Source organism: Bacillus sp. FSL W8-0102 (assembly GCF_038007225.1).
GTDB classification, from domain to species: Bacteria; Bacillota; Bacilli; order Bacillales; family DSM-4216; genus Bacillus_O; species Bacillus_O smithii.
Genome location: NZ_JBBOWT010000001.1, coordinates 1,968,259 through 2,198,944 on the forward strand (window position 1 = coordinate 1,968,259; position 230,686 = coordinate 2,198,944).

General features: G+C 39.4%; 207 protein-coding genes, 21 pseudogenes and 1 other annotated feature (2 of these 229 running past the window's edge). Of the genes and pseudogenes, 58 read left to right on the forward strand and 170 right to left on the reverse strand.

Annotation, left to right across the window (positions count from 1 at the left end; genetic code table 11):
• From N1I87_RS09400 to lacA, 4 genes are all read right to left on the reverse strand, one after another.
• Positions 1–13, reverse strand: partial view of a tagatose bisphosphate family class II aldolase gene (locus tag N1I87_RS09400; protein ID WP_341101442.1) — the beginning only. 845 nt of this gene lie to the left of the window's left edge; only the first 13 of its 858 coding nucleotides appear in the window; its start codon is at positions 11–13; the stop codon falls past the left edge of the window.
• A gap of 503 nt (positions 14–516) precedes the next feature.
• A complete protein-coding gene (locus N1I87_RS09405; RefSeq protein WP_341101443.1) occupies positions 517–1,266 on the reverse strand; it encodes a DeoR/GlpR family DNA-binding transcription regulator in 750 nt (249 codons plus the stop codon).
• Positions 1,267–1,801: 535 nt separating this feature from the next.
• Positions 1,802–2,320, reverse strand: coding sequence for a galactose-6-phosphate isomerase subunit LacB (gene lacB, locus N1I87_RS09410; protein WP_341101444.1), 519 nt, complete (start codon positions 2,318–2,320; stop codon positions 1,802–1,804).
• A 44-nt stretch (positions 2,321–2,364) separates the two neighbouring features.
• Positions 2,365–2,793, reverse strand: coding sequence for a galactose-6-phosphate isomerase subunit LacA (gene lacA / locus N1I87_RS09415; protein ID WP_341101445.1), 429 nt, complete (start codon positions 2,791–2,793; stop codon positions 2,365–2,367).
• A gap of 753 nt (positions 2,794–3,546) precedes the next feature.
• Here lacA and N1I87_RS09420 point away from each other — a divergent pair.
• From N1I87_RS09420 to N1I87_RS09435, 4 genes are all read left to right on the forward strand, one after another.
• Positions 3,547–3,867, forward strand: coding sequence for a PTS lactose/cellobiose transporter subunit IIA (locus N1I87_RS09420; RefSeq protein WP_049624219.1), 321 nt, complete (start codon positions 3,547–3,549; stop codon positions 3,865–3,867).
• Between the two features lie 24 nt (positions 3,868–3,891).
• Complete coding sequence (locus tag N1I87_RS09425; RefSeq protein ID WP_341101447.1) at positions 3,892–5,553, forward strand: lactose-specific PTS transporter subunit EIIC; 1,662 nt, start codon at positions 3,892–3,894, stop codon at positions 5,551–5,553.
• A gap of 33 nt (positions 5,554–5,586) precedes the next feature.
• Entirely contained in the window at positions 5,587–7,023 is a 1,437-nt protein-coding gene (locus N1I87_RS09430) for a glycoside hydrolase family 1 protein (RefSeq protein WP_341101449.1), read from the forward strand.
• Positions 7,024–7,290: 267 nt separating this feature from the next.
• A complete protein-coding gene (locus N1I87_RS09435; RefSeq protein WP_341101451.1) occupies positions 7,291–8,151 on the forward strand; it encodes a Cof-type HAD-IIB family hydrolase in 861 nt (286 codons plus the stop codon).
• A gap of 66 nt (positions 8,152–8,217) precedes the next feature.
• On the opposite strand, the gene N1I87_RS09440 is transcribed toward N1I87_RS09435, so the two are convergent.
• Both N1I87_RS09440 and N1I87_RS09445 read right to left on the reverse strand, forming a co-directional pair.
• Positions 8,218–8,994: an enoyl-CoA hydratase/isomerase family protein gene (locus N1I87_RS09440; RefSeq protein ID WP_341101453.1), complete on the reverse strand. Its 777-nt coding sequence runs from the start codon at positions 8,992–8,994 to the stop codon at positions 8,218–8,220.
• Between the two features lie 16 nt (positions 8,995–9,010).
• Positions 9,011–9,592, reverse strand: a pseudogene (locus N1I87_RS09445) (SDR family NAD(P)-dependent oxidoreductase); the annotation flags it as partial.
• On the opposite strand from N1I87_RS09445, the gene N1I87_RS09450 reads away from it, so the two are divergent.
• Positions 9,590–9,979, forward strand: a complete 390-nt coding sequence (locus N1I87_RS09450) for a hypothetical protein (RefSeq protein WP_341101455.1) — start codon at positions 9,590–9,592, stop codon at positions 9,977–9,979. The pseudogene N1I87_RS09445 and the gene N1I87_RS09450 sit on opposite strands and share 3 nt — an antisense overlap.
• An 11-nt stretch (positions 9,980–9,990) precedes the next feature.
• Here N1I87_RS09450 and istB read toward each other — a convergent pair whose 3' ends face one another.
• The 9 genes and pseudogenes from istB to N1I87_RS09495 form a co-directional block, all read right to left on the reverse strand.
• Positions 9,991–10,749 carry an IS21-like element helper ATPase IstB gene (gene istB / locus N1I87_RS09455; protein WP_161921169.1) on the reverse strand — a complete coding sequence of 253 codons (759 nt, stop codon included), beginning with the start codon at positions 10,747–10,749 and terminating at the stop codon, positions 9,991–9,993.
• Entirely contained in the window at positions 10,742–12,325 is a 1,584-nt protein-coding gene (gene istA / locus N1I87_RS09460) for an IS21 family transposase (RefSeq protein WP_341101460.1), read from the reverse strand. Before istA ends, istB begins: the two co-directional genes overlap by 8 nt.
• 211 nt (positions 12,326–12,536) lie before the next feature.
• Positions 12,537–12,770: pseudogene (locus N1I87_RS09465) on the reverse strand (ATP-binding cassette domain-containing protein); the annotation flags it as partial.
• A 548-nt stretch (positions 12,771–13,318) separates the two neighbouring features.
• A complete protein-coding gene (locus N1I87_RS09470; protein ID WP_341094465.1) occupies positions 13,319–14,764 on the reverse strand; it encodes a pyridoxal phosphate-dependent decarboxylase family protein in 1,446 nt (481 codons plus the stop codon).
• A 193-nt stretch (positions 14,765–14,957) separates the two neighbouring features.
• The gene (locus N1I87_RS09475; protein WP_341101430.1) at positions 14,958–16,124 is read right to left on the reverse strand and encodes an IS256 family transposase; all 1,167 of its coding nucleotides are present in this window, start codon (positions 16,122–16,124) and stop codon (positions 14,958–14,960) included.
• Positions 16,125–16,431: 307 nt separating this feature from the next.
• Positions 16,432–16,931: pseudogene (locus N1I87_RS09480) on the reverse strand (Type 1 glutamine amidotransferase-like domain-containing protein); the annotation flags it as partial.
• A gap of 290 nt (positions 16,932–17,221) precedes the next feature.
• Positions 17,222–18,763, reverse strand: a pseudogene (thrS, locus tag N1I87_RS09485) (threonine--tRNA ligase); the annotation flags it as partial.
• Positions 18,764–18,992 (reverse strand) — a binding site (T-box leader).
• 372 nt (positions 18,993–19,364) lie between these two features.
• Positions 19,365–20,336 (reverse strand): 2-hydroxyacid dehydrogenase, encoded by a 972-nt coding sequence (locus N1I87_RS09490; RefSeq protein WP_341094469.1) that lies wholly within the window; start codon positions 20,334–20,336, stop codon positions 19,365–19,367.
• 255 nt (positions 20,337–20,591) lie between these two features.
• A complete protein-coding gene (locus N1I87_RS09495) occupies positions 20,592–21,554 on the reverse strand; it encodes a bile acid:sodium symporter family protein (RefSeq protein WP_003352878.1) in 963 nt (320 codons plus the stop codon).
• A 1,071-nt stretch (positions 21,555–22,625) separates the two neighbouring features.
• Between N1I87_RS09495 and N1I87_RS18060 the strand changes: the two are divergent.
• Positions 22,626–22,853: pseudogene (locus tag N1I87_RS18060) on the forward strand (HAMP domain-containing protein); the annotation flags it as partial.
• 132 nt (positions 22,854–22,985) lie between these two features.
• Positions 22,986–23,795, forward strand: coding sequence for a methyl-accepting chemotaxis protein (locus N1I87_RS18065; RefSeq protein WP_422677778.1), 810 nt, complete (start codon positions 22,986–22,988; stop codon positions 23,793–23,795).
• A gap of 76 nt (positions 23,796–23,871) precedes the next feature.
• On the opposite strand, the gene N1I87_RS09505 is transcribed toward N1I87_RS18065, so the two are convergent.
• The 7 genes from N1I87_RS09505 to N1I87_RS09535 all read right to left on the reverse strand — a co-directional run bounded on the left by N1I87_RS09505 (position 23,872) and on the right by N1I87_RS09535 (position 32,162).
• Positions 23,872–25,503, reverse strand: coding sequence for a pyridoxal phosphate-dependent decarboxylase family protein (locus tag N1I87_RS09505; RefSeq protein WP_341097208.1), 1,632 nt, complete (start codon positions 25,501–25,503; stop codon positions 23,872–23,874).
• A 425-nt stretch (positions 25,504–25,928) separates the two neighbouring features.
• Positions 25,929–27,848, reverse strand: coding sequence for an ABC transporter permease (locus tag N1I87_RS09510; protein WP_341101461.1), 1,920 nt, complete (start codon positions 27,846–27,848; stop codon positions 25,929–25,931).
• The gene (locus N1I87_RS09515; protein ID WP_048623343.1) at positions 27,823–28,593 is read right to left on the reverse strand and encodes an ABC transporter ATP-binding protein; all 771 of its coding nucleotides are present in this window, start codon (positions 28,591–28,593) and stop codon (positions 27,823–27,825) included. Before N1I87_RS09515 ends, N1I87_RS09510 begins: the two co-directional genes overlap by 26 nt.
• A gap of 108 nt (positions 28,594–28,701) precedes the next feature.
• Entirely contained in the window at positions 28,702–29,673 is a 972-nt protein-coding gene (locus tag N1I87_RS09520) for a sensor histidine kinase (protein ID WP_327798339.1), read from the reverse strand.
• Positions 29,670–30,371, reverse strand: a complete 702-nt coding sequence (locus tag N1I87_RS09525) for a response regulator transcription factor (protein ID WP_340397300.1) — start codon at positions 30,369–30,371, stop codon at positions 29,670–29,672. The genes N1I87_RS09520 and N1I87_RS09525 overlap by 4 nt, the downstream gene beginning before the upstream one ends.
• 598 nt (positions 30,372–30,969) lie before the next feature.
• Positions 30,970–31,143 carry a hypothetical protein gene (locus N1I87_RS09530; protein ID WP_341101464.1) on the reverse strand — a complete coding sequence of 58 codons (174 nt, stop codon included), beginning with the start codon at positions 31,141–31,143 and terminating at the stop codon, positions 30,970–30,972.
• On the reverse strand, positions 31,140–32,162 hold the full coding sequence (locus tag N1I87_RS09535; RefSeq protein WP_340397298.1) for a nucleotide-binding protein: 1,023 nt from the start codon (positions 32,160–32,162) through the stop codon (positions 31,140–31,142). Before N1I87_RS09535 ends, N1I87_RS09530 begins: the two co-directional genes overlap by 4 nt.
• A gap of 291 nt (positions 32,163–32,453) precedes the next feature.
• Here N1I87_RS09535 and N1I87_RS09540 point away from each other — a divergent pair, with 291 nt between their 5' ends.
• The 4 genes from N1I87_RS09540 (at position 32,454) to N1I87_RS09555 (ending at position 36,032) form a co-directional block, all read left to right on the forward strand.
• On the forward strand, positions 32,454–33,176 hold the full coding sequence (locus N1I87_RS09540; RefSeq protein WP_341101465.1) for a DsbA family oxidoreductase: 723 nt from the start codon (positions 32,454–32,456) through the stop codon (positions 33,174–33,176).
• Positions 33,177–33,363: 187 nt separating this feature from the next.
• A complete protein-coding gene (locus tag N1I87_RS09545; protein WP_341101466.1) occupies positions 33,364–34,098 on the forward strand; it encodes a hypothetical protein in 735 nt (244 codons plus the stop codon).
• A complete protein-coding gene (locus N1I87_RS09550) occupies positions 34,064–34,414 on the forward strand; it encodes an FUSC family protein (protein WP_341101468.1) in 351 nt (116 codons plus the stop codon). Before N1I87_RS09545 ends, N1I87_RS09550 begins: the two co-directional genes overlap by 35 nt.
• A 436-nt stretch (positions 34,415–34,850) precedes the next feature.
• Positions 34,851–36,032 (forward strand): IS701 family transposase, encoded by a 1,182-nt coding sequence (locus N1I87_RS09555; protein WP_003353085.1) that lies wholly within the window; start codon positions 34,851–34,853, stop codon positions 36,030–36,032.
• Positions 36,033–36,188: 156 nt separating this feature from the next.
• On the opposite strand, the gene N1I87_RS09560 is transcribed toward N1I87_RS09555, so the two are convergent.
• Positions 36,189–36,569 (reverse strand): hypothetical protein, encoded by a 381-nt coding sequence (locus N1I87_RS09560; RefSeq protein ID WP_341101470.1) that lies wholly within the window; start codon positions 36,567–36,569, stop codon positions 36,189–36,191.
• Between the two features lie 112 nt (positions 36,570–36,681).
• A pseudogene (locus N1I87_RS09565) lies at positions 36,682–37,060 on the reverse strand (hypothetical protein).
• 469 nt (positions 37,061–37,529) lie between these two features.
• Here N1I87_RS09565 and N1I87_RS09570 point away from each other — a divergent pair.
• Positions 37,530–38,864, forward strand: coding sequence for an amino acid permease (locus tag N1I87_RS09570; RefSeq protein ID WP_341101472.1), 1,335 nt, complete (start codon positions 37,530–37,532; stop codon positions 38,862–38,864).
• 222 nt (positions 38,865–39,086) lie between these two features.
• Here the strand turns inward: N1I87_RS09570 and dhaM are convergent, their stop codons facing one another.
• The 5 genes and pseudogenes from dhaM to N1I87_RS09595 all read right to left on the reverse strand — a co-directional run bounded on the left by dhaM (position 39,087) and on the right by N1I87_RS09595 (position 42,922).
• Positions 39,087–39,464, reverse strand: a complete 378-nt coding sequence (gene dhaM / locus N1I87_RS09575) for a dihydroxyacetone kinase phosphoryl donor subunit DhaM (protein ID WP_341101473.1) — start codon at positions 39,462–39,464, stop codon at positions 39,087–39,089.
• The gene (locus tag N1I87_RS09580; RefSeq protein ID WP_445285689.1) at positions 39,457–39,636 is read right to left on the reverse strand and encodes a DAK2 domain-containing protein; all 180 of its coding nucleotides are present in this window, start codon (positions 39,634–39,636) and stop codon (positions 39,457–39,459) included. The genes dhaM and N1I87_RS09580 overlap by 8 nt, the downstream gene beginning before the upstream one ends.
• A 224-nt stretch (positions 39,637–39,860) precedes the next feature.
• Positions 39,861–40,286 (reverse strand): annotated as a pseudogene (gene dhaL, locus N1I87_RS09585) (dihydroxyacetone kinase subunit DhaL); the annotation flags it as partial.
• 15 nt (positions 40,287–40,301) lie between these two features.
• A complete protein-coding gene (dhaK, locus tag N1I87_RS09590; RefSeq protein ID WP_341101474.1) occupies positions 40,302–41,294 on the reverse strand; it encodes a dihydroxyacetone kinase subunit DhaK in 993 nt (330 codons plus the stop codon).
• A 266-nt stretch (positions 41,295–41,560) separates the two neighbouring features.
• Positions 41,561–42,922 carry an IS4 family transposase gene (locus tag N1I87_RS09595; RefSeq protein WP_003353499.1) on the reverse strand — a complete coding sequence of 454 codons (1,362 nt, stop codon included), beginning with the start codon at positions 42,920–42,922 and terminating at the stop codon, positions 41,561–41,563.
• 664 nt (positions 42,923–43,586) lie between these two features.
• On the opposite strand from N1I87_RS09595, the gene N1I87_RS09600 reads away from it, so the two are divergent.
• The 4 genes from N1I87_RS09600 (at position 43,587) to gabT (ending at position 47,928) form a co-directional block, all read left to right on the forward strand.
• Positions 43,587–44,276, forward strand: a complete 690-nt coding sequence (locus N1I87_RS09600) for a GntR family transcriptional regulator (RefSeq protein ID WP_340397499.1) — start codon at positions 43,587–43,589, stop codon at positions 44,274–44,276.
• Between the two features lie 85 nt (positions 44,277–44,361).
• Positions 44,362–45,174 carry a carbon-nitrogen hydrolase family protein gene (locus N1I87_RS09605; RefSeq protein ID WP_341103343.1) on the forward strand — a complete coding sequence of 271 codons (813 nt, stop codon included), beginning with the start codon at positions 44,362–44,364 and terminating at the stop codon, positions 45,172–45,174.
• A gap of 1 nt (position 45,175) precedes the next feature.
• Complete coding sequence (locus N1I87_RS09610) at positions 45,176–46,555, forward strand: APC family permease (RefSeq protein ID WP_445285690.1); 1,380 nt, start codon at positions 45,176–45,178, stop codon at positions 46,553–46,555.
• 20 nt (positions 46,556–46,575) lie between these two features.
• Complete coding sequence (gene gabT / locus N1I87_RS09615; protein ID WP_341101476.1) at positions 46,576–47,928, forward strand: 4-aminobutyrate--2-oxoglutarate transaminase; 1,353 nt, start codon at positions 46,576–46,578, stop codon at positions 47,926–47,928.
• A 635-nt stretch (positions 47,929–48,563) separates the two neighbouring features.
• Here the strand turns inward: gabT and N1I87_RS09620 are convergent.
• The 4 genes from N1I87_RS09620 to N1I87_RS18070 form a co-directional block, all read right to left on the reverse strand.
• Positions 48,564–49,520, reverse strand: coding sequence for a sporulation protein (locus N1I87_RS09620; RefSeq protein WP_270584216.1), 957 nt, complete (start codon positions 49,518–49,520; stop codon positions 48,564–48,566).
• Positions 49,521–49,909: 389 nt separating this feature from the next.
• Complete coding sequence (locus N1I87_RS09625; protein WP_341101477.1) at positions 49,910–50,245, reverse strand: iron chaperone; 336 nt, start codon at positions 50,243–50,245, stop codon at positions 49,910–49,912.
• A 22-nt stretch (positions 50,246–50,267) separates the two neighbouring features.
• On the reverse strand, positions 50,268–50,639 hold the full coding sequence (locus N1I87_RS09630) for an iron chaperone (protein WP_341101478.1): 372 nt from the start codon (positions 50,637–50,639) through the stop codon (positions 50,268–50,270).
• A 98-nt stretch (positions 50,640–50,737) separates the two neighbouring features.
• Positions 50,738–50,917, reverse strand: coding sequence for a hypothetical protein (locus N1I87_RS18070; RefSeq protein ID WP_445285691.1), 180 nt, complete (start codon positions 50,915–50,917; stop codon positions 50,738–50,740).
• Between the two features lie 155 nt (positions 50,918–51,072).
• Here N1I87_RS18070 and N1I87_RS09640 point away from each other — a divergent pair.
• Both N1I87_RS09640 and N1I87_RS09645 read left to right on the forward strand, forming a co-directional pair.
• Positions 51,073–51,367 (forward strand): annotated as a pseudogene (locus N1I87_RS09640) (DUF4158 domain-containing protein); the annotation flags it as partial.
• Positions 51,367–51,597: pseudogene (locus tag N1I87_RS09645) on the forward strand (Tn3 family transposase); the annotation flags it as partial. The pseudogenes N1I87_RS09640 and N1I87_RS09645, both read left to right, overlap by 1 nt.
• 146 nt (positions 51,598–51,743) lie before the next feature.
• Here N1I87_RS09645 and N1I87_RS09650 read toward each other — a convergent pair.
• The 5 genes and pseudogenes from N1I87_RS09650 to N1I87_RS09670 form a co-directional block, all read right to left on the reverse strand.
• Complete coding sequence (locus tag N1I87_RS09650) at positions 51,744–53,075, reverse strand: short-chain fatty acid transporter (protein ID WP_341101482.1); 1,332 nt, start codon at positions 53,073–53,075, stop codon at positions 51,744–51,746.
• Positions 53,076–53,977: 902 nt separating this feature from the next.
• Positions 53,978–55,852 (reverse strand): molecular chaperone HtpG, encoded by a 1,875-nt coding sequence (gene htpG, locus N1I87_RS09655; RefSeq protein WP_003352854.1) that lies wholly within the window; start codon positions 55,850–55,852, stop codon positions 53,978–53,980.
• 201 nt (positions 55,853–56,053) lie between these two features.
• Positions 56,054–56,431, reverse strand: coding sequence for a YidH family protein (locus N1I87_RS09660; protein WP_341101484.1), 378 nt, complete (start codon positions 56,429–56,431; stop codon positions 56,054–56,056).
• Between the two features lie 165 nt (positions 56,432–56,596).
• Positions 56,597–56,864: pseudogene (locus N1I87_RS09665) on the reverse strand (amidase); the annotation flags it as partial.
• A gap of 277 nt (positions 56,865–57,141) precedes the next feature.
• Positions 57,142–57,606 carry a hypothetical protein gene (locus N1I87_RS09670; RefSeq protein ID WP_341101485.1) on the reverse strand — a complete coding sequence of 155 codons (465 nt, stop codon included), beginning with the start codon at positions 57,604–57,606 and terminating at the stop codon, positions 57,142–57,144.
• 1,155 nt (positions 57,607–58,761) lie between these two features.
• Between N1I87_RS09670 and N1I87_RS09675 the strand changes: the two genes are divergently transcribed.
• Positions 58,762–59,109, forward strand: coding sequence for a hypothetical protein (locus N1I87_RS09675; protein WP_341101487.1), 348 nt, complete (start codon positions 58,762–58,764; stop codon positions 59,107–59,109).
• Positions 59,110–59,750: 641 nt separating this feature from the next.
• Here the strand turns inward: N1I87_RS09675 and N1I87_RS09680 are convergent.
• Complete coding sequence (locus N1I87_RS09680; protein ID WP_341101489.1) at positions 59,751–60,257, reverse strand: hypothetical protein; 507 nt, start codon at positions 60,255–60,257, stop codon at positions 59,751–59,753.
• Positions 60,258–60,566: 309 nt separating this feature from the next.
• Between N1I87_RS09680 and N1I87_RS09685 the strand changes: the two genes are divergently transcribed.
• Entirely contained in the window at positions 60,567–61,748 is a 1,182-nt protein-coding gene (locus tag N1I87_RS09685; RefSeq protein ID WP_040037972.1) for an IS701 family transposase, read from the forward strand.
• 439 nt (positions 61,749–62,187) lie between these two features.
• Positions 62,188–63,549, forward strand: a complete 1,362-nt coding sequence (locus N1I87_RS09690) for an IS4 family transposase (RefSeq protein ID WP_341100516.1) — start codon at positions 62,188–62,190, stop codon at positions 63,547–63,549.
• 1 nt (position 63,550) lies between these two features.
• Here N1I87_RS09690 and N1I87_RS09695 read toward each other — a convergent pair whose 3' ends face one another.
• The 9 genes from N1I87_RS09695 to N1I87_RS09735 all read right to left on the reverse strand — a co-directional run bounded on the left by N1I87_RS09695 (position 63,551) and on the right by N1I87_RS09735 (position 71,862).
• The gene (locus tag N1I87_RS09695; RefSeq protein WP_341101490.1) at positions 63,551–64,066 is read right to left on the reverse strand and encodes a hypothetical protein; all 516 of its coding nucleotides are present in this window, start codon (positions 64,064–64,066) and stop codon (positions 63,551–63,553) included.
• Between the two features lie 84 nt (positions 64,067–64,150).
• The gene (locus N1I87_RS09700; protein ID WP_003353085.1) at positions 64,151–65,332 is read right to left on the reverse strand and encodes an IS701 family transposase; all 1,182 of its coding nucleotides are present in this window, start codon (positions 65,330–65,332) and stop codon (positions 64,151–64,153) included.
• Between the two features lie 187 nt (positions 65,333–65,519).
• Positions 65,520–66,371 (reverse strand): MetQ/NlpA family ABC transporter substrate-binding protein, encoded by an 852-nt coding sequence (locus tag N1I87_RS09705; RefSeq protein ID WP_341101492.1) that lies wholly within the window; start codon positions 66,369–66,371, stop codon positions 65,520–65,522.
• A gap of 31 nt (positions 66,372–66,402) precedes the next feature.
• Positions 66,403–67,053, reverse strand: coding sequence for a methionine ABC transporter permease (locus tag N1I87_RS09710; RefSeq protein WP_341101494.1), 651 nt, complete (start codon positions 67,051–67,053; stop codon positions 66,403–66,405).
• Positions 67,043–68,074 (reverse strand): methionine ABC transporter ATP-binding protein, encoded by a 1,032-nt coding sequence (locus N1I87_RS09715; RefSeq protein ID WP_341101496.1) that lies wholly within the window; start codon positions 68,072–68,074, stop codon positions 67,043–67,045. The genes N1I87_RS09710 and N1I87_RS09715 overlap by 11 nt, the downstream gene beginning before the upstream one ends.
• Before the next feature lie 15 nt (positions 68,075–68,089).
• Entirely contained in the window at positions 68,090–68,932 is an 843-nt protein-coding gene (locus tag N1I87_RS09720; protein ID WP_341101497.1) for a MetQ/NlpA family ABC transporter substrate-binding protein, read from the reverse strand.
• Between the two features lie 330 nt (positions 68,933–69,262).
• Positions 69,263–70,573, reverse strand: a complete 1,311-nt coding sequence (locus N1I87_RS09725; protein WP_341094521.1) for a homocysteine synthase — start codon at positions 70,571–70,573, stop codon at positions 69,263–69,265.
• A 366-nt stretch (positions 70,574–70,939) separates the two neighbouring features.
• Positions 70,940–71,224: an oligopeptide/dipeptide ABC transporter ATP-binding protein gene (locus tag N1I87_RS09730; RefSeq protein WP_341094523.1), complete on the reverse strand. Its 285-nt coding sequence runs from the start codon at positions 71,222–71,224 to the stop codon at positions 70,940–70,942.
• A 140-nt stretch (positions 71,225–71,364) separates the two neighbouring features.
• Positions 71,365–71,862: a DinB family protein gene (locus N1I87_RS09735; RefSeq protein WP_341101499.1), complete on the reverse strand. Its 498-nt coding sequence runs from the start codon at positions 71,860–71,862 to the stop codon at positions 71,365–71,367.
• A gap of 244 nt (positions 71,863–72,106) precedes the next feature.
• Between N1I87_RS09735 and N1I87_RS09740 the strand changes: the two genes are divergently transcribed.
• The gene (locus N1I87_RS09740; RefSeq protein WP_327797678.1) at positions 72,107–72,694 is read left to right on the forward strand and encodes a beta-class carbonic anhydrase; all 588 of its coding nucleotides are present in this window, start codon (positions 72,107–72,109) and stop codon (positions 72,692–72,694) included.
• Positions 72,695–72,890: 196 nt separating this feature from the next.
• Here N1I87_RS09740 and N1I87_RS09745 read toward each other — a convergent pair.
• From N1I87_RS09745 to N1I87_RS09860, 24 genes and pseudogenes are all read right to left on the reverse strand, one after another.
• Positions 72,891–73,342: pseudogene (locus N1I87_RS09745) on the reverse strand (GNAT family N-acetyltransferase).
• A gap of 145 nt (positions 73,343–73,487) precedes the next feature.
• On the reverse strand, positions 73,488–74,063 hold the full coding sequence (locus N1I87_RS09750) for a GNAT family N-acetyltransferase (RefSeq protein ID WP_341094526.1): 576 nt from the start codon (positions 74,061–74,063) through the stop codon (positions 73,488–73,490).
• 259 nt (positions 74,064–74,322) lie between these two features.
• Positions 74,323–74,724: a MaoC family dehydratase gene (locus N1I87_RS09755; protein ID WP_328202937.1), complete on the reverse strand. Its 402-nt coding sequence runs from the start codon at positions 74,722–74,724 to the stop codon at positions 74,323–74,325.
• Positions 74,721–75,170: a MaoC family dehydratase N-terminal domain-containing protein gene (locus tag N1I87_RS09760; RefSeq protein WP_003352844.1), complete on the reverse strand. Its 450-nt coding sequence runs from the start codon at positions 75,168–75,170 to the stop codon at positions 74,721–74,723. The genes N1I87_RS09755 and N1I87_RS09760 overlap by 4 nt, the downstream gene beginning before the upstream one ends.
• 19 nt (positions 75,171–75,189) lie before the next feature.
• Positions 75,190–75,954 carry a beta-ketoacyl-ACP reductase gene (locus N1I87_RS09765; RefSeq protein WP_270583928.1) on the reverse strand — a complete coding sequence of 255 codons (765 nt, stop codon included), beginning with the start codon at positions 75,952–75,954 and terminating at the stop codon, positions 75,190–75,192.
• Between the two features lie 473 nt (positions 75,955–76,427).
• Complete coding sequence (locus N1I87_RS09770) at positions 76,428–77,486, reverse strand: zinc-dependent alcohol dehydrogenase family protein (RefSeq protein WP_340396391.1); 1,059 nt, start codon at positions 77,484–77,486, stop codon at positions 76,428–76,430.
• A gap of 847 nt (positions 77,487–78,333) precedes the next feature.
• On the reverse strand, positions 78,334–79,464 hold the full coding sequence (locus N1I87_RS09775; protein WP_341094535.1) for a bifunctional cystathionine gamma-lyase/homocysteine desulfhydrase: 1,131 nt from the start codon (positions 79,462–79,464) through the stop codon (positions 78,334–78,336).
• Positions 79,465–79,501: 37 nt separating this feature from the next.
• Complete coding sequence (locus N1I87_RS09780; RefSeq protein ID WP_341101502.1) at positions 79,502–80,431, reverse strand: PLP-dependent cysteine synthase family protein; 930 nt, start codon at positions 80,429–80,431, stop codon at positions 79,502–79,504.
• Positions 80,432–80,445: 14 nt separating this feature from the next.
• Positions 80,446–80,916 (reverse strand): S-ribosylhomocysteine lyase, encoded by a 471-nt coding sequence (locus N1I87_RS09785; RefSeq protein ID WP_048623280.1) that lies wholly within the window; start codon positions 80,914–80,916, stop codon positions 80,446–80,448.
• Positions 80,888–81,562: a class I SAM-dependent DNA methyltransferase gene (locus tag N1I87_RS09790; RefSeq protein WP_340396389.1), complete on the reverse strand. Its 675-nt coding sequence runs from the start codon at positions 81,560–81,562 to the stop codon at positions 80,888–80,890. The genes N1I87_RS09785 and N1I87_RS09790 overlap by 29 nt, the downstream gene beginning before the upstream one ends.
• 1,142 nt (positions 81,563–82,704) lie before the next feature.
• Positions 82,705–83,082: an ArsR/SmtB family transcription factor gene (locus N1I87_RS09795; RefSeq protein WP_048623276.1), complete on the reverse strand. Its 378-nt coding sequence runs from the start codon at positions 83,080–83,082 to the stop codon at positions 82,705–82,707.
• Between the two features lies 1 nt (position 83,083).
• A complete protein-coding gene (locus N1I87_RS09800; protein ID WP_340396388.1) occupies positions 83,084–83,503 on the reverse strand; it encodes an SRPBCC family protein in 420 nt (139 codons plus the stop codon).
• 575 nt (positions 83,504–84,078) lie between these two features.
• A complete protein-coding gene (locus tag N1I87_RS09805; protein WP_341101506.1) occupies positions 84,079–84,897 on the reverse strand; it encodes an alpha/beta fold hydrolase in 819 nt (272 codons plus the stop codon).
• Positions 84,898–84,950: 53 nt separating this feature from the next.
• Positions 84,951–85,640 (reverse strand): alpha/beta hydrolase, encoded by a 690-nt coding sequence (locus tag N1I87_RS09810; RefSeq protein WP_341101508.1) that lies wholly within the window; start codon positions 85,638–85,640, stop codon positions 84,951–84,953.
• Between the two features lie 263 nt (positions 85,641–85,903).
• Positions 85,904–87,832 carry a XylR N-terminal domain-containing protein gene (locus N1I87_RS09815; protein ID WP_341101509.1) on the reverse strand — a complete coding sequence of 643 codons (1,929 nt, stop codon included), beginning with the start codon at positions 87,830–87,832 and terminating at the stop codon, positions 85,904–85,906.
• An 11-nt stretch (positions 87,833–87,843) separates the two neighbouring features.
• The gene (locus N1I87_RS09820; protein ID WP_327797694.1) at positions 87,844–88,146 is read right to left on the reverse strand and encodes a 2Fe-2S iron-sulfur cluster binding domain-containing protein; all 303 of its coding nucleotides are present in this window, start codon (positions 88,144–88,146) and stop codon (positions 87,844–87,846) included.
• 199 nt (positions 88,147–88,345) lie between these two features.
• Positions 88,346–88,777, reverse strand: coding sequence for a hypothetical protein (locus N1I87_RS09825; RefSeq protein WP_341101511.1), 432 nt, complete (start codon positions 88,775–88,777; stop codon positions 88,346–88,348).
• 35 nt (positions 88,778–88,812) lie between these two features.
• On the reverse strand, positions 88,813–89,547 hold the full coding sequence (locus N1I87_RS09830; RefSeq protein WP_341101513.1) for an acyl-CoA dehydrogenase family protein: 735 nt from the start codon (positions 89,545–89,547) through the stop codon (positions 88,813–88,815).
• A 256-nt stretch (positions 89,548–89,803) separates the two neighbouring features.
• The gene (locus N1I87_RS09835; protein ID WP_341101514.1) at positions 89,804–90,526 is read right to left on the reverse strand and encodes a catechol 2,3-dioxygenase; all 723 of its coding nucleotides are present in this window, start codon (positions 90,524–90,526) and stop codon (positions 89,804–89,806) included.
• 4 nt (positions 90,527–90,530) lie between these two features.
• Positions 90,531–90,716 carry a VOC family protein gene (locus N1I87_RS09840; RefSeq protein WP_341101515.1) on the reverse strand — a complete coding sequence of 62 codons (186 nt, stop codon included), beginning with the start codon at positions 90,714–90,716 and terminating at the stop codon, positions 90,531–90,533.
• A 561-nt stretch (positions 90,717–91,277) separates the two neighbouring features.
• On the reverse strand, positions 91,278–91,919 hold the full coding sequence (locus N1I87_RS09845; protein WP_341101516.1) for an SDR family oxidoreductase: 642 nt from the start codon (positions 91,917–91,919) through the stop codon (positions 91,278–91,280).
• Positions 91,920–92,336: 417 nt separating this feature from the next.
• Positions 92,337–93,620 carry an IS110 family transposase gene (locus N1I87_RS09850; RefSeq protein WP_270584767.1) on the reverse strand — a complete coding sequence of 428 codons (1,284 nt, stop codon included), beginning with the start codon at positions 93,618–93,620 and terminating at the stop codon, positions 92,337–92,339.
• Positions 93,621–93,895: 275 nt separating this feature from the next.
• Entirely contained in the window at positions 93,896–94,504 is a 609-nt protein-coding gene (locus tag N1I87_RS09855; protein ID WP_327805558.1) for an NAD(P)H oxidoreductase, read from the reverse strand.
• Positions 94,505–94,769: 265 nt separating this feature from the next.
• A complete protein-coding gene (locus N1I87_RS09860; RefSeq protein ID WP_341101518.1) occupies positions 94,770–95,732 on the reverse strand; it encodes an LLM class oxidoreductase in 963 nt (320 codons plus the stop codon).
• A 288-nt stretch (positions 95,733–96,020) separates the two neighbouring features.
• Here N1I87_RS09860 and N1I87_RS09865 point away from each other — a divergent pair, with 288 nt between their 5' ends.
• Positions 96,021–96,251, forward strand: coding sequence for a hypothetical protein (locus N1I87_RS09865; RefSeq protein ID WP_341101519.1), 231 nt, complete (start codon positions 96,021–96,023; stop codon positions 96,249–96,251).
• Between the two features lie 346 nt (positions 96,252–96,597).
• Here the strand turns inward: N1I87_RS09865 and N1I87_RS09870 are convergent, their stop codons facing one another.
• From N1I87_RS09870 to N1I87_RS09880, 3 genes and pseudogenes are all read right to left on the reverse strand, one after another.
• The gene (locus tag N1I87_RS09870; protein ID WP_040037972.1) at positions 96,598–97,779 is read right to left on the reverse strand and encodes an IS701 family transposase; all 1,182 of its coding nucleotides are present in this window, start codon (positions 97,777–97,779) and stop codon (positions 96,598–96,600) included.
• A 313-nt stretch (positions 97,780–98,092) separates the two neighbouring features.
• Complete coding sequence (locus tag N1I87_RS09875) at positions 98,093–98,374, reverse strand: permease prefix domain 1-containing protein (RefSeq protein ID WP_327797702.1); 282 nt, start codon at positions 98,372–98,374, stop codon at positions 98,093–98,095.
• Positions 98,375–98,376: 2 nt separating this feature from the next.
• A pseudogene (locus N1I87_RS09880) lies at positions 98,377–98,598 on the reverse strand (PadR family transcriptional regulator); the annotation flags it as partial.
• 225 nt (positions 98,599–98,823) lie between these two features.
• On the opposite strand from N1I87_RS09880, the gene N1I87_RS09885 reads away from it, so the two are divergent.
• Positions 98,824–100,386 carry a multicopper oxidase family protein gene (locus N1I87_RS09885; RefSeq protein ID WP_341101520.1) on the forward strand — a complete coding sequence of 521 codons (1,563 nt, stop codon included), beginning with the start codon at positions 98,824–98,826 and terminating at the stop codon, positions 100,384–100,386.
• A gap of 319 nt (positions 100,387–100,705) precedes the next feature.
• On the opposite strand, the gene N1I87_RS09890 is transcribed toward N1I87_RS09885, so the two are convergent.
• The 5 genes from N1I87_RS09890 to N1I87_RS09910 all read right to left on the reverse strand — a co-directional run bounded on the left by N1I87_RS09890 (position 100,706) and on the right by N1I87_RS09910 (position 105,557).
• Positions 100,706–101,179 (reverse strand): PCYCGC motif-containing (lipo)protein, encoded by a 474-nt coding sequence (locus N1I87_RS09890; protein ID WP_341101522.1) that lies wholly within the window; start codon positions 101,177–101,179, stop codon positions 100,706–100,708.
• 212 nt (positions 101,180–101,391) lie between these two features.
• Positions 101,392–102,063: a response regulator transcription factor gene (locus N1I87_RS09895; protein ID WP_327797706.1), complete on the reverse strand. Its 672-nt coding sequence runs from the start codon at positions 102,061–102,063 to the stop codon at positions 101,392–101,394.
• Positions 102,064–102,065: 2 nt separating this feature from the next.
• Entirely contained in the window at positions 102,066–103,436 is a 1,371-nt protein-coding gene (locus N1I87_RS09900) for a sensor histidine kinase (RefSeq protein WP_341101523.1), read from the reverse strand.
• 307 nt (positions 103,437–103,743) lie between these two features.
• Positions 103,744–104,262, reverse strand: a complete 519-nt coding sequence (locus N1I87_RS09905; RefSeq protein ID WP_341101524.1) for a GrpB family protein — start codon at positions 104,260–104,262, stop codon at positions 103,744–103,746.
• Between the two features lie 182 nt (positions 104,263–104,444).
• The gene (locus N1I87_RS09910; protein WP_003353982.1) at positions 104,445–105,557 is read right to left on the reverse strand and encodes an RNA-guided endonuclease TnpB family protein; all 1,113 of its coding nucleotides are present in this window, start codon (positions 105,555–105,557) and stop codon (positions 104,445–104,447) included.
• A gap of 87 nt (positions 105,558–105,644) precedes the next feature.
• On the opposite strand from N1I87_RS09910, the gene N1I87_RS09915 reads away from it, so the two are divergent.
• The 4 genes from N1I87_RS09915 to N1I87_RS09930 all read left to right on the forward strand — a co-directional run bounded on the left by N1I87_RS09915 (position 105,645) and on the right by N1I87_RS09930 (position 106,374).
• Positions 105,645–105,785, forward strand: coding sequence for a ribbon-helix-helix protein, CopG family (locus N1I87_RS09915; protein WP_003352379.1), 141 nt, complete (start codon positions 105,645–105,647; stop codon positions 105,783–105,785).
• A 105-nt stretch (positions 105,786–105,890) separates the two neighbouring features.
• Positions 105,891–106,067 (forward strand): hypothetical protein, encoded by a 177-nt coding sequence (locus tag N1I87_RS09920; RefSeq protein ID WP_341101525.1) that lies wholly within the window; start codon positions 105,891–105,893, stop codon positions 106,065–106,067.
• On the forward strand, positions 106,064–106,267 hold the full coding sequence (locus N1I87_RS09925) for an aldehyde dehydrogenase family protein (RefSeq protein WP_341101526.1): 204 nt from the start codon (positions 106,064–106,066) through the stop codon (positions 106,265–106,267). Before N1I87_RS09920 ends, N1I87_RS09925 begins: the two co-directional genes overlap by 4 nt.
• Before the next feature lie 26 nt (positions 106,268–106,293).
• A complete protein-coding gene (locus tag N1I87_RS09930; RefSeq protein ID WP_341103346.1) occupies positions 106,294–106,374 on the forward strand; it encodes a hypothetical protein in 81 nt (26 codons plus the stop codon).
• A 75-nt stretch (positions 106,375–106,449) separates the two neighbouring features.
• On the opposite strand, the gene N1I87_RS09935 is transcribed toward N1I87_RS09930, so the two are convergent.
• The 11 genes and pseudogenes from N1I87_RS09935 to N1I87_RS09985 all read right to left on the reverse strand — a co-directional run bounded on the left by N1I87_RS09935 (position 106,450) and on the right by N1I87_RS09985 (position 118,388).
• The gene (locus tag N1I87_RS09935) at positions 106,450–106,905 is read right to left on the reverse strand and encodes an OsmC family protein (protein WP_341101528.1); all 456 of its coding nucleotides are present in this window, start codon (positions 106,903–106,905) and stop codon (positions 106,450–106,452) included.
• Positions 106,906–107,135: 230 nt separating this feature from the next.
• Positions 107,136–108,497 carry an IS1182 family transposase gene (locus N1I87_RS09940; RefSeq protein WP_048622333.1) on the reverse strand — a complete coding sequence of 454 codons (1,362 nt, stop codon included), beginning with the start codon at positions 108,495–108,497 and terminating at the stop codon, positions 107,136–107,138.
• Positions 108,498–108,878: 381 nt separating this feature from the next.
• Entirely contained in the window at positions 108,879–109,796 is a 918-nt protein-coding gene (locus N1I87_RS09945) for a hypothetical protein (protein ID WP_341101531.1), read from the reverse strand.
• Positions 109,797–110,018: 222 nt separating this feature from the next.
• Positions 110,019–110,222: a copper chaperone CopZ gene (gene copZ, locus N1I87_RS09950; protein ID WP_341101532.1), complete on the reverse strand. Its 204-nt coding sequence runs from the start codon at positions 110,220–110,222 to the stop codon at positions 110,019–110,021.
• A 14-nt stretch (positions 110,223–110,236) separates the two neighbouring features.
• A pseudogene (locus N1I87_RS09955) lies at positions 110,237–112,647 on the reverse strand (heavy metal translocating P-type ATPase).
• A 15-nt stretch (positions 112,648–112,662) separates the two neighbouring features.
• Positions 112,663–112,974 (reverse strand): metal-sensing transcriptional repressor, encoded by a 312-nt coding sequence (locus N1I87_RS09960; protein ID WP_003352825.1) that lies wholly within the window; start codon positions 112,972–112,974, stop codon positions 112,663–112,665.
• Between the two features lie 263 nt (positions 112,975–113,237).
• The gene (locus N1I87_RS09965) at positions 113,238–114,914 is read right to left on the reverse strand and encodes an ABC1 kinase family protein (RefSeq protein WP_341101534.1); all 1,677 of its coding nucleotides are present in this window, start codon (positions 114,912–114,914) and stop codon (positions 113,238–113,240) included.
• A 44-nt stretch (positions 114,915–114,958) separates the two neighbouring features.
• Positions 114,959–115,249, reverse strand: coding sequence for a phasin family protein (locus N1I87_RS09970; RefSeq protein ID WP_003352822.1), 291 nt, complete (start codon positions 115,247–115,249; stop codon positions 114,959–114,961).
• A 20-nt stretch (positions 115,250–115,269) separates the two neighbouring features.
• A complete protein-coding gene (locus N1I87_RS09975) occupies positions 115,270–116,049 on the reverse strand; it encodes a patatin-like phospholipase family protein (protein ID WP_341101535.1) in 780 nt (259 codons plus the stop codon).
• A gap of 367 nt (positions 116,050–116,416) precedes the next feature.
• A complete protein-coding gene (locus N1I87_RS09980; RefSeq protein WP_341101537.1) occupies positions 116,417–117,571 on the reverse strand; it encodes an aminotransferase class V-fold PLP-dependent enzyme in 1,155 nt (384 codons plus the stop codon).
• 217 nt (positions 117,572–117,788) lie between these two features.
• Positions 117,789–118,388, reverse strand: a complete 600-nt coding sequence (locus tag N1I87_RS09985; RefSeq protein ID WP_341103348.1) for a LysE/ArgO family amino acid transporter — start codon at positions 118,386–118,388, stop codon at positions 117,789–117,791.
• Between the two features lie 144 nt (positions 118,389–118,532).
• Here N1I87_RS09985 and N1I87_RS09990 point away from each other — a divergent pair, with 144 nt between their 5' ends.
• Both N1I87_RS09990 and pdxR read left to right on the forward strand, forming a co-directional pair.
• A complete protein-coding gene (locus N1I87_RS09990) occupies positions 118,533–118,991 on the forward strand; it encodes a PhzF family phenazine biosynthesis protein (protein ID WP_341101539.1) in 459 nt (152 codons plus the stop codon).
• Positions 118,992–119,081: 90 nt separating this feature from the next.
• A complete protein-coding gene (pdxR, locus tag N1I87_RS09995; protein WP_341101540.1) occupies positions 119,082–120,539 on the forward strand; it encodes a MocR-like pyridoxine biosynthesis transcription factor PdxR in 1,458 nt (485 codons plus the stop codon).
• Between the two features lie 114 nt (positions 120,540–120,653).
• Here pdxR and N1I87_RS10000 read toward each other — a convergent pair whose 3' ends face one another.
• From N1I87_RS10000 to N1I87_RS10015, 4 genes and pseudogenes are all read right to left on the reverse strand, one after another.
• Positions 120,654–121,091 carry a GyrI-like domain-containing protein gene (locus N1I87_RS10000; RefSeq protein ID WP_341103351.1) on the reverse strand — a complete coding sequence of 146 codons (438 nt, stop codon included), beginning with the start codon at positions 121,089–121,091 and terminating at the stop codon, positions 120,654–120,656.
• Positions 121,092–121,166: 75 nt separating this feature from the next.
• A complete protein-coding gene (locus N1I87_RS10005; RefSeq protein WP_040037972.1) occupies positions 121,167–122,348 on the reverse strand; it encodes an IS701 family transposase in 1,182 nt (393 codons plus the stop codon).
• 455 nt (positions 122,349–122,803) lie between these two features.
• Positions 122,804–123,223, reverse strand: coding sequence for an arsenate reductase (thioredoxin) (gene arsC / locus N1I87_RS10010; protein ID WP_340396979.1), 420 nt, complete (start codon positions 123,221–123,223; stop codon positions 122,804–122,806).
• Between the two features lie 17 nt (positions 123,224–123,240).
• Positions 123,241–123,360 (reverse strand): annotated as a pseudogene (locus tag N1I87_RS10015) (ArsB/NhaD family transporter); the annotation flags it as partial.
• Positions 123,361–123,439: 79 nt separating this feature from the next.
• Between N1I87_RS10015 and tnpA (N1I87_RS10020) the strand changes: the two are divergent.
• From tnpA (N1I87_RS10020) to tnpC (N1I87_RS10030), 3 genes are all read left to right on the forward strand, one after another.
• The gene (tnpA, locus tag N1I87_RS10020) at positions 123,440–123,760 is read left to right on the forward strand and encodes an IS66 family insertion sequence element accessory protein TnpA (RefSeq protein ID WP_003352856.1); all 321 of its coding nucleotides are present in this window, start codon (positions 123,440–123,442) and stop codon (positions 123,758–123,760) included.
• Positions 123,754–124,110, forward strand: coding sequence for an IS66 family insertion sequence element accessory protein TnpB (gene tnpB / locus N1I87_RS10025; protein WP_003352857.1), 357 nt, complete (start codon positions 123,754–123,756; stop codon positions 124,108–124,110). Before tnpA (N1I87_RS10020) ends, tnpB begins: the two co-directional genes overlap by 7 nt.
• Before the next feature lie 61 nt (positions 124,111–124,171).
• Complete coding sequence (tnpC, locus tag N1I87_RS10030; RefSeq protein WP_048623352.1) at positions 124,172–125,749, forward strand: IS66 family transposase; 1,578 nt, start codon at positions 124,172–124,174, stop codon at positions 125,747–125,749.
• A gap of 44 nt (positions 125,750–125,793) precedes the next feature.
• Here the strand turns inward: tnpC (N1I87_RS10030) and N1I87_RS10035 are convergent.
• The 5 genes and pseudogenes from N1I87_RS10035 to N1I87_RS10055 form a co-directional block, all read right to left on the reverse strand.
• A pseudogene (locus tag N1I87_RS10035) lies at positions 125,794–126,858 on the reverse strand (arsenic transporter); the annotation flags it as partial.
• Positions 126,859–126,913: 55 nt separating this feature from the next.
• Positions 126,914–127,777, reverse strand: a pseudogene (gene tnpC / locus N1I87_RS10040) (IS66 family transposase); the annotation flags it as partial.
• A 1-nt stretch (position 127,778) separates the two neighbouring features.
• A pseudogene (locus N1I87_RS10045) lies at positions 127,779–127,979 on the reverse strand (ArsB/NhaD family transporter); the annotation flags it as partial.
• Positions 127,980–127,995: 16 nt separating this feature from the next.
• Positions 127,996–128,340, reverse strand: a complete 345-nt coding sequence (locus N1I87_RS10050) for an ArsR/SmtB family transcription factor (RefSeq protein WP_003352816.1) — start codon at positions 128,338–128,340, stop codon at positions 127,996–127,998.
• Between the two features lie 202 nt (positions 128,341–128,542).
• On the reverse strand, positions 128,543–129,451 hold the full coding sequence (locus N1I87_RS10055) for a cation diffusion facilitator family transporter (protein WP_341101542.1): 909 nt from the start codon (positions 129,449–129,451) through the stop codon (positions 128,543–128,545).
• Positions 129,452–129,682: 231 nt separating this feature from the next.
• Between N1I87_RS10055 and tnpA (N1I87_RS10060) the strand changes: the two genes are divergently transcribed.
• Together tnpA (N1I87_RS10060) and N1I87_RS10065 are read left to right on the forward strand one after the other, a co-directional pair.
• The gene (gene tnpA / locus N1I87_RS10060; RefSeq protein WP_003352529.1) at positions 129,683–130,081 is read left to right on the forward strand and encodes an IS200/IS605 family transposase; all 399 of its coding nucleotides are present in this window, start codon (positions 129,683–129,685) and stop codon (positions 130,079–130,081) included.
• Between the two features lie 11 nt (positions 130,082–130,092).
• Positions 130,093–131,205 (forward strand): RNA-guided endonuclease InsQ/TnpB family protein, encoded by a 1,113-nt coding sequence (locus tag N1I87_RS10065; protein ID WP_003353586.1) that lies wholly within the window; start codon positions 130,093–130,095, stop codon positions 131,203–131,205.
• A gap of 1,074 nt (positions 131,206–132,279) precedes the next feature.
• Here N1I87_RS10065 and N1I87_RS10070 read toward each other — a convergent pair.
• The 4 genes from N1I87_RS10070 to glsA all read right to left on the reverse strand — a co-directional run bounded on the left by N1I87_RS10070 (position 132,280) and on the right by glsA (position 136,692).
• Entirely contained in the window at positions 132,280–133,146 is an 867-nt protein-coding gene (locus N1I87_RS10070) for an energy-coupling factor ABC transporter ATP-binding protein (protein WP_341101544.1), read from the reverse strand.
• Complete coding sequence (locus N1I87_RS10075) at positions 133,146–133,568, reverse strand: energy-coupling factor transporter transmembrane component T family protein (RefSeq protein WP_341101545.1); 423 nt, start codon at positions 133,566–133,568, stop codon at positions 133,146–133,148. Before N1I87_RS10075 ends, N1I87_RS10070 begins: the two co-directional genes overlap by 1 nt.
• Before the next feature lie 195 nt (positions 133,569–133,763).
• Positions 133,764–134,861, reverse strand: coding sequence for an NAD(P)H-dependent flavin oxidoreductase (locus N1I87_RS10080; protein WP_341103353.1), 1,098 nt, complete (start codon positions 134,859–134,861; stop codon positions 133,764–133,766).
• Positions 134,862–135,762: 901 nt separating this feature from the next.
• Positions 135,763–136,692, reverse strand: coding sequence for a glutaminase A (gene glsA, locus N1I87_RS10085; protein ID WP_341101546.1), 930 nt, complete (start codon positions 136,690–136,692; stop codon positions 135,763–135,765).
• Between the two features lie 297 nt (positions 136,693–136,989).
• Between glsA and N1I87_RS10090 the strand changes: the two genes are divergently transcribed.
• Positions 136,990–137,286: a hypothetical protein gene (locus N1I87_RS10090; protein ID WP_341101547.1), complete on the forward strand. Its 297-nt coding sequence runs from the start codon at positions 136,990–136,992 to the stop codon at positions 137,284–137,286.
• 185 nt (positions 137,287–137,471) lie between these two features.
• Here N1I87_RS10090 and N1I87_RS10095 read toward each other — a convergent pair whose 3' ends face one another.
• From N1I87_RS10095 to N1I87_RS10140, 10 genes and pseudogenes are all read right to left on the reverse strand, one after another.
• Positions 137,472–138,311 (reverse strand): pirin family protein, encoded by an 840-nt coding sequence (locus N1I87_RS10095; RefSeq protein WP_341101548.1) that lies wholly within the window; start codon positions 138,309–138,311, stop codon positions 137,472–137,474.
• A gap of 405 nt (positions 138,312–138,716) precedes the next feature.
• Positions 138,717–138,860 (reverse strand): annotated as a pseudogene (locus N1I87_RS10100) (zinc ribbon domain-containing protein); the annotation flags it as partial.
• Positions 138,861–138,919: 59 nt separating this feature from the next.
• On the reverse strand, positions 138,920–140,101 hold the full coding sequence (locus N1I87_RS10105; protein WP_040037972.1) for an IS701 family transposase: 1,182 nt from the start codon (positions 140,099–140,101) through the stop codon (positions 138,920–138,922).
• A 120-nt stretch (positions 140,102–140,221) separates the two neighbouring features.
• Positions 140,222–141,199: pseudogene (locus tag N1I87_RS10110) on the reverse strand (RNA-guided endonuclease TnpB family protein); the annotation flags it as partial.
• An 11-nt stretch (positions 141,200–141,210) separates the two neighbouring features.
• A complete protein-coding gene (gene tnpA, locus N1I87_RS10115) occupies positions 141,211–141,609 on the reverse strand; it encodes an IS200/IS605 family transposase (protein WP_003352529.1) in 399 nt (132 codons plus the stop codon).
• 52 nt (positions 141,610–141,661) lie between these two features.
• Complete coding sequence (xth, locus tag N1I87_RS10120) at positions 141,662–142,435, reverse strand: exodeoxyribonuclease III (protein WP_341101550.1); 774 nt, start codon at positions 142,433–142,435, stop codon at positions 141,662–141,664.
• Positions 142,436–142,765: 330 nt separating this feature from the next.
• Positions 142,766–143,194, reverse strand: a complete 429-nt coding sequence (locus N1I87_RS10125; RefSeq protein ID WP_003352805.1) for a cell wall hydrolase — start codon at positions 143,192–143,194, stop codon at positions 142,766–142,768.
• Positions 143,195–143,711: 517 nt separating this feature from the next.
• Positions 143,712–144,497: a formate/nitrite transporter family protein gene (locus tag N1I87_RS10130; RefSeq protein WP_327798077.1), complete on the reverse strand. Its 786-nt coding sequence runs from the start codon at positions 144,495–144,497 to the stop codon at positions 143,712–143,714.
• A 272-nt stretch (positions 144,498–144,769) separates the two neighbouring features.
• Positions 144,770–145,570 carry a formate dehydrogenase accessory sulfurtransferase FdhD gene (fdhD, locus tag N1I87_RS10135; protein ID WP_341101551.1) on the reverse strand — a complete coding sequence of 267 codons (801 nt, stop codon included), beginning with the start codon at positions 145,568–145,570 and terminating at the stop codon, positions 144,770–144,772.
• Positions 145,571–145,587: 17 nt separating this feature from the next.
• Complete coding sequence (locus N1I87_RS10140; RefSeq protein ID WP_270583661.1) at positions 145,588–145,932, reverse strand: DUF2294 domain-containing protein; 345 nt, start codon at positions 145,930–145,932, stop codon at positions 145,588–145,590.
• Between the two features lie 333 nt (positions 145,933–146,265).
• Between N1I87_RS10140 and fdhF the strand changes: the two genes are divergently transcribed.
• Together fdhF and N1I87_RS10150 are read left to right on the forward strand one after the other, a co-directional pair.
• Positions 146,266–149,202 (forward strand): formate dehydrogenase subunit alpha, encoded by a 2,937-nt coding sequence (gene fdhF, locus N1I87_RS10145; RefSeq protein WP_341101553.1) that lies wholly within the window; start codon positions 146,266–146,268, stop codon positions 149,200–149,202.
• Positions 149,203–149,223: 21 nt separating this feature from the next.
• Complete coding sequence (locus tag N1I87_RS10150; RefSeq protein ID WP_003352797.1) at positions 149,224–149,709, forward strand: DUF1641 domain-containing protein; 486 nt, start codon at positions 149,224–149,226, stop codon at positions 149,707–149,709.
• 16 nt (positions 149,710–149,725) lie between these two features.
• On the opposite strand, the gene N1I87_RS10155 is transcribed toward N1I87_RS10150, so the two are convergent.
• Complete coding sequence (locus tag N1I87_RS10155; protein WP_341101556.1) at positions 149,726–149,875, reverse strand: hypothetical protein; 150 nt, start codon at positions 149,873–149,875, stop codon at positions 149,726–149,728.
• 104 nt (positions 149,876–149,979) lie between these two features.
• Between N1I87_RS10155 and N1I87_RS10160 the strand changes: the two genes are divergently transcribed.
• Positions 149,980–151,674, forward strand: coding sequence for a methyl-accepting chemotaxis protein (locus N1I87_RS10160; protein WP_003352796.1), 1,695 nt, complete (start codon positions 149,980–149,982; stop codon positions 151,672–151,674).
• A 312-nt stretch (positions 151,675–151,986) separates the two neighbouring features.
• Here N1I87_RS10160 and N1I87_RS10165 read toward each other — a convergent pair whose 3' ends face one another.
• The 5 genes from N1I87_RS10165 to N1I87_RS10185 all read right to left on the reverse strand — a co-directional run bounded on the left by N1I87_RS10165 (position 151,987) and on the right by N1I87_RS10185 (position 156,431).
• Positions 151,987–152,637, reverse strand: a complete 651-nt coding sequence (locus tag N1I87_RS10165; RefSeq protein WP_003352795.1) for an NUDIX hydrolase — start codon at positions 152,635–152,637, stop codon at positions 151,987–151,989.
• A gap of 196 nt (positions 152,638–152,833) precedes the next feature.
• Complete coding sequence (locus N1I87_RS10170) at positions 152,834–152,971, reverse strand: hypothetical protein (protein WP_155814569.1); 138 nt, start codon at positions 152,969–152,971, stop codon at positions 152,834–152,836.
• A gap of 269 nt (positions 152,972–153,240) precedes the next feature.
• Positions 153,241–154,584: an MATE family efflux transporter gene (locus N1I87_RS10175; protein WP_341101559.1), complete on the reverse strand. Its 1,344-nt coding sequence runs from the start codon at positions 154,582–154,584 to the stop codon at positions 153,241–153,243.
• Positions 154,585–154,874: 290 nt separating this feature from the next.
• Positions 154,875–155,033: a hypothetical protein gene (locus N1I87_RS10180; RefSeq protein WP_341101561.1), complete on the reverse strand. Its 159-nt coding sequence runs from the start codon at positions 155,031–155,033 to the stop codon at positions 154,875–154,877.
• Between the two features lie 90 nt (positions 155,034–155,123).
• Entirely contained in the window at positions 155,124–156,431 is a 1,308-nt protein-coding gene (locus tag N1I87_RS10185; RefSeq protein ID WP_341101563.1) for an MFS transporter, read from the reverse strand.
• Between the two features lie 364 nt (positions 156,432–156,795).
• Between N1I87_RS10185 and N1I87_RS10190 the strand changes: the two genes are divergently transcribed.
• Positions 156,796–157,840 (forward strand): IS630-like element ISBs2 family transposase gene (locus N1I87_RS10190; protein ID WP_341101344.1). Its coding sequence is split into 2 segments (ribosomal slippage): positions 156,796–157,299 and positions 157,301–157,840, totalling 1,044 coding nucleotides; the frame shifts between segments, so codons are not numbered across the junction.
• A 294-nt stretch (positions 157,841–158,134) separates the two neighbouring features.
• Here the strand turns inward: N1I87_RS10190 and N1I87_RS10195 are convergent.
• The 5 genes from N1I87_RS10195 to N1I87_RS10215 all read right to left on the reverse strand — a co-directional run bounded on the left by N1I87_RS10195 (position 158,135) and on the right by N1I87_RS10215 (position 163,284).
• A complete protein-coding gene (locus N1I87_RS10195; protein ID WP_003352788.1) occupies positions 158,135–158,452 on the reverse strand; it encodes a hypothetical protein in 318 nt (105 codons plus the stop codon).
• 206 nt (positions 158,453–158,658) lie between these two features.
• Positions 158,659–159,495: a uroporphyrinogen-III synthase gene (locus N1I87_RS10200; RefSeq protein WP_341101564.1), complete on the reverse strand. Its 837-nt coding sequence runs from the start codon at positions 159,493–159,495 to the stop codon at positions 158,659–158,661.
• A 34-nt stretch (positions 159,496–159,529) separates the two neighbouring features.
• A complete protein-coding gene (locus N1I87_RS10205) occupies positions 159,530–160,495 on the reverse strand; it encodes an MBL fold metallo-hydrolase (RefSeq protein WP_341101566.1) in 966 nt (321 codons plus the stop codon).
• Between the two features lie 251 nt (positions 160,496–160,746).
• Entirely contained in the window at positions 160,747–162,762 is a 2,016-nt protein-coding gene (locus N1I87_RS10210) for a molybdopterin-containing oxidoreductase family protein (protein WP_341103357.1), read from the reverse strand.
• A 315-nt stretch (positions 162,763–163,077) separates the two neighbouring features.
• Positions 163,078–163,284, reverse strand: coding sequence for a hypothetical protein (locus N1I87_RS10215; RefSeq protein WP_341101568.1), 207 nt, complete (start codon positions 163,282–163,284; stop codon positions 163,078–163,080).
• A 436-nt stretch (positions 163,285–163,720) separates the two neighbouring features.
• Here N1I87_RS10215 and N1I87_RS10220 point away from each other — a divergent pair, with 436 nt between their 5' ends.
• Positions 163,721–164,356 carry a LysE family transporter gene (locus tag N1I87_RS10220; RefSeq protein ID WP_341101570.1) on the forward strand — a complete coding sequence of 212 codons (636 nt, stop codon included), beginning with the start codon at positions 163,721–163,723 and terminating at the stop codon, positions 164,354–164,356.
• Here the strand turns inward: N1I87_RS10220 and N1I87_RS10225 are convergent.
• Positions 164,353–165,696 (reverse strand): amino acid permease, encoded by a 1,344-nt coding sequence (locus N1I87_RS10225; protein ID WP_341101572.1) that lies wholly within the window; start codon positions 165,694–165,696, stop codon positions 164,353–164,355. The genes N1I87_RS10220 and N1I87_RS10225 overlap by 4 nt on opposite strands.
• Positions 165,697–165,913: 217 nt before the next feature.
• On the opposite strand from N1I87_RS10225, the gene N1I87_RS10230 reads away from it, so the two are divergent.
• A complete protein-coding gene (locus N1I87_RS10230; protein WP_341101574.1) occupies positions 165,914–166,630 on the forward strand; it encodes a metallophosphoesterase family protein in 717 nt (238 codons plus the stop codon).
• 180 nt (positions 166,631–166,810) lie between these two features.
• On the opposite strand, the gene N1I87_RS10235 is transcribed toward N1I87_RS10230, so the two are convergent.
• Both N1I87_RS10235 and N1I87_RS10240 read right to left on the reverse strand, forming a co-directional pair.
• Positions 166,811–167,017: a YbxH family protein gene (locus N1I87_RS10235; protein WP_003352780.1), complete on the reverse strand. Its 207-nt coding sequence runs from the start codon at positions 167,015–167,017 to the stop codon at positions 166,811–166,813.
• Between the two features lie 219 nt (positions 167,018–167,236).
• Positions 167,237–167,380 carry a hypothetical protein gene (locus tag N1I87_RS10240; RefSeq protein WP_341101576.1) on the reverse strand — a complete coding sequence of 48 codons (144 nt, stop codon included), beginning with the start codon at positions 167,378–167,380 and terminating at the stop codon, positions 167,237–167,239.
• Positions 167,381–167,794: 414 nt separating this feature from the next.
• On the opposite strand from N1I87_RS10240, the pseudogene N1I87_RS18075 reads away from it, so the two are divergent.
• The 3 genes and pseudogenes from N1I87_RS18075 (at position 167,795) to msrA (ending at position 171,239) form a co-directional block, all read left to right on the forward strand.
• Positions 167,795–169,632 (forward strand): annotated as a pseudogene (locus tag N1I87_RS18075) (electron transport protein).
• A gap of 306 nt (positions 169,633–169,938) precedes the next feature.
• Entirely contained in the window at positions 169,939–170,271 is a 333-nt protein-coding gene (locus tag N1I87_RS10255; protein WP_003352775.1) for a winged helix-turn-helix transcriptional regulator, read from the forward strand.
• A gap of 437 nt (positions 170,272–170,708) precedes the next feature.
• Complete coding sequence (msrA, locus tag N1I87_RS10260) at positions 170,709–171,239, forward strand: peptide-methionine (S)-S-oxide reductase MsrA (protein ID WP_048623233.1); 531 nt, start codon at positions 170,709–170,711, stop codon at positions 171,237–171,239.
• Positions 171,240–171,664: 425 nt separating this feature from the next.
• Here msrA and N1I87_RS10265 read toward each other — a convergent pair whose 3' ends face one another.
• The 3 genes from N1I87_RS10265 to N1I87_RS10275 all read right to left on the reverse strand — a co-directional run bounded on the left by N1I87_RS10265 (position 171,665) and on the right by N1I87_RS10275 (position 174,672).
• Entirely contained in the window at positions 171,665–172,333 is a 669-nt protein-coding gene (locus N1I87_RS10265; protein ID WP_341101581.1) for a DUF2642 domain-containing protein, read from the reverse strand.
• Between the two features lie 232 nt (positions 172,334–172,565).
• Positions 172,566–173,474 (reverse strand): spore coat protein, encoded by a 909-nt coding sequence (locus N1I87_RS10270; protein ID WP_341101583.1) that lies wholly within the window; start codon positions 173,472–173,474, stop codon positions 172,566–172,568.
• Between the two features lie 109 nt (positions 173,475–173,583).
• The gene (locus tag N1I87_RS10275) at positions 173,584–174,672 is read right to left on the reverse strand and encodes a CotH kinase family protein (protein ID WP_341101586.1); all 1,089 of its coding nucleotides are present in this window, start codon (positions 174,670–174,672) and stop codon (positions 173,584–173,586) included.
• 205 nt (positions 174,673–174,877) lie between these two features.
• Between N1I87_RS10275 and N1I87_RS18080 the strand changes: the two genes are divergently transcribed.
• The gene (locus N1I87_RS18080; RefSeq protein ID WP_445285692.1) at positions 174,878–175,540 is read left to right on the forward strand and encodes a CotG/ExsB N-terminal domain-containing protein; all 663 of its coding nucleotides are present in this window, start codon (positions 174,878–174,880) and stop codon (positions 175,538–175,540) included.
• Between the two features lie 320 nt (positions 175,541–175,860).
• Here N1I87_RS18080 and N1I87_RS10280 read toward each other — a convergent pair whose 3' ends face one another.
• Together N1I87_RS10280 and N1I87_RS10285 are read right to left on the reverse strand one after the other, a co-directional pair.
• Positions 175,861–176,154 (reverse strand): YxcD family protein, encoded by a 294-nt coding sequence (locus tag N1I87_RS10280; RefSeq protein WP_341101588.1) that lies wholly within the window; start codon positions 176,152–176,154, stop codon positions 175,861–175,863.
• Entirely contained in the window at positions 176,142–176,582 is a 441-nt protein-coding gene (locus N1I87_RS10285) for a hypothetical protein (protein WP_341101590.1), read from the reverse strand. The genes N1I87_RS10280 and N1I87_RS10285 overlap by 13 nt, the downstream gene beginning before the upstream one ends.
• Before the next feature lie 233 nt (positions 176,583–176,815).
• Between N1I87_RS10285 and N1I87_RS10290 the strand changes: the two genes are divergently transcribed.
• Positions 176,816–177,583 (forward strand): DUF1836 domain-containing protein, encoded by a 768-nt coding sequence (locus N1I87_RS10290; RefSeq protein ID WP_003352766.1) that lies wholly within the window; start codon positions 176,816–176,818, stop codon positions 177,581–177,583.
• 117 nt (positions 177,584–177,700) lie between these two features.
• Here N1I87_RS10290 and N1I87_RS10295 read toward each other — a convergent pair whose 3' ends face one another.
• From N1I87_RS10295 to N1I87_RS10305, 3 genes are all read right to left on the reverse strand, one after another.
• Complete coding sequence (locus N1I87_RS10295; protein WP_048623225.1) at positions 177,701–178,096, reverse strand: cytidine deaminase; 396 nt, start codon at positions 178,094–178,096, stop codon at positions 177,701–177,703.
• 85 nt (positions 178,097–178,181) lie between these two features.
• Entirely contained in the window at positions 178,182–178,838 is a 657-nt protein-coding gene (deoC, locus tag N1I87_RS10300) for a deoxyribose-phosphate aldolase (protein ID WP_003352764.1), read from the reverse strand.
• Positions 178,839–179,066: 228 nt separating this feature from the next.
• Entirely contained in the window at positions 179,067–180,248 is a 1,182-nt protein-coding gene (locus tag N1I87_RS10305; protein ID WP_270584306.1) for a NupC/NupG family nucleoside CNT transporter, read from the reverse strand.
• A 538-nt stretch (positions 180,249–180,786) separates the two neighbouring features.
• Here N1I87_RS10305 and N1I87_RS10310 point away from each other — a divergent pair.
• The 3 genes from N1I87_RS10310 to yhfH (N1I87_RS10320) all read left to right on the forward strand — a co-directional run bounded on the left by N1I87_RS10310 (position 180,787) and on the right by yhfH (N1I87_RS10320) (position 182,540).
• Positions 180,787–181,830 (forward strand): IS30 family transposase, encoded by a 1,044-nt coding sequence (locus N1I87_RS10310; protein ID WP_341101289.1) that lies wholly within the window; start codon positions 180,787–180,789, stop codon positions 181,828–181,830.
• 340 nt (positions 181,831–182,170) lie between these two features.
• Entirely contained in the window at positions 182,171–182,305 is a 135-nt protein-coding gene (gene yhfH, locus N1I87_RS10315) for a protein YhfH (RefSeq protein ID WP_003352761.1), read from the forward strand.
• A 100-nt stretch (positions 182,306–182,405) separates the two neighbouring features.
• On the forward strand, positions 182,406–182,540 hold the full coding sequence (gene yhfH, locus N1I87_RS10320) for a protein YhfH (RefSeq protein WP_003352759.1): 135 nt from the start codon (positions 182,406–182,408) through the stop codon (positions 182,538–182,540).
• A 198-nt stretch (positions 182,541–182,738) separates the two neighbouring features.
• Here yhfH (N1I87_RS10320) and N1I87_RS10325 read toward each other — a convergent pair whose 3' ends face one another.
• From N1I87_RS10325 to N1I87_RS10340, 4 genes and pseudogenes are all read right to left on the reverse strand, one after another.
• Positions 182,739–183,065, reverse strand: a complete 327-nt coding sequence (locus N1I87_RS10325) for an AzlD domain-containing protein (RefSeq protein ID WP_003352756.1) — start codon at positions 183,063–183,065, stop codon at positions 182,739–182,741.
• Complete coding sequence (locus tag N1I87_RS10330) at positions 183,056–183,787, reverse strand: AzlC family ABC transporter permease (protein ID WP_270584592.1); 732 nt, start codon at positions 183,785–183,787, stop codon at positions 183,056–183,058. Before N1I87_RS10330 ends, N1I87_RS10325 begins: the two co-directional genes overlap by 10 nt.
• Before the next feature lie 467 nt (positions 183,788–184,254).
• Positions 184,255–185,790: pseudogene (locus tag N1I87_RS10335) on the reverse strand (FAD-dependent oxidoreductase).
• Positions 185,791–185,954: 164 nt separating this feature from the next.
• Positions 185,955–186,140 carry a cold-inducible protein YdjO-related protein gene (locus tag N1I87_RS10340; protein WP_040340877.1) on the reverse strand — a complete coding sequence of 62 codons (186 nt, stop codon included), beginning with the start codon at positions 186,138–186,140 and terminating at the stop codon, positions 185,955–185,957.
• Positions 186,141–186,856: 716 nt separating this feature from the next.
• Between N1I87_RS10340 and N1I87_RS10345 the strand changes: the two genes are divergently transcribed.
• Entirely contained in the window at positions 186,857–188,302 is a 1,446-nt protein-coding gene (locus tag N1I87_RS10345) for an amino acid permease (RefSeq protein WP_341101592.1), read from the forward strand.
• Positions 188,303–188,643: 341 nt separating this feature from the next.
• A complete protein-coding gene (locus N1I87_RS10350; RefSeq protein ID WP_341101593.1) occupies positions 188,644–189,858 on the forward strand; it encodes a CynX/NimT family MFS transporter in 1,215 nt (404 codons plus the stop codon).
• Between the two features lie 46 nt (positions 189,859–189,904).
• Here the strand turns inward: N1I87_RS10350 and map are convergent, their stop codons facing one another.
• From map to N1I87_RS10365, 3 genes are all read right to left on the reverse strand, one after another.
• Entirely contained in the window at positions 189,905–190,648 is a 744-nt protein-coding gene (gene map, locus N1I87_RS10355) for a type I methionyl aminopeptidase (protein ID WP_003352749.1), read from the reverse strand.
• Positions 190,649–191,116: 468 nt separating this feature from the next.
• Positions 191,117–193,564: an S-layer homology domain-containing protein gene (locus N1I87_RS10360; RefSeq protein WP_341101594.1), complete on the reverse strand. Its 2,448-nt coding sequence runs from the start codon at positions 193,562–193,564 to the stop codon at positions 191,117–191,119.
• A 36-nt stretch (positions 193,565–193,600) separates the two neighbouring features.
• Positions 193,601–194,645, reverse strand: a protein-coding gene (locus N1I87_RS10365; protein WP_341101596.1) for an IS630-like element ISBs2 family transposase whose coding sequence is annotated in 2 segments (ribosomal slippage) — positions 193,601–194,140 and positions 194,142–194,645 — 1,044 coding nt in all. Because the reading frame shifts where the segments join, the coding sequence is not laid out codon by codon here.
• Positions 194,646–194,971: 326 nt separating this feature from the next.
• On the opposite strand from N1I87_RS10365, the gene trhA reads away from it, so the two are divergent.
• Complete coding sequence (gene trhA / locus N1I87_RS10370; RefSeq protein ID WP_341101598.1) at positions 194,972–195,613, forward strand: PAQR family membrane homeostasis protein TrhA; 642 nt, start codon at positions 194,972–194,974, stop codon at positions 195,611–195,613.
• Between the two features lie 64 nt (positions 195,614–195,677).
• Here trhA and N1I87_RS10375 read toward each other — a convergent pair whose 3' ends face one another.
• The 7 genes from N1I87_RS10375 to N1I87_RS10405 all read right to left on the reverse strand — a co-directional run bounded on the left by N1I87_RS10375 (position 195,678) and on the right by N1I87_RS10405 (position 203,539).
• Positions 195,678–196,934 (reverse strand): MFS transporter, encoded by a 1,257-nt coding sequence (locus N1I87_RS10375; protein WP_048623221.1) that lies wholly within the window; start codon positions 196,932–196,934, stop codon positions 195,678–195,680.
• A 322-nt stretch (positions 196,935–197,256) separates the two neighbouring features.
• Positions 197,257–197,742 (reverse strand): DUF6884 domain-containing protein, encoded by a 486-nt coding sequence (locus tag N1I87_RS10380; RefSeq protein ID WP_003354669.1) that lies wholly within the window; start codon positions 197,740–197,742, stop codon positions 197,257–197,259.
• 90 nt (positions 197,743–197,832) lie between these two features.
• Positions 197,833–198,270 carry a YkvA family protein gene (locus N1I87_RS10385; RefSeq protein ID WP_341101600.1) on the reverse strand — a complete coding sequence of 146 codons (438 nt, stop codon included), beginning with the start codon at positions 198,268–198,270 and terminating at the stop codon, positions 197,833–197,835.
• Between the two features lie 243 nt (positions 198,271–198,513).
• On the reverse strand, positions 198,514–199,740 hold the full coding sequence (locus tag N1I87_RS10390) for a YeeE/YedE family protein (RefSeq protein ID WP_445285693.1): 1,227 nt from the start codon (positions 199,738–199,740) through the stop codon (positions 198,514–198,516).
• 192 nt (positions 199,741–199,932) lie between these two features.
• On the reverse strand, positions 199,933–201,492 hold the full coding sequence (locus N1I87_RS10395; RefSeq protein WP_270584763.1) for an IS1182 family transposase: 1,560 nt from the start codon (positions 201,490–201,492) through the stop codon (positions 199,933–199,935).
• A 442-nt stretch (positions 201,493–201,934) separates the two neighbouring features.
• The gene (locus tag N1I87_RS10400; RefSeq protein ID WP_341101602.1) at positions 201,935–203,182 is read right to left on the reverse strand and encodes an MFS transporter; all 1,248 of its coding nucleotides are present in this window, start codon (positions 203,180–203,182) and stop codon (positions 201,935–201,937) included.
• 156 nt (positions 203,183–203,338) lie between these two features.
• Positions 203,339–203,539, reverse strand: a complete 201-nt coding sequence (locus N1I87_RS10405) for a hypothetical protein (protein ID WP_003354665.1) — start codon at positions 203,537–203,539, stop codon at positions 203,339–203,341.
• A gap of 390 nt (positions 203,540–203,929) precedes the next feature.
• Here N1I87_RS10405 and N1I87_RS10410 point away from each other — a divergent pair, with 390 nt between their 5' ends.
• The 3 genes from N1I87_RS10410 (at position 203,930) to N1I87_RS10420 (ending at position 207,147) form a co-directional block, all read left to right on the forward strand.
• Positions 203,930–204,802: a cation diffusion facilitator family transporter gene (locus N1I87_RS10410; RefSeq protein ID WP_341101604.1), complete on the forward strand. Its 873-nt coding sequence runs from the start codon at positions 203,930–203,932 to the stop codon at positions 204,800–204,802.
• Between the two features lie 632 nt (positions 204,803–205,434).
• Positions 205,435–206,637: a transposase gene (locus tag N1I87_RS10415; protein ID WP_096550413.1), complete on the forward strand. Its 1,203-nt coding sequence runs from the start codon at positions 205,435–205,437 to the stop codon at positions 206,635–206,637.
• A gap of 84 nt (positions 206,638–206,721) precedes the next feature.
• Positions 206,722–207,147 carry an Hsp20/alpha crystallin family protein gene (locus tag N1I87_RS10420; protein WP_341101606.1) on the forward strand — a complete coding sequence of 142 codons (426 nt, stop codon included), beginning with the start codon at positions 206,722–206,724 and terminating at the stop codon, positions 207,145–207,147.
• 112 nt (positions 207,148–207,259) lie between these two features.
• Here the strand turns inward: N1I87_RS10420 and N1I87_RS10425 are convergent, their stop codons facing one another.
• The 3 genes from N1I87_RS10425 to N1I87_RS10435 form a co-directional block, all read right to left on the reverse strand.
• Positions 207,260–208,408, reverse strand: a complete 1,149-nt coding sequence (locus N1I87_RS10425; protein WP_327803032.1) for an acyl-CoA dehydrogenase family protein — start codon at positions 208,406–208,408, stop codon at positions 207,260–207,262.
• Positions 208,409–208,854: 446 nt separating this feature from the next.
• Positions 208,855–210,264 carry a PAS domain S-box protein gene (locus N1I87_RS10430; protein WP_341101608.1) on the reverse strand — a complete coding sequence of 470 codons (1,410 nt, stop codon included), beginning with the start codon at positions 210,262–210,264 and terminating at the stop codon, positions 208,855–208,857.
• A 505-nt stretch (positions 210,265–210,769) separates the two neighbouring features.
• Positions 210,770–211,813: an IS30 family transposase gene (locus N1I87_RS10435; RefSeq protein ID WP_341101289.1), complete on the reverse strand. Its 1,044-nt coding sequence runs from the start codon at positions 211,811–211,813 to the stop codon at positions 210,770–210,772.
• A gap of 210 nt (positions 211,814–212,023) precedes the next feature.
• Between N1I87_RS10435 and N1I87_RS10440 the strand changes: the two genes are divergently transcribed.
• Positions 212,024–213,508: an aldehyde dehydrogenase family protein gene (locus tag N1I87_RS10440; RefSeq protein ID WP_048623214.1), complete on the forward strand. Its 1,485-nt coding sequence runs from the start codon at positions 212,024–212,026 to the stop codon at positions 213,506–213,508.
• Between the two features lie 419 nt (positions 213,509–213,927).
• Here the strand turns inward: N1I87_RS10440 and N1I87_RS10445 are convergent, their stop codons facing one another.
• The 11 genes from N1I87_RS10445 to N1I87_RS10495 all read right to left on the reverse strand — a co-directional run bounded on the left by N1I87_RS10445 (position 213,928) and on the right by N1I87_RS10495 (position 223,683).
• Positions 213,928–215,607, reverse strand: a complete 1,680-nt coding sequence (locus N1I87_RS10445) for a long-chain fatty acid--CoA ligase (protein WP_341101611.1) — start codon at positions 215,605–215,607, stop codon at positions 213,928–213,930.
• Between the two features lie 206 nt (positions 215,608–215,813).
• The gene (locus tag N1I87_RS10450; RefSeq protein ID WP_341101613.1) at positions 215,814–216,590 is read right to left on the reverse strand and encodes an enoyl-CoA hydratase/isomerase family protein; all 777 of its coding nucleotides are present in this window, start codon (positions 216,588–216,590) and stop codon (positions 215,814–215,816) included.
• Positions 216,591–216,801: 211 nt separating this feature from the next.
• Positions 216,802–217,554 carry a 2-phosphosulfolactate phosphatase gene (locus N1I87_RS10455; RefSeq protein ID WP_328201353.1) on the reverse strand — a complete coding sequence of 251 codons (753 nt, stop codon included), beginning with the start codon at positions 217,552–217,554 and terminating at the stop codon, positions 216,802–216,804.
• A complete protein-coding gene (locus tag N1I87_RS10460; protein ID WP_341101615.1) occupies positions 217,551–218,621 on the reverse strand; it encodes a phosphotransferase family protein in 1,071 nt (356 codons plus the stop codon). Before N1I87_RS10460 ends, N1I87_RS10455 begins: the two co-directional genes overlap by 4 nt.
• Before the next feature lie 6 nt (positions 218,622–218,627).
• Positions 218,628–219,032: an acyl-CoA thioesterase gene (locus tag N1I87_RS10465; RefSeq protein WP_341101617.1), complete on the reverse strand. Its 405-nt coding sequence runs from the start codon at positions 219,030–219,032 to the stop codon at positions 218,628–218,630.
• Positions 219,033–219,237: 205 nt separating this feature from the next.
• Entirely contained in the window at positions 219,238–219,807 is a 570-nt protein-coding gene (locus tag N1I87_RS10470; protein WP_341101618.1) for a TetR/AcrR family transcriptional regulator, read from the reverse strand.
• Positions 219,808–220,135: 328 nt separating this feature from the next.
• Complete coding sequence (locus N1I87_RS10475) at positions 220,136–220,915, reverse strand: SDR family oxidoreductase (RefSeq protein ID WP_003354650.1); 780 nt, start codon at positions 220,913–220,915, stop codon at positions 220,136–220,138.
• Positions 220,903–222,138, reverse strand: coding sequence for an acyl-CoA dehydrogenase family protein (locus N1I87_RS10480; protein ID WP_003354649.1), 1,236 nt, complete (start codon positions 222,136–222,138; stop codon positions 220,903–220,905). Before N1I87_RS10480 ends, N1I87_RS10475 begins: the two co-directional genes overlap by 13 nt.
• 243 nt (positions 222,139–222,381) lie before the next feature.
• The gene (locus N1I87_RS10485; protein WP_147542796.1) at positions 222,382–222,519 is read right to left on the reverse strand and encodes a YuzL family protein; all 138 of its coding nucleotides are present in this window, start codon (positions 222,517–222,519) and stop codon (positions 222,382–222,384) included.
• Between the two features lie 110 nt (positions 222,520–222,629).
• Positions 222,630–223,316 carry an LrgB family protein gene (locus tag N1I87_RS10490; RefSeq protein WP_048623203.1) on the reverse strand — a complete coding sequence of 229 codons (687 nt, stop codon included), beginning with the start codon at positions 223,314–223,316 and terminating at the stop codon, positions 222,630–222,632.
• A complete protein-coding gene (locus tag N1I87_RS10495) occupies positions 223,291–223,683 on the reverse strand; it encodes a CidA/LrgA family protein (RefSeq protein WP_327797837.1) in 393 nt (130 codons plus the stop codon). The genes N1I87_RS10490 and N1I87_RS10495 overlap by 26 nt, the downstream gene beginning before the upstream one ends.
• Positions 223,684–223,855: 172 nt before the next feature.
• On the opposite strand from N1I87_RS10495, the gene N1I87_RS10500 reads away from it, so the two are divergent.
• Entirely contained in the window at positions 223,856–224,098 is a 243-nt protein-coding gene (locus tag N1I87_RS10500) for a YkuS family protein (protein WP_341101622.1), read from the forward strand.
• A 292-nt stretch (positions 224,099–224,390) separates the two neighbouring features.
• Here N1I87_RS10500 and mobB read toward each other — a convergent pair whose 3' ends face one another.
• The 6 genes from mobB to N1I87_RS10530 all read right to left on the reverse strand — a co-directional run.
• Positions 224,391–224,891 (reverse strand): molybdopterin-guanine dinucleotide biosynthesis protein B, encoded by a 501-nt coding sequence (mobB, locus tag N1I87_RS10505; RefSeq protein WP_327797840.1) that lies wholly within the window; start codon positions 224,889–224,891, stop codon positions 224,391–224,393.
• Positions 224,861–226,153 (reverse strand): molybdopterin molybdotransferase MoeA, encoded by a 1,293-nt coding sequence (locus tag N1I87_RS10510; protein WP_341101623.1) that lies wholly within the window; start codon positions 226,151–226,153, stop codon positions 224,861–224,863. Before N1I87_RS10510 ends, mobB begins: the two co-directional genes overlap by 31 nt.
• A gap of 434 nt (positions 226,154–226,587) precedes the next feature.
• Positions 226,588–227,601, reverse strand: a complete 1,014-nt coding sequence (gene moaA / locus N1I87_RS10515) for a GTP 3',8-cyclase MoaA (protein ID WP_341101624.1) — start codon at positions 227,599–227,601, stop codon at positions 226,588–226,590.
• Positions 227,602–227,925: 324 nt separating this feature from the next.
• On the reverse strand, positions 227,926–229,518 hold the full coding sequence (locus tag N1I87_RS10520; RefSeq protein ID WP_341101625.1) for a long-chain-fatty-acid--CoA ligase: 1,593 nt from the start codon (positions 229,516–229,518) through the stop codon (positions 227,926–227,928).
• Positions 229,519–229,759: 241 nt separating this feature from the next.
• Positions 229,760–229,930: a hypothetical protein gene (locus N1I87_RS10525; RefSeq protein ID WP_003354639.1), complete on the reverse strand. Its 171-nt coding sequence runs from the start codon at positions 229,928–229,930 to the stop codon at positions 229,760–229,762.
• A 15-nt stretch (positions 229,931–229,945) separates the two neighbouring features.
• Positions 229,946–230,686, reverse strand: the 3' portion of a protein-coding gene (locus N1I87_RS10530) for an SPFH domain-containing protein (protein ID WP_341101626.1). The gene runs 102 nt beyond the window's last position; only the last 741 of its 843 coding nucleotides appear in the window; its start codon lies off the right edge, out of view; it ends in the stop codon at positions 229,946–229,948.

The window sequence follows — 230,686 nt, forward strand, 5'->3', positions numbered from 1 at the left end:
GTAACGATGCCATGACAATCTCCTTTCATCATTTTTTTATACATTACAGGTTGCTAAAAGTAATAAGTTTCACTTGATTACTAAGAAGAAACGGAAAATGCTATCAACTTATATTAATAATGGAGGTAACTACAGATTTATCCAGTTGTAAAGCTTGTTTTGTTAATAGTTGAGCAATATGATTGTTAGTAATTTCAATATTCATCTCTATTTTTCGCTTAAAATCTCACATGTTCAAATCTGAAAATAATACAATAACGATCTGCTAAATTATTAATCCGGGACAGCATCTAATTATTATTCATCCATTTATTTGGTCCTTCCACAATGGAACGCTTACATTGAGATATTTACTCGCCACAACACCCAGAGCTGATTCTCGTAACTTGATAGATTACCTTCTATCAATAACGAGTAAAGACAAAAAACAAATACTCGCATTTAGTAATCATGAACTTCCAGCATTCATGAACCGGGAGAAATATACCTGCTACTGCCCCGTTCTTATCGATCATTTTATTTAATTACCGTCGTTAACTCACTGTAATAACTTTCCACATGCGGTTTTATTTTCGGATCGGTAATGATCGCGTGAACATCTTTCACATCATAAAATGTGAAAAACGCCTGTACGCCAAATTTAGTATGATCGGCTAATATGTAGCGTTCGGTCGAATTGTTTAAAACGATTTGCAAACCGTAACCTTCTTCTTCATTGGCTGTTGTGATATCTTTTCCATTAATACCGTTTGTGCCAACGAAACATTTGTTAATTTTAATTTCATTCAACAATTTATTGGCAAAATAACCGATGAGTGTGCCCGTTTTTTTCCTGTAACGGCCACCGGTCAAAATCGTTTCTACGTTCGGAAGCTTAATCGCCTTTTGAAAAATTTGAATGGAATTCGTGACAAGCATCACGGGTTTCGTATCCAGATAATCGAGAATAAACCGACTCGTCGTTCCCGAACCGATAAAAATCGTATCATTATCTTCTATTAAATCTGCGCAAATTTTGCCGATATGTTTTTTCTCTTCTACATTGAGCGTTTCTTTCTGAACATTCGAGAGCTCGATATAATGTGTTCCTTTCTTTTTGGCTCCACCGTGAACCCGCTCCAGGATCCCTTCGTCTTCCAACGCCTGTAAATCTCTACGAATGGTCATTTCGGTTACATTAAATAATTCTGCCAGTTCAGAAACTTGAACCGTATCATTTTTTTCCAGCAAGGAAAGGATCGTGCGGTATCTTTCTTCTCTAATCATCGCCTACACCTGACTTTTCTTATTTTTTGTTGTATAAATAATTTTCCAATGCATAAATTGTGATAATTTAAAATTTCAATGTGAGATTGCTACCAGGACAAATCGCCTAACAAATGTTTATAAAAGAACAATTTGACAACAAATTTTACTTTCCCGAAAATAATTAAACATTCGTTTTACTCCTATCTTACAACAAATATAGTCCCAGTAGCAAAGTCTCCATTGAACTCGATAATATAGTTTTACTGTTCGTTCAACCCATTTTCCTTCAACCAGTTACAAAGGCGACCAGTTGATTCGGCAACCCCGCTTACATTAAGAATACCGCATACGAATCGTTTTCCCACTGAACATGATGATATTAATCCAATTGATCTGTTCGGGATGTTCGAAAATATGGACAAGGCTAAAGTATCGATGATCTATACATCGTTGAACATCCGCAAACATCGATTACGTTCGAACATCACTCATCATACGGCTAAAATTCTAATCGAATAAGAAAGTCATTTGTCGGCTTTATCTGGCAAGAAAATTAATCATGGTATTCGCCACGGTCCCATTTTTCAAGCAAATCATCAAAGAAATGCTCGTCATTGGTACCGTTTTTCATTTTCTTGTCTAAGGCATTAATCTTTTCAATAAGCGCTTTGTTCTCCGGAGTTTCTTTATATTCGGTTTCCAGGAACGTATCAATGATCGCCAGGATTAAATGCAATCCGGTAATTCGTCCACCGACGCCAATAATGTTGGCATTTAATTGTTCTTTTGCATATTTCGCTGTGGTTGTATCACGCACAAGTGCAACACGTGCCCCGGGAACTTTATTAGCTGATGCGGAAATCCCAACACCCGTTCCGCAAAGAACAATTCCCAGGTCCGCTTCACCGTTCACGACTTTTTCTGCAGTTTTCTTACCGAAAATCGGATAGTGGGTTCTTGTTGTATCGTACGTACCATTATCTATAACAGTATGCCCTTTACTTTTTAAGTAGTTGGATACTTCTATTTTTACATCTGTAACAATGTGATCGCATCCTAATGAAATAATCATTCGATATTCCTCCTCTAGCAAGTAAATTTTTCAAATAACTGCATTTAGCACATTCTGTTCAACATATCGACCCGGATTTGGTGACGGCCACCGGAATATTTGGATTGTAAATAGGCATCGACACAACCTTTTGCCAATTCTTCGCCTACAATGCCGGAACCCAATGCAATAGCCATCGAATTATTATGGTCCCGAGTCATTTTCGCCGAATGTTCATCAGATACTTCCGCACAAATCATTCCTTTAAATTTGTTGGCAACCATAAAGGAGCCAGCACCGTATTTATCGATTAATATGCCACGGTCTCCTTCCTGCGCTAAAAGTCCTTCCACAACTCGTGTCGTTGATTCTACAAAATCCAGGTCGGTTTCCGGCGTTTTATCAATCACTTCAAATCCTCGACTTTGCAAATGTTTGATCAAAACTTCTTTTAATTGAACGCCGTCTTTATCAGCACCTATAAGTACTTTCATTTCGCGAGCTCCTCTCTTATGTTCTTTTGAAAAAAATTCAAACAAATTGATCCACAAATCAACTTTCCTTGTGAATTTCATGGATAAATAGCTACTTTTTTCTACAAAAGCTTTTGTAATAAAAAATTATCATGTTTATTATTGTTTGTCAATGTTTGTTTTTGAATACCAAATGTTACCAAAAATAAAAATATCATATAAATAAAAGTAAATTTTTTATAGTAAAAACGTCAAAATATGTTCAAATTTTTATCATAATATTTATTTTTATTTTCGTATTGACAAGTAAGCGTTTTCTTTATATAGTTAAATTACAACAAAGCAAACATTATCGGAAATCAACAAACACAAAGTATCATATTTGAAAGAGACGTGATAAAAAATCGATCCTAAAAGGATTTTCTTGTTTCCCTTTTTCAGAGAAAAAGTAAGCGTTTCAATTTTTTTGCCATGAAATACACTAATTTCCTAACATCAAACCTGGCAAAACGCTAATTTTAACGGCTTACCATTACATAATGAGCAAAAATCACTTTGGATAAATTTGTAAAAAGTTATATAATAATAGGCAATTATATAAGCAGCTGTTGCCATGATTTTCCATTCCAAACGTGATTTTTGCGGTGAATTGTTTGAATTTTATTATAATTTTTCTTTTCAGCTTCTGTTACATTATTAAATTTCAAATTTTTATAGGTAGTTCTTACATTAAATACAAAAAATAGCAAACATGTTTTAGAAAGGAGAATCAACATGAATAAAACGGAAGTGAATTTAGTAGGCTTTGAAATTGTTTCCTACGCCGGTGAAGCAAGATCAAAGCTACTCAACGCAATCAACGAAGCAAGAAATGGCAACTTCGATGTATCTGATCAGTTAATCGAAGAAGCAAGAGAGAGCTTAAATAAAGCTCATAATGCTCAAACGAAAGTCTTATCAGCTGAAGCTAGTGGCGAAGATTTAGAATTAGGTTTCATCATGGTCCATGGACAAGATCATTTAATGACGACATTGTTGTTAAGTGATATTGTTCAGCATTTAATAAATATTTACCGAAAAGATCACAATTCATAAAAATCATGAAAGGAATGGGAAAAAATGAATGGCTTAGTTGCACAAATCGAAAAAATGAAACCCTTTTTTGAAAAAATTTCTCGAAACGTCTATTTGAGAGCTGTAAAAGACGGTTTCATCGCATCCATGCCTGTTGTCTTATTTTCCAGTATTTTTATGTTAGTGGCTTTCGTACCAAATATTTTCGGATTCTACTGGCCTGAACACATCGAAGCAATTCTGTTAAAAGCCTACAATTATTCAATGGGAATTTTGGCCGTATTGGTAACTGCCACAACGGCAAAATACTTAACCGACTCATTTAACCGGGATTTACCGAGTAACAACCAAATCAACAATATTTCTACGATGTTAGCTTCCATTGTTGGTTTCTTGCTCATTTCCGCAGATGCCATTGAAGGCGGTTTTTCCAGTGGCTATATGGGATCTGCTGGATTACTTGCAGCTTTCATTTCGGCATTTGTCGTTGGTAATATTTATAAAGTTTGTGTGAAAAACGATGTAACGATCAAATTACCGGAACAAGTACCACCAAATATCGCCCAAACATTCAAGGACTTAATTCCATTTGCCTTATCTACATTATTTTTCTGGCTATTTGATTTGGTGTTTAGAAACTTAACCGGGATGAACTTTGCAGAAGGAGTTATTAAGTTTTTCCAACCCTTCTTCTCAGCTGCTGATGGATATTTAGGACTGGCGCTCATTTACGGAGCCATGGCCTTCTTCTGGTTTATCGGTATTCACGGTCCTTCCATTGTTGAACCTGCTGTTACTGCAATTTACTATGTGAATATCGAAGCAAACTTGAAATTATTCCAGGCTGGTGAACACGCTTCACACGTTTTAGCTCCTGGATTACAATATTTCGTCGCCACTTTAGGTGGAACCGGTGCAACATTAATCATTACATTAATGTTTGCATTCTTAGCCAAATCAAAACAAAACCGGGCAATCGGTAAAGCAGCAACGATTCCTGTACTTTTCGGTGTTAACGAACCGATCTTATTCGGTGCACCGTTAGTCTTAAACCCGGTATTCTTTGTACCATTTATCCTGGCACCAATTGCAAACGTATGGCTCTTCAAATTTTTCGTTGATGTTTTAAATATGAATGGATTCATTTACGTATTACCGTGGACAACCCCCGGTCCGTTAGGATTAGTAATGGGTACCGGTTTTGCAGGATTATCCTTTGTGTTAGCAATCCTGTTACTGGTTGTTGACTTCCTCATCTACTATCCATTCTTTAAAGTTTACGATAATGAAATCTATCAAAAAGAACTGGAAACTGCAGAATCAGATGAAGAAGAAGTTGCGGCTGAAGTAGATACAGCGCTTGATGAAGTTGACGCTGCACAAATGAAAGATGAGAAAAACGTCCTTGTCTTATGTGCGGGTGGTGGAACTAGTGGTTTACTCGCCAATGCATTAAAAAAAGCCGCTGCAGAATATAATGTTCCGATTATTGCAGGAGCAGGTGCATACGGTTCTCACAATGATATTTTGAAAGACTTTGATTTAGTCATTCTCGCACCACAAGTTGCTTCCAACTACGAAGCGATCAAGAAAGATACGGATCGTTTAGGAATTAAACTCGTATCGACCGGTGGTCAAGAATATATCGAATTGACAAACAATCCGAAGAAAGCGATTGACTTTGTATTAAAACAATTTAACAACTAATAAAATTGATTAATAAATTAGGAGGATTTTAGAATGGAGCATCTCAAGAAAAAACCTTTCCCGAAAGATTTCTTATGGGGGGCTGCATCGGCAGCCTACCAGATAGAAGGGGCCTGGAATGAGGATGGAAAAGGACCGTCCATCTGGGATACATTTTCTCAGACCCCCGGAAATACTTACAAAAACACAACCGGTAATATAGCGATTGACCACTATCATCGCTATAAAGAAGACGTAAAATTAATGGCCGAATTAGGTCTTAAAGCATACCGTTTCTCTGTTTCCTGGCCACGTATTTATCCTAAAGGATATGGCGAGGTAAATGAAAAAGGACTGGAATTTTACGATCGTTTAATCGACGAATTACTCAAATACAATATCGAACCAGTATTAACGATTTATCACTGGGATTTACCGCAAGCTCTACAAGATGAATATGGCGGTTGGGAATCGAGAAGAATCATCGAAGACTTTAAAAACTATGCGATTACATTATTTAAACGGTACGGAGACCGTGTAAAATACTGGGTAACATTAAATGAACAAAATATTTTTATCGGGCATGGCTATGAATCTGCTATCCACCCTCCTAAAGTACAAGATAGAAAAAGAATGTATAATGCAAACCATATTGCCAATCTCGCCAATGCGGCTGTCATAAACGAATTCCGCAAATATGTTCCAGATGGAAAAATTGGACCGAGCTTTGCCTATATGCCGTACTACCCTGTAGATACGAAACCAGAAAATGTACTGGCAGCAGACGATGCGAATGACTTCCACAATTACTTCTGGATGGATGTATACGTACATGGCAGATATCCGCAAAGAGCATGGCGTTATTTAGAGGAAAATGGTTTGACACCGGATATCCAGGAAGGCGACTTCGAGCTCCTTGCCAAAGGAAAACCTGATTTTATGGGTATCAACTACTATCAAACAGCAACCGTTGCTTACAATCCCCTCGACGGTGTGCAAATGAACTATGCAATTAACAATACCGGTGAAAAAGGAACGACACCGGAAAAAGGAATTCCGGGACTTTATCGGATTGTCGATAATCCATTCACCGATAAAACTGATTGGGACTGGACGATCGATCCGACCGGTTTACGAATTGCCATCACAAGAATCACCAGTCGCTACAACTTACCTGTATTAATTACAGAAAATGGTCTCGGAGCATTTGATACTGTGGAAAACGGCAGAATCCACGATGATTATCGAATTAACTATTTAAGAGATCATATTAACGCGATTCGGGATGCAATTTCCGATGGTTCAGACGTGATCGGCTATACTACATGGTCATTCTCAGACGTATTAAGCTGGTTAAACGGGTATCAAAAACGTTACGGTTTCGTATATATCGATCGTGATGTGGACGATAACGCATCTATGGAACGGATTAAGAAAGACAGCTTCTTCTGGTATCAGAAAGTCATCGAAACGAATGGTGAAGAGCTCTAATAAATAAAAAAACTTTCGGGAATGTTCATGTACGTATATATGCAAGCAGCATTCCCGGAAGGACCTCCAATTTGGACAAAATCACTCACTCAACCCTTGAAGAATCGTAACAAATAGCTTATGTCGAATGAAGTATTTTAGATAGATAGAATTGTTAAGGTAAGACCCGCCACCATACGAAAAGTTTATCAAAAACTCTTATCTTATGGTGTGCGGGTCTATTTTTATCATGGAACAAAAAATACAAAGAAAGCGAATGATGTTTTCATGAAATTAATCGCCATTGATATGGACGGCACATTGTTATCGAGCGATGGTTCGATCAGCGATGAAAATCTACAGGCAATCCTGGAAGTGAAGAAGCAGGGCCATCATATTGCGATTTGTTCTGGAAGGTATCATGATGATATTTTGCATATTTTAAAGCCATATAAGCTTCATTTACCAATTATCAGCGGGAATGGTTCAAGCATTTACGATAACGGCTTTTTAAAACAATTGTTTTTAGACAAGCAAACGGTCCTGGAAATAATTAACGCCCTCCGTCAATATGAGATACCCGTTGAACTTTATACCGATCAAGGTATATTCATGGAAAAAGATACAAAGAGTTTTCTAAACAACGAGATTGACGAATTGGCAAAATCATCTCCTGCTATTGATAAAGACTACTACAGACATCATGCGGATATCGTATTCAGCCAAAACAATATGATATTTGTACGTGATGTCGAAGAACTTGATCTATTAAACTTAAACGTTACAAAAATTAGCGGAAATACATTTAATCAGGAAAAACTATCGCTCTTGGAAAAACAAACGATGGCACGGAACGATGTATCCATTAGTTCTGGTGGACCACCTTCCATTGAATTTACCCATAAAGATGCGAATAAAGGGTTCGGCCTACGTTACTTGGCCAGTCACTTACAAATCCCTATGGAAAATACGGTCGCGATTGGAGACCAAATCAATGATATTCCGATGTTAAAAGCAGCAGGTATTAGCATTGCAATGGAGAATGCCGATGATGTCGTAAAAAGTCATGCAATGTTTACAACCGATCACCATGATCAACATGGAGTGGCAAATGCTCTAAGGAAACACGTATTAAAGACACATGAATAGTTTCCTCACTAAATGACTTAAGGAGGAAAAACCTTATGTTTCTCCGCCTTTTTTTCATCTTTTCACTTATTTCCCCTTAAAATCTGGCTTTCTTTTTTCGAAAAATGCCCGCACGCCTTCCTTATTATCTTCTGTCTGTAAAAGCAAGGCTTGCATCGTTACTTCTTGCATGAAATTCGTATCGTGGGTGAACTCATGGGCATGATTCAACATATATTTAACAAAACGCTGAACAAGTGGCGGTCCCTCCACAATAAACTTGGCAAAACGACTCGCCTCCTCCAGTAAATCTCCTTCAGCAATTCGATTGACGAGTCCTTTTCGATAGGCTTCTTCAGCTGTAATACGACTTCCAGATAGAAGCCACTCATTTGCCAGCGGTAGCGGTACGTTTTTCGCTAAATTTTTCATCAACCCTAAATCGGGAATCAGTCCCACCTTCGCGAAACTCGCGGTAAAAATCGCATCCTTATCGCAAACGATAAAATCGCTCGCTAATGCCAAACTGAAACCAGCGCCAGCAGCATACCCGTGAACTGCACTAATCACCAACTTATCTAACTCAACAATCGTCTGCTCAAGTCTTGTTGCCTCTTTCATCCAGTTGATGATTGATCCAATATCGGACATTTCCTGAAAAGCCGAAAGATCTCCGCCGGAACAGAACGATTTCCCCGCTCCGGAGAGGATAATAACTTTCACTTCATCATCGGCTTCCGCCTTCTCCAATTCGCGAATTAATGCCTGGACCAGATCTGCGGATAAAGCATTTAATTTTTCCGGTCGGTTCATCGTCAAATATGCGATGTGCTTGTCCTTGCGTACGAATACAAGCTCTCCCATTCCATCACCCCTCTGTCTATTTCGGCGGCATGCGAATTGCCCCGTCAAGACGAATCGTTTCCCCATTTAACATTGGATTTTCCACGATCGCACAAACCAGCCTGGCAAATTCTTCTGGATGTCCCAGTCTAGGGGAAAAGGGCGCCATCTTTGCCAGTGCTTCCTGCGCCTTTTCCGGTAAACCGGCAAAAAGCGGTGTTTTAAATACCCCCGGAGCAATACTCATCACCCGGATTCCTAAAGATGCGAATTCTCTTGCTAGCGGTAATGTCATTCCGACAATGGCCCCTTTAGAGGCGCTGTAGGCATCCTGTCCAATCTGTCCGTCAAAAGCAGCAACGGAAGCAGTATTGATAATCACGCCCCGCTCCCCGTGTTCATTTTGCTCGTTTTCAGCCATCTTTTCTGCTACCAGACGAATCATGTTAAACGTCCCGACAACATTAACTTGCAAAACTTTCTCGAAAGAAGCGAGATCATGCACGCCTTTTTTCCCTAATGTTTTTTTCGCAAGCGCCATGCCCGCACAATTTACTAAAATATGTACAGCACCAAAAGTTTCAATTGCTTTTTCAATCCCCAATCGAGTCTCTTCTTGTATTTTGCAAGTGAGTTTTATAAATACGGAATCAAGGTGATTTTTACATCAACGAAACAACCGCCGTTTTCTCCTAAACTTTCAATTGAATCGTTATATGGGATTTTTGCACAAGTCGAGGGCCAGAATATTTCCGGTAGAAGAAAGGATACTATGAAACAATTTCCTTCTTCTATATTTGGATATAAACGGATTGGAAAAAGAAAAGATGTTAAGTATATCCCGAATCCAGAAGTGGTTAATGACTTAAAATCTTTTTTCTATGAAGTGGCTGAAACCAATGAAGCAGATGATTTGTTCAATATTATTATGAAATACAAAAAGATATTAAAAAACAAAAGGTACGAGGATTTATGTGAGCGTCAAGTGAAATGTTACAGTTTTTGATAAATTATCTTTTACACTTTTGATGATTCGAAAATAGAAGCTCTATGTTTCATCCGGTAACTGTCACCATTTATGTGAATAATCTCTGCTCGATGAACGATTCTATCCAATATTGCTGCTGTTATCGCAGGGTCCCCCAATAATTCTCCCCAATCTTTGGGAGCCTTATTGGAGGTTAAAATAATTGAAGATTTATTATATAAGTCATTTATTAAATGGAAAAACAGATTGGCCTCATGCTGATCCATCGCCATAAACATTAAATCATCAATAATTAACAAATTTGCATCACGTATTCTTTTCATTCTTGTCTGCGATTTTCTTGAAATTTCTTCCGTTTTTAGAGTATGAACCAACTCACCCATTGATATAAACATAACCTTATAGCCTTGATGAATTGCTTCTAAACCTAAACCTACGGCCAAATGAGTTTTCCCCACTCCAGGCGGCCCCAAAAAAATTATATTGTAAAGTTGCTCTATCCAGGTTAATTCTCGTAATTGATTTAATTGCTTTCTACTTAAAGACTGTTGTTCATCTAAGTTAAATTCATCTAATGTTTTATGACTTGGAAAAGCAGCCCATTTTAATCTTCTTTCGAGTAGCTTTTCTTCTCTTCGTTTTTGTTCATATTCTAAAAGACTATTTAAAAATCCAAGATAAGTTTTGTCATATTTTTCTGCTTCTGTAATTAATTTAGGTAAATATTGTGCTGATTCTGACATGCGTAATGTTTTTAAACGCTCTTGTGCTAAGTCTAACTCACTCATTCGTTTCAGCCTCCAATACAGTTAAGTATTCTTTTAGATCCCTTTGTGGCGTTGTTATATAGAAAATAGATTCAGTTTCTACATCCAATGGTTTAATTGGCACATTACGTTGCTTATCATTTTTTGTAATGTAAACTTGCCGTTGCTGTTCAATATACTTAACCATATCGACAAAATCTGTTGCACTAAAAAGCTTTCGCTGAAAACAAGCTGTTAATGATCTATCTATAACTTCTTGTTGTTCAGCACGCTTAATCGTTCTGAATATCATATGTAATTGATCTCTAACATACCTTGGGTATTTTGTTCGGATTTCTTCTAGATATAATTTGGCTAATTCATAATCCTCAAAATAACTTGCTACGGTTTCTAAAAAAGCATCGATTCCTTTAGAACGATCCCGAGTATGCTGCGTGTCTTGAATTAATTGACCTTTTCCATTACTTATTTTATGTTTTGCGATTAATAGGCCATTTTCAGATGCATAAATGTACAAGTATCCATCTCTTTCAGAAATATAAACATCCCTTTGTTTGTTATATGTACCGAGAGGTACTGAATAACGATTTGATTTGTATATAATGGTGTTGTCCTGTCTTACTCTTCTTGTTATACTAGAGACAGGTATTGAATATTGGTTAGTTAATTCTTTGGTGATCGGTCTTAGATGTTTCTTTTCTTCCTGAAACACTTCGACCGGTCTTTTTTTCGTCGTATTATGGATTTTATAATTTCCAGTTCGATTTAACCATTTTATGGCATTTTCATTCCAGCGATCGATATTTGTAAATATTCGATGTGCGGCAAAATTGCGTTTGATATAGCCAACGACATTTTCAATTCGTCCTTTACTTTCGGGATCACCTTTTCGGCAAACATGTAAATTGAATCTTCGCTCTTGACGATATTGTTCAAACTCCTTTGTTAAAATTAAATCTCCACCATTTTCACTTACCACAATAAGCGAATCTTGGTCGTATACTATTTCATGTGGAATACCTTCAAACCATCGAAATGCATTTTCATGTGCACGAATCACATCCCGTGTCGTGAATGGTCGGTCAAGAAACTCTGCATATTTATAACGTGAATTAGATAGCACGAAAGCGATGAAATACAATTTAACGGTTTTATTTTCAGGTGTTTTTTGACGTGTTTCACCAAAATCAACTTGAATTTGTTTCCCCATCTCCGGATCAGGAATAGCCTCATAATCTCGCATGTTACTACTCTCTTTTGGAATGTTATATTCCTTACGAAGATTTCTTACATAGGACCTAACGGTACTTTCAGACACTTTTAATTCTGGAAATCTCTCTTTCAACCAATCTTCAACTTGAGATGCCTTCATTTCTGGATGTTCCCGGAGCCAAGAAAGTATTAGGTTTTTATAAGGATCAAGTTTTTTCTTTCTAGTTTTAGTAGAATCAATCCATTCAGCCATTTCTTTTGGACTCTTTTCCAAATAGCGATACAGAGTAGGTCTTGATATTCCTAATTTTTTTGCTATAGCAGTTTTAGTAAATCCTTGTTCTAACAATTGACGAATCTGAATATACACTTCAAACTTGTCCACCTTTCCTAAACCTCCATCACCGCTATACTAGTTGTTCTGTATAAAAATATACCAGTGATGGAGATGTTTTTTAATAGAGTTGGTTGGTTTTAAAGGGCGGAATTTCAACCCCTTGCCCTAGGGCAAGGGGTTGAAACAATCTCCCTTCCCCAAATAAGAAGTGTAAAATCTTATTTATCTAAAACTGTTAATTCTATTTTATCGGTTACATGGTTGTATCTGTTCGTTTAAACTGCGGTAAAAGTTCGCATCGAATATGTTGAATAACGACCCCTTCTTCTGGAGAAATCTTTTTAGCCAGAATTTGAAGCAACGTCGTTTTCCCGCTGCCATTTCGACCAACTAATCCAATTCGATCATTTTGATGAATTTGCAATGGATCCGCATCTATCAATAAACGATCCTGTACATAGTGCTTTACATGATGAGCTTTTAATAAAAGCATATCAACATCTCCTTGTACCCGAGTTTAGGAGACAAAAAAATGCCTCCTATATCCATTCAGAATAGGAGGCACAAATCATAGGGCACACCAAAAGAAACGATCCTTTAGATCCAACCTATGAAAGTCCAATCCTATTCTGAAAAACGACAATTAAAGGCCTCATAAATGAAAATGAAGCGGAGATTTTTCTGCCAATATAGCCTTTAATTGTTGACTTTCGTGAATAGGATTAGAAAATCATTTAGTTGGTTCACCCTTCCGATCTTTTATTTTGATTACAATCTAAACGATACATTTAGAATTGTCAAATGGCAAGTGTAATAAAAAGCCTTTTTATAAATTCAATTCGTGTTTGTCTATATGAAACCACTTTTTCAAAACATTGTTCAACATGGTCAATCTGTTAAGTTTAACGACTTTACAGAAACAAATGTTCGCAGACAACCAATGAAAGATTATGAAAAATCAAGTTTAGCTCACTTTGAAGCTGGCTTCACAACAGGTGATGGTTAGATAGTTCCAGCACTAATTTTCACGGAATAGCTCCATTAAGATTTGTAACTGTGATAATGGATATAAAAATCATCTATCGTTTTAAAAATTTTTTGGATAGTGGAGATTGGGGTAAAAGGATTTAATAAAACAGCTCTTAACCAACGTTTTCCCTTATAAGTCGGCAAAGAGAAAAACACCCCTTCTTTTTGTAATAGACATTGTTGTAACTCCAAGTTCCATTGGTCGCATTGCTTTGCATCGAGATTTTTGGGCCTCCACCTAAAACAACATATATTGGTATCAGGTTCGCTTGCTAATTCCAAATAGGGACGTTTTTTCACTTGTTTGACAAATTCATCGACTCTTAAATAACCTTCATTTATTAGCTGGTCATAACCCTTCAATCCAATATGTTGAAGAGACAAATATAATTTTAAAATATCAGCATGACGGGTACCTTGTACACAAATTTCACCCAAATTTGTAAAATCTGTATGATTCATATATGGTGCTGAAATACGAAAATCTGTTTCCAACAAGTCGCGGTTCTTAAATAAGACCATAGCACATGTCTTTGCTACATACATCCATTTTTGAGGATTAAAAGTTATAGAATCAGCTTTTTCAATGCCAGAAAGTCGTTTGCGGTGTTTGTCAGAAAAAACCAATGCCCCGCCATAAGCAGCATCAACATGTAACCATAGTCCATACTTCTTTGTTATTTCAGCGATGGATAAGATAGGATCAATATTCCCCGTCACCGTGGTCCCGGCCGTTGCCACAACTGCAAACGGTTTTTTACCTTTTTCCCTCATTTTATGAATTTTTTTCTCTAAATCTAAGGTATCCATTTGAGAATTTTGATTTGTTTTAACCGCGATTACACTAGATGTTCCTAACCCCAGCAACATTGCCGCTTTATGTAGGGAAGTGTGGCTGGCTTCTGAAGCCAAGATCACTGGCTGTTCTTTTAACCCAATTAGCCCCTCCTCTTTAACTGAAAAATAGTGATTGCGCGCCACTGCAAGTGCTTGTAAGTTCGCAAGACTTCCGCCGCTTACCATTACTCCCCCGCTCTTCTCATCGTAACCAAACATTCGAGCAATGTTCCGCAACACCTGTACTTCCATTTGAGAAAATAAAGGAGACATTTCAAGGCTCAACATATTGTTATTTAGAGTAGTTGTTATAAATTCACCTAAGCAGGAAATGAGAGTAGGTATAGAGTCCATATGACCGATATAGTTAGGAGTTAGAGGATTCAGCGAATTTTTTAAAATCTCATGTAATTGCAGAAAAATACCTTCAGATGACATCCCTTGTACGGAAAACTCGCCAAAAGTATATTTTTTCATTCGAGATAAAGGTGAACGTTGATCCGCACTAGCAGAATTCTCCACAGCTAAATCTATAAACTTCTTAATTAGGCTAGCAACTTCGTTTATATTTTGACCGCTTGGATCAATAAAAGCGTTATCAGGGAGAAAATCAATATTCATCATTATCACCTTATTTCAAAGATCATCAATAGAGGTACCGTCAAGAATTTTGTGTTATGTAAGATAGATAGGATATCTCTGAAATGGATTTGGAATGGATAGGGGTTCGATTTCCTCCACACAGGAGACTGAATATTCAGTCTCCTGTGTGGAAAGGGAGAATCCCTTTATTTTGTTCGTTTACAATATTTGGTTAGTTATAACGTTTTTCAAACATTTGTTGAAGGGTTTCATAGGCTTCAGCAAATCCTCGTAATTTTCGTCCTGCCCATTTCTCATTAAAATCTTGGATGGTCAAATACACGACTTTTTCAGCGGCTTCTAAACTACTCAAACTGTTCATCGGCTTTAGACGTTTCCGAATCTCTTTGATCGTTCGTTCAATGGCATTGGTCGTGTAAATCACACTTCGAATACTGCTTGGATAATCCATAAATGTAAGGAGGACATCCAACTCATTGGCCCAAGATTGAACTTCTCTTGGATATTTGCTGGACCATTTCGACTCAAACTGTTGAAACATCTGTAACGCAATCTCCTTATTCGGCGCGCGATAAATCAGCTTGAGATCCTCGGCCACTTCGAATTGGTCTTTTTTCCGAACACGATTTAGGGTGTTGCGGACTTTGTGAACGACACAGCGCTGCACATCGGCTTTCGGATACACCGCCTTAAAGGCTTCCTCCAGCCCCGGTAGTCCATCGAATACGCCCAGAAGCACTTCCTTGACGCCTCTTTTGTAGAGCTGTTGGAGAATCTCCCGCCATCCATAGGCGCTTTCTTGTCCTCCCACGAAGAAATCCAGAATTTCTCGATACCCTTCTTCATTCACTCCTAACACCACATAAATGACTTCTTTCTCTACCGTATCGCGGCGAAGTTTCACGTACAAGCCGTCCAAATATAAGACAGAATAACGTTTGGATAGTGGACGATGGTGCCATTTCTCGATGTCTTCCTTCACTACATCGGTCATACGGCTGATCGTTGCAGGAGAATAGGCATTGCCTAAAATTCGTTCAATAAACTTGCCAATTTCACGCGTACTCATGCCACTTTGATACATCCTGATGACGGCTTCCTCGAGCCAGCCCGTATGGCGTTGGTAAGGGGCAAACAGCTGCGTTTGAAATTCCCCGTTTCGGTCTCTTGGAACAGAAAGTCCTTCGATACGACCATACTGCGTGTCTAGGTTTCGATGGTAATAGCCGTTTCTTCTATTCGACGTTCCCTCTTGTTCCATTTCGAGGAAAGTCTGGATTTCTTCCTTCATGATCAGCTCTAATTTTTCCTTTACAAACTCACGAATAACGTTTTCCAGTTGATTCATCCAATCTATATTCGATATACTTTTAGACATAGGTAGGGTACTCCTTTCTCTAAGATTTTTGCCAAATCAGAGAATACCCTACCTTTTTCTTTTGGTCTAACTAAATGCTTGACACAAAATTTTATACATCATCTCAATAGAGCTGGCTCATTAATAGTTATTACTCAATTTTTCCTGCACTTTGAATGATTTTATTAATTATAGCATTATTTATATTTTTCTGATATTTATTATTTCGCTAAACTCCTCTTCATTTCAACAAAGAGAATGATTTCCTGCTTTGTTTGTTGAAGTAATGCTCTCGTTAGCCACCGTGAAAAAGGTTTCACCACAAAAGTCTTCTGTCTAACTCTCCATCAGAATGAGGACAATGACTACCTTTGAGAAAATCTAAGCATTTGATTGGTTCTAATTTCTCTCCAAAAGAATCTGTGACGCCTTCTTCGAACCAACATATTGAACCAGCACTTATGCCGGCTAAAACGATCCCTCGTTCCAAGCTTTTCTCAAAATATGATCCACCCCCCACTCTTTCCATAAAACTAATAAGTTTCTTGTATTTCCCCCTCCGACATAAATAATATCCTTTTCCAGAATAAACGCTTCTAAATCTCTTGTAGGCGGTTTAAATAAAAACAGATGAGACGGTTTGCACTTTTGTTTATTAAAAAAGTTATAAAACCTGGAGATATAATGATCTGAATCTCCACTGGCAGTGGGGATAAAACAAATCTTTGGAGCAGTTTTCTCGGCTTGTTTCAATATGTATAAATCTAATAATGGGTTATCCGGTTCTATTGAGAAGCCTCCGCCGCCAAGGGCAATGATTTGTCGCATCTTAATTGCTTCCTTTCTAAAAAAACTATTCTCCACACCTTTATTTTCTACAAAAGAACATCCATTCCTTTTTCAACCCCTCCACAATAGCAACCTATAATTTGAGAGAAAGGAAAAAAATACGTTTGCTTCCCTTTCTCCCTAATGTTATTCATTTACTACAGAAATCATCTTTGTCAGCCGATATTTTGGATGAAGAACAACGCAGGAATAAATCCTTATTTAAGTTTACATAAAATATCACAGAATATTTTATAATAAGCAATGATTCGAAAATCTTGCAATAGAACTTACATTTCACTATTTCCCTTTCTATTATCAAGGCATCTATTTTCGATGGCATTTTTTAAACGAGAGATAAAATCCTCCAGCTTCATTTCCTTTGATTCCTCTTTTCCATATTTTCTAACATGAACGGATTGATTTTTACGTTCATGATCGCCCAAGACTAAAATATATGGAATTTTCTTCATTTGGGCTTTTCTCATTTTATAGCCGAGTTTCTCATCACGCAAATCAAGTTCAACTCTTATTCCTTCCTGTTTTAATCGCAGTGTAATTTCTTCTGCATACGCTTTATGAATGTTGGATACAGTGATGACTTTTACTTGAACTGGTGCCAGCCAAGTAGGGAAGGCACCTCCAAAATGTTCAATTAGAATACCGAGGAAACGGTCGATGGATCCAAAGACAGCACGATGAATCACAACTGGGCGGATTTTTTTCTGCTGCTCATCTACATAAGTTAAATCAAATTTTTCAGGCAATTGAAAATCCAGCTGGACTGTGGCACATTGATGACTCCTTTTCAGGGCATCTTTAATATGAATATCAATTTTTGGCCCATAAAATGCGCCATCTCCTTCGTTGATCTTATATTCATAATCAAGTTTCTTCAAAACATTCTTTAAAGCATCTTCTGCTTTATCCCATAATTCATCACTGCCCATGTAATCATCTGGTCTTGTAGAAAGCTCAATGTCATATTCAAAACCAAAAGTGCTGTAAACATAATCAATTAATTTTAGTACAGATGTCATTTCTTCCTCTATTTGTTCCGGTGTGGTAAATATGTGGGCATCATCTTGGCAGAATGAGCGAACCCTTAACATGCCGTTTAGTGAACCACTGAATTCGTGGCGATGGACTTGCCCAAACTCTGCCATTCGAATCGGCAGGTCTCGATAGGAGTGAAGCTTATCTTTAAAAATAAGCATATGTCCGGGGCAATTCATTGGTTTTAAAGCAAAACTTTGATTGTCTACTTCGGAAAAATACATATTTTCTTTATAGTGATCCCAATGTCCGGAGCGCTCCCATAATCGCCGATTCATCATAATGGGCGTACGGACTTCCTTATAATCATATGAATGTTGCAGCTCTCTTAAAAAGGACTCTAATTCATTTCGAATGATTTGACCATTTGGCAAATAAAATGGCATTCCAGGTGCTTCCTCAGAAAACATAAATAATTCCAATTCATTGCCTAATTTACGATGATTTCTTTTTTGTGCTTCATCGACAAAATGAAAATAATCATCTAATTCTTTTTTTGAAGCAAAAGCTACACCATAAATACGTTGAATCATTTTATTGTTTTTATCACCACGCCAATAAGCACCTGATACATGAGTTAATTTAAATGCTTTAATGAATCGAGTAGATGGCAAATGTGGTCCCCGGCACAAATCAACGAATTCCCCTTGACGATAGACTGTCTCAACGCCATCTAGTGGAATATCTTCTAGCAGTTCTAGTTTTAAAGGATCGTCAGCAAAAATTTTTTTAGCCTCTTCGCGTGATATTTCTACACGTTGAATCTCAAGATTTTCCGAAGGGACGAGCGTGCGTTCTATACCCGTGGTTCCACCCAACTTCCCATCACCATTCAAAAGTGACGGCTCATTTTGCTGTAACGTAGCAACGACGGTATTGATTACTATGATTTCACCAATACTGCTCCAAGGGGGTAAGTTTTACTGCAGCGTTAGGAAGTTTTCAGCTACCCTTCCCTCTCTGTAAACCGTTAAGAAAAACTCATGTCCTTTTCATAGCATTTACTAAATTTGTCATGATCATATAGGATGATCGTTTCTTAGTCAATATACATTAATATTGTTTGTGTTCGATTGGAAGCCTATATATTTTACTTAAAAGAAGCGTCATCACGTTCACTTAGAAATTTTCTTACTCCGTATTTAGTGGTTATTTTCGATCGTCCATCGATGCCGCCGATCTTTCATCTTAAAACTATTTTCATGCTTCTATAAACTATTCAGAGTTGTCGAGCTTGGCTAACAATGAAGTTGCCTTGTTTTCAGGAATTCACTCACCCTGTATTTGGAAATACGTTTCCGTTTAATAATCAGGAAAAACAATAGGAATAAAATTATGTATGAATCACCACTTTCATCGTAAGTGGCGATTCATTTTTTACCGTATACAATTTACCAGATTTTTAGGTTTTTCGTTTTGAACACCGGCTATTAAATTCGTTACGGCAAGATCAGCCATTTTCATTCTGGTCGCAGTACTGGCGCTGCCTATATGCGGAAGGGCGACGACATTCGGTAAAGTTAATAGAGGATTATCTAAAGATACGGGCTCCTCTTCAAAGACATCTAACCCTGCTCCCGCAATTCCCCCATTTTTTAAAACGTGGTACAAAGCTGTTTCATTCACAATGCCTCCCCTTGCCGTATTGATGAGGATCGCATTCTTTTTCATCAAAGAAAGTTGTTCATAGTCGATTAAATTTTTCGTTTCCGGGGTATAAGGGGTCATAATACAAACGAAATCCGATATTTTCAGAAGCTCTTCAAGCGGAGCATATTGAACCCCTAATTCCTCTTCTTTTTCGTATTTACGCCTTCTGTTAAAATAATAAATTTCCATGTCAAAACCTTTTGCTCTTTTTGCTAAAGCTTCGCCAATCCGTCCTAATCCGATGATGCCTAAAGTGGATCCATATACATCTTGCCCCGTTAATTGCATGAGAGACCATGATTTCCAATCTCCATTTTTTAAATAATCAGATGCTTCGATTAGACGACGTGCTGCTGCGATCAATAGTCCAAACGTTAAATCAGCCGTCGTCTCTGTTAAAACGTCCGGTGTATTAGTGACCATAATACCATGATTGGTTGCGCTGTTAATATCGATATTATTATAACCGACGGCCATATTAGCAATGATTTTAAGCCTTTTTGCTTTTCTTATGAGCGAATCATCTATATTGTCTGTTAACATGCACAATAAACCGTCAATATCTTCTATTTCATTTTTTAAAATCTCATACGGTACAGGGGTGTCTTCTTTTTCCCACATTCGCACATCGCAAATAAGACTTAACCGGTTTATGAATGGTTCAGGAATTTTCCTCGTGATATAAACTTTTGGTTTCATTGACTACCTCCATCATTTCATAAAGAAGTGTCGTAAATTTCACAGCCTTTTTCTTTTAAGGCAATATCAATCCAGCTTCTGTCTACGGTTCCATCTTCTATGGATTGAAAAATCTCTTTCTCTTTTTGGGACTTTTTTTGGCTTTATATAAAATCTCTGCTGCCTCCTCTGCTGGGACCACTATGAGACCATCGTCATCTCCTACAATAAGATCTCCCGGGTTGACGTTCATTCGCAAATGAATAGAAAAAATGTTTACTTACTTATTGTTAATTCTGATATTTGTTCTTTTTTCTCTCCCATGCGTCTGAAAATCGTTGCGAGAATGGAACCGGAGATGTTATGCCAAACGCTAAAAATCGCACTAGGCACAGCTGCTATTGGCGAAAAATTAACGGTTGCAATGGCGACACCCAATCCCGAATTTTGCATTCCTACTTCCATTGCCACTGCTTTTTGTTTGGCTAAATCCATTCCGAATAGACGAGCAAGCAAAAATCCCAGCAAAAAGCCGAGGACATTATGCAAGATAACGACAGCAAAAATAAGCGGACCTGTGGTAGCCAGCTTATCGTGACTGCCTGCCACTACACCTGCTACAATCATAACGATCGCAATGGTAGATACTAGCGGCAGCGCCTTTGCACTTGCTTCCGCCTGCTTGCCAAAGAATTTCCTAATGACAAATCCGAGTGCCAATGGAATAATCACCACTTGAATAATAGAGACGAATAATGACCACATATTGATGTCTACCCACTTGCTTGCCAGTAGCAAAATAAGTAACGGAGTAACAATCGGTGCTAGAATGGTTGAAACCGATGCGATCGACACAGCGAGGGCCACATCCCCTCTTGCTAGAAACACCATCACATTCGATGCCGTTCCACTTGGACAGCATCCTACCAAGATGACGCCAACAGCCACTTCCGGCGGCAGATTTAATCCCCAGGCCAATAAGAAAGCCAACCCCGGCATGATAATGTAGTGGCACATAACACCTAGAGCTACATATTTTGGCCGACGAAATACTTCTTTAAAATCGGCTGCGGATAATGTGAGTCCCATCCCGAACATGACAATTCCTAACAACGGAACGACATAGGCTCCGATCCATTTGAAATGATCTGGGAAAATATAAGCAATAATGGAAAAAAGAATAACCCAAAACGTAAAGGTTTTCCCTGCAAAAGAACTAATTTTTTCGATAAATAACATGATGATAGCCACCTCATTCTCATTTCTAGTGATTTGATAATTAGCTAGATAGTATGTTATCAGAATTTTTTATATTTTACAATTTTACTATCGATTTCTTCACTTTCGCTTTCTTAATAATAAAAAAACTGTCGCATACAAAGAACGTTTTTAGTTTTTCTGCATGCATCTCCTTTTAATCGATACAAGATTGAGGAAGGTCCAGTACATATTGTAGGTGCCTTCAGATTTATCAATTATCCCCACTTACAATTGATTATTTTAGAACAATAGCTTTATCACAACGAATGTAGGCTGCAAAATAACTTATCGGCATTCTTCGCATTATCTCTTACGATTATGAATTTCTTTATTCCCCCTATTTTTTCAAATTCTCATTGGCAGACGAAAAACGCGTTTTATTGTTCTATCCCTATAACTTTCATTGAAATGACCGATATAAGCTATAGAAAAAGAAAAGGAGATTTCAACATGAATATTTTTAGAAAGTTATCTTTAAACAAATTTAAAAAACTTTCATTTGCAACAAAATCCATCGTTGCAACCACAGCACTCATTCTATTAGTCGGAACCGTACTTATCCTTTCAAGTTTATCCATTCAAAACGAAGTATTGACAAAAGAAATGGAGAAGCAAGCGACGAATATTGCACAACGTTGGGGAAAAGAAATTAATCCCTCTCTAGTTGAGAAAGCTGCATACGAAAAAGATTTCAATGGTAAAACCCAAAGAAAATTAACCGCTTTTTTTGACAAAATTTCGAGTGCCAATCCAAATGTTGCCCAAGCATATATAATGGGAACCAAACTGAATCAAAAAAATCAATCCGCTATTATTGCGACACCCACAAATATAAAAGAAGGTTTACAAAAAAACGGAATCAACGTCGGTGATTTATATGAACAACCGAAAACGATCGCTAAATCGATTAAAGAATTAAATAAAACAAAAAAAATGACCGTTTCGGATGTGTATGAAGACCAATTCGGAACTTGGGTGACCGTGCTTTATCCCATTAAAGACAGTACAGGCAACGTATGGGCGTTCTTTGGAGTAGACGTGGATGCGAGCATGGTGAAGGATGGAACGGAAAAATTTTTGCTTAACTCATTGTTGATTCTGATACCTGCCATTATCGTGATCATTCTTATTCAAGTATGGGTTAGTCGCAGAAGCTTCAAACCCTTAAAACAGTTATTAACGGGGATTAACGAAATGAGAAACGGAAATCTTGATATTCAACTTCCTACCAGAGAAGATGATTTAGGGAAAATGAATGAAGCATTCAATGAAATGGCGTCCGAATTAAAATCAATGATTGGGAAAATGAGACAAACCTCTGATACCTTATTACAATCATCCGAATTAGCATCAAAAGTTACGGAACAATCGAAAGATCACTCTGTCATCATCAGTAATAACATTAAACAAATGATCGATGGGATCCAAGTACAAGAAGTATCAGTGACAGAATCAGCAGGAGCTATCGAACAAATCGCGACTGAAATCAACACGATCGCACAATCAGCTCAAGAAGTTTCTACCGTATCTAAACGTATGGAAGATTACGCAATAAATGGTCTAGACGCAATCAATGAAGTCATTTCACAAATGAGAATCATTAATGACACTGTAAAACAATCCAGTCATGTGATCACTTCGCTACAAAAACGTTCAAACGAAATTACCGGTATTCTCGAAGTCATTACCAACATTTCAAGCCAAACGAATTTATTAGCTCTTAACGCTGCGATTGAAGCGGCTCGCGCAGGCGAACACGGTAAAGGGTTTGCGGTCGTAGCGGAAGAGGTCAGAAAGTTGGCGGAAGAGTCTAACCATTCTACTGAGAAGATTGCCAAAATCATTGAAGAGATCCAAAATGAAACCAACAACGCTGTTTCCGCTATGGAGCATGGAACAGCTGAAGCAGAAAAAGGAACCAAAATTGCTCAAACAACCGGAGAACTTTTCTTTAAAATTAAAGAGATTGCAGACCAAATTTCTAGTCAAATCGAAGGTGTTTCAGCCGCATCTCAAGAGATTTCTGCCGGAACAGAAGAAGTTACGGCATCTGTCAAAGACCTTGAAGCAATTGCACAAAATAACTCAAACTTCACTCGTGAAATAGAAGAAAGCACTGGACAACAATTAGAATCCATCAACCAATTATACGAAGCTTCCAGAGAATTAAATGAGTTAGCACACGATTTGCAATCCATGATTACTAAATTTAAAGCATAATAAAAAACCGATAGGCATATCCCCTATCGGTTTTTCGCTTCATTTGGATTCTTTTCCATTCATTATCTCTACAATATCATACTAGAAATAGAGATTTCTGATAAATATTCATGTGTTCCTTCAAAAAGGTTATATATTTGTCTACTTCTTCCATTGTCGTATATGGTGAAATGGAGAAGAATTTGTGTGCATAAACAGGTAGCCTTTTGGTCTTATCACGAACAGGAATTAATCTTTGTTTGGATGTATTGCCAAAATAGATCCTGTCTCTGTCGGCTCCGATTAATTCAGCAAATCCACTATTATATTCATTAATGGCCACTACTTCGTCTTTTGTTAATTTCCCTCCTAGTTCTTCTTTCCAAAGAACTTCGTTCGGATAAAATCTAAAAGTTGTCACTGGCGCTATTTCGTTTGTCACAGCTACATTGGCAAACTCTCTTAGCAAAGATTCTCTAAAAGCTATGTTCACACGAATATAGTTGGCCAACAGTGACTGGTAGCCTTCAATCCCCATCGATAACAGTGAAGCATATATAGTAATGGCACTACCCATACGAGAACATTCCAGCGTGTAGCTTGTATGATAACTTCCATACCCTCTATTGCCGACATAAGGCGTTTCAGAAGCATCTAAGTCTACAAACCTTAAATCTTCCCTGTTTTTTAACAGAAATAAACTTGATATGTAAGGGGTTTGGCCCATTTTATGAAAATCAAAGACCATACTGTCCGCTAAATGTATACTTTTTAATTTTTGTTGGTATCTTTTTAAAACTAAAGAAACACGATCTTCGAATTTTAATGGATTCTTCACAAAATCATATTCATTAAAGAATGTGTACATTGCCCCCATAGCAGAGTCGGCATGGATATAAATGGGTTTTAAGCTGTATTTTTGCTCTAATTCGCTAGTGATAGCCTTTATACCTTCAATATCATCTATACCAAAGGTGTCTGTTGTTCCCATAGTCGCGAGGACGTAAACCGGTATTCCACCTTCAGAGATCACTTGTTCCATTTTGAGTTTCAGATCTTCTAAATTCATGGAATGGTCATCATTAACCTTCACACGTATCATGTTGTTGACACCTATACCTGTTGCTTCTGCTGCTTTATAAAGACTGTAATGAGATAATTCGGAGCAGAAACAAAATATGTTTTTAGGAACCCCCTCTTTATTCGAATCCGGGAATTGACGAGAAATCGCGATTCGTAATGAATGAAAGACGGCTCCTTGTCCTCCCCACGTTGCATATCCGGCACTTGTATTTTCGTCATACCCGACCATTTTGGACAGCATGCTCGTCACCATGACTTCCGCTTTAGCTGCACCTGACCCCTCTACATCCCAAAGGGCATTCCCATTTAACAGAACCATGACTAAGTTTCCTAAAATACTGGCTATATTCGGCAGTGGTGATACATTTGCTACATAATTGCTATTCACAAAACGGTGACCTTTTGCCAGATCAATCAGTTCCGTAATCGTTACTTCCATTGGCAATCCTTTTTTCGGTACATTGGCCTCTTTGATCACACGATTATAATAATCTTTTGTGTAATTGGGCATTTCTCCTAAAGTTAATTTGGAAGGATCTTTTAATTCATCGATTTTAGTAAAAATAGTATTGATATATTCTAAAATTTTTTTTCGTTGTTCCTCATTTCCATCAGCACTAGGAAATAATTGTTGCAGTTGATTCATGTTAGTCATTTGCAAATCCTCCGATTGTCCATTCATAATGTTAGTATCAGCGATCTATGGCGAATAACCTCGATTCAAAAACGCTCTCCCGCTCTTGTTACCAGCTGCTTGCCTGAATATGTCTCAATCTAAGAGCTGACAGCCGGTTTTAATCTCCCCTTTTCTTCATTATCCTTTTGCTTTTAGATAGCCCAATCCTTAATTTTTTAAGAAAGGGTTTGAATGAAAAAGAGGGGAGTTTTAGATTTAAAATTAGATTCGAAGCTGTCCTTTAAACCGTATGGCGCCACATTCTTTTTATCGGCTAGAAAAATAAAGAATTTAGATGGCAAAATAAATGGAATCTTAACTGCTTTAAGAAATGCATATTTCATATAGACATACAAACAGCCCCCATTCAAATGGAGGCTTCCGCACACTTATGATTAAATCAGCGATTTTTTGAGGTTTCGCAAATAACGCGAGCGAATGATTAAGAAATAGATGACTTGGGCGATGAAAAAACAAGCTAATACGATGATCATTTCTCTAGCAATGGATAAGATATAAAAACTTTGCAAAGCCATAAAAGCGAAGGCGCTATGAATACAGGCGACGACAATGGGGACAAAGAACAGCAGCGCCATTTGACGAGTGACGATTTGATTCAATTCTTGGTCGGTCAAACCGACTTTTTTAATGGTTAAATATTGTCGTCTGTCATAGTCCAAATCACTGTACAAACGGAAATATAAAAAGCTTCCTGCCGCGACGAAAAAGACTGTTCCAATCAATAAAGCTACAAATAGCATCGTTTTGTACATACTCATCTGGTTGGCATAAATAGTACCGCTGACCATCATGGAGTAAGGCCCTTTTTCATCAGGAATGGCGAAACCGTTGTTTACTAAACGATCGGCAATTCCTTCCGTTTTTTCAAACCGCTTTGTGTAATAGCCTGTGAAAGTTTCCCACTTAACAGGTTTGATTTTAGGATATAACTCATCGCTGACAACCAAGCCTTCATGAAAAAACTGAAAAGGAAAAACCGCATTTTTCGTGTACGTTAAATCTTTCCATGTTAAATTTTGCTGCGGGATCGCATATGTTTTCGTTTTCGGCTTGATTCGAAAAGAAGTTGATGATGACAAAGAGCGTGCTTTGTTCCCAGCCAGCGGTTTTTCTCGAACATCCAGCCCTGCCAACTTAGACAATTTTTTATATTGTGAAAAAGAAAGAACCGGTAACAGCTGCTCCGTTGAACGTGAAGACGATGTTTGATCAAAAGTCTTCATTTTTACGATTTTGACTGGCAATTGAAATTTTTTGTAGTGTAGATGCTTCTTTTGAAAATCCTTTTCGATCTGCTGTAAATGCTGTTGATGCACTGGTGATCGATCCAATGCAAGATAGCTGACGGCAACGGGATTATCTTTTTGAAATTGGCGATTCATTACATTCATGGATGCGAGTGTCCCAATTGCGCAAAATGCCACAGTGGAAACGATGGTGACCATAAAAAACATGCGGGCATTGTCTTTTAAACGATAAGCTAAACTTGAAATCGTAATAATATTCGTTTTTTTCCAAAAGAAAGATCGATTCTTTTGCAATAATTTTGTAATAAAAACAGAAAGTTGTGTGTAGAAAAAATAAGTTCCGACAATAGTCATTCCAATGACCGGCAATATTCGAGACATCATGTTTCCTATCGTTGTCGTTGCGGCCAAGTAATAACTAACCGTTAAAAGAATAGCTGCGAATAGCGATAAAAGTTTGGATACTTTTGGTTCTTTTTTCGGCTTTTCTCCTGCTTGGAATAGATCAATCAGTTTGTTGACTTGAACGAGTATGGTAGTGAATAAGGAAATACAGAAAAATAAAACGAGAAAGGCTCCAATCGTCAAGAACAATGCTTTTGGAGAAACGTAAAACGGCAAGGATTCCAGTCCAAACATATTCGATCCAATCATTAAAAACAATTTTCCAGTAATGAGTCCAATAATAATTCCCGTAATGATCGCGCCGATTCCAATCAGCATATTTTCCAGAAAAACCATAGAAACCAATTGTCCCTTAGTCATCCCGTGCATCATCAAAATTCCAAATTCTTTTTTACGGGATTTTAGAAAGGTACTGACAGAATAAAGTACAAATAAGAAAGAAAATACGTACATGATCATTTCCGCTGCTTTCATTAATTCCACCGCCGTTATGGCAGTGACGCCTTTTTTGATTCCAGGATGAAAAATAAACAAAGCATACACAAAGAAGATCAAAACAGAAAAGGCGCTGCTGAAAAAATAAGCGGCATACGTTCTTTTGTTTCGGGTGACATTTCTATAGACGAACTGTGGAAAGTTCACGACTGTCACCCCCTAATAAAGAAAGCATATCGATTATTTTTTGGAAAAAAGTTTGGCGGTTATCGCCGCGGTAAATTTCATTATAAAGTTGTCCATCTTTAATAAAAATCACTCGATGACAATAGCTGGCGGCCACAGCATCATGCGTCACCATCAAACAAGTAGCGCCATCCTGTTCATTGATCTTTGTCAGCATTTCCATTACATCTTTGGAAGACTTCGAATCTAAGTTTCCTGTCGGTTCATCAGCCAAAATCAAAGAAGGTTTGTGAATGATGGCACGGGCAATCGCTGTTCGCTGCTGTTGACCACCTGATATTTCATACGTTCTCTTCTTTAAAATAGATTGGATTCCTAGCTTCTCACTAACGACCTCAAGTCTTTTTTTCATTTCACGTACACTGACGCCGTCAAGGGTTAGCGGCAGTACTATATTTTCCTCAACAGTTAAAGTATCGAGCAAGTTAAAGTGTTGAAACACAAAACCAAGCTCATGTCTTCGAAACAGCGCCATCTCCTTTCGACTTAAAGTGTGGGGATTTTTCCCATTGATGAAAATTTCACCCGCTGTAGGGCGATCAATAGTGGCGATCACATTTAAAAGAGTGGTTTTCCCGCTTCCAGACGGCCCCATAATGCCAACAAATTCGCCTTTTTCAACAGAAAAATGGATATTATTTAATGCTTTATAGGCCACCTTGCCCTCATAAATTTTTTCCAAATGTTTCACTTCTAAAATCGACATTTCGAATTCACTCCCTGATCATTGGTATCTTCATTTTATCGAGAAACCCGCTTTCTCACCATTTCGTAAGATTACAGTTGACTTACAGTTTTGTAAGGTTTCTGATTGCTAGAAGAGAATTCGAACCGTCGTTCCTTGACCCACTTTCGATTCTATTTCAATACGGTGGCCCAATTTTTCACAAATTTGTTTCGCTAAATGGAGACCCATTCCCGTGGATTCTTGGAAATGACGACCATTTTCGCCAGTGAAATATGGTTCGAAAACACGGGGCAAATCGCTTTCGGGTATTCCCACCCCTTCATCTTGTATTTCCAAAATGATATGACGGCCCTGTTTCAATCCGCGAAAATATACTTTTCGATTTTCATGAATCGTATATTTTACAGCATTTGTGATCAGTTGTGTCAAAACAAAAGACAACCATTTTTCATCAGTGGCTATAGTCAAGTTTTCAGGGATTTCTATCGATGGAAAAACGTGTTTTCGAATAAAAAGACGTTTTTGACTGGATGTAACTGAACGGACCATTTTTTCCAATTGAATCGTTTCTACATAAAAATCGTGTTCAAATAAATCTAAACGAGCCGTATATAAAACCATTTCTAATCCTTTTTTTAAACGATCGAGCTCATCACCAATGGCCCGAAAACGAACATCATCCTCATCTTGAATAATTAAATGAATAACGGATATGGGAGTCTTCATTTGATGTACCCATTGATGAATAAATTGTACATGATCTTCCAGCTTATATTTATAGTTATGTAAATCTCTTTTATAATGATCAAATTGACTGATGAGAAGTTGATGTAAACTTTCAGATAGAGGGGATCGCTGCCATTCGCTCGTAAAATCTTCTATTGAAGTCAACGGCTTTTCTAATCGTTGATAAAAAGAACGATTCGTCCAATATCTGTAGCAAAGATAGGCGATCAAAAGACAAGTACTGAGAAAGATCGCATATAAACTAATCGTCAAATGATGATAACCATCCAGCCAGTAAATGGACGTCACCACGAACAATTGAACGAAGTAAAGAAAAAAGAGCGGCAGTTGATCTCGTATAAAAAGCTTCATTTTTTCGTCTCCCAGTTTGGCATGAATCGATATCCTTGGCCGCGAATGGTTTCGATCGCATCATGAATCTGTAATAAAGCTAATTTTTTCCGGACCCGTGTGACATACACATTTAAAGTGTTGTCGTCCACAAACGCTTGATCATCCCAAATTTTTTCTAATAGTCGATCACGGCTCACGACTTTCTCTGCTTTTTTCATCAATTCATCCAATATTTTGGCTTCCGTGAGACTTAGATCAATGGTTTGATCCTCTAAAGAAAGCAACAAACGTTCCAGATCCAGCTTTAAACCTGACACATTCACCATTCGTTCATTGTTAGAATGGGCATACGGCCCATAGGCGCGTCTTAATTGACTATTGATTTTAGCCGTCACAATTTCATAATCAAAGGGCTTTGTAATATAATCGTCCGCTCCATTTTCCAGTGCCATGACTTGGTCCATCTTGCTGTCGCGTGCAGAAATAAATAAGATGGGACAAGTGGAAATGGTGCGAATTTGACGGCACCAATAATACCCGTCAAATTTAGGCAGGTTCACATCTAAAAGAACAAGATGTGGATCATATTGTTCAAATTGAGCTTTGACTGTTTCAAAATTTTCTATTGATTTTGTATCAAAGTTGAATTTATGTAGATGCTTTTCAAGTAGACGAACCAGTTGGATGTCATCTTCTACAATCAATATTTTAAACATGAAAACCCCCCTTTTTCCCTACTATGATTGTATCAAAATGTCAAAAACGAATGAAAATGGAAATCGATTGTCTGGTTTTCTTAGTAGCAAATTAAGGTATAATAAATCGTTATCTATAGTAAAAAATTACTTGTCAAATGATTGAATACTACACTTACCTCTTGACTAGCCATCATCCTTCCATGATCAATTTTTTGTGAAAAAAATATGGTTTTATCCATTTAAATAAAGGATTGCTTAAATTGTAAAAAAATATAAAAATAGGTTTGAAGGGATGGTTTTGTTTTTTAGTAACGGATGGCTGAAATGGAATAAGGATGTTTTTTCACAACAAGTGAGAAGAACGTCTTTAAGAAGGAATTATTTTTGATCAAAAGTTATTACGACACACCAAGCTACTACTTCTGGTGTCATTTTTTCATCAAAAAGGGGAAATCGTTGAGAAGGCAACAAGCAGTATATCGATTCAGGTCATGTCGATGGAATTGGTATGACGAATCTTCGAGAAACGCCTAAAGAACTATTCCTCCATAAAAGTAAAAACACTTCACCATAAAGATTGAAGTGTTTTAAAAAAAACTTAATAAGTTTCTTATGCCTAATTTTCAAAAAGGTCACCGTATTTTGCTTTGCGTTTATACACTACGGCTCCGACTTGTTCCTTACCTTTAACGGGTGCCACTGCCTTTACTCCAACAACAGGCTCGCCAAGTTTATATGAATCCTTGGCAGAAACCTTTCTTTTCACTGCTGGATTAATAAACCTTGTCATTCAGAAGCACCTCCAAAAAGATAATGGATTGTTTTCATCAATTCATAGTTTGCAAGAAATTGGGATCCTATTTCATCATCAGTTAAAAAGGTTGACCCGGAAATAGTTACAGTTATAACCAATTCATTACCTATAGGATAGCATATTAAATAAGTTTTAAACAAGTGATCTTTTGTTAAGAGGACCAATTCTTCCCCTTTTAAAAAGCTATCGATAACCAGAATCCTATCTTCGTCCTCTTCTTTTTTCCCATCGTTTATTGTAAAAGGATAAAAATCGACTCGTCCTACTTTTCCTGCAACATGTCTTAATCCATCATTACCTTCTTTTTTCCACACGCCTACTCCGTCTATACTGAATAGTGGATGAATAGCATATACACTTCGAAGTGCATCAGACAAGTAATCGTAGATTTTGGTCTCATCAGAATGAATAAGTTCTTTGGTTAATTTAAGGGTAAAAAGAGCCACTGCGTCCCGCTCTTTTTGTCTTAATTTTGCTTCTTCTAAAAGTATAGCCGGGTCTTCATAAGGTCCCTGTTCTTGAATTTTTCGTTTTATATGACTGCAAGCTACATTTACTGCAGCAGCAAAATTTTGTTTTTCTCGCACTTCATATTTCAAAGGAGAAATTCCAATTAAATCTGTAGGCAGGCGATAACCTTCGATTTCTGTTTCGTTTAAAACTTTAGGTACTGTATTCGGAATCAAGTAAAAAACCCGTCCTCTTCTTAACCTTCCCCAAAAAAGACCCATTTCAAACAATGTATTATCTCGTGTCATGACAGACGTTGTACCCCGTATATTTACGATATCGTCTGGGGAGAATATGAAAACAGCAAAGTCATTTTGATCTAATTGCGCTTCGAGATCTTCCATTGTGTAATTTAAAGGATTGAAAGCTCCAGCAGACCAAGGAGTAACTTCTGCAACATAACTAAGTGCTTCATGTACAGCATTTACATAATCAATTGACTCTCTTGCAGATCCAATAAAAACTCTAGGTTTATTTTGTGCCATAATGCCTCCAAACCATTTAGTTAGTTTAGATTTTCGCTAAATTGATAAGTATGGGTTTAATTCTTATCGGTCTGTAAGATATTTCCTATATCATATTATATTTCTTCTTATTTCATAAATTATTTTGTTTTGACAGGAAAAAGCCGCAATTAGCAAGCTTGGCTTTTTCATCCAATCCTCTTCACTTTTTACATAGAGCATAAGGAATAACAACACATTGAGCAAGATACGTGGGATTTAATCAGCTTTGTGTTACTATATTGTGGAATCCAATAATATGAGGTGTTCCATATGAAAATTGAAGTATGGTCTGATTACGTTTGTCCTTTTTGCTATATAGGGAAGCATCGATTAGAAAAGGCCTTATCGCAATTCCCGCATAAAGATCAAGTAGAAATTGAATTCAAAAGCTTTGAGTTGGATCCAAATGCCCCAAAAAACAGTGGAAAAAGCATACATGAAGCCATTGCAGAAAAATATGGCATGAGTATCGAACAAGCGAAACAAACCAATCAAGGTATAGGCCAACAAGCCGCCAGCGTTGGACTTTCTTTCGATTTTGATCGAATGAAGCCGACGAATACTTTCGACGCTCATCGTTTAGTAAAATTTGCAAAAACTCAAGGGAAAGAAGCGGACATTTCCGAAAAACTCTTTCGGGCTTACTTCACGGAAGGCAAGCATATTGGGGATCACGAAACATTAGCCGATATCGCCGAAACAGCCGGGCTAGATCGCAAGCAAGCTTTAGACGTTCTTCACGATCAAAATGCTTATGCCAATGATGTCCGCATAGACGAAGCCATAGCGCAGCAATATGGCATTAGAGGTGTTCCATTCTTTCTCATCAACCAAAAATATGCCATTTCTGGTGCTCAACCATTGGAAACCTTTGTTGGTGCTCTGCAAAAAGTATGGCAAGAAGAATCCGCTTCCCCTGCCTTTGAAGACCTTTCAACGGAAGATAATGTAAGCTGTGCTGATGGAAGCTGCGCCATTCCTGAAACAAAATAGAACGAACCAAAGTATCAAATAGAATCTATACAAAGCCAGATTCTTTACTTAAAGTTCCACTTGTCCATTAAATAAAGATCATTTATTTCAGCAACCTTATTCCGGTACTTTTATCGGGGTAAGGTTGTTCATTATTCTTAGGTTATTCCATAATATGAATGGTAGAGAATGAAACAGGAGGAAAGAAATGAATCATAAACCGCTGAATTTTTTGAAATACTTTTTACAATGGGATCCTTCTATTCCTGTCCTGAAATTGCAAATTTTTTCAAGTGCTTTAGGAATGGCTTTGCCGATTATTGTCGGTGCGTTAATCGACCATGTAGAAACGGGATTCATCGTTGCTCTAGGCAGTCTTTTTATGAACCCTCCAAATGTGGATCATTCGTTAAAGGAAGAAGTTTTAAACTATGTGCAGATCATCGTCGCAGGATTTATTGCCATTAGTTTAGGAGTATTTATTGGAAATCATCATTCGCTATCAGCTAGTATCTTTTTGGTGTTTGTGAACGGATTAGTTTCTCTAGTAGGCGGCCTGAATCGTACGTTCGCTGTGAACAGCATGCGTTTTACTATTTTATCTATGATCGGTGCAGGTATATCCCCGCCCACACAGATCAGCCCATTGCTGATAGGTTTGTTTTTTTCTTTAGGTTCAATATGGGCTGTATTTCTATTTCTCTGTTTTTCTGTTTCTTATCGGTTTTTTATAAAAAAGAAACCGTTTAGCAAATCATTATCCAACAATCCCTCCAATGTTGATTTTTTTACGCAATGGGGCTTGGCTCTATACGATCCGTGTCGTTTTGTGTTTGAGCGTAGCACAAGTGATTCAATTATATTTAAAGAATCCACATGCCTATTGGATCAGTCTGACTGTTGTTTTGGTGCTCCAAAGAAAAACGTCTATCGGTCCTTCTAGAATTTATCAACGCGCTCTTGGAACTTTTTTCGGCGTTCTGATTGGTGGCGCCATATTAATATTTCCGTTGTCCATTCTGTGGATCGTCGTCATAGTGGCGTTCATCGGTGGTATTCGCATTTATTTAAAGACCCAAAATTATGTATATTATTCAATGGCGATGGTACCTTTGCTTTTTATTTTGCTTGGCAAAGGAAAACACATTTCTTTTGATTTAATGATCGATCGGCTAGTGTACACTTTTGCCGGCTGTATTATTGCTCTTGTTTTCGGCTACTTCCTTTGGACCGCTCCGGAAAAACAAAAATACATTTAAGAAGATCATTTACGATGAATTTTGAATTTCAGTCCGTTCACAACAATATGCTTTTAGGGCACAAATAAAAAGGCTGTTTAGGCAACGACCCCAAAACACACTTTCTGTGTACCTGCCATCCGAAAGAGTAACCCCCCATTATTGATCACTCGGTTATAAACGCTTCATGAAGAGATGCTAACTGTTATGGTTCTTTTACCAGTCTACAATTTATTAGGATTGCAGGATTGCACTATCCCCTTTGCCGTGGTGATGAGTAAATGAGTCAAGCGAGCTTTTTTATTAGGCTCTGTTAATGAATATTGTTGAAATGATATAACTGTAGATGAGCAAATTCGCTAACATAAATTTACAACCAAACAAAAAAGAAGACATGAACCCGATTCCTTGGTTAGAATAGATGTGCCACAACTACTCACAAGGGGGTTCATGTCTCATGAATAGATTAGCACATCACCTAGGAATCCACAAGTTTTTGACGATGTTGGGGTTGGCACTTTATTTCTCAAAACCTGTCATGAAGCATCTCGTTCATATCGTGGATGCGATGATTACAAAGGGCTTTTCGGGAACACTGACCGATCTACATCACGGGAGTTTTCATCCGAACCATCGCACGACACTCAGCCATTTTTTCACGAAAAGCCCATGGGAAGAAGAGACGTTGCTTCGCAAACTCCAGCAGTGGGTGCTTCATCGTGTCGAACGCAGCTCGAAACGAGAGAATCAACCCATTTTTGTTTCGATCGATGATACGATTTGCCAAAAAACGAAGCCCTCGTCACGGGCAACACACGCCATTCAAGGGTGTGATTGGCACTATTCTCACGCAGAGAAAAAGTCGATCTGGGGACATTCTCTCGTTTGGCTCATGGTTCATACGATGACCCAAGCGTTTCCTTTTGCCTTTCGCCTCTACGACAAGACGGCGGGGAAAAGCAAAGGGGAACTCGCGATCGAGATGCTTTCTTCGTTGGATGTGAGTCGACCCGTTTATGTGCTCATGGACTCTTGGTATCCATCGAAAACCCTCGTGGGAGCCTGCTTGAAAAAAGGGTTCCACGTCATCGCGATGCTCAAGACGAATCGGATTCTCTATCCAAAAGGGACGGCCATTCAAGCAAAGGAATTTGCCAAATCTATGGAGCCACGGGATACCCGCCTCGTCACGGTGGGAAAAGAGCGTTATCGGGTGTATCGCTACGAAGGTGCTCTGAACGGTCTCAAGGATGCCGTGGTGCTGCTCGCATGGAAAGCCGATCAGCCGATGACACCGAAACATCTTCATTGCGTCTTGAGCACCGATCGCGAGCTAAGCGATGAAGACATCTTGTGCTACTATGCCGAGCGTTGGTCGATCGAATGTTTTTTCCGTCAAGCGAAAGACCAGCTGAAACTCGATGGATACCGCGTTCGCGGGCGTCGGGCGGTGAAACGGTATTGGATCTTGGTGCAACTTGCGTATGTGTACAGCATGTTCGAGTCGAACAGTGATGTTTCGGATGGGCTCGATCTCCTGCGCAAGAGAAAAGGACATAGCCTCGTGGAGTTCATTTATCGTGCAGCAAAACAAAATATTCCCATTGATGCCGTGAAAAAACAGCTCCACGTGGCATAAGGGGTACCCCGTTTGTCTCTTTTTCGTATGGTAATCATTGTTAATAAAAATGCTCATCTACAGATATAATATAAAAAGAAGAATCCTGATAAAAATACAGGAATACTCTTTTTCAGCTTCTTCAGAATTTCATCTTATAAATTAAGTATGCTTTACTTATGTTTTATTTTGAAAGAAGGCTTTATTTACATAGATTGTATATAATAATACAATAATTGACCAAATCATATTTCCAATAAAAGGTTGTTGACTATGTGACAATGATAATGACAAACTTATTACTTCGAAAAGGACAGAATATCCAATCATCACCCAAAATCCCCATTTTCTAAGCCTCATATATCCATAGGCAATTACCAAAGATGAAAGGGCCACCAACACTCTTATTAATTGCTCAGGAGCATTTGGTAAACCAAATCTCGTTGCTATATCTATCTGATTGGCATTAGCATCATAGAAAAACGAAGAAAACAGTAAAATAAAAGCACCAAAAATATAGAAATAGCTAATTAAAGAAACACCCAAAGGTCTTTTCACTATTATACACCTCCTAACAGACTGATGATTAACAGTATTTACTTTCTTACTTTTTTTGTCCCTTTATGATATACAATTAAGATTATTAATATAAATCGGAAAGTTTCGATAATCAAATACTATCATAAGTAGCATTAGTTGAGTATAAGCAACTATTAACTATCATCTTTCTAATCGTTGTGTTATCTTTTCGGTGTTTCACTATACCCTAAAAATTGAAACCAACTCAAATATTGGTCGAGATATTTAGTAGCGACACCATTAAATCGTTGCATCCATCTTTTTAAGCGACTATGATCGTTCCGTACAATTTGTTTAGAACAACAATATATGCAAGTATAGCCATCTGTATTTTTACGCTCTGTTACTTCTTGAAATACTAGCTCACTTGCTGAAAATGACGCAATAGAGTTGATAAAAAATTCCTTCAAGCGATGTTGTTCTGCTGAATTCAAATTTTTAATCTCTACAATTAATTCTTTTAACGTCAATTTAAAGCCTCCAAACAAATGTTCTTTTATATATAGCAGAACATTTGTTTGCTTTAATCAAATATCAACAGAATCCTTTAACAAAGCCTTTTATTAAAAAGGAAACCGAGATTTTTTTGGTAAATACCTTAAGATCGATTGAGCGTTTTTCCTCCATCCATTTTTATGACTTAAATCACCTTCCTATACTATTTTACGATAATAGAAACCTTCTGTTCAGATAATGATAGATATGACATTCTTTTATAAGTCCCCATTTGTTTTTTCAATTTGGATTATACCTACATCTTCGAAAATCAGTTTATTCGTAATTTTTCGATCTTTGAAGCTTACATTGACACAGTGCTTCATTATGATATAGTAATATCAAAAACTTTAGTGCTTAAAAGCATTTAAACATCAAAACGTTATATGATTAAAATGCTTTAGTGCAAAAGTAAAAAAATAAGAATAGTAGGAATGAGAAAACATGGAAGAAAAAAATCAAGGTTTACGTAAGGGACTGTTGCCAAGACATGTCCAATTTATTGCTTTGGCAGGCATGATTGGAACAGGGATATTTAAAGGAAGCTCGGACACTGTCAATATGGCCGGTCCCAGTGTTGTGCTTGCCTATTTAATTGGAGGACTATTGCTTTTTATTGTCATGGTCGCATTAGGAGAAATGGCGATTGTTTATCCTAAACTCAATGTGCAGCATCTGATCAATAAAGCTTTTGGCAATCGGATATCCTTTATCGTCGGATGGCTCTATTGGATTAATTGGATTATTGTAACTGTCGTTGAATTGCTGGCAGCCGGAAGTTTTTTGCAATACTGGTTTCCTTCTATGCCATTATGGTTGTTAAGTTTCATCTGTGCTGCCTTTATCGTGGGAATCAATTTATTTCAAGTAAAATACTACGGCGAACTTGAATATTGGATTGCCGGCATTAAAATTGTTACGTTAATGGCTTTTATTCTTTTAGGTTCTTTAATCTTGCTAGGGATTTTTCCCGGTACCACGTCCTCCTTATCAAATTACACAGCCCATGGCGGTTTCTTCCCCCATGGTTTAGGTGGAACGTTCAGTGCCTTTTTAGTGGTGATGTTTTCATACGGCGGAGCTGAGTTAATTGGAGTCAGTGTGACGGAGACAAAAGACAGCCAACGTGTTTTGCCGAAAATTATTAAAGGAACCGTTTGGAGAGTCATTATTTTTTACGTCCTGCCTATTCTCATTATTTGCGGAATCGTTCCTTGGGATCAAGTATCCTCTAAAGAAAGTCCTTTCGTGCAAGTTTTCGGCTTCTCAGGACTTCCAGGCGCTGCTCATGTAATGAATTTTGTGCTTTTAACGGCTGTTCTGTCAGCTGCTAATTCAGGAATATACGCTACATCCAGAACATTGTTTACGATGTCTCAAACAGGTGAAGCTCCTAAGGTCTTTTTGAAAACGTCCAAACAAGGCGTTCCGTTAAACGGAATATTATTAACAACCATTTGTATATTAGTGGGTGTATTTTTAGCTTATATGACCCCTGATCAAGTCATCAGCTATCTTATGACTATTCCAGGATTTACCGTTTTATTAATTTGGATCGGGATATGTTTAGCCCAATTAAAGCTCCGGCCTCAATACTCGGATAAACCTGTTTTTCAGGTAAAAGGGTTTCCTTATACGACGATTATCGCTGCCATTTGTTTATCTTTCATATTTTTAGCTTTTATTTTTAATAAACAAAATATCATTGGAACGATTGTCTGTCTGGTCATTGTCGCTGTACTTATTCTTCTTTCTTTTACTGTCAAATCAAAAAGATAAAAGACTTGTTAAAAAGGCCAAGAACCTGGATTCGTTAGGTTTTTGGCCTTTTTTCATATGCTCTAAACAACCTATCGACAACAGACGAATCAGCCCCATTCGATCCATGATATTTTGGCTTCATTCCATCTATCATACTTCGATATGGTGTAAGATAAAAATTTTGGATCAAATAAAAAACTTCCAATCTGCAAGACTATCTTGCAAATTGGAAGCTTGTTTTTATTTTATTTTCAATGGTTTGAGTTGATCTATAATTTCTTCGAAGGGTGCATCGGCTTGTATCAATGCGGCTGCAGTATAAGCGCTCTCAACTAACGCGGTATCCATAAGATGAACTTGCTTTTCGGTTATTTCCATCGCCATTTCTAAGTTCATTTTCGCACTGCCTAGATCATAAAAGGCCAACAGTTTATCAGCACTATTCTCGGAGATCGCGGAGCTGATCTTCTCAAAACTTGTCCCTACACCCCCTTCCTCTGTTCCCCCTGCACAAGTGATCGAAACGTCTCGGGCTGCCTCTTTTAATAATCGCACTACTCCTTCCGCCAGTTCTTCGATGTGGGAGACAATGACAATCCCATATTCTTTTTTAGTCATTCAGAATGCCTCCCTCTAACATCGCTTCAAAAAAGTATCCGCTTGAAACGGCGCCAGGATCCAGATGCCCGATGGAACGTTCTCCAAGATAAGAGGCGCGTCCCTTCGTTGCTTTCATATCTTTTGTTTGATTCACAGCTTCCTGTATCGTTTCTTTTGGTGAACTACCCACCACCTACGCTTCGCTTAGAGGCGGGGGCTTCAAGCGACTTGTGCGTGTTCGCTGAACGGTAAGCCACACACAAGAACCCTTTACGCTTCCCTTCGTTCCGAAGGTGTCCGTTCTAGCTATATTCTATCCTATTAGTTGGCTATCGCCAACCAAAATTCATCCCCCACTTATCGTTGGGCTACGCCCTTCTCACGCTTGAAGTGGGAGACTTCTTTCGGAATATCTGTTAAATTTCCGGATTCCAGCGCTTCGATCACAGGGACCCAAACATCCACCATGGTTTTTTCGCCCGGTACTGCCTTTCCCCTCTTTTGAATCCCTTCAAGCCCTGCTTTTAGAATCGCCGCTATATTTTTTTCATCCTTGCCGGCTTGTTTGGCCATCGCCATAAGGGCAGATCCATAAAGAGGTCCGGAGGCGCCTCCGATTTTACTCAGAAGCGACATGGAAGCTTTTTTCAAAACATCTTGTACCGTCGCATATTCCTCCTCTTTTAATTTTTCTTCCATGTCTTTTGTTCCGCGCGCCATATTCGTGCCATGATCGCCGTCGCCTATAGCGCTGTCTAATTCACTTAAATAAACCTTTTGTTCATTCACTTTACCAGCAAATAAAATGAGCCATTTGACAGTATTTTCAGTCGTTAACATCCATCATTCCTCCTTCTATACCCATGCAGGTGTCTTAACGGGAAGTTTCAAATAATGGGTCCAAGTATCATCTGCCAGTTTGACAAGAGTTAAAGAGACCCCTGCCATATCAATAGAAGTCATAAAGGAACCAACTTTTTTATAATCAATCACCAACTCTTCTTCCTTTAATAAAGCATGGACATCATTCATGAACACAAATTGTTCCATTAACGGTGTAGAACCTAGTCCATTTACCAATACGGCATATTGATCCCCTTTTTTCCAGTTGAATGCTTTTTTCAATTGGTTGACTAGTTCTTTTGCGATTTCTCTTGATGTTTTTATTTTTTCACGCCGGTATCCCGGTTCCCCATGAATTCCAACACCGTACTCCATTTCATCCTCTGCTAGTTGAAATCCCGGTTTGCCTACTTCCGGAACGGTCGCCGGAGAAATAGATACCCCTATTGTTTTGATATTCGGTACTAACTGATCCCCCAATTCTTTTATTTCTTTAAGGGATAAACCAGACGCTGCCGCAGCACCTAAAATTTTATGTACCAGAACAGTTCCCGCTATTCCCCTTCTTCCGGCCGTGAAAGTGCTATCTTCAACGGCGATGTCATCATCAACAATTAATTTTTCGACTTGTATATTTTCCATTTCAGCCATCTCTTGAGCCATCTCAAAATTCATCACATCACCAGTGTAGTTTTTCACAATCAATAAAACACCCGCACCTTGATCCGCTATCTTAATGGCTTCAACTATTTGGTCAGGTGTTGGAGAAGTAAAGACTTCGCCACAGACGGCAGCCGACAGCATGCCTTGTCCGACAAAACCTGCATGGCTAGGTTCATGACCGCTCCCTCCTCCGCTGACTAGTCCCACTTTGCCCTCGTCTTTGAAAGTTCGATAAATGACACCTGTTCCTTCCAACCGTTTCACTAGTCCTTCATTTGTATAAACAAAACCGTTCAGCATTTCGTCCAAAACATTTTTAGGATCATTTAATATCTTTTTCATCGTTTAGCCCCCTATTGTATTTTCAAGGTTTTATAGTTATGAATATCCTATAAAATAAAATGATATTCCGCTCAACAAATGACTAACAGCATGAAAGATTGGGGGTATGCTATGGTTCACGTCTAAAAAGGTATTTTTCTTCGGATAATATGTAACCCCTTACATTTCGCTTTGCAAATTTTGGTATTCAAGTCAATCTTATTTTCCCATATTTATATGATTCCAGCAAGCTTCATAGTGACGATGAATCCTAAAAAATTATGAACTCAACTTTCGCACACAGAAATATGAAGACAGTCCTTGATATAACGAGGTAAAGAAGTAATCCAATTGGACAGTTGACACTGAAAAATGTCCATACTCAAATAAACCTTAGCTTCAGCCAAAGTTTGGAAAAGAGAAATCAATTGTAGTAAAGCCGTTTTAAAGTCCATCTCCTTTACTTCGTCACATAGAAACAAGAATAAGTTGCCCATGGTCTTCGGATCCTCTTCTTTCCGAAGTTGCCAAGCAATCAAGATATACCGAGTGAAGACAATGGTAGTATGGCTAATCATCATGTCATAGGAACGACCTTGAAACTCTTTGGCTAAATGTAAAAACGATTTACTGAATTTAAAAAAGGTTTCAATGTCCCAACGCATCCCATAGATTCGAACGATTTCTTCATTAGACAGCGTGGTATCTGTACTCAAAATGGCTAGCCATTCACTTTGGTTGTTTCGATTCCGCACAAACACGATTTTCACTGGTAAACCCGTATGAAGGGTTGCGTGAATCGAGCCGAGTGTTTCTTTTTTGCCAATGTCTCGTTTCGCTTTTCGATACAGTTGTTCCAAGGTTAAACGTTCTCCGTTGAAAAGATACCGTTGTTTCAGCTGTTTGACCATACCAATGACAAAAAGGCCTTTGGAGTGAATCTTCTCCACCAACGGGGCATGAGTAAACCATGTATCCATGAGCACATAATCAGCGAAAATTCCTTTATCCAATGCATGTTCTACTAATTTCAACACCATGTTTGGTTTTGCTTCCAATGCCTCGAGCCGTCGTTTGTAGCCTGTGGTTCGTTTATCAATGGACGAATGGATTTCGTTCAAGCGATTCTTTTGGTTCGCTGAACTCAAAAGAGCGAAATCGATAGGTACAAATGTAAAGCCATCGGACCATCCGAGCGTTAATAGTTGAAAACCATTGACAAACTGACGAGTGGAATGATCGAATACTTTAGCTAGAAGCTCAACCGATTTACTACGGTTACGAGAATAAATCGAATCGTCTACAATAAACACGGTAACACGGCGCTTCGAAATCGTTTGTTTCACACGACGAATCACTTCGGAGCTCAGAGATAGTAAAAAGGTTCTCCAGTTATACGTAGACGAGTTCAAAAAACGATAAATGGTATCTTTTCCTGGTAAATCGGCAGCCTTTTTGCTTTGTAAGGCGTGGTACCAGTTTCTGTATTGAAAAACAAGAAGAAATAATAGTTGAAAAATCGATAAACAAGAATAACCACAAGCCTTGATAATTCCTGCTTTTCTTAAATGATTACCAATTTGTAATTCAGAAAATCCGTCTTTTATTTCTTTTGGTAATTGCGCAAAATACTCTTTTTTCGTTATCATAATGGTGACACCTTTCTTTCTTTGGTTTTTGGTTTGGTCACCAATAGTTTACCAAAAGAAAGAGGTGTCTTTTTGTTTTTTAGACGAATTTTTTCAGTGTCAAGTGAATATGAGATACCTAAAGAAACCTATCAAATCAAGGATTATTCATAAATTTTTCACTGCGAAAGTTGAGTTATGAAGAAATAAAGTTCGTTGTTAAATCAAAAATTAACATAAAAAATTAGCTTATGGACTGAATGGAAAGGTGTTTTTAACTTTGTATGACGACTTTTTTCGCAAATGAATGATCCAAATCATGACGAACTTCACTTTGCTCGAACTAAAAAATTCCTTTTGGAAACTTCTTCCTTGATTGATCATTTTTTAGTATCGATCCCCTCTCTCCCAACTTTCGCTGCTATTTCTTCAGACGATTACTGGCAGCCTATTGATCAACATTTATAGAAAAATTCAATAGCTGACTGATAGATGAACGCATTACGAATATGCTTACTTTCGTCGTATATATAGTTGGATGAAATAAGTCTGTCATTTGCATCCCGATCAATTGTTTGCCTATTGCAATAGCAAAAAGTATGAGAGATAATCTGACAATAAATTTGATATTTCTGAAAATTCGTGTTATTTTATAAGAAACCATTCATTAGAAAGGAATGATGCAATGAAGACTGCACCTAAAATGACTGAGGAGAAAATATATCGTGTTCTCCGTGACGCCATTGTAAATGCAGATTTTCCTCCCGGGCAACAATTAAAAGAAAATGTATTAGCAGAAGCCTTCGGGGTCAGCCGTACACCTATTCGAACGGTTTTTCAGCGATTGAAATACGATTCATTAATCGAATTAAAGCCAAAAAGAGGTGCCTTTGTGTACTGCCCCACCCCAGCTGAAGCAGAACAAATATTCAGCGTCCGGAAAATGTTAGAACCCCAAGCGACAGAACTGGCGGCTCACTATGCAACACCAGCAGAAATCGATCGTATGTATCATTTTTTAGAAGAAGAACGAAAATTAATGAAAGATCAGTTGTTTCACCAGTCATTAGTGGCAACAAAGAATTTGCATTTGAGTATCATTGAAGCATCCAGAAATTCGTATTTAATCGAATTTCTTAAAAAAATTATTACTTTATCCCATATCATATTAAGCTTCTATGATGTATCTGAACATAAAGAAGCAAATGCCATCTGTGAGCATGATGAATTATTAGAGGCGATTAAAAATCACCAGCCTAAAGCAGCAAAAGAACTAGCTTTTAAACATATCGAATCGATTCAAAACGATATTGATTTTTCAAAAGAATTTACGGATCCTGTCTCGATTACACAAATCATTCATCGTTACGTATAAAGCCACGGCATAAATTGTATACAATTTTTGTATACATAAGATAAATCCTCAGTACTGGGAGGTAAACCAAATGGTTCGAGTGACCATGGCTCAATTTTCACCAAAACAAGGCGATAAAAAAGAGAATATTCATAAAATGATCGAAATGATGAAAACAGCAAAAAAGCAGCAATCACAGCTCATTCTGTTTCCGGAATTATGTTTAACTGGATATTTTGTTTGGGAATCTTTAAGTGAGTTGGCCGAGCCGCTTTCAGGCAATAGCATTCAAATTTTCCAAAGTGCTTGTAGAGAACATGAAATCTTTGCTGTTATCTCTTTTCCGGAAAAAAATAAGGACTCCACCTTCTCTATCACTGCCATTCTGATTGACGACAAAGGGACGATAAGAGGCATCTATCGAAAATCCCATCTCTTTGCTAACGAAAGAAATGTATTTAAAGGAGGAACAGAGCTGCCTGTCTTTGATACCAAGCTTGGAAAAATAGCATTAATGATTTGCTATGATCTGGAATTTCCAGAAGTCGCAAGAATACTCCGGCTTAAGGGAGCAGAGCTTCTACTCGTACCGCTGGCAAACATGAAGCCTTATGAAAAGCATCAATTCATTTATTTACAAAGCCGGGCTATGGAAAATCAAATTCCAATCGTATTGTGCAATCGTACCGGAACAGAATATGATACTACTTTCTTTGGTGAAAGCGCTGCCGTCGACGGAAACGGCACTGTAATCGTCAAACTAAATGATGAAGAACAACTAATCACCATTCATGTTCCGCTAAATAAACCATTTGATGAACATTTAAATTATATGGCAGATCGGAGAACCGACTTATACGTAGAGCTATTTAATGAATTGACTGATAAATCAGAAAACAAAACCGAACAAAGGAGATGATATGGATATGAAGAAACAGCTTCATCTGAAACGAACATTAAAGCTGCCGCAAGTGATTATTTTTGGCCTTGCTTATATGGCACCTATGATTGTTTTCGGAACCTATGGCATTTTAGCCGAGACCACCCACGGTTCTGTTCCAACCGCCTATGTCGTTGCGTTGATCGCCATGCTATTTACCGCCTACAGCTATGGAAAAATGGTTAAAGCCTTCCCCACCTCAGGTTCAGCCTATACTTATACTCGAAAGTCGATCAGTTCACATTTGGGGTTCATTATCGGCTGGGCTATATTGTTAGATTATTTATTCCTTCCCATGGTCATCTGGCTGATCGGATCCGTATATCTTCATTCTGCCTTTCCGTCCGTTCCTCTATGGATATGGATCATCGCCTTTATCGTCATCACATCTATCATTAATGTCATTAGCGTTAAAATGACGACAAATGTCAATTTTTTCATGATGGTTTTTCAACTGCTAGTGATTGCTTTTTTTCTCATAATATCCATTATGAACATGACTTCGAATACTGGGGGCAACCCATTCGATCACAACCCGTTTTTCAACAGTCACTCCTCTCTTTCATCTATACTTGCAGGAGCTTCCATCGCATGTTATTCATTTTTAGGATTTGACGCTGTCACAACCATGTCTGAAGAAACGCTGCAGCCGGAAAAAACGCTGCCGCGAGCTATTTTGCTTGTTACTTTCATCGGTGGAATCATCTTTGTCATTTCCTCTTGTTTTCTATACCTTGTTCATCCAAACTACACTGATTTTCAACATCTTGATTCAGCTGCATTTGAAATTGCTAAACAAATTGGCGGAACATTGTTAAGCTCCATTTTCCTTTCCGGTATGATCATTGCCCAATTTGCATCGGGAATCGCTGCCCAGGCAAGCGGTGCACGCCTATTATATGCAATGGGCAGAGACAACGTATTGCCGACAAAATTATTTGGCTATTTAAATGCAAAAACCAAAACACCCATTCTCAATATTGTGATAATGGGAGCCATTTCTTTACTAGCGGTGAATATGGACGTTACGACATCCACATCCTTTATTAATTTCGGAGCGTTTTTGACATTTATATTTGTCAATGTGGATGTGATTTTTCACTACTATATAAAACAAAAAAATCGTTCAAGCAAGGATACTTTTTTCTATTTTCTCATTCCTTTAGTAGGAGCCGTTTTAGACTTTGGACTATTTTTGAATTTGGATAAAAATGCAAAAATTCTCGGTTCGATATGGACCTTCATTGGAATCGTTTATCTAGCCTTTTTAACAAAAGGCTTTAAAATAGCACCACCCGAAATGGATTTTCAAAGCGTTGAAAGTCCGACAGAATTACCTCTTGATCAAAAATCTATTTAAAATGGAAAGGATGGATACAAATGAAATACGCAAATGTTAAAAGCAGTTTACCAGGAAGCATCTCTAAAAGCTTGTTGGAAAGAAGAGAAAAAGCGATCCCCCGTGGAGTTAGCTATGGAATACCTACTTTCGCCAAAGAAGCAGCTGGTTCACTCGTAACAGACGTAGATGGTAATACGTTTATAGATTTTGCAGGAGCCATAGGGACGATCAACGTAGGACACCGCCATCCAAAAGTGGTAGATGCTTTAAAAGCCCAAATTGATCAATATATTCATACAGGATTTAATGTCGTGATGTATGAACCATATATTGAATTGGCTGAAAAACTAGCGGCCATCGCCCCGGGGAATGAGGATAAAAAAGTGATTCTCCTCAACAGCGGAGCAGAGGCAGTAGAAAACGCCGTGAAAATTGCTAGAAAATACACAAAAAGACCGGGCATCATTAGCTTTACACGAGGTTTTCATGGCCGGACATTAATGACGATGTCGATGACAAGCAAAGTAAAGCCTTATAAATTTGAATTCGGCCCCTTTGCTTCAGAGGTTTATAAAGCGCCTTATCCATATTTTTATAGAAAACCAGGCAACATTTCGGACGAAGAATATGAAAATTTTATCATCGAAGAATTTAAAAACTTTTTCAAAAATGACGTTGCTCCAGAAATGGTAGCGGCAGTTGTCATGGAACCTGTACAAGGCGAAGGTGGTTTCATCGTTCCCAGTAAAAAATTTGTTCAAGCGGTTTATGACATTTGTCATGAATATGGCATTTTATTCGTGGCGGATGAAATCCAAACAGGTTTTTGCCGGACTGGCCGTTATTTTGCCATTGAGCATTTCGACATTGTTCCTGATTTAATCACCATTTCTAAATCACTTGCTGCAGGAGTACCGTTAAGCGGCGTGATTGGTAGAAGCGACATTATGGATGCTGCTTCGCCAGGTGAATTAGGCGGAACTTATTGCGGAAGCCCACTCGGTTGTGCGGCTGCATTAGCCGTATTGGACATCATTGAATCCGAGAATTTAAACGCTCGCGGCGAACAAATCGGTAAAACCGTCATGAACAAGTTTAAAAATTGGTACGATCGATTCGAGTTTATCGGCGATATTCGGGGGCTGGGAGCAATGTGTGCAATAGAGCTTATAAAAGACAGAGAAACAAAAGAGCCTAACAAAGATTTAACCAATCGAATCATCGCTGAAGCCAATAAGCGTGGTTTACTTCTTTTAAGCGCAGGCATATTCGGCAATGTTATACGTTTGCTGATGCCGATTACCATTACTGATGAACAATTGCAAGAAGGGCTGGAAATTCTTGAACAATCTATTTTGGCAGCAGCCTCTATTGAAAAAGTTTCTTTTTAACAATGAAAAATCAAGCGACGACACGAAATGTTGTGCATGAACAAAGCCATCCCTTGAGCGGGGATGGCTTTAATAACAAAAGAGGGTTAATTTTTGTCTGTGTTATTATTAATCTTAACTTGCAAATAAATTAGTGAATTTTAATTAGAATAGCATATCACAGTTGTTTTTCATCTAGCTTGAAATATTTGTTGTGGCGCTGATATTATTACCAAGAAATCGATTTGTTTCTAAATATGGATTTCAATCCACGCACTCATATAGAGTGCGACGATTAGCAGTCCTTTACTATCGGAATATGGATAAAATTTAAATCCACGCACTCATGTAGAGTGCGACAGCGGTTTTTGATCAAAAAAACCGAAAATTCCCGTCTTTTTGATCAAAAACTCACTATTTTCTTTTAACAAAACAAAGAAATTTTTTAAATGAATACCATAATTTTCGAATAAAAGGGTCGGATTCAGGTGCGAATGTTTCGGTGATTTTATGTGCGCTTTACATTCGCACCATAAAATGATGGTTCTTCTTTAAACATTAATTTATTAAAACCAATGTGTTCTGCTTTTGCTTGTTGCCGCATACTAACTGGCAGAACCTAAAGCATCTTTTCTTCATCAATCAAAGGAAAATCTTTACTCATCATCTCCAAAGAAATCATCAAAACCAAATCCATCATGATCATGATCGTAGTCGTGATCATGGTCTTCATGGATTAAATCTTCCATCACTTCATCTAAGAGCATGCCTCCTAGTGCTCCTGCCACAAATCCTCCAATCATTCCTGCCGCAGAGTTTCCATGTTGACGGAATGGGTGTTCGTCATAATCATATGGTTCATAAGAATAGGTATGATAGGAATGCGGTTGGTGATAAAAACCCGGCTGCTGAATGGCTTCCACAATATATCTTTCCAACACGTTTACTAATGCCGGCATATCATTCAAAACTTCTTGTGTCAAAAAGAATTCTCTTTTGACTTCAACTTCATGATAACCTTGCCGAACCTCTACTTCCATCCAAACGCGAATTCCTTGTTCTTCCAATGCAAGACGCATTTCTATTTCATGTATATCTTGAGCAAAATGACTCATCGGGAAAAATGAAAATTCTTGACCAAAGCGATCCAATTTTCCTGATGTTGAGGTTTGACGAAATCCGAGCCGTTCCAGTGCTGCAAAAACATTCATGATTGGCGGAATAGGTCGAATTTCTACATAATCCACATCTTTTTTATCCGCTCCACCTTCAATGTCTAAGTATGTATCAAAGTAAAAGGAAACGGTTGGGCAGGAGACAGGTAATGTAAAGGGGAGCTGATAGTGAAATGGAATGTATTTTTCTTCATGGGCATGAATAATAAACGGCCCGCTGGCAGGGACAGTGGCAATATGATGTTTGGCCATACCATGTTCATTTCGAATTTCCATAAACAACCCAACATCAATGGAACGGATTTTTTGATCTACTTCTCCTCCAAATATGACGACGTCACCCTGCACATTTTCGCCAACTTGATAGGAATTCGTATATAAACGCAAGTCAACGGTAGCTGAACCTTTTCCAAAACTCGCAAGTATCTTTTTAAACATGGTCATGCTCTCCTCTTTATTGTATTTCAGTATTGTATTATAACATTTTTATTTTTTACTCTCATTTGTTCAATCTTCAAAGTAGGGACATTTTTCATCCCCTTTTGTTTTGGTTTAATATCCCTCCCTGTTAATGATTATTTCACAATTACTAAATCAATTTTTTACCGATGCCAAAAAAGCCTATCTAAAAGAAAAGGAAATCTCCTTGCTTTTAGATAGACTATTCATCTTGAATTTAAAAGAAAACGGTAATCTCATCATTAAGGATATGATACTTTCCCATATCGTTTATGTTGCAAAAACGCATGACATTTTTTCGTGCCATGCGTTTTTTGATAAGGCATGATGTATTATTTCCGCCAAAAATTCGTATATTCTGCTTTATCCTAAATATTAAATTCGATGATCTTCTCAAGCAATTCGTAATTTACCGGCTCATTCCACGGAATTCGAAACAAGCCTTTGGTAGCGCTGTAGCCAGCTTGGGCGATTTCATCGGCAAAGTGCGCAATGCCTACTTCTTCGGGTGAAACGCTCAAATGATGCTTCGCTGTGGAAAAGCCGATGATAAATGTGCCGTGATCGGTAAACATTGGCGTATTCCACTTGATTTGCGGTTCCAAATTTGGGAATTTATTAGCTACCCACGCCAAAATTTCCTCTGTTTGGTCGCGGTGGTCGGGGTTATCGATACCTGCTAAATATTTTGCAAAAACTTCCATATCTTTCCCCTTCGATATTATGCTATTTCCGCCAAAAATTCGTATATTCTGCTTTATCCTGAATATTAAATTCAATGATCTTCTTAAGCAATTCGTAATTAACTGGTTCAGTCCATGGGATTCGGAACAAGCGTGAAGAAGCGCTGTAGCCAGCTTGGGCGATTTCATTTGCAAAATGCACCATTGTCTTTTCTTCGGGTAAAATGCTCAAATGATTCTTTGCCGTGGCAAACATAATGATGTATGTGCCGTGATCGGTAAACGTGGGTTTGTTCCACTTGATTTGCGGTTCCAAATTCGGGAATTTATTAGCTACCCACGCCAAAATTTCCTCTGTTCGGTCGCGGTGGTCAGGATTATCGATACCTGCTAAATATTTTGCAAAAACTTCCATGTCTTCCTCCTTTGCTATTATGCTATTGTCGCCAAAAATTCGAATTCTCAGTCTTATCCTTGATATTAAATTCAATTATCTTCTCAAGCAATTCGTAATTAACTGGTCCAGTTCATTGAATTCTGAATTATGCATGAAGAAGCGCTGTAGCCAGCTTGGGCGATTTCATTGGAAAAATGCACCATTGTCTTTTCTTCGGGTAAAATGCTCAAATGATTCTTTGCTGCGGCCAACATAATGATGTATGTACCGTGATCGGTAAACGTGGTTTGATCCACTTGATTTGCGGCTCCTGGTTTGGAAATTTCTCAAGTTGATGAGATACTCTTAGCTATGATTTTATCAGTCTACTACACTTGTATCAATAGAGTACACTCTTGTTGATAAAAATGAACTAATTAACTGAATAATTGCAGAAATGAGATGATACTGTATGAAAATTGCGAGAGGTAGAGAATTGCTACACCGGAACAGCGACAGGCCTTTATGCAAATTCCTGAAGATGAGTGGGTGCTAGGAACCTACCACACTTTTTCCAAACCAGATTTAGAAATTATAAATAAGCAAAGGAGAGAAGAAAACCGTTTAGGGTTCGCCGTTCAATTAGCCGTTCTTCGGTATCCCGGTTGGCCATACACTCATATCAAAAGCATCCAGATTCAGTCATATATTATATATCAAAACAAATCGGTGCCACTCCATCTTCGCTTAGTCTTTATCCTCAACAAAACTAGAAGCTATTTTACGTGGACAAATAAATACAAAGGTCATGAAAAAAAATTATGAGGATGTTTTGCGACTCGCTCACTCTATAAGAGGAGGAACAGTCTAAACATCCCTTATTATGGGGAAACTAGGCTCTTATTCAAGGCAAAACAGTTTAGCTACAGCCTTACGTGAGATGGGAAGAATCGAAAAAACAATCTTTATTCTTAATTACATTTCGGATGAATCTTTAAGTTAAAAACGGGGGAACCATCTTGAAAATCGGCTTAGAGTTCTAAATCCGCATTTTCCTGACAGTACCCCTTTATGGATGAGAAAGGAAAGAGCCTAATTCATCAAATTATATCAACAATCTTCCACTGTTACACCGCTTGTATTTTAAAATAAATATCCCATAACAAGCACGGCTGCGATATAAACAATTCCTACCCAGAACATCATGACAACCGTATACCCCATAACATCCTTCAATTTCAACTTTGATATAGCAAGCGCCGGCAAAAGCCAAAACGGCTGAACTAAATCGTTCCAAGCACTGCCAAGCATTACACTCATAGAGGTTTGACTAAGAGAGGAATGTAGTTCTTTTGCTGCGTCAATCATAAACGGTCCTTGAACAACCCAGTGTCCTCCTGCAGAAGGAGCGAAATAGTTAATAAAAAATGAACTGATAAGTCCCCAAAATGGAAGTGATTCTGCTGAAGAGAAATGGACAAATCCCTTCGCAATGGTATTCACCAATCCCGATCCGGTCATTATGGCCATAATGCCTGCATAAAAAGGATATTGCAAGATGATACCGGAAATCGTTTTGATTCCTTCGTTTAAACTAGCTATATATTTGGCTGGCGAGCCTAATAAAAGAATTCCTAGAAATAGAATAATGAAATTAACTATATTTAGATTTAAAGAATGACCATCATAAAAATAAATGCATACATAAATAATTCCGATGATACCAATGATGAAAGATAATAAACGACTATTGTTTAATTTATTTGCCAATGTATTTTCTTCTAATAATTCTGTAGCTGCTGCCGTTTCTTCTGAATGTACGGATGGATCCATTTCGATAATATTTTCTTTTCTTTTTGGATGCAGCATTGCATTTAACATTGGAAGAGTAATAATAAGAACAATGGATGTCATGATCACAGGCGGTGAAAAAATGGTTTCTGAAAGAGGAATAACCCCCATTGTTTTTTCCATTGGATGACCCGGAGTTGAAATAAGCACGGGAATACTGGCGGATAAGCCTAATCCATAAAGGGTAAAACCGCTATAGGCGGATGCAATGATTAACGGATAGTGAACACCTTTTACTTTTACTGCCAATTTTTTCGCCATTACACTTCCGATGACGAGCCCAAATCCCCAGTTTAAATAGCAACCAATGCCTCCAACAAGGGTCGCTACGATAATGGCTGCTTTCGGAGTACGAACCTTGCTTGCAATTTTATTTAGAAATTTATCAATCAACGGAGAAGTTGCCAGCACATACCCCGCAGCGAGAATGACGGCCATTTGTGCTGTGAACGCCAATAAATCCCAAAAACCATTTCCCCAATTCAACGTCATTTCTTTAAATCCTTGCCCTTCAACAACTATTGATAGAATCATTGTTAAAAGGGTTAGTCCAATCGCAAAAACGAAAGGATCGGGAAGATACTTTCTCATTAAATTTGTAAAAAAATTTGTCAATTTTTCCATGCTATACCCCCAAAATTCATGTTGCTGTTTTGATCAATTTATCAGTTCAAACAAATCTGCACATATTTAAAAACGCTTACATTTCTGTTTATCGAATTTCCAAAAGTTTTTGGTGCATATACAGCACAATATCGTATTTCATCAGGGTTATTTAATAAGAGTTTGTTTTTATCACTTCGGGGATCGATTCAATGATCATCCATGAATCTTTTGGATCCACTATGTTTCTTAAAATGGGTTATTGTTCTAACACATCATGAATCTCAGGTTCCGAAATAAAATCATATCCACTATAAAACTCCTTTCTTTTATTTTTTACACCATCAAGATATGATTTATTTTGAACAAATATTCATATTCGAACGTGCACAAGGAATGCGTTAAAAGCGTCGATTATGATCAATATCTTCTAATTGAGAAACCTATTCTTAAGGTGAAATTACCCCTTCATTTTTTTAAGAAGACCCATCCTTTCCATGAATAGATTAAGAATCGTTCTGTAGTGTTTGAGGAGAAAAAAATGTGTAAAGGAAAATTTTTTGGTGGCAAACATGTAGATTTAGAGGTAGTTCGCAGAGTTTCCTTTTATTACCGATTTGGTTCAAGACTTTCTTCAACGATTAATGATTGAAAATAATGGAACAAATGGGGATCAGTCAGTAATTGTAGTTCTCAGCAGCTATAAGTATATGAACGGATGGATCGTAGAGAAGATTAAATACAAAATGACTGAAGACAAAGACAGTCTTCAGTCATTTTGTGATCATTGATCATATATAGCTTAATCTAGCGTCTATCACAAGATAATGATAAAAATTATGATTGGCGCGTTTTATCTGTAATAGACAAAGATAAAAAGATGTTATCTCTTCAACAGTAAAGTATGGCCATACTCCTTAACATCACACCATAATCTTGCAAATATCGTTCGAAAATTCAACCGGATCATTGATTGGCAAGCCTTCGATGAGAAGAGCTTGATTGTACAATAAGTTGGTATAGAGTTTTAATTTTTCTTTGTCGTTTGCGTAAGCGTCTTTTAAAGATTGGAAGACGTCGTGATGGACGTTGATTTCCAAGATTTTTTCCGCTTTGATGTTTTGGTTGTTCGGCATGGAGTTAAAGACTTTTTCCATTTCGATCGATACTTCCCCTTCTGTTGCAAAACATACAGGATGGGATTTTAATCTTGTGGATGCTCTGACGTCTTTGACTTTGTCCGATAGTACTTCTTTCATATAATCAAAGAGTTCTTTGTTTTCCTTTTCTTCTGCTTCAGTTTGTGCTTTGTCTTCTTCAATTCCCAAGTCGCCGCTGGATACCGATTTAAATTCTTTGTCTTTGTATTTCATTAACATTTTGATCGCAAATTCATCGATATCTTCGGTGAAATAGAGAATTTCATACCCTTTTTCTGCTACTAATTCCGTCTGTGGAAGCTTTTCAATTCGTTCAATGGTTTCTCCGGTCGCATAGTAAATATATTTTTGATCCTCCGGCATTCTTGAAACATATTCATTTAAAGTAACCAGCTTTTTCTCTTTTGATGAGTAGAACATCAATAAATCCTGCAATAATTCTTTATCTCTTCCAAAATCTTGATAAACTCCGAACTTTAATTGTCTGCCAAACGATTGATAAAATGCTTCATACTTATCTCGTTCATTTTTTAATAAGCTTTCCAATTCTCTCTTAATTTTATTCTTAATGTTTTTGGCGATAAACTTTAATTGTTTATCCTGCTGCAGCATTTCCCTGGATATATTGAGAGATAAATCTTCTGAGTCGACCATCCCTTTGACAAAGCTAAAATAATCCGGAAGCAAATCAGGACATTTTTCCATGATTAAGACGCCGCTGGAATACAGTTCTAATCCTTTTTCGAATTCCTTTGTATAGTAGTCAAAAGGTATTTTCTCAGGAATAAATAAAATCGCTTGATATCTTACTGTACCGTCGACGCTAATATGAATATGTTTAATCGGCTTGTCAAAACCGTAGTGTTTTTCTTGGTAAAAATTCTCGTAATCTTCATCCGTCAATTCACTTTTATTTTTTCTCCAAATCGGAACCATGCTGTTAATAATCTTTTCTTCTTTATACTCTTCAAATTCGTTTTCGCTGCCCTCTTTACGTTTTCTTTCCGTCACATCCATTTTGATAGGATAGCGAATGAAATCAGAGTATTTTTTGATGATTTCTTTTAAGCGGTACTCTTCAAGGAACTCATCGTAATTTTCATCTTCTGTATTTTCTTTCAACTTTAAAATAATCTCGGTTCCAACTGAATCTTTCTCGCATGGTTCAATGGTGTATCCATCCGCTCCTTGAGATTCCCATTTATATGCTTCATCGCTGCCTAAAGCTTTACTGATGACTGTCACTACATCTGCGACCATAAAAGCGGAATAAAATCCTACCCCAAATTGACCAATGATTTCATGGCCATCTTTCAATTCATTTTCGTTTTTAAAAGCAAGAGAACCGCTTTTCGCTATCGTTCCAAGGTTATTTTCAAGCTCTTCTTTTGTCATTCCAATACCGGTATCCAAGATCGTCAATGTTCTGTTTTCTTTATTGGGGATGATTTTAATATAGTAATTGTCTTTGTCAAAAGTGAGCGAATCATCTGTCAGCGCTTTGTAATAGATTTTGTCAATGGCGTCACTGGCATTGGAAATGAGCTCTCTTAAAAAGATTTCTTTTTGTGAATAAATCGAGTGGATCATCATTTCCAACAGTCTTTTCGATTCTGCCTTAAACTGCTTTTTCGCCATAAAGACTCTCCTTTCCACGAACAAAATTCCTATATGTAAAGAATGTCCTTATCGCTTTATGATCAAAATTAGCACTCTCATATATTGAGTGCTAATCAATAGTTTAGATAGCACAGAAAATGGCATTTGTCAAATAGGATATAAGCCATATCGACTTGTTCTATCTTCTAATGATAGGCAAATGAGGATTCGAGCGATCATTTATTTTCCTATTAACGAAACAAAGAAATAATAACCGAACAAGAAAGTGACAAGTAACATTAACATTGCTAAAAACAAAATAAGAGAACGAGAAGGCCGAAACGTTTGTTCATTAATTTGTTTCGCTTTTTGAAAATAGCTGATAGTCGAAAAAAGGATCGTACATACGCCTGTTAAGACCGATAATAGACCGATGATTTGCACAGTCATATTGGATAAAGATTGAGTAGCCGATTTGATATGCAAGTTTAGAATAAGAAAACCGATTCCCATAATTGCAATCGCAGTTCGAATCCATGCCAAAAATGTTCGTTCGTTAGCTAAATGCTGCTGAATATATTTTGAATCTTCTGTAACGGTACGTTTTTTCTCATCCATGAATCCATAGCCTTTCCATTTAAAGTCTACATCTATATATACTACGAAATTTCCGTTTTTCAATAATTGTTCTTGACAAATTTGGATTGCTTCACGAGTATTTCAATCAAGAATTCCTGTATCGCCAGACGGATTGCTTGTTTGGACGATGTTTTCACTCTTAGCTTAGTTCATGGAATGGGATTTTTCAATAAAATCGATTAGTTCTTCAGTAGTCAAAACCGTTGCAAATTCTCCATGCAAAGTGGCTAGAGAAATGGCATGAATTTGATCAGCATCATAATATGCACTATAAGGTCCTTTTAATCCAAAGGCAGCTATAGCGCCTGATAATAGATTTGTATTAAATCCTAGTTTTCCACTCATTCTTGTAGTAGTGGAGTGGATCGCATTGAGAAGTCGTTAAACCAGTAATGACGACATTATGGATTTCTTGTTTTGGTTGCCGGACAACCTATAAGGATAAGACTGTGGAAGGGACTTATCAGTCTGGCTTTGGAATCCGAATTTTAAACAATAAAAAAGGGCGGATGTTTTCCGTCCAAGTTTGATTGAGAAACGTGAATGAAAATGTACGATCAATAAAAATCGGCCCTTTGAGTCATTGTATCTTTTTGGACATGATCATTAGATTTTATTTAGAGACTTCCATTTAATATTTTGTGAAATGTTTTAATTTTTTATCTTTTGTATACATTGGCCCCGTTTTGTCAGCGATCCCTCTCTTCATAGAAAGCACGAGCTCTTTTCTCTATTTCATTTAGCATCGCATCATTTTCCACTAACGTCTCGCGTATTCGATGGATCAATTGCAAAGCGTTTGGTCCAGAGATTTGCTTGGCCACACGTTCAAGAAGAACTTTCGTATCAACAGAAAATTTACGGGCAAACCCTTGACACATTATCATATTCTTCCGAAGAGCTTCGTTGTATTCACCTGCAAAAGCTCGGCGTAAACATCCGCGCATACCTGCATAACCATATGAAATTTCGGAAGCAGCCCTATAAAAAAGAATCATCCCATCTACATTGCTGGATTCAGGATGTAAACGAAGTTCACTTACCAATGAGACTAAACGTTGTACCACTGGCTTGGCAGACTCCGTTGCGTTCCACCACTCCATCAAGCAATGCTGTTTCTCTGCACTCATATTGATAAGTCGTGTATTAAGCATAAAGAACTTTCCTCCTAAAGACGAGGGATTGCTTGAATTTTCTCGTTCTTCGCGCGTATTGCCTCCCATTCAGGACCAAGAAAGGACTGGCCAACAGAATATAATTTATCCCACGCACGTTTAGCTAAGAATGAAGAATACAAAATTTCTATTATTCCTCGTGTTGGCTTTAAATACGAAGAAGATAAAGCTGTAGAGTTATTCGCTTCTTCGAAAGGTAATTCATTAGTTCTTTCAAATCAAAAAGAGGAAGATCATACGAAAAATGATGTAATTAAACCTACTGAAGAGGAACAAAAATCTGAAATTGATCAAACAAAAAATGAACTACCAGAAGGAATTGAATTCGATAAAAATGATAACAAAATTGTTTGGGAAGACTTTGCAGGTACTAACCGTTACCGTGTACAAGTAGAAATAATCGATGAAAACGGAAATCTAGAGCAATATAGAACTCCTAAAACTGTATCTAAAGCAGAATTTGAACTTTCATATTTAAGAGATAAAGATAATTACAAAATTTCAATCATTCCTCGAATTGGATTCTCTTATGAAGAAGATCAAGCGAAAGAATTATTTGTTTCAAATAAAGGACAAGAAGTAATTGTTACAGGACTATCCAATGAGTTAGAGGAAAAGGAAGAAAATAAAACCGCTAATACCGCTCCTACAAAAGAAGAAAAAGCAGTAAATAATAAAACCAATTTACCGTATAACATTACTTACAACAAAGCGACAGATGAAATCACTTGGGATAAGATTGATGGAACTGACCGTTACCGATTAGAATTAGAACGTAAAAATTCAAAAGGAGAATACGAGTCCTTATAGCTTTAAACGTGCTATTTTAGGAACTGAATTTAATGTTTCAAAAATTTTGCCAGCAGATCACGAATACAAAGTGAAAATTGTTCCTAGAATTGGTAACAAATACGACTATGATAAAGCTTTTGAAGTGTATGTATCTACTAAAGGCAAAAATGTGGTTGTAGATACTGTAAATTAAAGAAAAAAAGATAAAAAAAGTATACTTTTCCTCTTAGAATGTGTGTATACAGAAGTTATAATATATATAAAGTTAAATAGAAGAAACGAAAACCGTGAAGTCCTACAAGGATTTTGCGGTTTTTTATTTTTTTAATAGGAGGAATAAAAATGGAAACAACTTTTGGATTATTTGAGGATATTTTAGCAAACGTAGATGTATCAGAGGAAAAGGAAGTTAAAAAGAAAGAATTAGATCCTCTTGAAGAGTATATAGAAAATGTATCAGAACAAATAAACGAAATTCATTCTTCACTAGAACCACCTGAATTGCTTTTACCAAATAAAAAATGTAAACCATCTATCCAGCATCACGATTTTAAATTTGAACGGAAAAAATATTCTAGAACAGATTTAATCGAACGACTTAAAAATCGAGAAGAATTAAGAAAACTTCCTATTCAATACGAGATTACGAAGAAACACAGGCTTTCACAAATGATAAAAAGGCTGATTTAGAACTACTAAAAACAACATACTTTAACCATCATGATAGGAAACCTGTACTAAAATGCAATATTTTTGTAAATAGTTATCATTCGGAGGACCGAAAAATGTTTTTTGGAAGATGGCTGGTGATAGTTCCTGGAACGCGATTGACAAAAAAGGGAAGAAAAGTTCTTCTGGGGCGGTAAACATAGTAACGATTCACAATTAATTTTAAAGAATATATATGAAGAGGTCATGCTATTTTTATTAAATTTTTTTGTACCAGTTTTTTCTTCGGATGCAGCAATTAATTTCTATAATTCATTTTGTGATAACATCAAAACCTTTGCTATTACTGAGTTTTCGGTGTTTTTGAATATGACATCCTTTCCCTTCGAACTTAATTCTCTATCTTTTATTCAACTTACTTATATCTTCCCTGTAAAGTAAACCATATAATTAAATAAGTTGTACCGAAATTGTGATGAAACTAAAAAGGGGACTTTTCTAAGACCCCCTTCTTAATAAAACATTATTATATAGTATCTCTGTGACCTACAAAACATTAAAAATTAGGAACAAAAAATAAAATTAATATTATTATAAGTGTAGAAATAATCCATGTTAATGTTAATTTTTTCTTAATAACAATATTCTTTGAAATTAAGTTATTAACAATGGATAAAACAAGAAGATTTATAAAGAAAAGGAAATAGTAGATTATTATATAAATTGTCCATAAATGATTTTGTATAAAAGATGTTGTCGAAAACAGTATAACAAAAATTAAAAAAGATATAATAAGCCAAACAAGAATTAGAATATGCATTTTTCTCCAAATTCGATGTTTCAAAGTTCTGAACTTCATTGATTTCAGTTTCTAATTGAAAAGATTGTTTAGCCAACATATCCTTATTTATATTAATATCATCGTCTAAAACAAAATATCGAACAGTACTTAAGTTCCCGCCATTATATCGATCATTAGGGCTTGTATAATCTAACGGAAAAAATGTTATTTCTTTTTCTCCTTCTTTATCCCATTGAATATCAATACTAATTTCTACTGATGATTTAGGCTCAACATCATATAAAACAGAGGATTTCCACTCTTTAGATTTACTAGTTTTTACTTTTGCAATTTTATTCCCTTGTATGAAAAAACTTTTAATCTTCATATTACTATCAGTATTATTTTCTAAAATAATTTTTCCTTTAATAACTGACTCAGTGTTTTTTATTTTAATATATGAGTATTTATCACCTTTTATATTTAGATATTCGATATTATTTTCATTCGGAATAAAAGCTTTTACTTGGGAATACTTTTCTGAATCATCTAAGACATCTTCTGATGCATCTAATAACTATAGATGAGCAAATTCGCTAACATAAATTTACAACCAAACAAAAAAAGAGACATGAACCCGATTCCTTGATTAGAATAGATGTGTCACCAAAACTATTCACAAGGAGGTTCATGTCTCATGAATAGATTAGCACATCATCAAGGAATCCACAAGTTTTTCACGATGTTGGGGTTGGCACTTTATTTTTCAAAACCTGTCATGAAGCATCTCGTTCATATCGTGGATGCGCTGACCACCAAAGGATTTGCGGGAACATTGACCGATCTTCATCATTGGAGCTTTCATCCGAACCACCGCACGACACTCAGCCATTTTTTCACGAAAAGCCCTTGGGATGAAGAGACGCTGCTTCGCAAACTTCAACAGTGGATGCTTCGTCGTGTCGAACGCATCGCCAAACAGGAGAATCAACCCCTTTTTGTTTCGATCGATGATACGATTTGCCAAAAAACCAAGCCTTCGTCACAGGCAACGCACGCCATTCAAGGGTGTGATTGGCACTATTCTCACACAGAGAAAAAGTCGATCTGGGGACATTCTCTCGTTTGGCTCATGGTTCATACGATGACCCAGGCTTTTCCCTTTGCGTTCCGCCTCTACGACAAGGCGGCTGGGAAAAGCAAGGGGGAACTCGCGATCGAGATGCTTTCTTCTTTGGATGTACACCGTCCTGTTTATGTGCTGATGGACTCTTGGTATCCATCGCAAACGCTCGTGGAAGCTTGTCTGAAAAAGGGATTCCACGTAATCGCAATGCTCAAGGCCAATCGGCTTCTTTATCCAAAAGGCATTGCGGTTCAGGTGAGGGAGTTTGCCCGCTACATCGAACCGAAAGACACTCACCTCGTCACGGTGGGAGAAGAGCGTTATCGGGTTTATCGCTACGAAGGCTCTCTCAAAGGTCTCGATGATGCCGTGGTGCTGCTCGCTTGGAAAGCCGATCAGCCGATGACATCGGAACATCTTCACTGCGTCTTGAGCACCGACCGGGATCTAAGCGATGAAGAGATCTTGCGCTACTATGCCCAGCGTTGGTCGATCGAATGTTTTTTCCGTCAAGCGAAAGACCAGCTGAAACTCGATGGATACCGCGTTCGCGGACGTCGGGCGGTGAAACGCTACTGGATCTTGGTGCAGCTTGCTTACGTGTACAGCATGTTCGAGTCGAACAGCGATTTTTCTGATGGGCTCGATCTTCTGCGCAAGAGAAAAGGACATAGCCTCGTGGAGTTCATTTACCGTGCAGCGAAACAAAATATTCCCATTGATACCGTGAAAAAACAGCTCCACGTGGCATAAGGGGTACCCTGTTTGTCTCTTTTACATGGTAATTATTGTAATTAAAATTGCTCAACTACAGTAATAATTTAAACTCATTACTTATTTGTATATCAGAGGAACCTTTAGTACTATTATTAGAACAACTGCTTATTATAAATAAAGTAAAGATTAATATAGTCAAATAAAAAAATTTAGTTCTCACCTTATAATTACTCCTTAAATTCAAAACGATGTTTAATTGATGATAAGGGCTATGTAAATGCAACTTACATAGCCCTTATTTTATTCTTAATAACTCAGCTTTCGCAGTCCAAAATCTTGTTTAAATGCTTGATGTAAATGGTTTTGGGAAGTACAAAATTATCATTTGACATTTTTTAAAACATAAAGAAAGACACCTATTCTTTTGGTAAAATATTGGTGACGAAACCAAATCCAAAAGAAAGGTGTCACCACTATGATAACGAATAAAGACTACTTTGCGCAATTACCAAAAGAAATTAAACAAGGATTCTCCGAATTAAATATTGGATATCATTTAAGAAAAGCGAATATTACGAAACTTTCCGGGTATTCTTGTCTTACTGTTTTCAAACGGATTTTTCTTTTAGTCTTCCAATATAAGAACTGGTTTCGTGCTTTTATGAGTAAACGATCTCAGGATCTGCCCGGAAAGGATACAGTCTATCGCTTTTTAAATACACCAACCTATCATTGGAGAAAGTTTCTGCTTTCATTAAGCAGTGAAATGATCCGTCTGCTTCAACCATTAACTTCAAAAGATCGTGTCACAGCTTTTGTGATTGATGATTCTGTCTTTTCAAGAAACCGTAGTAAGTCGGTTGAACTGTTGGCTAAGGTTTTTGATCACTCTACCCATCAGTACTTGAAAGGGTTTCAAATGCTTACCCTTGGCTGGACCGATAGTTTTACTTTTATTCCCGTTGATTTTGCTCTTCTAAGTTCACCGAAAAAGGAAAATCGCCTGCAAGAAATCAATACCAATATTGATAAACGAACATCTGGCTATAAGCGTCGCCAGGAAGCTCTGAAATCAAAACCGGACGTGGCTTCAGCTTTACTTGATCATGCGCTTGAAAAAGGGATTATAGCTGACTATGTTCTCATGGATTCCTGGTTTACACAAGCGCCTTTAATTGAGAAGATTACGAACAAAGGGTTATTTGTCATTGGCTTGGTGAAGCAATTAAAGCAGCGATACGTTTACAATGGTGAACGTTTCACACTGAATCAACTTTACAAATTGGCAAAACCTCACATGGGTAAAAAAGACATTCGCGGATCCGTTTATGCTACTTTAGACAATGGAATTCCAGTAAAAATTCTATTTGTACGAAACCGTAATAAACGGAGCGAATGGCTTGCCATTCTCAGCACAGATACAACATTAGAAAATGAAGAGATCATTCGTATTTACGGCATGCGTTGGGACATTGAAGTCTTCTTCAAATGCAATAAATCCCTTTTAAATTTAGAGAAAGAATTCCAAGGACGTTCCTACGACATGTTAATTAGCCATACAACCATTGTTTTTACACGATATATTCTCATTGCTTGGCAAATGCGAAAAGAGGAGGATCCTAAGACGATTGGCAACCTTTTTTACATCCTTTGCGAAGATGTAAAAGACATAGATTTTATTACTGCCCTTCAATCACTTATTGACCTTTTCCAAACTTTGGCGGAAGCCGAGGTTTCTTTGAACATGGACATCTTTAAAAATCAAATGAATAAATGGTTGGCCACTATACCTAATTATATCAAGCAATGCTTAAATATTTCTGTGTGCGAAAGTTGAGTTAATAAGATTTAGAGTCGTACGTTCGTGCTTCGTATAGTACACCCGAATCTGTCGCAGTATGTATAGTTAGACCTTCAAATGTTTGGGTGCCAGATGGGTTATTCGTTGAAACTACTGATGTTGCAGTAAATTTTGCTATAGCTGTCTCTTTCGGACCTGTAATATAGCCCATACCACTTAATCGAAGAGATGTAGTAGCGCTAGTAACTGTAGTTAATACTTTACCTTTAGTTTTTCCAGTACTTTTAACCTTTCCTGAATCAAGGGAAAGTGCAGTTGACCCACTAGCCAAATCCCCCCATGCCATTAGGGATATCTCTCCATCAACAGGACTTTGTGAACCGAAATTAGTAGTACTGGGAAGTTGAGTTCCAGAATCAACTGATTCCCAAACATTATCCCAATTAATAGTAGGTTCTTTACTGTTTGTTTCAGCAGCAAATACATTGCTTGTCCCGGCAAATACTATCCCTAGTGATAGAATAGAAGTTGCTAGTTTTTTAAACTTAAACATATAACCCCTCCTAAAATATTACTGTAGATGAGCATTTTTATTAACAATGATTACCATACGAAAAAGAGACAAACGGGGTACCCCTTATGCCACGTGGAGCTGTTTTTTCACGGCATCAATGGGAATATTTTGTTTTGCTGCACGATAAATGAACTCCACGAGGCTATGTCCTTTTCTCTTGCGCAGGAGATCGAGCCCATCCGAAACATCACTGTTCGACTCGAACATGCTGTACACATACGCAAGTTGCACCAAGATCCAATACCGTTTCACCGCCCGACGCCCGCGAACGCGGTATCCATCGAGTTTCAGCTGGTCTTTCGCTTGACGGAAAAAACATTCGATCGACCAACGCTCGGCATAGTAGCACAAGATGTCTTCATCGCTTAGCTCGCGATCGGTGCTCAAGACGCAATGAAGATGTTTCGGTGTCATCGGCTGATCGGCTTTCCATGCGAGCAGCACCACGGCATCCTTGAGACCGTTCAGAGCACCTTCGTAGCGATACACCCGATAACGCTCTTTTCCCACCGTGACGAGGCGGGTATCCCGTGGCTCCATAGATTTGGCAAATTCCTTTGCTTGAATGGCCGTCCCTTTTGGATAGAGAATCCGATTCGTCTTGAGCATCGCGATGACGTGGAACCCTTTTTTCAAGCAGGCTCCCACGAGGGTTTTCGATGGATACCAAGAGTCCATGAGCACATAAACGGGTCGACTCACATCCAACGAAGAAAGCATCTCGATCGCGAGTTCCCCTTTGCTTTTCCCCGCCGTCTTGTCGTAGAGGCGAAAGGCAAAAGGAAACGCTTGGGTCATCGTATGAACCATGAGCCAAACGAGAGAATGTCCCCAGATCGACTTTTTCTCTGCGTGAGAATAGTGCCAATCACACCCTTGAATGGCGTGTGTTGCCCGTGACGAGGGCTTCGTTTTTTGGCAAATCGTATCATCGATCGAAACAAAAATGGGTTGATTCTCTCGTTTCGAGCTGCGTTCGACACGATGAAGCACCCACTGCTGGAGTTTGCGAAGCAACGTCTCTTCTTCCCATGGGCTTTTCGTGAAAAAATGGCTGAGTGTCGTGCGATGGTTCGGATGAAAACTCCCGTGATGTAGATCGGTCAGTGTTCCCGAAAAGCCCTTTGTAATCATCGCATCCACGATATGAACGAGATGCTTCATGACAGGTTTTGAGAAATAAAGTGCCAACCCCAACATCGTCAAAAACTTGTGGATTCCTAGGTGATGTGCTAATCTATTCATGAGACATGAACCCCCTTGTGAGTAGTTGTGGCACATCTATTCTAACCAAGGAATCGGGTTCATGTCTTCTTTTTTGTTTGGTTGTAAATTTATGTTAGCGAATTTGCTCATCTACAGTAAATAAGCAGCCAATTTAATCTGCTTTTTCTTTGCCAATTTTATCTCCCCCAAAGTTATGAAATTCCTTTTAGTTTTTGTAAGCGTCTTTAAATGTTTTTAATTCTTTTAACGAAATAAACGTTGGAATGTAGTTGCCTTTATAAGTTTTCTTAATGAAATTCGCCACTTCATCTGTTTGATAAATTTTGACTAGTTTCTTTAACTCAGGGCGGTTGGCGTCTTCTTTCCGCGCCGCAATCACGTTGATATAAGGCTTAGCCGTTTTGCTTTCATGAATGAGCGCATCTTTCAAATACAATCCTGCTTCTACCGCTACACCGTTGTTAATAATAGATGCATCAACGTCATCCATGACTCGCGGAGTATTTGCCCCATCAACGGGAATAATCTTAATGTTTTTTGGATTTTCTTTGATTTTGTCCACTCCGCCATTTCCATCAAAATTGTCCTCTACTTTGATCAGCTTTGCTTCTTGCAATAATAACAAGGCACGCCCCCAGTTCGATGCATCATTTGGCACTGCGATTTTGGCCTTTTTGGGCAGCTCATCAAGAGATTCGTATTTCTTTGAATAAAGACCTAACGGTGCAATAATCGTCGTTCCGATCGGGACAATATCTGTACCGTTTTTTTCATTAAAGCTCGTTAAATAGGCAATATGCTGAAACGCATTGACATCAATATCACCTTCAGCTAAAGCCTGATTGGGGTCAACAGAGGCGTTAAAATTAACCAATTCAAGATCCAACCCTTCCTTTTTCGCTTTCTTTTTTATGAATTCCCACGTACGTAATTCAGAACTGCGAATACCAACCTTAATTTTTTTGTCTTTCGTTTCACTTACCGTTGTTTTTCCGCACCCTCCCAAACTAAGGAACAAAATAAAAACAAGAATCGAAATAAAGGCTTTTTTCACCATCTTTCCTCCTTCTCTCTTATTTACATACTGACTACATCTTTCTCATTTTTCGCTCGATAAAATTCCCCAGTGATTGTATGATCTGCACAAGCAAAACCAGTATCACAACCGTGACCACAATGGTGATTGTGCTGAAGCGCTGATAACCATAGGTAATCGCCAAGTCACCTAAACCGCCGCCGCCCACTGCTCCTGCCATCGCCGTAGCACCGATGAGGCCAATCGTGGCTGTTGTAATGCTTAAAACAATAGAAGGAAGCGCCTCCGGCAACAGAAAGCGGAAAATAATTTGCAATGGAGCGGCGCCCATCGCTTGTGCGCTTTCAATAATTCCTTTATCCACTTCCAGGAGAGAATTTTCAATCAGCCGCGACATGTACGGTCCGATATGAAGGACAAGCGGAACTATGGCTGCCGTTGTCCCAATCGCCGTACCGACCAAAAATCTCGTAAACGGAATGATCGCAACGAGCAAAATAATGAACGGAATCGACCGTAAAATATTGACAATCGGATTTAAAACGGAAAATATAAACGTATTCTCTAAAATATGACCTTTTCGAGTGACGACTAATAAAATCCCAAGAGGCAAACCAATTAATGCTCCAAATACGAGCGACACGCTAACCATGTACAACGTCTCCCAGCATGCCTGTAAAATTAACTCCGGACTAACTTCCATTGCGAATCACCTCATTCACTATCACTTTTTGCTGAACGATAAAATCATAGGCTCGAGAAATTTCTTCTTTTTCGCCCTGCAACTCAACGATCAAATTGCCAAATGGAACTCCCTGTAGCTCATTGATACTGCCAAACAAAATGTTCACATCCACTGCGAATGATTTTGCCACTTGCGATAAAATAGGCTTTCCGGAACTTTCTCCAATAAATTCGATATTGTAAACTTTGCTAAATGTATCGCTGGATTGAATCATATTAAAAATACTAGGCGGTATCTCGTCTCTTAAAACCGAATGAACAAAATTGCGTGCTGTCTCGGTTTTTGGGTTGGAAAAAATATCTAAAATCGTGCCTTCTTCGATGATCTCGCCGTCTTGCATCACGGCAACACGATCACATATTTGCTTAATCACTTCCATTTCGTGTGTAATAATCAAAATCGTCACGTTGTATTTCTGATTTACTCGTTTTAAAAGCTGCAAAATCGACGTCGTTGTTTGCGGGTCCAGTGCCGAAGTCGGTTCATCACAAAGGAGAATCGATGGATTTGTAGCCAATGCACGAGCGATGCCTACACGCTGCTTTTGACCGCCTGATAACTGATTCGGATAGCTGTTCGCCTTATCAGAAAGACCGACAAAATTTAATAATTCATGAACGCGCTTTGCAATCACTGATTTAGGTGTTTTACTAAGCTTAAGAGGCATTGCGACATTGTCAAAAACGGTTTTGGACCCCAATAAATTAAATTGCTGAAAAATCATTCCGATCTTTTTTTTCGCTTGACGCAACTCTTTTTCTGATAACTTCGAAAAATCTTGGCCATCGACTAAAATTTGTCCGGAGGTGGGCTTTTCCAGCAAATTAACCATTCGAATCAATGTACTTTTCCCCGCTCCACTAAAGCCAATAACGCCGAAAATGTCCCCTTTCTTAATCGTCAAATTGATATTTTTTAACGCTTCGATCGTTCGATTTTCATTTTTGAAAATTTTCGATATATTGCGAAACTCAATCACTTTACTCCCCCTGCCTTAAAATGCCGGAACAACAGCTCCATCATATTTATCTTCAATAAACTTCTTTACTTCTGGACTTGTTAATGCTTTTGCAAGTTTTTGAATCGCATCTGAATCCTTATTGTCTGGACGAGCTACTAAAATGTTGACATACGGGGACTTATCTCCCTCTATGATCAGAGCATCTTTTTTTGGTTTAAGCCCCGCCTCCAAAGCGTAGTTTGTATTAATGGCGGCCGCCTCGACATCGTCCAGTGAACGCACCAGAAGCGGACCATCAACTGGAATAAATTGAAGTTTTTTCTCATTTTTCTTTATGTCTTGCACGGTATAATCTTTGTTTGTATTTGAAGATTCATTTAATTCAATCAGTCCGTTGGCGGCAAACAATTGCAAAGCGCGAGAGAAGTTAACAGGATCCTTTGGAATGGCTATCTTTGCCCCTTTTGGCAGTTCGTCAATCGATTTGATTTTTTTCGAATAAACGCCAAACGGCTCGATGTGAACACCGACAACTTTCACGAGATTTAAACCGCTATCTTTGTTTGTCTGTTTTAAAAATGGAGCATGCTGGAAATAGTTTGCATCCAACTCGCCATTTGCTGTCTGTTCATTTGTCAGAATGCCATCGTTAATGATTTTAATGTCAAGCTTTACACCTTCTTTTTCTAGCTTTGGTTTAATAAATTCAAGAATTTCCGCATGTGGTGTCGATGAAGCTCCAATCTTTAATGTTACTGTTTTCTTTTCAGTTGTACCTTTTGATTCTTTTCCATTGACAAGGGCTTCGTTTTTGCCGCAACCTACTAAAATAGCAAATAAAACCGTGAATAAGACCAATAAATAAAGTTTTCTCATTTTCGCTACCTTTCTCCTTGTTTATTCTTAGTTAATTGGTAGAAATAATAGGTTTTATTATTGTGATTTATCCTACCACCAAAAATCGCGAAATGGCAAGACTTCCGGTGATAGAAAGATTTATACAATTAATAGAAAAAATCTATTAATTCATTGGAAGTACTGATCTAAATGGCTTTTTCTTGCAGATAAAACAATCCCATTCTAGGGTTTGGCACATGGCAGACTATTGGATTGATATGCTCGTCGCACCAAAAAAAGCTCAATCGTCATTTGATTGAGCTCAAAACAAATATATTAAACTAAGAGGGGGATTCGATAAAAAAGAGTTTACTTCACAAAGGAAGTTACTTCTTGACTGGCTTTAATGGCTTGCTTTAGATCATACAGAATATCGTCAATTGCCTCTGTACCTACAGATAAACGAATAAGTCCAGGTGTAACGCCGGTATCTAATTGTTCCTCGCTGCTTAATTGCTGATGCGTTGTGCTGGCCGGATGAATAATTAAAGATTTGGAATCACCAATATTGGCTAAGTGAGAAAATAGCTGAACGGAATCAATCAATTTTTTCCCTGCTTCAACGCCGCCTTTAATTTCAAATGTTAAGACGACACCTTGGCCTTTTGGCAAATACTTTTTCGCTAATTCATAAGAAGGATGGCTTTCCAACCCAGGATAACTTACTGATTTAACAGCTTCTTCTTTTTCTAAAAACTTCGCTACCTCCAAAGCATTTTGGCTATGGCGTTCTAAACGCAAATGTAAAGTTTCAAGTCCTTGCAAAAATAGGAATGAGTTGAATGGCGACAAAGGCGCACCAAGATCTCTAAGCAGTTTTACGCGTGCTTTTGTAATATAGGCCGCTTCTCCGGCTTCTTCTGTGTAGATTAGGCCGTGGTAGCTTGGATCCGGATCGGTTAATCCCGGGAACTTTCCGCTCTTTTTCCAGTCAAACTTTCCGCTGTCGACAATAACGCCGCCGATTGCATTTCCATGCCCTCCGATAAATTTTGTGGCAGAATGCACAACAATATCTGCCCCAAAGTCAATTGGACGAAGCAAGTATGGGCTGGGGATGGTGTTATCCACAATGAGTGGAATCGAATGATGATGGGCAATTTCCGCAACGGCTTCGATATCCAATACGTCCCCTTTTGGATTGCCAATCGTTTCGGCAAACACTGCTTTTGTTTTGCTCGTAATCGCTTTTTCAAAGTTTTTCGGATCGGCAGGATCCACAAATTTAACGGTAATTCCAAAGCTAGGCAGTGTATGAGAAAACAAATTATACGTTCCCCCATAAAGACTTGATGAAGAAACAATTTCATCTCCGACAGACGCAATATTTAAGATGGAATAAAAGACAGATGCTTGCCCAGATGCAAGAGCAAGCGCTCCCACACCGCCTTCAAGAGCAGCAATTCGTTTTTCAAATACATCAGTCGTAGGATTAATAATTCTTGTGTAGACAAAACCTTCTTCTTTTAAGCCAAACAAGTCGGCAGCATGTTGACTGTCATTAAATACAAACGAGCTTGTTTGATAAATCGGTACTGCCCTAGATAAAGTAGTAGGATCTGGAACTTGCCCTGCATGCACAGCTAATGTTTCAGGCTGGAGCTTTCTTTCGTTTGACATCATCATTTCTCCCTTCCCAATTCATTTTGATAAAAATTTTCAAAAAAAGGCATCTATCTTCTTTGCTTCTTAGAAAGAAGAAGATGCCTTTAGTTGACTAATCGGCAAATACGAAAAATATGAAAGACTTTACTTATCCAACTAAATATATAGGTTTAATTTTATATAAAATTTACTCCCAAAATCCATAAATGTCAATTTTATTTTTAAAATTTTCTAAAAATATATTCGTTTCAAGTTTTATTAGCGATAAAAAGCGGAAGCTCCCTAGTCAGCCCCGAAAAAATGAGGGAAATTCTTTATCGGAATGACAAAAGCGACTCGATCGGTTTCTGTTATGGTTAATGTCATGTTGTACACACCTTCTTAAGAATATAAATGACAACGAACCATTCGTTCATTATCAAGATTGATTAGCTTTGGCTGTTCAACTTTGCATCTATCATACGCAAATGAGCAACGGCTTTGAAAAGAGCAACCTTTTATAGTGGACGAAGGATTTGGAATCTCCCCTTCTAAAAAAATTCGTTTTCGCTTTTCTTCTTTCAAAACTGTAGGTATAGAAGAAACAAGGGTTTGCGTATAAGGATGAAGTGGTTCTTTGTAAATATGATCAACAACCGATGCCTCCACAATTTTCCCTAAATACATAACGGTTACTCAGATGATTTCCCTGAATTCAAATCGAGTCCCCCTTTCGCCCCATTAAAAGAAATTCCTAAAAGCCAGTATCGTAATCTGGTTTAAAAAATCATTTTAACAGCTTCATTCATTCCAAAAATGGTGCTACTCTACTGCTTCCTCCTTGGTATCGTTAACGTTTTCCAGTCTGTAGATTTTATTTGTTTTGCAATATAGACGATCTGTCCGATGTGATAAGAATAGTGGTACATTTGCCTTTCGATAGCTTGGATGACAGTATGAGGCTCATTCCGGATCGTGATGGTTTTTAAAAGATCTTTTTCGTCGATTTCATATAAAGTTTTTAAAAAAATTTGCCATCCTTTTTCCCAGTGATCAAGAAGTTCTTCCCTGCTTTTTAGATCGTTGGTAAATTCATCATCGCGATTTCGATTTGGTTTTTCTCCGTCTGAAGCAAAAAAGTCGGTCCAGCGCGAAATCATGTTGCCGTTCATATGTTTAACAATCATGCCAATACTATTGGATTCTTCGTTAAAACAGTAAAAAAGTTCATCTTCGGACAATTGTTCCATCGCTCTCTCTGCTGTTTTCTTCATATCCAAAAAACGTTCACGAACAACCTTTAAGTACTCTTGACCAATTGTCACTTCAGCACCTCCAAAAAAGATCGTTTATATTTGTTTTATTACGCAAAAAGGATCCTAATTCCTGTTCATAAAATAAGGATAAATCTCTTTATAGATTCTATTGAAAATAATGATCGCTTTTTATAGAAAACCGAAAATAAAAATCTAAATATTCTAAAAATAAATTGACGGTCACGCGGCGATTGGATATAATCATAGTAAACAGATATGATTTATGAAGTTTCGAAAGAAAGGGTGTTGGAAAATGAGTGACATTTTAAATGAAGTATTGGCCGCCAACGAAGAATACTCTGCTCATTTCGGCGATAAAGCCCATTTGCCGCTGCCGCCAAAGCGTCGTTTTGCCATTCTGACTTGCATGGACGCCCGTCTTGATCCGGCTAAGTTTGCAGGACTAGCAGAGGGTGATGCTCATGTGATCCGAAATGCCGGAGGTCGGGCAAGTGACGATGCCATTCGTTCCCTCATTATCTCATATAAACTGTTAGGAACAAGAGAATGGTTCGTGATTCATCATACCGATTGTGGGATGGAGACATTTACCAATGACGTGATCCGCCAATTGCTCTCCAACAGCCTGGAAACAGCTGAATTTGACGGACAAAATTGGAAAGATGTAGGAAGAGGCCCCGGTTCGAAAGAAGGCGAGTACATAGAATTTTTGCCGATCCGTAATCTAAAACAAAGTGTCATCGACGATGTTGAACGCATTCGTTCTCACCCTCTCGTGCCAAATTACATTCCGATCTACGGATTTATTTATGACGTGAAAAGCGGTCGTCTCGTGGAAGTACCAGAAGCGACTCGTATTGGACAAGCAGTCACCGTTTGATCATCATTGCTTTTTTCATATCACGAACCTACCGTTCTTTTATTTCCAAAAAACAAACATGTTGAAAATAGCTGCTAGAGTGCAGCTATTTTTATGGAATAACCGTTTCCTCTCGTTAACGGTCATTTTGTGTTGCTATGATTTTCATTAAAGGCTATGCTGACCTTTATTATCTTCCTAACAGCTCACATAGACATCACAGATCTTTTGATAAACGTATCATATCTTTGCATTGTATACCGTTTTCAAATATTTCCTCAGAATAATGTCGAATGAAGAAATCCCTATCTATTCCTGTTATTCTAAAGCCACATTTTTGACAAAGGATAAGTGGTGCTATACTTGAATTTCCGGTACCTATTTCCATAGTTTTATATCCTTGATTTTTCGCATGTTGTACAGCATGCTGGTCTAACTCTTTTCCAATCCCATTCCTTGTTTCTCTTTTTTAACGGCCATATTGACTAACTCAACTGTTCCTAGTCTTGTAGGCAATAATATATAGACTCCGATGATTTGTCCATTATCTTCTGCTACAAAGCATTGACCTCTTTTTAGATATCCCTCGACAAATTCTTTGGAAGGATCTGCTAACAATAGTAAATCCATTGGAGGGGCTTCGTTTGAATTCAATTTTCTAATCTTCACGACAATCTACCTTTCTTAAGAAGCGAAACCAAATTTTTAAGCAAGGTTACTGTGGATTCACAGTAAGAAAATTCTCATCCTTTAGATTATCAATATCGATCCCATCACAATTGATAGTTTCGGGAAAGTTTAGACTTTTCAAGAGTTAGATAATCGACTGTTTAAACGGATCTTTCTCTTGCGTTTTCCATTCTCTGGCTAACATGCTATAAACGATGTGGTCTACAAAATGGTCATAAAGCCATTCAGCCTCCCTGATCGTCCCTTCCTTAGAAAAACCTAATCTTTCTGGGATGGCTCGACTTTTGGAATTCAAAACTGCACATCTTATTTCTACTCTGTTTAATTGTAAGTCGTTGAAAATATGATGGATCATGGCTATACATGCTTTGGTCATCAAACCACGGCCTTGAAATGGTTCTCCTAACCAATATCCTATGCTTGTTTTCTTGTTGGTCCAATCAATAAAATGTAATCCGATTATCCCCGCCAACTGACCGTTGTACCAAATACCTGCATCCATTCCATTTTTTGAAGCAAATTTTTTCTTTGACGACTCAATGAAAGAAATCGTATCTTCTACCGCTTTGGTCGAGTCAACCCAAGGAAGCCATTCTCTAAGGTATGTTCTGCAAGAATCCGTGAGGTTAAATAATGGTTCGGCATCCTGTTCTTCGAGTAATTTGAGATAAGTTCGATCGTCAATTGGAAGTCTAAGCATGATCGTCCTCCACTATTTATCTGCTAATCATCTGTTAAAATGAAATTTTCTAACATTTTAACATAAAAATAGAAATGATAATGTGAAAATTCGTATTTTTTGTTGCAAGTATAATTCAGATCACATCATGAATTCTCTGCTTGTCCCCCATTTCAGCATCTCTCTTCACGATTCTTCTCGGCTCTCAAAAATGAACCGCAGTAAAAAGGGAGGCCTATTCGCAGTTTAAAAACTCTTAAATATCAGCCCTTTAGTATGTTTAATACTGAGAAAATACAACTTCTCCTTTTACCACTTCCTGCCCGTTTTGATTTATAGCTTGAACATGAAAACGCAGTTGATTCTCATTTTTTTCTTTTAGAGTAGCTTTTAAAGTAATAATATCGTTAAGAAAGACCATTCTTTTAAACCGGACCGAATAATCTTGTATAAACCCATCTTCATAATAAGGAGTAAAAAGCTTTGCGAGATTTCCCATTGTCCACATACCGTGTGCGATAATTCCCGGCAAACCGGCTTTTTTCGCTTCTTCATCAATGGTATGAATAGGATTGTAATCTCCGGAAGCCCCGGCATATTTAATTAAATCAAGCCGCGTAACGGGAGGAAGCTGTACCTCTTCCAGTGAATCTCCCACCTGCAATTTTATGAGCTCTTTCATTCGATCATCGCCTTTCTGACTGTTTCAGTTATGATGATAGTTTGTGTGGTAGTAAAAATGATTTCACCGGACGGTTCTTCTCCGTAGCCTTTTATAACCAAAAATCCTAACTGATCGTTGCTTCCTTTTTTCTCATAGTACTTTTCCACTTTCGAGTAGCAATAAATTTCTTCTTCAACAAAAAGAGGCCGCTCATAATGAAAAGTCTGCTCTCCGTGAATAAGCCCTTTGCTTGGAAGTTTCAATCCGTCCACCACACCGTAATCCAAGACCTTTGGAAACGTTGGCGGAGCGATATTGTTTTTATATCTAGATTTTTTTCCAGTTTCCTCATCCCAATAGATTGGATTTGGATCGCCTATGGCTTCTGCAAATTTTTTGACAACGCTTCTTTCAATTTTATTCTTCACCTTTTCAGAATATTTTCCGATTTGTTCCGCAAACATTTAAAGTCGCTCCTTCCTCTCAATTTTTTGGACCTCCCGCTACATATAAAACTTGGCCGTTGATAAAGGAAGAATTCTCGTCTGCAAAGAAAGCGACAGCATGCGCAATGTCGAAAGGCTTTCCGCTTCTTCCAACCGGTATTTGTGAAACGCTGTGATGAACAAATTCCTCAAATGATAAACCAAGTCGTCTTGCTGTCTCTTTTGTCATATCTGTTTCGATAAATCCAGGAGCTACCGCATTAGTCGTAATCCCAAATTTTCCAAGTTCAATAGCCAATGTTTTTGTAAACCCTTGCAGTCCCGCTTTTGCTGCGGCATAATTGGCCTGACCTCGGTTTCCGAGAGCCGAAGTGGACGAAATGTTGATGATGCGACCATATCGTTTCTCTACCATATATTTTTGAACAGCACGAGCGCAATGAAAGGATCCCTTTAAATGAACATCCATCACGGTTTCCCAATCAGAGTCTGTCATTTTGAAAAGCAGGTTATCCCGAATCACTCCTGCGTTATTGACAAGAATATCAATCGAGCCAAACGTGTCGACTGTTTTTTTCGTAAAGTCTTCCACCTGCGATGCATCAGTGACATTTGCCACTCTCGTATAAATGTCAAATCCTTTTGCTTTTAATTCAGCAGCCGTTTGACTTAACGCTTCTTCATTCAAATCCATAATGGCTACTTTTGCTCCTTCTTCGGCAAAGAGCTCAGCGATCGCTCTTCCAATTCCGCGGCTTCCCCCTGTCACAATAGCTACTCTTCCTTTAAACCTTTCACCCATTTTTTCATTCCAAGCTGCTAAAATCGTAAAAATTCGAATATGGCGATAGAACCAGCAAACATCGCCTGCCGCCGCTTTAGGATCAGGTCGGATTTTCCTTGTACTAACGAGGCTCGTCGTTTGTTGATGACATCTGTCATTTACTATTCCTTCCATCGAAAAGTACACGACGACGATTTTAGCAGCCGGGAATACACCCCCTTTGTATCATTTGATGCTGGTTCATCCAACAACATTTGTGCAAAATGTTCCATTATAACCATTCAAATTCCTGCTTGACAGATTCGATATTCCTCAACAAAATTCCTTTTTAATTCAACTGGAAATCAGATCAGCAATAAAAGTCATAGTAAAAAGATCAGATACGGATTCAATTTAATATAGTCTGTCGCTTTATAGCTCAATAGAACACTGGCAAAAGATCATCACGATCTAAATACCCTTCCGGAACGCTATCCGGAAGGGTTTTTTCATCAACGAAAGCTAGTGATGACGTTAAATCCTTTTGTTTTATATTGTGTCATATTGTCAAATACCGTGTTTACCTCTTTCAAGTGGACTTCCCGTTCGATCAATCGTTTCGGATTCAGTCGTCCGGAAGAAATCAAGCTCAGTAATCCTCGGTAGTCTGGATGAGGATTTCCGAGGCTTCCGACAAATTCAATTTCAGCTGCAGTAATGAGGTCAACAGGAAGCGAAACAAAACCTCCTTCTTCTGAGGTAGTTAACCCTACTTGAACATGTCTTCCTCCTTTTCTAAGAGACAAAACCGAATTTAACACGGTATCTTTAATCCCTAAAGCATCCAGTCCGACATGGGCACCGCCTTTTGTTACTTCTTTTATTGCTTCAGAAACGTTTTCTTTTCTGGCATTGACTGTGACAACAGCGCCTTCCTGCTTAGCAATTTCAAGTTTTTGATCATCAATATCGACTGCAATGACTTGTGCCCCTAAAGCATTAGCCACCTGAATGGCAGAAAGTCCGACCCCTCCTGCTCCATGTACAGCGACCCAATCACCAGGCTTGACATTGCCTCTTACGATACCGTGATAGCCTGTCATGTAACGGCAGCCCACTGCAGCCGCTGTCAAACTGTCTACATTGTCAGGGAGCCTGATCAGGTTAAAATCCGCGTTGCGAATTAAAATATATTCCGCATATCCGCCTTCAAGTCCAGACACCAATCCGTAAATTTGAAGATCCTCGCATAAATTCGGCACCCCTTTTTTGCAGTATTCACATCGCCCACAGGCAGAATGGAACGGAACGGTGACACGATCTCCCGGGCGAAATGACTTCACATCCTTCCCGACTTCTTCCACTATCCCTCCAAATTCATGCCCAGGAGTAATGGGTAATTCCGGAGACAAACCAATCCACGACCAATCGCCTTGCCAAGCATGCCAGTCACTGCGGCATACTCCACACGCTTCGATTTTAATCACCGCGTCTTCTGGCCCTGGTTTAGGATCCGACACAGTTTGAATTTCCAACGGTTTTTTATGATGAATAATTTTCGCTGCTTTCATCATCATTTCCCCCTTATAATGAAAGACTTGTGTATTTCTGATTTTCTCTACATTTTTGGCAATAAAGTAAATACTTCTGAATCGCTATGGATTTGGATGAGCCCATTTAATAATGGCAGAAGATAGGTCACAGGATGAGAGGCTATAACAGTGTGACATTCGAGCAATAAACATTCATTCCTGTACACGCAGGCATTTGTCTTTTCGGTCATTGTTGTACAGTGCTTTCTTTCAAGATAGATATAAGGAAACGTTTTCAAAACAGGCCGTCAATTGATGAAACCTCCGAAAATGTCAAAGCCTTCATTATCAAAAAGTGATTTTATTCTCCTAAGCATTCTACTCGTTTTTTATTAGGAGAGCATCCATACTTTTGTAATTATTTATATTTTATAGTGAAACAAAATATGAATTTTTTCTGTCTTCCGTCTTGTCCTTCATATTTATCCCTTACTTCTCGTATAATGTGCTGCCTAATTCAAAAAATATAGAAGGAATTCTCGGATTGACCCAAAATTTTAGAAAACAGAGAATGATAACTAATGTTTAGAGGATTGAAACGCGTCCTATATCTATTTATAAAAAAAGAAGGTTTCAGGATGAGGGAAGAAATCTAGAATTTGCTTGAAGTTAAGTAGGTCGGATTTTTCAAAGAGACGATTGCAGAAAGCGTTTCTTAGTATATTGGATAAGCTTTCGAGATTGCATTTACATGTGTCGACTTTCATTTTAACTGAATTCGAAATTTCCATTTGGAAAAAACACTAAAAAATCGTTTGAAAGAAAATATCCCTTGCCAGTAAGCAAGGGATATTAACCTCAATTTTTTAACGGAACTCATAGACCTTTATTGTAATGCAGCTTCTAGATCTTCAAGCAAATCCTCGATGTCTTCAATTCCGACTGAAATGCGGATCAATCCATCTTCAATGCCGAGTTCAAGGCGACGTTCGCGTGGAATCGAGGCATGCGTCATAAGTGAAGGAATCGAAATTAAACTTTCTACTGCCCCAAGACTTTCAGCCAACGTAAAGTAGCGTGTCTTTTTCAATACATCCAGCGCTTTTTCTTGAGATTCTACAGTAAAGGAAATCATTCCGCCAAATCCGGCAGATTGTGAACGGTGAATTTCGTGTCCTGGATGGGTTTCAAGACCCGGATAGTACACTTTTTCAACTTGTGGATGGTTTTGTAAAAATTCCACGATTCTTTTGGTGTTCTGTTCGATTTCCTCCATGCGGACACCTAATGTTTTGATGCCGCGCATCAGAAGCCAGCTGTCTTGTGGTCCAAGAATTCCACCTGTTGAATTCTGAATAAAATGAATATCTTCTGCCAGTTTTTCATCTTTTACAACAATCAGTCCGGCGACGACATCACTATGTCCTCCAAGATATTTGGTTGCGCTGTGAACGACGATATCAGCCCCAAGCGTCAATGGATTTTGCCAATAAGGAGTGCTGAATGTATTGTCTACGATAAACGTTAATTGATGTTCTTTCGCAATTTTACTAATGGCTTTCAAATCGGTGATTTTCAAAAGCGGATTGGTTGGCGTTTCTACATAAATCGCTTTCGTATTCGGTTGAATCGCTTCTTTCACTGCATCCAGATTACTTGTATCCACAAAAGTAACATCGATGTTGAAACGATTTAACACTTTCGTCATGACGCGGAACGTTCCACCGTACACATCATCTGTAGCAATGACGTGGTCGCCGGCGGAAAACAATTGAATGGCTGCGGTAATGGCCGCCATTCCAGAACTGAACGCAAATCCATACGTTCCTTCTTCAATATCGGCAATTAATTTTTCCAACGCTTCACGAGTCGGGTTTCCCGTTCTGGAGTATTCATATTTAAAATTACCTACTCCATCTTGTTTGTATGTGCTCACTTGATAAATAGGCGTCGAAACCGCACCAGTATACGGATCACGACTAATACCACCGTGAATAAATTTTGTTTTCTTACGCATGTTAAAACTCCTTTAAAAGAAAATAAATGAAAATCTTTTATTCATTGTTTGAAAATGAATAAATTCCACTACTTAAATAACGCTCACTGCTGTCTGGAAAAATGGTGACAATATTGGTCCCTGGTTTCGCTATTTCCGCTTCTTTCAGACTGGCTTCAAGCGCTGCACCTGAAGAGCTTCCTACAAGCAATCCTTCTTTCCGAGCTACTTCGGCCAAACGGAAAAAGGCGTCCTCATCAGGAATCGTATGAATGGCATCGAAGTACTTTTTATCGATAAACGGCGGGAGAAATTCCATGCCGATTCCTTCCGTACGATGGCTTCCGGGTTCTCCGCCATTTAGTATCGAGCCCTCCGGCTCCACAATCACCGTTTTTATTTGAGGATTTTTTTCTTTTAAATAACGAGCCGTTCCCATAAAAGTGCCGCCTGAACCGGCGCCCGCAACAAACACATCAACATGGCCGTCTAAAGCATCGTATATTTCAGGACCGAGGCTTTCATAATACGTATCAGGATTGGAAAAATTTTGAAACTGCCCCGGATAAAAAGAATTAGGCGTTGTTTCCAACAATTCTTTCGCTTTCTCAATTGCCCCTTCTATTCCAAGAGACGTAGGTGTATTGATCACTTTTGCTCCGAGAGCTCTCATCAATGTTTGCTTTTCTATACTGAATTTCTCAGGTACGACAAATATTGCTTGTACACCAAATTGAATAGCTGCGAGAGCGAGACCAATTCCAGTGTTTCCAGCAGTCGGTTCAATAATGGTCCAACCTTTTTTTAGTTTACCTTCTTGGAACGCACGCTTCAACAAATATTGCCCGAGACGATCTTTTACACTTCCGCCTGGATTGAGATATTCAAGTTTGGCAAACAGGCGTACACCTTCAGGCAAGGGATAAGAAGTGATTTCAACTAACGGTGTATTCCCAATAAGTTCAAACACATTTTTTGCGAATTTCATTTTTCATTCCCCATTTAGGCAAAAACTTGTTTCCATTCATCACGTTTCGCTAACATTTTTCTTGCAATTTCTTTTGCCCCTTCTAATGAATGGCTTGCTGCCCAGCCGCATTGAACTTCATTGCAAGCCGGAACTTCTGTTGCTTTTAAAACATCTTTAAGTGTTTTTTCAATGATATCAAGAACTTCATCATAGTCATCATGATTTATAACAGTAAAATAAAAACCCGTTTGGCATCCCATCGGACTTATATCGACTATTTTATCAGAATAGTTGCGGCTGAATTCTGCCATCATATGTTCCAAAGAATGAAGTCCTGGCATATCCATGTGTTCTTTGTTCGGTTGGCAAAAACGAATATCGTATTTGCGAATGACATCTCCATGAATCCCCTCTTTAATACCTGCCAAACGAACATAAGGGGCTTTCACTTTTGTATGATCTAAATTAAAACTTTCAACGTTCATTTTCTTTTGTTCCGTCATGTTTATCATCTCCTTTTAATTTTGCATCCATTAGCCACACAAAGCGATTTAATTGCGTAAATGAAACGTTAAAACCATTTTCCTCAAATAAATTCGTAAGTACAGGAATGGTCGTATAATATTCACGCTGCAAATCTTCAGCAAGACGATTGAAACCTTTTTTATAAGATTCCTGTATCATTTCTTGCTTACCCTCATCTGTGGCAAAAACGGTATCAGCAAATACAACACGGCCAAGCGGATTTAATCTTTGTCTGAATTTGGCAATCGCTTTTCTTTTTTCAACATCCGTTAAGTGGTGGAAAGCATACGTGCTCACAAAAGTATCGATTTTCTCTGTAACATCAAAATCAAGGAAATCACCATCTATAATTTTTACATTTGGAAGCTTATTTCGAGCGATTTTCCTCATATTGGAAGATGGTTCGATTCCAATTACATGCAAACCTTTTTGAACCAATTTAGTCGTTAAATTTCCTGTCCCAACTCCAAATTCTACAACAATACCTTTCGCTTTGTCAGCAACTGTTGAAAGAATCTCATCATATTTAGAAAATACTTCTACATATTCAGCATCTTGACCAGACACTGTTTGATCATAAGAATGGGACCATTCGTCAAATAGCTCGTTAAATTCTCTGCCCAATCCTAATTCCTCCATATCCTATAAAATAAATCCGAATAACATGTTAACACTTCCCACTTCAAAGCGCAATGAATAGATATTGGTTTATTTTTTTCCAATATTAGACTCATACAGGATTTCGTATTGTTTTATAAATATGCTGAAAGAAAGGATTTGCGATAACGGATTTAAACTCCTTTTTTAATCAATAATGGGATGGTTGAAATTTGTTTACATAATATTGTTATAGAAATCCAATAAAGTTTTCCCCACCGAAATTTCTAGACAAAAATCGAGTAGGAGGGAGCGATTAACTCCCGTCCTCTCACACCACCGTACGTACGGTTCCGTATACGGCGGTTCAATTAAGATCATTGACGCAAGTCTTTATAACTTCCGTGAATAGCTGTTCTCTTTATGCCAGTGGTCACTCCACCCTCCAAGAGGTCTCCCACGGGATTCACCGCTTCCTCCCTCAAGTGAGGTACTACGTTTTCTGTGTTCATCATGACTCACTGAATGCCAAGGGCTATTCTCTCTTAATTGTTCGGTCCTTCTTAGTTGTTCTAGACCAACTAATACTATGACCTCTGCTGACTTCTGACTGTTCAGCTATCTATCACTAGATAGGTTACCAAGGTTACTTGGCGTGCCAGCCAGACCTCCCCGGGTAAGAGTGTAATCTTTCCTTCCATCCATCTGCTTCATTTACTCTGTATCACCTTCGGCAGAAAGGGCTTTGTTTTGTCTTGCAAACTCACCCAGTGATACCTAGCCTCATATGAAGTTCGTGTTCCTCAGACCGGAAGTTTGCCGCTCGCTTCCTTCAGATTCCGCGTCACCACGGACACCCTTGCGTTAAGCTAACTGCTACTTCTGCCTTCGCAGCTCGGGACTTTCACCCTATAGATTACACCCATGCCGGGCGCACAAGAAAGCGCAACACCTCAAATGAAGTGTTGCGTTCGAATAAAGGACAGATTCAAAATAACTAGTAGCTTAAAAATAAGGACTTTCATTTTTAAATGAATTTAAAAAAACTTATAAATGAACAATTCCATCCACTAAATGCAAAGAAGGCTGACTTAAACATCGCTAAAGCAATGTTTAAGTCAGCCTTCCATTTTTTTGATCAAACATTCATTTCATGATTTCTATTTTTTCTACTCTTTAAATTCTTCTCCATCATGTTTGGATTCAACAAGTTTCAAATCACTTGCCTCGCCGTTTTCAACGTAATGTTGAAGCATTGCCATTTTATTTTCCCAAAATCGTTCATAAAAGGTCAGCCACTGTTTCAATTCAAGCAGTGGTGCAGGTTCCAGTCGATAGCGCGTCTCTCGCCCAACTTTTCTCTCTTTGACAAGACCTGCATCTGCCAAAATGCGCAAATGTTTAGAAACAGCTGTCCGACTTATTGGAAAATGTCCACTTATTACGGTAACAGGCATCTCCTTTTCAGCCAGCAATTTTAACAACTTGCGACGAGTAGGATCAGCGATGGCTTGAAAGACGTCATGTTTCGATGATAAAGCGGCCATTTCAAGCTTCGACATACGCTCCAAGAGATTTTCCAAGTCGAGACCATCCCTGATCCATCCGATCCCGTACGACCGTATGAGATTCTCCGAATTCCGTCACTTTGTTTGCGTCCCAACCAGAATGGATGAGCGTAAACTCCGTCTTGCCGTCAAGCTCTTTTAATTCGAATGTAAGGGTCCAATCTTTCCCCCAACGAAAGGACAGACGATGAGGGGGATCTATTTCCACCACTTTACAAGGAGACATGCCATAAGGGCCTGCATTTAAGTGAAATTCATGGCCTACTATAGGCTGAAAATCATTTGGCATAAACCATGCAGCAAGACCTTCCGAAGTCGAGACAGCCTCCCAAACTTTTTGAATCGGTGCGTTAAATACATAAGTATGACAAATGTCAGAAATATTTTTTTCCGTTGTCAATGCTATACCCTCCCAAAAAATTTTCTGTATGTAGTAGCATTATCTTTGCAGACTACATCTCTTTATTGACTACTTTGCGGCCTACCATCTCAGCACAATACTCAGTTACTATTCTTTTTCAATAAAAGATCCTTATCCTTATTTCAGTTGCCCCCCGTTTCAATATTCTTTCATCCTTTTTTTGAGCTGAACTTATCAATAGAGAAACGAAGACTTGTCCTTCTTATAAACGTTGCTTTCTAAATAACTATTCTTTTATTCAATCACTCCTTTTTATTATGAAACCAAATGGTTTCGTTTTATATTATATGAAACCATTTGGTTTCGTGTCAATATTCAAAATAAACTGTTTGCCAGCCTTTCCATGATAATTTCATTCACTTTGGATGTCTGTTTCTTTGTCAAAAATTGCATACAAAATCGTTTCATCCGTAAAAACCCCCTGTTCATCAGGGGGTGAAAAATACATTTCTTATATTTGTATTTTTGTTTAGTATTGCAAAGGTTTTCATCTTGTCCTATTCCTTCACTGATAATAGGCTCATTCTCCTATGGCAAATCAAATTGAAATCCGTTTATTTTTTTAAAAATTCTATCACCTGACCTATAAAAGGTTCGGTTTTCTCGATTTGCACCCAATGTCCGCAATTGGGAAAAACATGGAGTTCCGCATTCGGAATAATTTGGGATAATTTCCAGCTTGTCTTTTCTAATGGGATGACCCGATCTTCTCTTCCGTGAATCAGTAAAATCGGAATTTCTATATTTCTTAATTGATTTTCCGTAAGGGCTAAAGCATTCACATGTCTTTGCCGAGGTGCCGGAAACATAGCAGAGAACGCTTCTTGGAACCCAGGTTCTATACTGGATTCATAGCGCATTTTTACTAAATTATCATTTTCTGCCATGCTTTGATCATTGGAAAAGATCGAAATGAGCTTTTTCATGTTTTCTATGCTTGGCGTATAACCCCACACGGCATCCAATTCCGCCGTGATCGGAAATTCAATGCCGGCGCTCCCCATCAAAATGATTTTTTTGACAAGATCGGGACGTCGATTGGCAACATGCAGCGCTAAAGCACCGCCCATGGAATTACCGATAATCGACACGTTGCGAAGATTCATCGTTTCGATAAAAGCAATCATGTGTTCGACCCACAAATCCACAGAATATTGAATATTTTCCGGCCTTTCTGTGTATCCGAATCCCACGACATCAGGAGCGTACAAATGATAATGCCGGGACAGAATAGGAAATACTAACCGCCAATTCGCCCAAGCAGAGACCCCGGGGCCAGAGCCATGTATAAGAAGAAGCGGTTCTCCCTTTCCTTCTTCGTGATAATGAGTTTGAATTCCTTGAACGTCCACATATTTTCCCTTATCCATCATAATAGAATTTCCTCCATTTCGTTAGTCGATGAAATCTTCAAATAGATAAAAATTCAACGATCATTTGAGGCAATGCTGCTGGATTTGTGATTTCGACGGGCATTGAAACAATCGTAACGCAGCCATGCCACTATGTCTCGCTGGTTGTCTTGAGTGATTTCGTGTCCAGATGGATAAATCGTATATTTTACAGATCCTGCATGTTTACGCAAATAATCATAGTTTTCTTGCCCCACTTGTAATGGAAAGATAGAATCCGATTCTCCTTGAGTTAGAAACACGGATAAATGAGAGATAGACTTTATTGGATATTCTTCCTTTACAAAGGATGGTATATATCCGTTCATGGCGACCATTCCTTTCACAGCATCCCCCAGTGCCAACGCAAGAGTCATGCTTAGAATAGCTCCTTGACTGAAACCGATAAAATAGACTCTGTCAGAATCTATTGGATACTGTTGGAACGTATATTCAATAAACTCTTTAAGTTTGTCTATACTATCATCGAATAACTTACGTTCTGGATTTCCGTATTCTTTTAAATAATAGTAAGCATATCCTTCTTCATAAGGGAGATCGCCCCGAATGCCTATCAAAATAAATTCTTCTTTTAGTTCTTCCACTAACGCGAGCATGTGCTGTTCGTTATATCCTATACCGTGCAGTGCAAAAACAACTGGATATTTCTTTCCATCCTCTATGACAGAAGGGAGAAGCGTTTTATAGACATAGGTGCTGCTCATTCAAATTTACCTCCTACAATGGAATAGATTAAAAGAATAATCGCATATGGATGTCAGTCGTGGAAACAGAAACAAAAGTGTTGTCGACGGAATTCTTTGCGTTTTTTCAAGGGAATCGCAATCATCAGGAAACAAGAATGATATTCTTGAAGATATTGAGAGTCACGGAAATCATCTAGTGGACAGCTCTTTTAACGGTATTAATGTTTACTGTTCCTTCAGAGTTCTCATTCAATGATTGTCGCATCTTTTTATCATCCGTTTCAATCGCCGATCGTTTTCTCTTCCTCCGATTGAGCATTTAAATCGATGTCAAGTTCTCCCCAATAAATTAAAAACTGAAGAGATACATACAATTGATAACCGACGCTTGGGACGTTGATATCGGTTTGTAAAATATCGGTGATTTTTTGCAGTCGATAACGTAAACCACTAATGGAAAAATTCATCGCCCGGGCGGTTTTGTGCACACTACAGCCGTTGCTTAAGTAATAGTAAAGCGTTTTCGTTAATTCCATATTCCTGCTTTTATCTTGTTCCAATAACTTTCCCAGCATTTTATGAATGAATTTTTGAATAGGGTTCATATTTTTCATTTGAAACATGACTCCTTCAATTCCCAAGGAGTCAAAGAAAATGATTTTTTGATGAAGGTTCGCAGCCCTCAGCGCCGAGAGACATTCTTCATATAATTGTGGGGCCTCTTCAATTGACAGGGAAGTCGAACTGATGCCTAATTTAAATAAACGGGAAGGAAATTTTTTCTGGCAATGGTCCATTAATGTTTGACAAAATATTTCCTTTTTCATTTTGTTTTTTAATAATAGACATTCCGATAAAAGAATAATGACTTTACCTGATTTTTGGCCAAACAAGGCATTGATTCTTTGATCTTTCATAAATGCCGAAAGCTCATTAATCAATTCATCGTTAAATTCCAGTTCTTCTTTAACGGATGGCTTTTGAAGCAAACTGTGAACGGCAATCAAAAAGTATGGATCTTTTAATTGAAATCCTAAATAATAAGCCCGTTCGGTCAATTCTTCCAATGTCATCCGATTGGATAAAATATCTTCTAAAAAATGACCTTTAATTCGTTGTTCGGTATTAAAACGAGTACGTTCATTCAATAAATAAAGCGAACAAGCCAGTGCTCCATGTTCTAAAATTAACTTATCGACTTCCTGCGGCACCGTTTCGCGGTAAAGAAAAGAACAATAGCCGACAATTTTTCGATGCAGGTAAATCGGTGTAATCATCCTTTTATGCTCCGGAGAACAATTTAAAAACAAAGTTTGTTTTGAATATTTTAAACTATCTGAATATTTTTGTCTATTCTTATGAAAGCACTTCTTTAGTTTTTCAGAGAAGAGAGAAGCTTCTTGCTCCGGAATACCTGATGCAGCAATCAGTTGTACATTCACGTCTTCAATGAAAACCGGCAATTTGGAAATTTGATGAAGAACTTTGGCTATGGAAGACAAATCATGTTCCTTCAATACTTCTTCCATCAGTTTTTGATGGACCACATAAGCTCTGCTGAAATTATCTCTTTCTATTTTTAGTTTTTCAAATGTTTGATCCAGCTCACCAATAATATTATCAGCCTCATAAAATTTCAATTCGTTATCTATTTCGCCATTCCATTCTTCCACAGTCCGGCATACTGCATGACAATGTTTGTGTCCCATCGCTTTACACTCAATCTCTTTGGCGATGACTTTTTTCCCGAGAATGGTGGACAGATACCCGCTTGCATAGCCGACTAACGTGTGACAAACAGGATCGTTGCTTGGACCAAACTTTTTCAAATGTTCTTCAGCCTCATAAGAATTTTTCCAGATCGCTTCATGGTGCATCCATCCATTCGAAAAATCTGCTTCGGCAACGAGCAGCTCCGCTTCTTCCAAATAACCGTGCAGCGTATGCATTTTTGGACCGACATATAAAAGTTCCTTTTTATTATCCCAATCCATTTCCAATGCTTTCTGTGCATCCTTCACCCCGCAATGCCAGCCGTGACGCAGCAAGAATCCCTTCGTCCGTTCGAGCCCTAATGTCTTAATAAGCTCATGGCGCAGCATCCCTATGGCGGCTGTTGGAATTGTCACCATTCGTTCTTGTGGATCGTCTTGATTGTGAAGCGTAGAAATTTTATAGATTTGTGTTAAGTCCAATTCGTCCGCTTTCATGTTTTCACCACCTAAGAAGAATGAGTGAGTTTTGATAAATCGATGAGGATCTTCATATCAGAAATCGGATAAGTCTTGCACGCCAACGTATAATTCATTACTCGCTCATGATCAGGCAAGACCGTTTTAGAACTGCGCCCTCTTTTAAATTCCCCTTCTTCCACTTTAATTTTACACAAGCCGCATCCTCCGCCTTTGCAGGCATAAGGAATTTTCTTTTCCCGCTTATTGACAGCATCCAAAAGACTTTCATTCTCTTGGCATGGCAAACCAATGTGTTCTTCAATGCCATCCAAGACTTTTATAGTAAACATGGTTCATCCCCCTGTTTCAAAATCTCACGTGCTACCAACTCGCTTCATCCTACTAATTATTCCACATATGATGAATGATCTTTTAAATATGCCGTAGAATTTGTGGTGAAAAGGAAAACGGATTTTTCTTTATTTGCAAATACACTTAGAACGGATGCTTCCAAAAGGAATAACAACTTCTCCCGCTTCCGCCTCTCTCTTACCATACAGGATCGCCCGGAAGACCAAATAATGTCCTGCCATACGCAGCCATAGCATCTTCCCACAAAGAATTTGGATGCGCAGCCACCGCCATTAAATCCCTTGTGAACAACTCTACCGGATCTCCTTTAAAGATGGCATTTCCTCCAAGAGTCAACAGCGTTCTAACGGCGATATCCACCGACGTTCTCGAGACATAACCACGCCATGCGTATAACTGCTCGCGCTCCTCATCGCATATCACAGCCTTTCCCTCTTTAATACAAGCATCTAGCTTGCGAATATAATGTTCCACAGTGCCTTCGATCGTATTTAACTCTGTTTTCAACTCTGCCAATAATCGTTGGCTTCCGGCGGATTCCTTTTCCTTCGCACCCGCTTTATAAACCCGAATACGTTTTTCGGTACGCTCTTGGAAGAGAGAAATCATTCGTTCAGCACCACCCCAGGAAACTAAAGGAAAGCCTAGTAAAAAAGAGGCATAAACGGCATGCGATACACCGGATCATCCGCATCATAATCCCCTCCCGCTGGTTTCCCCGTCGCCATCACTCGACCGGCTGGCATGATGTGGTGCAATGGCTCATAAGCTCCTTCAACCAATACACCATTGCTTCCTGAACCGCGCAGACCAATAGTATCCCAATTTTCCACTATTTTTACATCAGACTTAGGAACAACCAACAAGCAGTACTCAGGACTTTCACTGTCAGGCAGCTCCATCATGGCTCCAAGCCCAATCCAATCGCTATGCAAAACACCACTGCAAAAGTTCCACTGACCGTAAAGCCTATAACCGTCACCATCCTTCTTTACACGTCCCACAGGTGCAACGACGTCCGCTAACAACCCGCCTTGTTCAAATATTTCATTCCTGCCTTCAGGAGGAAGATAAGCAACCCATACTTCATGCATGGAGTAAAAATATGTCAACCAACCAGCAGCGACACTGTACCGAGAGACCGTGCGGACAATCTCTGCGTAAGTCCGCAAGTCTACTTGTAGCCCTCCATACCGCTTTGGACGCAAAAGTTTGTGGAAATCAGCATCTTTAATCGCTTTTGGCACCTGATCTGAAAACCGGGCATTTTGCTCCGCTTCTTTTGCTTCTTGCTCTGCAAGACGCCCAATCTCCTCCGCTCTTGCAAGCAATTCGGCAGTATTCGGCTTCTCTTTTATGAATATTTTCTTTTCAACCATTTCTTTTCCTCCTCTCATTTTGGCAAAGGTCCGTTTTCTTTTCCCGGAATCGTCATGGAAGGAAGGGACCCCCTTCAGAGCCTGCCTTCCCTCTATTAGAAAAATAGAAAAAAGAGTATCGTATTCTGGATAAAAAGAAAGCGCTTTCAAAATAATTCATTATGATGCTTTTAAACATTTTGGCACCGGATTTAGAATTTTCACGTCTCAGCGACTACATTTGACCCATCGATCCATCCGCCAATTTCTCGCTTCATTAGGTAAGTGCTTTGGCAAACGACTCCGTCAGTTCTCTCCTATGATAAAAAATGCCTTGACCAATTTTATCTTCCGTCCATGTAATCGTAGGAAAATCAGGATACGTAATATAACCGCTTGCAAATGCTTCATTGCGATTTCCTGAAGGATCAAAGAAATAAGTAGTCTGTCCGCGGGTAATACCGTGACGAGTCGGTGTAACATCAAATGAGACATTATTTTTCGACAAAATGTCTGCCGCTTTTAACACATCATACCAATTGTCAACATAGAACGCGGCATGAAGCAGTTTCTTATCAGGCCCCTTAATAAAGGCAACGTCATGAGGCTTTCCATTGCTGGCGAATATAAAGCTTCCTACCATCTCTTCTCCATCAACTGTTGTGATTTGTTCACTGACAAACATACCTAAGACTTCTGTGAAAAATCTTGTTACCGTGTTAATGTCCTCACCGGTCAGGGCCAGGTGATCCAGCCGATGCGGCGCTATTCCTCTTAGTCCATCCGGCCAAGGATGAGGATTCAAAGACCCGGTTTTCGATCCAACACGCAATATGTCATAGTACAATTCCACATGATGTCCTGTTGGAAGTTCAAAACGTATCGCTTCCCCTTCTGCAAGTCTTGTTCTTTTGGAAATCCTTTTCAACGTACATCCGAATTGCTCGATCTTTTTTTCAAACTTGGATAAATCCTCTTCATTTTCCACTTTAAAAGCCAAGTGATCAAGTCTCGGGGAATCGGCCTCTTGAAGAAAGACTATGGTGATCGAATTCATCCCACGCTTTAAAGTACACTTTTCCATCACTTCTTCCCACTTCATCCAGTCCAATCACTTCCGTATAATACTTGACGGATTCTTCAAGATCCAAGACCCTTAATTCAGCACGACCTATCCGCATAACAGCCATTTTAAGCACCCCTTTTCTAAAATAAGTATAGGTTTATGTATTTATTTTAATTTTTTTATTTTCTGAATATACAGTTAATTATGCGGTTTTGATGGCTATTTTTGGATTCATTTCGTAGGAATCGTACGAAACACATTATTGCGCACTGGAACTATCACGAAGATTCAATCAATTCCTACACTACCTATCCTTTTGTTTGCCATTTGGACAACAAAGCAAGGGTTTTTGACCTTCAATCGGAAGAATGGAAGCGGAATTCAAATGGGTGGTATAAGTATAAGATGAAGGATTAGAAGGGAGATGTCAACTATTCTGAATGTAAATTAGAGATTGAATATGGATGATCATTCACAGAAACGCAAACAGCATGTCAAGGAGTTCGTAGGATTATGCAACAACAACAGTATGCTACGAAAGCTCCTTGACACTTCCGATCTTTTACAATAGAGCAATCATTCACGGATTTATCCCGTTGAGTCAGCCTTTAAAGAACCATACACGGGCATTTACGCTTAAATATCTTTACAACTGTTCAATCATGTTCCGTGTTTTCCAAATCCCTTATAACGTACGGAGTGCATCCTCTATGGATTGATCACCTGCTAGAAGTTCGAACGTTTTATTTTTGGCATTTTCCAAATCAAGACAAGAGACAATCACTTTAGCTACGTCTCCTCGTGGAATATTCCGTCCTTCCACACTTTCAAAATGATCAGCTATTTCGACTTTTCCCGTAGGTGGATCAAAACTTAGCCAACCTGGTCGGACAATCGTATATGTTAATCCACTCTCTTGTAAGTATCGATCAGCTTCCCCTTTTGCTTTAAGATATAGTTCCAAATTTGGCAAAGCATCCGGAACACCGGCTCCATAAGAACTGAGCATGATAAAATGGGAAATACCTTCTTTTTTCGCAGCGTCAACCAGGCGTTTTGCTCCTTCTTGGTCGACTGAAATGGTTTTATCCGGACCTGTTTTGGAACCGGAACCAGCTGCGAATATTACAGCATCCATCCCTTTTACAGCATAAGTCAAATCTTTTTCCAAATCAGCTACGATTGCTTCCTTTGCACCAAGTTGTTTCAAATTTTCTGCTTGAGATTCATCTCGAATCATCGCATACGCTTCATGGTTGCTTTTTCCAAGCAACTCCACGATCAATCGACCTGTATGACCATTTGCACCTGCAATAAGGACTTTCATTTTATTCCACTCCCTCAATAAAGTTTATTTTTCTCCCGAATACTCGCTTTTTCTCAAAATTTCATAGACACTTAATAGAATACACACCTCATTTAATGGATATATGTTGAATTTTTTTAAATAATTTACATGGTAGGGGGCATCCTATCAACCAAATTGTATTTATTTGGTAAAAATATGGTATAACCGTGCTTCATCATCTCCACATCACTCACGGTCGCTAACCCTCCCACATCTCTCCGGATTGAATTCCATACATTCCTTCGTCCTGCGTATCCATGAGGTGGAGGTTGGATATGCTCCTTTGCTGGGTCACATGCCCGTATGGAATAAATAAGCTCCAACTCTGCACTATTGGTGTTTGTCATTTGAGATAATTACGGTATTCTGAAATGATTTCATGAACTTAATAAAGCCTTAAGCTGCCTGTAATGAATCGATTTGAGGCAAACCTCTCAATAACTTTGAACCATCAAATTCACACTGTTTTTGACCAATGACAAATAAGACACGTAGTAATTTACAACACAAGGCAATCAGTGACTGCTGTTTCTTCAAAGGTCGATCAGGACGCTTTGTGTAGTATTGATGCAGGGCTTTAAACGTTGGATTATGGGCAACGAGTGGACGAATGGCCAAGTATAAAGCTCTTCGCAATCGACTTCGTCCTCGTTTTGTGATCTTGGTTTGCCCCTTAAACTTCCCGGAACTATGTTCACGTAATGACAGCCCTGCCAGATTTACTAATTGCTGGGGATGACTATACTTTGTTATATCCCCGACCTCAGCGAAGAATAGCGCGACTGTTGTAGGACCTAAGCCTTGAATATTGATCATTTCCTTCGCTCCAGGTATCGTTACTACAAGTGCTTCCAGATCCTTATCTAACTGTCCTAATTGCTCTTTGTATAGCTCATATTGATCGAGTAAATAATCCAATTCACGTTTAGCAAACTTGATACCAATTTGGATACCAATGCTCTTTTTCGCTGCTTCTATTAACTTTGTAGCTCGTTTGATTCCTACACCACGGTTTACTTCTTGTTTCCATTTCGCAAGAACTTCTTCTGATGTCATTTCTTTAATCTGAGAGGGGAATGGAAAGTTTCTTAATGTACAAAGAGCTGCCTTTCCTTCCCAGTCTTTAAATACATCGAAAAACTCCGGAAAGTAACGCTGGATGTGATTTTGAATACGACCTTCTGTGATCATAAGCTGCTGGATGAGCTGATCTCTTAATTTGACGCCTTCTCTTAGCTCTGCATAGATGCCATCTAAGAGATTTGGTACGGAGTATCGCCCATCTTTAATCAGCTGTGCAATCACACGTGCATCTTTCGTATCGTTTTTAGTTGGAGAGTTATCATCCAGCTCTTTAGTTTTTTTGACATGCATAGGATTGACCAAGACAAAGTCATAACCTTTAGCAGTCAAGAAATAGGCCAGACTCAGCCAGAAATGACCGGTCGGCTCAACACCAAAAATGACATGTGTTTTTTGGTGTTCCTTTTGATGCCTCGAAACCCAATCAAGCAGTTTTTGATAGCCATGTATGCGATTTTCAAAGATCAGTCTTTTTCCAAATTCGATTCCTCGATCATCCTGAGCTCGAGCGACGTGTTTGTCTTTGGCGATATCAATGCCTACAATTAATGTTGATGGTGTAATTTGCGAGATTTTACGATTTTGCGTATAATTCATCTTGAGTCCTCCTTGGTAATTATTAATTCGGGGTCAATGCATTGACACCCTGTACTATACCAAGAGGGCTCTTTTTGTTTCAAACCTCAAATTTCTTCATTACAGGAATAGCTCCTTTTTATTAAATTTTGTTTAATGAATCACCAGTTCACCATTCCGTCAAACAGTAAGAGTGATCACTATGCCATTTAACGGAACACCTCCCTGTACAATGGACTTGTATGATGTCTTGGAACTTATATCATCATTTAAATGAATGGATCTTTTAATCTCTATTAAGATTCCGTTAATGATTGGCTGTACGTATTCCCAAGCTCATATGCTCTTTGAAACAATTGGTCATAATGTTTTTTGATTTCGTTTTCGTTTTCGAAGTCTTCAGCTAATGTGTCATACAGAAAGGCCACTTCCGACTGACCGATACCGGTATAGCCTGCTAAACCAACATTCAAATAATGAGTAATCATCGTATCAAAATTTCTTTTTTTAATGCTCTCTTCGGTCTCCCCGACAAGCGGAATCCACAGCACCTTTTTATGCGGAAGACGAGATCCGCCATAAGCAAATCCGTAGTTCCACGTGCGGTCAATATACCCCTTTACCATTGCCGGCAGTGAATACCACCAGATCGGAAAAATGAAAGCTAATCCATCATTCCTTTTTAACCTCTCCATTTCTGCATGAACCCTTGGGGAATATTTTTTCATAGGGTTCTCCCAATCCGGTTCATCTTTCTCATGTACCAGAGGATCAAATTCTTCGCCGTATAGATCCGCCATTTCTACTTCATGTCCAGCATCTTTCAGCCCTTCAACAAATCGCTCTGCAATCGCAAAAGTAAGAGATTCTTTTCTTGGATGCGAAACAATGGTTAACACTTTCATATTATGAACTCCTTTATAGGTTTTTTATATCATTAATAAAGTTTTGTGAATTTTGCTATTCTCGTTCCTAGTGAACAACCCGGTTTGCTGAAAAAATCTAATTGGATGTACAAGGAATTTTCTTGTCATCGAAGGTTAGGATATTCACGTTTCTTCATTTATATTGATTCACCGTTTTGACACTATTAATGACCTGTTTTCAGTACAGAAAGATGAAAATCACTGCATCTCACATTGCCAAAATGCAGGAATTCTTTTATGATTTTCATTCAGTCTGATGCTTTTCCGTTAAAGCCGGAAAATGCGGAACCACTTCTTCCCCTAATTCTTCTATTACCTCTTCAACCGGACGCTGTCCATATTTTAAGTTGATGATGACATGATTGACCCCTTCCGTTTTCAGACGTTCCAAGTATTCGATAAGTCGGTTGCGTCCGATCCGGAATCCTAAATGAATAGGAACAGGCTCATGATTCAGGTCCTCTGTTAAATCTACATAGAGAGATTGTCCAAACGGTTTAAACTGGTCGGTATGAGAGCGCCAGTTTTTGATCAGCCCCGCTTGGATTTTCAAATTTCGTGGATAATAGAGCCAACCATTGCTGTTTTCCGCAATCCATTTTACGGATTGAGAACTATGTCCAGTGACCAGAACGGGAATGTCTGACAAACTCGGTTTAGGCAATAAATCCCCGTTTGTCATTTGCACACGTGGCGATTGGATCTTCGGAAAGTTCTCTGCCCACGATTTTTTCATGACGGATATGGCTTCTTGAAACAAAATCCTGCTCTGTTCAGGATCAACGGAAAAAGCCGGAAATTCTATCGGACGATCGCCGGTTGCTACTCCGAGAATCAGACGTTCACCGGATAATTTATCGACAGAAGCAGCAGCCTTTGCAACATGCAATGGGTGACGCAGTGTAAGGATAATACTGGCAGTACCTAAAGCAATGTTTTTCGTATGAGCGGCTATGTATCCTAGATATACCCACGGATCATAAATTTGTCCTACGTCTCCAAACGAAGGATCGAGTAACGGAACGTCTCTGACGAACAGCGCAGCAAACTGAAGCTCTTCCGCTCTTTTTGCCAATTTGATCTGCTTTTCCATATTCATCTCAGGAATGCTGCCCTTATACGATTCCAAAGGAAAGAATAAACCAAGAGTCAGATGATTTTCTTTAAACACGCGTGAATATCCTTTATGTTGATCCAGTCTGTTCATCTTCGTTCCCCCATGCGTCTTTTTAGTATGTTTTCCATCAGGGTTCAACATCATTCTTCTATATCTTTATTTTCAAATATCTAGAATTATAGATATAATAATACAAAAAGAAAAGACATTCAAGTACAAACTACTTATGATCAAAATCGATAAGTCTCCCGAATAAAGATTCCATCAATTGATTAGTGCTATTCTTTGAAATTTTCAAATCCGGTTTTATTGGCAATATAGATAGAATGATCTGATCTATAATAATACTAAAATTATCCAGTTAGGAGGAAGAATAGATTGAAAATTAAAATAAGAAAGATGGAAGTTAAAATAGCAGTCATTGCGTTCATTCTCTCTTCTTTCGTTTATTGCTTGCTGGGATACGGATTAGGAATTGATTATTTTAAATTTTACAGTGAACAAAAGATTGCAATAACAACAGCTCATTGGTTTAATTTGAGTCCTGTTGTCATTGCTTTGATAGCCTCTATGCTGTATCATTGGAAAAACAAAAAAGTAAGTGAGTAATTCACTAGTTTTTTATGGATTTAAACCCATTATGGATACATAAAAGGAAGGGAAAACCTTCCTTTTATTTACAGAGAATTAGTTTCATAATTTCATAGCTAACTTATTGATATTCTCAGTGTTTGAACTTGTTTTCTTCTACACACCAGCTTTTACTCAGAATCAAGATTTCTTTTTCATCATTTAAATTTGAATAATCAGAATAATACAGATGCAGACTAACTTGTAATAAATGGAATATCCGTTTTAAATAAAGCAGGTATCTTCAGCTTTTTATTTTCAAAACTGTAGTTGAGCAATTTTAATTACAATAATTACCATGTAAAAGAGACAAACAGGGTACCCCTTATGCCACGTGGAGCTGTTTTTTCACGGTATCAATGGGAATATTTTGTTTCGCTGCACGGTAAATGAACTCCACGAGGCTATGTCCTTTTCTCTTGCGCAGAAGATCGAGCCCATCAGAAAAATCGCTGTTCGACTCGAACATGCTGTACACGTAAGCAAGCTGCACCAAGATCCAGTAGCGTTTCACCGCCCGACGTCCGCGAACGCGGTATCCATCGAGTTTCAGCTGGTCTTTCGCTTGACGGAAAAAACATTCGATCGACCAACGCTGGGCATAGTAGCGCAAGATCTCTTCATCGCTTAGATCCCGGTCGGTGCTCAAGACGCAGTGAAGATGTTCCGATGTCATCGGCTGATCGGCTTTCCAAGCGAGCAGCACCACGGCATCATCGAGACCTTTGAGAGAGCCTTCGTAGCGATAAACCCGATAACGCTCTTCTCCCACCGTGACGAGGTGAGTGTCTTTCGGTTCGATGTAGCGGGCAAACTCCCTCACCTGAACCGCAATGCCTTTTGGATAAAGAAGCCGATTGGCCTTGAGCATTGCGATTACGTGGAATCCCTTTTTCAGACAAGCTTCCACGAGCGTTTGCGATGGATACCAAGAGTCCATCAGCACATAAACAGGACGGTGTACATCCAAAGAAGAAAGCATCTCGATCGCGAGTTCCCCCTTGCTTTTCCCAGCCGCCTTGTCGTAGAGGCGGAACGCAAAGGGAAAAGCCTGGGTCATCGTATGAACCATGAGCCAAACGAGAGAATGTCCCCAGATCGACTTTTTCTCTGTGTGAGAATAGTGCCAATCACACCCTTGAATGGCGTGCGTTGCCTGTGACGAAGGCTTGGTTTTTTGGCAAATCGTATCATCGATCGAAACAAAAAGGGGTTGATTCTCCTGTTTGGCGATGCGTTCGACACGACGAAGCATCCACTGTTGAAGTTTGCGAAGCAGCGTCTCTTCATCCCAAGGGCTTTTCGTGAAAAAATGGCTGAGTGTCGTGCGGTGGTTCGGATGAAAGCTCCAATGATGAAGATCGGTCAATGTTCCCGCAAATCCTTTGGTGGTCAGCGCATCCACGATATGAACGAGATGCTTCATGACAGGTTTTGAAAAATAAAGTGCCAACCCCAACATCGTGAAAAACTTGTGGATTCCTTGATGATGTGCTAATCTATTCATGAGACATGAACCTCCTTGTGAATAGTTTTGGTGACACATCTATTCTAATCAAGGAATCGGGTTCATGTCTCTTTTTTTGTTTGGTTGTAAATTTATGTTAGCGAATTTGCTCATCTATAGTTCAAAAGTAAAATTCGAGTGTCTCGAGTTTGTATTGTACAAAGAAGCTTTTAGAACAAACGGTTCTGAAGCAAATAGAGAATGCATCGTCTTTGAGTTCATGAATGAAAATTTTTCTCCAACGTCATAGCCAATATCCGCAAAATGAGCGTCATGAACGTTCCCCAAGTATAGTAAAAACATGAACAGCAAACTAACAATGAATAAACTCGAAATTCAGATTTTCAGCAAGCAATTGGCGAACGATTTTCTGACGAATTTGCATCAATGAAATTAATTTTTCTGCTTGTTCCAAACCACCTAAACGTTCTACTGCCATTCTGAACGCATCAGACTCTGAATAGCCATCCATCATTAATTCTTTTACAGATTCATTGAGATGCATTCGGGTTTCTTCTTTCAATTCCCTTGTATCGGGGTGCTTTGGATTTGGATGTTTGTATAATTGTTCAACATATTCATCAACCACCCTCATTTTTATCCACCTTTCCTTTCTTCCAAAAAGGTATCGATCAATTTTTTTACAAAATTCCATTCTTCTATTTTCAGCTTGAAATGGTATCGTCCCTCATCAGTCATTCGATAATATTTCCTGCGTCCTCCCGCTCCCTGCTCATCGCTCCAATAAGAAGTGATCCATTTTCGCTTTTCCATTCTTTGTAAAGAAAGATGTAAAGTCCCCTCCTTCAATTCAAATCTTCCATTCGTTCTAACCATTCACTACCGATAACTCATAACTTAGTTATCATTACAGTGGCTTGTTTTTTTATTTTTATATCATGTCTCCAATTTAAAACGAATTTTTGATTTCCTCCCCATTACTAAGTACAAGCATGATTCTCTTTTTCCTCCATAAATTTTGCACATTTATTATCTAAGATGATGATAGTATGATTAACACCATTAATTTAAAGGGGGAAAGGCATGAAGAAATTACTGTTAGGAACTTTATTTGCAGGAGTTATCGCTGTTGGTGCAGCCTGCTCAAATAATAATGTTTCGCACAATTCCATGCAAGGACACGATATGTCAAACAAGAAGGAAGAAACCGCCAAGGACTCCAGCCAACAACTTCCTTTGACAACAAATACAGAAGTTTTAACCGGTAAAGAGATTAATCTTACTGCTAAGGAAGCATTATTAAAAATCAATGATCAAGTAAAACTTCCGGTCTACACGTATAATGGATCAGTACCCGGTCCACAAATTCGAGTGAAACAAGGGGATCGTGTCATAATTCACTTTAAAAATGAATTGCCTGAACCGACATCGATACATTGGCATGGCTACCCTGTTCCAAATAGCCAAGACGGAGTTCCAGGGGTCACCATGGATGCAGTCAAACCAGGTGAAACCTATACGTATGAATTTACTGCAACCGTACCGGGAACGTATTGGTATCATTCCCATCAAGAAAGCGCGAAACAAGTGGACAAGGGGCTATACGGTACTTTAATCGTAGAGCCTAAGAATGAGGAAAAAGTAGATCGAGATTATACGCTAGTGTTAGATGAATGGATGAGCAAACCGAATGCAGAAAGCAATATGAATATGAGCGGTATGGATCATAGTAATATGGGACATGGTCAAATGGATATGAGCAGTATGGGCCATGATATGAGTATGTACGATATTTTCACAATTAATGGGAAAAGTGGTTCCGCTGTTAAACCTTTAAAAGTGAAGAAAGGCGAAAAAGTACGACTTCGCCTTGTAAACGCAGGGTACATGTCTCACAAGCTTCATCTGCATGGTCACAAGTTTAAAATCGTTGCTGCAGATGGGCAGCCGATAAAAGATCCGCAGCCAATCAAAGATGAACTTTTGAATATTGCTCCGGGTGAAAGATATGATATTGAATTTACAGCGAATCATCCAGGAGAATGGTTCTTAGAATGTCACGGCGATGTGAAAGGTACCGATGGCATGAAAGTGAAAATTCAATACGAAGGTGCAACAAACAATACGGACAAAGCAAATGCAAAAGAGGACCTTCCTACCGTTGATTTGACAAAATACGGAAAACATGAATTAGGTTCATTTACGTTAGATCAAAAATATGATGTAGAGTATACCATGAATTTAGGAACCACAATGGGCAAAGATGGCATGGTCTACACGATTAATGGGAAAACGTATCCTAAAACAGCACCGATCAATGTGAAAAAAGGAGATCTCGTAAAAGTAAAATTAGTGAACAATTCACCGACAGATTTACATCCAATGCATTTACACGGACATTTCTTCCAAGTGTTAAGCAAAAACGGCAAGCCCATTACAGGTTCCCCATTGATTAAGGATACGTTGAATTTAAAACCGGGTGAAGAGTATTTTGTCGCATTCAAAGCGGATAATCCGGGAAATTGGATGTTCCATTGCCACGATTTACATCATGCCTCAGCCGGAATGGTGACAGAAGTAAAATATACTGATTATAAATCGGATTATAAACCAAAACCGAATGATACAACCAATAAAGGCGAATAAAAAATTGAAAAAGTGTCAAACATTTAGGTTTCGATGTCCATTTTCAGAATGACAATGGAAACTTTAATTTGGTTGATGAACCTTCAACCGTTCACCCCATTGTACGCACCGTTATTTTATTCAATCATGACTCTTCTCCATACTTTTCAACCCTTGGTATTCCCAAAGGAATGGCCAAGGGTTTTTTGCAAGAAGTTATTTTTAGAAATTCTCGATAGTATCCCTTACAAGAGTTGGTCTGTTTATATGGATATAATCTCCTGCTAAATCTGTTTTGAGCATCATTCAATCACAATCAACAAGTAATTTCAGCACCTTTTTACAGAGGCATTGGAGTTTTCGTTGGTTTGGCGTAGCCTTCTTTGTATTTTTTATCAATGTAACGGCGAATTTCCTTTATAGATTTGCCTTCTTGTTTCATCATAATGGATTCATCTGCGATTTGTAAGCAAACACCGCAACGAGTTCCGTGATCATCCCATATGACAGAACCATCTTGATTGATTTTTTTAACAAAGCAATTCATGTTGCTCTTATGTCCGGCACTCTCGCCACAACCGCAATAACAAGGAATCCATTGTAACAACTCAGTTGATTTTCCGGCAGCTTGATAGATCATTCGTATTTCTTTCTGTTGACCTTTTAAAAAGGATGGCAAAACTTCAGCAGAAGCCGTTTTTTCAAGCAAATCACCATTGGAAGAGTGCTCTTGATGTGATTGTTCATGATTGGAACCGCACGCCGATAGAATCAAAATGAGGAATAGTAAAACCATCATTCCTTTTATTTTCATTCTGCTCACCTCTTAAAATCATTAGATAAGACTAACGCATCATAAAAAGTAGATATTCTAAGTTTCGTAATGCCTTTGTTACGTAATCAAAATTTGGGCACCCATAGAACGTAAACACAAAGAAAATATCTAACTCATTTGTTCAAGATTAGATCGCAATTCAGTCGCTACTTTTAAAGGATCAAAAGAAATCATTTTCTATTGGTCACACCTTATGTGTCCCATTTATATCCTACTCCCCAAACAGTTTGAAGAAATTGATCTATCGGAAAACCAGCTTTCCTAAGTTTTTCTCTAATATTTTTTATATGAGAATCTATTGTGCGCTCTTCTGTGATTGCGTCATAGCCCCATAATGACACGATGATTTGTTCTCTGCTAAACACTCTGTTTGGATGCTTTAAAAACAGCCCTAATACGGCAAACTCTTTAGGGGTTAAACAAATGAGCTGATTTTTATACTGAACTTTATGCTGGTCTTCATCCCATACTAAACCTTGAAACTCAAGCTTCGAACGTTTACCAACCGAACGCCGCAGTACGGCCTCAATTCGAGCAAGCAACTCGGATTCGTCAAATGGTTTTGTAATATAATCATCAGCCCCCATTTTAAGTCCTTTTACTTTATCCAACGTTTGATCTCTTGCCGTCACCATGATAATAGGGATATTGGAAAATTCTCTAATTTGTTTGCAAGTTTCCCAACCATCCATTTCCGGCATCATAATATCGAGCAAGACTAAATCCGCCTTGTTCTTTTCTAAGTATTGCAACGCTGATAAACCAGACTCGCACTTTATACAATGATACCCTTGAGGGGAAAGATAAAGATCCAGCAAATCTAGCATTCGTTTTTCGTCGTCAACTAGTAAAATCGTGTGCACGCTCATCCCTCCTGTAGTGTAATTATTATCTTAGTTCCTTTTCCTGGGATACTATCCGCATAAATAGAACCTCCATGAGCTTCAACAATTTCTTTTACAATGGCTAAACCTAATCCCGTCCCACCTTTGGTTCTTGATCTTGATTTTTCCACACGATATAACCGTTCAAAAATATGCGGCAAATCCTCTTCCGGAATTCCCGTTCCTTCGTCCGAAACAATAATCATAACATTCTTTTTTTTCTCTTTTACATCGATGGAGACGGTTGAACCTTGATCTGAATATTTTAATGCATTGTCTAACAGATTCATCATTACTTGCTCAAAACGTTTTTGGTCTATGTGGACGGTAATGTTCCCATCACAGAAATAGTTAAGAGACATGTTTTTCGCTTGGAAAGCAGGATTCAGTTTGTCATACAATTTTTTTAAGAATGCGCATAAGTTTGTAGATTCCTTATGAATGTGAAAGGAATGTTGATCCATCTGCGCTAACTCAAAAAGATCTTTTACTAATTTTTCCATATGCTCTGCTTCTTCATAAATAATGGACAAATATCGATTTCTCTCTTCTTCTTCAATATTGGTTCTCCTGGCGATGTCGGCATACCCCTTTACATAAGTTAATGGAGTACGAAGCTCATGAGATATACTAGCGAGAAATTCTTTTCTTTCTTTTTTTAAGAATTCCAAATCCAACGCCAATGTTTGAATGGCTTTCCCTAATTCCGCCAATTCGTCTCCCCCTTTTACTTGCAAACGAACAGAAAAATCGCCTTTACTTAATTTTTCGGTCATCTGTTTCATGCGTATGAGAGGAATGGTAATGACTCTTGATAAGAAAGCAATGGTAATAATGGTTAAAAAGACAGAAAGAATTCCAACCATAATGAAATGGTGCTTTAACTTATAAATCATATATTGAATGGAATCGGTATTTTGAAACATATAGACGTATCCTTTTAGTTTGCCGTTGATTCGAATCGGGCTTACGGTTGCAATATGCGACTCTTTTTGCCAGTTTTTTTGTACAATCATTCCTCGATAGGGAATGTTTTTATTTGTTTTTTTAATGATTCTTTTAGCAACCGGCAAAATATGATTGGAAAAATATAATATTTTTCCATTGTCATTTGTAATTACGACGTCTGTCTCCGCTTCAGATTCCATCAATTTGACATGTTCTAATGTTGAAGGATTATAATTTTTTTCCAACACATCGCGGTGGCTGTTCCCTCTTGCTAAGAGTTGCTCAAATTCCTCATTAATTCTCGAATGAACCAGAGTAACATATAAAGACGCAAATAAAACCGCTTCTACTCCTAATACAAATACAAAAAATAATAGTCCCAATTTAAACGAAATTTTTCTCACTTTTTTCCCTTCCATTCAACCATAAGTCCAGAATGAAAATATGTATTATTTTATATAATAAATTTGCAGAAATGATGGATTTGAAAAATTCCAGCTTTAAATTCGTTGTGGCAGCCAATCATCAATAAAGAAAAGAGGAGAGTTTTCTCAGATTGACTGCAGCCCTCTTAGAAAACCCTACCTCATTAGTGATAGTAGATCAAACTTTATTTTTTCCATTATTTGTTGGTTCCTAGGATCGCAAAAAAGATATTCAAACCCCTCCACTCTATTCATATCAACAGCAATTTGAGATACAAATCAATATTTATTCTCTTGAACTTTTATACCATGCTACTGCTTTTCGTTCGATTTCAAAAACCAGCTGTTCCTTCCCTTTGATATACGATTCAATATCGTAAGGAAAACGTTTTGACAATTCCTCTTTTAAATCTCCATACTTTTTCGCAACATCTGAATGGGATCGTAAATAATCTCGAAAAGCCAGATGACGTTCAATTTCAGGATTGCCTAATTCAAAAAAGTGGATATGATGAGTACGGTTATCTCCTTTTTGGAAGAATCGACGTCCAGTTATCCCGTTTTCCCCCTTTGGTTCATAACCAATTGAAATCATTTTTGTGTTAAACTCGTCAATTCTATTTATCTCTCTTACTATAGGCATGATGTCGATAATAGGCTTTGCTTTTAGGCTGTTTACTGAGGTACTGCCGATATGATGAATTTCGATGATTTCCATCCCGAATATTTCATGTAATGTTTTAGCTTCGTCTTCAAAATTCGATACCCATTGCTCATCATATGACTTCACTTCAACTCTTCTCATTTCAGATCCTTCTTTTTGATCTATGATATTTTCTTGCTGATATGGCCAGCGTGGCATCCAAAGTGAACTACCCTCCACTTATCAACCTTACGGTTTGATTGAAGTGGGGGCTTCTCGGGTAATCCCGTCTAATGACAGAAAATTGACCGAGCTAACCCTCTCGTTCCGAAAGTTATTATTCTTTATGCTAATAAGCGTAATCCCTCATTTTTGATATTGATTGCTGAATTGTGATCGCGATCTAATACAAAGCCGCAAGAACATTTATATACACGTTCAGATAATGGCATTTCTTTTTCCTTGCCGCAACATGAACACTTCTTAGTGGAGGGAAACCACTTATCAATTTTCACAAGTTGTTTCCCCTGTTCTTTTAGCTTATACGCTAAGAAAGTAGTGAACATCCCCCAGCCGTTATCATGAACGCTTTTTCCAAAGTTGAGGGCTTGAGACATGCCTTTCATGTCTAAGTCCTCAATAATCACAGCGTCATAGTTTGTTGCTAATTCTTTTGACTTATGATGAAGAAAGTTTCTGCGCTGATTCGCTGTCTTTTCATGTAGCTTAGCCACTTTCAGGTGTTGTTTTTCCCATCTTGCAGAACCTTTCTTTCTTCGAGAAAGAATTCGTTGTGCTTTTGCTAATTTATCTAAGGCTTGCCGATAGTAACGTGGGTAATTGGCTTTCTTACCCTGTTCACTCTCGACATATAGACCATCCATAGCAAAATCCAAACCAACAACTTTCTGTATTTTAACTGGACGAATATCTTTCTCATATTCTGTCAAAATTGAAATGTAGTATTTGCCTGTCTTTGTTTTAGAAATAGTGCAAGATTTGATTTTATAATCAGCAGGTATCTCTCTATGCTGTTTCATTTTTATTGGCTTTTTGATTTTTGGCAGTTTGATATGACCATTTTCTAGCTTAATATTTCCGTTGACCATATTAGTTGTATAGGATTGTTTTGCTTTACGATTTTTGAACTTTGGAAAATCCGCATTTCCTTCAAAGAAATTCTTATAAGCAGTCTGTAAGTTCATTTGTGCATTTGCCAAAGCTAAAGAATCCACTTCTTTTAGGAATGGAAATTCACTTTTATATTTTGCAGGGGTCGGAAACTTTTGCTTTTTAAGCAATTCTTTATCATCCTTGAACTTTTCATACGTTTCTTTGCGTTCAGCTAACATCTTATTGTAGACAAAGCGAACACAACCAAATGTCTTAGCTAATAATGCGGATTGTTCTTTGTTTGGTAACAAACGAAACTTGAAAGCTTTGTTTTGCTTGGCCATATCAATTCACCTCACTTTGTGCGGAAAAATTTCGTATATATTGATTATACCGTAAAAAATCCGTACAATCAATATGAGGTGATAATCATGAGAGAAGAGAAAGAACGTGTAGAAATTCGTATGCCTAAGACGATATTAGAAAAATTGGAGCAATATCAAAAAGAAAATGGGATTCCAACTAGAACAGCCGCAATCTTAGAATTGTTGAGAAAGGGATTGGAAAAATAACTTTGGCTAAAGCCAACCGAAATTCATCTCCCACCTACTCATTGGTGCTATTCGCACCTTCACATTCCTAGAGGATGGGAGACTTCTTTCGGAAAGACGTTAAAAGTGGGCCCCGAACTCAAAAAAGATACACAAATCAGTGCATTGGTTTCCGCCAAACCATACGAAACCGTTCGAGATTACTTAGAAACAGGGAAAGAAAAGGAGGCTAAGCCAATAACCGGGGAAAGCCTAAAAAAGGTCCAGCATATTTTATTCCACCAACTGTTTTTACCGATGTGAACGAACATATGATCATCGCCCGAGAAGAAATTTTCGGACCAGCGGTTGCCGCCATGCCGTTTGATGGCAATGAACAAATTGCCGATGTCATGAAAAGAGCCAATGACAGCAAATATGGATTAACAATCGGGATTGGGACAACTGATGTGAGAAAAGCTCATAGAGTCGCACATCATTATGAGCAGGAACGGTGTGGGTAAATTACTATAATCTTTTTGACGCCGCAATGCCATTTGGGGGCTTTAAACAATCTGGATTTGGGCGTGAAACGAGAAAATATGCTGGTAAACTTACAGCAGTTTTTTGACGAAAGAATAAAAATAATACGGCTCACAAACCCGTTTCTCCTTTTTAAAAATGATTTTATTTTATTTTATTTCATTTATTTTTTACTCCATTTCGTATCTACTTCTATTCCGGCATCTACGAAGAGATTATAGACCGGACATCTACGTTCTGCTTCTTTTTTCAATTGTTCAATTCTCTCTTCGCTTTCTTCCGTTTGAATGTTCACATGGAAACGAATTTTTTGGAAATGCGGTTTTACGCCTTCTTCCCCCATTAAACCTCTAATATCTACAATACCAGTGGTTTCAAATTCAATGCCTGAAAAAGTAAAGTCCAACTCTTTGGCCACTAGCGGTATCATCACTCCATTACAACCGTTCATAGCTGCCGCAACAAATTCTAATGGATTTGGACCTGAATCATTCCCACCTAATTTTGGTGGTTCATCTATTGAAAAAACAGGGAAATTCCGTACAGAAATATTCGTCTTTACGCCAGATTCCCATTTACCAGTTGCCGTGACTTTCACCAATGTAGAAGTTTGAGACATCATTCTACCCCCTTAAACTAAGTAAATATATACGAATTATACAAATTATATATAAAAAATAATTGATTGTAAAGGTATTAATTTTCGAATATTTTGGCATTTTATATAAATCATCATTTTGATGATGATTTCAGAGTGTAGACAAAAGGCATCCGAATGTGTGTATTCGGATGCCTTTTGTCACTTTTATGCTTTCAAATGTTTGGAATAGACCCCTAGAGGGGTCTATTTTATGTTATTGCTGGACTTTTCCATGTCCAGCAAGCCATCTTTTTCAAATTCATTGCAGCAAAAGTTAGCATCGCCTGCATGGACAATTTTTTTAGACCTCTTAAGGTTGTCCAACGCATACCATGCTTTTCCTTTGCATCAGCAAAAACACGTTCAATAGTTTCTTTCCGTCTTGCATAAATGCTCTTATTCTCTTGTGTATGCCGAAGATGATCAGCTTCCTCTAAATAAAATTCCCATACATGTCGCTGAATCAGTTTTTTATGCTCCTTACTTTGGGTGCACTTCGAGAGGAATGGACAATCTTTACACTGGACTGGATCAGAAAAATATTGACGATAGCCTTCCTTCGTCGTAGTTGCATATTTTAACACTTGTCCTTGCGGACAAAGATAACAATCGTAGTATTCATCGTAAACATACTCATGTTTTTTGAAATAACCATCCTTTGTACGAGGGCGAGTATAAGGTAAAGCAGGGGTCATATCATTTTCAAATATGTATTGGGCAACGGCGGGAGTTTTATATCCAGCGTCAGCAGCAACTACAACCGGTTTTCCATGTTTTTCGATGACTTTTTCAAGAAGTGGCTCCAATACGGAACTGTCATGAATATTCCCTGGCGTTACAATAGCCCCCAAAACAAAGCCATTTCGATCCGCAGCAGCATGGAATGAGTAAGCAAACTGTTTTGTTCGCTCGTCTTTTACGTAGTAACCACTTTCCGGATCAGTGGTACTTTCTTTTATTTCTTTATATTCTTCTTTCCCAAATTTATCTGGAGGAAATGGCTTTTTTCCATGTGCTTCTCGATCAGCATTTATCTCATCTTGTAGACGTGCTTGATAGGCTTTCGTTTCTTTTCGAACCACTTTCTTCTCAAATTTATGCTTATTCGCACTCGCTTTGACATGAGTAGAATCAATAAAGACATGCTCACTGCTTATCAGCTTCTTATCTGCAGCTTCTTTCAAAATGCGATAGAATATCTGTTCAAATAAGTCTGTATCCTTAAAGCGTCGCTCGTAGTTTTTCCCAAACGTTGAAAAGTGAGGTACCTTATCATAAAAACCAAATCCAAGAAACCAACGGTAAGCCAGATTCGTTTCGATTTCCTCTATAGTTTTTCGCATGGAACGAATACCGAAGGTATATTGGATGAAAGCCATTTTAATCAATACAACTGGATCAATACTTGGTCGACCTCTTTCCGATGAATACATGTCTTGAACAAGCGAATAGATAAATGAAAAATCAATAGCAGCGTCGATTTTACGAACCAAATGATCTGCAGGTACAAGTTGGTCTAAAGCTATCATTTCTATTTGATCACGATTCATCTGTGTATTTTTTGTTAGCACTTCATCCACCTCAATTCATTACGGTATCTTAATTATACAAAAAAAGACTGTCGGCAAATCCGGTTTTTTCGGATTTGTCGACAGTCTGAAATCATCATTTTGATGATGATTTTTTATAGATATCTTCTAATGAATGAAAATGAAAATTTTAAATAATTCCGCAATAAATAAAAGGCTTTATTAAATTCTATTCTATCAATTTCACTTTAGAGTATGCATATTTTTACCAGCAATAGCTGTCTGATTTAGATCCTAGCTTCAAATCAATTAAAATAAATGCAGCCAGACCATCTGGCTGACTGCATTCTAAACAAATTTTCCCAAACCATCTTGCAACGTTCAATGGATTTTGCTAGATATATGGCCGCTTTTGAACATAGATCACATTTGTACAGCTCTTCCTTTTTGCCTCATCTCGATCTTTTTATAGGCCAACACTGCAGATAACAGGAATAAGCATGTTATAAAGGAACCTAGTGGCAGCTTCGCCACAATCTCATCCGGGAAGACAAATGGAAGAAGCGGAAAAGCGTAAACCGCAGGGACACGGATGCCGACGACATATAACAGAATCAGCATCAAAATCATGTCTAGCAATGTTGCCAATATCCAAGAATCACTAGAAAAATATAAAAGCGTTCCTATCGTCGCAGAAACCGTTAAGACAAGCCCTTGTTTAAAAGCCATTTTTCCGTTGTACATCGGTTTTTGAAGCGACTCAAATACGACCACGAGTATCGGCGGGATCACAGCCAATGGGTAGCCGACAATCGAACATAAACCAATCCACACTAAGATCAGCACCAAGAACACTGCCATATACTTGTACTGGATCTCCGTTTTCTTCTCCAATCCTTTATTTAACCTAAATAGGAGAACCCCAATCATCAATAAAAAAGTAAGAATAAACACGGATATCACAAATGACCATTCCGTTGCATTCGTCACCACCGGCAGCAATCCCGTCGCAATGGAAGGGCCTAAGTTCGATTGAATGGTCCACAAAAAGATCATCATTAGGATAAGGGTAAAGATGACTTTTCCTAAATAAGAAATTGGCAATTGATTCACCACGAAACCGATCAAAGCCGTAATAGAAGGAACCAGAAAAATCTTGAATGGCTGTCTTATCCACCCCTCATCTCGCCACACCCACATGGCAATCGCCATGGCTGCTACTTCCGGCAAAATGATTTCGCGATCTTTAAGTATCACCGAAGCTGTTATCATCGCGATAATAAAAGCGAAGCTTATAATATAGGAAATAATTGTTTTTTTCTTTGAAACAGTTGATTCCATCTTTGTATACTCCTTTTTTGTGTTTCTCCATACTGCTTCTCTGTTTTCTTGTAGTTTAACGCCCTATCAAAATGGAAAAGGTTGTATTCATCATTTCTAATGCCAAATTTGTCCGTAAAAATGTTCATAGTTAGGCTTGTCAGACTTTTGTCGTCCAAACCGTTGATCATGTCAAAAATGATAAGAGATCATGGATTTTTGCTCCATGATCTCTTGTGGATGTTATTTCACATCGTAACCTTGATCCTCGATCGCTTCTTTCATTTTTTCTACACTGACTTTTGTCTCATCAAAAACTACTTCCACAGTGCCTTCTTTTAGATGCACATCTACATTTTTCACACCATCCAGCTCTTTAAGAGCATTTGTTACGGCCATTTTGCAGTGTCCGCAAGTCATTCCTTCGACGTTTAATGTAATGTCCATTAAGAATTCCTCCTTTATATGGTTCCATTTTCTATTTTCACGCGTTTCAAACGAAGCGCGTTTGTCACAACCGATACAGAGCTGAATGCCATAGCCGCTCCCGCAACCCAAGGCTCCAATAATCCAGCTGCTGCCACAGGAATGCCAACAGAATTATAAAACAAAGCCCAAAATAGATTTTGTCGAATGTTTCTCATCGTTTTACGACTTAACTCAATCGCATTTGGAATATGTGCCAGATCTCCGCCAACCAACGTTACATCAGCCGTTTCAATCGCGACATCCGTTCCTGTGCCGATGGCCATTCCGATATCCGCTTTTGCAAGAGCGGGAGCATCATTGATCCCATCGCCGACCATCGCCACTCGTTTTCCTTGTTTTTGGAGTTCTTCAACGATTTTCGCTTTGTCTTCAGGGAGCACTTCGGCATACACATGATCCACATTCACTTGCTTCGCTATCGCTTCAGCCGTGCGTTGATTGTCTCCCGTTACCATGTACACTTCTATACCCATTTGTTTTAAAGTTTGAATGGCTTCTTTGGAGCTTTCTTTTACGGTATCCGCGACAGCAATGATGCCGGCAATCTGATGGTCAATGGCAACCAGCATGGCGGTTTTCCCTTGTTTTTCAAAATCCGCCATTTGATTTTCATGCTCGGATATGTCAATCGAGTGCTCCTTCATCAATTTTCTCGTTCCAACAAGAACATGTTTGCCTTCAATAGTAGCTTCAATTCCGTGGCCGGTAATGGCAGAGAAATGCTCCGATGGTTTTATGGAAATCGCTTGTTTTTTTCCGTATTCCACTATCGCCTGGGCCAGCGGATGTTCAGAAGCGCTCTCGGCCGAAACGGCATAATCAAGCATGCCATTTTGAAACTCTACTACATCTGTTACTTCTGGTTTTCCCTTTGTAACAGTACCTGTTTTATCCAGCAGCACAGCATTGATTGTATGCGTTCCTTCTAAATACTCACCCCCTTTAAAGAGGATCCCTTTTTCCGCGCCTTTACCGGTTCCGACCATAATGGATGTCGGAGTGGCCAATCCAAGCGCACAAGGACAGGCGATGACAAGAACCGCAATGGCCACTTCAAGCGCCTTTGGCAAGTCACCCGGCGCCACAATGAAGTACCATATCATAAACGATGCAACAGAAATCCCTACCACAATAGCACGAAAATTCCTGAGATGACATCTGCCATCCGCTGAATCGGCGCTTTAGAACCTTGAGCCTCTTCAACGATTTTAATGATATTGGCAAGGGCCGTCTCTTTTCCTACCTTTTCGGCTCGAATGGTCAGTACGCCATTTGTATTCAAAGTAGCTCCTATGACAGCGTCTCCTTCTTTCTTATCAACCGGAATCGATTCGCCAGTAATCATGGATTCGTCCACGGAGGATATCCCGGAAATAACAGTGCCGTCTACCGGGATTTTTTCTCCGGGCTTGACAAGAATGGTATCTCCGATCACCACTTCTTCAAGCGGAACTTTTACTTCTTGACCATTACGGATCACAAGAGCTTCTTTTGCTTGCAAACTCAACAGCTTAGAGATGGCTTCTGTCGTTCTTCCTTTTGCCAGCGATTCAAAGTATTTTCCGACCAGTACAAGCGTAATCAGCAAGGCACTTGTTTCAAAATACAATTTCGGCATATATTCGGGATTGGCTAAAGTTTTAAATGCTTCGTACAAGCTGTAAAAGTAAGCGGCCGATGTTCCAAGAGCTACTAATACATCCATGTTGGCACTTTTGTTCCGCAATGCCCGATATGCCCCAACATAAAAAGGACCGCCTATGTAAAACTGAACGGGTGTCGCTAATAGAAGCTGGAACCATGGATTCATTAATAAATGCGGAAGCGGCAAGCCTAAATCAAAAGGCATATGAGCAATCATCGTATAAAGCAAGGGCAATGATAAGATGATCGAAATAGCCAGTTGCCGCTTTTTTTGTTTCAGCAGCTCTTTTCTCCGACCAGCCTGATCTTGTTCTTCATTTCGAATCTGTCCCTTGTAGCCAAGCTTTTTGATTTTTTCTAAAATGTCATCTACAGAATAAACGCCTTCATTGTATTCAACAACTGCACTGTTTGTCGCAAGGTTTACCGTTGCATTTGTAACGCCTTCCATACGATTTAGACCTTTTTCAATCCGAGTTGCACATGCCGCGCATGTCATCCCTTCAATATCCAGCGTTACTTTTTCAGTCGCAACGCCATACCCTAATTTGTTAATTCTTGTTTGAATATCGGCTACACTTTGTTTAGCCGGATCATATTTAACCGTTGCTTTTTCCATCGCTAAATTGACATTGGCTTCTACTCCATCCATCTTGTTCAGCACTTTCTCAATACGATTGGAACAAGCGGCACATGTCATACCAGTCACTTTTAATGTGACGATCTTTTGTTCACTCATAAAGCATTCCCCCCTTTACTTAGAGAATTGCTTAACAACTTCCATTAACTCTTGAATGGATTCTTCTCCGTTGCCTTCACGAATAGCTTTAGAAACACAATGATTGGCATGACGTTCCAACAAATTAAAACCTACTTTCTTTAATGCGGCTTGAATAGCCGAAATTTGAACTAAAATATCAATACAATAACGGTTGTCCTCCACCATTTTTTGCACTCCACGCACTTGTCCTTCAATGCGTTTCAAGCGTTTTATTAAACTTTCAATTTCTTCCTCTGTTCGGGGAACCATTTTAGGATTGATGGAATTATCTTCACAGTGGTCCACTGATATCACCTCATTCTGATCGCATCTTCATTATACATTATACGGGTAAGGGGTATAAAATACAATCATACAGCCCCATTTTATTCTTATTTTTTGACACCATCCCGCAAAAACATCATCGAATACCAATCACTAAAAGGCGTTCTCCTTTTAGACTTTTTCCTGTTATGCATTAGACTTGCTGCCCAATCGTAATGTATACAGTAAAACTCCCCCTACAGCCGGGGGGTCTTCCACTTGCGATCATCCATTTTTCTATTTCGTTAAAATCTTCCTGACTTAAAAATCGAATACAAAAGCCAAAAAAACATGAATGTTGCCACCACGAATCCCATCTCAATGGCAGGAAATTTCCACAACAACGTGGATTGTCTATTCATGGAAGAACCGATAATGATCCCAACCATAATGATGCTGAAAGACAATAAAACAATGCTAAATGATAATCGATTACTGATCTGATCCAATTTCTTTAAAAAAAGATCCAGTTCCGGGATGCCGACCTCCATACGAAGTCTTCCCCGCTTGACCAAAGAAGTAAATTCTTTCATGTGTTTTGGAAAGTCCAAAATCAATTCTCCATAATCAGAAACTTGCTTCCATACCGTTTCTGCTACATTTTTGGGATGGTATCGTTCTTTTAACAGTCGACGGCCAAATGGTTCGGCAATATCGAGTATGCTGAATTCAGGATCAAGATTTTCAACTACGCCTTCAACCGTCAGCAAAGTTTTTCCTAATAATGATAAGTCGGCCGGAATTCGGATTGAATGCTGAAAAGCTAAACGAAATAAATCGTTCACGGCCTCCCCTAAACGAATTTGGCTTAAAGGAACATCATAATACTTTTCCCTCATACGTTCTACATCAGCTTGCAACTGTTTCATGTTTACATCATCCGGAATCAATCCCATTGCACTGATCGAATGAATCACCCCATCGGTACTTTGACGCATCAACGAAATGATTAAAGATGAAAAATGATATCTCATATCGGGAGTAAGCCGCCCTGCCATTCCAAAATCGAGAAAAGCAATGATCTCTCCAGGTAATACTAGTACATTTCCTGGATGCGGGTCCCCGTGAAAAAAGCCACCGATGAAAACTTGTTGAAAAATTCCTTTTGCAAGACGTTCAGCTAAGTTTTTTAAGTTGTAGCCATTTTTCTTCAGTTGGTCTATTTCATTGAATTTTACCCCTTCGACATATTCCATCGTTAATACTTTTTTAGTGGTATACTCCCAAAAAACTTTTGGAACATAGATGGTAGAGTCATCTTTAAACTGATTGGCAATTTTCTCCGCATTCCGTGCTTCATTCGTATAATCGAGTTCTTCGCGAAGGGACTTAGAAAATTCATCCATCATATCGCGGATTTGATACTTTGCTGCCAATTCCGATCGTTGTTCAGCTAATGTCGCCAAATCTTGAAGAATTTCCAAATCTGTTTCAATCACAGTCGTAATATTTGGACGTTGTATTTTGACTGCTACCTGTTCCCCGGTGCGCAAAGTGGCCCGATGGACTTGTCCAATCGAAGCAGCCGCAAGCGGCACGTCCTCAAAATGGAGAAATATGTTTTCAATTTCTTCTCCTAATTCACTTTGAACAATTTCACGCACTTCTTGAAAAAAGAAAGGTGGAACATGGTCTTGCAGTTTTTCTAATTCTCTTATTATTTCTTCAGGAATCAAATCAGGGCGAGTACTGGCAATTTGCCCCAATTTCACGAAAGTAGGACCCAATTCTTCCAGAACGATTCTAATTCGTTCACTGACAGACTTAGAAGCTTTTTCCTTCTTCTCGAAAAACAGACGCTGGGGGAGAGAGAGGAATTGAGCAATGCCGGTTTCCTCGACCACCATCCCAAAACCGTTACGAATCAACGTAATAGCAATATCGCGATAACGACTGATATGACGAATTCTTTTTCCAATCATACTATATCCCCTTCAAAAGACTAGGAACCCGAGACAGGGTTCCTTTACTTATCATCATTTTCCAATTTCTGAATTCGTTGTTCCAGTTTTTGAATATCCTCTTTTGTCGCTAAATCCAATTCGTTTAATATTTGTTTGATTTGCTCCCGTACAATGCGTTGTAATCCTTTTTTTTCTTCTTCTCCCCGCTGAACCAGCTGATTGACCATGTCTTTTGATTCTTCCAGAGACAACTCCCCTTTTTTCACCAAATCATTCACAAATTTTTCTGCTTGTTCCTTGCTCGTAACAGCCAAACCTAGTCCAAATGCCAATCCTTTTTTGATTAAATCCATTTCCAATTCAACCCCCTATACTATTTTGATTCCAACAAAGATAACACTTTAGGAATCTTCCGTTGAGCTTCTCGCTCGCCAGCTTCAATGCATTCTCGGATTCTGCTTGTGTCGAACGCTAAAATATGACCTACTTCCGGACGAAAAACGACATCTGCATACTTCAAGTTGACACGGCGCTGCACGGTCATCATAATTGTAAACGAACGATAAACCGTTTCGAATATATTACGAGGTTCCTGTTCATCATGTTCCCTTTCGACATCTACTGCAAGGATCTTATCCATTCCGGCTTCATGAAGCAAGTCGGCAGGGAGATTATTTAAAATTCCGCCATCCACCAATACTTTACCTTGATAATGAACGGGAGAAAAAATACCAGGAACCGATGTGGTTGCTCGAATAGCCAAGACAAGGCTGCCTTCTTTCATCACGAAAACATTTCCTTTAATCAAATCGACCGATACTGCCCGAAACGGTATCTTCAAATCCTCGATTTTAATATCACCAAGCCCTTTTTGCTCCAAAAATTGAATCAACGTAGCGTATATTTTATTTCCGGCTAAAATTCCACGTTTTCGAATTCCAATATCCATCAATCGATAAGATGGCGTGCTTAGAACAAACTCTTCAATTTCTTCTACATCAATACCCGCGGCAACTAAGCCTCCAATCGCACCGCCCATACTCGTTCCTGCTATAAAATCAATGGGGATTCGATGCTTCTTTAACACTTTTAACACTCCAATATGGGCTATCCCGCGTACAGCACCGCCTCCTAAAGCAATTCCTACTTTCACAACTATTCTGTCCCTTCACTGGAAGATTTATGGATATGGTACCATTTTTCGCTTTTTTGCCGCAAAAGGAAACTGCTGAAGAAAATGATCTGGATGAATTCAAAACAGTTTCTTATCCTATAGTTTATTCAATCGAGTAACAAGTCCATGCCTCATTTTAATCGTTCGAGAGGATAACTTCTCTGATGAGCCCAATGAAGACAAATCAGCGATTCAATCTTTGTGAAGGCTGGTGAAAGTGGATAATTCTTTATTTTAATCTTAACATTTTTCAAACAATAATTCGCATTTGGCATGCTCTTTTTTATAAATTGTCAAATTAACTCCATTGGCGCCTGTTTCATGTCCCTTTTTCTTAATGTCCATCTCATTCATTTCCCCCGTTCGTTTGTATAAGAGCGGTTGTCAACTCGTCAATCGCCTGCCGAATTTCATCCTGCGTATTGTAAAAATGGGGAGCGATTCGGATGACGTCGTTTCTTGCAGAAACAATGATATTTCTCTCTTTCAAAATAGAATCAATCTGCTCAGCATTTTTCACATAAAAAGCTGTCATGGCGCCTCGCTGATCAGCAGATAGAGGCCCAGCAACGTGTAATCCTTTTTCTTGTCCATAATCTAATGCGAATTGAGCTAATGGATTTAAATAAGAAGATATATTCTCCACTCCTATATCAAGAAGCAAACGAAGAGCGGCGGTAGCGGCATAAGCGCTGATAAAAGAGGGTGTACCAGTTTCAAAACGACGTGCTCCAGCTGCTAATGTGAATTGATGAACGTTGAATTTCGAATGATTTTCTTGACCAAACCATCCTGTTATACGAGGCTTCCATTTTTCTGCTAATTCTTTTTTTATATATAAGAAGGATATTCCGGGAATACCTAATATGTATTTCCTCGTTCCTGCCGCCAATATGTCAATATCCATTTTCTTTACATCAATGGGAACTTGTCCGGCTGATTGATAAGCATCCACCAATAAAAGAGAACCTTTACGATGGACAATTTCCGCGATTGCTTGAATATCTTGTTTGAATCCATTGTGATAACCAACATGAGAAATGGACGTGATGAGCGTATCAGACGTTACATAACGCTCGTAATATTCTAAAGGGATCACTCCTTGTTGTGAAGGAATAAATCTCACATTTGCTCCAAATTTCTCCTGAGCAAGCCATACATGACCGACGGTTGGAAAGTCCATATCTGTAGTCACAACGATATTTTTACCTTTTTCAAAAGAAAGAGAAGAAGCAATAGCAGAAAAAATGTCAGAGACCGAACTGAATACAGCAATCTCATCAGGTGCAGCACCAATTAAATTTGCAAAACTGGATTTTGCCTTTTCCACTTCTTTTATTGCTTGATTCCAATTAACCCCCATCGATAATAAACTATTCATATAATCTTCTATCGATTTGGATACAGTTTTTGATATGGCGCCTTGCGAACAACTCGCCAGATGGATTTTCGACTCTAAAACAGGAAATAAAGAACGATAATGTGCAAACGGATGTTTCAATTCTAACTCCTCCTTTCAATTCCGCTTAAATAGTTTCCACTGCTTCTTGATCTCCCTATTATGCTCGTCATCAGTACTGGATTCCCTTTTAGACTATTACTATGTTTAATAGAAATACAAGAGTTTTTAATATTAGTGCTGAAAGTTCAATCATAGGCGAAGAAAATGAAACCTCGTTACGAAAGATTTCCACCGCCGTGATACAAAAACCCGGCTTTTATTTTATCAGCGTGAATCCAATATATATGGCTGCTCCCCACATTACCAATGCTGAAATTTTGTTGAAAATCCTCATCAAGCGTCCAGATTTATCTATCTCCCCTCTTATCCGGCCAGCCACTGCCAGTCCCGCAAACCAGATCCAAAAAACCAGAATACAAGCAAGTGAGAAGGCCATTTTTTCAGACCCATTGTATTGAAGTGAACTCGTTCCGATCACTCCAACCGTATCCATGATCGCATGAGGATTCAGCAACGAGACCGATGCCGAAAACACAAATTGTTTTAAAGGAGTAAAAGTTTCTTTGGCAGTATTTTCGTTCTTTCCTTTTTCAGCAGCAGGAGTGCTTTTCCAAGTACTCCACCCCATATAGAACAAAAACACCATTCCAGTGGTTAATAGGATCGTTTTGATCCAAAAAGAACCCAAAACCATAAGAGATACACCAAAAACTGCAAGGGTGATTAAAAGTGTATCGCATATTGAAGCCGTTAACACGACCGGGAGAGCATGGATAAAGCGTTTCTGAAGGGCCCCCTGATTAAAAACAAAAACGTTTTGGACGCCAAGAGGAAGGATGAGTCCAAATGCGAGAATAAGTCCGTGTCATTCAAATCCCCCCTATTGCTATCGTATGAATACCATTTTACTCGAATATCAATCGTTGTCTCCAACCAATTGGTTGGATTTGATACCAACCAAGTTGTATAATCAAAACAAGCATTATGGGGAGGGGACGAAATGAACATTTTTCTAATAAATGCGTTTACGGATCAACCATTTGCGGGAAACCCTGCTGCTGTTTGTTTCTTACCGGAATCAAAAGATGCCGAATGGATGCAAAAGGTAGCGAAGGAGATCCATTTGCCAACAACTGCTTTTATCAAACATACAAATGGTAGATTCAGCTTGCGTTGGTTTACTCCGTCTACGGAAATACCCCTTTGTGGGCATGGAACTTTGGCTAGCGCCTACGTTTTATGGGAGATGGGATACATAAAAGCGGAAAATCCAGTTAGTTTTAGCACAAAAAGCGGAATACTCACCGCCACCGTAAAGAATGATTGGATTGAACTTGATTTTCCATCCACTCCGGACCACGAAATCAATGCTCCAGACAAACTGATTCAAGCATTGGGAGTTGTACCAAAATACGTAGGAAAAAATCAGCTTGATTATATTGTCGAAGTCGAGTTATGAAAGGAGAGCTTTTTGTTTAATGCCCTATCTTCTCTAAAGACTCATCCAAATAGATGAATTCAAAAATTTTTTATGGGAGAGAATTTTTTCATGATCGAATTGGATTGGAAACCCGACAAATCATCTCCAACTCCCCTCTATATCCAAATCAAAAAATATATAAAAGAAAAAATTAAAACAGGAGAATGGACTGTAGGGATGAAAATCCCTCCTCAACGTACATTAGCCCAAGCATGGGGGGTGAACCGCAGTACGATCGTAGCGGCTGTGGAAGAGTTGATTGCTGATGGATTGCTGGAAGGAAAAAGCGGGAGCGGTACCAAGATTATTAACAATACGTGGTCCTTGATGAATTCTACCCCGCCCCCAGATTGGTATTCCTATGTGCAAGCAGGGAGCCATTATCCTAATTTGCCTACGATACAGGAAATCAATCAAGCAGAATTTGCTCCAAATATCATCCGGCTGGGAACAGGAGAGCTTTCGCCTGATTTATTTCCTCGTGAGATGATGAAAGAAGTCTTTAAACGACTGCCGGACCGTATCAATTCACTTGGCTACGAAGAGCCTAAAGGGCTGCTGTTTCTTAGGGAACAGCTTAAGCTTAGCGGATATTTAAAAACCATAGGAATTGAAGCTCCCCCTTCTTCGATTTTGATTGTATCCGGAGCTTTACAAGCATTGCAATTGATTTCAATAGGCCTCTTGCAACGAGGGTCGACGATTTTTCTGGAAAAACCATCATACCTGTATTCCCTGCATGTGTTTCAATCTGCCGGGATGCGATTATTTGGACTTCCTATAGATGAAGATGGAGTTCAAATAAAAACGATTACGGAACAAAAAAAGCGGCAAAACGCTGCGTTGCTTTATACGATCCCGTCCTTCCATAATCCAACAGGAATTTTGATGTCTGAAGAAAGACGAAGAGAATTGATGGATGTATGTGAACAGGAGCGACTGCCGATTATTGAAGATGACGTATATAGGGAACTTTGGCTCGATTCTCCGCCTCCCCCACCTTTGAAAGCCATCGATAAAAATGGACTTGTTCTGTATCTCGGGAGCATGTCGAAAACATTGAGTCCCGGCTTGAGAATCGGCTGGGTGGTTGGACCAAATCCTGTCATTGAGCGATTGGCGGATATTAAAATGCAAACCGATTACGGATCCAGTTCCTTGTCCCAGTGGGCGGTTGCGGAATGGCTTTCAAGCGGATTATACCATCGCCATTTGGATGATGTCAGAAAAGCATTGAAGGTGCGAAGAGAGGTCATGATTGATTCATTGCAAAGGTATTTTTCCGACATTGCGACCTGGTCTGTTCCAAAAGGCGGTTTTTATGTATGGCTTCGCTTATCGCCTTCACTCTCCATACGTGAACTTTTTGAAAAAGCATTAGAACACGGAATTCTATTGAATCCAGGAAATGTCTACGATCAACATGCGACTCAGTATCTTCGACTTTCTTATTCCTATGCTTCTATAGATGATTTGAATAGAGGAATGGTTCTTCTTTCGAAAGTGATCCGTGAGCTAACCACTTAACTCTCGATTGAGCCAAAAAAGTCACTGAAGTTCACAACGGCTTTTTTGGCTATAGGGAGTGTTCAAAAACTTGAAGACTAGCGACAGTTGGCAGGGCAGAAAATGACGAGCAGGTCAATTGACTGGCACCCAAATTTCCGAATAAAAATCAGGGCTGGCGGGATCTTCATTTGTATACACTTCTAACGCTGGTGTTCCTGCGTGCTTATAGCCACTAGATGGGAACCATTCTGAAAAAATTTGTACCCACGCTTTCTGAATAGCTTCAGGCATCGGTCCGTGAACTTCAAATACAGCCCATTTTGATGCAGGTATTTTCAAATTACATAGTCCGTCAGGTGTTTTGCCATCATATTCAGTTGCTACCCAATAATCCATTACTTGCTTCGATTGAGTGTGACTGTTAGCGGCACATACACCTAATACACCTTTTATTTCACCATTGTTCAACTTAAATAATAAATCAACTGTCCCATCCTTCTTCCATTGATCCCATAATTTTGGAATGATCACAATATTCTCATTATTGGCGAATGAAATTTCTCTCTTGATTCCAACTACTTGAACTGTAGTTGAGCAATTTTAATTACAATAATTACCATGTAAAAGAGACAAACAGGGTACCCCTTATGCCACGTGGAGCTGTTTTTTCACGGTATCAATGGGAATATTTTGTTTCGCTGCACGGTAAATGAACTCCACGAGGCTATGTCCTTTTCTCTTGCGCAGAAGATCGAGCCCATCAGAAAAATCGCTGTTCGACTCGAACATGCTGTACACGTAAGCAAGCTGCACCAAGATCCAGTAGCGTTTCACCGCCCGACGTCCGCGAACGCGGTATCCATCGAGTTTCAGCTGGTCTTTCGCTTGACGGAAAAAACATTCGATCGACCAACGCTGGGCATAGTAGCGCAAGATCTCTTCATCGCTTAGATCCCGGTCGGTGCTCAAGACGCAGTGAAGATGTTCCGATGTCATCGGCTGATCGGCTTTCCAAGCGAGCAGCACCACGGCATCATCGAGACCTTTGAGAGAGCCTTCGTAGCGATAAACCCGATAACGCTCTTCTCCCACCGTGACGAGGTGAGTGTCTTTCGGTTCGATGTAGCGGGCAAACTCCCTCACCTGAACCGCAATGCCTTTTGGATAAAGAAGCCGATTGGCCTTGAGCATTGCGATTACGTGGAATCCCTTTTTCAGACAAGCTTCCACGAGCGTTTGCGATGGATACCAAGAGTCCATCAGCACATAAACAGGACGGTGTACATCCAAAGAAGAAAGCATCTCGATCGCGAGTTCCCCCTTGCTTTTCCCAGCCGCCTTGTCGTAGAGGCGGAACGCAAAGGGAAAAGCCTGGGTCATCGTATGAACCATGAGCCAAACGAGAGAATGTCCCCAGATCGACTTTTTCTCTGTGTGAGAATAGTGCCAATCACACCCTTGAATGGCGTGCGTTGCCTGTGACGAAGGCTTGGTTTTTTGGCAAATCGTATCATCGATCGAAACAAAAAGGGGTTGATTCTCCTGTTTGGCGATGCGTTCGACACGACGAAGCATCCACTGTTGAAGTTTGCGAAGCAGCGTCTCTTCATCCCAAGGGCTTTTCGTGAAAAAATGGCTGAGTGTCGTGCGGTGGTTCGGATGAAAGCTCCAATGATGAAGATCGGTCAATGTTCCCGCAAATCCTTTGGTGGTCAGCGCATCCACGATATGAACGAGATGCTTCATGACAGGTTTTGAAAAATAAAGTGCCAACCCCAACATCGTGAAAAACTTGTGGATTCCTTGATGATGTGCTAATCTATTCATGAGACATGAACCTCCTTGTGAATAGTTTTGGTGACACATCTATTCTAATCAAGGAATCGGGTTCATGTCTCTTTTTTTGTTTGGTTGTAAATTTATGTTAGCGAATTTGCTCATCTATAGTACTTGAAAATGATCTCTTTCAACTAGTGTGTATTTCATTAGTGCTACTCCTTTCAGACCCATGTGTGAATTTAGTCGGGATAAGATTTGTGAACTTCCAAGTTCCTTAAGACTGTCTTGTTGTCCCTTTTTCACTTCATCGCGGTTTTTGTTAATGAAGATTGATGTTTTGAACCCATTTACTCGTAGGTTCACACATTGCTTGGTTGATCTTTTTCACACAATATACCTTCCTTACTGTAGAATAGTAGCCGAGAGAACACTCTCTCGGCTGCAAGTGACGGCTATAAATTGATGTTAATAATATTGATTTTTCTGTATAGACAATAATACTTTTATTCACCCGTCTCTGCAAATCGCTTAATTCTTTCCCCGATCTCATCGCGAACACGCTGGAATACAGCCCAATTTTCTTCTTCTGTCCCTTCCGCTTTTGCAGGATCGTCAAATCCCCAGTGTACGCGCTTCACATGTGGCGGTGTTACTGGACAGTTATCAGCAGCATGCCCGCATAATGTTACCACCATATCCGCATTGTTTAACAAGTCAGGATCAATGACATCTGATGTTTGGTTCGCAATGTCAATCCCCACTTCTTTCATGGCTTTTACTGCATTCGGATTTAATCCGTGGGCCTCAATGCCGGCACTATATATTTCCCACTCATCACCAAGATATTTTTTGGCCCAACCTTCTGCCATCTGACTGCGGCAAGAGTTTCCGGTGCATAAAAAGTAAATGGTTTTCTTCTTCATTTTCACATGCTCCTTTATTAGATGATAAGCAACCATAAATAAAGTCCAATCAGTGTAATGAGTATGGTTGGTACGGTTAAAATAATCCCGTTTTTAAAGTAGGTTCCCCAAGTAATTTTGACTCCTTTCGTCGTAAGCGTCAAATCTTGGACACCTTCTTGATGTGCTAATTTCATGAGATAATCTCCTCAAGATGAAATTGAAGGAGGTTTTTTTATGCCTAAGAATCCTGAATTACGAAAGGTTTGGGAACAACGAATCGCTGACTATCGTAAAAGCGGTCAAACTCAAGTAAACTGGTGCAAGGAAAATCAATGGAGTATTCACCAGTTTAAATACTGGTTAAGAAAAATTGAAAATCCAATAAAAAATCAAGGAAAGTCTACAAAATGGGCATCCGTTACCCTAGAAGATCATTCACAAACAGTTGAAAATTCATTACGGATTGAAATTAGTGGGATTTCAATTGAAGTAAAACCTGGTTTCGATCCGGCCTTTCTTTCAGAAGTGGTTAGGACGTTGAAATCAACATGTTAGTTGGTACAAGAGCTGAACGAGTTTACTTGGCAAAAGGAAGTACTGATTTGAGAAAATCCATTGATGGATTAGCTGCTTTGGTGAAAGAGGGATTTGATTTAGATCCCTTTTCATCAAGCTATTTTGTGTTCTGTAATCGAAAGCGAGATAAATTAAAAATTCTTCACTGGGACTATAATGGTTTTTGGCTTTATTATCGTCGATTGGAAAAAGGAAAATTTCAATGGCCAAATGAAAATGACACTGGAACGATACAAATTAGTTATCGGCAATTACGCTGGTTATTGGATGGTCTTGCAATGGAGCAAAAGAAAGCACACCCAGAAGTAAAGGCTAGAACAGTTATATGAATTTTTTACTTTTAACAAAAACCTTGGAGGAAAATAGCTAAAACCGTCGAATTATTACTACATGATGAAAAATTTAAAGAATCCTACCCAAAACCCATTTGAATTAATTGAAAAACTTCAACAGCAAATCGTTGAATTGACGGCGAAATTACGATGGTATGAAGAACAGTATCGTCTTAGTCAAAAACGAAAATTTGGCTCTTCAAGCGAAAAAACAAATCCTAATCAATTAGAACTACCTTTATTCAATGAAGCAGAGGTAGAGTCTAATGTAAAAGCCGAAGAGCCAACTGTTGAAACAATTACATATCGTCGTAAAAAGAAACGTGGTCAACGTCAAGCTACGTTTGAAAACCTGCCTATGGAAACGATTGAATATCGTTTACCCGAAGAAGAGCAGGTCTGTTCGTGTTGCGGTGAAAAAACACACGAAATGAGCACAGAAGTACGACAAGAATTAGTGATTATTCCGGCTCAAGTCAAAGTTTTAAAACACGTTCGATATGTCTATGGATGCCGTCATTGTGAGCGTAATGAAATAGAGACACCAATCGTTACAGCACCTGCCCCAAAATCTGTGTATCCAAAAAGTTTAGCTTCACCGTCAAGCATGGCATATATTATGAATCAAAAATATGTAGAGGGGCTACCTCTATATCGCCAAGAACAACAGTTCAAACGATTAGGTGTGATCTTATCCAGGCAAACCATGGCCAATTGGATGCTTTATGGTGCCGAAAAATGGCTTGCGCCAATTTATCAACGAATGAAAGAGCATCTCCTCTCTAAAGACATTCTACATGCGGATGAAACAACTGTTCAGGTTTTACATGAACCTGGAAGGTCAAGTACATCGAAATCTTACATGTGGCTTTATCGGACTGGAAGAGAGGATCCACCACTTGTCCTTTATGACTATCAGGAAACTAGAGCAGGAGAACATGCCAAAGAATTCCTAAAAGGGTTTAAAGGATACCTGCATGTCGATGGATATGCAGGATACCATAAGGTATCCGGCGTAACATTAGTTGGATGTTGGGCTCATGCCCGCAGAAAGTTCGATGAGGCTTTAAACGTACTTCCTGAATCCAAACGTCATTCAGCAGTCACAGTTCGGGAAGGACTCAATTTCTGTAATCAGCTATTTGCCATCGAGCGTGATTTGAAAGAATGTACACCAGAAGAACGATATAAAAAACGACTTAAACACAGCCAACCATTGTTGGAGGCTTTTTCAGCATGGCTAAAAACAGAGAAAAGCAATGTTTTACCAAAGAGTCTATTAGGTCAAGCCATTACATACTGCCTCAACCAATGGGAAAAACTCGTGGCATTTTTAGAGGATGGACGTTTAGAAATCGATAATAATCGAAGTGAACGATCCATTAAACCATTTGTGATCGGTAGGAAGAACTGGATTTTTAGCAATACTCCGAAAGGAGCTAAGGCCAGCTCAATCATTTACAGTATTGTGGAGACAGCAAAAGAGAATAAATTAAATCCATTTTATTATCTTCGCTACTTATTTGAAAGGCTTCCCAATATGGATATAAGCAATATGGATGAGCTTGATCAACTACTTCCTTGGTCCAAAACAATTCCTTTGAATTGTCGGGTTTTTAATAACTTATCACAATAATAGTATTTAATCCCTATCATTAAAAGGTGGGGATTATTTTACGCTTACATGAGTATGGTTGGTACGGTTAAAATAATCCCGTTTTTAAAGTAGGTTCCCCAAGTAATTTTGACTCCTTTCGTCGATAATACATGCAGCCAAAGGAGGGTGGCCAAAGAACCGATTGGGGTAATTTTAGGCCCTAAATCAGAACCAATCACATTCGCATAAATGAGTCCTTCACGAATGATTCCGGTTGTGTTTGTATTAGCTATGGCTAAAGCATCAATCATTACGGTCGGCATGTTATTCATAATCGATGAAAGAATCGCTGCGATAAACCCCATTGAAATGGTTCCTACAAGTAAACCTTTATTTGCCGCGGCTTGAATCACATCAGATAATACATTCGTCAATCCTACGTTTCTTAATCCGTAGACGACGACATACATACCAATAGAGAAAAAGACAATTTCCCATGGTGCACCTTTTAGTATTTGTTTAACGTGAACAGCTGGGGTTCTTCTACCAATGGACAAGAAAACAAGTGCGACCACTCCCGCAATGATAGACACAGGAATTTTAGTAAATTCACTGATAAAATAGCCTACTAATAAAAAACTTAATACACCCCAAGCTATCTTAAACATTTTTTGATCCTTAATGGCTTCAATTGGTTTCTTTAAATGAGACACATCATATTGTTTTGGTATATTTTTTTGAAAATACAAATATAAAACCAAAATACTGGCTCCAAACGAGAAAACGGTAGGAATGATCATGCGCGTTGCATACTCAACAAACTTAATATGAAAATAATCGGCGGAAACAATGTTTACTAGGTTACTAACCACAAACGGTAATGAGGTTGTATCTGCGATAAAACCACTTGCCAGAATAAAAGGCAGTACTTTCTTTTCATCAAATTGTAAAGCTCGTACCATGGCAAGAACAATGGGAGTTAAAATGAGGGCTGCCCCATCATTCGCAAAAAAGGCGGCTACTATGGCTCCTAAAATAGAAACAAAGATAAACATCTTTACTCCGTTTCCTTTTGCCGCTTTTGCCATATGTAATGCTGCCCATTCAAAAAATCCAATTTCATCTAAAATCATTGATATGATAATAATAAAGTAAGCGTAAAATAGTCCACACCTACCTTTAGATGTGGACTATTGTTATGATTTATTTAGCTTTATTAGGAACACGACATTCTTCTGGAATTGTTGTGGACCAAGGAAGGAGTTGATCTAATTTTTCTTTGTCAGTCAGATTAATATTTGGAAGCTGTTCAAATAAATATTTAAGATAATTGAATGGGTTTAATCCGTTTTCCTTCGCAGTCTCCACAATGCTATAAATGATTGCGCTGGATTTAGCTCCCTTTATGGTATTGCTAAACAGCCAGTTTTTCCTCCCGATTACAAACGGTTTAATGGATCGTTCTGCGCGGTTGTTATCAATCTCTAAACGACCATCCTCTAAAAAAGCTACTAAACGGTCCCATTGATTACGACAATATTTAATGGCTTGCCCAAGTGCACTTTTTGGCAACACTCTTGGGGATTGTTCATGAAGCCATGCCAAAAAAGCCTCCAATACCGGTTGGCTGCGTTCTAAACGTTTCTTATAACGTTCTTCAGGACTAACATCCTTTAAATCCCGTTCTATCGAGAAAAGTTGGTTACAGAATGCAAGACCTTCTTTGGCTTTTACGTGAGTAGTTTTAGCCGATTCAGGAAGAGCCTGCAAAGCTTCTGTGAATTTACGTCTGGCATGAGCCCAACAACCGACCAGACTGACATCAGGGATTCCGTTATAACCGGCATACCCGTCCACATGTAAATATCCACGGAAACCTTCCAAAAATCGTAAAGGATGCTTGGATGCACGGGTTCGCTGGTAGTCATACAAAACAATTGGAGGCCCCATTCGTCCTGTCCGATAAAGCCACATAAATGATTTGGAAGTCGCTCGTCGGTCAGGTTCTGAAAGAACCTGTAAGGTGGTCTCATCCGCATGGAGGATATCCTGATTCAATAGATGGTTACATAATAAAAATAAAAGCAAGAGTCGCATTCCACACAATTCCTGTCACAGTTAGGACATCTTGAAAATCTACTACACCTACCATAATAGAAAGCAGAGCGCCCCCGCATGCAGACCAGCCAATAGATAAGTTTTTGGGTTGCCAAATCACAAGTATTAAAGTTGCAAGGAAAATCAATGATGCTAGTAGGACGGAAAACAAAAAATCACCTCTATCGTTATTCACATAAAATTCTTGTGCCTTTTTCTTCAAGTTCTTTTAATTTTTCTTGCTGGTCAGGAACATGAGCCAATATATCTTGAATGAGCGAATACATTTCATGTTCCTTATTGACAGAATAAAAAACCCATTGGGCTTTTTTGGTTTCATTTAGTAAACCTGCATCTTTTAACTTCCTGAGATGTTGGCTAATGGCGGGTTGACTCATCTGAAAAAATTCAACCAACTCACATACGCAACAATTTTTATTGTCTAATAATGCCATCATGGTAAGTCTAGTTTTATCGCCTAATAACTTTAATATTGTCGCGACGTCGTCTATATTCGTAACCACTCGATTCATTTTACCACTCCTCCATTCATATATCATAATATAACAATATGCTTATATAAGCAAATAAAAATAGGATGATATAGTATAGTATCGCTTCAAATGTCTTAATAGCCATAAAAAAAGTCGTATTCTAGCCGTATATTTGATCTTTTTACGACTATAATTGTTGCTGTAAAAATAAAATGAAAAATCTCCCTCGTTTAAAGGGAGATTAATTGCAAATATCTGCTTCCGTACATTTTTTCGTTTCTTCTATTTGTATAGTGGTATGATGAATGCCAAACTGCTTCTGCAGCTTCTCTCTTGCCTCATATAATAATTGATCCCGATCAATTTGAGGACGGACGACAAGATGACAGCTTAAAGCAGGAAAATCTGAAGTAATGGACCATACATGTAAATCATGAACATTGGTGACTCCCGCCAAAGACAATAATTGATTTTTTACTTCTTGCAAATCAATATTCGATGGTCTTCCTTCCATCAAAATGTGGATAGAGTCCTTCACTATGCGCCAACCACTGATCATAATTAAAACAGAAACCAATGCACTGGCTATCGGATCGGCAATATTCCAACCAAAAAGCCATATCAGCAAGCCGGCAACAATGGCCCCGATGGATCCAAGCAAATCGCCCAGCACGTGTAAAAAGGCGCTTCTTATGTTTAGGTTGTCGTTCTTATCCCCTTTCATCAAAATCCATGCAGCTAAAATATTGACGATCAGCCCGATTCCTGCGACTGTCAACATTCCCGAACTCATTACTTTAGGTGGATAATAAAAACGATGGTATGCTTCATAGAAAATCAAGACCGAAATAAATAATAGTGTCAGTCCATTCAACAATGCAGCTAAAATTTCAAATCGTTTATATCCGTACGTTTTCGTTTCATTTGCTTGCTTTTCCCCTATTTTCAAAGCTAACAAGCTGAAACCTAATGCCGCTGCATCACTTAACATGTGTCCTGTATCAGATAGCAACGCAAGACTATTCGTCATGATTCCACCGATCAGTTCCACAATGAGAAAAGAGAAAATCAGAAAAAAGCTATATAGCAATGCTTTTCGATTTGCATGATGTGCATGTGAATGACTTCCGTGACTGTGATGATGTCCCATACCGAAGACTCCTTTAAGCCATAATTCTGTTTATCAAATTTATTTCTTTAAATGTCTACTTAATTCATTATATACGAGTTTCCCCTTTAACGGATTTCCGAAAGAAGTCTCCCATCCTCAAGGAATGTGCAGGGCGTAGCCCAATGAGTAGGTGGGAGATGAATTTCGGTTGGCTTTAGCCAAAGGTTTTGATATAATCAGTCTTATATATAAAAAAGGATTGATATATCAATGAAATTGGATAGTAATAATCATTCAGTGTTCCTATTACATTATCATCTTGTATTAGTTGTAAAGTATCGCAGAGAAGTGTTCACCGATAAAATATCTGATTTTGCAAAAGATATGTTCATTGAGATCGGAAAAAAATACAACATTACTTTGACAGAGTGGAATCATGATAAGGATCATATCCACATCCTATTCAAAGCACATCCTAATTCTGAATTATCGAAGTTCATCAATACTTATAAGAGTGCAAGTTCTCGACTGATAAAGAAAAACTTTCCTCATATCCGAAAAAGACTATGGAAAGAGATGTTTTGGTCAAGAAGCTTTTGCCTGCTTACAACAGGCGGTGCACCAATAGAAGTCATAAAAAAATACATTGAAAATCAAGGTCAGAAGTGAGGTGATTTGATATGGCCAAACAAAACAAAGCCTTCAAATTTCGTTTGTATCCGAATAAAGAACAGAAAATCCAATTAGCCAAAACATTTGGTTGTGTTCGCTTTGTCTACAATAAGATGCTGGAAGAACGTAAGGAAACGTATGAGAAATTCAAAAACGATAAAGAAACGCTTAAACAACAAGCATTCCCGACACCAGCGAAATACAAAGATGAATTTCCATTCCTAAAAGAAGTGGATTCTTTAGCTTTAGCAAACGCACAGATCAATTTGCAAAATGCTTATAAGAACTTTTTTGAAGGTCGTGCGGAGTTTCCTAAATTCAAAAGCAAGAAAAATAAACAATCTTACACAACCAATATGGTCAACGGCAATATTAAGCTAGAAAATGGTCATATCAAACTACCAAAAATCAAAAAGCCAATGAAAATGAACCGACATAGAGAAATACCTGCTGATTATAAAATCAAATCTTGTACTATTTCTAAAACAAAGACAGGTAAATATTATATTTCGATTTTGACAGAATACGAGAAAGATATTCAGTCAGTAAAGATTCAAAAAGTAGTTGGCTTAGATTTTGCTATGGACGGTCTATATGTCGAGAGTGAACAGGGTGAGAAAGCCAATTACCCACGGTACTATCGACAAGCATTAGACAAACTGGCAAAAGCACAACGAATTCTTTCTCGCAGAAAAAAAGGTTCTGCACGTTGGGAAAAACAACGTTTGAAAGTAGCAAAGTTACAAGAGAAAATTGCCAATCAACGCAAGAATTTTCTTCACCATAAATCAAAAGAATTAGCATCAACCTATGACGCAGTTATCATTGAGGACTTAGACATGAAAGGAATGTCTCAAGCCCTCAATTTTGGAAAAAGTGTTCATGATAATGGCTGGGGTATGTTCACTACTTTCTTAGAATACAAGCTAAAAGAACAAGGGAAACAACTTGTAAAAATCGATAAGTGGTTCCCTTCTACTAAGAAATGTTCTTGTTGTGGCAAGGAAAAAGAAATGCCATTATCTAAACGTGTATATGAATGTTCTTGCGGTTTTGTATTAGATCGTGATCACAATTCAGCAATCAATATCAAAAATGAAGGATTACGCATATTAGCATAAAGAATAATAACTTTCGGAACGAGAGGGTAAGCTCGGTCAATTTCTTATCGTTAGATAGGATTACCCGAGAAGCCCCCACTTCAAGCGACCCGCAAGGGTGGTAAGTGGAGGGTAGTTCACGTTGATTCCATTGGAAAAAACAATCCCAATGAATAAATAGACACTTCACTCGAAAGATGAAAAGTGTTGGCCATCTACAAATGATCCTCATTTATCAAGTTCATTTTACCACACTTATTCAGTAAATTGTGGTACGTTTCACCTTGTATTCGTCATTATTTGATACTTATCTAAACAAGCATGGAAAATCTTGATTTTCCCGTTAAAATCCTTTAATAGATCAATTTCTTTCTAAAACGGTAAAATAAGGTTGGAACATATAAGCACATTGCGAAAGGATATTATACGGGTGCATAAGTTTACAGATTGTTAAGGTCTTGTTTTAATAAACTGACCAGGAGAATGAACCGGTAGAAGCACTTTATGAGAAGGATTTTGATTCGTCTTCAATATTTTTGAGGAAATGGAAGTTTCTTTTTCTTGCAAGATAAATGATGTCTGTCGACTCCTTTGTCCAATATGAACACCTATTTCATACGAAGCCTTTCTTCGTTAGAATTTCTGACGGTTGTTGCGCCTTCTCATTAATCATGATGGTTTGATACCTTCTTTCATTTATACTCATAAAAAGTGGCAGTGGTTTAACTTGCTTTGGATCAAATGATCAACCGTATTCCGCTCAATCGATGTTCGTTGATATGGTATCTAGCATAATCGAGATTGTTTCCGGGAACCATTATCGCTTGTACAAACATATCGACCTTTTTTGATCGATATTCTAAACCAACTTGAGACGTTTTGCGATCTGTCATCAATAGTTATAAACACACTTCGTTTCTTTCCCGCACTAGGGACAATGATGTTTTATCCTATTTCAACATAATTGAAAACGTCTCCCGATCTTCCCCTCGTCTCTGAATTTTTTTACTCTGGATTCTTCACAGAACTATTCAAAGTAAACGTAAAGCCATTCATTTGATTCTGACTAATCCCGTATAAAGGGCGTGAGTCTTTTCATCCGGAAATTTTGCCTGAATTCCAACTTTTTATAGAGCTAATCTTTTGAAACAATTCTTCTTTGATTTGAGGGATCGCTTCATTTGCAGAAAAAAATTTTTCTTGTACGAGAAATTGGAAGGTTTCCATAACCCATGGTGCATCTAAATGAGCTTTTCTAATCAAATGAGCTTGTTCAAATACGGTGACCGGATCGCCATAACACAAGCTTTCTCCATCATGCATGATGATAATTTCATCAGCCCACTGGTAAGCTAGATTCACATCATGGGTAGATAAAATTATGGTTTTTCCCTGTTTTTGGATGTGATCTAATACCTTCATGATTTGTTTTGAAAAATAAGAATCGAGTCCTGCTGTAGGTTCATCCAGAATGATGATTTCAGGATCCATGGCGAGCACCCCTGCTATGGCAACGCGTTTTTTTTGTCCTAAGCTTAAAAAATGGGTTGGCTTATCGCTAAATTCTGTCGTTTCTGTCTGCTCCATGGCCCATTCCACTTTTCGCGACACTTCTTCCTTTGGCAGACCCAAATTTTGCGGGCCAAAAGCAATATCTTGAATGACATTAGCCGAGAACAATTGAGAATCCGGATCTCGAAAGACAATTCCCACATGCTTGCGTAATGAAAGAAGCGATTTTCGATCATATTTCACTTCTTTGCCTTTAAAACGAATGGTTCCGTTTGTCGGCTGCAGAATACCATTCAAATGCAGCAGCAATGTAGATTTCCCGGCTCCGTTATTGCCTAATATGGCTATTTTCTTTCCCTGCTTAACCGTAATGGAGAGGTTTCTTAAAGCGATGGTGCCATCCGCATAACAATGAGTTAAATTTTCGATGTCAAAAAGAATTGGCTGCATTATAAAATTCCTCCAAACTGTACATAGATAAAGGCCATTCCTGCCAATATGAATAAGATGATAAACCAATTGACAGGGGAATAACGATAAGATGGATCAAAAAACAAAATTTCATCTCCGTAGCCTCTGGAATCCATGGCAATGGATAATTGTTTCGTCCGTTCAAACACTTTTAAAAACAGGATAGAAATCAACAGTCCAAGAGATTTCATCCCTTGTCGTATCGTGATATATCCTAGTCGGGAAGACTGTGATTGATAAATATTGATCGATTCTTCCATGATGACGAAAATGAATCGATACGTTAAGGTAATCAACTCAATAAATATAGAATGGATTGGATGGCATACAGGAAAGAGAAAGTCATCGAACCGTGCGTGACTTGGGGCAGATATTTCCTTCATTACATTGAGGTTGCACAAGCTTCATCATCCGCTCTCTCGTCATCCTCTTTGCGGTGAAAGATTTGAGGCAAGCTTGTGCAAAATGTGGTCATGATAATCTCGGATATAACGAATCAAACCACCGGCTTCATAACGTAATAACTCCAATTTCACCACCAGGCCTATTTCATCACATACTGAATCCAGATGCTTTGAAAACAAAAAATACGAAAACTATTTTTCACTGTTTACTTTTTGGAACTCTATTGATTTAAGGCTTTTTTCTACTTGATCGACCACCGAATGGATCAGTTCTGCTGCCGTTACATGTTGACTAAGACGTGGATTTTGTCCGCACCAGAGTGACATCCATTCTCTTTTTCCTTGTTTGGCAGCTTCTTTTCGGATGTCTTGAGTGAGGTTATTTTGAATAGGATACGGCGGCAATTCACTCTCATAGTTTTTCATCATCCTTATAAATTCATTGTTCACCCCTCTTGCCGGCTTGCCACTGAAGGCCGACGTGATCGCTGTTTGCTCTTCGCTGCTGTTTAAAATTGCTTTTTTGTGCAATTCATGAGCTCCGCTTTCCTTACAGGTCACAAAAGCTGTTCCCATCTGAACGGCTTGCGCTCCTAATATTAGCGATGCCAGCACACCTCTCCCGTCCATAATCCCGCCGGCCGCGATCACCGGAATCTTCACCCGATCGGATACTTGCGGTATTAACGCTATGGTTCCAATCATCGCTTGGTCAAATGATTCCGCAAAACTTCCTCTATGTCCACCCGCTTCACTTCCTTGGACGACAATCATATCCATCCCGGCGTCTTCATTTTGTATGGCTTCGTTTACGGTTGTAGCCGTTCCGATTACCACAATATCGTTTTGTTTTAATTGCTCGATCACATTTCTCGGCGGAATGCCAAATGTAAAGCTTGCGACGGGAATTTTGTTTTTTATAACAATTTGAATCTGTTCTTCAAAAGCGGAGTTGTTCAGTATCGGATCTTCTTTTTTCTTTTCGATCCCCAACTTTTGGCGAATGGGTTCCAACAATTGATTTGCTCTTTCTATTTCCTCTTGAACAACAACCGGATTTTCAGGGACGAACAAATTCACCCCAAATGGTTGGTCAGTCCACTCCTTTACTTTTTGAATGGATGATTCCAAATCTTTCGGAGTCATATAACCGGCCCCGATCATCCCCAAACCTCCTGCATTCGATACAGCCGCAACCAATTCAGGCGTAGTAATTCCGCCAGCCATCCCGGCTTGAATGATGGGATACTTTAACGATAATCTTTTCGTCACTTCCGTTTCATGCCACATCATGATAAACCTTCTTTCTTTAGGAATATACTGACTTTTCTTTATATTAAGTTTATTATTTGCCATCCCCAATGTAAATACAAAATCCATCGGCTGAAAATCGTAAACAAACAGGAAGAGTTTCGACAGAAATAAATGATTTCAAAATGTCAACGGCTTGAATCTTTTCTGGCAAATCTTTTACCCATAATGGAACTGAAGACCGACAAAATTGTTTCAATTTGATGGATTTTGCAACATAGTGATTGTGAAAATACGAAAGTCTTATATAATAATAGTAGCAAGATGTTTTGACTAATTGTTTTTCAAAACAAAAAACAGCGGGAATAATAAAAGTCCCCCTGCTTATTAAGTATGGGTGATGATCTTTAACGATTCAAAGCAACGAATTTTAGATGGATAACAGCCACACGTGAGAAAAGGAATCATACATTTACAAATCAATAGCGCAGTTCTTCGTTTTTCTTTGAATGGCTGCTCCTTTCAACTTTCATTCGTTGCCCTTATCATTGGAATTCGAGGAAAGGAGAGAATGACCGTGTATTTTGCTCTTATGACTTTGTTGTATATTGCCTCGGTTGTAATACTATTTGTCGGGGGATATCAAATTATCAAACATGAAGAAAAATAAAAACGCCACCATTGCGTTTGAGTTTTCCCCTCTTCTTTTTTCTCCTTCTGTTTGACGGAAGAGGGGGAATTGCTTTAAGAACCGAACCTTCTTTTATCTTTTCATTTCATTTATAACCATCTTTCGGTCGAAAAACTTATCACAGTCACAGGTGAAATGTTGCTGCTTCTAAATAATTCGCCGTTTTGCGATCACAAAAGAAAAGCGGGTTGTTTGACCGTTTCTCTCCTTTTTTGAGTATCTGCTCGAAATGACGCGAATAGGAGAGTGTTAGAACATACTCCAAGAATACTTCTTAGACAGCATTTCCAACAATTTCACTCCCGCTATGCTGTTTCCTTTATGATCTAAAGCCGGGCCGAATACTCCGATTCCCAATCGATTAGGCACCGCTCCCATAATTCCGCCCGAAACCCCGCTTTTTGCCGGAATCCCTACTTTAGAGGCAAATTCACCGGAAGCGTTATACATACCGCATGTTACCATAAACGTTTTGCAAAGTCTCGCTATATCGGCCGGCAGGAGTCTTTTGCCAGTCATCGGTTCTACCCCGTCCATCGCGAAAACAACCCCTATTCTAGCCAAGTCAAAACAGTCCAATTCAATGGCGCACTGTTTCGTATAAAGACAGATCAGTTCTTCCACATCCTCTGTGATAATTCCATCCTGCTTCATGTAATAGCAAAGAGAACGATTGATAAAAGAAGTTTCAAACTCCGATTTCGCCACTTCCTGAGAATAAGTAATTTTTGAATTTCCGGTTAATTCATGTACAAAGTGCAAAATGCGTTGAAATCGTTCTTCGATGTTTTTTCCTTTAATCATATGAGTCACAGCTAAAGCCCCGGCATTAATCATCGGATTTAAAGGTTTGGATGGGTTGTTTATTTCCAATTTTAAAATAGAATGGAAAGGATCTCCTGTTGGTTCATATCCGACCTTATGAAACACGGATTCTTCCCCGCAATCCATCAGTGCCAATGCAAGAGTGAGTACTTTCGAAATGCTTTGCAATGTCATTTTTTGTTGTATGTCCCCTGCCGATAGGCACGTTCCGTCGGGGTAGTATATAGCTACTGATAAGTCATGAGGATTCGCTTTTTTTAAAGCGGGAATATAATCAGCTACCGTACCGTATTTTGTATAATGTTTCGCTTCCAATAATAATTCATTTAACTCTTCGCTTGATTGACAAGACAATGTTCGTCACCCGCTTTATCATTTGAATCTTAAAGAAGAGACACATCAGTTCTAGTATAGGTCAAAAGGAGAATCTCTAATCTTGTATCTTCAAACCGTTTTTTATCAATGCATCAGATCTTGTTGCAATCTTTTTGCTATCTAATACATACAACACCATTCCGAAACGCCATTCCGAAACTTCTTTTATATGATAACGGAAAGATCTATATGGAGAAGGGGATAAGATCCGCATGGTTAATTGTTCTTTGGATATACTTCTAAAGAGGCATTTTTAGTGAAAAGGGAGGAATTCAGTTGGCAAAAGAAAATTTTTCAACGAATACGACAACTCCTCATTTTGTCCAAAAAAAGATGGAAGAGATTTGGAGTTCAACATGCGGCTCGTGGCAAAATTGTAATAACGCGACCATTTCGTCTTTCTTATCTCAATGCTTGGAACACAATATCGATCCACAGTTCTGCTTCGATTGGATTTCCCAACACAGCGACGAAATCCCCAACTGGTCTACTATTTCGAATACCGCTCGTGAATGGGTCAATCAACATACTTCTACTGGTTCACCCCTCTCTTCTGAGAACGGCATTTCTTAAAGGCCGTCACCTGTTGCAACAGGGGTCATCGAATAAGAATAAAAAAAGAAAGGGCAATATGAAAAACCTCTTTCCTCTTGTGAACACTCATCCAAGTTCATTTTTTCATCTGCTTTATAAGACCATAGGGTGAGGAAATGATGCAACTATTCCCTCACTCTTTCAATGCCGGATGACGGAAAAAATCACTGTTGATGAAATTTTCCGTTTTGGAAATCCAATATTGCTTGGCGAATCTCTTCTTGTGTTGTCATCACAAACGGTCCGTACGCTACCACCGGTTCATTGATCGGTTCACCGGCATACAATAACACCCGCATCTTTTCTTTCGCTGTTATTTTAATGATACTATCTGAATCTTCGTTATCCCTAGTTAAAAAGAGCACTTGTCCGGCACGGCCTTCCGTTTCATCCACGCCAAAAAATCCGCTTCCTTCCAAAACATAAAGAAATCCGTTATAGCTACCCGGAAGATCCTGAACTATGCTAGCTTTCGGTTCCAAGTCGATCTCTACCATCGTGATAGGCACATGGTTCAGGGTTTTTGCTTTTACACCTTGAGAAGAGCCTGAAAAAACACGTATGACGGCCCCCTCCTCTTTCCGTACCGGTACGCTTTCTCTTTTTAAGTTCTGATAACGTGGTTCAGTCATTTTCTTTATTTTTGGCAAATTAATCCACAGCTGCAAGCTGTGAACGGTGGAACCAGGCGCCGGATCTTCTTTATGAATAACCCCTCTTCCTGCCGTCATCCATTGAACATCTCCTGCTTCCAATTTTCCTTTACCCGCTTGATTGTCTTCATGTTCTAATGTTCCGTCGATCACATATGTCACTGTTTCAATGCCGCGGTGAGGGTGAAAATCAAAAGCTCCTTTTTGGAAAACATCTTCCATCAACATCAAAAATGGATCATATTCTTTCCAATTTCCTGGTTCTAATACATATCCATTTTGATGGATGGGATTGTTTTGTTTTAGTTTTAAGTTTACTGATTGAATACGGCGAATGCCTCGTTCATTCATCGTTGACCCCTCCTAATGTCAAAATTGAATCTAACCGATATTGAACGGTTTGAATAAATCTATCCACCTAGGATATTTTTTTGGCGAATTTCAAAACGCATGAATACACGGGATAAATCATCAAGCTCCGAATCGCCGCGATTTATCATTCTCTCTACGGTTCTTTTATTTCCTTTGCAAAATGCAGTACTTGCATTGCATCCTTTTATAATCTCGAGAAATCAATCTCCAAGACAATCGGACAATGATCGCTTCCCATCACATGAGAGTGAATATCAGCCGTTTGTGAACTACCCTCCACTTACCACCCTTGCGGGTCGCTTGAAGTGGGGGCTTCTCGGGTAATCCTATCTAACGATAAGAAATTGACCGAGCTTACCCTCTCGTTCCGAAAGTTATTATTCTTTATGCTAATATGCGTAATCCTTCATTTTTGATATTGATTGCTGAATTGTGATCACGATCTAATACAAAACCGCAAGAACATTCATATACACGTTTAGATAATGGCATTTCTTTTTCCTTGCCACAACAAGAACATTTCTTACTGTAGTTGAGCAATTTTAATTACAATAATTACCATGTAAAAGAGACAAACAGGGTACCCCTTATGCCACGTGGAGCTGTTTTTTCACGGTATCAATGGGAATATTTTGTTTCGCTGCACGGTAAATGAACTCCACGAGGCTATGTCCTTTTCTCTTGCGCAGAAGATCGAGCCCATCAGAAAAATCGCTGTTCGACTCGAACATGCTGTACACGTAAGCAAGCTGCACCAAGATCCAGTAGCGTTTCACCGCCCGACGTCCGCGAACGCGGTATCCATCGAGTTTCAGCTGGTCTTTCGCTTGACGGAAAAAACATTCGATCGACCAACGCTGGGCATAGTAGCGCAAGATCTCTTCATCGCTTAGATCCCGGTCGGTGCTCAAGACGCAGTGAAGATGTTCCGATGTCATCGGCTGATCGGCTTTCCAAGCGAGCAGCACCACGGCATCATCGAGACCTTTGAGAGAGCCTTCGTAGCGATAAACCCGATAACGCTCTTCTCCCACCGTGACGAGGTGAGTGTCTTTCGGTTCGATGTAGCGGGCAAACTCCCTCACCTGAACCGCAATGCCTTTTGGATAAAGAAGCCGATTGGCCTTGAGCATTGCGATTACGTGGAATCCCTTTTTCAGACAAGCTTCCACGAGCGTTTGCGATGGATACCAAGAGTCCATCAGCACATAAACAGGACGGTGTACATCCAAAGAAGAAAGCATCTCGATCGCGAGTTCCCCCTTGCTTTTCCCAGCCGCCTTGTCGTAGAGGCGGAACGCAAAGGGAAAAGCCTGGGTCATCGTATGAACCATGAGCCAAACGAGAGAATGTCCCCAGATCGACTTTTTCTCTGTGTGAGAATAGTGCCAATCACACCCTTGAATGGCGTGCGTTGCCTGTGACGAAGGCTTGGTTTTTTGGCAAATCGTATCATCGATCGAAACAAAAAGGGGTTGATTCTCCTGTTTGGCGATGCGTTCGACACGACGAAGCATCCACTGTTGAAGTTTGCGAAGCAGCGTCTCTTCATCCCAAGGGCTTTTCGTGAAAAAATGGCTGAGTGTCGTGCGGTGGTTCGGATGAAAGCTCCAATGATGAAGATCGGTCAATGTTCCCGCAAATCCTTTGGTGGTCAGCGCATCCACGATATGAACGAGATGCTTCATGACAGGTTTTGAAAAATAAAGTGCCAACCCCAACATCGTGAAAAACTTGTGGATTCCTTGATGATGTGCTAATCTATTCATGAGACATGAACCTCCTTGTGAATAGTTTTGGTGACACATCTATTCTAATCAAGGAATCGGGTTCATGTCTCTTTTTTTGTTTGGTTGTAAATTTATGTTAGCGAATTTGCTCATCTATAGTTTCTTAGTAGAAGGGAACCACTTATCGATTTTTACAAGTTGTTTCCCTTGTTCTTTTAGCTTGTATTCTAAGAAAGTAGTGAACATACCCCAGCCATTATCATGAACACTTTTTCCAAAATTGAGGGCTTGAGACATTCCTTTCATGTCTAAGTCCTCAATGATAACTGCGTCATAGGTTGATGCTAATTCTTTTGATTTATGGTGAAGAAAATTCTTGCGTTGATTGGCAATTTTCTCTTGTAACTTTGCTACTTTCAAACGTTGTTTTTCCCAACGTGCAGAACCTTTTTTTCTGCGAGAAAGAATTCGTTGTGCTTTTGCCAGTTTGTCTAATGCTTGTCGATAGTACCGTGGGTAATTGGCTTTCTCACCCTGTTCACTCTCGACATATAGACCGTCCATAGCAAAATCTAAGCCAACTACTTTTTGAATCTTTACTGACTGAATATCTTTCTCGTATTCTGTCAAAATCGAAATATAATATTTACCTGTCTTTGTTTTAGAAATAGTACAAGATTTGATTTTATAATCAGCAGGTATTTCTCTATGTCGGTTCATTTTCATTGGCTTTTTGATTTTTGGTAGTTTGATATGACCATTTTCTAGCTTAATATTGCCGTTGACCATATTGGTTGTGTAAGATTGTTTATTTTTCTTGCTTTTGAATTTAGGAAACTCCGCACGACCTTCAAAAAAGTTCTTATAAGCATTTTGCAAATTGATCTGTGCGTTTGCTAAAGCTAAAGAATCCACTTCTTTTAGGAATGGAAATTCATCTTTGTATTTCGCTGGTGTCGGGAATGCTTGTTGTTTAAGCGTTTCTTTATCGTTTTTGAATTTCTCATACGTTTCCTTACGTTCTTCCAGCATCTTATTGTAGACAAAGCGAACACAACCAAATGTTTTGGCTAATTGGATTTTCTGTTCTTTATTCGGATACAAACGAAATTTGAAGGCTTTGTTTTGTTTGGCCATATCAAATCACCTCACTTCTGACCTTGATTTTCAATGTATTTTTTTATGACTTCTATTGGTGCACCGCCTGTTGTAAGCAGGCAAAAGCTTCTTGACCAAAACATCTCTTTCCATAGTCTTTTTCGGATATGAGGAAAGTTTTTCTTTATCAGTCGAGAACTTGCACTCTTATAAGTATTGATGAACTTCGATAATTCAGAATTAGGATGTGCTTTGAATAGGATGTGGATATGATCCTTATCATGATTCCACTCTGTCAAAGTAATGTTGTATTTTTTTCCGATCTCAATGAACATATCTTTTGCAAAATCAGATATTTTATCGGTGAACACTTCTCTGCGATACTTTACAACTAATACAAGATGATAATGTAATAGGAACACTGAATGATTATTACTATCCAATTTCATTGATATATCAATCCTTTTTTATATATAAGACTGATTATATCAAAACCTTTGGCTAAAGCCAACCGAAATTCATCTCCCACCTACTCATTGGGCTACGCCCTGCACATTCCTTGAGGATGGGAGACTTCTTTCGGAAATCCGTTAAAAAACTGGATAATCTGTTGGATGCAATAAAATAGTCGATTCGCCAGCCAATATTGCGCTCTCTTGCTTTATTGATATAGGACCACCATGTATAAGCCCCTTCTTTTTCGGGATAAAAATATCGAAACGTATCGATAAAGCCGGCATTCAGCAATTCCGACATTTTCGCCCTTTCTTCTTTTGTAAAACCTGAATTTCCTTGATTGGATTTCGGATTCCTTAAATCGATTTCTTGGTGAGCGACATTGAGATCCCCGCATAAAAGAACAGGCTTGTCCTTATCCAAATCGATGAGATAACTTCGGATTCGATCTTCCCATTCCAAACGATAAGGAAGCCTTGCCAGATCCCTTTGTGAATTAGGGGTGTACACATTCACCAAATAAAACTTTGGAAACTCCAATGTTATTATTCTTCCTTCCGGCTCGTTTTCAACGTCGCCCAGTCCGTAATGAACGGCTAAGGGCCTTTCTTTCGTAAATACAGCAGTACCGGAATACCCTTTCTTCTCTGCATAATTCCAGTATTGATGGTAGCCTTTTAAATCCAATTCAATTTGTCCGGATTGCAATTTCGTCTCTTGAACACAAAAGATATCTGCATCCACTTCTTGAAAATAATCGAGAAATCCCTTGCGTACACAAGCCCGAAGGCCGTTGACATTCCACGATACAAGTTTCATCAGCTGATCCTCTTCTCCTCACTTGTGAATGTTTCGATTAAATCATCACTTTCTCTACTATACTACTACGAAAATAAGCAATTCACACCCATTTAGCCTTTAACAAGTGGAATCATCTTAAAGTGAAAATGGTTCAAAAAACCGTTATTCGTGAATATAGGAATTTTCTTGATTGCTGAAGGTTGTAAGGTTTCATTCAAAGAATAAGTAATTTTTCCGAATCCTAACAAAAACCGTCCAAAGAGAGGACGGCTTTTTGTCATTCTAATCGTTAAGATTTTTTCGATTGGCGCTACGGTGTGTGGGGTTATTTCTCTTTCCACCCGCGTATTAAAATGTTAAATAAACATTTAAGCATTCTTCTGCTGTTGGCTGATAGAAACAGTGCAATTTGTAGCGGCCTGCCAACGGCTGATTGTACCAACGCGGAGGACAATCGCCCTCTGGCCGAAAATACCATAAACTGAATTTTGCCGGCCAGTGCCTTTCTCCATTTATCACCCTTCTTGCTAAACGCTTTTCTTTTTCTCTCGCTCTTTGATAAAAGTATCCATATAAAACGGCTTCGAAAGCATGTGGTTGAAATACCATTTGCGGAATGGTTCGAATTCCTACGAAATCTGAACAATTGGCCCTAATGCGATTGATGCCTACATTCCCCACACACAACATTCCGTAATCGCCTTCGCCTTCTGCCTCAGCTCTGATCAATCTCGCTAAAAGGGCGACGTCCGATTCTCTCGCCTTTACAACGGCCATATTGCCACCTCCCAATTCGTCTCCTTTATCATATTGCGTGATTCCATGAAAGATGACGATGCAATTAGAAAAACCTTTAAAATGGCCTTGTTGGAGCTGAAACAATATTTGGTGATCGGCTAGTTTAGAAGATGGATACAGTGAACGAAATACGCACCAACACTAATCAAAAAATTCATTTCAAAAATGGTTCTTTTTCATGCGCCATCTTTGTCTTGTTTCCGTAAGAACAAAGAGTTTTCATTCCGCTTAAAAATAAACAATGAGACATGATTGGACCTTGATTATTAGGAAACCGTCCTTTTTACTCGTCAAAGGCAAGAAAGGGCTATGATCGGCTCATGAAGCCAATGCCGGCATCAGAAACATTGGAATATTCTGTTTGATAGTGAGATGACATATAGTGTATAGGAAGAAAAAAGGTTCATTCTAGTCAGAAACATTTACATTAGCCTCAAAGAGAAGAAAGATAAAAAAGGCAGGACATAAAACGTCCTGCCTTTTTTAACCATTATTCTTATTCCCCCGCAGCTTTGTTTTGTTTTTGATAAGCAAGGAAATAAGCAAGTCCAACAAAGATAGCTCCACCTATGATGTTGCCAATCAAGGTTGGAATAATATTTCTAATAAAATCAGCCCATGAAAAATGTCCCGCAAAAATGGCAGCCGGAATCACAAACATATTGGCGACCACGTGTTGAAATCCAATAGCCACAAAAGCCATAATTGGAAACCAAATTCCGAGTATTTTTCCAGCAAAATCATCAGCCCCGTAAGAAAGCCAAACGGCCAGGCAAACCAGCCAGTTACAGCCAATTCCAGAGACAAGAGTTTGCCAAAAAGTTTGATCTAATTTTCCTTGCGCAATAGACACTGTTTTATCCAAAAACGTTCCCGTTTCCGTTAGACCCACAACATGTCCAAAGAAATAAGCAACAAAAATGGCTCCTATAAAATTCATAATGGTAATGACAATCCAGTTAGCGATTAATTTCGGAACGGTCACTTTGCCCGCATAGACAGCCATAGCAACGGACATAATATTACCCGTTAACAATTCAGATCCAGCCAATAATACTAAAATAAGTCCCAACGGAAACACCGCGGCGCCTAAAAAATTGCCAAAACTTCCCCACTCTGGCGGCAGATCCCCGGTGACCCGAATATCAAGCAAATAACCAAGTGCGATAAAAGCACCGCCGAAAAATCCCAAAATCAATAGTGCCGGCAAGGATTCTTTTGTTTTTTTCACCCCCGCGTCGATCGCTATACTTGCAATTTTGTCCGGCTTGTAAAACGCCATCCCCATCATCCCTTTCTTCAAAAAATATCAACAACCACACAACCCTTCACCCCATGCAAAGGGCAAGATGGCTGCTTCCTTTACCATACCAAGACAAGATATTACAAAACATGTACACCATATCCATATTTACCTATATTTTTATGGTTCATGAAAACGATGGTAATTATAACAAAACAGATGGCAGCATGCAAACTCTTTTGAAAATGAGAGTCAAAAGCCGACCTCCCCGTTCTGTCTCTCGAAACTTACACGGAATGAAATCGATATGCCTATTTTTCCAGATCGATGATGCGTTCCGGATGGGTATAAACATTAAGCGAACGATTGCGAATAAAACCGACTGCCGTAATTCCCAAATCCTCCGCTAGCTGAAGCGCTAATTCCGTAGGTGCTGATTTGGATAAAATGACTTCGCAGCCAATTTTCGCTACTTTAAGCAAGATTTCCGAAGAAATCCGTCCGCTAAATACGATGATTTTATCTCCTATTGGAATACTATGTTTTAGGCAATAGCCATATATTTTATCCAACGCATTGTGGCGCCCGATGTCCATTCGACTTAATATTATTTTATGAACATCACATAGCGCCGCATTATGAACGCCGCCGGTTTCGCGAAACGTTTCAGCTGATTCCTGCATGGTATTCATCAATCGAAAACAATCGTCTATGGACACTTTGACTCGAATATCCTTCATTTTTTTGGCCGTTAAAGCATCGTTGACGAATACGAAACCTTGTCTGCTCACTCCGCAGCATGAAGTGATATATCGCTTGTTTTGAAAATTCCGGTAATAAGGGTTGATATTCACCGTCTTGACATGGACAAATCCTTCTTTCTCCTGCACCCATATATCTTGGATATCCTCATATCGACGTATCACCCCTTCTGAAGCTAAAAATCCTATAACCATATCTTCTATAAATTCCGGAGTGCATACCATCGTCACAAATTCTTGTCCGTTTACTTTCACTGTCACCGGGAATTCTGTTACGACTTTGTCTTCTTTTTCTTCTACACAACCGTTCTCAAAACGAAAAATGTTTCGGCTCACTTCGATCGGTTTCATGATCCGATCCTCCTTTTTCAAGTAATGTTTTGATCAAAAATAAAGACCGAAACCGCTATATCCTCTTCCACTTTGATATCAGAAAATAAGTACAAAAGCTTAGCTCCTATCACTTCTTCCATACCATCAGGAGGATGAATCGAATATAATTCCTGAATCATTCTTGTCCTCGCCGTATGGACCATTTCTTTTCCTTCCGGCGTGTTGGCGATAAATTTTTCTGTTGGCGTCAAATTGCCGTACAATGTGGAGACCGCCATATTCTCCACAAACACCGTATGAATTCTCTCCGGCCCTTTCCCAAACAGCTCTTTACGAAGTTTGCGGATAATATCATTGAATTCGTGTATCTTTTTAGACATCCCTTCCCCTTCTTTCATGAAATTCCATAAATTTTACATGTCCTATCATAAAACATCCCTTTCAAAAAGAAAAGCTAGCTAGCTTGGAAAAAGAATTAGAAAATGGAAGTTTCATTGTAAAGTATTGTCTATTTTTCAAATTAGCACTATAATAACAGTTGAATTTAAAGATGGAATCATAACAAGGTCTGTTATGATTCTATCGACTCACATATCAATGGATGGTCTGTTAGCAAGTTCTGCTAATAAACTAATCCACCATGAAAGCGGCTTGTCAGTAGGCGTTGCTTTTCATGGTGGATTTTTTTGTGTTTGAAAAAAGGAGGTAATAAGATGGATAATCAAATGATCCACGTCACGATTAACGGTCAGATATTTGAGGCCGATCCGGGATCAACCATATTAGAAATCATCAATGCCAACGGGATTGAACATCCTCAAATATGCTATGTGCCGGAAGTGGATCCTATTCAAACGTGCGACACCTGTATCGTCGAAGCGGATGGAAAGCTTGTACGTTCTTGCTCGACACCTGCTGTGGACGGCATGAATATTGAACTATCATCCAATCGTGCCAAAGAGGCGCAAACTGAAGCAATGGACCGTCTTTTAGAAAATCACTTGTTATACTGCACAGTTTGTGATAACAATAACGGAAACTGCAAACTGCATAATACGGCCGAACTAATGGGAATTGAGCATCAAAAATATCCGTACCGACCAAAAGTGGATAAATCCGAAGTAGATATGTCCCACCCGTTTTATCGTTATGACCCTAATCAATGTATTGCTTGCGGTCAATGCGTAGAGGTCTGTCAAAACCTTCAAGTGAATGAAACACTCTCCATCGACTGGGAAGCTGAACGTCCACGAGTCATTTGGGATGACGGCGTACCGATCAATGAATCATCGTGCGTCGGCTGCGGCCAATGTGTTACCATCTGCCCTTGCAACGCCTTAATGGAAAAATCCATGCTGGGCGAAGCTGGATTTATGACGGGGTTGAAAGAAGACATGTTGGAGCCCATGATCGATCTTGTGAAAGAAGTGGAACCTGGATACAGTGGTATTTTCGCTATTTCTGAAGTAGAAGCCGCTATGCGGGAAACCCGAACGAAAAAAACGAAAACGGTTTGTACTTTCTGCGGTGTCGGTTGTACATTTGAAGTCTGGACGAAAGGACGCAAAATTTTAAAAGTACAGCCTAGTCACAATGCTCCTGTCAACGCCATTTCTACATGTGTAAAAGGAAAATTCGGCTGGGATTTTGTCAACTCCGAAGATCGGTTGACCAAACCATTAATCCGTAAAAACGGTGAATTTGTGGAATCCACTTGGGAAGAAGCTCTTGATTTAGTAGCAAGCCGACTGGGATCGATCAAACAACAATATGGTTCAGGAGCTTTAGGTTTCATCTCATCTTCCAAAACCACTAATGAAGAAAACTATCTCATGCAAAAATTGGCCCGGCAAGTATTTGAAACAAACAATGTGGATAACTGTTCCCGCTACTGTCAATCCCCTGCAACAGACGGTTTGTTCAGAACTGTTGGGATGGGAGGCGACTCTGGAACGATTAAAGACATCGCAAAAGCAGGACTTGTTATTATTGTCGGAGCCAACCCAGCAGAAGGGCATCCGGTGCTTGCGACTCGCGTAAAACGTGCTCATAAGCTCCACGGACAAAAGCTGATTGTAGCTGATCTCCGTAAAAATGAAATGGCAGAACGCGCAGACATTTTTATCAGTCCAAAACAAGGCACAGACCAAGTATGGTTGATGGCCGTTACGAAATATATCATTGATCAAGGTTGGCATGACCAAGCGTTTATTGATGAAAACGTTAAATATTTTGATGAATTTAAAGAACTGCTTGAAAAATATACGCTTGAATACGCAGAAGAAATCACAGGCATTTCAAAAGAAACGCTCATTCAAGTGGCACAAATGATTCATGAAGCGGACGGTACTTGTATTTTATGGGGTATGGGAGTTACCCAAAACGTAGGAGGTTCTGAAACGTCTGCAGCCATCTCCAATTTGTTGCTCGCCACCGGAAACTACCGCCGTCCTGGTGCCGGCGCCTATCCTCTCCGCGGTCATAACAATGTTCAAGGAGCTTGCGATATGGGAAGCCTTCCTGGCTGGCTGCCTGGATATCAACATATTACCGATGATGTGGCTCGTGCAAAGTTTGAAAAAGCGTACGGCGTTAAAATTGATGGTAAACCAGGACTTGACAATATCCAAATGCTTCATGCAATCGAAGAAGGCAAATTGAAAGGCATGTACATTGTTGGCGAAGACATGGCGCTTGTCGACTCCAACGCCAATTATGTTCATGAAATGCTTTCAAAGCTTGATTTCTTAGTTGTTCAAGATATCTTTCTTTCAAGAACGGCTCAATATGCGGACGTTGTTTTGCCGGGAGCTCCTTCTCTTGAAAAAGATGGAACGTTTACCAATACTGAACGTCGTGTTCAAAGATTATATCAAGCACTTCCTACACTGGGAGACTCCAAACCGGATTGGTGGATTATTCAAGAAATTGCCAATCGTTTAGGAGCCGGTTGGAATTACAGTCACCCAAGCGAAATTTTTGCAGAAATGGCTAGTTTGTCTCCGCTCTTCTCCGGTGCAAGCTATGAAGTTCTGGAAGGCTGGAACAGCTTTTTATGGGGAAGCCTTGACGGCAAAAATACTCCGCTTCTTTACGTTGACGGTTTTAACTTTCCTGATAAAAAAGCGCGTTTTGCCTTGTCTGATTGGGTTCCTCCCGTTGAGTTTCCTGAAGAATACGATCTTCACATCAACAACGGTCGGCTTTTAGAACATTTCCATGAAGGAAACTTGACCAATCGATCCAAAGGTATCCGTTCTAAAGTGCCGGATGTCTTCGTGGAAGTATCGCCTGAATTAGCAAAAGAGCGAGGAATTAAGGACGGATCAATAGTTCGTTTAGTTTCTCCATTTGGAGCGTTGAAATTGCCTGCACTGGTTACCAACCGAGTAAAAGGCAATGAGCTCTTCTTGCCTATGAACTCAACGTCAAAAGAGTCAGCCATTAACTTTTTAACAGGGACAGCGGTCGACGGTCGTACCCATACACCAGCATATAAACAAGCGAAAGTACGGTTGGAAGTATTGGATGTAGATGGGAAGAGTCCGCTGCCGAAAACCAATCCACGCAACAAAAAGCGCCATCCACAAAATGGTGTAGAGGTATATCGCAAGTGGAAGCGGCGTGATTTCGTTCAATTAACAGACTAATAGAAAGGAGGAATTCTAAAAATGGCGGAACCCATTACCTTTATTCGCAAAAAGGAAATGACGAAAGAAGAGCAAATCCAGCAAAAGTTGGATGAACTGAAATCCCTTCTGGCAGATCATGATGATGATTTGACGAATTTGCTTAAGATAATCGGCGAATTGAATCAAGCAGGATTGCTGGAAGCCGCAAATGCTATGCTTCAAGCGCGGGAAAAAATCGCCAAAATTGCTCTTGGTCAGGTGTCACGTGAACCGGTAACCAATTTGATCAACAACTTAATGGGAGTAGCAGGTGCCGTTTCCAATATAGACCCCGACTTCACCGCAAAACTAATGAATAGCATCACGAACGGTATAAAGGAAGGAAATCATCATCTGCAAAACGGCGATAAAGTAAAATTCCGAGATTTATTGAAAGTCCTGAACGATCCAGATATTAATCGTGCGATTGGCTTTGGGCTCCACTTTCTAAAAGGAATGGGCCAAGGATTAAAAGAAAATGGATGACATCCATCCCTCTTATTTATAAAAAGAGGCTGAGCGGAATAGCCCCTATTTTCTGCTCAGCCTTTTTTCGATTTGGTGCGGAGAAAGGACGTTCCATTCGCCTTTGTGTATTCTTTTTCAGTTTTGCCTGAATTTTTGAACTGATTTTTTCGATCGCTTTCATCACTGTGAACGTCCCCTCCCATCCTTACATACATGCAGCCATTATTCGGCAGAAATATCGTTGCTTAAAAATATAATCAAAAGATAACAGGAATATGAAGGTGAAGAATGTTGAAGTTAAATGCAAAAATTAATGTACTAGTCATCAGCATTATTCTTTTTATTTCGTTTACCGTTTGTATTGCAGCTATGGAAAAAGTTTCTACCAGCATTAAAGATTTTGCGATTCATAAAGCCAAAAGTGATTTACGTTTAAGCTATCACTATATTGATTCTAAATACGAAGGCGATTGGGCCATTAAAAATGGAAAATTGTACAAAGGGTCCACTTTAATGAATAATAATGAAAAAATCGTGGATCAAATAGGAAAGGACACAAATGATACCATTACCATTTTCCAGGGAGATACCCGGGTTGCCACAAATGTTTGGAAACAAGGACAACGAGTCATCGGAACAAAAGTTTCGCCCGTTGTAGAACGGACCGTTCTTAAAGAAGGACGAAATTACTACGGGGAAGCAAACGTTGCAGGGAAAATGCACCAAACCGCCTATATGCCGCTGCATGATAAAAATGGAAAGATTATCGGTATTTTATATGTAGGAGCTGATCAAAGCATCATCGATCGCACCATTCATTCATTTCTTATCGTCTTTTCCGTTGTTTTAATCGTTGCCGTTCTCCTATCTCTGACGGTTGCGTTCTGGTTTACAAACTCACTGAAAAAACGTTTGCATGTTTTAGCGGAAGCACTGGAGCATTCAGGAAAAGGAGACTTTACGGTTTCAGTCCACGATTCTTCCCGTGATGAATTAGGACAATTGTCCAAAAGCTATAATGATATGAAAGAAAATTTACGAATCATGATCCAACATGTACTGGAAACGTCTGAACAAGTAGCTGCCTCCTCTCAACAGTTAACAGCCAGTGCAGAACAAACCAGCAGCACCGCTGAACAAATCACGGAAACCATACAGGAAGTATCCCAGGCAGTCGAAAATCAAACCATGAGTGTGGAAAAAAGCGAAAAAGCCATTGAGACAATGTCGAAAGCCATCCAAAACGTATCAATGAACTCGGAAAAAATGGCGGAAAAAGGAATAGATGCAAAAGAAAAAGCAAGACAAGGCGGGTTATACGTACAGCAGACTTCTAAACAAATGAATGAAATCCATAAATCCGTTCAAGAAAGTGGCGAAGCTATTAAAATGCTTGGTCATAAATCACGGGAAATCGACATGATCACAAAGGTTATTTCGGATATAGCGGATCAAACCAATTTGTTGGCGCTAAATGCCGCAATTGAAGCAGCCAGAGCGGGAGAACACGGGAAAGGTTTTGCGGTTGTAGCAGAGGAAGTAAGAAAACTCGCAGTACAATCTCAAGAATCTTCTAAGCAAATTGCGGATCTCATAAAAGAAATCCAAGAGGAAATGGCTCGTTCCACTGATTCCATTGAACGAGTCAAGGACGATGTTCAAAACGGATTAGGCATCGTAAAAAATACGAAGGAAAACTTTGAAGAAATTGTCCATTCGGTTACGGATATCGAATCCGAACTTCAATCGCTGTCTGCAACTATCCAAGAAATGTCTGGAAAAATCCAAATGATTTCAGACGCGATGTTTGAACTAGCTTCCGCCTCTAAACAGACATCCAGCCATTCACAAACAGTCGTGGCTTCAACGGAAGAACAACTGGCCTCAATGGAAGAAATTTCAGCAGCAGCCGCTTCTCTATCCGAACTAGCACTCAGTCTGCAAGAGCGTATGGCAACATTTAAAATCACTCAGGAACAATAACGATAATATAAAACTTCATACTGCAATGGAGTGTTTTTGTCTTACGGATCTGCTGTTCAACCGGTATGGTATCATGAATCGATTATCCATATTGTATTTGAGTATATTTATATGATTTTCCCCTGCCTGATCACAAAGGCAGGGGTTTTAAAATCCTGATTACAAAAAATATTCATAACGAAATAATCGTGATGATAAAATGAAAAGCTTTCCTGAAATAAGAACCCTTAAGTTTCCGCTTCTTTAATCTGTAATATCCAATAGTAATGTAAGGAGCAACAAACGAATTGTTCCCCTTGTCTTGATTGGCGACTATTCTGTAAAACGATCTTGTTCTTTGGCTGATTTCGCAGTCAAATCCAAAAAATGTTTCAATATACTGGCTGTCAATCCCCAAATCACATAGTCTTTGTAGTAGTAAAAGTACTCATCCATTTGTTTGATTTGCCAATTATAATTTTTTCCGCCGGGGATCAAATGTAATGGGAAATTTTTTTCAGGAGCTATTTTAAAATTGATTTTATAACACTCAGGCTCCACAGATTGAAGATACGAGAGCGGTACTGTAAATACAGTTTCAACTTCTTGAGGATTTGGCCGGATTTCCGTGCCCTGTTCAATAAGACCCACATACGGATATATGATCCTTTTCCCAAAACCGGGTATAACGTAATCCAAGGGATACACTTCCGATAAGGAAGTGATGGGTATTCCCAACTCTTCTGACGTTTCTCTCATAGCCGTCTCTTTCGCCGTTCGATCATCAGGCTCCATTCTTCCTCCCGGAAAACAAATTTCGCCCGGCTGATGCCTCAGCTGCATGGAGCGCACTTCAAATAAAAGATGATATTCATTATTCATTTTAAGCAGCGGTAAAAAAACAGCAAATTTTGAAAAATGTTCGCTACCCATTATGGCAGGTTTCCGATCGCCCAATCCTTTCAAAAATCGTTTCACGTCCATACGTTTCACCTTCCACTAAATCCTGTTAAACAAAACAAGAGGTTAAGCTAATTTATGTCCCCCCTACCCTCTATTTCGAAACAACACGTACCCGGAAACACCAAGCTTTTGGTCCTATATTATCACTCATGCTTTCGACCACAACGTACCAGTGACAAACTTGCAATATATATCGGGTTAACAAACTCCCTTTTTCTTAGGTGCGAAGAGCCGCTGAATCAACAGTTTCAGAACGCTGAATCCCAAAATCAAAATGCCGCTTTTCATCATTTTCTTTCGACGTTTTATTAAGTTGAACGGTTTCATCATCATTCGAACATCCATTTGCCGGCACAAAAAACCCTCCTGATCCAATGATGGATAGGAGGCAGCGCTTCTCATGCAATGAAACCGAGAATCTCCTCAATAAGCCTATTCCACAAATAAAACTATGACGTTTTTAAATGATGTCGTTTTCACGAAATAGGTTTCCGATCACTTTAAAGTATTGCATTTCTCCGAATGATTTTCATTACTTTCATCATATCGTGTTTCAAGCAATCGTTCAAGATATTGATTCAAAATCACTTAGGAATCGTGATTCTGCTTCTGTATTACTCCATTTTATTCTCTTTCCGTAAATAATTGTTTTTTCCTCCATGTTCCATAACGATAATAAAGGAAAGCGATGATGCTGCTTATAACAAAACTAGCTCCCATTCCAAAAGCAATTCCCTTTTCGCCTATGTAAGAAGCCGACAATTCTGTTAAAGGATATCGGAGAATCCATAAAGATACGATATTGAGAACAAGCACTTGAAACATCGCACCTGAAGCCCGCACAATTCCGTTTAAAATAAAATTAATTCCCAAAAACGGATAGAAAAATGCGATGATTCCTAAATATTCAGCTCCAAACGAGACGGATGATTCAGGCTGCTGGATGAATAGCTTGACGATTCTGTCTGCAAACAAAGCAACGAAAAACGCGATGACCAACATAATGGAAATATTATAGAGGACTCCGTTTACAGCGATTTGACGAACGCGAGTCCATTGATTGGCTCCAATGTTTTGTCCGGCCATGCTGTTGACAGCCGTTCCCAGCGCCTGTGCCGGCAGCATCAAAAGACTGTCAATCCGTTGAGCAGCGCCGAACCCAGCGACAACATGTCCCCCAAAGGAAGTGACGACACTCATAATAGCAGCCGTTCCTGCTGAAATCACCATCATTTGTAGCCCGGCCGGTATCCCGAGTTTTAAAATCATGGAAACTTCTTTTCTATGAGGCCATCTCGGAACTGAAAAGGGAATCAGATGTTTCCGTAAACTGTAGTACAATCCGTATAGAAATGAAACTCCTTGGGAAAGAATCGTTGCATAAGCCGCTCCATTTAAACCAAGTCCCCACACTTCAATAAAAAGTGGATCTAACACAGCGTTCAGCACTACGGCAAAGAAAACAAATCGAATCGGCGTCCGGCTGTCGCCTAGAGCACGAAACACTGTTCCGATAAAATTATAACCAAATAAAAACAAGATTCCGGCAAAATTGATTTCTAAATAGCTTTTCGCTTCAGGCACCATCGCCGACGGAGTTCCAAGAAACTTCAAAATGGGAACGACTAACATCATTCCCATAGCCCCGAGTGTAAGAGAAATAAACGTTAATATCACAACAAAAGCATTCACATATCGTTTTAGGCCGATCTCGTCATTTTTCCCTTTCAATTGGGATAATATGGTTAATGTAGCATTATTAATACCGATAATAAATGACAAGACGGTAAAAATCACCGTTCCAGAAACGGCTACAGCTCCAAGAGCGTTAGAACCGAGCAAATTGCCAACCCATAAGCTATCGATTAATTGAAAAGAGGTTTGCAGAAAATTAGTCAGCAGAATCGGTGTCGAAAACACCACCAGCTGCTTCATAATATTTCCACTTGTAAAATCATACTGCTTCATATACTAACTCCTTTTTTCGGATCGAGTCCTTGTTAATCCCATTAGATAAGAAGGAACGACGTTTTTGGAAGTGGAGTATTCGATTTTGGAATATCAAAACTAGTCGATTCTTATTTTACCGAAATGATGAAAAATTGCCTATTCCCGTCTCTTAAAGTATAGCAAGCATCCTCTATTTTGGGATAATCAAACTTCCCTGTATTGGGTATAGGAATGACCTTGCCGTTTGCAATCTTCATCTTTCATGCCATCCGGACACCCTTGCGTTAATCGAACCGTTACTTCTGTCTTCATACTTGACGATTGGCATCCATATCAAGTCCACATAAAAAGGCAGGCCGTTTAACGACCTGTCCTTTCCTATGTTCGCTTGGTTCATTTTGTTGTACAACAGGCATCATCATATCGATGTCTGTTCTTTCCATTCTCGTTCTATAATCATCAAGCAATCTATAAAGGCTCCAGCAAATCGTGTAGACCGTGACAGCTAACCCACAGCTTGTCGCTTACCTTATTTCAGAGTACCAGACGACGATAATCTAGCTTGCATCCTGTTCGGCTTCAATGCGAGAAGACTTCGAAGACTCACCCATACGCCAATAGACGATCAAACTCACCGCAATGCAGAGAGCCACGTAGAAGAAAAAGAGCGACTCTTCGCCGATGCTCTTCAGCCATAATGCAACGAATTCCGCTGTTCCTCCGAACACCGCAACGGTAAGGCCGTAGGGAAATCCTACTCCTAGGGCGCGGATTTCGGTCGGGAATAGTTTCGCTTTCACGATAGCATTAATGGAAGTGTAACCAGTGACAATAATGAGTCCAACCATCATAAGAAAGAATGCAGCGAAAGGGTTCTTCGTCTGCTCCATCAAAAGGAACAGCGGCACTGTCAGCAATGTTCCCAGAATACCGAAACCCATCAATAGCGGGCGACGACCGATCCGATCAGATAGCATCCCGGCGAGCGGTTGAAGTATGACAAATATTAACAAAGCAATAAAATTAATCCAACTGACGATCTCCTTTTGAATGCCCACCGTGTTCACCATAAACTTTTGTAAGTACGTCGTGTAAGTATAAAAGGCGACGGTTCCGCCGAGTGTTAGCCCGACCACTGTCAGCACTGCCTTAGGATATTTCATCAGCGCTCGAATGGTTCCGGCACTTGCCCTGCTTTCAGAATCCAATTTGGAAAACTGTTCCGATTCGTCCATCGTTCGTCGCAGCCACAACACGGCCAATGCTCCCATTGCACCGATGACGAAAGGAATACGCCAGCCCCAGGACTTCATTTCGGGTTCGCTGATGATTTGTTGAAGAATAATCTGAACACCCAGCGCCACTAACTGTCCGGAAACGAGTGTGACGTACTGGAAGCTCGAGTAGAACCCGCGTCGACCGCTTTTTGCCATCTCGGACAAGTACGTGGCCGATGTTCCATACTCCCCGCCTACCGATATCCCTTGGAGCAGACGTGCCAGAACTAGAATAATAGGAGCTAGCACACCGATCGTGCTGTAACTCGGGGTAATGGCAATGATCAGGGAACCACCGGCCATGAGGCTGATGGAAAGCGTCAGCGCTGCACGTCGGCCGTGACGATCAGCGTATCGCCCCATCAAAAGGCTTCCTATTGGGCGCATCAGAAAGCCGACGGCGAAGATAGCAGCCGTATTGAGCAGTTGGCTGGTGGAATCCCCCTCAGGAAAGAACTCCGCAGAGAAATATACAGCGAAAGCAGAATAGACGTACCAGTCGTACCATTCAATCAGATTGCCGACGGATCCTTTAAAGATGTTGCTTGTGATGCGTCGCGTTTTTGCCGAATCAAATGATTGAGTCATCGTCATAACCTCCTTGTCCATATTCCCATTTTACATACCGATTTACAAATATTTTTAGAATAGTATATCGATTGTACAAGTTTTATATTTTCTTCAAACAAATTCATACATTACACTTTTTGAAAGCGCTATTAAAATTTATTATTTGAACTTATAAGAAGGATCATATAATGAAATTATACAATTACAATAAATATAATTCAATATATTAAAAAAATTAATAATATTATATCAATAAACAATATAATGATAAAAATATTTCCCGGACGTTAAGCAGAACGGAACTGTATAAATTGAAATAAAGGTTTTCTCCCGTTCCACGGCGAATAAATACAAAGAGAAAATAGGGGAACGGAGAGAAAATATGATGCCAAATCACAAAGACGAGATCGAAAAGTTGTCCACTGCCATGAAAGAAGCAAAAAGTAAACGAGCATATGAACGCTACCAAGCGATTTATCTTCATTTGCAGGGATATACCAAAGGAGAAATCGCAACGATTATTGGTCGATCCAAGAAAACTATTTATAACTATATTCATGCCTACGCCCAGCGCGGTCTTGATGGACTGGAGATGAAATACTCACCTGGCGCCCCACGTCGATTGACCCCTGAGCAGGAAAAAGAGCTGGCTTTGATCATTGAACATCAGCTCCCCGTAGATGTGGGATTCGAAGCAAAATATAATTGGACGCTTGCGATAATCGCTGAACTCATTCAACAAAAGTGGGGGCCAACATACACGCTTCGCGGAACAATTGACATTCTGCATCGGTTAGGGCTAAGCTATACGAAACCGACCTATACACTAGCCAATGCCGATGAAGAGAAACAAAAAGAATTCGTCGAAATCACCTTCCCTGAAGTAAAAAAAACTGGTAGATGGGAACATCGCCCATGTCCTCTTTCAAGATGAGTCGATGATTCGTGATTACCAAGCGATTCAAAAAACATGGTTTGTCAAAGGAAAACAACGAATCATTCCGACGTTTGGAAAACATCAAGGGCTGAAGCTGATTGGCACGTTGAACTACGAAACAGGGGAAGTGTTTTGCATCGAAGAAGAACGCTATGACGCGGAAACATTTCTTCGATTTCTTCAACTTGTGTTAGAACGCTATCCCACAGGCAAAATAGTGATGATTTTAGATAACGCTCGAATTCACCATGCCAAACTCATTCAGCCATTTTTAAAAGAACACGAAGATCGGTTAGAGCTCGTCTTTTTGCCACCATACAGTCCGCAATTGAACTTGATTGAAGGGCTATGGAAATGGCTGAAATCAGACGTGATTTACAACGTGTTCTATTCGAGTGTGCAAGAAATTAGAAAGAATGTCCAAGCCTTTATTCAGCGAATCAACCAGAAACCAGAACAAACGATCGATCGTTTGTGTGTTCAGTTGTAAATCTTTAATTCAACTTATATGGATCGGAAAATACACTTTCTTTCCCGCGAGAAAAAATGGAAAATAATATCTCTTCACATAAGTGACCAAATTTTCCTTCTTCACACTCCTCATAAAATAATACCTTTGTTCAATCATTTCTTTTGCAGTCACATAGAACAATAAAAAAGCAAGATTTAGCATTTTTCAACACCAGCCAGAATATGTTTAAAATGGACAGAAAAAGAGCTGATCCTTTTGCCTTTTGAACAAAAGACAAGCGCTAAAGGATGGCTTGTCTTTTGTGAATGATTATTAATGATGATGGTGATGCTGGTGAGCTTCTTTCTCTTTCCATGGGTTTGTAATGACGAATTCTTCCTGTGGTACGTAGAAATATTGGACCCAAACTCCGTCTAAAAACTCTTCGCGTCGATCTAATAAGATATCGATATCTTTATCCGTTTTCACGATTTCATCATGCTCTGTTGGAGTATCAAGCTTAATTCCATAATGAGCATGATCACCGTGAATTTCGGTAATATATACTCGAATCATTTTTCCTTCCGCTTCCGGGCTTTCCAGCATTTTCTTTAATACTTTCGCTGCATTACGATTTAGTTTGCATTTCATCAAAATCACTCCTCTTTCAAACAAATACCTTACCATTATCCCCTTTTTTTGATAAAAATGAAACTAATGTGCTTAATGTTTGAAAAAGAAATTGATTCAATCCTCGAAGAAAGAAAAGACAAGGCGGATCAGTTCATCACTCATTTAGGAAGATGCGCCAAAAAGCTGGCAAACGCCAAGGAAAAACCGCTTTGTAAAAAGCGGCCTCAAACATTGTCTTCGACTTTTTCCGATTGTTGCTGATAATAACGGGATAGTTCTATAATCATCGCTCCCATACGTTCGTTTTCCGGAACGAGATAACGGTCAATCCCTTCCTCTTGCAAAGCTTCTGCCGTTACTTTCCCCACGGCGACAGGCAAAACCGCATCACGAAATGCAAGGGAAAGTTCTGCATCCAATCTTTGTGATTTAGCAAACGAAAATAAAGAGTGAACTTGTATCGCGCTCGTGAAACAAACGGCATCCACGTCATGCTGCAAAATTTCCCGACATAATGTATCCACTGTTTCCCGTTTCGGCGGAATATGCTGATAAGGAAGAATCTCTAAAATATCCGAAACGCCTTGATCTTGAAAAAATTTCTTCAATCGAGGAGCTTTTTCTCCATGCAGCTGTATCGTAACCTTTTTTCCTGAAAAATCGGTTCCTTGTAGCGCTCGCATCAGTCCTCTTGTCGTACCATCTTCATCAACGACGACCGGTTGAATTCCAATCTTTTTAAGAGCAGCGATCGTTTTATAGCCTCTTGCAGCAACACTCGTGGTTCGGATCCTATGTAAAAATTTTTCTTGTATTCCGATCTTTTCGGCCAAGTCCAAAAGCGTTTGTACTCCCGCTCCGGTTGTAAACACGGTCCAGTCCGATCCTTCATCAACAAATTTCCGCAAATCCGGCTCCACTTCCTTTTCTGCTTTGAAAACGGTTCCTTGAAGTGGACGGACGATCGGTGTTCCGCCTTGTTTTTCGATTAATGTGCTCATCTCTTCTGTTTTTCGCGAACCGCCAATCACGATTCGCTTACCTGATAGACCTTTACTCAATGTGACCCCTCCTTGTTGAAAGCCGCTCGAACGATTATTTCTCAGATTCAGCCATTCTTTTTTCAAAATAATCAACAATTCCCATCGAGCAGATCGTTAAATCTAAATCGAGTATTTCATAAACGTTTGAAGTGCGTGGCACCTTTCGTTCATCCAAATATCGAGTAACTTTTTTCTTTAATGTTTGATAAACGGCCTCCGTCTTTTTTTCAAAAGAAAGGCTGCTGTCGGCCACTTGCTGCCCCGCTTCTACAAATATAGGAAGCCAAAATCGTAATTGCCGGAAAGCAGCGGATGGATCTTCGCTCATTCCAAAATGGCCAAAATAAATCCGGCTAATCCCTAGTTTCTCAATTCGATCAGCGGATTGGAGCATTGCTTCCGGATTAAAATGATTCGGAGGTGTTGTAGGCAAATAAAAATCCAGTCCATTTTCCAAAAGCGGGGTATAGATAATCCCAACTGTATCCCCCGTAAAGATACCGTTGCTTTTCGGGTCATAAATAGAAAAATGATGATAAGCATGGCCTGGTGTATCCAAAAAGGTAAGTATGCGGTCATGGCCAATTTCCAGCGTTTCCCCATCCTGTTTTACGATTAAACGATCTTCCGGAACAGGCACAACAGGTTCAAAAAACTCTTCGAATTTATCGCCGTATACAGCCTTTGCCCCTTGGATCAATCTCGATGGATCGATAAGATGTCGTTTCCCCTTTGGATGTACAATCACTTTTGCTTTCGGGCATTTTTCCAAAAGTAGTCCCGCTCCTCCAGCGTGATCGAGATGAATATGTGTCACAATGATGTATTGAATGTCAGCAGCCTTTAGCCCCAACTGTTCCAATCCCTGCAGAATATAAAGAATAGATGGACTTCCACTTGTTTCAATAATCGTCAATTTTTCTTCTTGAATTACATATGTTCCCGTTCTTTTTTCACGTCCTAAATCCCGTACGTCCAATAACGAAATCCCATGGCCCAAATATTGCGCACTTGGCATTGTATCCCCTCTTTCCAAAATGATTCTCCCTCCCTTAATACTACTAGTTTAACAGTTTGCGGAACTAATGGAAAGTTCGGAAAAATGTTTCATTTTATATGCATGAAAAAAATCCGTTTTGAATATATAAGTCGCAATGGCTGACACTCCAGCATACATTTAGGCTTGCAGCAACCTTTTCAAAATGTTTGGCGCCAAAAACATTGCATTTTCTTCTTTTACATGCGAAAAAGCTGACGATCCTTTCATCGTCAGCTAAAACTTACTGGCTCTTTTTGAACTTCTACAAAAGTAGAAAAAAAGCAAGCTCCTCCTCCCATGTCTGCCAATTGCTGCGACGTTAAAACATTGACGGATTGGAATCCGGATTGTTCATCATCCCACCAAAGTCCTTGAATTACGGCGGTTCCTTCTAAACAATCTTCTGTGACGTTGGCGGACAAACGGCAGCGCCCCCTCTGATTGTAAACAATGACCATATCGTCTGTTTTGATTCCGCGTTGTATAGCATCTTTTGGATGGATTTGCAGCCGAGGTTTTCCTTCTAATTTTTTTAATGCAGCTATATTTCCAAAAGTAGAATTTAAGAATTGATGATTTGGTCCAGAAATCAACATGAGAGGGAATTTTTTCTCCATTGGTTGAATAGGAGTAAATACAGGGACAGGCGGCAACCCCTCTTTTTTCATCCTTTCCGAGTAAAATTCCACTTTTTTGGATGGAGTAGGAATGTACTGCGGAAAAGTATTGTTTGCAGCGCCTATTTTGACATAGCCCTTTTTCTTTAATTCGTCATAATCGATGCCGATATCCTCTACAATTTCTTTTATCATCTCTTCTTCAGTAACACGAAATGCCACATCATCAAATCCCATACGCTCCGCTAGTTCCTTAAACAAGGTAAAATTCGATTTTGCTTCTCCTTGAGGAGGAATGACCGGCTCGTGAAGCTGCAAATACAGATGCCAATATGATTTATACAGGTCCCAATTTTCAAAATGAGTGGTTGCAGGAAGAACGATATCTGCATAACGGCAAGTATCCGTAAGAAACTGATCATGAACAACGGTAAATAAATCGTCCCGCAACAATCCGGCTCTTACCTTTTGTTGATCAGGTGCTACTTGCGCCGGATTACTGTTATACACAAACAACACTTTAATCGGGCGAGACCGATCAAGCAGAGCATTTCCAAGCTGATTCATGTTAATGGTGTAGGCGCGAGGATTTTGATGGAGATCAGGACGTTGGATTTTATAATGATGAAAAGGAAAAAAACCACTGTTTCCTTTTAAAGCACCTCCACCACGAATTCCCCACTGTCCGGTTAAAGCCGGCAAACATGCGATGGCACGGACGGCCATCCCACCATTTTCATGGTGCTGCAAGCCATTTCCAATTCTAATAAAAGAAGGAGTGGTTTGACCGTATAATCTCGCCAATGAAAGAATCTCTTCCTCAGAAAGGCCTGTCCATTTTGCCGTGATGGAAGGAGTATAAGCTAAAGCCTCCTTTTTTAATTCTTCAAAGCCGATTGTATATTTTTGAATAAAATCTGTATCAATCAAGTTTTCTTGAATCAGTACATGCATCAAGCCAAGCGCTAACGCTGCATCCGTTCCGGGTCGGATCTGCAAAAACCAATCAGCCCATTTTGCGGTACGGTTGCGATGCGTATCGATGACAACAATTTTCGCTCCACGTTTTCTGGCTTCATTGGCATAGAGTACTTGATGCAAATTAGTGCTCACGGCATTGCAGCCCCAAATCAAAATGAGCTTAGAATAAATCGTTTCTTCGGGATCAATGCCTTTGTTTGCCCCCATCGTGTATCGAAATCCTTGCGCTCCGGCCGAATTGCAAATCGTCCGATCCAAAAAACTGGCGCCTAATTTATGAAAAAATCTCCGATCCATCCCTTCGCTGTTTAATATCCCCATATTTCCATAAAAGCTGTAAGGCAAAATGGCTTCACTGCCATAAGTTTGGATCACCCGCTGAAATCGTGTAACGATTTCATCATAAGCTTCCTCCCAAGATATCCTTTGAAAAGCCATCGTCCCCTTTTTTCCTGTTCTTTTTAACGGATAAAGAACACGCTCTTTGTGATAGGTTCTTTCCGGGAATTTTCGAACTTTATGGCAAATGACCCCTTTTGTCACGGGATGATCTTTGTTCCCCTCCACTTTTACAATTCTTCCATTTCGTTTTTCCACCATTAAACTGCAAGCATCCGGACAATCCAGCGGACAAACAGATCGGACCATTGTCACCTTGTCTTCCAACAGTATCTCCCTCCCATGATGAAAGCTTACTAGTGATTATAACAAATGTGGCATGTATGTTCACTTTCATTATATAAAAGGAGTTTACTTATCAAATATCATGATGAAAAATCACCTTACATCAAAAAAACAAACATGATTTAAAGAATTTTCACTGATCGCTTTTCAATCAAAAAACTGCTCGTCCCAAATTTCAAAAACAATTGCTTCCTTGAACGAATCCATTCTTTTTTAGTACTACTCTCTAAAATTTTCCTTTAAAAAAGACCCTTGGATTCATCCAAGGGCCAGCGACTTCTAAAAATTGACGGGTCGTTTTTTTCTCTTCCGAACAGAGAGTTTGTATTTTTCCATCTGTTCATTCCATTTGTCCCATTTCTCTTGCTCTTCCAATTGCTTAAAATATTTGGCCAAATAAAACGGGACTATCAAAAACAGAATGTAAACGCTTCCAATCAAAAATTTAATAATGGATAGCATATGCTCACCCAAAAATGCCCACATCCTTTACGCCTCCCTTTCTATTGGTATCTTATGAAATTTTTGTCTATTTTATGAATTTTATTTGTCTATTTCGTGGCAAAATGAAAAAAATCCTGCATAAGCACCATATTTTTATTGAAAATTCAGAATATTTTTTATAATATTCCTTCCAGCCTTATTGCTTCGATATGGATCGTCTCCAATAATTTTTTTACACAAAAGAGACTTTTCGTTTTCATGCTTATGGTCATTATCTGTCCGCATCCGCCTTTTTCTATTTTGGGTTGATCTTTTATTTTGTCAAACTCCTTCCATGCATTTACATCACGAAAATTCAAATTTACATTTCATCATTTTCCTATTAACTGGATATTATCTTTTTTCCAAAAGCTTGAGTTATACAAGTCTTTCTTTTGGAATAGAATCTTACGAGCAAAGAACGTGGAGGGTAGACTCAATGAGCGTCAGTTTATTTGTCAGTTATCTTCTTTTAGGATTATCGTTGGCGGCACCGATCGGACCGATTAATGCCGCTCAATTGGACAAAGGAATCAAAAGCGGTTTTATGCACGCTTGGCTTGTCGGCGTCGGCGCTCTCATTGCAGACGCGTTTTATATGATGCTTGTTTATCTTGGTTTTGTCCGTTTTCTTGACGCTCCTTTCATCCAAGCCTTTCTTTGGTTGTTCGGATTTTTTGTACTTGTTTACACTGGCGTTGAAAGTCTTTTAACAGCCGGAAAAATTTCTACAAATGTTCAACGAAGCAGCCAACCGCTTTTTAAAACGTTTATTTCCGGTTTTTTTATGTCTTTATCCAATCCGTTAACCATTTTATTTTGGTTGGGGATTTACGGTTCGGTGCTGGCTAAAACAGCCACTACTTACGGAAAAGAGCAATTGTTCTTTTTGAGCGGAACCATCTTCGCGGGTATTTTTTTATGGGATCTAACGATGGCATTTATCGCTAGCAGTTTTCGCAAACTTTTGTCCACCAACTTTTTGTATTTGACTTCTTTTCTATCCGGTCTGTCGCTCGTCGGTTTTGGCTTTTATTTCGGTTTTCAAGGTATTATGACTCTCATCGCCCATTAAACAGGAGCCGGTTTTTGTCCCTTTTTCCAATTGGATCGCATTTTCAGCACTACAAGGGCAACGATTCCGACAAACAATAAGCTGCCGAAAAAACCAAATCGACTCGTTTTTTCCAGTAAAGTACCGCTAACCGCCAAAATGATGAGCACCATCCCTGACCATCTCTTTGTTTTGCCCCATGCGCTTAATTCGATCAGCCGCCTTGAAGAGAGAAGAATAAAAAACCAATTATACAAAAGCATTAAACCGGCGGCAGTTGTAATATATTCATACACTTTATCCGGCATCGCGAGCGCCAATATAACGGAAGCCGCCATTCCTGCCGCTGTCAAGCCCATAGCTTTTACAGGAACTTTTAATTTCCATTTCTCCTTTTTCGCTAACGCGGCGGGAGCATCTCCATCTTGCGCTAACGTCACAAGCATTGATGTAACCGAAAACAAAGAAGCGCACATGGTGGAAAAACCGGCGATAATGAACGCTCCGTTAAAAATATGCGGGAAAAACGGCAGGTGATAGTCTTTTAAAGCGATGACGAAAGGACTTTCTTTCGAATAAAAGGCCTTCCAAGAATCCATCATCACCGCCAAACCGAGCGAGAGGCAGTAAATGAGTGCCAGCAAAAAAAGCATGAAGCTTCCGGATTTTGGGGCATCTTCTTTTTTCCGCAAGCGAATCGCCAGTATTCCCATAATTTCAATCCCGCCAAATGAATAAAAGGCGTAGATGAGTGAAGCCCAAACTCCTATGACTCCATTCGGAAATAGTTGTTGGATAGTAGTTGGTACTCGAAAGCCATTTCCTCCGTCTAAAACCCCACATAATGCAAGTGAAGCGATCACAATAAACATCAAAATGGCGGAAACTTTCATAACGGCAAAAACATTTTCTAGTCTGTCAAAGCCTTTCGTACCCGTTAATACAACCATAATCCCCAAAATGGCATAACCGGCTGCAAAGACCCATAATGGGACATTTGGAAACCAGAAACGCGAAAATATCGATAGCGCAGTCATTTGGCTTCCCATAATTAACATTTCTGAACACCAATAAACCCACCCTGTGGAAAATCCCGCCCAACGTCCATAAGCTTTTTTGGCATAAGATCGGAAAGAGCCTTTTTGCGGGTCATTTTTTGTCATTTTTGCTAACGCATCAAAAACGATGTAAGTGGAAAATGCCGCAAGAATATAAGAAAGGATAACGGATGGCCCAGCATTACGGATGGCAAGACCAGATCCAAGAAAATAGCCGGTGCCGATTATGCAGCCGACCCCGATTAAGGATAACTGCCACCATTCAAGCTGCCCCTCCTTAGAAGAACATTTGTTGCTTTCCATGTCCATGCACTCCCTTTACTTCTTTTCCTACTATATTGTTCGTTAACAAAGGCGATTTATTCTGTCATTTCCAGTCTTGATTCATTTTCAGCCCCATGCTTCTCAAATTGGTCGGAATCCACAAAATGTGGTATAAAAAGAGTGGATTTGCATTTACGGACTGGCAACTTAAAGATGATTCCAATATCCTTTTCAATGAAAAAGAGGTGCATAATGAATGAAAGCTGCTTTTATCTCTGATATTCATGGAAATGCATTCGCACTCGAAGCCGTTTTGGAAGATATCGCCAAAAAACAGATTGATCAAATTTATGTGCTAGGTGATCTTTGCTTTCGAGGGCCGAATCCAAAACAAGCTTTAGACCTGATTCGTTCATTGAATGCCAATGTGATCAAAGGAAATGCCGACGAATGGGTGGTACGCGGCATTCAAAAAGGAGAAGTACCGGATGAGGCGCTGGATGTAATGAAAAAGGAACGAGAATGGACAGTCGCTCATCTAGATTCGGCGGATATCGATTATTTACAAAACCTTCCGCAAACTCTCCAACTCAACTTGAACGGTACGGATATCCTAGCGTTTCACGCAACTCCAAACAGCTTATTTGACATCATTCGTCCCGACACCGATGATGTTCATTTGGAAAAAAGGCTAATGGCCGAAAACATGGCTGATTTTTATATTTATGGTCATATTCATTTACCTTATATCCGTTTCTTGAACGGCAAAACAGTATTGAATATTGGCAGCGTCGGATTACCGTTCGACGGCCAAGCGATGGCTTCTTATGGTATCGTGGAAGCAGAAGATGGAAATGTACGCGTTTCTATTGAACGAGTAAACTATGATATTGAAAAAACAGTACAGCAATATATGGAAAACGATTATCCTAATAAAGCCATGATTGATGTTGTGCGAAACGGTCGGCTGTAATATACATAACGGTACAAATAATGGTACAAATATGTCCTTCCTAAGAATGAAGGTTAGACATATGTGGAGTATGATTTTTTGTATTCTTCTTAAATGCGATTCATCATAAGGAATGCCGAAGAAAAGGGCTGATCTTTAGATCAAGCCCTTTTTCAATCAGTTTTGCCATTTCACATGACTCTAATTTGAAGATGGCGTAATCCGATTGTTTTTACAATATTGTTCTACTAACTCCTCAATTTGATCAACATCCGGATATTTTCCTGAAAAATCAAATGTAATTTCATCCAGATATTTTCCATTTCGATACACATGTACAGCACCTTTTTGATAAGTCACACTGAACTCCGGCACAAACCGATATCCGTTCCGTTCAATCGCTCCCATTCGATCCCCCCTTTTTATTTTGCTCTTTTAGAAATCCAACGCTCCCTGCATTAAGCAAAGGACAAATGGATCAATTCTCCCATTGTTCTTTATTGCTTCCTTATAGTCATGTCTTTTGCTCTTTGCTCTCGAATTCTCACTATCCAATATATGGTAATGAGGATCGTGAAGCGATAAGAAAGTAGTCAAAACGATAACCACGGACTCTTCCCGTTTTTGTTACTGTTTTCGATTGATTTTCTTTTTCTCTTCCCTTTTTGATGCGCTTTTGATTAACTTTCCATCGAAACGATCGGGGGCTTTTCCCGCTCCAAGGGCTATGTTGGAAATTGGCAACTGTTCTAATTCTTTTCCGCTCGGCAAATGATTCAACTCCTTACTACATTGCAAGTTTTTTTAGTATACCCTTTGCCGTTTTAATTTACTGGTCGAGTGACCCCCATTTTGCGTCCATTCAAAATCTACATTTGTTTCTTTATGAACTCATTTTCTAATCGATTTTCTTTTTACAATCCACAAGCTACATCCAACCGTGAAATGTATTAACATACGGAAATAAAGTTCCACTGAACCGCCTTCACTTGTCGGAATAAACGATATGTTTTCTAGAAACAATAAAAAACGTTGGCTGCCCGCTGTATCTTAAATTCGATACGTTGTTTCAATACATCTTCTTTCCAAAATCTTTATTTCCAAAACATTCATCATCTAAGTCATTCATCTGGTTTCCAACATTCCATCATAAAAGAGCAACAGGACGACGGGGGGATCGCTTTGATAAACAAGTCTTGGTTTATAGCCATCATAGGATTCATCATTTTTATCGCAGCCATTGTTTATTTTATAGATCTTGATTATGCCTATGTCCCTGATAAAGAGGACATCATCAGTTCTTATCGAAATGTAAACAGCTATGATTGGTACGGACAAACACTCAGTCTCTCTGAAGGAAATGCAAAAAAACTTTCAGAAAAGAATGGTGCGGTGAAAGTGGACCATGATTTGTTTGAAAAAGGAAGAGACGCTTTCTATAAAGAAACATTTGGAAACGAAGTATTCCTTACAGACATTATCGGCATTTTGGATGGGCCGTTAACGGCACCTAATTTGATGAAAGCCATCCTTGCTCTAAAAGGGGAAGGTACAACCAATTTAAAAGTAGAACTGGCAAAAGACGTTAAGATCGGCGGGCAATCATTCAAAAAAGGTCAGATGATTTCAACAGGCCTTGATGTTCCAAAAGGTTCTTTTGCTCCTTTAGGTATGCCTGTTTCATTTTCTAAAGGAGAGTTTAAAGCTGGCATTAGCTGCGCGGCTTGCCACGCGACGGTCGATCAAGAAACGAAGCGTGTAGTGGAAGGCGCGCCCCCAACTCAGATTTAAATGCAGGTCTGCTCCTTGCTTTAGCACCCAATACAGCTGCCTATTTCACTCACGCGAATATTTCTAATTTTTCTCAATTCCTTCAAAAACAGGGGAATCTTAAACTTCCCAATAAAGAAAAATTAGAAGAGTCGGTAGACAAGACATTGCTCCTGTGGCCACCAGGGAATTTTGACTCCACGATTGATTTAAAAGGAAATCCAGCTCAAATCCCTTCCTCTTTTACCTTCCAAAATTTCCCTTATAGTTGGAGTGGATTTGGCATGGCTGGTTCATTCCACGGATTAACCGTTTTTAACAATAATGTTCATGCTCAAAATTCCGATTCCCTTTCACAAGCAGATATTGCCAAACCGCTCTTTGACATTGAGAAAGAAACCTATATTGGAACCATTTTGCAAAATGCGGCTAATCCAAAATTTCGGTTCGATCCAAGCAAAGGAAAAAGCCCTTCCGCTTTTTTCGCTGAAGTGGATCCGACGCCTGCAGCCCCAGGAATAAACGAAATGGTCAAACCTCCGACATTTCCAAACGTATCTCCGGTTGCCCCGGATGGTTTAATCGTCAGCAGCCCTGGGTTTCATTTTAATGAACAAAACAATGCAATGTCTGCTTTTCAAAATGCGCTCGTTCCACCTAAACCGAACATAACCATTAGCAACTCGGAAACCGATGATGGGTACAACGTTTTTTCGAAAGCAGGATGCATTAAATGTCATGCCGGCTCTTATTTTACTAACCATCAAATCGTTCCGGCGGACGAAATTGGGACAGAACCGTCAAGAGCAAAAGCTCTGGCCAAAACAGCTAAAATTTTTACAAAACCTCTTCTCTATTCACCGACTGAGAATGTGCCGATCAGAAAAAATGCACGTGTGCTGAAAATCCCGATGAACAACATTGACGAACAACAGCTGCGATTAGGTTTTGCACATGATGGAAAAGGCGGTTATAAAACGCCGAGCTTGATCGGCCTTTATTGGCAAGCACCTTATCTTCATGACGGTGGCGTCGCAGTAGGGTATGAACGTAACTACGGCCTTACCGGCACACTTCTCAAAGGAAAACCGGTCGATCCATACAGAAGCATCATCGCGCTTGTGGATCGAAAAGAACGCCAAAAAGTCATAAAAGCGAATGCCCCTCTCCATTCCGTCCATATAACCGGCGCTGGCCATTCGTTCTGGGTCGATCAAGAGAACGGCTTTACGAAGAAAGAACAGATAGCTTAAGCGAAATATTTGCTATCGTTAAACAAAGGCCGGACGGAACAAAAATAAACGTGCTAAAAAGGATCTAATGATTTTATTCATCAGATCCTTTTAAATTGGTTTTGTGAATCATTATCCAAAATTTACCATTAATGTATTTGATTAAATTTTTCTCTTAGCTGAGAAACGTAATAAAACCGATTCAAATTGATCCCAATTCTGATTTGAATCATTTTCAAAACTAGAAACTTTTCCTCATCTGCTATTGACTATGAAAGATTACAAGCATATGAATTTAGGTTATAATGGGTTCCAGAGGTGATCATATTGAGCCAATCAACCTTATGTCCCAAATTTGAAAAAGCAATGAACATTATCAGCAAACGTTGGACAGGTTTTATCATACATCAACTGCTTTCGGGTCCACAGCGTTTCTGCACCATTGAATCTTCTATTCCGATCAGTGGTCGACTGTTATCCGAAAGACTAAAGGAATTGGAGCAAGAAGGAATTGTCAATCGAAAAGTATATCCAGAAACACCGGTAAGAATCGAGTACTCTTTGACGGAAAAAGGGAAAGCATTGGAACCCTTCATACGGGAGCTGGAAAATTGGGCAAACGAATGGGTGGTCATTGAAGATCACTGTGAACAGGAGTAAGGCAAAGCTTCATTCATTGCTTTGCCGCCGCAACGAATCCCCTGCTTCCTGTGATATGAAGATGATCTGCTCCTGAAAAATGTAAGTCATTATGATCTGTTTATCGATGAAAGAACGACTCCTATTCGTTGTATCGTGAACCATCAAAACTTTGTTGTATTCTTCATTTTAAAAAATCTTTGAAATGAGTTTGTTTTCGCTTTTATTCAAGGTCATCACCGAAAGATGATTGGCCTCACACGAATCATCCCGACACCACTATTTCCCTTTTCAATTTATTCTGGATGCCGATGTGATTCTCGACCTCCTGCTCCTTCCTTTCAACTTTTTTTCTACATATACAGAATGGCTGTTTCATCTCTTTTATTGCCGTTTTATTTCTTTTAGTGATAAAATGAGCATTGTATCGTGAAACCAACGTTTTGAGGTGTTTAAAAATGAAAAAGCAATTAGAAAAAGCAACGTTTGCCGGTGGATGTTTTTGGTGCATGGTAAAACCTTTTGATCAATGGGATGGCATTCATAAGGTAACTTCCGGTTATACAGGAGGACATGTGGAAAATCCAACCTATGAACAAGTCAAATCCGGCAAAACAGGTCATTATGAAGCAGTGGAAATTCTTTATGATCCAACTGTTTTTCCTTACAGCAAAATTTTAGAAATTTATTGGCAGCAAATTGATCCGACAGATGATGGCGGACAATTCCATGACCGAGGAGACAACTACCGAACGGCCATTTTTTATCATACAGAAGAGCAACGAAAATTGGCAGAGGAATCAAAAGAACGCCTCGAAAAAAGCGGTAAATTCAAAAAACCGATTGTAACCAAAATTTTGCCTGCTTCTACTTTCTACCCTGCAGAAGACTATCACCAAGATTTTTATAAAAAAAATCCAGAAGAATACAAGAAAGACAGAGAAAAATCTGGACGGGATCTTTTTATCAAGGAACATTGGGGTAAATAGACAGTTTGACTTTCTATTTGGTCGTTTTTCCTTCAAACGCTCTTTTTGTTAGTGAGCGTAAAATCATGAAATCAAAATAAACAAGCAGACGGAAAAATGTGTCTGCTTGTTTATTTTTTGGATAGGGAATTGGTTTTTTAGTATACCCAGTTCCTTTCTTAGCCTCATATGCATACAATGCCAATGATCAATCGATGTCGAAACGATATTTTTAGGGAGCGAAATGACCGTCATAACTCTTTTCCTTCTTCTATGCGACCTTGATTGATACAGCTTGGTCGTCATTCGAGCGACTGCCGGTTATGCTCTAGTCAGTTCGGATTCCCTTTATTTTTCAATTTATAAATTCATTGAAGTTGTCCATTTTTAAAGCTTCAGCGTGTCTATTATTCTTCAAAGCCAATGAGTCGTTATTCATTGGTTTTTCAAGGGAGATGAAACATTTTCAAATGAGAGAGCTTCCAAAAAACCGTTCGACTATCTGCCGCGGCAAGTTTGACCATATTGTTCTCTACGTTTTTCAACAGTCCGATTTTGTCTGCTTCCTCTCCCAAATCAAAAACCACTAACGTTTCTTTGTATTTTTTTAATTGTTCTTCAAACGATCTAGCCAACGGGATGTTCAAAGGAACGACAGGAAGTTCTTTGCTGCTTAGCGTATATGGGGTGGATGGAACAGAGTATGGTGTAAGCCACTTTAAATGGTGCATGGAAATAAAAACAGTTTTATAAACGGGAGAGTAAAATACGATGTAATCATTTAATACACTCGTAATATAACCATGGAGGGATTTGTTTCTGGCAACGAATAATTCAAGAAAATGTCCTTTTGCGTTTAACAGTGTTTTTCGGTAAGAAAGTTCATGATCGTCATCTTTAAAGCCGACGGTCACAGGCGGCTGAACGCCTGTCAATTCGTTTTCGCTCCGTTCTTTAATGTTATGGACATGCAAAAAAGGAATATAAAAATCTTTGCGTCCATCAAACAGGACTAATATATCAGAGCCAATATCCATTAAAATTCCATAAAGCTTAGTCTTATCGGATATCTCCAATTCAATTTCCGTGCCGATATATTTTTTTAATTGTTCCATCTTATTCTCCTTCCTATCCTATAATAATACCAGGTGCACCAGTGTCGCATACTCATGCACCCAGCACGATGGCAACGATTGTGGATATCGGTTTTCCGTTCCCAATAATCGTTTTCTTTCTCTACCTCATCCTTTTGTTCCGCTATGATGGATCACTATTTTTAATTCTGGCTGTGGAGCGAGAGGTGCTATATCTTATTTTGGATTCTATCCGATCTTATGGAAGTTCTTCTTAACTATGCAGATATCTAGAATGGGATCGTTTTTCAGATCGTCTTCCGGATCTTCTTCCGGATCGTCTTTCGAGGGATGGTTTTTTTTCTTTGTGGAGTGATCTTAGTGGATGATCTTCCTCGGCTTCAATTTGGTCGTTTTCTTCTTTTTTATCCGTTTTTGGACCTATACTTATGCATTTAATATGAAACGGATTGATTCGTATAATTTCATGGTTGTTCGTAATGGTGAAATATCCTCCAGCATTTTCCACTAAAATGCCTTCCAAAGCATCGGGACCTCGGCGATTGATCAATACCCATTTATGCATCAATTGATCAAAAAGATCAGCAAAATATTCGGCTTTTAATATCTCGTGGCTAATAGAAGTCGAAGGTTTGGATGACACTGAAACCATTGTTTGATCAGAATCTTTCGTTTCGGTTAAATGATTAGATTTTATTCCCTTAGATAGTTTCAATGCACTTTTCACATGATCAAGATTAAAATACACGATCTCGTTGTTTTCCAATGCCAAGATAATATAATCGTTGCTTGTTTCCAGTAATGTTCCGACAACCAAATAAGGCCCGCCTTGATTGATTTGAATATACTCGTTTTTTAAGTGGCGGAATAGATCACTAAAGCTCTCCTCTTTAATAAAATCCAACTCCTCGTCCAGTTCCTTTACTGGTTGATTGGCTTTGGAATCTTCACTTACGCTTTTGACATGATGAATTTGATAATAAACGATCGTATTATGTTCAAGCTCTAAAACAATATAATCTGACTGAACGTCCAACAAACGTCCCGTTTTTGCTTCGGGATCGTTGCGATATATAGTAACCATCCGTCCTTTTAAGGATTCTAAAAAGGATTGAAATCGCTCCTTGTTGCACTGATGGTTCAAATTCGATTTCTTATTCATTCATATCCTCCTTGTTCGTGATCCATATGGTATAACTACAGTGCATGTATACTCATCACAAGGAAGAGATGAACCTTGTAGTTGCCTATTCACAAAAATTTCCACCTTACTAATCCAATACTTGTAAATGATTTCGAATATAATTTCCTCTTTTTTCAATAAAACGCAAGATGAGTTCAGGTTCATTTTCAAATTGCATCTGACGGTCTCTTATATAGGGATCTTTTTGTACATACGGTTTAATTTGTTTGTAGAGCTGTTCCACTTTCGGCTGCAAGTTTGCAACGGTATATTTTTCTTCCAATATTTCTTGCAAAATCAATTGATACTTTTTTCGAAACGAGGGAACGTCCAGAAGTCGAGCTGTAAGAGTATTATATCCTTGAATTCTTACATAATCTTCCGACATTTCCTTTCCATTGATGTCCCTTCCCCATGTAGCATCATAATCCCAAGGGATAATTTCAAATAAACCCGTTTCCCTGTTCAGATATAACGCGTAATTATGAACAAATCCATCGTAATTTTGAGTGCAGACGATTCCGGAAAGCCAGTATAGATATTGCTCGACATGAATGTATTTTTGAATCTCTTTTTCGAATTCTGCCCGCGGAGTAGTATTCAATTTAAGAATCATCTCTTGCAAGTAAAATATGTCTTGTTCATTCCCCCATTTCATTTCATATCCTAAATCCAACGAACGTTTCACTTCCTTGTCTAGATCACTCATTAATGAAAAATTGGCATCCCCATCCACCGCATAAAAAATGGCCCCTTCTGGCAAGCTCCTTTTCTTAAGAAAACATTCATCTACAGATTCCAATTCTAAATAGATCCCTTCGTTTCGGCTATTTATGGACAAAAAAATATGCTGGGAACGCGGCGACAATACGCCTATTTCGTTGAAGAAATCAAATGATAATTTATTTCGGATGACGGCCGGATCTTTAAACTCTGCATTCAGATGAATTTCTTTCGCTCCCCTGTATATTTGGGGTTTATAAAAAGCGATATGATAAGATTTTTTTTTAAATTTTCTGATATGCGAACCACGATAAGCGATATCAATTTCAAGCTTCTTGTTGCCTATTTTTAATTTTGCCGGCAGTGGTTCATCGTTCCAAATATCTCTTCTCAGCTCTTGGTAATCTTTAGGATGGATATAAAGTTCATATTGAGTCAAGTTGTTTTTATCCATCTCTCTCCTCCTCGCTCCATATAAAAAAATCTCGCATGATTACTATAATCATATGAAAAAAATAAGAGGGTGACACCTGAAGACACCTTCATATTTTTTTTACAAAAACTACATATTTGTCTCAGGCAATTCCTTGTTGTCCTCATACTATGAATCGTGAAAAGAAATTTACATTTTTTATATAATTTTTAAAGGAGGTTTTCACATGGGACAGATCACCCATGATGATATTAAAGAGGCCGTTGAAAAAGCAACTGATGCTGGGTTAGAGGATTTTATGTATCAAGATCCAAGCGTCGTTAAGGAAGTAAAAGGCGGTCCATCAACGTCCCGCTGGTCGAGCACCTCTTCTAGGCGCTCTTCCAGACGTTCTTCTAGGAGTTCTTCCAGACAGACTTCTAGGCGCTCTTCCAGACGCTCTTCTAGGCGTTCTTCCAGACGCTCTTCCAGACAGACTTCCAGACGCTCTTCCAGACGCTCTTCTAGGCGTTCTTCCAGACGCTCTTCCAGACGGACTTCCAGACGCTCTTCCAGACGTTCTTCCAGACGTTCTTCCAGACGTTCTTCCAGACGTTCTTCCAGACGCTCTTCCAGACGTTCTTCCAGACGCTCTTCCAGACAGACTTCTAGGCGCTCTTCCAGACGTTCTTCCAGACGCTCTTCCAGACAGACTTCGAGACGCTCTTCTAGGCGTTCTTCCAGACGGACTTCTAGGCGCTCTTCCAGACAGACTTCTAGGCGCTCTTCCAGACGCAGTACTTCTAGAAGTTTTTTTCAATATTCAAGTGAGACGGCCAGAAACCGCTTTGTAACCAAAAAAAGATTCTGGAAAAACGGAAATATGTGGGAACTAAGATTGGCTAAATAATTATGCTAAAGGATGAATGGTTTTTCCTTTCATCCTTTGTTTCATTTCCATTGGAAAATTTCCACTTAGAAAATTCTCGTTGTTCCAACATTTTTTATTGTGTTTAAACCGCGTTTTCCCCTACGTTGAAACATGTATGATTCTTCTGTTATTTCATTAATCCCCATTCTTAGATGTTATTTATTTCATCATTTTCAAACTTTTCATCTTTTGGTGGGTATAAGTCTACAAATATGCGCAATGTTTTCATGAAAAATAAAATCTCCTCGGGTTTTACCCAAGGAGACTTCAATTGCCACTATAGAAAATTTTGGATATCTTTATTCGCTTATCATAGCGATAATTCCTTCATGATCATCTAATTTCAGTTGAATTCCAGCCGCATACGGATCGATTTGATACTCGTTCTTAATCCAACCTCTGATCGCCTCAATAAGTTGTGGTTCTGTCAATGGATGCAATACGCCTGCAATTTCTCCTTCTGCTCCAAATCCAGTGTCATCATCGTACAGTAATTCAGTAATGACATCTTCCGGGCGAACATTTGCTTTCGCCGCTACATAAACACAGACGGCATTTATGATTTCTTGTTCAGAAAGTTTTAACGTCTCCATGAGTCATACTCCCTTTGATGTCTGCGATTAAAGATCAATCTTATAGCGCTCACCACCAGCATGACAACGGCATATAGAAGAAATAAATTGATGACAAATCCCAGCATGGAGCTGATTGGTCCGAGACCATGAAACAAACTTCCTGCTAAAAATCCGCCTAGACCACCCAATAAAAGCCCTTTGGCAAAACTGCCTTTGCTGCTTTTTGGTGGAACCGTATGAGTGTATGGGGTAGTGTTCGATTTTGACGAATTGAAGATGCTAGAATTTTGATTTTTGTTCGGAACAACTTGCTGGCTGTGACTCGGCTGATAAAATCCTTTTCCAGATCTGTATCCTTTTGCCGATGCGCTGTCTACCATACCTAGTCCAACAAGGGAAAAAACAAGAGCCAATGAAGAAAGCCATTTAACCCATTTTTTGAACATCGATGAATTCGACTCCTTTTCTATAATTTTTCATTTTAGTTTAAAGAACTGTCATGTTCAGGTTCTTATGAACTTATTATATGATCTTATTCAAAAATATTCAAGTAGAATTTCTTTCATTTTGAAAAGAAAATGTAACGACATGAAGTTCATTTAGTAACAAAGTCATTTGACTTTCTTAATATCAAAGCGTAAGATAAGTTCAAAAGAACTTGTAAATAGGAGGAAACTTCGTGAATACCTTTCAATTAACAAGAAAGGAAATGGCGTTCCTTCTCCTTTCATTAAAAGGTTGGAGCAAAAAACCACCGCTTTCGGTACTGCAAGAAGCATGGATTCACTCTGAAGAACATGGTTCTCTCTCCGAACTCGATCCAAATGCTGCGAACGTTGGAACGCTTCCGCCCATTTTTGAAAAAATCATAAAAACGAATAAACTCGATAGAGGTTTTTCTTTAAACGAAATAGCAGCACTTGGCAATCAAATCGAGTACACTAATTTTTCTGTCACGGCGTTACAAAACTGGATTAAACGGGATATTAAAGAAATGATCGGCTCTCCCCAAAAAGGAAAAAAATATTCACTTGAGCAAACCGCGCTTTTATTCATTGTAGAGGATTTAAAAACAGCCCTTGACTTTGAATCCATTCGTCAACTATTAAAGTTGATTATCAACGATCCTGATGACCAAAAAGATGATCTCATCAATCCTATTCATCTGTATGCATGTTACTCTACCCTGTTTGAAGAAATCAATGATCATTCTTTGAGCGAAAACCGCTTACCGAATGAAGGAACGATCGAAACGATCGAAAGAATTATTAAATATAAGGCAGAGGAAATGGTTCAGGAGCATTTCCAGCTGGATGAAGAAAAGCGAAAAGCGATTAAAAACATTATCATCATTGCCGTTTTATCCGTTCATACGGCTTATTTTCATATGCTTGCTAAACGTTCTTTGTCCGCTGCTTTATTTTTGCAGAATTTACCTTTTTCTTAAGAGTAAAATAAAAAAGCTGGCTTAACCGATGAAAAAGCCAGCTCGACTCAAAACTGAAATGAGTGATTATTTCTTCCTGCAATTTGGGATCAAGGACATCTCCTTAATCCCCTTTCATTAATCTAAATGACTTGGTGAAAAAGCATACGGCAACAGTTCCTTAACGGTTGTCTCTTTTCTTTCTCCTTTTAAATTCGTTAAAATAACCGGCATATCCGGAGGGCAAAATTCTGCAATCACTTGGCGGCAAGCTCCACAAGGCGAAATAGGACCATCCGTATCCCCGACCACCGCCAACATCGCAAAATCAGTTTGTCCTTCCGAAATCGCTTTAAAGATGGCCGTTCTCTCTGCACAGTTACATAGACCATAAGATGCATTCTCAATATTGCATCCTGAATAAATGTCTCCGCTTTTAGTCGCTATGGCAGCGCCCACCTTAAAATGAGAGTAAGGGGCATATGCTTTTTCTCTCCCCGCGACAGCTGCTTGAATCAACGTTTCGCTAATCAAGTCCCTTCCCCCTTAGAGAAATTTTGTAAAACGGGAGCGGGCTGAAAATGTGCGGATTTGTTGTCCTCTTTACATTTCTAACATTTTAAGCTTGGCCTGTCACAATTTTTACGCCCGCACTGGCTCCGATACGATTTGCCCCTGCTTTTTCCATCGCCAGCAAGTCTTCTGCAGTTCGAATTCCTCCAGAAGCTTTCACCCCAAAATCCGGTCCAACCGTTTTACGCATTAATGCAACATCTTCCACTGTTGCTCCTCCTGTCGAAAAACCGGTAGATGTTTTGACAAAATCTGCTCCGGCTTTGACTGCTAATTGACAAGCGAGCACTTTTTCCTCTTCTGTCAGCAAGCAGGCTTCAATAATCACTTTCACCAGCGCTTTTCCCTTTGCTGCTTCCACGACGGCTCGAATATCATTTTCCACCAATTCCAGATCACGACTTTTAAGAGCCCCGATATTGATCACCATATCCACTTCTTCGGCTCCATTTTGAATGGCATTGGTCGTTTCAAAAGCTTTAACTTCAGGCGTGGTTGCGCCGAGTGGAAAACCGATGACGGTACATACTTTCACATCGGTATCTTTTAAAATTTCATAAGCGGTTTTCACCCAAACCGGGTTTACGCACACCGAAGCAAAACCGTATTTTTTGGCTTCTTCCGCCAACCGGACGATATCATCCTTCGTAGCATCGGCTTTTAATAATGTATGATCAATCATGTTTGCTTTTTCCAACAACATCGAAGTACATCTCCTTAACCGTATATTTTTCTATCGGCAGCAGCTGCTATTTCCTTTTAAAGTGTAACAGGATCTTGTCTTATTTTCAAAGCCGAAAGATGTGAAATTGCCATGAATTTTGAATTTCACCCTCACTGATCACCGCTGGCATCCATGGTATCACTCTACTTCCATTTTGTTAAACCACAACATGAAGACCGATCCTTTTTATTCAACCACCATTCCCCATTACAAAAATAAACCGATAATCGTCCCGGATAAAATGGACGCCAAAGTTGAACCATACAATAATTTCAAGCCAAAATTCGCCACTGCGTCTCCTTGTTTGTCATTTAACGCTTTCACGGCGCCAGTGACAATTCCGATCGAACTAAAATTCGCGAAACTGATCAGGAACACGGAGACAATTCCAACTGTTTTTTCGGACAGCGAGTGGGATATTTTTGTAAAATTAGCCATCGCCACAAATTCATTTGTCACTAATTTTGTAGCCATGATGCTGCCGGCTTTGACTGCTTCTCCCCAAGGAACACCCATTAAAAAGGCGATAGGAGAAAAGACATAGCCGAGTATTGTTTGGAATGATATATGGAAGACCAGCGTAAAGAGATAATCAATTAAGTTGATCAATGCAATAAATCCAATTAACATCGCTGCTACAATAATAGCTACTTTCAGCCCATCCATGATACTTTCGCTGATCATTTGAAAAAAGCTCAATTTTTTTGTTTCTTCAACGACAAGCAAGTCCTCTTCCTCTGAAATTTCATAAGGATTAATGATATTTCCGACAATCAAAGCGGAAAATATATTGAGTATTATCGCAATCACGACGTATTTCGGCTCCAGCATGGTCATATAAGCACCGACAATCGATATGCTGACAGCGCTCATAGCCGACGTACATAGTGTGTACAAACGCTTCCGGGAAATGTGTCCAATTTGCTTTTTCGTCGTCAAAAACACTTCTGATTGTCCTAAGACAGCAGAAGAAACCGCAATGTAATTTTCTAGTTTCCCCATCCCGTTTAGTTTGCTTAAAACAAGGCCAACATATTTAATAATCACAGGCAAAATTTTGAAATAGTTCAAAATACCGATCAAAACCGAAATAAAAATAATAGGCATTAACACATCAAGAAAAAAATTGGATATCCCTTTGTTTTCCAACCCTCCAAAAACAAAGTCGACCCCTTTACTGCCCATCTCAAGCAATTTACTGAACATTTTCGACACAAATCCAATGACCGAAATGCCTGCTTTTGTATTAAACATAATAAAAGCAAGTACTAATTGGGCAATCAGCATAGTAAAAATTGCCTTATAGCGCACATGTTTTCGATCATAGCTGACCAACATGGCAAGCCCATACACTAACAGCAAACCAGTTAGAAAAAAAACAACTCTCACAGCAGCTCTCCTCCAATAACATGTTAATGGCAGCGGTTTCAATCCAAACTAAAAGAAATAATTAGAACCGCTGCCCAAATGAATAGACGATCTATCCATTCTCGAAAATACTATACCAAGATATCAATCTATTGTAAACAACGAAATAAAACAGCTGTGTACACGAAAAGCTCGCGGCGAAAAAGCTGATTGGACTAAAGTGAAATGACAAGTTTCATTCTTTTAAAAAGGAGCGACTTCTGTTTTTTCAAGTGAAGCGATAGAAAATCTGTTTCGCTTATTTTGGATTAAGCGGAACCATTTTGTTCATACTTTTATCATAGTAAAAATTCTTTTACGACCCTTTTTCCTTTCATATGGAAATAAATAAAAATTCTATTGCATGAAAATTAGATCCATTCTTTTCAGCGAATATTCATTTATATTTTATTTTGGCTAGTTGTATAATCAAATGCAACAAGCATAAAAAATGAAAAACCATAGATAAACCACGTATGATTAAGTCGACTAAAACAATATCGATACGGAGGATTTATCTATGGCAATTACTAATTCTACCATAGGAGCTCGGCATTTCAAACACTTAACGGCTTATGACCGTGGGAAAATTGCGGCCTTACACGCTGCTGGTAAGACTCAACAGGAGATTGCAGATTATGTTGGTTGTCACAAAAGCACCATCTCCCGTGAGTTAAGAAGAGGTACAGTGCCACAAAGAAAAAGCAACGGGAAAATTGTTCATGTCTATTTTCCAGACACAGGTCAACTTCTCTATGAGAGAAACAGGAAAGCCTGTGGCCGCAAGCTAAAACTAGACGATGCCATCGAGTTTATTAAGTATGCCGAAACTCAGATCCTTGATAAGAAATGGTCTCCTGATGCGGTATGTGGGAGAGCCAAACGTGATGGGAAATTCAAAGACAAAATGGTTTGCACCAAGACCCTTTATAACTATATTGATCTAGGACTTATAGGCGTTAAAAACATTGACCTACCTATGAAAATTACCCTGAACACCAAGAAAAAACGTAACCGGAAGAATAAGAAGATCTTAGGACGCAGTATCGATGAGCGACCAATTGAAGTCAATGAACGCCAAGAGTTTGGTCACTGGGAAATTGATACGGTTATAGGCAAGAAGACTAAAGATCAGGCCTTATTGACTCTTACTGAGCGCAAAACCCGTAAAGAAATAATTTTGAGAGTGACAGCCAAGGATAGTCTATCCGTTTCAGAAGTCATATCTCAGTTGAAAGTGTCTTATGGTAATCGGTTCTCTAAAGTGTTTAAAACCATTACGGCTGATAACGGTTCTGAATTTGCTGACCTCGGCCTTAGTGTTGAAAAAGATCTAACAGAGGTTTATTTTACACACCCTTACACATCCTGTGAACGAGGAACCAACGAGCGTCATAATGGCCTTATTAGGCGCTTCATACCAAAGGGGAGACCCATTTCCTCTGTGGCAGAAGAAACCATTACTTATGTTGAAAATTGGTGTAACCATCTTCCAAGGAAGATCCTCAATTATCGTACACCTGAGGAGTGTTTCCAAATAGAGTTAGCTGGCTTAGCTTCTTAACCTTAAGCCAGCTAACCCAAAGGGTTGGTTTTTAGCAACTTGACAAAGAGCCTCTGCGGGCATGGCTACCAGCCATGAAGCCAGGTATACGGTACTGGCTGGGCCAACCAGGCTACCATGCCCACCACTCCACGTCAAGTCGCGCAGAGTGTCCCGATTCTACTTAATCATGGGTTATCTGGTCTTTCAATACTTGTTGCATTTAATATTGCAATTTAAGTATATTTTATTTTTTTAAATTTTTTAAAAAAGGGGTACACAACAAGAAAAATGTTGTGTATACTGTATTATAACAGAAACAATATTTTATAATCTGTATTATAAAAAGGAGGTGCCTGAAATGGTTCAAAGTCCGGTTGAATTTTTCCAAACCATATCCATTAAAGTTTGTTCGGTATGCGGCCAGCATATGGATGAGCAAGCGGAATCTTATATGATGGAGTGTGATCGCTGCCTTGCGCAATCAGAAGAATAACATCCGTTTCATCCACTTCATAAGTTCATTATTTTTTCATTGAGACAATATTCGGCTTCATTAGAACAAAAATGAAAAAATTTGATAAGGAGGAATAAAAATGGTTCCAAGTCCGGTTGAAATGTTCCGTGATCTTCCTAAAAAAGTTTGTCCGGAATGCGGTGAATATATTGAAGAACAGGCTGAATCGTATATGATGGAATGCGACCGCTGCTTAGCCAACAAAGAAGAATAAGCTTCTTAACATTGCTTAGACCTTTGAAAGTCCAGTTGATCGGTGGATGGATGTACGGATCGGTATTAAAGGAGCAGTTGGTGGCAACCAAAAAGGTAAACTGGAAATGGAAAAAAGAAGCTCTTACGGTTTTTCATCTATTAGGACGGTTAAAAAATGGGAAGGAAAATGATTCCTTCCCGTTTTCTTTATTCTAACCTAAATAAAAAAGCGCGCAGCCATCATCGCGACAATTCCTATCACAACCGTCCCTAATAAACTGCGGGTCGCAAGCGCCACCACAAATGCCGGTATGGCTGCCAACAACTCCAGTCGATTTTCCATGATCGAAAATTTTCCGTTTGAAAGCAGCAGCTCTTGCGCCAACAGGGCCGTCATGACCGCAACAGGCACATGGCTTAACCAACGTTCAGCCCATTGGGGCAATTGAAATCGGCTTAAAATCATCAGCGGAAGAATTCGCGGTATGATCGTGACAATCCCCGATCCAATAATGACCGCCAAAACATATGATCTTATTTCCATTTTTCAATAAACACCCCCGCTGTTGCCGCCACGATGGCTGCGGTAATCACTCCCGTGCTGCCCGAAACAAAAAAGCTTAAGATCACGATCGATGATGCACTGCATATAGCCACTGCTAAATCGACCATCCATTTTTTTCTGCTAGTAATCTGTAAAACAAGCAATCCAATAAACATCGCTGGCAGGGCAAAATCAAGTCCAAATGCATTCGGATCTGGAATCCATTCTCCAAAAAATCCACCTGCTACATTGCCAATTAGCCAGTTGACATAAGCAGTGACATTCAAACCGAGCATCCATTTAAAACTTCCGGCTGCTCGATTAGATAAATGATTCATCGCAACGCCAAATGTTTCATCCGTTAACAACGAACCGGTCAACACATTTTTCCACAAAGGAAGATGACGAAAATAAGGGGATATCGCTGCACTCATGAGAAGATGACGAAGATTAATAAAAAAGATCGTAAAAATAATAGCGGAAACAGGATTTGCGGCCGCGATCATTCCTGATGCAATAAATTGCCCCGATCCGGCATAAAGAATAAGGGAAATCAGCACAATTTCCGCGATGGTAAGCCCCGCTGTTTTTTCCACCACACCGGCTGCAAAACCGATGCTCCAATAGCCCAATAATGTGGGCACGCAGTCTTTCGCCCCTTGCCAAAACCCCTCTTCCGAATACGGATATGAATAAGTATTTATTCGAGCATTCTCTGCCATTATGTAGATCCACCCTTTACATACAGTGAATTTTCATTTTTTCGTCTACTTCCACTATAAATTGAATTAAAATTTTGTCAATTCCATGGCCAACCATTTATCATGAAAAGCAAAGCTTAAGGGGAGGCTATAAAGAGGGAGGTGGAAAAAGTGAACAACGTTCCAACAAATCAGTTTATTTATTATGGCATACCGACAGCCGCATATGTATTGCTAGGCATTTTAACCACCCTTTAAAAAAGGAAAAAAATAGAAAGAAACGTCCATCGCCTCTCCCATCCTTTTGAATTCGAAAGCCTTCAAAAAATATCATCTCCGCCAACGTCCTCATTAAGGCCATGATGGACAAAAACAATTTGGCGCCAAGCTACCGCCTAAAAATTCGATTCGTTCAGCCAACCATCAGCGGGGACACTGCCCCTGCTGATGGAAGTTTCCCTTATCCTTACCATCGAAACCAAATTTTTTCATTCTTCCACCTTATTGAGCGGCTGTTTCGCCGGTCCTTCCAATACTTCTCCTGTCACTGAATAACGTGACCCGTGGCACGGGCAATCCTAAGTACGATCACCACTGTTCCATTCCACTTCACACCCCATATGCCGGCAAGTGGTATCCACCATATATACGTTTTGATTTTTATCTTTATAGGCCCCCGCTCTTTTTCCGTTCACACGAATGACAGAGCCTTCATCCGTTTGTAAATCATCCACCGTTTTTAACGGGGATTCCCATTTCCCTTTTAATAAATGCCCCGCGACATTGGTATTTTCTCTAATCAATGTTTTCACTGATGGATCCACGTTGAAACGAGAAGGAGTAAACAACTCTTCATAAGGATTGGGCTTTTCTAAAATTAAATCACTGATTAATTGGGCTGCCGCTGTTCCATTTGTCATTCCCCACTTTCGAAAACCCGTTGCAACATAAATATTCGGTTTTTCGGAAGTGATTCGCCCAATAAAAGGCACTTTATCTAATGTCGTCCAATCTTGCGCCGACCAGCGGTACAAAAATTCGTTGATTCCAAATGTTTCTTCTGCGTATTTTTGCAGTGCTTCATAATGATGTATCATAGAAATCCCTTGTCCAGTCTTATGACGTTCCCCGCCTACAAGCAATATTTTTTCATTGTCGCACAGCGTATACCGCAACGATCGTGTTGGTTCTTCAACCATAAGATACATGCCGCCAGAAAATGTTTTTTGAGGTTTGACGGCAAGAAGATAAGATCGTTCTGGATACATTCTGGCAAAATAAAATCCTGCCCCATCGTAAAACGGATAATGGGACGCAATGACTACTTGCTTACATGAAATCGTGCAGCCATTTCTAGCAACAACTTTTATCTCATTCCCTTGCTCTATATCCACTGCGGTCGTATTTTCAAATATTTCTGCTCCTTGATGTTCGGTCTCTTCCAATAGTTTTTTTAAATATTTTAACGGATGGAATTGGCCTTGCGTATTCATCCTAACAGCTGCTTTTACGGGTATATCAATGGGAATAGAGTTGCGATAGTCTCCCTCTATCCCCAGTTTTTCATAGGCCTCCATCTCCTTTTCAAGTTTGCTGATATAAGAATCCGTATTCGTGTAGAGATAAGCATCTTCTTCGGTAAAATCGCATTCGATTTGATGACGTAAAACGGTGTCGCGGATAAAATGTAAGGCAGACATATTCGCTTCATAATAACCACGTGCTTTCTCAAATCCAAAATGTTCCATCAATTCGTGGTAGATTAAACCATGCTGAGCGGTAATTTTGGCAGTTGTGTGCCCCGTTGTGCCAGTGAGAATTTTGCCAGCGTCGATCAGAGCGACTTTCATTCCTGCTTTTCCTAATAAGTTGGCAGAAGTGATTCCGACAATTCCGCCACCAACAATGGAAATGTCCACCTCTATATCTTTCTCCAGTTTCGGAAAAGACGGTAATTCCAAATTGGATCTCCAAAAAGACTCGGGAAATGGAGGCATGTGTTGGCTTGCATTTTCCGAAAACATCCAATTCCTCCTTCATGGGGTTAGTATCTAAAGGAAATCTTCCCCAAAAAAGAGGACTTTATTCTTTTTCTAAGCGTTTGTGGGAACGCCTTAAAGTAAAGCGAGAACATAAACTCGTCATAAAAAAAGAAAAGCTGCCACTTATAGGCAGCTGCCATCATACATTAGTTCTTTTTGATTGGATATAACTCCCGTATCTCTTCTTTCATTTCACTTCCGCAAATTGGGCAATGCAAATTGGGTGTCGCAAATTCTTTTCTCATCCAAACATTGCAATCAGGCGATTGGCAAGCGTAGACACTCGTTTCGACCATTTCAACTTCTTCTTGATTCCGTTTGTTATAATACACAAATAAAGACCCCTTTATTATAATTGATGATGTTTCTGCAAAACACAAAAAGCCCGATCTCAAGTAGAATGAGGAACAACTTCATAACAGTATACGACCAATTTTGGGATGAGGGCCCTGACTTTACTGATAAAGCAACAAGTCGTACTTCTATCTTACCACTTAATTGACAGAAAGCCAATCTCGCTCAAATTTCTAGTCCTCCCATTCGTTCTATTGAATGGCTACTACGTATTAAGATTATGCCTCGAGAAGACAGATTATAACCTTAAAAGACCGATTTTAGTGAGAACGACTTCAAAATACCATTCGCTTCCTTTTTCCTTAAGATATCGTGAAACTTACAGCAAAAGGATTTTTCTGCGGATAAAAATAACAATAGGCGAATTGTGTGGATTGTTGTATATTTATTTTGCGTTCTAAATAATCATACCATCACAATGAAGAATGATAGTCATTTCTGCAAAAATATACAAATAATGATCGATTGACTGATCGGGCTGTTTTCAACGTACTTGAATACTATTTTGAAGGCATATCCGAAAATTTCAAACGAGACGGCGGTAAACGTTACCGGATGAAGGATGCATAAAAAACATACCTGCCTGGTTGCGAATAAATAACCACATTCTCATTACATTTTCGCAAATGTCAATCCCCGTTTTACATTTGCAGCACCGTTTCGTCATCCAAGTAGAAAGGGGTTCATTGATTCAATGGAACAAAAACGATTAGGGTTTTGGCTTTTGACCGCACTGGTCGTTGGAAATATGGTAGGATCCGGAATATTCATGTTGCCACGAACGCTTTCTGAAGCCGCCAATCCAGCTGCTGTGTTATTGGGATGGTCTTTAACTGGTTTCGGTGTCCTCACAACGGCTCTTGTCTTCGGTAATTTATCCATCCGAAAACCAGAACTGAACGGCGGACCACAAATTTACGCAAAAGAACTGTTTAAAGAGGGATCAACACTTTCCACATTGTCAGGATTTATGTCTTCTTGGGGGTATTGGATCGGAAACTTCGCTGGAAATGTTGCTATTATCACTACTTTTACAAGCTATTTAGCAACCTTTTTTCCCATTTTAAACAGCAAAGCCCCGTTATTCACAATCGGAACCGTTGCTTTCAAAACAGGCAACGTTCTAACCTTTATTATATGCACCGCCATGCTTTGGTTTACACATTTTTTAATTTTAAGAGGAATTGAAGGAGCCGGAAAAATCAATTTTTTGGCCACGAGCGCAAAAGTGATCGGTTTCTTTTTATTTATTGTCCTAAGCCTGTTTGCGTTTCAAAAAAGTAATTTGCTTCCATTTACGGCTCCACGCTTAGATGATAGCGGACATCCATTAGGAATTTTAACACAAATAAACCACGCAGCTGTCTCAACACTTTGGGCTTTCGTAGGTGTTGAATCGGCTATTGTATTTGCCTCCAGAGCCAAAAAACAAAGTGATATAAAACGGGCCACTATTATTGGGCTAATGATTGCATTGGCGATTTATATCGGTATTTCCTTGCTGGTGATGGGCGTTCTGCCACAGGAAACTCTAATACATTCCGAAAAACCACTCGTGGATGCTATTGAAACCATCATCGGACCAATCGGAGCTTATTTAATCGCTGGATTGGGCTTGATTAGTTTAGCCGGCTCCACAATAGGTTGGGTGTTAATGAGCGCCGAGGTTCCTTATCAAGCGGCTAAGCAAGGATTGTTTTTAGCTTCTTTTCTAAAAGAAAACAAAAGAGGCGTTCCATCCTTTTCCTTATGGCTGTCAAACGTTCTTGGACAACTCTTTATTTTTTCAACCATATCCAATTCAATGGCCCATGCATTTGACTTTGTCATTTATATCGCCACATTGGCTTATCTCATGCCTTATCTTATTGCATCCTTGTTCCAGCTTAAGCTCGTTTGGACCGGTGAAACGTATCAGCTTAACAAAAGCCGGTACACCGATGGTCTTATTGCTTTATTGTCCACTATTTATTCCATTTGGGTCATTTATGCAGGTACTTCTGATTTAAAAACATTTTTGTTCGGAGCCGCTTTATTGGCTAGTGGACTGATCTTCTACCCTTCTTTGCGCAAACAAACTCAAGCCACACCTTTCACGAAAAACGGCAGGCTTTTAGCTAATCAAAAGGAGACCCCTTAAGGTCTCCTTTTTTTATTGTTCTCCTATCATTCTTTGCCCTGGCGACTGAAGAAAGTTCGCAATGTAATTTAGGATATGTCATGGCACATTTACGGCTGTCATGTTTTGAAATATGATATACTGGGATTCGAGTCTTTTTTCATTTAAGCTAATGGCCTTTTAAACGATCCGTTCAACCGACTGTATGAACTCCCTAAATGTTGATACACTCATCAACAGTTTGTGGATGGCGGATGAGTCTTAATGGATTGAGACGTTAAAATGGGAGGCCGTACCGTCATTTTGCAATCATTTTCCTTAAATTATTGACTGGATGCATGTGAATGAAAGGTGGTTTTGTCATGAAAGAAACGGCTGCGTTCAAACATTTTGATAAAAAATGGGTCTTCTTAGTAATAGGAATTTTATTCGTAGCAGCCAATTTACGCCCTTCTCTGACCGCAGTGGGGCCGGTGCTCGGTTTTATCAGAGAAGATTTAGGTATATCCCATTCCGTGGCCGGGTTGCTTTCCACACTCCCGCTTATGGCATTTTTCGTTTTTTCCCCACTGGTTCCTCAACTTTCTGGGAAGTTTGGAATGGAACGAACCCTCTTTTTCAGCTTGCTGTTATTGACGGCGGGCATATTCATACGTTCCTGTTCCTCTATTTTTACGTTATTTTTAGGAACATTTATGATAGGAACGGCGATTGCTGCTGGCAATGTTCTTTTGCCGGGGCTGATCAAAAGGGATTTCCCTCATCAAGTAGGGCTGATGACAGGCGGATATTCTCTTTCAATGAACACTTTTGCCGCACTTGGATCCGGCCTCAGTGTTCCATTGACTCATGCTCTTGGCTATGGATGGCAAGGCTCCCTTATGTTTTGGGCTTTGTTGTCGCTTGTGGCGCTGTTCATTTGGCAGCCTCAGCTCCGCCATACAACGATGAACCACTTACCAACGTATAAAAACAAGGAAAAAAACCGGCTCTGGAGATCCAAGCTTGCTTGGAAAGTGACGATTTTTATGGGTTTCCAGTCTTTTGTTTTTTATATATCCATTAACTGGTTTCCCAACGTTTTTCAAGATCGTGGAATGAGTGCTGAGGCATCGGGTTGGATGGTCTCCATCATGCAGTTTGTTGGTATGCCGGCGACCTTTATAGTTCCGATCCTTGCAGAGCGCTGGAGTAGTCAACGGCTTTTATCCACTATCGTCTGCTTGATCGGGATTATCGGCTATGCAGGACTTCTAATGGAAAATCCCGATTATACGATTTGGTGGGTTTTGCTCATAGGAATCTCGCAAGGAGCGACGTTCGGTTTAGCTTTGACTTTTATTTCTTTGCGGGCAAAAACGGATTATATGGCGGCAAGACTTTCGGGTATGGCCCAATCAATCGGTTATTTGTTCGCAGCATTTGGACCTTTTCTGTTTGGACTCATGCATGACTTGACTGGTCATTGGTACGTTCCCCTCTTTCTTCTTGTGGCAGCCACAGCCATTCAATTGCTTTCTGGACTAGGAGCAGGACGGAATTCGTACGTCTTAGAGGAAGATACAGCGAGTTCATAAACAGGAAGAAATCGACAGCCTCCTAGCTGTCGATTTTTTTCTCCTTCTACAAAGTCAAAATAATCGGCTTATCTTTTGTTACGATAATGGTATGCTCCACTTGAGCCACTAGGCTGCCGTCAGGAGTTTTGTAAGTCCATCCATCTCCTGCTTCTTCAATCATATCAGCCCCTGTAGAGATAAACGGCTCAACCGCAATGACAAGACCCTCTTTTAATAATTCATTATCCCACGGGTCGTAATAATTCAATATATGATCGGGCTTTTCATGAAGTGATCGGCCAACTCCATGGCCGGTTAAATTCAGGATGACAGAAAAGCCATTGCGCTTTGCTTCTTTCATCACTGCTTTACCAATTTGATTTTGTTTAGACCCCGCTTTTGCTTTTAATATTCCTTGTTGAAAAGCTTTCTCCGCCGTTTCACATAATCGATACAGTTCTGGATCCCCATTGCCGACAACAAATGAAATTCCCGTATCTGTAAAAAAACCGTCGAAAGACCCGGAGACATCAATATTTACAAGATCCCCTTCTTGAATGACCTTGTCGCCGGGTATTCCGTGTGCTACTTCATCATTCACGCTTATACAAGTATAGCCGGGAAAATTGTATTCTTTTTTCGGTCCTGATTCTGCACCATATTCTGCAAATAATTTTCCGGCTAATTCATCCAATTCCTTCGTTGTGATGCCGGGCTTTGTATGGATTTTTAATTGGTCGCGAATCGCGGCCATCACTTTACCGCTTTGCTTTAACCCTTCTAGTTCTTGTTCCGTTTTTACAATCATATCTCTCTTCCTTCTTATTTTGTAAATATTCGTTTCCTATACTATCTTACTTTTTTCTTTTTTTCAAAACAAATCATGCTGAAAGTTTGTGATAACAAATTCTAACTATCGCTTTTTCATTTTTTAGCTTACTTTTAATGGCTTTCGGACTTTCTCCTATTTATAAGAGTGATACACATTATATTGAAAGGATGAGCCATTTTGATCCATTTAGCCTTTGTTTTTATTGATTTTAACTTTTTTAAGAACGGTTGCATGAGTAAATCAGCCATAACAAAAACTTCCAATATCAAAAAAAGACTGACTCAATACATCGCTTTGAGCAATGTTGAGCCAGTCCCTTCCATAGCAAACATCCTTATGAATCAAAAAGCCTCTGTGTAAATATCAGCCTTTCTCATAATACTATTCAATAAAGCAAAATGTTCGACGTCAATATTAATCTGTAAAACAGATCGTACTGTTTGTCTACAATTCCAAATTCTTTAAAAATAAGTCAATGAATTTGGCTGCTTGAGCTCGAGTTAAGTTTTTATTTGGGGCAAATGTACCATCTTTATAACCACTAATAAACCCTTTTTCATAAGCCGCATTGACATAGGGCAAAAATTCTTTCGAAATAGCAGATGTATCTTTAAAAATTGTTTTTTGTGCGGGCGCAACACGTTGTCCTGTTTTCACTTCATATGCTTTCATTAAAATTTTCGCTGTTTGCTGACGTGTGATTGGGTCGTTCGGAGCAAATTTATCCTTTGTTTTACCGTCGATGATTCCTGCTTCATAGGCTGCAGCAATGTCACGGGAAAGTTCCGTGCCTTTTATATCCTTGAACGGTGCTTTACCATTTGCTTCTAAACCTAAAGCACGAACGATAAGGGAAGTAAATTGACCGCGTGTAATATTTTGGTTTGGAGCAAAAGATTCTGATGTAACGCCATTTGCGATTCCTCTTAATTGTAAATCCGAGACATATTCATAAGCCCAATGACTTTTGTCTACATCTTTGAATTTATAAGGCTTCGGCAACTTTGTGAGTGAAGGCAGTCCGGTTATATACCCAACACCGCCTGTTTTATCGATTCCAATCTTTTCTTCCATCGCTTTTTTTAACTCTGATTTGTCAACAGCCGTAATGCTGTTTTGATCTAATTCATCTCCAGGATGCTGGAAATTGCTCAAAATATAAGAGAAACCGTTCATATTATCTACCGCTGACAAACCGGTTGCTTCTGCCCCGGCCGGAACAGATAAAATACGGGACAATTTTTTTGTATCGACATTGTACGCCCACACAAAGTTGTTCGTATGTTTTCCGCTGTCTTCGCCTATGAATAATGTTCTAAGCGGCTCGGAATAGCTTAAATTATCCGTATTGGCTACTTTGTCCACATTAGCCGTATTGCCGTATGAATCCGCTGTTGTTAAATCTTCACCGGCAATTAAACCAGACATGGTCGCGGCAACATAGTCGCTATCAATGGCATGTCCATCCTTGTCTTTTTGCCCGCCGGTTAAATCCAATTGGTACGTGACACCCGATTTAATGACTGGTAATTGAATATCGTCAACAGGATCTGTTCCTTTTGTATCTTTTGCCATTCCGCTGCTTTGGTCTGAAATGGCTATATAAACTTTTTTATCTTTTGCATTAAGTGCAACACCTTCCATTTTATTAAATTCAGATGTCGCTCCAAGCATGGCTGCATAACGACGTGATTCTAAAAAGGCAGCTGCTTTTTCCATTCCTGGTTTTAATTTTAAATATTCTGTTTTGCCGTAGGAATATTGCTTGATGGCAGTAAAGCCTTCTTTCGGCGCATCTGAAGTTTCGAAAATATCACTAAATTGAATGCCACTGTCAATGATATCTTTTATCTCTTTATCTGTAGCATGACCTAGCTTAATCCATTCTAATTTCCCGCTACCGCCATTTTCAGTACCGGTTTGATGAAATTTAGCAGCATAAAGCGTACCTGCTGATAAATCCGCAGGCTTATCCGCTACGTACATGAATAAAGTAGTATAAGAGCCATCATCACCAAAAAAGGCTGTACGTTTATCAGGCATCACCTTCATTAATTCATGTGAAAAGCGCCCAACGCTATAATGTTTTTCCACCTTTGTTGAACCGTCTTCCTTCACCGTAATCTCCGGAATAAATCCGTAGTAATAAGGATTTGCTTTCGATTCATCACCAAAATAAAGCTTAGCAAAACTTTCTGTCCAGGTTCTTGCAGAAGATTGTGGATTGAATTCAAAACTGCGTGCATCCGGCTCATATTCTTCTGATCCGAGATGAGTGTTCCAAGGCGATACACTGCCATTACATGGAATCCAAAGACCATTTACGGAAGAAAAATCAATTTTTTTCACTTCTACTGCTTTCAGCTCCCCAGTTTTCTTATCCTGCGCTAATTTCGTCAAAGTCATAGAGGCTGGAACTAATCCATAAGCTGAATGGCCGGCCGCATCAAATGTGTCGTATTCATAATGGGTCACCATATAAAGTTGACCTTTTATATTTAATAAGCTATTTGAGTCAGGTGCATCCGATATAAAATAAGTTGGTTTACCTTCAACACTGTGATCCATAATGGGATTCCCATGTACATCAATCGGTGTACCCGCCGGAATTTTTTCGCCTTTGTTCGCGGCTACTTGATCTTCCGATTTAAACAATGTTTTATAGGCAAGCGGAAACTTTCGAACTCTGCCATCGCTGTACTTTACCTCAACTGATGCATTGGTATAAGTATTCACCATTTGATCAATCGTGGAAGGTGGATTCATTCCGTTAAATTGGATGGAATCAATGCTCACTTTCTCGTTACTCGCCGCAGCAACCGGTGTTACAGCAGGAATGGTTAAAGCTAGTGCGAATGCGAATGTGGCTCCTTTTTTCGTAATTAGCTTCATCTACTTTTCATCTCCTATATAAGTTGAATTAAAGATTTACAACTGAACACACAAACGATCGATCGTTTGTTCTGGTTTCTGGTTGATTCGCTGAATAAAGGCTTGGACATTCTTTCTAATTTCTTGCACACTCGAATAGAACACGTTGTAAATCACGTCTGATTTCAGCCATTTCCATAGCCCTTCAATCAAGTTCAATTGCGGACTGTATGGTGGCAAAAAGACGAGCTCTAACCAATCTTCGTGTTCTTTTAAAAATGGCTGAATGAGTTTGGCATGGTGAATTCGAGCGTTATCTAAAATCATCACTATTTTGCCTGTGGGATAGCGTTCTAACACAAGTTGAAGAAATCGAAGAAATGTTTCCGCGTCATAGCGTTCTTCTTCGATGCAAAACACTTCCCCTGTTTCGTAGTTCAACGTGCCAATCAGCTTCAGCCCTTGATGTTTTCCAAACGTCGGAATGATTCGTTGTTTTCCTTTGACAAACCATGTTTTTTGAATCGCTTGGTAATCACGAATCATCGACTCATCTTGAAAGAGGACATGGGCGATGTTCCCATCTACCAGTTTTTTTTACTTCAGGGAAGGTGATTTCGACGAATTCTTTTTGTTTCTCTTCATCGGCATTGGCTAGTGTATAGGTCGGTTTCGTATAGCTTAGCCCTAACCGATGCAGAATGTCACTTGTTCCGCGAAGCGTGTATGTTGGCCCCCACTTTTGTTGAATGAGTTCAGCGATTATCGCAAGCGTCCAATTATATTTTGCTTCGAATCCCACATCTACGGGGAGCTGATGTTCAATGATCAAAGCCAGCTCTTTTTCCTGCTCAGGGGTCAATCGACGTGGGGCGCCAGGTGAGTATTTCATCTCCAGTCCATCAAGACCGCGCTGGGCGTAGGCATGAATATAGTTATAAATAGTTTTCTTGGATCGACCAATAATCGTTGCGATTTCTCCTTTGGTATATCCCTGCAAATGAAGATAAATCGCTTGGTAGCGTTCATATGCTCGTTTACTTTTTGCTTCTTTCATGGCAGTGGACAACTTTTCGATCTCGTCTTTGTGATTTGGCATCATATTTTCTCTCCGTTCCCCTATTTTCTCTTTGTATTTATTCGCCGTGGAACGGGAGAAAACCTTTATTTCAATTTATATAGTTCAAGATCGTTTCTTTTCTCTGTAATCTATTAAACTATTAAACTGTTAATGCTGAATGAAAAATTTGTTAATTTATCATTAATTTTACATTTATTTCCATAACTTTTTGAGATTTAACCTGTACAATTTTACATACTCGAAAGACTTTATGGTAAAATGAATAGGAAGCTTCATTATGGATAACAAAGTTTTTCAAATGTCTTTCAATAAGTTAAACGATCCTGATGGATGGAAAGGACTGACAAATGGCCAATACGCATTCTTATTCAAAAAATGAGGAAATTGCCAACTCGATCACTCACGGCATTGGAGCGCTGTTTAGCATCGCGGCGTTAGTGATGTTGATTGTGCACTCTGCATCGTATGGTGGACCCCTTCATATCGTTTGTTTTACGTTGTTCGGCGCCACCATGCTTCTTTTATACTTATCCTCCACGATTGTGCATAGCCTTCCGCCTGGGAAAGCAAAAAAATTATTTGAAATTTTCGATCACTCGTCGATCTATTTTTTTATCGCTGGTACTTATACTCCCTTTGCTTTACTGGCGATAAAAGGCTGGCTTGGATGGACGCTTTTTGGCATCGTGTGGGGGATAGCTGTGGGCGGAACCATTTTTAAATGTTTTTTTGTGAATAAATTTCTTTACACTTCCACTCTTTTGTATGTAGCGATGGGCTGGCTTGTAGTTGCCGCATGGGGTCCTCTGACAGAAACGGTGGCTCCAAACGGAATTTTACTGTTAGTCATCGGCGGCATATTCTATACAGTAGGAACGGTTTTTTACGTGTGGAGGGGATTTCATTACCATCATGCGGTTTGGCATCTGTTTGTTTTAGGTGGATCATTTGCCCATTTCTTTGCTGTTTTGTTTTATTTGCTGCCTTAGTTTGATGAAAAATCAATGCAAACATAAAGAACGAGAAAGAAAAATTCCTTCTCGTTCTTTTTCATTAAGAATTTGGCTTTATTGCTTTCATCGAAAAAAAAGCGGATACGAGGCATAAAAAGGCCAAAATAAAGAACATCACAAATTCCGAATTTTTCATGAGAATGGAGCTGACAGGAGGCCCCGCTGCTACACCGGCAAAACGCATAGCACTGTAAATAGAAGTAATCGTCCCTCGCTCTTCCTTTTCAATGCTGCTTGTGATCATGGCATCCATACAAGGCAAGCCGGCACCAATGCCGATCCCGCAGATCACAAAAATGGCTAATATATACCACAATCGATCTGAAAAAAGGATCATACACAATGATATAGCAGTGACAACAAGCCCGATCGTTGTAATCCATTTCATCGTCTTTTTATTCCCTTTAATATATTTCCCGGTTAAAAAAGAAGCGAAGCATAAAGCTGCGAGCGGGATTGCAAGTAAAAATCCTTTCATAATTCCAACAGTATGAAATTGATCTTCCAAGATGCTCGATAAATAAAATTGAAATCCAAACAAAACAAACATTAATATAGTCCCAATAGCAAAAACGGCATAAAGCCATCTGCCTTCCCTCTGAAAAATTTCCTTCACCTTTTGGATAAATTCACGAATCGATTCTTTATTCTCTTCTTCTCTTTTTGGGCTTTTAACGAAAAGAAGCAAAAGGAAAATAGAAACTAAACAAAATAACGGAAAAGAAAAAAAAGGCATAAACCAAATCCAACCTGCCAACAAAGCTCCCAAGATGGGACTGAGTACTTTTCCAAGCGTGTTCGACGTTTCAATGACACCAAGCGTCGCGCTTACTTCCTCTTCTTGTCGGAACAAATCTCCGACTAGGGGCAGTACAATAGGAAAAGCTCCAGATGCCCCCACTCCTTGCAGCATCCTGCCGATCAGGATCATATAGTATGGGTTCGACATCTTCCAAGAGGCCCATCCCGCCAAAAGCCCACCTATTCCCGAAATGATCAAACTCGGAATCATGACCATTTTACGTCCCAGTCTGTCCGAAAGATAACCGGCAATGGGAATAAGCAATATCGGAACAACTGAATAAACCGTAATAATCAAGCTCGATTGCAAATTCGAAATCCCCAATTGCTTTTCTATAACTGGAAGAACCGGTATAAGCATAGAATTCCCAAGTGTCATAATAAGAGGAACCGTTGAGATTGATAATACGGCCGCCGGTTTACGATGTTTTTTTTCTTGTTGAGAGGCGGATCTTTTTTTGCTGTAGCCTTCAGCTGGGTATTCAATATGCTCCATGAATGAATCCTTTCCTTCCTTTTCAATCTTGCTTATTATTATGTACACTTATTTGAATTGCTACTTAGTCGAATAGCTGTTTCCAAACATTTCTTTTTGATAACACGTTAAAATGGACTCATATTGAAAACATCATGCAACAAACATAGTGATGGATTGAACATCCATCAAGTGAAGTCGGTTCTTATATACCCGACATCACCCAGCTGAATCATCTGATAAAATAAAAAAAGGCTACCGATTTTTTGATTTATTCATCAGTGAGCACATTACCATTACATATTGTGGGTCACTTGTTAACATAACATTATTATAATAAATTTTAATCGAAATCAATTTTATGAATGGGGTTCCTGTTTTCTATTGCGTCTTTTAATCGTTTTTGCATGTCGCCGATCCCTCTGCTTCCTTGGAGCGGAAACTGAATATCGTGGCATTCCGGGAACATTTCCCGCAAAATGGGTTGAAATTTTTTTCCACCCAACATGACAACCACGTCAACCGCAGCGGCTCCTTTTACCTCCGCTTGTTCTCTCAGTTGGCTTATTTCGATCATTTCCGATTTTCGATGATGATCTGAAAAAGATAAATCATAATTACCAGGGACAATATCATCCGGAAGCAATAACCCATGCTTAGCCGACAAAATGCCCCAATGATCAAAAAACAGGCGAGCGTAGTTTTGACAAAGGCGATGAAATATTCCGATATAGGCCGCATCAGCCCGCACCGGTCCGAACTCTGGATGTTGATCCCAAATTTTCCGTTTGCCACACGGAATGATGCAAAAGAATTTCTTTTGTCTCATTCGTTTTTTCCCCTCCCCCTTTTTTAAACATGAACATTTCTTTTTCAGTATGAACTCCTATTTTAAAGCTCTTTTCAATGGATTATAAAATTATTCTTTTGTATCAATCATTTGGGGACTGTTCTTTTTTTCTTTCCACTGTTTAAATCGCTCTAAGTCTTTTTCCACTAATTTTAATGTAAAACCAATGACGGCCGCGTCATCGATCAGTCCAAATCCTAGTAAGACATCAGGAATCGCATCCGTTGGGACAGCAAAATAGACGATGGCCGCAAAAATGGACAGCATCGAACGATAAGGAATTTGGCGGTATTCCCCTTTCGACCAAGCTTTAGCCAGTTCTAATAATAATTGCAAATTGTTCCAAACATCACGAAGGCGCCTTCTGTTTTTTCCTGCTTTTATTGTCGCCCGCCGAATAAGTTTCATCGCTTTTCTCTTATCTTTTAAATATTCTTTTGCTCTTCCAACGAAAACGTTCGAGTTTTTGCTTTCTTCGTCTCCACGATTGTGTCGTAAGCTATTCAATGGAATCCTCCCCGTTCTTATTTTCATGCCGGCGATTCCTTCAGCACATTCATCGCCCTGCTTGTTTCCTATACATTCCCCATTTTACAAGGATTTATGATGATTTTGGCCTTTTTTTCTTACTATATCCTTTATCAAGCCATATTGCTCATTAAACCGATTTGCTTTCCCAAACCTAGATGATTTTAACTATTTTCTCCCAAACACAAAAGGACTGGAAATACAATCCAGTCCCTCTTTTCTCTATTGTTCATAAGCACAATATGGGCGCAATTTGACTCCAATCATACTTCCTATATAAGCGGAAGCAAACCACAACCAACCATGAACGCTGAAAGATGCGATTCCATCAAAATAAGATCCGATGTTGCAGCCAAAGGAAATCCGAGCTCCATAACCCATAATCACTCCGCCGCATAGGGCAGCAATGGTCATTCTTGTCGGGCGTTTCCAATGAATAGGTTTCTTAAATCGACCGGCAACTGCCGCAGCCAATAAAGCTCCAACCATCACACTAATATCCATCACTGTTGTAATATCCATATATAATGGATTGTGGAGAGAAGCTGCTCTCGCCGGATCAGTCCAATACGACCAATGTTCCGGATGGCCTCCGAACAGCTGCACTATTTTGGCTCCCCATAAGGCAAACGCCGAAGTGATTCCCCAAGGCTTTCCTTGAATAATCAGGACGAGCGTGTTCACAATAGCCAATAATAATCCGCCAATGACAAGAGACCAAGGTCCGGTAAACACCGATTTCCAACCATTTCCCTGTTTAAGTGTCGGCGCAACCCAATGGCCATTTCGGCGTTTCTCTAACATAATCGTGATAACAAACACAACGGCTATTATAATCAGTTGAAAGATGTATCCTCCCAGCGGCCCGAAGGTTTGGATAAAGGAAATGGGTTCAAAATGAGGCGTATTCATCCACCAATTGAAATGAGTTGTCGCGATTACAGATCCTATAATAAATCCGATTAACGTCACAATCCCGTTAACATCTCCGCCGCCTATATGATAAAGCGTTCCAGAAGCACAACCGTCTCCAAGCTGCATTCCAATGCCAAACAAAAAGGCTCCGATCAAAACAGACATTCCGACGGGTGATACATATCCTTCAACTGGATGACCGAATATGGATCCTTTTATTAGAAAAGGTAAAAATAAAAGACTTGCTGTTGCCAACATAATCATGTGGGCACGCAAACCTTCCCCTTTTCGGTAAAGAATGAACTTACGCCAAGCAGAAGTGAAGCCAAAGTGCGCTTGATAAAGAGTATAACCACCCAAGCCACCAAGAAGATATAATAAAGCTTGACTGACGGAAACCCGCTCGTATAAAAAGACGGCACCTCCTAAAAGAACGGCCGCTGATATGATTTTCAGCATAATATCAAAATAGTGCGGTTTACCTGATATTGGTTTTTTCATTTGTTCTGTACGATTGTGAGCTGCTAATTCCAATATCATTCCCTCCTTTTCATATTCTTTAATATAATACAAAATCGATCAAAATGATAGGAATATCTCCGAAAAAAGATGAGGCTGACCCAAAAGGTCGATAAAATCGACTTTTTAGGGCTCAGCCTTTTTCTTTAGAATGATTTATTGGATATTATTGGTTGTAATTCGTGCACAGAAGATCATTCCCCTGTTTTATTCCCTCACTTTTTGTTGTTTTTCAGTGTATGTTGCCCACTTTTTCAAATTGTGGGCAACACAAATAAGACCCCATTCCACCGTTGTTTTGGAAAGGCCTCTTAATGTAAATCGTTGGAAGTGGCTGTTGTGCTTAATTTGAGCAAATACTGGCTCCACTTCTATTTTTCGTTGTCTATACTTCTTTTTCGCTTCCTCCGAGGTTAATCTTTCACGGACTTCTTGGCGCTGCTTCTGATTCTTCATGGAAACACTGATGCTTTTTGTGTTCTTTCCTTTTGCACAAGAAGATTGAAAAGGGCATCCATAGCAGTCTGTGCACATGTAAGTTCGTTTCACCGATTCATACCCATTTTCTGATTTCCGTTTTCTTTCGTAACTAAAGGTAAGTCGTTTATTATTTGCACAGATCCATTCGTCTAATTCCTCGTCATAAGTCATGTTCTCCAATTTACCGATTTGATTTTTCCAAGCTTTTGTTTGTTCCTTATCGAATGTGTTGTATTTAACCAGTGCTTCCATTTCTTCCTTTTCACAATAATCATAGTTTTCTTCGCTACCATAACCAGAATCGGCAATGAGTGTCTTTGGTTTTGGCCGATTATACTTTTTCATTAATTCAAAGTGAGGAATTAGGCAGCCGGGATCTCCGGCACGTTGATGTAGACTGAACCCTGTGATAAATTGTCCTTCCGTTCCGATTTGTACATTGTAACCAGCCTTTAATTGACCGTTCTTCATGTGGTCTTCTTTCATGCGCATGAAAGTGGCATCTTTATCCGTTTTTGAATAGCTGTTTCGGTCGCCAAATGTTGCTTTTTGTTCTTCATATTTTTGCTTTCTGGGCAAAAGATCCTTTTCCAATTGTCGTTTTGCTTTTTTCAGGGTTCGATTTGTAGGTTCCTGTTCTAATTTTTTCTCTACCTTTTTGATGGTCTCTTGGATTTTCTCGGAGGTAACAGGAGCTGCCTCCAATTTTTCTTGAAAATCCATTTCTTTTTCAGCTTGCTCATCTTCTTTCATTACTTCCTCAATCGATAAGACGATCTGTTTGTATTTCTCATCCAGCTTTGTATCGAACTTTTCTGTCGCCTTCCTCCAAACAAAAGTATATCGATTAGCGTTAGCTTCAATTTTCGTTCCATCAAAATAATAATCTTCAAGCTTTACTAACCCCTCCTGGCATAAAAGATCCACAATTCCGAAGAAGGTTTCATAAATGACATCCTTCATACGATTGGAGCGAAATCGATTGATTGTACGAAAATCAGGTTTTTGGTTTCCCGAAAGCCACATAAAATAAATGTTTTCTCCCAGTTGTTTAGCAATTTGCCGGGAAGAATAAATTCGATTGACGTAGGCATAAAGGATAATTTTTAACATCATTTTGGGATGGTAAGGCGGGCGGCCGCCACCAGGATGAAGAGAAAGAAGGATGTTTGGATTCATCTTTTCTACTGCCAAATCCACAATTCGGCAAAGATGATGTTCGGGGATTAGAACTTCTATATCCATTGGTAGAACTAATTGTCCTGTCGTGGTATAATTTATGTACATAAGAAAATCGTTCCTTTCCGGTAGATTGGTTGTAGTGACTAAATTATACCAAAAAAGAACGATTTTCTTTATTTTTTTGTACAGAGTTTCAAGATTAATTTTTCACTCTGTTGATTGGAGTGGAAGGCGCGAAGACTCCTGCGGGAGTACGGGACAGGGGAGACCCCGCAGGAGCGTAAGCGACGAGGAGGCTCCCCGGCACGCCCGCGGAAAGCGAAGCGCCTGGAACGGAAATCAACAGACCAGGTTCAAAGAACCATTCACAAAAAATGGGTGTCCCTAAAAGCTATACTTTTGGGACACCCTCATTTAATGACTTCTATTTGCATTGACATCCGCAAACTCATAAGTGCACCAAATTAAGGCTTCTAACGAACGATGATTTTCAATCGAACAAGTCCATATTGATATGAAGGAACACTCATGCCAATTCACAACGAAACTATTGACCTGTTATCTCGCGAACTTTTTCATCTCTCGGAAGCAGCCAAGAAACCAATCCAAAAAGAGGCAATAAACTACAAAAAATCATGACAAAGCGAATGCTGAACAAATCGGCAAGCGAACCAAATAAAACGGATCCAACTCCTCCCATTCCAAAAGCCAATCCGACGATTAGCCCCGAAGCCATACCTACTTTCTTCGGCATCAGCTCTTGAGCATATACGACTGTGACACTGAAACTCGTCATCAAAATAAAACCAATAAGTGCTATCATTGGAATTACCAGCCATAACGGAACATGCGGCAATAGGACAGCCAACGGAGCGGAGCCAAGCATGGAAACAGCGATGATATTTCTTCGTCCGAAACGGTCTGCAAGCGGGCCGCCAAAAAATGTTCCTAACACTCCAGCAACTAAAAAAACAAATAAATAAATTTGCGCTTCTTGAATCGATAAGCCATAATCATCCAACAAAAAAAATTGATAAAAATTGGAGATCCCGGCATAATACCAAGAACGAGCAAACACAAAGAAAACCAACACGACCATCGCCCATTTGATTTTGCCAGAAATCGATTGCTGAATTTTCGTATTTTGACTTGCCGGTTTTGCACCTTGTCTTCTTTTTTTCTCTATAATGACAGGCTGCCTGCTGTACCATCTCGAAACCATAAATAATAAAATAATGCCCATAACCGTAACGAATGTAAACCATAATCCTCCTCTTTGACCTAAAGGAACAAAAATCAAAGCTGTGAAAAGAGGAGCTAGCGATTGGCCGGCATTCCCCCCTACTTGGTAAATGGATTGTGCCAGTCCTCTTTTGCTCCCTGCCGCCATATACGCTACCCGCGAGCCTTCAGGATGAAAAACCGCTGAACCAAGGCCGATGAAAATGACCGATGCCAACAGCGCCCAAAATTCATTGGATATGGAAAATCCGATCAGGCCTAATGTACTCATGAACATCCCAAAAGGAAGCAAAAAAGGGGTTGGTCTTCTATCCGCAAATACACCAAACACCGGCTGCATCACAGAGGACGTCATGTTTAACATAAAAGCAATCAACCCAATTTGGGCATAAGTAATATGTAATGAATGTTCTAAAATCGGGTACATAGCCGGGACGACCGACTGGATGGAATCGTTCACAAGATGACCGGTGCTTATGGCCAAAAGGATGCCGTATACGGTGGCCATTGCGCCTTTTGGCATGGGTTGTTTTTCTTTTGCAATACTTGTCATTTCCCTTCACTCTTTCAATTTAGTTTAGATTGTCAATATTATATATAATTATTGGAAAATTAGAAATAAAAAAGTTTTATCCTTATAAAAATCCTCGGATTTTCGCAAGCCAAAACCCGAGGAATTCCAATTAATACAAGAAAATTCATTTGATTTTTATATCCAACGGAAACGGGGCTGTTCCTCCCCTTTTGTCTCGTTGGTTGCTTCTTCTTCATGGGGTCGGATCCGCCAAAAATTGTCCCAAACCGATGGAGATCGTTCAGGAGACTGCTCTTTGGTCTTTTCCTCGATCTTCTCCTCAGTTTTTTCCTTGATTTTTTCTTTTTTCGGCTGTTTCTTTTTTTTCTCTGCCATTGCTCTGCCCTCCTCCCGCATTTTTGACATTATAGTTTATTCAAAAAAAATGGCCGCGTATAGGCGAATGATTTGCTTTGATATGGTGTGTTAACAGAATACGCAATTTTTCTATCTAATGTGCTCTCATCTAAGAAGCGATCAGGCACTGCCGCTTAATAAATGACATATTCTTTTCTAAACGACTTTGTGCTGTTTTTTATTGAATGAAACAAAGCAGTTAGTAAAAAATAGAAAAGCCGAGCGATACAACGTTTGTTTTTCCATAGTGAAACTTTTTTTACACCTCCCTATATTCATGAACGTTCCTAAAAAAGTTGCTATAGACTCAAACGCCATCCATTTGGTAACATGTTCTAGTAGCATAAGTTGGTAAGGAGATAGTCGCATATGGATGAAAAAAAATTTCAAGATCTGAAGGCAGGAGAAAGAGGCGCTGTCATCAGCATTTTTTCTTATCTCTTTTTATCGGTTTTCAAACTGTTGATCGGAATTACTAGCCACTCGGAAGCCCTTAAAGCGGATGGTTTGAATAACACCACTGATATCATCGCCTCTGTCGCGGTACTCATTGGATTGAGATTGGCGCGTAAACCTGCCGATGAAGATCATCCATATGGCCATTGGCGCGCAGAAACGGTCGCATCTCTTATGGCTTCATTCATTATGATGATGGTAGGTTCGCAAGTGCTTTTCAACGCTGTTTCCTCCATCTTTCATCATAAGGAACAAATTCCTGATTGGATATCTGCATGGGCCGCTCTTTTCGGCTCTTTTGTCATGTTTCTTGTTTATCTTTATAATCGTCGTCTCGCCAAACGCATTAACAGCCAATCGGTTATGGCCGCCGCTAAAGACAATTTGTCTGATGCCTTAGTCGGGGTCGGGACAGCAATTGGAATCATCGGCTCCCAATTTCACCTAACCTGGCTCGATCCTTTGGCCGCTGTCATCATTGGATTATTAATTTGCCGTACCGCATGGGAAATTTTCCGAGATGCTTCTCATGACTTGACAGATGGTTTTGATGAAGGGCAATTACAGAAATTTAAAGAAACTGTTCTTACCGTTCCCGGCGTGATTAAAGTAAAAAGCGTCAAAGCACGAAAATATGGAAACAATGTCATAGTGGATATCGTGATCCTCGTTGACCCTACTCTTGATGTCCGTTCCAGCCATGGAATTTCCGACAAAGTGGAAAATATTTTAACGGAAAAATATGACGTATTTGGGGCTCACGTCCATATTGAACCAAAGGATTGAACGAACGCAATCTCAAGGAGAGCCCCAAACGCTCCTAGAAGATTCTTTCCCCAAAATGTAGTCCACACAAAAAATTCAACGTTTTCTAACAGAAATCAAAATTGATTTCAGTCCATTCCGTATATCCATTTCCTTCCCCCTGTCAGTTTGCCTTTGATGTTCTGTTCTTTTTATTTTTCACTTCAAACCATTTTGCTGAAAAATTCTTCTGAATCAATGGAGAATCCTTTTCTTGACGTAATATGGCTCCTTCTGTCTGTTTTATAAATCAACTTTTCCAAAGCCCCTTTCATTCAAAAGGAAACAATTGATAAAAAAGGGATAATCCATCGTCCTCTCGGAACCATTTTTCAACGCACCATGAATGTTTTTTTCAGAAGTGGGAATCTTATTTAAAGGATCGATCATTTTATAAAGGAGGTTATCATGGTGATTCAATGGCCAAGCAATGATGCTTTCCAACCTTTAGGCCAGTTTCGAAAAGACATGGAACGTTTCTTTAATGAGCATTTTGCATATTTTTTGACCCAAGAGCCATAAGGATTTCAAAGACATAAAAAAGGACTTCACCCCTAAAATGTAGAATTTTTGAAGTGACGAAACAACAAAAAATTCAAAAGGAGGAAGTCACTTTGTATATTCTACAAGAAAGCCTATTTTCCTTTGAAGAACTGCAAAAATTAGAGTCAAAAGAGAAATTACCTATCTTTTTTAGCTCGCTTGATTTACGCCCTTATGCTAAACAGTTGAGAAGTTCTTCACCCCGAGGGGCTGACGGTCATTCCAGAGAAGGGATTCTAAGGGCTCTCATCGCTGCCCCACTCGAAGGCATCGACACCTTTACCGCCCTTCATCATCGATTGGATAAAGACCTTCGTTTCCGTTATCAATGCGGTTTATCGATTGATCGCCCCGCACCGTCTATCTCCACTCTCAGCCGGGTTTTTGCGGCACTTACCAAAAAAAAGCTGGCTGAAAAGATCTTCCTTGACTTGGTACAGTTAGCTCAGGAGGAAGGAATAATTGACGGCAGCCACCAGGCCATCGACAGTGCCGCCATTGATGCCTATGAAAAGAAACAGCCCAAAAAGCGTAGTGAACAAACGGGTAATGCCAATTGGGGCGCAAAATATGATTCCTTCGGCAATAAAATTACCTGGTTTGGCTATAAGATGCATCTTTCAGTCGATACCGCAAGCGAACTGCCAATGGCCATAAAAGTAACCCCTGCCCATGTGAACGATGGAGAAGTCGCACCAGAATTAATAGAGCAAGTGGCAGAGCGTACCAAATCCAAAATTGAATTTCTGATCATGGATGGCGGATATGACCAACTAAAAAACTATGAATCAGCCAAAAACATTGGAGCGCAAGCCATTATCCCGCTCAATTTGCGCAACGAAAAAGAGCCTCCTGAAGGGATTTCTTCCAATGGAACTCCGCGTTGTTCCATGGGTTATGAAATGACTTATTGGGGAGCTGATAAGGACCAGCTCAAGTTCAGATGTCCTCACGCAACCGGCAAAGTGGATTGCCCATTAGGAATGGCAGCCTGTTCATCTTCCAACTATGGAATGGTGGTAAAAGTCGACATCAAAAAGGATGTGCGCCGATATTCCAATCCGCACCGTGATACAAAACGTTGGAAAGAGCTTTACAACGAGAGGACAAGTGTAGAACGCTGTAATTCAAGAATGAAAAGCTACCTTACGGCGAACTCCCTACATGTATGGGGAATTGAGAAAGTAAAGAGCCATATTTACCTGAACGCTATTGTATTACTTGTTTCAGCGCTAGCGATGGCAAAGGAAAATAAAGGGAAGAAAGCCGCTTAAAAAAATTCAATGTGAAAAATTCTGCAGGTATGCCCAAAAACAGGATTATTGTAATATTTTGTAAAATAACATGCTGGTAGCTATTTGTCGAGTGCTTTATTTTTTATACTTTTATCCAAAAAATCTAATTTTGCAAAATGCTCTAATACAAATTTCCCTTCATTTTTCCAAAATAATTTCAACTTTCCAAGAATGGATGTGCGTGAAACGGATAATGAAGTTATTGTTACTTGTGAAATTCCAGGATTAGAGAAAAAAGAAGACTTGTTTATTCATTTAGATGGCACAGAACTTCAAATTTCTGGAAAAATAGAAAAAACCGAAAAAAGGGAATCAGAGCAGATTCATCATGAAGAACGATATTATGGAAGCTTCCAAAGAAAAATAACTTTGCCTGCAAAAGTGGATGAAAACAGCGTTCGAGCCACTTATAAGAACGGTATTCTTGAAATAAGAGCCAACAAATTGCAGACTTCCAATCGTAAAACGATCGACATTGAGTTTCAATAACACCGCCACTCTCATACATCCCGGTCATACTAAAGACGAGCGAAAAAACCTCCGAGCAAAAGACTCGGAGGTATTTACAAATGTCTATCCACATAATGGAATTCCATTTTGTTCAATTTTGAATCCCATCAAGAGCTTTTTGGGCCAGCATGGCAATGACAGCGTCATCCATCGGAGGATTATGCAATCCGGCTCGAACATCTCTGTAATAACGCTGCAAAGGATTTTCGAAAAATAAACTTTTGGAGCCGGCAATCCGCATGGCCGCATCCACAACGCGTATACTTGCATTCACAGCCACATGTTTTACGGCTCCTAGAGCTGCCTGAAGTTCCACTTTGGATTCCGAACGATCCCATTTTTCTGCGATTGCATACATAAACGTACGAGCTTGCAAGAGTTCCAGTTCCATTTGCCCAATCAGGTGGCGGATATTCGGTAAATCACTGATCGTGCCTTCTATGCTGTTGGGAGAATATTCAGTCGAAAATCGGAGGGCATAATTACGGGCAGCACCGGCAATTCCAAGGTAGCAGGCCGGGATATGGAGCAGCCATCCCGCTGATTGATTGTTCACAGGATCGACGGTCTCCACAAAATATTTTTCATCTATACGAACATCTTTTAATAATAAGTCATGGCTTCCGGTTCCTCTCATCGAAATGGTATTCCAAGTTTCTTCAACGGAAACCCCTTTCGTTTCTTTCGGTATGAGAAAAATACCGACCTTTTTTCGTTGAGGAATATAAGCCTTTACCAATATGAAATCGAGAACGGGGGATAAAGTCGTATGCGTTTTTCGGCCATTGATCACCCACTGTCCGTTTTCGAATACAGCCGTAGTTTGCGGCAAGCCACCTCGAGTTGGACTTCCCGTTTGCGGCTCAGTAGCTGCAGTGTTGATTAAAGCCCCTTTTTTTACTTTCTCCACTACTTTGTTCCAAACATCTTGATTCCATGGCCGCCTTGCGGATAAATCCATCATCGTGCCCATGTGCCAGCCGATTGCCAAAGCAGTAGAGCCGTCTCCTTCGGCAATTTTTTCTTGATAAAGAAGAAATTCATATAAAGAAATTCCTTTTCCGCCAAATTCTTTGTCTAAAGTCCACGTCGTATAGCCTGCCTCTTTTAAATCTTCCATATTCTCATATGGAAAATCTCCCGTTTCGTCTATTTTACCCGCTCTTTCAGAAAAACGAACAGCCAATTTCCCAATTCGTTCCAAACGTTCTTGTTCTTCCTTTGTTCTCGCAAAATTCATTTCTGACCAGCTCTCTTTCTTTTCCTGCTTCTGCTTTCTTTATACTATTCTAGTTTTTATTTTAATGCGACTTTTTAGTCGTTCCGTCCTCTGGAACAGGGGGTTCTCGAGTCTCTCGAGTCTTATATTAAACTTGTATTTTCTCCCTCAATTATTCGCCAAAAAATAAAAAAGAAAGCGATAAAGCCCTATCATCTTTTCGTTTTTTACGATCAACAACGAAATATAAGAAGGAGAGATTCTATAAAAAAAGAAAGGATTTTCATTCGATGTGTGCGACTTTTTCTAAAACCGAATTTCGACGATCCCGAACCGTTCAGCAAAGCACATAAAAGATCTTTATCCTTGGAGTGAAACGCAACAACAATTAACATTCGGAAAACCATTTCGTTTCTCTCCGTTTAGAAGATGAAGAAGGCGGACGTTTTTAAACGCGATCGGCGCTTTTATATTGTTCCATCCAGATTTATCTTCTGCCTATCGTTTTTTTTGCTGATTTTTCTAGGCAATCGAATCGTAAAAGTAGTGCCTTTATTTACTTCACTATCAATTTCCAAAGACCCTTTATGATTTTTTATGATTCTCTGGCATATCATTAATCCAAGACCCGTTCCTTTTTCTTTTGTGCTAAAAAACGGTTCCCCCAATCTTGAAATCAGCTCTCTTGGAATTCCAATTCCTTCGTCGATCACACGTATCACCACATGATCTTCGGAATGATCCACTTCGGCTTCAATCGTGACGGTCCCGCCTTCCGGCATCGCTTCAATCGCATTTTTAATAAGATTAATTAACACTTGTTTAATTTGATCCGCTTCCGCTTCAATCACAGGACAATCCTTCAAGCGAATATCAGAAATAATATCAATATTATACATAATAGCTTGAGTCCTTAGGAGCGTGACAACACGATCAATTAACTCGACTAAATTGATTTCTTCAAGATGGGAAATCTGCGGTTTGGCAAGCACAAGCAAATCGCTGACAATTTTATCAATACGGTCGAGTTCTGTCAAAATCACATCCGTATAATCCCGATGACCCATATTGCTTAATAATTGGGTAAATCCTTTGATCGCCGTTAACGGATTTCGTATTTCATGGGCGATACCCGCGGCCAACTGTCCGACAATGGTCAGCTTTTCAGCTTTCTGAAGCATTTTTTCCGTTTCTTTTTTGTTGGTGATATCTTTTAAAATGATTTGATATGTATGCCGATTTTTATAAAACAGAGGTATTAATTTGAATTTTACGCATTTAACAATTTGATCCACTCTTCTAATGCAAACTTCCAGCGAATCTTGCTGGTGAGGATGTTGAAGATATGTTTTAACAAGCGGGATATATTCCTCAAGGAGATAGTCGAAAAGGGAACGGCCAATAATTTCCTTTCTTGCTGAACCGAGCAGTTGTTTGCCGGCTTGGTTAATATCGACAAAAAAGCCTTCCTCCGTGACGATTCCTATTGTATCGACCGTATTTTCCAACAAAAGGCGGTACTTTTCTTTTTCTTCTTGAATTTGTTCTTCAAAGACTTTTCGTTCAGACACATCATGGGAGATACAAAAATATTCCATTTCATTTGTCATAGCAATGCAGCTCGTTTCAAGCCAAACATAATCACCGCACTTTCTTCGTGCACGGTACTCAACCTTATCCCAGCCATGATCGGAATGTTGCAACTTATATCGATCTTCCGGATGGATGTAGGAATAGATAAACGTCCCCAGCACTTCGTAAGCTTCATAGCCAAGGATGAGAGCTGAGGCTGGTGATACGTACGTCAATCTGCCGTTGGAAGAAATACACATGATCAGATGTCTGGAATCTTTGATCAACGATTGGAATTTATTCACAATAAATGAAATGTTTTTTTGTTCACCATAAAATTAAACCCCTTAGCAATGAAGAAAAATGTCATTATGTTCTATTATACACAAAATTCAGGTTATTTGAGGCAATTTTACTTTTGAAGATCCTTTTATTGTCTCTGTTTCGCTCCTTTTGTTTGACATTTTCATTCCTCCAAAATTGCTGCTCTAAAGAAGAATTTCAATATAAAATTCTATTCAATGCCCTATATCATAGCAAGATATTTATAGATTGCGAAGAAAAAACAAGATTGTTGTCGAAAAATAAATCTTAAATTGCAATATTAAATGCAACAAGTATTGAAAGACCAGATAACCCATGATTAAGTAGAATCGGGACACTCTGCGCGACTTGACGTGGAGTGGTGGGCATGGTAGCCTGGTTGGCCCAGCCAGTACCGTATACCTGGCTTCATGGCTGGTAGCCATGCCCGCAGAGGCTCTTTGTCAAGTTGCTAAAAACCAACCCTTTGGGTTAGCTGGCTTAAGGTTAAGAAGCTAAGCCAGCTAACTCTATTTGGAAACACTCCTCAGGTGTACGATAATTGAGGATCTTCCTTGGAAGATGGTTACACCAATTTTCAACATAAGTAATGGTTTCTTCTGCCACAGAGGAAATGGGTCTCCCCTTTGGTATGAAGCGCCTAATAAGGCCATTATGACGCTCGTTGGTTCCTCGTTCACAGGATGTGTAAGGGTGTGTAAAATAAACCTCTGTTAGATCTTTTTCAACACTAAGGCCGAGGTCAGCAAATTCAGAACCGTTATCAGCCGTAATGGTTTTAAACACTTTAGAGAACCGATTACCATAAGACACTTTCAACTGAGATATGACTTCTGAAACGGATAGACTATCCTTGGCTGTCACTCTCAAAATTATTTCTTTACGGGTTTTGCGCTCAGTAAGAGTCAATAAGGCCTGATCTTTAGTCTTCTTGCCTATAACCGTATCAATTTCCCAGTGACCAAACTCTTGGCGTTCATTGACTTCAATTGGTCGCTCATCGATACTGCGTCCTAAGATCTTCTTATTCTTCCGGTTACGTTTTTTCTTGGTGTTCAGGGTAATTTTCATAGGTAGGTCAATGTTTTTAACGCCTATAAGTCCTAGATCAATATAGTTATAAAGGGTCTTGGTGCAAACCATTTTGTCTTTGAATTTCCCATCACGTTTGGCTCTCCCACATACCGCATCAGGAGACCATTTCTTATCAAGGATCTGAGTTTCGGCATACTTAATAAACTCGATGGCATCGTCTAGTTTTAGCTTGCGGCCACAGGCTTTCCTGTTTCTCTCATAGAGAAGTTGACCTGTGTCTGGAAAATAGACATGAACAATTTTCCCGTTGCTTTTTCTTTGTGGCACTGTACCTCTTCTTAACTCACGGGAGATGGTGCTTTTGTGACAACCAACATAATCTGCAATCTCCTGTTGAGTCTTACCAGCAGCGTGTAAGGCCGCAATTTTCCCACGGTCATAAGCCGTTAAGTGTTTGAAATGCCGAGCTCCTATGGTAGAATTAGTAATTGCCATAGATAAATCCTCCGTATCGATATTGTTTTAGTCGACTTAATCATACGTGGTTTATCTATGGTTTTTCATTTTTTATGCTTGTTGCATTTGATTATACAACTAGCCTCGAAAAATAAATTAAATATTTTTAATATTTATAATTGAAAGTCATTTATTTTCATGTTAGATTGATAGTGGTAACTCCCAAACTTAAATGTAAGGAGGAATTCGATGAGCTCAGTTGCAACTCCATTAAAGGAAAAAGTTGAACAATTTTTGTCTGGTGTCAAAAAATTGTACATTAACGGAGAATTTGTAAAAAGCGCCTCTGAGAAAACCTTTGATACTCCCAACCCTGCGACGGGTGAAGTGTTGGCTACAGTTTATGAAGCGCAAGAAGAAGATATTGACCGTGCTGTAAAAGCAGCAAGAGAAGCATTTGACAATGGTCCGTGGTCTAAACTAACCCCCGCGGAAAGAAGCCGATTAATGTACAAACTCGCAGATTTAATGGAAGAAAATAAAGAAGAACTGGCTCAATTAGAAACCCTCGATAATGGTAAGCCGATCAGGGAAACTTTGAATGCCGATGTTCCGTTGGCCATTGAACATTTGCGCTATTATGCCGGTTGGACAACGAAGATTGTTGGCCAAACCATCCCTGTGAACGGTCCGTTCTTTAACTACACCCGCCATGAACCGGTTGGAGTAGTCGGCCAAATTATCCCTTGGAACTTCCCGCTTTTAATGGCGTTGTGGAAATTAGGAGCTGCACTTGCTACCGGCTGTACCGTCGTATTAAAACCAGCAGAACAAACGCCTTTATCCGCTTTGTATTTAGCTGAGCTGATCGATGAAGCCGGTTTTCCTAAAGGAGTAGTGAACGTCGTACCAGGATTTGGTGAAACAGCCGGGCAACCGCTTGTAGACCATCCTCTTGTCGATAAAATTGCCTTTACAGGTTCAACAGAAGTTGGAAAATTAATTATGAAGCGAGCATCCAATTCGATCAAACGGATCACGCTTGAATTGGGTGGGAAATCACCGAACATCATCCTTCCGGACGCAGATTTTTCAAAAGCCATCCCGGGAGCTTTAAACGGGGTTATGTTCAATCAAGGTCAAGTATGCTGTGCCGGCTCACGCGTCTTTGTACCGAAAAAGCAATATGATAATATCGTTTCCGATATGGCGGATTATGCGAAAAACATTAAGCAAGGTTTCGGACTTCATTCTGATACAGAAATGGGTCCGCTTGTATCCGATGAGCAGCAAAATCGCGTTCTTGGATATATTGAAAAAGGATTGGAAGAAGGCGCTGAATTAGTCACCGGAGGAAAGAAACCGTTTGAGGAAGGTTATTTCGTCACTCCTACCATTTTCGCTAATGTGGAAGACGATATGACGATTGCAAAAGAAGAAATTTTTGGTCCGGTCATTTCTGCCCTTCCATATGAAGATTTAGACGACTTAATCAATCGTGCAAATGATTCCATTTATGGATTGGCAGCTGGAGTTTGGACACAAGATGTGAAAAAAGCACATTACATCGCCAATAATCTCCGCGCCGGAACCGTTTGGGTCAACTGTTACAACATATTTGACGCCGCAAGTCCTTTCGGTGGATACAAACAGTCCGGTATCGGCCGGGAAATGGGCTCCTACGCTTTGCAAAACTATACGGAAGTAAAAAGCGTGTGGATCTCTCTGAACTAATAGCGGTAAAATAGTAAGGGCTTACAAGAGCTGGATCCTCTATTGATTTTCCTCTAAATTCAGCGAATCGCTTGAATTTAGAGAAGCTGGGAGGAATCTGGCTCTTTTGCCTTTTGCCTTGCCTTATTTTTCTTTGCTGTGATAAATTCGATTTTTACTTTTTTGAAGATGGTTCATTCTGAAAGTTTCACCTTCCCCCGATTTATGAATTCTTCTTCTTCCTTCAAAAACGGCCAAATGCTTATGAGAATTCCGTGTTTCACTTTTTTACTTTGAACAAAATCAAACCTCAACAGTAAAAGTACAATCGAAATGAATCCTTCACAAACGTGATCGGTTTTCGGTCCCAAAAATATCCGATTACAGAAAAAGACCGTGCAAATGTTGAAACGCACGGTCTTTTTGACCTTTTTCAGGAATTATTTATTCATTTCAAATTTTTTCTTCTCTTCTTCCGCGAGTTTTCTCCACAAAAGCTTTCCACTAGACGTAGTGGGCAAGGAATAGCGGAATTCAATAAATCTTGGATATTTATAAGCTGCCATGTGTTCTTTAGACCAACGAATCAATTCTTCTTCCGTAATTTTTCCTTTGTAGTCTTCATTCAAAACGATGAAAGCCTTTACATTTTCACCTCTTTTTGGATCTGGAATTCCGACCACACAAGCTTGCTGCACGGCTGGATGTTTGTAAAGATAACTTTCGACTTCAGTCGGCCAAACTTTAAATCCCGAAGCATTGATCATTCTTTTTAAACGGTCCACAATGAAATAATATCCTTCTTCATCGCGAACCCCAATATCGCCAGTCCGGAAGAATTTTTTACCATCTATTTCAAGGAAAGCCTTTTCGTTATCCTCTTTGCGGTTATAATATCCGACAAATACTTGAGGACCGTGTACCACAATTTCCCCTTCTTGACCGTCGTCCAATTCTTCTAAAGTTTGTGGGTTTATGATTCTAGCATCAACATCGAACGATGGAACCCCTAAACATTGCAATTTCGGGCGATCCGGCGGATTGAAATGTGTATGAGAAATCGTTTCGGATAATCCATATCCTTCTACATAGCGAAGGCCCGTTAATTTGTACAGCTTCTCCCCAACGGCCGCCGGCAGCGAAGCTCCTCCCCCCGCAATTAATTCCAGCGAGGCGACATCTTCTTTTTTCAGCAGCGGATTGGCAAGAAAATCAATAAGCATGGTGCTGATGACCACCCAATGAGAAATCTGTTTCTTTTTTATGATTTTTCTGGCATATTCGCGGTCCCAGCGCGTTAATACGATCATTTCCGCGCCTGCAAAAATAGGCATATGCATGCTGTGAATCATTCCGGTCACATGGAACAGCGGCAATGTTGTGAAACAAACTGAATTGGGCGTTAAAATATCCCAATATGCTCCACCTATCGTGTTTGCCTGGACACTGCTATGTTTATGCAAGCATCCTTTTGGCAAACCCGTTGTACCGGATGTGTACGGCATGACGGCAAGATCGTCCGCATCTCCCAGCGTACACTCCGGTTTTTCTCCAGCTTCTAACACATCTTTCCATAAATAATGATTTTGTTTTGAGAACAGACGGCGACTTTCTGCCACTACCGGAGGAATTGGATCATCCACTTCTTCGGGCAAATAATCATGATAACAAGCGATCACTAACTGTTCTAGAGGAGTTTGTTCCAAGAGCGGGGCAACATAATCATAAATTTCTTGTGAAACGATGCCGGTTTTGATCTGGGCGTCTTGAATATAAAATCTAAGTTCTTCGGTTGTATTCATCGGATTGATCGGAACGACAATCGCATTAATCCTGGATATAGCGTAATAAGAAATGATAAATTGAGGCGAGTTTTGCATATACAGCATGACACGGTCCCCTTTTTGGACGTGCAGCCTTTTTTCCAAAAAACCCGCGATTCTCTCTGCTTCTTCCAAAATTTGTTGATAAGAATACGTGGCGCCATAATAATAAATGGCATTTTTTTGAGGAAATCGTTTGGCGGAAACAACTAAATTATCGAAAATATTGGTTTTTGGAACCGTTAGCGTTTTGGGGACTCTTGTTGGCCAGAATGAAAAATGGGCAGTATTTTTCATTTTTCTCCTCACCTCATGAATTCATAATATTTTCCTTTTATCAAAACAGCCGGGAGTCTAAAAGGGAGATTTCTATTATTCCAGTTTTAGTGTGTCAACTTGTCATATAGTTTTTTCCATAGGCATCTTAACGTTTCTCGTAAGCGGAACAGTCTTTTATCATGAGCCGTAGCCGATATTGGCATCGCATATTTCTGGACAATCAATTATTTTCCCTGAAAAACCGGCGCTCTTTTTTCATTAAAGGCGGTAACACCTTCTTTATGGTCCTCTGTTTCCGCCATCAGCATCTGTGTGAGCCTTTCTCTTTCAAGCACTTGTTCTAAAGTCAGTTGATAAGATTCATTGATCAACTTTTTCATTTTTCCATACGCTTTAAGAGGTCCTTGCGATAAGCGGGCGGCAAAAATGATGACTTCATCCTGCAGCTCTTCGATAGGCACCACGCGGTTGATGATTCCTAACGCAAGCGCTTCTTTTGCTGTGATAGGCTCTGCTAAGAAGAACAATTCTTTCACTTTATGAGGACCTAAAATTTTAGGTAAAAAATGGAGGCCTCCGCCATCGGAAATAAGCCCTACTTGAGCAAAACTTAAGATAAATTTACTTTCATCTGATGCAAGAATAAAATCGCAAGCTAGAGCCAAATTAAATCCCGCTCCTGCCGCATATCCATGAACGGCTGCCACAATCGGTTTTTCCACTTCTTGCATCGTCAAGATACATTGATTGAGATGACCTACATGCTCATACAAGGATGTGATGTCAGTTCGGCTGGCCATGCTTTTCACATCACCCCCCGCAGAGAAAGCTCTGCCTGAACCTCTTATGACGATTGCCTTCACTGAATCATCCTCACCCGCTTGTTGCAGTTGTTCTCTCAAACCAATGAGCATATCCTCGCTAAAAGCGTTTAAACTTTCCGGACGATTTAACGTCAAAATCAAAATTTTTCCTTGTTTCTCCACTAATACATCACTCATTCTTTTCCATCTCCTTTTCCCATTTTTTTGATCAACTTACCGAATCTACTAATAAATTAGTGGCGACGTTGATCCGTGTATTTGAACAACTGTTCCGCTGGAATCACAGAACAAAAGTAAACGCTTTCTAAATGGATTGTTGGACGCTTCTCCTTTTTGTAATGAGTATATACCCACTCATATTGTATATCTGATTGGATTCAGACTTCCCTTAAAAATGGGGTTGACCATCCTGCTCATTTTCCACATGGATTAACTTTCCGTCTTTCCAGCGCGGAACGACAGTGAAGGCACTTTTTTGGGAAATAAAGTCCAATTCATCATCATACGAATAGCGCGAAAGTATTTTTCCGATTCTTGTTAAGCGCAAAAGTTCATAAGGATGATCCTTTTGGGATCGATAAAACAATTGCGCCGTTTTCGCAGCATCCGTCAACTGAAAAGAATGAAGTGAAAGCAAGCAGTCGACCATGTAGCCGGCCCCATAAAAATCTTCCATACTGAAGCTGCCGCGCGACCCTCCGCAAATAAGGAGGATGGTTTCATTTTGATAATGTTTCACAATGTCGGCTGCGACAGCTTCTGTATTTAATAGGCTGGCTGCGTATAATTTTTTGGCTGACTCCGCTTTCTTCAGTGCCACTGTACCATTTGTCGTCGATAAAATGAGCGTTTTTTCTTTAATCCTTTTTCCCAGCTCTTTTGGATAAGGATCCAGAAACCCTTCCATTGATTTCCCGTTATATTCTCCGGCAAGCACAGCAGACGATGACGGAAATGCAGAGGATACTTCGACTGCTTCTTCCCTGTCGTATACAGGAATCACGGCTTCGGCCCCTTGTTCCAGCGCAGCCGTAATAGTGGATGTGGCCAGTATAATATCAAATACAACGGCGATTTTCCCTGCCAATCTTTCCATCACTAAATCTTCTTTTTTCAATACTACGTGGATCTTCCTTGTCATAGCTTACCTCTTTCACTTTGAAAAGCCGTCAGCCAGGAATATCGAACTAATGATTTGGCAAATTCTCCGTAGCGGGCAAAGCGATGATCATTTGTCTGGCCGTTTTTGTAACGATAATAAATCTGCTGGCAAATACCAGCTAATTTAAAATATCCGAACGATAAATAAAACGGAAAATGTTCCACGTCCCTTCCGCTTTTCCTGCTGTAGCTTTTCACAAATTCCTTTCTTGTGTAAAATCCAGCCAACGTTGTGACAGAGGGCTTCCCAAATCCTGCTTTCAACTCGGGCGGATCATCTGGTTCCTGCCAATAGCTCATAGCCGCTCCCAAATCAGCCAATGGATCTCCTATTGTTGCCATTTCCCAGTCAAGCAACCCTGTCATCTTCGACAAATCTTCAGAAAATAGAGCATTGTTCAGCTTGTAATCATAATGGATAATGGCCGGTTCAGGTGAAGTTGGAATATGGTGGACAAGCCATGTTTTCAACCGTTCCAACTCGGGAAGATCTTCCGTTTTCACTCGTTCAAAACGAGCGATCCAGCCATGCACTTGCCGTTGTAAAAATCCTTCCGGCTTCGTCATTTTCTCTAGTATCGTTCCTTTATAAGGAACAGAGTGAAGATTCACAAGCATATCGACCATCATCTCAGAAATGCGCTTCCCTAATGCCGGCGTTGGTTCAATCTCTTCCGGAAAATCGGTATCGATCAAAATCCCTTCTTTTTTTTCCATCAAAATAAATGGCTTTCCCACAATAGAATCATCTTCGCAAAATAGAAATGGCCGCGGCGCCAAAGGGAAATGTTCCGCTAATACTGACAGAAATTGATGCTCCCGTTTCATATCATGAGCTTTCGGAGCAACAGGCCCCATAGGCGCACGCCTTAATACCGCCTCCCAATTTCCTATGTTTAATGCATATGTGAGGTTCGAGGCTCCCGTACCGAATTGCCGGATCTCTAACGGCGAATCCGGTAAATCCTTAAAATTCTTGCGTAAATACGCTTCCAATTTTTCTTTATTTATTTCCTCTCCTTTTCGGACAGGTATGATATGGGACAATCGGTATCACTTCCTTTTCAGAAATTCCGTTTCTTCCAAGTGTTGATGTAAATAATTTCTCAGTTCTGTCGGCAAAGGTTCGCTTTCTTGGGCATCAAAGTTAAAATAGACGATCACGGCTTCGGCACAAGCGACAGTTTTGCCGGTATGTTTGTCTATAATTTCGTGACCCAATGTAAAACTTTTCGTTCCGATTTTTTTGATCGATGTCGTGACAACAAGCCTTTGATTATAATAGGCTTGAGCAACAAAATCACAGTGTGTGGAAGCCAATATAAAACAATGATCCATATTCGTTTCTTCCAAAAAATCGAGACGCGCTTCCTCTAAATAAGCAAAATAACTAGTATTATTCACATGCCCAAAAGCATCCGTTTCACAAAAACGGACACGGATTTCAGTTGAATGCAATGGATTTCCTCCTTTATCGATGAGATAAAATGCTTCCCTTTTTCTATGATCGTTTGAACATCTTCTTTGATGGCTTTTGGCTTAACGGTCTCAAAACCGTCGAATGCAGCCGACATTGACGCCGGATGCTTTTTTTATCCTGACTCTCACTGCTATTTTCTTCACAGGTCCCGATAGTTCTAACGCTTGACACATTACCCACCTTTCAGTTATTTTGCTGGATGCCGTGAATAAGCATTTCATAAAAAATTTCGGCCACACGCTTGTCGCTCACTTTTCCTGTTGGCTTAAACCAAAAATAGCTCCAATTGGCAACGCCTAAAATGCCGAATGAAACAATATCAGGCGGCAAGTCTGTGCGGAATTCTCCGTTTTTTATTCCCTCTTCAATCAATAATTGAACATTTTCTCGAAATTGATCTCTTTTCGGCAGAACGATATCAAGATATTGATCGCTTAAATGATTAATTTCCCTTATGAATACTTTTGCTCGCTGTCCTTCTTTTTCGATATCTTGAATTAATTTATAAATGATCGCAAATAATTTTTCTTGACACGTTTTGCTTGGATCCGAGATGATTTTTTTCTGATTCTCTAAAAGACGTTCGATATATTGCAAATGGATATCCTTTAGCAATTCTTCTTTGCTTTTGAAATAATAATAAAAGGTTCCTTTCGTTACATGCAGTTCATCCATGATGTCCTGTATAGAGGTTTCTTTAAAGCCTTTTTCAGCAAATAGCTCGATGCTCTTGTCCATGATTGTTTCTTTCATTGTACAATCCTCACCGTTATCAGTTTTTTGTGATTATACTATAAGAACGAGAGCATCAATACAAGTCTTCATGTTTTTTCATTGACTCTTCTCGGATGGCTCTTCTCAAAATTTTCCCTATATTGGTTTTGGGCCATTCATTTCCACATTCAATAATTTTGGATATTTTTTAAAGATTTCGATGCTATTTGCCGTATTCGATCCATTCTTTTTCGCTTGCTGCCCCTTATTTAATACGATGGTTTTAAACGTTTCCCCCTGCAGACATCGGGGACGCATCCTTCATAAGAACATCCCTTTGTGATACAGTCAATCCGGAAATGTTCAGTTAAAGAGCGTGCGACCCACCATCCACAAAGAGGACATCCCCGGTTATATAATCCGAAGCTTTTGAGGCCAAAAAAACGGCCGCTCCCTTTAAATCATCGTCACTACCGAATCTTCTTAACGGCGTATGTGACAGCCAATAATCTTTCCCTTTCTCAATAACGACATTCGACATTTTCGTCGGGAAGAACCCCGGCGCAATCGCATTCACATGAATATGATACGGCCCCCATTTCACCGCCAAATCTTTTGTAAAAGTAATGATGGCACCTTTGCTGGTATTGTAGCCGATGGCATCCAAATAATCGGGATCCGTTCCGCCAAGCCCGGCAATCGAAGCCATATTTATAATCTTTCCCGACTGCTGCTCTATCATTTTTTTCCCAACCGCTTGCGACATTAAAAACGTGCCGGTAACATTCACATCGATTACTTTTTTCCAAGCATCAATCGGCATTTCCGCCGCTGGCGCCCCCCATGAAACTCCGCTGTTATTCACTAAAATATCAATGCGTCCCAACTTGCGAATCGTTTGATCCACTACCGTCTGAACATCCTCCGGTTTTGTGACATCGCATTCCAGAGCTAACGTTTTTATCCCGTACACGGACTGTAAACGTTCAGCTGTTTCTTGACAATTCTCTACTTTACGCGAACAAAGGACAACGTTCACTCCTGATTCAGCGTACGCTTCTGCGATCTGCTCTCCTAATCCTCGCCCTCCTCCAGTGATAATCGCCGTTTTTCCGGTTAAGTCAAACAGTTCCTTTACTGTTGCCATTGAAATCTCTCCCTTTCCGGTGAATGCTCACGCAATTCCAGCTTCGCAATTTGCTGTTTATGAACTTCATCCGGACCATCAGCTAGTCTTAGTGTTCTTATATTGGCCCAATGAGCGGCAAGAGTCGTATCATTGCTGACGCCTTTCGCACCGAATGCTTGTATGGCGCGGTCTATTACTTTTAAGGCCATATTCGGAGCAATCACTTTAATCATCGCAATCTCTTTTTTGGCCGCTTTATTGCCGACCGTATCCATCATATAGGCCGCTTTTAAAGTCAACAGCCTTGCCTGTTCAATTTCGATCCGCGATTGAGCAATCCAATCTTGGATCACTCCTTTCTTCGATAAAGATTCGCCAAAAGCCTCCCTTTCTTGTACGCGCTTACACATTTCGTCCAGCGCTCTTTCTGCAGCGCCAATAATTCTCATGCAATGATGAATTCGTCCAGGTCCCAACCTACCTTGGGCGATGGCGAATCCTTTGCCTTCTTCCCAAATGATATTTTCCGCCGGTACCCTCACGTCGTGAAAAAGAATTTCCGCATGCCCATGTGGAGCGTGATCATATCCAAAAACGGGGAGCATGCGTTTAATCTCCACACCCTTTGTATCAAGAGGAACGATAATCATGGATTGCTGTTCGTGTTTTGGAGCATCGGGGTTCGATTTGCCCATGACGATGGCAAATTTGCAACGCGGATCCCCTGCTCCGGAAGACCACCATTTCAAACCGTTTATCACATATTCGTCTCCATCCCGCACGATGCTGGCCGAAATATTGGTGGCGTCGCTGCTCGCAACATCCGGTTCCGTCATCGAAAAACAAGAACGAATGTCGCCATTCAGAAGAGGTTTCAGCCACTTTTCTTTTTGCTGCTCGCTTCCATAACGGACGAGAACTTCCATATTCCCGGTATCAGGTGCATTGCAGTTAAATATTTCCGGAGCGATCATGCTTCTTCCCATAATTTCGCAGAGCGGGGCATATTCCAAATTGGTCAATCCGGCGCCATATTCGCTGTCAGGCAAAAACAAATTCCATAATCCTTCTTTCTTTGCCTTCTGCTTCAGCTCTTCTAAAATGGGTGGAATGGACCAGCGAGTTTCTTGATCGTTCAACTGTTCCTCGAATGTTTTTTCATTCGGATAAATGTATTCTTCCATAAAGGCTGTCAACCGCTTTTGAAGATTGATCACTTTTTCGGAAAACGAAAAATCCATAAAAGTTTGGCCCCCTTTTTTAACTAACCGGTCGGTATGTGCCGTTAATTGTATGTTATATCAATTAGAGTATTCCTGACAATAATATTTTATAAAATTCTGAAAATTTTATTCGACATAAAAAATAGGAAAATCCTATTTTGGTCCATCCGTTATTCACAAACTTTTAAGTTCAATAAAAAAATCAGTTTCCTCCGGGCCAAGTCAGGATGACCAATGGAAACCGGAGGAAACCAACAAAAATCAATACTTTTTCTGTTTTTTCTCTGCTGATGAGCGGCTCACACCGCCGGCTGTTTCTCGTTCCGTTGTTCCTTGCCCTTCCGTTTGAGAAGAGCCTAAACCAATAGTGGAAGGATCTTTTTTTACTCGTTTGCTCAATTTCCATCACCTCTGTCTTACTTTACCTTGACAGCCGCTTTTTATGTATCATACCAGCTGCTTTTTTTAGGATGGAAATCCACGTCCGTGACTTAAATCTTGTTTGTCCGTCAGAACAAGAGCGGAAACAACCACGGAAGAACGGCTGATGTCAAAATGGACGCAAACCCCATGGCAGCCCCGGATACTCCTCCCGGCAACGACCCTTCTGACAGTATTTGCGCTGTGCCGATACCGTGAGAAACCGTACCAATGGATAGTCCTCTGGAAAACGGATCTGATATCCTCGTCACATTCAATAGCCACGGTCCAAACATCGCTCCGAAGATGCCGGCGACCATGACAAAAATCGCCGATAGCGCAGGATCTCCCCCTATAATCTTCGCTTCTTCTATGGCAACCGGCGTTGTAACCGATTTCGTCGCTACTGAGGCTGCAATGGTTCCCGAAAAATCAAATAGTTTGGCAAGCAAAACAGCAGAAATGATGGTTGAAAAGGTACCCAAGACGAGTCCGGCAAGTGCAGGCATCCATTTTTTTAACAGCAAATCTTTATTATGATAAAGCGGAACAGCAAGCGCCACTGTCGCTGGTCCAAGCAGATAAGTCATAATATCCTTTGCCGGCCCATAGTCTTTGTAATCCATTCTACATACCGTAAGCACGATGATGATGAGTACTGTACTCAAAAAAACAGGTGTGGTCAAGGGGGATGGGTATTTCCGGGCCAAAATGCGAGAAATCCAATAAGCCGCTATCGTCACGACAATACTAAACACTGTAATGGCGATCTTCATCCATATTCCCTTCTTTCTCTTTTCCCAGCCATTGACTTGTATACCCCGTAATCAACAGACCGATAATGGAGCTGCCAAGTAAAATAATGATCAATGCAAATCCATTTTTGACAAAAAAATTCCCATAGCTCATGAAACCGACTGAAATGGGAATGAAGAAAAACGCTAAATGCTTATTTAGAAAAGAAGCTCCCCTCTCCACCCAATGAATTTTCACAATTCCAGTTAGAAGCAGTATAAATAAAATCACCATTCCCAGCACGTTTCCCGGAATGGGGATATGAAAAAACTCGACGATACTATAGCTAATCTCATTGATAAGCCATAAAAAAGCGATTTGCAACAAAAAAATAAATCCCTGCTTCATCACTCACACCTCCATTTTACCGAAAATTCAAATAACAATTAATTTTATTGTAACTCATTCGTCCAATGAATGGAGAAAAAAATCCATCTTTCATCGTTTTCGAAAAAAACAGACGCCATATTGTGTATAAATCCTTTCATCCTAGAAAACGATAGGAAGGGAGGTGTTAGGAATGGCAAAAATCGGGGTAGAAGAATCACTGCACAATGTAACCGAAGCCTTGAAGGAGAGAGGACATCAAGTAGTGGAATTGAAAAATGAGTCCGACGCCCGCGAATGCGATTGCTGCGTAATCACTGGGCTGGATTCGAATGTGATGGGCATTCAAAATGTGGTAACAAAAGGTTCAGTCATCAACGCCAATGGCTTAAGCGCCGATGAAGTTTGCCGTGAAGTCGAAAACCGACTTCAATAGAGACACTCAGCGGGAAAACCCGCTGAGTGTTTTTTCCGGCTTTCATATGCTCTCTCAAGTGAAGTGCTACTGTTGAAAACTTTCCCATCCAGTCTCAATTGCTTACTAGAACGTCAGAAAAGACAAAAGTCCTTATCTGTTGTTTGAAGTTTGACACCGACAAAAAAGCAGACAATGGAAAAGACTTGGCTTTTCGTCATTTACCATTTAGCAAGACGGTTCATCTCAGAGAAATCTTATTATGAGCTGCTTGTATTTTTCATGCTGAAATGATTTTTTCGTGTTTTTCCGCCTATAACAAGAAATAGTTCCATAGCCATTCTGCCATTGATTTTTTATCCTCAACGTGAAAAGCAGGAATTTGTTTAAATTGATGCGGGAAAGGCGTGATGACGGCTTGTACATTTTCCAATTTCAATAAATTCTTGTCCTCTTCTCGGTGAATCATAACCGCTTTAGGAAACGAAGCTTTTTTATAGCCTTCTATCAAAATGAAATCAAGAGGAAGCGATTGATACAGTTTCAATATGTCTTCTAAGCCATAGTAACCGTTGATCGTGACAACGGCTGTGTTTCCGCCTTCTACCGTAACAGCATAAGCGCCCTTTTTCCGGTACCTTTCTGTATCTTTTCCTTTATCTCCGATGACAGGTCGTCCACCATGTCCATGATGTTTCACTACGCCCACCGTTTTTCCGTGAAAAGAAGCATATTCAAGCAAATATTCGATCCAAGTTGTTTTCCCGCTATTTTGATACCCTACTATTTGGAAGATCTTTTGCTCTCTTCCCACCACGACTCACTCCCCGTGTTATCTTCGAGAAAGAGAACATCTACAAGATCTCCGCTTCCAAATCCTCTTGTTCCTCCCGGAAGAACCATTAAACAGTCTGACCACGCCAGGGACGTTACGACGTTTGATTTATCCAATCCCACCGGTTTTACATGCAGCTTTCCGTCCTCGCCATAAAAGACTCTGCTGCGCACAAACCTGGAAAAAGGATTGGCTTTCGGGAATTCTGATTGTAAAAAAGCTTTTCCTTGGCGCAAGTATGGTTTAGAAGAATGAAGCCAGTAACGTATAAGGGGGCGAACATACAATTCAAATCCAACATAACAAGCAGAAGGATTTCCGGACAATCCAAACAGCAATTTGCCATTCAAAACGGCGGCCGTTGTCACACTACCAGGACGCATAGCGATTTTATTAAAAAGCACTTCAGCCTTCATTTGGCGATAAATTTCCGGCAAATAGTCAAAATCTCCTACAGAAACTCCGCCCGTCGTAATGACTATATCGCATTCTTTGTACGCAGTTTTAACAGCATTTAATACCGAATCGACATCATCGGCGCATTGCCCGTATGTTTTGACTTTTCCCCCTGCTCTTTCAATTAGCGAAGCGATCATGTATAGATTGGAATTGCGGATTTTTCCCGGCACCAATTCTTCATCTACATTTAATAGCTCAGATCCCGTAGCAAGTACACCGACAACGGGAGGTTTCACAACGGGAACTTTGGCATAACCGAAAGTTGCAAGCAACGCTTTTACACCAGGGTTGATTTGAATTCCTTCTTCTATCAAAGGCTGACCTTTCTTGGCATCTTCTCCTTTAAAGGAAATATTATCATGTTTTTGGAACGGCCGTTTGATCGCAATAAATGTTTTGCCATCCCGTTTTTCCTCATGAACCAATTCAAGCATGACGACACAGTCCGCCCCTTCCGGAATAGCCGCTCCTGTCATAATGCGGATTGCCTCCATTTTCCCAACTCGAAAAGGACTTACTTGCCCGGCGCCAATTTCATCGATGACTTCAAGAAAAACCGGGCTGTCGCTAGTCGCATCTGCAGTATCTTCGCTGCGGACGGCAAACCCATCATAAGGAGAGCGGTCAAAAGGCGGTACATCGTGATCCGCTACTAACGGTTTTCCTAAAAAGCGGCGATCGCACGCATCAATATCCACATATTCTATTTCTCCAAGCTGCTTCCACTCCATGACTCTCCGAACGGCTTCACCAACTTTGATCGGGCTTCTCCGTTCCACCATGATCCTCATCCTTTCTCTTTACCACCATCATTCTTCGACGTCGGCAACTTTGAGCCAGTTCCAGTCAACGTTCTTGATCCGGTTGGACCCATACTCGTTCCATTCATCCATATATAGAGCGATCGAGTGATTTTTTCGTTCCGATCCATTTTATAAAAGGGAAATTAACAAAATTTCGAATGATGTTCTTCTCTTTTATCCTTCATTCTTTGTAGATTATACCACATTTTCCCTGGCGTCGTTTTGAAGTTCAGCAAATACCAATGAGAGAAATGGATTCTCCATCTCTTCCGTCCGGTCACTTTTGCTCCTTTTTTCCATATGTCAGGCTTGATCAACTTTCAGCCCTTGTATGGAAGATTTCCTTCAATTTTTTCTGATTATATCTTGTTCGTTTTGACAATACGCGCATTTGTTTTTTTCTTATTGGACGGTTATCCACCGATATAGGACATTTCAATTTTTTTACGGGGATGATGAGTATTAGCCAAACGTTCATCTGAATAACGATCTGCTCGGTGGTTCCAAATGTCTGCTACTTTTTGTGCAATTTCTTCATCCTTCGCCCCGCTTCGCAGAAGAGCTCTCAAGTCGTACCCTTCACTTGCAAACAGGCAAGTATACAGTTTTCCTTCGGCCGAAATTCTGGCTCTTGTGCAGCTTGAGCAAAAAGATTCTGTAACAGAGGTGATAAAACCGACTTCCGTTTGTTCACCTTGATAACGATACCGTTTAGCCACTTCGCCAAAATACGCCGGTTCCACTGGCTCTAATTGAAAACGGCTCTTTAATTTTTCGTATATTTCTTTTTTGGTTACCACTTGATCTAATTTCCATCCATTTGAATTTCCGACATCCATAAATTCAATAAAACGGAGAGAAAGTCCTTTTTTCCGACAAAATTCTGCCATCGGCAAAATCTCGTCTTCATTCATACTTCTTTGGACAACCATGTTTATTTTCACCTTAAGGCCATGGGCAAGAGCAGCGTCAATCCCCTTTATGACTGCCTTGGAACGGACTCCTCGACCGTTCATTTTCATAAAAATTTCATCATTCAGAGCGTCAAGGCTGACATTCACCCGTTTTAAACCAGCTTCTTTCAATTCTTTTGCGTATTTAGGCAAATACACTCCATTTGTTGTAAGACCAATATCTTGAATGCCGGGAATTTTCAACAATCGCTGAATGAGAGAGGGGAGTTCTTTTCTCATGAGCGGTTCCCCGCCTGTAACTCGGATTTTTCTGACCCCCAATTTGCTAAAGATGATTGCCAATCTTTCTATTTCCTCAAACGAAAGGACTTCCTCTTTCGGCAAAAAAGCAAAATCCGGGCCAAATATTTCGGCGGGCATACAATATTGACAGCGGAAATTACAGCGGTCAGTCACACTTATACGCAAATCTCGCAAAGGTCGACTCAACGTATCAAGAATTGGAATTTTCATTGTTTTCATCTCCCAAAAAGGAATGTTCCTTTTTAAGCTCATTTCTTTTTTTGTGAAACGTGTCTCATTTCCATAACGATAGAAAAAGGGAGCAGAGTACGCTCCCTTTTTTCTATTGTAAAGGAAAATTCATTGTACGTACACCGTTTTTTTCCTGATGCCATTTTCGACTCTCCTTATAGAATAATGTACAGATCAAAAAAGAAAATCAGACCTGATTTAGGAGAAAAAGGTGCGGCTAATATTCGTAAACAACGTTATGAAGGGTATGAGAGGAACCAAATGTATGAAAAAGACGGCAAAAAAAACTTGCCGCCCATTTCATTAATTGACCAATCGTCCCGTTATTCCTTTTGATTCCCAATAATTTTTTCTTAATAACACCTTTTGAATCTTTCCCGATGCCGTTTTCGGCAGTTCCTCCACAAACGTTACTCCTGTAATCGCTTTAAAATGAGCTAACTTTGAACGGGAAAATTCGATTAATTCTTGTTCTGTTACGGTTTCGTTCGGTTTCTTGACTACAAAAGCATGCGGAGTTTCTCCCCACTTTTCATGCGGCACGGCGATGACAGCGGCTTCTAATACAGCCGGATGCTCGTAGAGAACGCCCTCGACTTCAATAGAGGAAATATTTTCTCCGCCGCTAATGATAATATCTTTTTTTCTGTCCACAATGTCAATATACCCGTACTCATCAATCGTCCCCATATCGCCGGTATGAAGCCAACCGTTTCGGATCGTCTCCATTGTCGCTTCTTCATTTTTCCAATAACCTTTCATCACGGCGTTGCTTCGAATAACCAGTTCTCCTATTTCCTTTCCGTTTCGTGCTACTTCCTCCCCATGTTCATTAACAACCTTAACACGACAACCAATCATCGGATAACCGGCTTTGGCTCTCACACGCCATTGCTCTTCCAAAGGTAAATGGCTCAAATGGGAACGAACGGTGGAAACCAAATGCAGCGGTGTACTTTCCGTCATTCCGTAAACTTGGATAAACTCCCAACCCAATTCATTCTCTACTCTTTTCACAAAGGAAGGCGGAGGAGCTGATCCGGCAATGACGACACGCACATCTTGTTCAATGATCGGATGATGCTTTTCATTATATTGAAGCAAGGAATTTAATACTGTTGGGGCCATTTCCATGATGGTGACACGATGCTTTTGCACTAAATCAAATATGGTTTTTGCATCCACTTTTCGCAAAGCTACTTGAGTCGCACCATTTGCCGTGAAATAAAAAGGGGATCCCCAGCCGTTGACGTGGAACATAGGCAGTACATGAAGTAACGTGTCTCGATCCGAAACGCGCAAATGATGCATCGACCAAAGTGCATGAAGATAATTATTGCGATGCGTCAACATAACCCCTTTTGGGTTCCCGGTCGTCCCGCTCGTATACAATAAACTACATACATCTTCTTCATGGATTTCGGGTCGTTCTATTTCGTTAGTTGGAAACATGCTCAACCAACGGTCATAATCGAATTCTTCATTGTCGCTGTCTTTATAATGAACAATAATATGTTCAACGGTCGCTAAACGGTCTTTCACCGGTTGGATCAAATGGTAAAGACCTTGGTCGACAAACAGTACTTTCGATTCACTGTGATTTAGCATAAACAAATAATCTTCCGGTTTCAGACGAATATTCAAAGGAACCATAATGGCTCCGATCTGAAAAATTCCGTAAAAACCTTCAAGCATTTCCAACGTGTTGGGCGCTAAATATGCCACGCGGTCTCCCTTGCGGATGCCCAGTGAATACAGCCCATGAGACAACTGATTCACTCTTTCTTTTAATTGTCGATAAGTGATATAGCGATCATCGTTAATCATTCCAATTTTGTCTGCATATAATTCGGCAGCGCGATCTAAAAAATCTGTCAGTACTAACGGAACGTGCATAACTCATCTCCTCCAATGTTCAGAAAATTATAATATATTAGAATATTAACATATTTTAATAGGAATAAACAATGATTTCACTGCTGCCTTTTTTCCTAGTCTAAAAGAATGATAGAAAATTCAGCCAATCCCTTTCATCGATCCGTCCCTTGTATGCGTCTATAAAAAAGAGGATATACGTTCTTGAACGAACATCATATCCTCTTATCATTAATGAATCAAAAGCAAGTGTATGAAAAAATTATTCATCCTCTTTTTTTCTCTTTGGCAATCTCTTTTCACGCCGAGCAGCCTCTCTTAATAAAAATTCAATATGGGCATTCACACTACGGAATTCTTCTTGCGCCCACCGTTCAATGATTGCATACAATTCAGGATCTATTCTCAACGGAAAATGTTTCTTGTTGGCCATGTTGATCCACAACCATTAGTACAAGCTGCCAGTATTAATGACCGGCTGAGCGCCACGGTCCGATATGATCGCAATCATTAAATTATTGACCATGTTCACTTTTCTTTCCTCATCCAGTTCAATCGTTCCATCGTTCGAAAGCTGTTTGACGGCCATTTGAGCCATACTGACAGCACCTTCTACAATCATTTTTCTGGCCGATAGAACGGCGGCGGCCTGTTGACGCTGAAGCATGGCGCTCGCAATTTCTGTCGAATAAGCCAAATGGGTCAGCCTCGCTTCGATTACTTGAACTCCCGCAACGTTTAACCGTTCTTGCAATTCATCGGCCAATTCTTTGGAAACAATATCCGCATTGCCTCTTAATGTAATATGGTGGTCATCCAACGTATCATAAGGATACTTTGTTGCGACGTGGCGGATAGCAGCCTCGCTTTGGATTTCCACGAATTCTTCATAATCATCTACATCAAAAGTTGCTTTCGCTGAATCAATGACTTTAAAGACGATGACGGAAGCAATTTCAATCGGATTTCCTTCCACATCATTTACTTTCAGTTTTTTGCTGTTAAAATTTCGCACGCGAAGAGACACTTTTTTCTTATTCGTAAATGGAACAGTTAAAGCTATACCGCTTTTTCGAATGGTTCCTACATAACGCCCGAAAAAAACGACAACATTGGCTTGGTTAGGCTGTACAATAGTCAGACCGCTCCCGATCAGTATGGCAATGATCACCAACAAAATAGAACGAAA

Excerpts from the sequence above, each read along its gene's own strand:
- N1I87_RS09660 (WP_341101484.1), bottom strand. The coding sequence starts at position 56,431 with ATGGATGAGAAAAAACGTACCGTTACAGAAGATTCAAAATATATTCAG.
- N1I87_RS09730 (WP_341094523.1), bottom strand. The coding sequence starts at position 71,224 with ATGTATTTAGGGAAAATTGTGGAGGCATCGGTTGTTGATCATATTTAC.
- yhfH (WP_003352761.1), top strand. The coding sequence starts at position 182,171 with ATGGTTCAAAGTCCGGTTGAATTTTTCCAAACCATATCCATTAAAGTT.
- N1I87_RS09915 (WP_003352379.1), top strand. The coding sequence starts at position 105,645 with ATGAGAGAAGAGAAAGAACGTGTAGAAATTCGTATGCCTAAGACGATA.
- N1I87_RS10235 (WP_003352780.1), bottom strand. The coding sequence starts at position 167,017 with ATGGGAGCGATTGAACGGAACGGATATCGGTTTGTGCCGGAGTTCAGT.
- N1I87_RS10455 (WP_328201353.1), bottom strand. The coding sequence starts at position 217,554 with ATGACAAGGAAGATCCACGTAGTATTGAAAAAAGAAGATTTAGTGATG.
- N1I87_RS09970 (WP_003352822.1), bottom strand. The coding sequence starts at position 115,249 with ATGGATTTAATCAAAAAAGGATTGGCATTTGGACTAGGTTTGGCTGTT.
- N1I87_RS09720 (WP_341101497.1), bottom strand. The coding sequence starts at position 68,932 with ATGAGAAAACTTTATTTATTGGTCTTATTCACGGTTTTATTTGCTATT.
- N1I87_RS09440 (WP_341101453.1), bottom strand. The coding sequence starts at position 8,994 with ATGGGAGAGCTTGTATTCGTACGCAAGGACAAGCACATCGCATATTTG.
- N1I87_RS09405 (WP_341101443.1), bottom strand. The coding sequence starts at position 1,266 with ATGATTAGAGAAGAAAGATACCGCACGATCCTTTCCTTGCTGGAAAAA.
- N1I87_RS09600 (WP_340397499.1), top strand. The coding sequence starts at position 43,587 with ATGAAGACTGCACCTAAAATGACTGAGGAGAAAATATATCGTGTTCTC.
- N1I87_RS10525 (WP_003354639.1), bottom strand. The coding sequence starts at position 229,930 with ATGGCCAACAAGAAACATTTTCCGTTGAGAATAGATCCTGAATTGTAT.
- N1I87_RS09805 (WP_341101506.1), bottom strand. The coding sequence starts at position 84,897 with ATGATGGATAAGGGAAAATATGTGGACGTTCAAGGAATTCAAACTCAT.
- N1I87_RS09855 (WP_327805558.1), bottom strand. The coding sequence starts at position 94,504 with ATGAAAGTGTTAACCATTGTTTCGCATCCAAGAAAAGAATCTCTTACT.
- copZ (WP_341101532.1), bottom strand. The coding sequence starts at position 110,222 with ATGGACATTACATTAAACGTCGAAGGAATGACTTGCGGACACTGCAAA.
- deoC (WP_003352764.1), bottom strand. The coding sequence starts at position 178,838 with ATGTTGTTGGAAAAAGCAAACATGATTGATCATACATTATTAAAAGCC.
- N1I87_RS09625 (WP_341101477.1), bottom strand. The coding sequence starts at position 50,245 with ATGGAAGTTTTTGCAAAATATTTAGCAGGTATCGATAACCCCGACCAC.
- N1I87_RS10470 (WP_341101618.1), bottom strand. The coding sequence starts at position 219,807 with ATGAAAGAAACAATCATGGACAAGAGCATCGAGCTATTTGCTGAAAAA.
- N1I87_RS10140 (WP_270583661.1), bottom strand. The coding sequence starts at position 145,932 with ATGTCTAAAAAGATACACGAATTCAATGATATTATCCGCAAACTTCGT.
- trhA (WP_341101598.1), top strand. The coding sequence starts at position 194,972 with ATGGCCAATACGCATTCTTATTCAAAAAATGAGGAAATTGCCAACTCG.
- N1I87_RS09845 (WP_341101516.1), bottom strand. The coding sequence starts at position 91,919 with ATGAAAGTCCTTATTGCAGGTGCAAATGGTCATACAGGTCGATTGATC.
- N1I87_RS09780 (WP_341101502.1), bottom strand. The coding sequence starts at position 80,431 with ATGAAATTCGCAAAAAATGTGTTTGAACTTATTGGGAATACACCGTTA.
- N1I87_RS09825 (WP_341101511.1), bottom strand. The coding sequence starts at position 88,777 with ATGATTTCTCTCTTCCAAGAGCGTACCGAAAAACGTATTCGGGTTTAT.
- N1I87_RS09685 (WP_040037972.1), top strand. The coding sequence starts at position 60,567 with ATGAATAGATTAGCACATCATCAAGGAATCCACAAGTTTTTCACGATG.
- N1I87_RS09515 (WP_048623343.1), bottom strand. The coding sequence starts at position 28,593 with ATGTCGATTTTAGAAGTGAAACATTTGGAAAAAATTTATGAGGGCAAG.
- dhaK (WP_341101474.1), bottom strand. The coding sequence starts at position 41,294 with ATGAAAAAGATATTAAATGATCCTAAAAATGTTTTGGACGAAATGCTG.
- N1I87_RS10310 (WP_341101289.1), top strand. The coding sequence starts at position 180,787 with ATGGCAATTACTAATTCTACCATAGGAGCTCGGCATTTCAAACACTTA.
- N1I87_RS09650 (WP_341101482.1), bottom strand. The coding sequence starts at position 53,075 with ATGGAAAAATTGACAAATTTTTTTACAAATTTAATGAGAAAGTATCTT.
- N1I87_RS10490 (WP_048623203.1), bottom strand. The coding sequence starts at position 223,316 with ATGAAGATCGCCATTACAGTGTTTAGTATTGTCGTGACGATAGCGGCT.
- fdhF (WP_341101553.1), top strand. The coding sequence starts at position 146,266 with ATGGATAATCAAATGATCCACGTCACGATTAACGGTCAGATATTTGAG.
- N1I87_RS10280 (WP_341101588.1), bottom strand. The coding sequence starts at position 176,154 with ATGGAGACGTTAAAACTTTCTGAACAAGAAATCATAAATGCCGTCTGT.
- N1I87_RS10055 (WP_341101542.1), bottom strand. The coding sequence starts at position 129,451 with ATGGGACATCATCACAGTCACGGAAGTCATTCACATGCACATCATGCA.
- N1I87_RS10400 (WP_341101602.1), bottom strand. The coding sequence starts at position 203,182 with ATGACAAGTATTGCAAAAGAAAAACAACCCATGCCAAAAGGCGCAATG.
- N1I87_RS10510 (WP_341101623.1), bottom strand. The coding sequence starts at position 226,153 with ATGGTGGAACGGAGAAGCCCGATCAAAGTTGGTGAAGCCGTTCGGAGA.
- fdhD (WP_341101551.1), bottom strand. The coding sequence starts at position 145,570 with ATGAAACCGATCGAAGTGAGCCGAAACATTTTTCGTTTTGAGAACGGT.
- N1I87_RS10185 (WP_341101563.1), bottom strand. The coding sequence starts at position 156,431 with ATGACTCAATCATTTGATTCGGCAAAAACGCGACGCATCACAAGCAAC.
- N1I87_RS09885 (WP_341101520.1), top strand. The coding sequence starts at position 98,824 with ATGAAGAAATTACTGTTAGGAACTTTATTTGCAGGAGTTATCGCTGTT.
- N1I87_RS09875 (WP_327797702.1), bottom strand. The coding sequence starts at position 98,374 with ATGAGGGTGGTTGATGAATATGTTGAACAATTATACAAACATCCAAAT.
- N1I87_RS09620 (WP_270584216.1), bottom strand. The coding sequence starts at position 49,520 with ATGTTTAAAAAGATACTTGCGAGTTTTGGAAAAGGTTCAGCTACCGTT.
- N1I87_RS10080 (WP_341103353.1), bottom strand. The coding sequence starts at position 134,861 with ATGTGGCATGAAACGGAAGTGACGAAAAGATTATCGTTAAAGTATCCC.
- N1I87_RS10345 (WP_341101592.1), top strand. The coding sequence starts at position 186,857 with ATGGAACAAAAACGATTAGGGTTTTGGCTTTTGACCGCACTGGTCGTT.
- N1I87_RS10480 (WP_003354649.1), bottom strand. The coding sequence starts at position 222,138 with ATGGATTTTTCGTTTTCCGAAAAAGTGATCAATCTTCAAAAGCGGTTG.
- N1I87_RS10210 (WP_341103357.1), bottom strand. The coding sequence starts at position 162,762 with ATGGTCCGATCTGTTTGTCCGCTGGATTGTCCGGATGCTTGCAGTTTA.
- N1I87_RS10065 (WP_003353586.1), top strand. The coding sequence starts at position 130,093 with ATGGCCAAACAAAACAAAGCCTTCAAATTTCGTTTGTATCCGAATAAA.
- N1I87_RS10380 (WP_003354669.1), bottom strand. The coding sequence starts at position 197,742 with ATGAGACAAAAGAAATTCTTTTGCATCATTCCGTGTGGCAAACGGAAA.
- N1I87_RS09760 (WP_003352844.1), bottom strand. The coding sequence starts at position 75,170 with ATGTTTGCGGAACAAATCGGAAAATATTCTGAAAAGGTGAAGAATAAA.
- N1I87_RS09475 (WP_341101430.1), bottom strand. The coding sequence starts at position 16,124 with ATGTCTAAAAGTATATCGAATATAGATTGGATGAATCAACTGGAAAAC.
- moaA (WP_341101624.1), bottom strand. The coding sequence starts at position 227,601 with ATGAAAATTCCAATTCTTGATACGTTGAGTCGACCTTTGCGAGATTTG.
- tnpA (WP_003352529.1), bottom strand. The coding sequence starts at position 141,609 with ATGAAATTGGATAGTAATAATCATTCAGTGTTCCTATTACATTATCAT.
- N1I87_RS10095 (WP_341101548.1), bottom strand. The coding sequence starts at position 138,311 with ATGAATGAACGAGGCATTCGCCGTATTCAATCAGTAAACTTAAAACTA.
- N1I87_RS10330 (WP_270584592.1), bottom strand. The coding sequence starts at position 183,787 with ATGGCAGAGAATGCTCGAATAAATACTTATTCATATCCGTATTCGGAA.
- N1I87_RS09505 (WP_341097208.1), bottom strand. The coding sequence starts at position 25,503 with ATGAATCAACTGCAACAATTATTTCCTAGTGCTGATGGAAATGAGGAA.
- N1I87_RS09535 (WP_340397298.1), bottom strand. The coding sequence starts at position 32,162 with ATGGCACAAAATAAACCTAGAGTTTTTATTGGATCTGCAAGAGAGTCA.
- N1I87_RS09930 (WP_341103346.1), top strand. The coding sequence starts at position 106,294 with ATGCCATTTGGGGGCTTTAAACAATCTGGATTTGGGCGTGAAACGAGA.
- N1I87_RS10220 (WP_341101570.1), top strand. The coding sequence starts at position 163,721 with ATGAGCGTCAGTTTATTTGTCAGTTATCTTCTTTTAGGATTATCGTTG.
- N1I87_RS09530 (WP_341101464.1), bottom strand. The coding sequence starts at position 31,143 with ATGACAAGGTTTATTAATCCAGCAGTGAAAAGAAAGGTTTCTGCCAAG.
- N1I87_RS10125 (WP_003352805.1), bottom strand. The coding sequence starts at position 143,194 with ATGGCCGTTGTAAAGGCGAGAGAATCGGACGTCGCCCTTTTAGCGAGA.
- N1I87_RS09850 (WP_270584767.1), bottom strand. The coding sequence starts at position 93,620 with ATGAATTATACGCAAAATCGTAAAATCTCGCAAATTACACCATCAACA.
- N1I87_RS09470 (WP_341094465.1), bottom strand. The coding sequence starts at position 14,764 with ATGAATATTGATTTTCTCCCTGATAACGCTTTTATTGATCCAAGCGGT.
- N1I87_RS09520 (WP_327798339.1), bottom strand. The coding sequence starts at position 29,673 with ATGAAGCTTTTTATACGAGATCAACTGCCGCTCTTTTTTCTTTACTTC.
- N1I87_RS09870 (WP_040037972.1), bottom strand. The coding sequence starts at position 97,779 with ATGAATAGATTAGCACATCATCAAGGAATCCACAAGTTTTTCACGATG.
- N1I87_RS10500 (WP_341101622.1), top strand. The coding sequence starts at position 223,856 with ATGGCAAAAATCGGGGTAGAAGAATCACTGCACAATGTAACCGAAGCC.
- N1I87_RS10395 (WP_270584763.1), bottom strand. The coding sequence starts at position 201,492 with ATGTACATAAATTATACCACGACAGGACAATTAGTTCTACCAATGGAT.
- N1I87_RS10405 (WP_003354665.1), bottom strand. The coding sequence starts at position 203,539 with ATGGCAGAGAAAAAAAAGAAACAGCCGAAAAAAGAAAAAATCAAGGAA.
- N1I87_RS09910 (WP_003353982.1), bottom strand. The coding sequence starts at position 105,557 with ATGGCCAAGCAAAACAAAGCTTTCAAGTTTCGTTTGTTACCAAACAAA.
- gabT (WP_341101476.1), top strand. The coding sequence starts at position 46,576 with ATGAAATACGCAAATGTTAAAAGCAGTTTACCAGGAAGCATCTCTAAA.
- N1I87_RS09605 (WP_341103343.1), top strand. The coding sequence starts at position 44,362 with ATGGCTCAATTTTCACCAAAACAAGGCGATAAAAAAGAGAATATTCAT.
- N1I87_RS10225 (WP_341101572.1), bottom strand. The coding sequence starts at position 165,696 with ATGGAAAGCAACAAATGTTCTTCTAAGGAGGGGCAGCTTGAATGGTGG.
- N1I87_RS10265 (WP_341101581.1), bottom strand. The coding sequence starts at position 172,333 with ATGGAACAATTAAAAAAATATATCGGCACGGAAATTGAATTGGAGATA.
- dhaM (WP_341101473.1), bottom strand. The coding sequence starts at position 39,464 with ATGACTAAAAAAGAATATGGGATTGTCATTGTCTCCCACATCGAAGAA.
- lacA (WP_341101445.1), bottom strand. The coding sequence starts at position 2,793 with ATGAAAGTACTTATAGGTGCTGATAAAGACGGCGTTCAATTAAAAGAA.
- N1I87_RS10150 (WP_003352797.1), top strand. The coding sequence starts at position 149,224 with ATGGCGGAACCCATTACCTTTATTCGCAAAAAGGAAATGACGAAAGAA.
- N1I87_RS09705 (WP_341101492.1), bottom strand. The coding sequence starts at position 66,371 with ATGGTGAAAAAAGCCTTTATTTCGATTCTTGTTTTTATTTTGTTCCTT.
- N1I87_RS09830 (WP_341101513.1), bottom strand. The coding sequence starts at position 89,547 with ATGGTTGAAAAGAAAATATTCATAAAAGAGAAGCCGAATACTGCCGAA.
- N1I87_RS09905 (WP_341101524.1), bottom strand. The coding sequence starts at position 104,262 with ATGAGAAGAGTTGAAGTGAAGTCATATGATGAGCAATGGGTATCGAAT.
- N1I87_RS10205 (WP_341101566.1), bottom strand. The coding sequence starts at position 160,495 with ATGCCAAGTGCGCAATATTTGGGCCATGGGATTTCGTTATTGGACGTA.
- N1I87_RS10270 (WP_341101583.1), bottom strand. The coding sequence starts at position 173,474 with ATGAATAAGAAATCGAATTTGAACCATCAGTGCAACAAGGAGCGATTT.
- N1I87_RS09690 (WP_341100516.1), top strand. The coding sequence starts at position 62,188 with ATGATAACGAATAAAGACTACTTTGCGCAATTACCAAAAGAAATTAAA.
- N1I87_RS09495 (WP_003352878.1), bottom strand. The coding sequence starts at position 21,554 with ATGTTATTTATCGAAAAAATTAGTTCTTTTGCAGGGAAAACCTTTACG.
- tnpA (WP_003352856.1), top strand. The coding sequence starts at position 123,440 with ATGCCTAAGAATCCTGAATTACGAAAGGTTTGGGAACAACGAATCGCT.
- N1I87_RS10325 (WP_003352756.1), bottom strand. The coding sequence starts at position 183,065 with ATGGAAATAAGATCATATGTTTTGGCGGTCATTATTGGATCGGGGATT.
- N1I87_RS09610 (WP_445285690.1), top strand. The coding sequence starts at position 45,176 with ATGGATATGAAGAAACAGCTTCATCTGAAACGAACATTAAAGCTGCCG.
- tnpB (WP_003352857.1), top strand. The coding sequence starts at position 123,754 with ATGTTAGTTGGTACAAGAGCTGAACGAGTTTACTTGGCAAAAGGAAGT.
- N1I87_RS09815 (WP_341101509.1), bottom strand. The coding sequence starts at position 87,832 with ATGAAAGCGGACGAATTGGACTTAACACAAATCTATAAAATTTCTACG.
- N1I87_RS09785 (WP_048623280.1), bottom strand. The coding sequence starts at position 80,916 with ATGACGGAACAAAAGAAAATGAACGTTGAAAGTTTTAATTTAGATCAT.
- N1I87_RS09740 (WP_327797678.1), top strand. The coding sequence starts at position 72,107 with ATGAGTGACATTTTAAATGAAGTATTGGCCGCCAACGAAGAATACTCT.
- N1I87_RS09965 (WP_341101534.1), bottom strand. The coding sequence starts at position 114,914 with ATGATTGGAAAAAGAATTCGTCATATCAGTCGTTATCGCGATATTGCT.
- N1I87_RS09945 (WP_341101531.1), bottom strand. The coding sequence starts at position 109,796 with ATGGAATCAACTGTTTCAAAGAAAAAAACAATTATTTCCTATATTATA.
- N1I87_RS10360 (WP_341101594.1), bottom strand. The coding sequence starts at position 193,564 with ATGAAGCTAATTACGAAAAAAGGAGCCACATTCGCATTCGCACTAGCT.
- htpG (WP_003352854.1), bottom strand. The coding sequence starts at position 55,852 with ATGGCGAAAAAGCAGTTTAAGGCAGAATCGAAAAGACTGTTGGAAATG.
- N1I87_RS10440 (WP_048623214.1), top strand. The coding sequence starts at position 212,024 with ATGAGCTCAGTTGCAACTCCATTAAAGGAAAAAGTTGAACAATTTTTG.
- N1I87_RS10215 (WP_341101568.1), bottom strand. The coding sequence starts at position 163,284 with ATGTGGGCATTTTTGGGTGAGCATATGCTATCCATTATTAAATTTTTG.
- N1I87_RS10160 (WP_003352796.1), top strand. The coding sequence starts at position 149,980 with ATGTTGAAGTTAAATGCAAAAATTAATGTACTAGTCATCAGCATTATT.
- N1I87_RS09725 (WP_341094521.1), bottom strand. The coding sequence starts at position 70,573 with ATGTCAAACGAAAGAAAGCTCCAGCCTGAAACATTAGCTGTGCATGCA.
- N1I87_RS09545 (WP_341101466.1), top strand. The coding sequence starts at position 33,364 with ATGAATCATAAACCGCTGAATTTTTTGAAATACTTTTTACAATGGGAT.
- N1I87_RS09840 (WP_341101515.1), bottom strand. The coding sequence starts at position 90,716 with ATGGCTGTTATGCGGATAGGTCGTGCTGAATTAAGGGTCTTGGATCTT.
- pdxR (WP_341101540.1), top strand. The coding sequence starts at position 119,082 with ATGATCGAATTGGATTGGAAACCCGACAAATCATCTCCAACTCCCCTC.
- N1I87_RS09525 (WP_340397300.1), bottom strand. The coding sequence starts at position 30,371 with ATGTTTAAAATATTGATTGTAGAAGATGACATCCAACTGGTTCGTCTA.
- arsC (WP_340396979.1), bottom strand. The coding sequence starts at position 123,223 with ATGAAGAAGAAAACCATTTACTTTTTATGCACCGGAAACTCTTGCCGC.
- N1I87_RS18065 (WP_422677778.1), top strand. The coding sequence starts at position 22,986 with ATGATCGATGGGATCCAAGTACAAGAAGTATCAGTGACAGAATCAGCA.
- N1I87_RS09570 (WP_341101472.1), top strand. The coding sequence starts at position 37,530 with ATGGAAGAAAAAAATCAAGGTTTACGTAAGGGACTGTTGCCAAGACAT.
- N1I87_RS09810 (WP_341101508.1), bottom strand. The coding sequence starts at position 85,640 with ATGAGCAGCACCTATGTCTATAAAACGCTTCTCCCTTCTGTCATAGAG.
- N1I87_RS09430 (WP_341101449.1), top strand. The coding sequence starts at position 5,587 with ATGGAGCATCTCAAGAAAAAACCTTTCCCGAAAGATTTCTTATGGGGG.
- N1I87_RS10070 (WP_341101544.1), bottom strand. The coding sequence starts at position 133,146 with ATGCAGCCAATTCTTTTTGACATCGAAAATTTAACTCATTGTTATGCG.
- N1I87_RS09765 (WP_270583928.1), bottom strand. The coding sequence starts at position 75,954 with ATGGGTGAAAGGTTTAAAGGAAGAGTAGCTATTGTGACAGGGGGAAGC.
- N1I87_RS09680 (WP_341101489.1), bottom strand. The coding sequence starts at position 60,257 with ATGAAGATTAAAAGTTTTTTCATACAAGGGAATAAAATTGCAAAAGTA.
- N1I87_RS10520 (WP_341101625.1), bottom strand. The coding sequence starts at position 229,518 with ATGCACGTTCCGTTAGTACTGACAGATTTTTTAGATCGCGCTGCCGAA.
- N1I87_RS10130 (WP_327798077.1), bottom strand. The coding sequence starts at position 144,497 with ATGGCGTTTTACAAGCCGGACAAAATTGCAAGTATAGCGATCGACGCG.
- N1I87_RS10425 (WP_327803032.1), bottom strand. The coding sequence starts at position 208,408 with ATGAATTTTGCGAGAACAAAGGAAGAACAAGAACGTTTGGAACGAATT.
- N1I87_RS10475 (WP_003354650.1), bottom strand. The coding sequence starts at position 220,915 with ATGGCAACAGTAAAGGAACTGTTTGACTTAACCGGAAAAACGGCGATT.
- N1I87_RS09700 (WP_003353085.1), bottom strand. The coding sequence starts at position 65,332 with ATGAATAGATTAGCACATCACCTAGGAATCCACAAGTTTTTGACGATG.
- N1I87_RS10275 (WP_341101586.1), bottom strand. The coding sequence starts at position 174,672 with ATGGATAAAAACAACTTGACTCAATATGAACTTTATATCCATCCTAAA.
- N1I87_RS10410 (WP_341101604.1), top strand. The coding sequence starts at position 203,930 with ATGGATGAAAAAAAATTTCAAGATCTGAAGGCAGGAGAAAGAGGCGCT.
- N1I87_RS09540 (WP_341101465.1), top strand. The coding sequence starts at position 32,454 with ATGAAAATTGAAGTATGGTCTGATTACGTTTGTCCTTTTTGCTATATA.
- N1I87_RS09630 (WP_341101478.1), bottom strand. The coding sequence starts at position 50,639 with ATGGAAGTTTTTGCAAAATATTTAGCAGGTATCGATAATCCTGACCAC.
- N1I87_RS09770 (WP_340396391.1), bottom strand. The coding sequence starts at position 77,486 with ATGAAAGCAGCGAAAATTATTCATCATAAAAAACCGTTGGAAATTCAA.
- msrA (WP_048623233.1), top strand. The coding sequence starts at position 170,709 with ATGAAAAAGCAATTAGAAAAAGCAACGTTTGCCGGTGGATGTTTTTGG.
- N1I87_RS10175 (WP_341101559.1), bottom strand. The coding sequence starts at position 154,584 with ATGAAGCAGTATGATTTTACAAGTGGAAATATTATGAAGCAGCTGGTG.
- yhfH (WP_003352759.1), top strand. The coding sequence starts at position 182,406 with ATGGTTCCAAGTCCGGTTGAAATGTTCCGTGATCTTCCTAAAAAAGTT.
- N1I87_RS09860 (WP_341101518.1), bottom strand. The coding sequence starts at position 95,732 with ATGAACAGACTGGATCAACATAAAGGATATTCACGCGTGTTTAAAGAA.
- N1I87_RS09935 (WP_341101528.1), bottom strand. The coding sequence starts at position 106,905 with ATGTCTCAAACTTCTACATTGGTGAAAGTCACGGCAACTGGTAAATGG.
- N1I87_RS09695 (WP_341101490.1), bottom strand. The coding sequence starts at position 64,066 with ATGTTTAAGTTTAAAAAACTAGCAACTTCTATTCTATCACTAGGGATA.
- N1I87_RS09775 (WP_341094535.1), bottom strand. The coding sequence starts at position 79,464 with ATGCGTAAGAAAACAAAATTTATTCACGGTGGTATTAGTCGTGATCCG.
- N1I87_RS10165 (WP_003352795.1), bottom strand. The coding sequence starts at position 152,637 with ATGGACGTGAAACGATTTTTGAAAGGATTGGGCGATCGGAAACCTGCC.
- N1I87_RS10230 (WP_341101574.1), top strand. The coding sequence starts at position 165,914 with ATGAAAGCTGCTTTTATCTCTGATATTCATGGAAATGCATTCGCACTC.
- N1I87_RS09670 (WP_341101485.1), bottom strand. The coding sequence starts at position 57,606 with ATGCTTAATACACGACTTATCAATATGAGTGCAGAGAAACAGCATTGC.
- N1I87_RS10495 (WP_327797837.1), bottom strand. The coding sequence starts at position 223,683 with ATGAAGCAGGGATTTATTTTTTTGTTGCAAATCGCTTTTTTATGGCTT.
- N1I87_RS09435 (WP_341101451.1), top strand. The coding sequence starts at position 7,291 with ATGAAATTAATCGCCATTGATATGGACGGCACATTGTTATCGAGCGAT.
- N1I87_RS18080 (WP_445285692.1), top strand. The coding sequence starts at position 174,878 with ATGGGACAGATCACCCATGATGATATTAAAGAGGCCGTTGAAAAAGCA.
- N1I87_RS09755 (WP_328202937.1), bottom strand. The coding sequence starts at position 74,724 with ATGAAAGAGCTCATAAAATTGCAGGTGGGAGATTCACTGGAAGAGGTA.
- N1I87_RS10105 (WP_040037972.1), bottom strand. The coding sequence starts at position 140,101 with ATGAATAGATTAGCACATCATCAAGGAATCCACAAGTTTTTCACGATG.
- N1I87_RS09795 (WP_048623276.1), bottom strand. The coding sequence starts at position 83,082 with ATGGCCGCTTTATCATCGAAACATGACGTCTTTCAAGCCATCGCTGAT.
- lacB (WP_341101444.1), bottom strand. The coding sequence starts at position 2,320 with ATGATTATTTCATTAGGATGCGATCACATTGTTACAGATGTAAAAATA.
- N1I87_RS09675 (WP_341101487.1), top strand. The coding sequence starts at position 58,762 with ATGGAAACAACTTTTGGATTATTTGAGGATATTTTAGCAAACGTAGAT.
- N1I87_RS09420 (WP_049624219.1), top strand. The coding sequence starts at position 3,547 with ATGAATAAAACGGAAGTGAATTTAGTAGGCTTTGAAATTGTTTCCTAC.
- tnpA (WP_003352529.1), top strand. The coding sequence starts at position 129,683 with ATGAAATTGGATAGTAATAATCATTCAGTGTTCCTATTACATTATCAT.
- N1I87_RS09425 (WP_341101447.1), top strand. The coding sequence starts at position 3,892 with ATGAATGGCTTAGTTGCACAAATCGAAAAAATGAAACCCTTTTTTGAA.
- N1I87_RS10285 (WP_341101590.1), bottom strand. The coding sequence starts at position 176,582 with ATGTTCAAAAAATGGGTTAAATGGCTTTCTTCATTGGCTCTTGTTTTT.
- N1I87_RS10375 (WP_048623221.1), bottom strand. The coding sequence starts at position 196,934 with ATGGAGCATATTGAATACCCAGCTGAAGGCTACAGCAAAAAAAGATCC.
- N1I87_RS09710 (WP_341101494.1), bottom strand. The coding sequence starts at position 67,053 with ATGGAAGTTAGTCCGGAGTTAATTTTACAGGCATGCTGGGAGACGTTG.
- N1I87_RS10445 (WP_341101611.1), bottom strand. The coding sequence starts at position 215,607 with ATGAAAAATACTGCCCATTTTTCATTCTGGCCAACAAGAGTCCCCAAA.
- N1I87_RS09595 (WP_003353499.1), bottom strand. The coding sequence starts at position 42,922 with ATGATAACGAAAAAAGAGTATTTTGCGCAATTACCAAAAGAAATAAAA.
- tnpC (WP_048623352.1), top strand. The coding sequence starts at position 124,172 with ATGATGAAAAATTTAAAGAATCCTACCCAAAACCCATTTGAATTAATT.
- N1I87_RS09820 (WP_327797694.1), bottom strand. The coding sequence starts at position 88,146 with ATGTTTACTATAAAAGTCTTGGATGGCATTGAAGAACACATTGGTTTG.
- N1I87_RS09990 (WP_341101539.1), top strand. The coding sequence starts at position 118,533 with ATGAACATTTTTCTAATAAATGCGTTTACGGATCAACCATTTGCGGGA.
- N1I87_RS09490 (WP_341094469.1), bottom strand. The coding sequence starts at position 20,336 with ATGAAACCAAAAGTTTATATCACGAGGAAAATTCCTGAACCATTCATA.
- N1I87_RS10050 (WP_003352816.1), bottom strand. The coding sequence starts at position 128,340 with ATGAATCGAGTGGTTACGAATATAGACGACGTCGCGACAATATTAAAG.
- N1I87_RS09555 (WP_003353085.1), top strand. The coding sequence starts at position 34,851 with ATGAATAGATTAGCACATCACCTAGGAATCCACAAGTTTTTGACGATG.
- N1I87_RS10450 (WP_341101613.1), bottom strand. The coding sequence starts at position 216,590 with ATGAGTGATGTATTAGTGGAGAAACAAGGAAAAATTTTGATTTTGACG.
- map (WP_003352749.1), bottom strand. The coding sequence starts at position 190,648 with ATGATTGTAAAAACGGAACAAGAACTAGAAGGGTTAAAGCAAAGCGGT.
- N1I87_RS10435 (WP_341101289.1), bottom strand. The coding sequence starts at position 211,813 with ATGGCAATTACTAATTCTACCATAGGAGCTCGGCATTTCAAACACTTA.
- N1I87_RS10005 (WP_040037972.1), bottom strand. The coding sequence starts at position 122,348 with ATGAATAGATTAGCACATCATCAAGGAATCCACAAGTTTTTCACGATG.
- N1I87_RS10195 (WP_003352788.1), bottom strand. The coding sequence starts at position 158,452 with ATGAAATGCAAACTAAATCGTAATGCAGCGAAAGTATTAAAGAAAATG.
- N1I87_RS09890 (WP_341101522.1), bottom strand. The coding sequence starts at position 101,179 with ATGAAAATAAAAGGAATGATGGTTTTACTATTCCTCATTTTGATTCTA.
- istB (WP_161921169.1), bottom strand. The coding sequence starts at position 10,749 with ATGAGTGAGTTAGACTTAGCACAAGAGCGTTTAAAAACATTACGCATG.
- N1I87_RS10350 (WP_341101593.1), top strand. The coding sequence starts at position 188,644 with ATGAAAGAAACGGCTGCGTTCAAACATTTTGATAAAAAATGGGTCTTC.
- xth (WP_341101550.1), bottom strand. The coding sequence starts at position 142,435 with ATGAAACTTGTATCGTGGAATGTCAACGGCCTTCGGGCTTGTGTACGC.
- N1I87_RS09750 (WP_341094526.1), bottom strand. The coding sequence starts at position 74,063 with ATGCTTAGACTTCCAATTGACGATCGAACTTATCTCAAATTACTCGAA.